Genomic DNA, 226,691 nt, shown 5'->3' with positions numbered 1-226,691 from the left:
TCCCCTCCCCCTTGATGGGGGAGGGTCGGGGTGGGGGTGCGCGGGCCGCCGGCTCGATGCCGGCGGACCGCGGCGGCCGAACCGCGGATTCATAGGCCAATCATGCAGCCGACAGGCGGAAACTGCGACGATCCCGCAGCCCCCTCACCCGAACCGCGTCACCGAATACGGCGCGGGATCGACAACCGTCGCCTCGCCGCAGATCATCTCCGCCAGGAGCCGCCCGCTGACCGGGCCGAGCGTCAGGCCGAGGTGGGCGTGGCCGAAGTCGAGCCAGAGGCCGGCATGGTTCGGCGCCGGGCCGATCGCGGGAAGCGAATCGGGGAAGGACGGGCGGCGGCCCATCCAGGGACTGTCCTCGACCGGCTCGCCGAGCGGTATCAGTTCGCGCACATGCGGCTCGATGCGCGACACCTGCACCGGCGTCGGCGGCGCGTCGCGGTCGGCAAACTCGATGCCGGTGGTGACCCGGATGCCCAGCGTCATCGGCGACATCGCATAGCCGTAGGAGACGTCGACGATCGGCCGCACCAGGCTGGCATTGCCCTTCGGCCGGTAGTGCGTGTGATAGCCGCGCTTCACCGCGAACGGCACCCGGTAGCCGAGCGGCGTCAACAGGTCCATCGACCACGGCCCCAACGCCACGACCACCTCGCGGGCAGCGATCGAGCCGCCGTCGGTCTCGATCGTCCAGCCGGCGCCCGACGGCGTCAGCCGCCGCGTCGCGGTCCGCTCGAAGCTGCCGCCGTCGGCTGCGAACTGCGCGGCGTAGGCCTTGGTGACCGCGCCCGGATCGCTCAGCGAGGCGACGTCGTGCCAGTGCTCGGCCCTGGCAAAGACCGAGTTGAGATGCGGTTCGAGCTCGCGGACCTCCTCGGGGTCCAGCACGTCGTAGCCGAAGCCGCCCTCGTCGGCGATCCTCCGTTCAAGGGCGTTGGCCTGGAAGGCGGCCTCGCTGCGGTAGATCCGGATCCAGCCGGTCTCGCGCAGGTAGCGTTCGGCGCCGGCCGCGCTGAGCAGCGCCTTGTGCTCGTCGATAGCATGGGCCAGCAGCGCCATGACGTGACCCCCGTTGGCGCGCAGCTTCGCCTCGCTCGAATTGGCGGCAAGCTGCATCAGCCACGGCGCGACCTTCGGCATCGCGCCCCAGTGGAAATGCATCTCCGGCTGCATGTTGCGGGCGTATCGGAGCAGCGAGCGGACGTCGCGCGGCATGGCGATCGGCACATAGGTGCCGCCCTCGATCACGCCGGTGTTGCCGTAGGAGGTCTCCTCGCCCGGATCGCGCCGGTCGACGAGTGTCACCGACCGGCCTCGCTTCTGCAGATGGATCGCCGCGGAAACGCCGACGATGCCGGCGCCGATCACCACAATGTCTCGCTCGGCCGTCACGATGCTTTCCCGTTCGGTTGACTTCGCATAAGCAGGCGGGGAACCACCTGTAGCGCACTCCCCGCGCTCCCGACAACGGGGCAACGACCCGACCTATGATCGCCCAGATCCTGAAAGTCCTGGATTGGCTCGGCCGGCAGGGCACCCGGGCGATCGCGATCAGCCTCGTCCTCGGCATGGTGCTGCCGCCGCTGTCGGCGGTGCTGAAGCCGCTGATCCCGCAGGCCGTGTTCGTGCTGCTGCTGATCGCCTTCCTGCGGGTCGACGCCCATGCGGTATCGCACCGCCTGAAGCGGCCGTGGCTGGTGATTGCGGTGGTCGGCTGGATGATGGTGGTGCTGCCGCTGGCGCTCGGCCTGCCGCTTCTGGCGATCGGCGCCGAGACCTGGCGGCCGGGCGTCATGGTCGCATTCATCGTCATGGCGATCGCCCCGCCGATTATGTCGACGCCGGGTTTTGCCTATCTGCTCAACCTTGACGGCGCGCTGAGCCTGACCGTTCTTGTCGCCGCGATGATCGCCACGCCGGTGCTATGCCCGCTGATCGCCGGCCTGCTGGTCGGCGATGCCCTGCCCATTTCCGCTCTCGACATGGGCCTGCGACTGGCCGTCCTGCTGTGCGGTTCGCTGGTCGCTGCGCTCGTCCTGAGGCGGTTGATCGGGTTGGAACGCATCGAGCGCTCGCGGCGCATCTTCGACGGCGCCAATGTCGTGCTGCTGTTCGTGTTCGCCGTGGCGATCATGGACGGCGTCGCGGTGCGCCTCGTCGCCGAGCCGCTGTTCGTGCTCGGCCTGCTGGCGGCAGCGGTCGGATTTGCGTTGACGTTCATCGTGGTGTCCGCGCTGGTCTTCCGGTTCGCCGGCCTGGAGCAGTCGCTGACCATCGCGATCTCCGCCGGCAACCGCAACATGGCGCTGATGGCCGCGGCCCTGGCAGGTGTCATCCCCGATGCGAGCTGGACGTTCTTCGCCGTCGCCCAGGTGCCGATCTATCTGCTGCCCTGGCTGACCAAGCCGGTGATCGACCGGCTGATCGGTTCGCCGCAGGAGCCGACCCGACATTGAGCACGGAGCGGCCTTCTGCTAAAGACGCCGCTTCCGTCACGCAACACCCGACAAGCTGATGATTCCGCGCTATTCACGCCCCGAGATGGCATCGATCTGGGCGCCGGAGACGAGATTCCGGATCTGGTTCGAGATCGAGGCCGCCGCCGCCGAAGCGATGGCGGACATCGGCCTGATTCCAGCCGACGCCGCCCGCACGATCCGCAAAAAGGGCGATGCCGCAGAATTCGATGTCGCCCGCATCGACGAGATCGAACGGGAGGTGAAGCACGACGTCATCGCCTTCCTGACGCACCTGGCCGAGTTCATCGGACCGGAGTCGCGCTTCGTCCATCTTGGCATGACGTCGTCGGACGTCCTCGACACCTGCCTGTCGATCCAGTTGAGCCGGGCCGCCGACCTCCTGCTCGCCGACGTCGACGCCCTGCTCGCGGCGCTGAAGCGGCGGGCGTTCGAGCACAGGCTCACTCCCACCATCGGCCGCAGTCACGGCATCCACGCCGAGCCGACCACCTTCGGCGTGAAGCTCGCCGGATTCCACGCCGAGTTCGAGCGCAACCGCCGCCGCCTCGCCTCCGCCCGCGAGGAGATCGCCACCTGCGCGATGTCCGGCTCGGTCGGCTCGTTCGCCAATATCGATCCGCGCATAGAGGAAATGGTCGCAGCGAAGCTCGGCCTGACGCCGGAGCCGGTCTCCACCCAGGTGATCCCCCGCGACCGGCATGCCGCCTTCTTCGCAACCCTCGGCGTCGTCGCTTCGTCGATCGAGCGGCTGGCGACCGAGATCCGGCATCTGCAGCGCACCGAGGTGCTGGAAGCCGAGGAATACTTCTCGCCGGGCCAGAAGGGCTCGTCGTCGATGCCGCACAAGCGCAACCCGGTGCTGACGGAGAATCTGACGGGCCTCGCCAGAATGGTGCGCGCCTATGTCACCCCGGCCCTCGAAAACGTCGCCCTATGGCACGAGCGGGACATTTCGCATTCGTCGGTGGAGAGGATGATCGGTCCCGACGCCACCGTGACGCTGGATTTCGCGCTGTCGCGGCTGACGGGCGTCGTCGACAATCTGGTGATCTATCCCGACCGCATGCGGGCAAATCTCGACCGACTGGGCGGTCTCATCCATTCGCAGCGGGTGCTGCTAGCACTGGCCCAGGCCGGCATGAGCCGCGAGGACGCCTATGCGGCCGTGCAGCGCCATGCCATGCGGGTCTGGAACGGCGAAGGCCAGTTCCTGGATTTCCTGAAGGAAGACCCGGAAGTGACTCAGGCGATTCAGGTTTCGGACCTCGAGGCCCTGTTCGACCTCGACTATCACTTCAAGAACGTCGATGCGATCTTCGACCGGGTGTTCGGCCCGGGCGGGTAGAGGTCGCAGTCAGCCTTCGCGCTGAAGCTGCTCCATCGCCGCGATCATCATCTCGTCCATGGTCCGGCGGATCTGGTGGTCGGACTGGTCGACGCCGGCGGCATCGAAATCGGCGCGGATCTTGCGGAACACGTCCTCGTCGCCGGCTTCCTCGAAATCGGCTCGGACCACGTCCTTCGCATACTGGTCGGCCGCCTCGCCGGTCATGCCGAGCTTCTCCGCCGCCCAGTGGCCGAGCAGCTTGTTTCGCCGCGCGCCTGCCCGGAAGCGCATTTCCTCGTCATGCGCGAACTTCTCCTCGAAGCCCTTCTTGCGCCGCTCGAATTCCGACATCTCCGCCTCCTCGTGGCAGGCGCGTGCTCGCGCCTGAAGGTCGATTTTCGCGACTTGCATACAAGCCGGGACACCCCAAATCAACAGCCCGATAGATGGCGCCGATCACCCGCTTGAGGCTAGAAAATGCGGCATCCTCGCGGGATCTCCGGCCGCGTTGTATCGCGTTGACGGATCGGATAGTGTGCGCCGGAATTCTCGGGAGAATCCTGACTCGATGTGAGTCTCGCGCCGGGGCCAAGCACGGCACGCCGCGGGATGCATGCAAGCCTAAGGGCCGGTGTCGCCCGCTATCCCGGCGCCAGGATTCCTAATGACAGGTCTGATCAGAATGAACCGCCGCCGCAGAGTTTACGAAGGCAAGGCCAAGATCCTCTATGAAGGTCCGGAACCGGGAACGCTGGTCCAGCATTTCAAGGACGACGCCACGGCGTTCAACAACAAGAAGCATGCCCAGATCGAGGGCAAAGGGGTGCTTAACAACCGGATTTCCGAGCACATCTTTCAGAACCTGAACGATATCGGCGTGCCGACCCATTTCGTCCGGCGGCTCAACATGCGCGAGCAGCTGATCCGCGAAGTGGAGATCATTCCGCTTGAGGTGGTCGTCCGCAACGTCGCCGCCGGATCGCTGTCGAAGCGCCTCGGCATCGACGAGGGCACGCAGCTTCCCCGTTCGATCATCGAGTTCTACTACAAGAACGACGAACTCGACGACCCGATGGTCTCCGAGGAGCACATCACCGCGTTCGGCTGGGCGAGTCCCCAGGAAATCGACGACGTCATGGCCCTGTCGCTGCGTGTCAACGACTTCCTCACCGGCCTGTTCCTCGGCGTCGGCATCCGGCTCGTCGACTTCAAGCTGGAGTTCGGCCGCCTCTACGAGGGCGAAATGGTCCGCATCGTCGTCGCCGACGAGATCAGCCCGGACTCCTGCCGGTTGTGGGACATCCAGTCGGGAGACAAGCTCGACAAGGACCGGTTCCGCCGCGACATGGGCGGCCTCGTCGAAGCCTATCAGGAAGTCGCCCGCCGCCTCGGCATCATGGTCGGAAACGAGCAGAACATCCCTCGCGGGCCGGTGCTGGTGAAATAAGGGAGCCGGCACGGCATGAAGGCACGCGTGACAGTGACGCTGAAGAACGGCGTCCTCGACCCGCAGGGCAAGGCGATCCAGCATGCCCTGTCCTCGCTGGGATTCGACGGCGTCGACGACGTGCGTCAGGGAAAGCTTATCGAGCTGGAGCTGCAGGGCCGCGACCGCGAGCAGGCGAAGGCCGACCTGGTGGCGATGTGCGAGAAGCTGCTCGCCAACACGGTGATCGAGAACTACTCGATCGAGCTTGTGTAGGACCTTCGATCCATTTCCTCGCGGCCGGAACCTGCCAGTCTCCGGCGCGCGGGGGAACCGAGGGCCATTCGTCTCGCGACAGCGGATATTCGGAACCGACTGCTAAAGCCGGTAGATCCGCACCGCATTGTCGTGGAACAGCTTGCGCCGGTCCGCCACCGGGAGATCAGCCACCGCCTCCCGAAACCCGTCGTAAATCGTGGTAAACGGTCCCGCCAGCCGGTCGACCGGATAGTTGCTGGCGAACATGCACCGATCCACCCCGAAGATGGCGACGGCGTCGCGGATCACCGGCGCGTTGGCCTCCACAGTCCACGGCAATCCCGGCCGCCCCAGACCGGAAATCTTGAGCGCGACGTTGAGCTGTGCGGCGACCGTCTCGAGCGCATGTCTCCAACCGGCAAGCCCCTCCTCAGACCGGTCCGACGGCAACCCGGTGTGGTTGACGATGATTGTCGTTGCGGGAAAGGCTGCGGCGAGTTCGGCTGCCGCGTCCAGGTGCCACCACGGCGTCTGCAGGTCGTAGGAAAGACTGAAACGCTCGAGCAGCGCATATCCGTCCCGCCATTTCGGATCATCCATCGAGCCCGAAGTCCCGCGCCGGGCATCCTGCGGACGCCCGGACGCCGCAGGCTTGTGTCGGATGCCGCGGACCAACGGGCTGGCGGCATGGCCGCGAAGCACGTCCTCGATGTCTTCGCGATCCGGCTCGGCGTGTCCGATGCAGGCACTTGGAAAGTCGTATTTCGCCGCAATCCCCTCGATCCAGCGGGTCTCGGCAACCGGATCGCCCCGGTCCCACTCGGCCTCCATGTGAACCGTCTTGACGATACGGTTCGCGCCGACGTGTTGAAGGTAGTCCGGCGGCAGATATGTGCGCTTCAATACCGAATAGTCGCCATACCGGAAGGGAATCAACTTGGGGTCGCAGAGCCAGGGATAGTAGTTCCGGTCGAGGTCCCAGAAATGCTGGTGGGCGTCGACGATCGGCATGCCGTCGCCTTTGGTGGCGCCATCTTCTCCGGTGTCGGTTGCCCTGCTCATGACATGCCCTCTGACATTCGGTCTCTCCCCGTTGCCATCCCGGACCGGATAACCGGTAATGCATACATAAAACGACGGGAGGAGTCGCGGCGATGGGCGAGACGATCGGATTCATAGGACTGGGCCTGATGGGCGAAGGGTTTACCCGGCGGCTCATGGATGCCGGATACACGGTGGCAGGGTACGATATAAACGAGGCGAGGAATTCGGCGGCTTCCGATTGGGGGGTGCAGGTCGCCGCCTCACCCGCCGAGGTTGCGAAATGCGCGGAGATCGTTCTGCTCTGCGTCGTCAATACACGGGCGGTCGAGGACGTCGTCGCCGACATCGTCTCGTCCGGGCGGCTCGACGGAAAGGTCCTGATTGACCATTCCACCACGGAGATCGCCGCTACGACCCGGCTCGCGTCTCTCCTCGAAGACCGGACCGGCATGGCCTTCGTCGACGCGCCGGTCTCGGGCGGGCCGCAAGCGGCACGGGAGGGCACGCTCGCAATCATGGCAGGCGGACCGGACGCCGCGATCGCTCGAATCAGCCCGCTCATGAAGCACCTGGGCAAGCTCACGCACATGGGCGCCGTGGGCACCGGGCAGGCGACCAAACTGGTCAACCAGACGATCGTCCTCACCAACTTCTGCGTCCTGGCGGAGGCGCTCCGGCTGGCCGAGGCGCACGGTGTCGACGCATCACGGATCCCCGATGCGCTTTCGTCCGGCTATGCCGGCTCGAACCTGCTGCCGGTCGCCTTCGAACGCATGATCGCCCGCGACTTCGCCCCGCGCGGCTACGCCCGACAGGTGCTCAAGGACCTCGAAATGGTCCAGGAGGACGCCCGGCCCTACCATCTCGCCATGCCGATGACATCCCAGGCGCTGACCCTGTTCCGCATGCTGGTAGCCGCAGGCAATAGCGAATTGGACGGATTTGCGGTTCTCAACCTCCTTCCGGAGGTCGACGGGAATGGCCACTAGTCATTGCTTCAACGACAAAGACCCGCACCTTTGGCGCGCCCGTATTCAAGGCGTCGACGACGTGCGCCAGGGAAAGGTCATCGAACTGGAACTGCAGGGCCGCGACCGCGAGCAGGCCAAGGCCGACCTGGTGGCGATGTGCGAGAAGCCGCTCGCCAACACGGTGATCGAGAACTACTCGATCGAGATCGCGGACTGATTCGGGGGCCGTTTCGCACTACTTCCCGTCCCGCGCGTGCAAATCGCCGGCATAGACGAATTTCGGCATGTTCCAGCCATACCGCAGCGCCAGGAGACGCAGCGTCAGGCCGACTGCCATAGCTCCCAGCATGACGGGATCGTGCGGCAGCCCGGCCTGGAGCCCGCCGAGATACAGCCCGCCGGTGACGATCGAGACGCTGGCGTAGAGTTCGCTCCGAAACAGCAGCGGAATCTCGTTGCACAGGATGTCGCGGAGGACGCCGCCCAAGCATCCCGTGATCATCCCTGCCACTATGACGACGATGACCGGCTGCCCCATTTCCAGCGCCACGTTGCAGCCGATCACGGTGAACACGGCCAGTCCGATTGCGTCGAGCAGCAGAAACAGGCGGCGCAGGTGGGGCATGAAGCGGGCCAGCGGGATCGTCGCGAGCGCCGCGCCGCAGGTGATGAACAGGTAGTGCGGGTGAGCCACCCATGTCAGCGGGTAGTGGCCGAGCAGCACGTCGCGAATGGACCCGCCGCCAAGGGCGGTTATGCTTCCAAGCATCGCGACGCCGAACCAGTCCATGCTCCTGCGGCCCGCCGACAGCGCCGCCGTCATCGCCTCGACCGTGATCGCGACGAAGAAGAAATAGTGGATGACGAGAATGCTCATTGCCGGTGCCCGCTACGTTCTCCGAGGTCGAAGCACGATAGCGGGGTCCAGGCGTTCTACGCCATTCGTCCGACGGCGGACTTGCCCCCCGACGCAGTGAAGCCTGTCGGCTACTTCGTAAGCCTGCGCCTGTTCGCCCGCACGCGGCTTCGGTAGCCGCGGATGGCATTTGCCGCGATACGCTCGCTGCTGTTGCCGCCGACGGCGGCGAGCGTCGCCGCCGTACCGAGCTGAATGGCGGCCTGCATCTTTTCGGTCGCCATCCGGGAAAGCTCCCGATCGGCACTCGCGCCGCCTGCGGCGACGCGCATCATCCTCAGCCAGACGACCTGTTGCGCCTCCATGGCCAGAAACGCGGAATTCATGAACAGCGACATGATTGACGGCGTCATTGTGATTGCCTCGATCCCAGGGTTTTTACATCCGGCTCCCCCGCCAGGAGCGGGGCCAGCGGTGTCGGCATGCGATTGTGCGACGCAAGGGAGGGCCGGCCGATGCGGGCGGGCCGGTTCGTCGCGGGCACCTCGTCGGTCCAGACCTCGAAGGCCTTCAGGCTGTACTGGCCGAAGGCAGCTATCATCGGAACGTCGGCCGCGTCGCGGCCGCGCACCATCACGATCCGGCCGATGCGCGGAATGTTGTAGCGGGCGTCGAACGTATGCCACCGCCCGCCGAGAAACACTTCGGTCCAGGCGCAGAAGTCCCCCGGCCCGGCCGGCGGCACGCCGATGTCGCCCAGGTATCCGCTCACGTAGCGGGCCGGAAAGTTCATCGCCCGGCACAGGGTGATCATCAGGTGGGCGAAGTCGCGGCACACCCCTCGCCCCTCCCGCAGGGTATCCGACGCCGTCTTCGTGGAGCGTGCGTAGCCGTAGCCGAAGGTGACGTGGTGATGGACGAAATCGCAGATTGCCTGCACGCGCGCCCAGCCGGGCTCGGTATGACCGAACAGTTCCCAGGCCTTGGCCGACATCTCGTCGACTTCGCAGTAGCGGCTCGAGGACAGAAAACCGAGAGTGGAAAGGGGCAGGTCTTCGACGGCGTGCTGATCCGCGCAGGCAACGACGGCGTCGGGCTCGCCGGCGTCTTGCGCGACGCAATCGGCACGCAGCCTCAGCACGCCGGGCCGAGCGACGACACGCGCCCGGCGGTTTCCGAACTCGTCAAGAAACACTTCGGTCGCGAGCTTGGGATCGGTTACGATCTCGCATGTTCCCATCAACCGATGGTCTTCATCGGGATGGGGATGCAGGGCCAGCAGCAGCGGCGTCGGGCCGGCGCACTGGATCGAGATATCGAAACCGATGCGGATGCGCATTGGCCGCGCCTTTCAAATTTTGGTGGAACCAAATCACCGTCTAAACTATTGGCAGAACTGTTTGGTTCCGGCGCACAGGACCTGTATCGGCGATGGCCCCGAAGAACGCATGTGACGATCAGTCGGCTTCGCCTCGCCCTCGCCGTCTGATATAGAAACGCAACTTTCCCGAACGCTATTTGCTCAGCACTGAGGCCCCGCAGTGAAATCGGCACTTATTCTCTTTCCCGGCATCAATCGCGAACACGACATGGCCCGGGCGCTGCAACGCGCCGGCGGCATGGCGCCGACGATCGTGTGGCACAAGGACACGGAGCTGCCGCCGGTGGACCTGGTCGTGATCCCCGGGGGTTTCTCCTACGGGGACTATCTGCGCTGCGGCGCGATCGCGGCCCGCTCGCCGATCATGCGCGACGTCATCGCCAAGGCGGAGGCCGGCGTCACCGTCCTCGGCGTCTGCAACGGCTTTCAGGTGCTCACCGAAATGGGGCTCTTGCCCGGTGCGCTGATGCGCAACGCCGACCTCAGGTTCGTCTGCAAGGACGTGCTGCTGCGTGTGGAAACGACCGATACGCGCTTCACCAACCGCTACCGCAAGGGCCAGACCATCCGGACTCCGGTCGCGCACGGCGACGGCAACTATTTCGCCGACCCGGAGACGCTGGCACGGCTGGAAGGCGAAGGGCGCGTGGTCTTTCGGTATGCAAGCGCAGACGGCGACATCGACGAGACCTCCAACCCCAACGGCTCGATCGACAATATTGCCGGCATCCTCAATGCGCGCGGCAATGTGCTGGGCATGATGCCGCATCCCGAAGATCACATCGAATTGGCGCAAGGCTCCACCGACGGCCTTGGCATCTTCGAAAGCATGGTCGCAGCGTTGGAAACGGCCTGATGGCGGATTCAGATCTCACCGTCTACGGCGCACCCTACTCGGTCTACGTACGGATCGTGCGGATGACGCTGGAGGAGAAGGGCGTCGCCTACGTCCTCGACCCCGTCGACATTTTCACCCAGAACGACGAGACCAGGGCCTACCGGAAGCTCAATCCCTTCGCCAAGATTCCGACGCTGGCCCACGGCGACTTCGTGCTCTACGAAACCAGAGCCATTGCGCGGTATGTGGACGAATCGTTCGACGGGCCCTCGCTTCAGCCCTCCAGTCCCGGATCCCGGGCGCGCATGGAACAGGTGGTCGGGATCGTCGATTCCTTCGCCTACGCCGCTCTCGTCTGGGACATCTATGTAGCCCACACTGCGCGCCAGAAGAGCAACAGCGAAGAACACGCCGAACGGATCGCGAGCGCCCTGCCCATGGCCAGGATCTGCCTGGGCGAGTTCGACCGGCTGCTTGCCGGCAAGCAATTCTTCGGCGGCGCCACCGTGTCGCTGGCCGACCTGCACGTCGCTCCGGTGTTCGGCTACTTCACCACCGTTCCGGAGTCGGAGGGGCTGATGTCCGCGCACCCCGGCCTGTCGCAGTGGTGGTCGACGATGAGCGAACGCGACAGCTGGCGAACCGTCTCGGCGGGAACGCGCGACCCGCAATAACTGCGGACGGATGCGCTCATCGATTGACCTGCACTGCGCCTCGTCGTATCCGCGAGTGCCTCTTCCCGGAGCCCGGACACCGGAGTGACATGTCGATCCCTAACGACATACCGATAACGCCCGATCTCGTCGCCGACCACGGACTGAAACCGGACGAATACCAGCGCATCCTCGACCTGATCGGCCGCGAACCGACCTTTACCGAGCTCGGCATATTCTCGGCGATGTGGAACGAGCACTGCTCGTACAAGTCGTCGAAGCGCTGGCTCAAGACGCTGCCGACCGAAGGACCCCAGGTCATCCAGGGCCCCGGCGAGAACGCAGGCGTCGTCGATATCGGCGACGGCCTGGCCGTCGTCTTCAAGATGGAGAGCCACAACCACCCATCCTTCATCGAGCCCTACCAGGGGGCGGCGACCGGCGTCGGCGGCATCCTGCGCGACGTCTTCACGATGGGCGCCCGCCCGATCGCGGCGATGAACGCCCTGCGCTTCGGCGATCCGGCCCATCAGAAGACCCGCCATCTGGTCTCCGGCGTCGTCGCCGGCATCGGCGGCTACGGAAACTCGTTCGGGGTGCCGACGGTCGGCGGAGAGGTGAACTTCCACCGGCGCTACAACGGCAACATCCTGGTCAATGCGTTCGCCGCCGGCATCGCCAGAACCGACCAGATCTTCTATGCGGCGGCCACCGGCGTCGGCAACTCGATCGTCTATCTCGGCTCCAAGACCGGCCGCGACGGAATCCACGGCGCAACGATGGCCTCGGCGGAATTCGGCGAGGATGCCGAGGAGAAGCGTCCCACCGTGCAGGTCGGCGACCCGTTCTCCGAAAAGCTGCTGCTGGAGGCCTGCCTCGAACTGATGCAGACGGACGCCGTCATCGCGATCCAGGACATGGGCGCGGCCGGCCTGACCTGTTCGGCCGTTGAGATGGGTGCCAAGGGCGACCTCGGCGTGGAACTGGATCTCGATCACGTTCCGTGCCGCGAGGACGGCATGACGGCCTACGAGATGATGCTGTCGGAAAGCCAGGAGCGCATGCTGATGGTGCTGCGCCCCGGAAAGGAGGATGTCGCGCGGGCGGTCTTCGAGAAATGGGATCTCGATTTCGCCGTCATCGGCAGGACCACCGACGACCTTCGGTTCGTGGTGAAACGACACGGCGAGGTGATGGCCGACCTGCCGATCAAGGAACTCGGCGACGAGGCTCCCGAGTACGACCGCCCCTGGATTCCGGCGGAGCCGGCCGCGCCCGTCGATCCGTCCGAGGTTCCGGCACCGAATGCCATCGGCGATGCGCTGCTGCGCCTGGTCGGTTCACCGGACATGTGCTCGCGGCGCTGGATTTGGGAGCAGTACGACCACCTGATCCTCGGCAACACGATCCAGCGGCCTGGTGGCGACGCGGCGGTCGTGCGGGTCGAGGACGGGCCCAAGGGCCTCGCCTTCACCCTCGACGTGACACCGCGCTACTGCGAGGCCGATCCGGTCGAGGGCGGCAAGCAGGCGGTCGCGGAAACATGGCGGAACCTCACCGCCGTCGGCGCCACCCCCCTCGCCCTCACCGACTGCCTCAATTTCGGCAATCCGGAGCGCCCGGAGATCATGGGCCAGCTCGTCGGCGCCATCCAGGGCATCGGTGAAGCCTGTCGCGCCCTCGAATACCCGATCGTCTCGGGCAACGTGTCGCTCTACAACGAGACCTCCGGCGAGGCGATCCTGCCGACCCCGGCGCTCGGCGGCGTCGGGCTCCTCGAGGATTTCGCCCTGTCCGCCTCGATCGGCTTCAAGGCGGAGGGCGAAACGATCCTCGTCATCGGCGAGACGACCGGCCACCTCGGCCGCTCCGTCTACCTTCGCGACATCGCCGGGCGCGAGGACGGGCCGCCGCCGCCCGTCGATCTGGAGACGGAGAAGCGCAACGGCGATTTCGTGCGCGCACTGATCTCGGAGGGCCGGGTTAGCGCCGTCCACGACTGTTCGGACGGGGGGCTGCTGGTGGCGCTCGCGGAGATGATGATGGCCGGCGGCATCGGCGCGTCGATCCACACGGCGCCGGACGACCTGCCGGCCCATGCCTACTGGTTCGGCGAGGACCAGGCCCGCTACGTCGTCACGCTCGCGGCCGGCGGCGTCGAGCGGCTGTTGGCCGAGGCACGCGACTCCGGCGTGGCCGCCGCCGCCCTGGGCAGCACCGGCGGCGACGCATTGAAGCTTCCCGGCGAAGACCCAATCTATCTGGACACGCTTCGCTCTTGCCATGAAGGCTGGTTGCCCGACTATATGGCAGGACGGATCGCGACCGGATCCACAACCACCGACTGAACGACGAGGCGGCAACATGCCGATGGATGCGCGCGAGATCGAGAACCTGATCAAGACCCATATCCCCGACGCCACGGTGACGATCCGTGATCTGGCCGGCGACGGGGATCACTATGCGGCCGCGGTGGTCTCGGAGAAGTTTCGCGGCAAGAGCCGGGTGCAGCAGCACCAGATGGTCTACGAGGCGTTGCGCGGCTCCATGGGCGGCGCCCTGCACGCACTGGCGCTGCAGACCAGTGCCCCGGAAAACTGAGCCATACGGAATTCCATGTACCCGGCCCGACCCGGTCAGACTGCCGCTTTTGTTGGACATTGGCGCTCAGGACGCCATCTAGTCCGGTGGTCTCGCCGGGAGCGCCGCGAAACCAGATGACAACCGAAAGGACCGATTGACATGACCACTGCCTACGACCGGATCGACGCGGAAGTGAAGGGCAACGAGGTATTGCTCTTCATGAAGGGGACACCGACCTTCCCGCAGTGCGGCTTCTCCGGACAGGTGGTTCAGATCCTCGACTATCTGGGCGTGCCCTACAAGGGCGTAAACGTCCTCGAGGACGCCGATCTGCGCCAGGGTGTGAAGGAATACACCAACTGGCCGACCATCCCGCAGCTCTACGTCAAGGGCGAGTTCGTCGGCGGCTGCGACATCATCCGCGAGATGTTCCAGGCCGGGGAACTGCAGCAGCTCTTTGCAGAGCGCGGCGTAAAGGTCGAAGACCGGGCGGCGGGCTGACGCGCGCTCGCCCCGACATCGGAACCCTGAAAAGGAAACGCCCCTGGAGAGATCTCCCGGGGCGTTTCGGCAGGTCTGCTGATCGCTGCGGCAATCAATCGTCGCGGTACACCCGCTCCCGCCGCTCGTGACGCTCTTGAGCCTCGATCGACAACGTCGCGATTGGCCTCGCGTCCAGACGCTTGAGGCTGATCGGCTCACCGGTCTCTTCGCAATAGCCGTACGTCCCTTCGTCAATGCGCTTGAGGGCGGCATTGATCTTCGAGATCAGCTTGCGCTGACGGTCGCGGGCGCGAAGCTCGATTGCCCGGTCCGTCTCCGAAGAGGCGCGATCGGCGAGATCCGGTAAGTTCTGATTGTCGACCTGCAGCTGATTGAGCGTCTCGCGGCTCTCCCGCAGGATCTCTTCCTTCCAGACAAGCAGCTTCGCACGAAAATACTCGCGCTGACGCTTGTTCATGAAGGGCTCGTCGTCAGTAGGTCGATACTTGTCTTTAACGCCAACCATCGGCGATTCCCTGCTGGGGCCGTCGATTACGGGCGCCCTTATAACCGGAGGTCGAGAGGCTTACAACAACCAGTGAATGACAAGATTGTAATGTTAACCTTTTGGACGAACCGGGACGGCGGCGCGCTTGAATCCGCAACGACATCAAAACGTTGCGGTCGGGCCGGGACCGGCCTCCGGCCGCCTCGCGTCCCTGTCGCCGGCCTCCGCCCTCCTATTCGGGCAACCGTCCGGCCCCCGCGGCCTGCGGAGAAGCGCAGGGGCGGCGAGTCGGTTTCGAGCCCGCGTCTCGCATCGGGAGTCATCCGGCAAATTGCCGTGCTGCTGGTTGGCAGGCCAGCCGCAACTGCGCTAGAGCATTGCCAGCCAACGGGAGCCGACACGCATGCGTTTTGAAGGGTCTGAAAGTTACGTCGCCACCAAGGATCTGCGCGTTGCAGTGAACGCAGCGATCACGCTCGAACGCCCGTTGCTGGTCAAGGGCGAGCCGGGCACGGGCAAGACCGTGCTCGCCCGGGAAATGGCGGACGGCCTCGGGGTACCCCTCCTCGAATGGCACGTGAAGTCGACGACCAAGGCACAGCAGGGGCTGTACGAGTACGACGCCGTCAGCCGGTTGCGCGACAGCCAGCTTGGCGACGAACGGGTACATGACATCACCAACTACATCCGCCGCGGCAAGCTCTGGGAGGCCTTCACGGCCGAGCAGCGTCCGGTCCTGCTGATCGACGAGATCGACAAGGCCGACATCGAGTTTCCCAACGACCTCCTGCAGGAACTCGATCGGATGGAGTTCTACGTCTACGAGACAGGGGAAACGATCACGGCGCGCAACCGCCCGATCGTCGTCATCACCTCAAACAACGAAAAGGAGCTACCGGACGCCTTCCTGCGCCGCTGCTTCTTCCATTACATCCGGTTTCCCGACGCAGAGACGATGCGCGCCATCGTGGACGTCCACTTCCCCGGCCTGAAGAAGCAGCTCCTCGGCGAGGCGCTGTCGATCTTCTACGATATCCGCGAGGTCCCCGGTCTGAAGAAGAAGCCCTCGACGTCGGAGCTTCTCGACTGGATCAAGCTGCTGCTTGCCGAGGATATCGACGAATCGGTTCTGCGCGAGCGCGATCCCACCAAGCTCATTCCGCCCCTGCACGGAGCGCTGCTCAAGAACGAGCAGGACGTCCACCTCTTCGAGCGGCTCGCCTTCATGACGAGGCGCGGCGGCAACTGATTCCGCCCCGGCACAAGCACCCGTCCAAGTAGGAATTCCCCTGAAACTTTCTCCGGCGCCGCGTCGTTTTCTTTGCAGACAGTCAAGGCAAGGAGACAACGATGGCCAACGCAGGAAAGCAGATGGGCGCAGGCCAGGGCGGCCCCCGGGGTCAGCAGCACGTCGGACTGACAGATCCAAACGAGGCGCTGGATCAGGACGACTTCCAGAACGAGATCAAGGGCGAGAACCGCCTCCAGGGCAATGACCAGGCCAACGTTCGCAACGAGCGCCACGCAGTGCCGCATGCCAGGCGCAAGACCTGGGGTATCCTCGAAACGTTCCGTCGCATGGACCCGCGCCGTCGCGCAGGCGAGTGACGGCTGCTGCAGCCGGCCCGATCAGGTAGACGGGGTGACGGGGACACCCGCGTCTCCAATGGCATTCGCCTGCCCAATTGAAGCAGATTCGGAGTTCCTGAGGCGCGATCGATCGGCCGCCACATGGTCGCTGCTCCATATGCGACCGGGCTTTTCCCGGCAGGACCCGGGAGTCGTGGCCGCCGGCCTCAGTCGCTATTTCACCGGCATCGGATCCGATTGGATTTGAACGATGCGGATGTTGGTCTAGACTGCCCGCGCATTGCAGAACGTGGTGCCGGAGGCACCGTTATTTCCAACCACTCGCGGCCCATAGATCGGGCGCGCGGGAGATGTGTCGGGAGCCGCACCATGGGAATGAAACTAGCGACGGTCGCATTCACCGCAATCGTTATGATCGCCTCCGCCGCCGCGGCAGCCCCGCAGGACAGCGCAGCGTGCGACCAGTATGCCAAGAACTATGCAAAGCAGGTGTCGAGCGGCGCCGAGGTTGTGGGCGGAGCAGCGATCGGCGCCATCGGCGGTGCCGTGATCGGCGGCCTCATCGGCGGCAGCAAGGGAGCCGGCACGGGGGCGCTGATCGGCGGCGGCACCGGCGCGGTGGGCGGTGCCGCGACGCACGCCCGCAACTACCAGGACGCCTACAACTACGCCTACACCTATTGCATGAACCAGCAGGCCGCCCAGCCTCAGCCCGTCGGCGGCCTTCAGCCCTGGACCCAGCCCTGGTTCGAGTACTGTTCGTCGAAATACCGGTCGTTCAACCCGCAGACGGGCTACTACACGACCTACGGCGGCGAGCAGCGCTTCTGCCAGTAAACCCTCGTAATGGGCGCCGCGATCAGGCTCCTGCCCGGTCGTTACGCCGCGCTCGGCGCTCCTCGATACGGTCCCGCACCTGCAGCTTCCAGTAGACGAGCTGGGTTGCGGCCCGGCCGACCGGGCCGCCGGCCCATCGCGGCCCCCAGGCCGAGAACAGCCGCCAGCGATCGTCGCCATTGGCGATCGCCGCCGCGATCAGCGACCCGCCCATAGCCGTGGTATTGAGCCCGTGCCCGCCGAACCCGGTGCACGCCCAGATGCCGTCGCCGACCCGGCCGATGATCGGCATCTTGTTGATCGCGTATCCCATCAGACCCGCCCAGGCGTGCTCGATCCGGAAGTCGCCGAGCTGCGGATAGATGGCGCGGATATCCCGCTTCAGGCTGTCGGCCAGGTGCGACGGCTCCGAGCGGCGCGTGGTGATGCGCCCGCCCCACAGCAGCCGGCCGCCCCCGACGATGCGGTAATAGTCCGAGGCGCGCCGGGTGTCGCCGATGCAGCCCGGAAAACGGATCGCCTCGGCGAGCCGGTCTTCCATCGGCTCCGACGCCACGACATAGGTCGCAACCGGCAGGATCGCGCGTTCGAGCGGACGCCAGAGGCCGGCGCCGTAGGCGCTGACGGCGAGCACGACCTGGCGCGCGGCAACCGATCCGTTCGCCGTTTGAACCACCCAGCCGCCGCCGCTGCGATCGATTCGCGTGGCCGGGCTCATCTCGTGTATCACAGCGCCCTTCCTGACACCGTCCTCGGCGAGCGCCAGCGCATAGTTCAGCGGATGAATATGGAACGCGGAAGCGTCGTGCAGCCCCTGGAAGTAGGTGGTCGTGCGCAACGTCTCCCGCACCCTTTCGACGGGCCAGAAATCGCGCGGATGATCGTACTCCTCCGCCATGATGCGGGCGCGCCGCCTCAGCCCCTCGGCATCGTCGTAGCGCAGCACCTTGAGCCATCCCGGAACCGGGGCGACGCCTGCCGGATCCAGTTCGGCGATCGTATCGCGGACATACTCCACGCCGGCCACCGAGAGGCCCCAGAGCGCCCGTGCATCGTCGGGGCCCACCCTGCGCTCGATCGCCTCGATGCCTTCGGCATAGCCCGGCGACACGAAGCCGCCATTGCGCCCCGACGCAGCCCAGGCGATACGCTGCGCCTCGAGCAGCACCACCGCCTGCCCGGCCCCGGCAAGGTCGCGCGCCACCGTCAGGCCCGCAAGTCCGCCGCCGATCACGCATGTGTCCGCCTGTACATGGCCCTGGAGCGGCGGCCGCACTGCCACCGGCGGCATCGTCGCGGCATAGAAACTGTCTATGTGGCCGGGAGGAGTTTCGGGCTTCATGAGCGGACTTCGGTGAATGAACGTCGGGCAGCGCCGGCTGGCGTCGCACGGCCGGGTGGTTATGCTATGGACGGAGCGCCCGCAAGCGGCATGTCGCCGCCCCTGCCGGCAATTCACGAGCCCAGGGACGTGCACATGAGCGAACACATCGAAGTCAGCAGGAAGGGCTACGTGCTTGTCCTTCGCATCGCGCGGCCGGACAAGAAGAACGCGCTGACCGTCGACATGTATTCGGCGCTCGCCGATGCGCTGGAGAAGGCCGAGAGCGACCGCAACGTCCGCGCCGTCGCCATCCTCGGCAGCCAGGGAACGTTCTGCGCCGGCAATGACATAGGCGATTTCCTCGCACGCCCGCCGCAGGCCGAAGACGCGCCGGTCGTCCGGTTCCTGAGAGCGCTCGCCCGCTCGACGGTGCCGCTGGTCGCCGGCGTCGACGGCGACGCGGTGGGGATCGGCACCACCATGCTGCTGCACTGCGACATCGTGCTGATCACGGCGCGCGCCCGTCTACGCCTGCCTTTCGTCAACCTCGGCATCGTCCCCGAAGCCGGATCCACGCTGCTGCTTCCGAAGATCATGGGCTACACGCGGGCGGCCGAACTGATCATGCTCGCCGAACCCTTCGACGGGGCCCGGGCGGTGGAACTCGACATTGCGACCCGCGTTGTCGCACCGGATGCCCTCGAGGCCGATGTCGGGGACGTTGCTGCACGGCTGGCAAGCATGCCGCCCAATGCGATGCGCGAGACCAAGCGCCTGCTCAAGGGCGATCCCGATGCCCTTGAGGCCCGGATCATGGAGGAGGTGCGCATCTTTACCGGCCAGCTCGTATCCGCAGAAGCCCGCGAGGCGTTTACCGCGTTCATGGAGAAGCGCGCGCCGGATTTCTCGAAGACAGGATGACCCGATGCTCCGGCTGATGCTGCTGCGCCACGCGAAATCGTCCTGGGACGTGCCGGGCAAGGCCGACTTCGATCGCCCGCTCAACGAGCGCGGCCGCGCTGCTGCACCGCGGATGGCAAGCTACATGGCGGAAAATGGCCTGCTGCCAGAGCGGATCGTCTGTTCTGCGGCCCTTCGCGCCGTCGAAACGCTGGCACTGGTGCTGCCGCCGATCTCCGCCGACATGGAAATCATCCTGTCGCGCCGACTCTACGAAGCCGACGGAGAAGGCTATCTGACGGCCGTGAGAGAAGCCGGCGGGACTGCAGCATCGCTGCTGCTGGTCGGCCACAATCCCGCGATGGAGGACGTCGCCGGCCTGCTCGCCCCCGTCGGCGATGCCGTCGCGCTCGCCGAAATGCATGAAAAGTTTCCGACGGCCGGTCTCGCGGTGATCGATTTCGACGGCCCGCGCTGGAGCGATGTCGGCCCCGGCGCCGGGCGCCTGATCGCGTTCCATACACCGAAGTCGATCGGTGGCGACGAGTAGCGAAGCGTTTCGGCCGGGCCGGGAGTGCCCGCGGCGCGAATGGCACCTGTGCAATCGCCCGCAAAGACACAGCATGGGCGGATGCACCCTTGCGAGGGCCGGGAAACGGGCCCGAACGGCACAAGCCGGCTCCTATTCCGAAACGCATCCCCGTTTCCTACATTGCCCCCGTAACCAACGGGCGGTGAGCAGCAATTGACGATGACATCCATCGCCGACGAGGCGCGGCTCGCCGTCGGCAATATTGCCGATTTCGCAAGCGGGCTTGTGACTCCATCGGTGCGGCTCGGCGTGACGGGCCTGTCGCGCGCCGGCAAGACGGTGTTCATCACCGCACTGGTGCACAATCTCGTCCAGGGCGGCCGGCTCCCGGTATTCGACGTGATGGCGCAAGGCCGACTGGCACGCGCCCGTCTCGACCCGCAGCCCGACGACGATGTGCCTCGGTTTGACTACGAGGCCCACGTCGATGCGCTGATCGGGCCCGACCGGCACTGGCCCGACTCGACCAGGCAGGTGAGCGAACTGCGGGTCACGATCGAGTACGAATCGGCCACCTTCTGGGGCCGAAACGTCGGCTCCGGCCGGTTGCATCTCGACATTGTCGACTATCCGGGTGAATGGCTTCTCGACCTGCCGCTGCTCGGCCGGAGCTACGCCGAGTGGTCTGCCCGGGCCGTCGCGCTGTCGCGCGCCCAGCCCCGCGCGAGGCTGGCACGGGATTGGCACGCCTACCTGGCGACGCTCGACCCCGAGGCGCCCGGCGACGAGGGCGCGGCGCGTGAATCGGCGCGCCTGTTCACCGCCTACCTGCGTGCCTGCCGGGACGAGCGCTTTTCGTTGTCTGCCCTGCCGCCCGGCCGCTTCCTGATGCCGGGCGATCTGGAGAACTCCCCCGCCCTGACCTTCGCGCCGCTCGACCTTTCGCCGGCCTCCCCGTCCCGGCGCGGCTCGCTGGCGGCAATGATGGAGCGGCGCTACGAGGCCTACAAGTCCGTGGTGGTCAAACCGTTCTTCCGCGACCATTTTGCCAGGCTCGACCGCCAGGTCGTGCTCGTCGACGCTTTGCAGGCTCTGAACGCCGGCCCCTCGGCAATCGGCGATCTGGAATCCGCGCTGACGGAGATCCTCGCGTGCTTCCGGCCGGGCCGGTCGAGCTGGCTGTCGCGGATCCTGACGCGGCGCGTCGACCGGATCGTTTTTGCCGCCACCAAGGCGGACCACCTGCATCACCGCAGCCACGACAGGCTGGAGGCGATTCTGGCGCGCATCGTCCGCAACGCCGTCGAGCGGGCCTCGTTTGCCGGCACCGAGGTGGATGTGGTGGCGCTGGCCTCGGTGCGTGCCACGCGCGAGGCAAGCGTAAAGCGCGGTGGCGAGACGCTCGACTGCATTGTCGGCACCCCGCAGGCGGGGCAGCGCGTCGCCGGGGAAATCTTCGACGGCAACGAGGAAATTGCCATATTTCCCGGTGACTTGCCCGCCGATCCGGAATCCGCTTTTCAACACCCTGAATCAGTTTTTGAAGTACCTGATTCAGTTTCTGAAGCAGAGGCCGAGGCCTATCGCTTCGTCCGATTCCGGCCGCCGCCCCTACAGCGGACGGCAGAAGGCGTGTCGCTGTCGCTGCCGCATATCCGGCTCGACCGGACCCTGCAGTTCCTGCTTGGAGACCGCCTCGCATGACCAGGAAACCCGACCGATCGCCGGCGGCTTTTCGCCTGTCCGACCCCGCTGTGCTGGTCGAGGAGGCCGCCGCACAGCACGACGGGGCCGTCGGGCCCGTCCCCGGCCGAACGGCCCCGAAGGCACGCATTGCACGCGACGATGAAGACCCTTTTGCGGCCGAGACGGTCGCCGAACTGATCGCGGGCCCGCCACGGCGCAGGAGGGGGATCGGCTGGGGCAAACTGTTCTTCGGCGCCGCCGGCGCCCTCGCCTCCTTCGCGATCGGCATCTGGATCACCGATTTCGTTACGTCCCTCTTTCAGCGCAACGATCTACTCGGCTGGATCGCGCTCGCCCTTGCGGGCCTGACGGGCATCGCCCTGCTCGCGCTGGTCGCACGCGAGGCGGCGGGACTGATGCGCCTTGCCCGCGTCACCCAGCTGCGGACCGACGCCGACGCGGCAGCGGCCTCCGACGACCGCGAAGCGGCGAGGCGGATCGCCCGGGAAGCCGTCGCGCTTTATGCCTCCCGGCCGGAAACCGCGCGCGGCCGTGCGGAGGTCGCCGGCCATGCCGGCGAGATCATCGACGGGCGGGACCTGCTGCGGCTTGCCGAGCGCAACCTGATGACGCGCTACGACATGGAGGCGAAAGCGCTGATCACGGCTGCGGCGGGGCGCGTCTCCGTCGTGACTGCGATCAGTCCGCGGGCCTTCGTGGACATCGCCTACGTGCTGATCGAGACGACCCGGCTCGTGCGCCGCATCGGCATGGTCTATGGCGGCCGCCCCTCCGGCCTGGCACTGCTTCGGCTGCTGCGGCTCGCCATCGCCCATCTGGCGGTCACCGGCGGCGTGGCGATGACCGACGGCCTCGTCCAGCAACTCGTCGGTCATGGACTGGCGGCACGCCTGTCGGCCCGCCTCGGCGAAGGTGTCGTAAACGGCATGATGACGGCGCGTATCGGTCTTGCCGCGCAGGACGTCTGCAGGCCCCTTCCCTGGCTCGAGAACAAGCCGCCCGGCCTCTCCGACGTCATGTCGGTAATCGCCAGGGCTGCCGGAGAGAAGGCCAAGAAAGGCGATTGACGATTCGCTCGGGATCGGGCCATGAACGGTTGCGGAAGGGTCGGACGCTGACACATTCAGAAATGTTCGCCACAAAAACGCCGCGAGCCTGAACGAGGTGTCCCGTATGTTGCGATGCGCTGCCAGATTCGCGTTTGTCGCCGCCCTCGGGTGCGGCGTCACGCTTGCCGTCGTACCGACCGCTTCGGCGGACGAAAACGGCGTGCTCGAAGGCTTCACCGGCGAATGGCGCGGCACGGGCGCCGTGCGTACCACGGAGGACGGCGAACCCGAGAAGCTGGTCTGCCGGGTCGAGGGCGAACTCGATGACAGCGGCGACGCCCTCGAGCTGAGCGGCCGCTGCGGCGGCGAGCGGTTTACCGGTACCTTTCGCGTCTCGCTCACCTACAACAAGTATGCCAAGGCATATTCGGCAGTCTGGCGCGATTCGCTGGGTTCGGTCAGCCCGCCGCTGACGGGACTGCGTTCGGGGAGCCGCCTCGTGTTCCGGGTCCGGCACAACGATTTCGAGACCGAGGGCCGGGCGATTTCGACGCTGATCGTCGATCCGGAAGCGTCCCGCTTCCGCATTGTCGGTCGGACGCTGCCGGCCGCCGGGACTGAGGACTTCGTCTCTGCCGACCTCATATTCGTGAAGGGCTGACGCTTCCAGTTCCGCTCCGGCTTGGCTCCGCAGGGCCTCCGCCTCCCCGACACATCACGTGACAGAACCGCGCCGCACAACGGCGCGGGCGGTCGCCTCGCGCCCGCTACTCCCCGGCATTGGCGACAGTTGGCGCCCCCGCTTCCGTCGAGGTATCTGCGTCATTTTCAAATAAATTTCTGATGCCGGTTAAATAACAGCGGCAGGTCAATCGGGTTAACCAACTCGAACATCGAGCGGAATCGAGCTCGAGAATTATAAACTTGACTCTACGGAAGCTCGTAACTCAAGTCCCCCGGCCAAAATAACAACAGTCTGGGAGGCTGAATTGAGAGGCCGACATATATTTTCTTGTATCGTCGCTGTGACATCTTGTGTTGCACTGCACCCTTCAACTGCGCTGGCGAGAGCGGAACTGCTCGAGGAACGGACAGTCCTTCTGGCCGCTCCGTTCTGGAAAGGGGAGGATCCGGCGGCGCCGGGCACGCTGTGGGTCGGCACCGGTATCCCGGCGACCAACTTCATCCTGCAGCGGTATGCGGGCCGGGGCGTCGAACTCGCCATCAAGGTTCATCTGCGCCAGGGCGCCGATCTTCTTCCCTCCTACGTCGATACCGACGGTATCCTGCACGTGGAAGTGCCGGCGGGACACCAGATGGCCCCGATTGAACACATCAACCGTGCCAAGTGGAACTTCACGTTCTCGGTCGACACCGGGTTCCGCACCAAGAAATACACGCTGGAGGATTTCACCGCACGACTGTTCGTCGACGTCGATCCGTCCAGAAAGACCGACTTCCTGAAGCTGGACCTCGCGGTGAAGGACGAATTCCCTGTCGGGCAATACAACGGCTACGGCTGGGAATACGACGGCGATTTCATCATCACCGACGATGAGGGGACCAACGTCGTCACACAGAATTCGCAGAACCTGGCCTTCTATGACGAATTCATCGACGCCGATCCGGACGCTCCAGGACAGCAATCGTACATGGAGGCGGATTTCCCGCCCGGCGAATTCGATGTCGTTCTGCACCTCATCGCCGCGGACAAGACGTGGCGAGCGAAACTGCATGTGGTATTCGACGTCGTCGAGGTCCGCGACTAGCAGATTTCCTGCCCGCAGCCGGGATCGGATTTTCCCGATCCCGGTTCGCCGGCGCCTTGGATGACGGCGCACTGCCCTATATGTTCGCCCGGATCACCCGACCCGGGAGCGTCATGTTCATTACCTTTTTCCATGAGCTGAAGCAGGCCGGCGTCCCGGTCACATTGCGCGAGTACCTGACGCTGATGGACGCGCTGAAGCTCGACCTCGCCGACAAGCGGGTGGAGGACTTCTACTACCTGTCGCGCGCGTGCCTGGTGAAGGACGAGCGCAACCTCGACAAGTTCGACAAGGTCTTCGGCCACGTGTTCAAGGGGCTCGAGCTGATGTCGGAGACGCTCGAAGCCGACATTCCCGAGGAATGGCTCCGCAAGCTGGCCGAGAAATATCTCACCGACGAGGAAAAGGCCGAGATCGAGGCGCTCGGCGGCTGGGACAAGCTGATGGAGACGCTCAAGAAGCGTCTCGAAGAGCAGAAGGGTCGCCACCAGGGCGGCAACAAGTGGATCGGCACCGCCGGCACCTCACCGTTCGGAGCTTACGGCTACAACCCCGAAGGCATCCGCATCGGCCAGGACGAAGGTCGCCACTCGCGTGCGGTGAAGGTGTGGGACAAGCGGGAATTCAGGGATCTCGACGACTCCGTCGAACTCGGCACGCGAAACATCAAGGTGGCGCTGCGCCGCCTGCGCAAGTTCGCCCGCACCGGGGCCGCCGACGAGCTCGACCTCGACGGAACGATCAGACAGACGGCCAACAAGGGCTGGCTCGACCTGCAGTTCCGCCCCGAGCGGCGCAACGCCATCAAGGTCCTCGCGTTCTTCGACGTGGGCGGCTCGATGGACTGGCACATCAAGATATCGGAGGAACTGTTCTCGGCCGCCCGGACCGAGTTCAAGATCATGGAGTATTTCTACTTCCACAACTGCCTGTACGAATCGGTGTGGAAGAACAACCGCCGGCGCTGGCAGGAGCGCACCCCGACCTGGGATGTGCTGCACAAGTTCCCGTCCGACTACAAGATCATCTTCGTCGGCGATGCCTCGATGAGCCCCTACGAGGTGACGATGCCCGGCGGTTCGGTGGAGCATTTCAACGAGGAGGCGGGCGCAGCCTGGCTTACCAGGCTGCTCGGCGTCTACGAGCACGCCGTCTGGCTCAATCCGGTGCCGGAGAAGCACTGGGACTACACGCCGTCGATATCGATGATCCGGCAACTGTTCTCCGATCGCATGTATCCGCTGACGATCGAGGGCATCGACGATGCGATGCGGGAACTCGCGCGCTGAATTGACGATGAGTTCCGTTAGTGTACCCTACCTAGGCGCACAACTTGGGGTGCATTGTAATGATCAGATATAGCTTAGCGGGGTATTTTTTTATCTTACTCCAAGCGTCTGCTTGTGACGGCTCGGCTGACGTATTGCCATCCGGGACACTTCAAATAGCTGTTTTTTCTGAGGACGATGCGTGCGGGCGAGCTAACGGATACCAAGATGAAAGCTGTACCGAGTTAACTTTAGACCAATTCCGGCTCTTAACAAGAACTCGTTACCCCATATTGCAAAGTGGCAATATCTCTCCGGATTATTTATCGTTGAGCAGGAATTTGAAGATTGCCATACGCGATTACAATTTGCGATTGGAAAACAACGATCACGATCTAATTTTGGCAAAGAATAGACTATCTGCAGTTCTTTATTTCGAATGGGACGATAACACACCCTCTTTTGCTGAAATATACAGATATAATATTTCAAGTGAAAATGCATTAATGGAATATAAATACCAAAAGGAATTGTTTGGAAATAATTTTATATTTCATTTCCCGCTTAACAAGCTGCACTCACCTGGGGAAATAAGTTGGACATTTAGATTCAACAGGAATAGCAATTTAATATACAGTTGGGGCGGGCGACCTCCGTCTTCACTATTAGATTTTCTAGGCGGCTCCGCTAAATCTAATACCGTGGGCACTGCTGTATCAGAACATTTGAGAGTGGGGAACGCTATAGAAAATGCGCTTTTAAGCATCTTGTCTGGATCGGCAAGATAATGTCGAAAGATAGAAGCGAATTTATTCACTCTATTGGCGAGAAATTAGTAATAGGCATCCTATTTGCAACATTCTCTTTTTTGATATTTGAGCAGGTGAAAAATTCGATTTCTGAACGAGCGTCTATTCGCGACAAAGCCCTAGAGACAGCAAACATAATATCAAATTACTATTTGGATATTGCTAGAGATACAATATTATCTCTTCAAGATGTCCGAATTCGCGCGGATGAATTTAACATTATTGGCGACACCGATGCTGATGATAGAAGAATTAAGGGTGGCGAAATAGCTGATTTATCACGTATGATTTTGTTGAAAATTGAACAACTCCAAACATTGGAAATGGATTTATTGGAGAATTCGGAGCCTAATAATTCATCTTCGGGCGATAAATTGAAACAATATGAATCAAAATATAGAGAAATAAAGAACAATCTTGCTTCTATATCGAACTCTGCCACCACGTCCATTCAGATAGAGCAGGATGAATTGGACAGCCTTTACGAATCCATAGCATTCCTTGTTTCAAATGTGAATAATAATGTTAAATCTATAATTTATAGTGAGGCAGACTATAAAATGACGGATGGACGATTTTGGGAAGTAAGTGGATTTCGATATATAATTTTTGCGATATCCTTGTGCCTGTTTGGAGTTCTGATCGTTTTTATACTTTTGCCAAAATCCCCATCTTAGGAGATTTAATCACTCCGATAGCCGACTTGCTGATCTATCAGATCTCGTCCAATCGAGGGCATCGATGATGCGATGCGGGAACTCGCGCGCTGACGACGCGTTGGCGAGTCGAACCCGTCATCCGCATCACCCGAGCTCGCAGACCGACTGAACCTTGTTTTCCTCACCTTATCCCAGCCGTGTCGCCGTACAGCTCCAGGTCCCCTTCACGCGCTCGTGGAGCCGGGCATGACGGAGCCACGCCCCAAGAACTCGGACGCCGTCGCAGACGAGACGCTCCCGCAGGCCGGCGCCGACGCAGCGCCCGCCCCTGAGAAGTCCTCTGAAACGTCGACCGACACGCGGGCGAAGCCCCGCAAGTCGCCGGCACGCAAGTCGGCCAGGTCCACCGATGCCGCCGCCAGGAAGCCGGCCTCGCGCAAGTCCGGATCCCCTGCAGCCCCATCGGGTAAGGCGACGGACGCCGACCAAACGTCAACCCGGAAAACCCGGGCCTCCAAACGTTCCGCCGGAAAAGCTCGAACCAAAACCGCCCCCAAGTCCGGGAGCGTGGACAAACCGGCAAGCCGCGCCAAGACGTCTCCGGCTGCGTCGAAGGCGAAATCCGGATCCGCGTCGAAGCCTACGGCCCGGTCCAAGACGTCGGCCCCGAAGGCGCCGGCCGGTACGCCTGTCGCCGACGCCACTGCCAGAGCAGCAGCGACCGCACCGGAGCCGCCTGCCACACCGCCCGCGACCCGGGGGAGGTCAGAGGCGCCGCCGCTGTCGCTTTACCGGACCGGGCTTCTGCTGATCCATCGCCTGACGTGGGATCGTTCGGCAAGCCGACTCGAACGGGCGCCGACGGCGACGCAGGCGCCGGCGGACGCGCTCGGATCGGCCGACGCCGGCCGGTCGCAGGCCCATGGCTACCGCGCATCGCCGCGCAAGCTCATCCGATGGGTACTGGATGGCCTGTCCGAGCGGCTCGAACAGGCCACATTCCTGGACATCGGGTCGGGACGTGGCCGGGTCGTCTTCGAGGCTGCCCGCTACCCGTTCCAGCGGATCGTCGGCATCGAATGCGTTGAGCCGCTGCACGAGACCGCCACACTCAACCTTCGCCACTGGCCACGGGCGCAGATGCGCTGCCGCGAGATCGACCTCGTCCTGGGAGATGCCCTGGAGCAACCGCTGCCCGAAGCCGACCTGGTGGTCTGGATGTTCGATCCGTTTCCCGAACGGCTCTTCACGCGAATGGCTGCCCGTCTCGCCGAGCACGCGAATCGCTGGAAAGTGACGATCGTGCTGGTGGCCCCGCGCTCGCTGATGGCCTTCCGGCAGAGCGCCACCTATCGGCCGATCGATCTGCCCGCGCCGATCCGGCGCCGAATCGCGCTTCTCAGTCCGTACAAGATCGCGGTATTTGCGGCCGGACAGACAAGGAAGTAACGTCCGCCTTGCCCGCCTCCGACAGACGACCTCTGTCGGATCTGGCCGACTGCCACATGGGGTAGGCACCCGGCCCGGATCGGCGGCATGGTCCACCGAAGCCAAAGGAGAATTGAAATGCAGGCCCTGATTGCTGACGCGTTACCGGTGCTGAGCGGCGTCCTCGGCGTTGCACCTCGGACGCACGGCAGGTCGCGGTCCGCAATCTCCATCGGCGACGTGTCGGTAGCGACTACGGACTCGATCGCGGGCCTGGAGGCGCTGGAAACCGAATGGCTGGCGCTGGAAAGGGCGGAAGGCTCGACGACGACTCCGTTCCAGACCTACCGTTTTCATCGCGAATGGGTGCGTCATTTCGTTGATGCCGATGTGTCCTTCCGAGTCGTCACCGTGCGGTCGAACGGTAATCTCGTGCTTGTGCTGCCGCTGGCGGTTCGCCGCACGGCGCTCGGCAACGTCGCAACCTGGATGGGCGATCCGCTGATCCAGTACGGCGATGCCATCTGCTCCCCTAACGGAGACACGATGCGGTGGATGGACGCAGCCTACGCGTCCCTGAAAAGAGACGGCAGCATTTCCGTCCTTTCCCTGACGCGGGTCCGCGCGGATTCTGCCGTCGCGGCCTGGTGCGACGCGCGGATGTTCGCGATCGGCGCGCCGGAGCAGGCCATCAGCATCGATCTGTCGGGCTTTTCCGAGGAGGGAGATTTCGCCAGGGCGCGGGCCAGCCGGGCGGCGCGCAACCGCAAGCGTCGCCGCAAGCTGGAGAAGATCGGCGAGGTCGCCCTGCGGGTCGTGAAGAGTGGAGACGAGGCGGTCCGGCTCGTCGAGCAGGCCGTCGAGATGAAGAAGGTCTGGCTTCAGGAGCGTGGTCTGATGGGCCGCGCCTTTTCCGACGACCGGATGCAGGCGTGCCTGGAAGCGCTGGTGCGCAGTCCCGGCGACAGCGAGACGTCCGACGGCGCGGTGATCTGCAGCCTGGAAATCGATGGGCGGCCGGCTTCGATCGAATACGCATTCCGCCACAACGGCCGGCACTGCGCCTTCATGGGCGCGTTCGAATCCGAGTGGTCCCGCCACAGCCCGGGACAGGTGCAGATGCAGGACACGATCGAACGCTGCATTGCCGACGGCGCCACGGCCTACGACCTGATGGCCCCGGCGGATCCCTACAAGTGCGAACTCGGGACGACGGCGGTCGATGTCCAGGACTATTCGACGGTGCTGTCCTACGCCGGTCTGCCGGCGGCTCTCTGGACGAGCTACGGGGCCCGCAGCGCCAAGGCGGTGTTCAGCCTGATGCCGCAGGCCCTTCGCATGTCGATCCGCGCCCGGTTGGCCTGACGTCACCGCCGGCCGGCAAGTCCGGCCGATCCGCCTGCTCAGGTCTCGATGACGATCCGGGGGGCCGGACGCACCGCTGCCTGACTGTTGCGTCCGATCGCCGCCCACGCCTTCTGGGCGATCTGACGAAAGATCGCCGCGTAAGGTCCATCGGGATCGGAGGCGACGACGGGCCGGCCGGTGTCCGACCGCTCGCGGATGTCCATGTGCAGCGGCACCGCGCCGAGAAATTCCACGCCCAGGCGTTCCGCCTCCCGCTCCGCGCCGCCGTTGCCGAAGATGTCGGAGCGCGTGCCGCAGCTCGGGCAAAGGAAGTAGCTCATGTTCTCGATGATGCCGAGGATCGGCACGTCGACACGTCGGAACATGTTGATACCCTTGCGCGCGTCGATCAGGGCGAGGTCCTGGGGGGTGGAGACGATCACCGCACCCGCCAGTGGCACCTGCTGGGCCATCGTCAGCTGCGCGTCGCCGGTGCCCGGCGGCATGTCGACGACCAGGACATCGAGTTCGCCCCACTCCACCTCGCGCAGCATCTGCGTCAGGGCCGAAATCACCATCGGACCGCGCCAGATCATCGGCGTGTCCTCCTCGACGAGGAAGCCCATCGACATGACCTTGATCCCGTAGCCCTCCAGCGGCCTGAGGATCCGCCCGTTGACCGGTTCAGGCTTGCCGGAGACGCCGAGCAGCCGTGGCTGCGAGGGGCCGTAGATGTCGGCATCGAGGATCCCGACCTTCAATCCCAGCGTCTGCAGCCCGAGCGCCAGGTTCACCGCGGTCGTCGACTTGCCGACGCCGCCCTTCCCGGAGGCTACGGCGATGATGTTGCTGATGCCCGGTACGCTCTGCGCCGGCCGCGGTGCGTGGCTGCCGGGACCTCCGGGGCCTCCCGGTCCGCGACCGGGCGCAGCGGCAGGCCGGCCCGCGGCGGGTCCGCCTCCGCCAGCCGGCGGTGCCGCCGGTGCCGGTGCGGCCGCCGGTGCCGCCCCTCCCCCGCTCTTCTCCGAGGTCAGGGTCACCATCGCCTTTTCCACACCGTCCAGTTCGGCGACGACCTTTTCGGCCGCCTCGCGCATCGGCTCCAGTTCGCGCGCCCGCGCCGGATCGACCGATATCGCAAAGAACACCCGCCCCCCGTGAATGACGACTTCCGAGATCAGCCCGAGCGAGACGATGTCGTTGCTCAGATCGGGTCCCTTCACCCGCTTGAGCGCATCGAGCACCGCCTCCTTGGTGACTGGCATGGGGTCGTCCTTCCGCGTTTGTCTTCGTTGCCTTCGCCTTGCGGCGTTGACCGCGTTATGTAAGCGGAGGGGCAACCACGTCAAATGGCTTGGCGGCGATGCTTTGAAACCGACGCTTGAACGCGTATGTGAGTCTGGTGAGGTTCCTGCGGAGATCCGCGTGAGCGACGAATTTCTGGTCCGGCCCGATCCGGACGACCCGAAACTGACGACCCCGGTCACCGGCATCGACCAGGCCGGCGCCGTCGTCGAGACCCGCGTCGTCAACGAGCGGCCGCTGACGCTGTTCCTGAACGGCCAGGAGATCGTCACGATGATGACGATAGGCGACCGGCCGGACCTGCTCGCCGTCGGCTATCTCCGAAACCAGAACATGCTGCGCGCGGACGACGAGATAACCTCGATCGACCACGACGAGGATCTCGATCTGGTGGTGGTGCGCACCGCGCGCAGGACAAACTACGAGGAGAAGCTCAAGAAGAAGGTCCGCACGTCCGGCTGCGCCCAGGGCACGGTGTTCGGCGACGTCATGGAGAGTTTCGACACGGTCCGCCTGCCCGGAAAGGCCGTTCTGCGAACGTCGTGGCTCTACGCGCTGACGAAGAAGATCAACACCGCCCCGTCGCTTTATCTCGCCGCCGGCGCGATCCACGGATGCGTGCTTTGCGAGGAGGACCGCCCGCTCGTCTACATGGAAGACGTCGGCCGCCACAACGCCGTCGACAAGATCGCCGGATGGATGTTCCTGAACGGCATCCCTGCCGCTGACAAGATCTTCTACACGACCGGCCGCCTCACCTCGGAAATGGTCATCAAGACGGTGATGATGGGCATCCCGATCCTGGTCTCCCGCTCCGGTTTCACGGCCTGGGGCGTCGAGCTTGCCCGACAGGCCAACCTTACCCTGATCGGCCGCGCCCGCGGCAAGCGGTTTCTGGCACTGAGTGGGACCGAGCGGATCGTGTTCGATCTCGATCCGGAAACCGTCGAGGAGGAAGCCCCGAAGCACCGTCGCAAGGCCAGCCTTGCGGAGGTACGGGAGTGAACAACGTCACCGGTCACGACGAGACGCTTCTCAACGACAACGCGCGATGGGCGTCGCTGACGGTCGGCTGCGTGCTGGCGGGCGGGCTGTCGCGGCGCATGGGCGGCGGCGACAAGAGCCTCCGGGATCTCGGCGGCCAGCCCATGCTGGCCCGCGTCCTGGACCGGCTGAAGCCGCAGGTCGGGGAGTTCGTCATCAACGCCAACGGCGATCCCGACCGCTTCGCTGCGTTCGGTGCCCCCGTGACACCGGATCCCGTGCCCGGCTTCGCCGGTCCGCTCGCCGGCGTTCTGGCCGGAATGCGCTGGGCCGAGCGGCACGCGCCGAAGGCCCGCTGGGTCGTCACGGTCGCGACCGATACGCCGTTCTTTCCGGCCAATCTGGTGACGCGGCTCGTTGGCGCGGCGGGGCATCACGAGACCATGATCGCTCTTGCCAAGTCCGGGGATCGCGTTCATCCGGTCTTCGGCCTATGGCCCGTCGCGCTCGCCGACGATCTGGAGGCGGCGATCCGGGACGAGGAACTGCGAAAGGTGCTGGTCTGGGTGCACCGGCACCCGCATGTCGAGGTGATCTTCTCGGGCCCCGTCATCGACGGCACGGAGATCGATCCCTTCTTCAACGTCAATACGCCGGAGGACATGGAAGTCGCCGAGGCGCTGGCGGAGGAACTGCCGGCATGAGCACTCCCCCGCCGCTCTTTGGCGTCACGGGGTGGAAGAACTCCGGCAAGACGACCCTCGTGACGCGGCTGATCACGGAGTTCACCCGTCGCGGCTACCGCGTGAACTCTGTCAAGCATGCCCATCATGCCTTCGACATCGACGTGCCGGGAACCGATTCGTTCCGGCATCGCGAGGCCGGAGCGAGCGAGGTCGCGGTGGTCTCGGGTGCACGCTGGGCTCTGATGCACGAATTGCGCGACGACGACGAGCCGGCGATGGCCGACATCGTCGGACGGCTGTCCCCCGCCGACCTCGTTCTCGTCGAAGGCTACAAGCGCGAGAACCACCCCAAGATCGAGTGCCGGCGCGAAGCGACCATGAGAGACCGTCCGCTCAGCGCCTCCGATCTGATGATCGTCGCTGTCGCAGCCGACTTCGAGGCGGAGACCGGCGGATTGCCCAGGTTCGCTCTCGACGACATCGCCGCGATCGCCGATTTCATCGCCGCACAGCTTGCATTGCCGGCGCCAGCCCGCCAGACCGCCGATGCCGCACCGCAGACTGCTTGACGACTGCTTCCTGCACGACAAGGACCGGCTTCGCCACGACGAGGCGCTCGCGATCCTGCGCGAGCGGCTTTCGCCCGTCGCCGGCATCGCACCGGTCGCGCTGGCGGATGCCCTCGGCCGCGTCTGCGCCGAGGCCGTCACGGCGCCGCGGCCGGTCCCCGCAGCCGACAATGCGGCGGTCGACGGATATGCCTTCGCGCACGGCGACTACGAGGCGACCGGCGGGTTCTTTCCCGTCACCGGCCGCATCGCCGCCGGCCATCCGAGCAGCGACGTCCTGCCGATCGGTGGCGCCGTGCGCATCTTCACCGGAGCGACGGTTCCCGGCCGCGCCGATACGGTGGCGATGCAGGAGGACTGCGAACCCCACGAGCAGGACGGCCGGCAGTTCGTCGTCATTCCACCCGGCCTGAAGCCCGGCGCCAATCGCCGCAAGGCCGGCGAGGACCTGATGGCCGGCGAGACCATCGTCGAAGCCGGGACCGTTCTGCGGCCCCAGGAGATCGGCGCGATCGCCTCGACCGGCGCCGCCAGCGTTGGCTGCTTCGCACCGCTGAAGGTCGCGGTCCTGTCGACCGGTGACGAGATCCTTGGCAGCGGCGCTCCGTTTCGGCCCGGCGCGGTGTACGATTCCAACCGGCCGCTGCTCTCCGCGCTGCTGGCAACCTTGCCCGTCGAGGTCACCGATCTCGGCATCGTCGCCGATCGCCCCGAAGCGGTCCGTTCGATGCTGACGGAGGCCGCGGCCACGCACGACGCGATCCTGTCCACCGGCGGTGCGAGCCGCGGCGAGGAGGACCACGTGATCGCGGCGCTGTCCGACCTGGGCCGCCGCCACATGTGGCAACTGGCGATCAAGCCGGGCCGGCCGATGACGTTCGGCCAGATCGGCGACAGCGTCGTGCTCGGCCTGCCTGGCAACCCGGTGGCGGCCTTCGTCTGCTTCGTCCTGTACGTTCGACAGGCGATCCTGGCGCTTGGCGGAGCCGCCTGGCGCGAGCCTCGCCGCTACGTGCTGCAGGCGGACTTCGAGATCGCCCGGAAGAAGGCGGACCGCCGTGAGTTCCTGCGCGGCGTGCTGGTCGAAGACGATCGCGGAACACGGCGGGTGACCAAGTTCGCCCGCGACGGATCGGGTCTGATAACGTCGCTGCGCGAGGCGGACGGGCTGATCGAGATACCCGAGGACGTCACGGCGGTCGCATCAGGCGATCCGGTGCGCTTCCTGCCATTCAGCGAGGTCGGCCTGCCCTCGCCTTGAGGGGCAGGCGGTGTTCAGGCCTTCTTGGCGCGGAAGGAACTCGCCAGCAGCGCCGGATCCATCCTCGGCGGCGGCGCCAGTCCCTCCGCGTAGCGGTAGACGGCCGCCGAATAGACGCTGCCGAGCGCGGCCGCGAAGACGATCAGGCCGGCGATGACGACGACCGTCGCGGCGATCGGAACGGCGGTGACGAGCAGGCTGTCCGTCGCGTCGAATACCGCGAGGCTCACGCCCCCGCCAATCAGGAATGCAGCCATGAACAGAAGCGCGAACACGAGACCGATTCCGGCGTTGCCGATGATGTTCTCGCCGAAGCTCCGTCGCAGCAGCGAGGCGCTCTGCTTGACGGCGTCGACGGGCCCGACGCCCCTGGCGACGATTATCGGCACGACGAGAAACGTCGAAATCGACCAGCCGAAACCCAGCATCGACTCGACGATGCGTCCGATCGTGCCGAACCGCTCGCCGATATAGCGCAGGATCACCCCGACCGTGGCCGAGATCAGGGCGTACCCGAAGATCGTGCCGACACGGCTCGACGCAATGCCGATGGCGCTCCCGAGCGTCGGATTGCCGCCGTCCATGCGCTGCATCGCCGCGCCGACGAGAGCGGTATTGAAGAAGATGACGACGAAGTACTGCACCAGGTAGAAGGCGAACATCCAGACGTAGCCCAGCACCGTCATCGCGTCGTCGGCGTCCTGCCCGGAATCGGCCGCCTCGATCGCCGCTTCCAGCATTCCGGTGACGTAGGCCGGATAGAGGAACGCCGCCGTGACGAGGATCGTGCAGACGCCCGACACGACCGGCAGCACAAGCAGTTCGCGATCCTGGTTCAGCACCGCCGCGCTCGCCTTGACCAGGGCCCAGCTCCGGGAAAAGCGTTCGAACATGGAAACGGTCCTCCAGAGGAGTTGGCGACTACAGTTCGTAGTTCCACGACACCGGCACGAACCGGAAGCCGCCGTCGCGAACGACGTGCCCGATTCCCGGAAACGGCACGTGCATGCCCGCGATCATCAGCCGCTCGGTCGCCGCCATCTCGAAGGTCCGCCGCCGCGTCGCGATCGCCACCTCGGGCGAGATGTCGAACGCGATCGCCCAGTCGGGATGAGGGAACTGCAGGATCGCGGCATTGACGATATCGGCCCAGATCAGCAGCGATTGATCGCCGGAGGAGATCATGTATCCCGTGTGGCCGGGAGTATGTCCAGGCAGCGCGACCGAACGGATGCCCGGCACCACCTCCGCGTCGTCGCCGATCTGGCGCAGCCGCTTGGCATAGGGTGTCCCGGCTGCCTGGGCGGCCTGGAAGAACATCTTCCCCTGCTCGTTGGCCTTTTCCATGATTTCCGGGCTCATCCAGAAATTCCAGTCGTCGGTGTGGACCACAAGCTCGGCATTGGGAAACACGGCCGCGCCGTTGGCCGTGACGATGCCGCCGATATGGTCGGGATGCATGTGGGTCAGCGCGACCACGTCGACGGCTTCGGGATCGATCCCGGCGGCTTCGAGGTTGGCCGGCAGTTGGCCCAGCGTGGGCCCCATGAGATCGCGCGCGCCTGCATCAACGATCACGAGCTTCTCGCCCGTATTGACCACGAAGGCGTTGACCGCACCGCGCACCGAGGGGCCGACGGGGACGAAGTTCGCCCGCTGCAGTCGCGTTACCTCCTCCGCATCGGCCGAGGGAAAGAGCTCGATTCCCAGGTCGATATATCCGTCGAGGATGGCGGTGACCTCGATATCGCCCACGCCGAGGCGGTAAATGCCGGGCACCTGACGTCCGGCCAGCGCCTGCGCTGCCGCGACCGGACGCGCGCCCAGGAGGGAACCGGCAAGCACCATGCCTCCAGCGACACCCCCGGTCAGCACCTGGCGGCGGCAGAACTTCATTCGACACTCCTCAGCGGAAATCGGCAACCCGGCCCCTGCAAACCCTAGCACGAGGCAAACGCAATTCGGAAACGCTTCGTTCGGCGGTTGTCGGGGCGCGGACCGCGGGGAAAACCTGCGGCCCCTGCCCGCTCATAGCTGCTGCTCGCCTAAACGAACAGATCGGTCATTTCGAACCTCGTGACGTCGACGAGCCCCTTGTCGGATATTCTCAGCTCCGGGATCACCACGAGCGCCAGCAGCGAATGCTGCATGTAGGCATTGTTCAGCGTGCATCCGCAGGCCCGCATCGCCTCGACCATCCGGTCCGCCTTCTCCGCGACCACCTCCGCGCGTTCGTTCGACATCAGCCCGGCGATCGGCAGTTCCACGAGCGCCAGTTCCCTGCCCCGCGAGATCACCACGATGCCGCCGCCGACCTCGGCGACGCGGTTGGCGGCCTGCGCCATGTCGGCCTTGTCGGTGCCGACCACGATCATGTGATGACTGTCGTGTGCAACGGTGCTGGCTACGGCGCAGGGCACGTTGTAGCCGAATCCCGAGACGAGGCCGTTGGCCACCTCCCCGGTCGCCCGGTGCCGCTCGACCAGCGCGATCTGGCAGACGTCCTGGGCGACGTCGGAGACGACCAGGCCGTCACTGACCGCGAGCGTCCGCTCCAGCGCCTTGGTCGGAGCCTGGTTCTCGACGACGCCGATCACCCGCGCGGTCACCTCGTTGGCGCCGGCCGGGGCGGGTATGTCGAAATCCATCGCCCGCAATTCGCGGCCAAGCCTCACCGAATTTAAGGCGAAGTCCGGATAGCGATAGGCGGGAATGTCGATGGTCAGCGTGCCCTCCTCCGCCACCACCTCGCCGCGGGCGATGACGGTATCCACTGGCAGGCTCGGCAGATCGGTGGTCAGGATCATGTCGGCGCGGCGGCCGGGCGCGATCGAACCGAGTTCGCGCTCCATGCCGAAATGCGATGCCGTGTTGATCGTCGCCATCTGGATGGCGACGAGCGGGTTGCAGCCCTGGGCGATCGCGTGGCGGACCACTCGGTTCATGTGCCCTTCATTGACGATCGTGCCGGAATGGCTGTCGTCGGTGCACAGAATGAAACCGCGCGGGTCGAGGCCGAGTTCGGTCACGGCCCTGATCTGGCTCGCAACGTCATACCACGCCGAGCCGAGACGCAGCATCGCCCGCATGCCCTGGCGGACGCGCGCGATGGCGTCCTCAAGCCGCGTACCCTCGTGGTCATCGGCCGGGCCGCCGGCGACATAGCCATGGAACATCCGGCCGAGATCCGCTGACGCATAGTGCCCGCCGACGGTCTTGTGGACGGCCATCGTCTCGGCAATCTCGCCCAGCATCTTTTCGTCGCCGGACGCGACGCCTGGAAAATTCATCACCTCGCCCAGGCCGACGATGTTCGGCCAGGCCATCGCCTCGGCGACGTCGGCCGGCCCGATCTCGGCACCTGCCGTTTCGAGCCCGGGCGCGCTCGGCACGCAGCTCGGCATCTGCACGAAAACGTTGGCGGGCATCGCCATGGCCTCGTCATGCATCAGCCTGACGCCCTTCAGGCCGAGCACGTTGGCGATTTCGTGCGGGTCGACGAACATCGTGGTGGTGCCGTGCGGCAGCACGGCCCGCACGAACTCTGTAACCGTCACCATGCCGCTTTCGACATGCATGTGACCGTCGCACAGGCCGGGCACCATGTAGGCGCCGTCCGCCTCGATCACCCGTGTCGCTTCGCCGATCGTATGGCTGGCGTCCGGCCCCACATAGGCGAACCTGCCCGAGGCGATCGCCACGTCCTGGTCCGGCAGTACTTCCCGCGAGTGCACGTTCACCCAGCGCCCGCCGCGCACCACCAGGTCCGCGGGGCTCCTGCCGGTCGCAACGTCAATCAGCCGCGCCGCGACCACATTCCAGGGTTGAACCGCCGCCATGGTCACCTCCAAAACTGTTTTGACTGGCCGATCCTAGCGAAAGCCTCGGTAATGCGATAACGAGCCTACCCATCACTGACAAGATGGCGGCGATCGGCTAGAACGCCGCCGACTCGCATCCGCGAACAAGTCGAGGGAAAAGGGAGATCCGACATGGCGAAGGTGGCATTCATCGGCTTGGGGGTGATGGGATACCCGATGGCCGGGCACCTGAAGACCCGCGGCGGCCATGACGTGACCGTCTACAATCGCACCGCCGCGAAGGCCGAGAAATGGGTCGGAGAGTACGGCGGCGCGTCCGCGGCCACCCCGAAGGAAGCCGCCGAAGGCTGCGATTTCGTGTTCTGCTGCGTCGGCAACGACGACGACCTGCGCTCGGTCACCGTCGGCGAGGACGGCGCCTTCCGGGGCATGAAGGACGGGGCGATCTTCATCGACAACACGACAGCCTCCGCGAATGTGGCACGCGAGCTGTACGAGGCCGGCAGGAAGGGCGGTTTCGGCGTGCTCGACGCCCCGGTCTCCGGCGGTCAGGCCGGTGCGGAAAACGGCGCGCTGACAGTGATGGTCGGCGGCGACCAGGACGTCTACGAGCGTGCCGAGCCGGTCATCCAGTGCTACGCCAAGATGGTCGGCCTGATGGGCGAAGCGGGCGCCGGTCAGCTCACCAAGATGGTCAACCAGATCTGCATCGCGGGCGTGGTCCAGGGCCTTTCGGAAGGGATTCACATGGCCAAGACGTCCGGACTCGATGTGGCCAAGGTGATCGGCGTCATCTCGAAGGGCGCCGCCCAGTCCTGGCAGATGGAAAACCGCTGGGAGACGATGGACGCCGGCAAGTTCGACTTCGGATTCGCCGTCGACTGGATGCGCAAGGACCTGTCGATCTGCCTCGACGAGGCCCGCCGCAACGGCGCGCACCTGCCAGTCACCGCGCTGGTCGACCAGTTCTATTCCGACGTCCAGGAGATGGGCGGCAAGCGCTGGGATACCTCGAGCCTTATCGCGCGCCTGGAGAAATGATCGGCTGATTTCCCGGGGCCGCCGTCGACGCGTGACGACGTGAGGCGGCCCCGGCAACCATTGGTAGACCCGTTTCACCACCAGCGCCTTTTCGATCCGACGGACGGGCGCTTCGGACGCTTCGCCCGCCAATCGCTCGAACGGCCTGAGGACTCCGCGCAGAACGCAGCCGATACGGCATTCACGGCCCCCTACGGGTTCGAAAGCTAATCCTGGCCGTCGGCAAGTCGAAAGAGGTATCGACCCGCCCGCTGCGAGGAACTGGAAAGTCCCCAGACAGCCCTCCAGTCTTCCTGACGCCATTCCGAAATTCGGTTCCCGGAAAATACTTTGCCGGACGGTCCCGATGACTTGGACTTGCCTGCGGTCTCCCTTCGCCGCGATACTGTGACGCACACGACACATCGCGTCGCGGAGCGGGGGTCTGGGGATTGGGAAAGTCATCTGAAACGGCCGCAAACGGCGCGCCGGGAGGTCTGGTGGCGACGGCTAAGGCGGAAGGCGCCATTGTCGTCGCGATCGCCGCCGCGGCCTTCGTCTATTCCATGGACAAGGACTGGCTGCAGGGCCAGCCCATACTCGTCTTCGCCATCCAGTTCATTGTCCTTTTCGCGGTGATGATATGGGCGGCGTTCGCCGCCGTACGCCACGCAGACAGCCTCGCCGAGATGCTCGGCGAACCCTACGGCACGCTGATCCTCACACTCTCCGTGATCTGTATCGAGGTCTCGGTCATTTCCGCCGTCATGCTGGCGGGAGACAGTTCGCCGACCCTTGCCCGCGACACCATGCTGGCCGTGCTCATGATCGTCCTGAACGCGATGGTCGGAATTTCGCTGCTGATCGGCGGCCGGAAGTATCGGCAGCAGAACTACAACCTGGAGGGTGCCAGAACCTTCCTGTCCGTGCTGATCACGCTGGTGACCATCTCGCTGGTCCTGCCGACCTTCACCGTTTCCACGGACGATCCGAGCCTCACGCCGCAGCAGGCGATGCTGTTCAGCGCCGCGACGATCGTTCTTTACGGCGCCTTCCTAACCATCCAGACCGTCCGGCACCGCACGTTCTTCATGGAGCCCGGCTCGCTCGGCACGGACATGGTCCCCGAGCACGGCAAGCATCCCGAGGGGATCACAACGCGCTCGCTCGCCTACCATGCCTGCCTCCTCCTGGTGACCCTCGTCACCATCGTGCTGCTGGCGAAGAAGTTCGGTATCCTGGTGGAGGGCGCGATCGAGCTCTTCCACGCACCGCCGGCACTGGGCGGCGTGGTCATCGCGCTGCTCGTTCTCGCGCCGGAGGGACTGGCGGCCTTCAAGGCCGCCTCTTCGAACCACCTGCAGAGAGCCGTCAACATCTGCCTCGGCTCGGCCCTCGCGACGATCAGTCTCACGGTTCCCGCCGTGGTGATCATCGCACTCTACACGGGCACGCACCTGGTGCTGGGCCTTGAGCGGGCAGAACTCGTCATGCTGACGCTGACGGCGGTCATCAGCATCATGACTTTCAGCGGCCCGCGCACGAACGTCCTCCAGGGAGTCGTGCTGCTGACCATCTTTGCGGTCTACATCATCCTGATCTTCGATCCGTAGGACGGCACCCGCGCCACGCCGGCTATCGGGCGTCGTCCGCGGCAAACTCCAGCGGCAGGGCCGTAGTGAACTTGATCTGCTCCATGGCAAAGCTCGACGACACGTCGGTCAGCGCGACGCGGGAGATAAGCTTCTTGTAGAACTGGTCGTAGCGTTCGATGTCCGGCACGACGACGCGCAGCAGGTAGTCCACCTCGCCGCTCATCCGGTAGAACTCGACGACCTCCGGCAGGTCGTTGACCGCCTCGGCAAACCTGGCCAGCCAGTCCTCGGCATGCTGGTTGGTGCGTATGGCGACGAAGACGGTCACGCCGGCCCGCACCTTCCTCGGGTCGAGCAGCGCCACCCGGCGCTGGATCACGCCCTCCTCCTCCAGCTTCTGGATCCGGCGCCAGCATGGCGTCGTCGACAGGCCCACCCTCTTGCCGATCTCGGCGACGGGGACGGTCGAGTCCTCCTGGAGGATAGCGAGGATCTTTCGGTCGATGCGGTCGAGCACACGGGACATCCTTGGAATGAAATTCTACCAAGCGAAGATATCACTTACCAAAATGGCAATCCATACCCGCATGTCGAGCTGAATAGCAAATTCTTCCAATCACCTGACCCCGCCTGGAGGCCGCGGCGCCCGTGGAGCCTGCCGCTTCTGGCCCGCCGAACTCGTCCCCTGGCGGCGATCGGCGCTCGTGTCTCGACATTCCGTCCCATCCCCGCGCAGAGTATCGCGATCAGACGGAATCACGGCCGCCCAGGCGGCGGAGCAACACATGGACACCGAAAGCGAAGATCCACCGGCAAGTCGGGACGACCTGATCTCCTGGCTGCGCACGCGCCACATCGACGAGGTCGAGTGCCTCGTTCCGGATATGACCGGGATGATGCGCGGCAAGATCATTCCGCGCGAGGATTTCATCAGGAACATCGAATCCGGTCTCCGCCTGCCGGAGACCATCCTGCTGCAGGCGGTGACCGGGGACCCCGCCGAGGAAGGCGGAATCCAGTCGGAGACCGATCAGGACATCCGCACCATCCCCGACGTCGGTACGGTGCGGATCGTTCCCTGGTACGAGGAGCCCACCGCCCAGATCATCTGCGACACCACGTTCAACGACGGGACGCCCGTCGATTTCGCCCCCCGTTCCGTTCTCAAGCGGATCATCGGCCTGTACGCGGAGAAGGGGCTGAGACCGATCGTGGCGCCGGAACTGGAGTTCTATCTCGTCGAGACCTCGACCGACCCGGACATGCCCCTGACGACCCCCGTCGGCATCTCGGGCCGCAAGGAATCAGGACGGCAGGCCTATGGCATCGAAGCGGCCAACGAATTCGATCCGGTCGTGGAGGAAATCTACGCCTACTGCGAGGACTCGCGCATCGAGATCGGCACCATGGCGCACGAGGCAGGGCCGGCGCAGATCGAGATGAACTTCAATCACGGCGACCCGCTCGAGCTCGCCGACCAGGTCTTTCTGTTCAAGCGGACGGTCCGCAAGGCGGCCCTGAAGCATCGCATGTACGCGACCTTCATGGCGATGCCGCACGAGAACGAGCCGGGGTCGGCGATGCACGTTCACCAGTCGGTCGTCCGCGCCGCCGACGGCAGCAACATCTTCGTGGATGCCGACGGTGCCGATGCAGCAACGCTCTTCCACTACATTTCAGGCTTGCAACGGCACGTGCCGGACGCGATGCCGCTGTTCTGCCCCAACGTCAACTCGTTCCGCCGTATCAGGCTGGAATCCGACGCGCCGATCAATGTCCACTGGGGGCGGGACAACCGCACCTGTGGCCTGCGGGTGCCGGATTCGCCGCCGGCGGCACGCCGCGTCGAGAACCGGGTGCCGGGCGTCGACGCCAACCCCTACCTCGCATTCGCGGCGACGCTCGCCTGCGGCCTGCTGGGTCTGGACGAGAACATCGCCCCCGAACCGGCGGTGACGATCGATGCCCATACGCTCCCCTTCGGCCTGCCGCTGCATCATCATGAGGCGCTGGAGATGCTGGGCAGCAGCAGCAAGCTGCGCGATGTCCTCGGCAGCCGTTTCGTCGACGCCTTCATCGAGGTGAAGAACCTCGAGTGGCAGCTCTACAACCGCGTCATTTCACGATGGGAACGCGAATATCTGCTGCTCAACGTCTAAGGTGTCTAGGCCGACGCCCGTTTCTCCGGGGGCACGACCTCGTCCAGCACCTGCATGATGGCATTCGGGACGTATGGTTTGGCGATGAAGGGGCTGCCCTGCAGCATGTCCGGAAGGCGTGCGCGATTGGACCCGGATACGAACGTGAAGGGGATGCCGCGGTCCTGGAGCCGCTCGGCCAGGCCGAAGGTCTTGCCGTCGCGGACGTCGATGTCGAGAAAGGCGAAGTCTATTTCCTCGTCCAGATGCGGAAGAGCGGTCTCCACGCTCGATACGACCGTGGTCTTCGCGTCGAGCGCTTCGAGTACGATGCACTCGATGTCGAGCGCGATTATCAGGTCGTCCTCGACGATCAATATGTGCGGTACGGCCACGATAGGGCTCCCAAACCTGGACAATTCCGGTCAGACAATGGGCGAATCGGGGCGTTGGTTCCAAAGCCGCTGCGAACACGCTGAACAACCGGTTAAACTTTCTGTGACGCAGCAGGCTCCATTCGCCGCTGCGCCTTGAAGAGGAGCGCGCGATGAAAAACTGCGCAACGGCCATCGTTTTCGCCCTGCTTCTGCCGGCGATCGCGTCGGCCGAGGAGGTGCCGGAGGGGTTCGCGGACGTCTCGACCGTGGTTCCGGGACTGGTGGTCGACATGCGGTACTTCGGCTCCGACAATTTCACCGGCGCGCCGGTCGAAGGATACGAATCTCCCGTCTGCCTTCTCTCGCGTCCCGCCACCGAGGCACTCGCCCGCATCCAGGCCGAACTTGCCGGTTTCGCTCTCGGCCTGAAGGTGTTCGACTGCTACCGGCCCGCCCGGGCGGTGGCCGAATTCGTCCGCTGGTCGAAAGACGAGGACGATCTGAAGATGAAGGCCCAGTACTATCCGACTCTGGAGAAAGGCGAGCTCTTCCCCCAGGGCTATATCGCCGAGCGTTCGGGTCACTCGCGCGGTTCGACGGTCGATCTGACCCTGGTTTACCTGCCGTTCCAGTCCGAACTTCCGATGGGAACCGGGTACGACTTCTTTTCGGAGCGCTCCTGGCCGGACAATCCCGACCAGCCGTCACAGGCCCGCGCCAACCGGCTCCTTCTTCAAAGCGTGATGGTACGCCACGGATTCAAGCCGTACGAATACGAGTGGTGGCATTTCACGCTTGCCGACGAACCCTATCCGGAGACCTATTTCGACTTTCCGGTGAGGTGAGTTCGGACGTCACGCCGCTTCGGCGGTGCGCTCGCGCGCGTCGCGCAGGCTCCTGAGCACGGCGATGATCTCATGGCGTGTGCAGGCGACCGCTCCGCGCGACAGCGCCAGCCGCCGCTCCCACGCCGTCAGGTCGTAGTGCGGTTTCGCGGTCCTCGGTGGCCCCTGGTAGGACGAGCGGTGGATGCCGAGTTGCGCGGCGAATCGATGCAGCTCGTCCTCGCTGTCGGCCAGCAGATGGCACCAGTTGCGGCCGTGCCAATGCCAGATCGCTTCGTCCACGTAGACGGCCAATGTCGCTCCCTGCTGCGGGCCCGTGTGGCTCAGGCCACGCCCAGCTTCTTCTGCAGGCTGGTCGAGGAAGTGGTGTACTGGAACACCAGCCGCTTGTCCGGATAGACGATCCTGTAGGCGGCCTGCGCCATCAGGGCGCCCTCGTGGAAGCCCGACAGGATCAGCTTCAGCTTGCCGGGGTACCAGTTGATGTCGCCGATCGCGAAGATGCCGGGCTCCGATGTCTCGAACTTCTCGGTGTCGACCGGGATCAGGTTTTCTTCCAGATTGAGGCCCCAGTTGGCGACCGGTCCGAGCTTCATGGTCAGGCCGAAGAACGGCAGCAGCCGATCGCAGGCGATGACCCGTTCGTTCTTCTCCAGGTCGGTGACGGATATGTCGGTCAACCGTGCACCCTCCCCGCGCAATGCGGAGACCTGACCGAGTACGAGGTCCATCTCGCCGGCATCGACGAGGGCACGCATCTTGTTGACCGAATCCGGCGCCGCCCGAAAGGCGTCGCGACGATGGATCAGCGTGACACGCCTGGCCAGCGGCTGCAGGTTCAACGTCCAGTCGAGCGCGGAGTCGCCGCCGCCGACGATGACGAGATCCTTGTCGCGGAAATCCTCCATCCGGCGCACCGAATAGAACACGGACGTGCTCTCGTAGCCTTCGATGCCGGGGATCGGCGGACGTTTCGGCTGGAAGCTGCCGCCGCCGGCGGCGATCACCACGACCGGCGCCTCGAGGATCAGCCCCTGGTCGGTGCCCAGCACGAACATCCCGTCCGCCCGGCGCTCGAGCGTCTCGACCATGTGGCCGTAGTGGAAGGTCGGACCGAACGGCTCGATCTGCTCGAGCAGCCTGTCGGTCAGGTCCTGGCCCGAGATGACCGGCCAGGCGGGAATGTCGTAGATCGGCTTCTCGGGATAGAGCTCGGCGCACTGCCCGCCGGGCTTGTCCAGGATGTCGATGACATGCGCCTTCATGTCGAGCAGGCCGAGTTCGAACACGGCGAACAGGCCGACCGGCCCGGCACCGATGATGGCGACGTCGGTACGAATGGGTTCCGTCATGAAGGTATTCGTCTGTCCCTGGTCGAGCGCCTCGGATCAGGCGCGGGTACGCATCCACGGCCGGTTGCCCAGCGGCGTCTCCCCCTGCCCGCCGACGGGCTGCAGGTAGATCGGCACCTCGGGCAGATGTCCTTCCGCGAGAGCGCGGCGTGTCGGACCGTGACTTATGGCAAAGGATGAAAATCCGCAACGCAGCATGAAAGGAATCTGGTCGAGCAAGACATCGCCCCGCGCCCGCAGATCGCCCGCATAGCCGTAGCGTTCGCGCAGCAGGCGCGCGGCGGAATACGAGCGCCCGTCGGTGAACGACGGGAAATCGAGCGCGATCAGATCGAACAGGTCCAGATCGGGCGACAGGTCCTCGACCCGGTCGTCCGCGGCGAGCGAAACACCGATCCGCCGGTCATTCGGCAGGTTGCCCTCACGCATCTCCCGCCAGCGCGCGGCCGAAACGAGCACCTTGCCGTCCTCCGGCAGGCTCTCGTCGTCGGCGACCTCACGCCACGCGTCGTCGACGAAGCCGTCACGGCACCAGATCGAGACCGGATCGCTCATTGCTCACCTGCCGGGATGATCCGGACGGTCTCGCCGCTGCGGGTGATGTGGATGCCGCATTCTGCCTTGTCCGATCCGCGCCAGCGTCCGGCGCGTACGTCCTCGTTTTCCGCGACCGGGCTGGTGCAGGGCGCGCAGCCGATCGACAGGTAGCCGAACTCGACGAGCGGATGGCGCGGCAGTTCGTGAATCGTCCGGTAGGCGCTGACGTCGCCGGTGTCCCAGTCAGCCAGCGGATTGACCTTCAGGCGCCTGCCGTCGCGCTCGACGAGCGGCATCGCCTCCCGCTCTGCGGTCTGGTGGCGGCGGCGGCCGGTCAGCCAGACGCCGAAGCCCGACAGTGCCTTCTCCAGCGGCTCCTCCTTCCGGATAGCGCAGCACAGGTCGGAATTCCGGTCGAACAGGTTGCCGCCAGGATCCAGAGCCCTCAGACGTGCCGGTTCCGGCCGCGCGATGCGAACGTCGGTCAGTCCGAGCCGTTCGACCAGTTCCTCGCGGTAGGCCAGGGTTTCCGGAAAGTGCTTGCCGGTTTCCAGGAAGATCACGGGCGTGTCGGGCGCGATCCGGGAAACCAGGTGCAGGAGTACGGCTGAATCCGCACCGAAGGACGACACCACCGAGGTGCGCCCAGGTGCCAGTTCCTTCAGGGTGTAGGTGATCAGGTCCTGGGCAGACGCACCTGTGAACAGACGATCCAGCACGGCCGGATCGGGCCAGGATTCCTTCGTGCACACGACCTCGTTCCCCATTCCCGGTTTTCCCGTGAGCGAAGTGTTTTTCCCCGAAGCGTTCCTGCCCGGCCCCGTGGTGCCCGAAGACAGCCGATTTATCAATACCCGTTCACCGTCCATAGAGCGCCTCCTGGAAGGGATCCCGCCCGAGACGTCTGTAGGTCGTCAGAAACGCTTCCTCGGGGCTTCCGCGCAGCTTGATGTACGTATCCACGATGGTCTCGACCGCGTCGACGACCTCGTCGGTCGAAAATCCCTTGCCGACGATTTCGCCGATGGACGCATCCTCGCCGCCGGGATTGGCTCCGCCCGGCGCGCCGCCCAGCGTGATCTGATAGAATTCCTCGCCCTTCCGATCGACGCCCAGGATGCCGATGTGGCCGACATGATGGTGCCCGCAGGCATTGATGCAGCCGGATATCTTCAGGTTGAGGTCGCCGATCTCCGCCTGCCGCTGCGGATCGGCGAAGCGCTCCGACAGGCGCTGGGCCACCGGGATGGACCGCGCATTGGCAAGCGCGCAGTAGTCGAGGCCCGGGCAGGAAATGATGTCGGTGATCAGACCGGCATTCGCCGTCTCCAGTCCTGCGGCTACCAGTTCGGCATGGAGCGCGCTCAGGTCGTCCTTGCGGACGTGCGGCAGGATCAGGTTCTGCTCGTGGCTGACGCGGATCTCGGCAAAGCTGTATCTTTCGGCAAGATCGGCCACCAGATCCATCTGCGCGGACTTGGCGTCGCCCGGCACGCCGCCGACGGGCTTCAGCGATATCGTCACCGACGTATAGCCAGGCTGCTTGTGCGGATGGGTGTTCCGGGTCACCCAGCGGCCGAGAGCCGGATCCGCCTTCCATGCGGCCTCCAGCGCTTCGCTGCGTGCCGGTAGCGCCTCGAACTCCGGCGGGGCGAAATAGGCCGAAATCCGCTCGCGTGCTTCCGCCGGCACGTCCAGGGCACCGCCTCGCAGATTCTCGAATTCCGCCTCCACCTCGTCGCGGATGGTCTCGACGCCACGTTCGTGGACGAGGATCTTGATCCGGGCCTTGAACTTGTTGTCGCGCCGGCCGTAGCGGTTGTAGACGCGCATGATCGCCTCGAGATAGGCGAGCAGTTCGTGCTCCGGGACGAAGTCCCGGATCTGCTTGGCGATCATCGGGGTACGGCCCTGGCCGCCACCGATGAAGACCCTGAAGCCGAGTTCTCCATCCGGGCCCCGCTTCAGTTCAAGGCCGATGTCATGGACGCGGATCGCAGCACGGTCTCGCGCCGCGCCGGTCACCGCGACCTTGAACTTGCGCGGCAGGAAGGAAAATTCCGGATGCAGCGACGACCACTGGCGGACGATCTCCGCCCACGGCCTCGGATCGGCGACCTCGTCTGCGGCCGCACCGGCGAAGTGGTCCGTGGTGACGTTGCGGATGCAGTTGCCGGAGGTCTGGATCGCGTGCATCTCGACTTCGGCGAGTTCCTCCAGGATGTCCGGCAGGTCCTCGAGCCGCGGCCAGTTGTACTGGATGTTCTGGCGCGTGGTGAAGTGCCCGTAGTCCTTGTCGTACTTGCGGGCGATATGGGCGAGCTTGCGCATCTGCCGCGACGACAGGGTGCCGTAGGGAATGGCGACGCGCAGCATGTATGCGTGAAGCTGCAGGTAGACGCCATTCATCAGCCTCAGCGGCTTGAACTGCTCCTCGGTCAGGTCGCCGGCGATCCGCCGTTCCACCTGGTCCCGGAACTGGGCGACGCGGTCGCGGACAAAGGCGTGGTCGAATTCGTCGTAGCGGTACATCGGTCTGTTTCCTTACGCGGCTGCGACGTGGGAGTTGCCGGTGGTGGGGCCGGTGGCGCGAATCCGCTCGCGAAGCCGCATCGGCTGCACGCCCGACTGCTCCGCCTCCACATCGATCAGGTAGGGCTCGACGATGAGCCGTGCGGCGACATCCTGCTGCCCCTGCAATTCGGCGGCGGCCGCCGCCTCGTCGTCTGCGACCAGGCGGGCGAGATCGAGATCCTGGGTCCAGCCGTCGCCACCCAGATAGACCACCCGTCCGTCGGCAAGCCGGTTCGCGGTCAGTACCCGCAATGCGCTGGAATTCCGTGCCATCTTTTGCGCTCCTCAGGCCGCCAGGATGCCCGCATCGGCGAAGGCTTCCGCCCCGCCCCAGTCGCCCTCGGCGACAGCGCGGCCGATGAAGATCACCACCGGACCACCGACGTCGCCGCGACCGGCCAGGTGCGGCAGGTCCGCAAGCCGTCCATAGAACCGGCGCTGCACAGGCCGGCAGGCATTTTCCACCGCGCCGACCGGTGTGTCGGGCGACAATCCGTTCTCGATCAGCGACCTGGCGGTCTCGTCCGCCACCGACTTCGCCATGTACAGCGTCACGGTCGCGTCGGCGCGGGCGATATCCGCCCAGTCGATGTCGTTTTCGCCGGGGGCGGCATGGCCCGTCGCGAACACCAGTGCGGATGCATGTTCGCGATGGGTCAGCGGAGTGGCCGTCTCGGCGGCGGCGCCGAGAGCGGCGGTGATGCCGGGAACCACAGCATGCTCGATGCCGGCGCGGCGCAACGCTGCGATCTCCTCGCCGGCGCGGCCGTAGATCATCGGATCGCCCGACTTGAGCCGCACCACCGTATGGCCCGCTGCCGCCTCCTCGATCAGGATGTCGTTGATCCGGTCCTGGCCGACCGGCGCCCGGCCCTTGCGCTTGCCGACATCGATCCGCCGGGCGTCGCGGCGCACCACGTCGAGAACGTCGTTGTCGACCAGCGCGTCATAGACCACCACGTCGGCCTCGGCGAGGACACGGCGGGCGCGAAGGGTCAGTAGGTCGGCCGCGCCGGGGCCGGCGCCCACCAGCCAGACGAAGCCGGTGCGGGCGTCGCCGCTGCGGGCGGCTTCCATGAGCCTGACCGCCCTGCGGCGAACGTCCGCGGACCCTCGCGTTGCGGCCGCGGCGATGCCCTCGTCAGTGAAATAGCTGCGCCAGAAGGCGAGCCGCCGGGCGCCGGGCGGCAACAGGTCGGCGACACGGCCGCGCAACTCGCCGGCCAGGCCGGCCAGCAGGCCGGTGCCGGGGGTCAGGATCTCCTCGATCCGGGCGCGCAGGATACCTGCCAGCACCGGGGCTGCGCCTTCGGTCGAAATGGCGATCGTCACCGGCGCCCGGTCGACGAACGCCGGTGTCAGCACGTCGCAGAGTTCGGGCCGGTCGACAACATTGACCGTCACACCGGCCGCACGCGCCATGGCGCCCAGTTCCCGGTCGACGCTCTCGATTTCCGTTGCGATGAAGGCGAGCGCAGCGCCGCGGAAGTCGTCTGCGCCGGGCAGCCGCGTGTGCACGGGATAGCCGGCGCTTTCGGCGGTGCGCGCCAGTGTCGGCTCGGGGCTATCGGCGAAGACGTGCACCTCGGCACTCGTCTTCGCCAGGAGCCGCAGCTTGGCGCTTGCCGCCTCGCCGTTGCCGGCGACGACGACGCGCCGGCCGTCGACGATGGTTGAAACCGGGAATGTCTTCAGCGCGCCCATGTCGGACCTCGGGGTATGACCAGACCTGAATATGGCGCGGCGGGCGTCCTCCGGACAACTGGGAAAGAGAAGAAAAACAAGTGAATTCAATGTATTAGGAATTATTAGAACCTGATGCTGCGATGCGGCGGATCCGGGGGAAACGGATTTCGCGATCCGCCGTCCCACCAGCATGCGGCTGGCGCGCAGTCACCTCTACGCCGCTTCGGATTCGGCGAATTCCGGGGAATCGCACCCCGCTTCGGCGGTCAGCCGGACACGCAAGCCGTCCAGGTCCTCACGCATCAGGATCTGGCAGCTCAGCCGCGAGTTCGGCTGCAGCGTATCGAGCTTGTCGAGCTGGTCGAGTTCGTCGTCGGTCGGTTCCGGCAGCCTGTCCAGCCATGCCGGATCGACCTGCACGTGACAGGTGCCGCAGATGCCGGCACCGCCGCATTCCGCCTTCATCGGAACGCCCCAGTCGCGGATCACTTCCATGACCCGCCAGCCATCCAGCGCCTCGAGCTCGTGGTCGCGACCCTGGCAGTCGGTGACGATGACTTTCATGTTCGTCTCCCTCTCGGTGGATGGTCATCCCGAGGCCGACAGGGAGCGTTGGCGGAAGACAGCTAGTGAAGTTGCCGCGATATGTCAAAGGGTGGCGGGCAACATGATCCGGTTGGCTAGTGCCCACTGCCGAACATGCCCGTCCGGACAGAGTAGTCCGCGGCCAGCCCGTAATCGGGATCGTCGTCGGAGTCGACCATGAGCTGTCCCGCCCGGTTGAGCAGGCGGTGGCAGTCGCGCGACAGGTGCCGGAGCTGCAGTGTCTTGCCCATCGCCTCGTATTTGGAGGCGAGCGCCTCGATCGCCTGCAGCGCCGACTGGTCGACCACCCGGCTGTTCATGAAGTCGACGATGACCAGGCGCGGATCGTCCTTGGGACTGAAAATCTCGGCAAAGCCTTCCGCCGACCCGAAGAACAGCGGGCCTTCGATCTGGTAGACCTTGGCGCCTTCCGGCGTGACATGCGCGCGGGCGCGAATCCGCGTCGCGTTGTTCCAGGCGTAGGCGAGCGCGGAAATGATGACCCCGACGATCACCGCGACCGCCAGGTCGCTCGCCACGGTGACGGCCGTCACCAGCACGATCACCACGGCGTCGGTCAGCGGTATCCTCCGCAGGATCCTGAAGCTCTGCCACGCGAAGGTGCCGACGACGACCATGAACATGACGCCGACAAGCGCGGCAAGCGGGATCTGCTCGATCGGGCCGGAGGCGACGAGGATGAAGGCGAGCAGGAACAGGGCGGCGGAAATCCCCGACAGCCGGGTCCGCCCGCCGGATTTCACGTTGATCATCGACTGGCCGATCATGGCGCAGCCGCCCATGCCGCCGAAGAAGCCGGTGACGGTGTTGGCGACGCCCTGGGCGATGCACTCCTGCGAGGCGCCGCCGCGCTTCTGGGCGATCTCGCTGACCAGGTTGAGGGTCAGCAGGCTCTCGATCAGTCCGATGGCCGCGAGGATGAGCGCATACGGAAAGATGATCTCCAGCGTCTCGAAGGTCAGCGGCACGCCCGGCACGTGAAAGTCCGGCAGTCCGCTCTCGATCGACGCCAGGTCGCCGACCCGCGGCACGTCGATGCCGAAGGCGATGACGATCGCTGCCACGATCGCTATGCCTGCCAGGGGCGCGGGCACGAACGAGGTGATCTTCGGCATCAGCCAGATGATCGCCATGGTCAGCGCGACCAGGGCGAGCATGTTGAACAGCGGCCAGCCGGTCATCCACACCCGCGTATCGTCGGGCCCGGCCACCTGAAACTGCGACAGCTGGGCCAGGAAAATGACGATCGCCAAGCCGTTCACGAAGCCCAGCATGACGGGATGCGGCACCAGCCGGATGAACTTGCCCAGGCGGAAGACCCCGGCGAGGATCTGCAGGATCCCCATCAGGACGACGGTCGCAAACAGATACTCGACGCCGTGCACCGCCACCAGCGACACCATGACCACCGCCAGGGCGCCGGTCGCACCGGAGATCATGCCGGGCCGGCCGCCGATCAGAGCCGTGATCAGCCCGACGATGAAGGCCGCGTAGAGACCGACCAGCGGATGCACGCCGGCGACGAAGGCAAACGCGACCGCCTCGGGAACCAGCGCCAGCGCAACCGTCAGCCCGGAAAGCAGCTCCGTCTTGATCTGCCCGGCGCTGAACGCGGTGCCGTCCGGCTCCTTCCAGTCGGCAAACGAAGTGAATGAAAAACGGTCGGCGAAGGCCGCCAGCGTCTGTCTTGGCACTTTACGGATATCCGGGTCGGGGGTCGGGGAATCGCGATTGCGGGATGGCGTCTGACTAGGCAATTTTGCTGCAATGCAAAAGACCCTCTATTGCATTGCCGCATATCGCCAGCCGCATGGCTGGCGCGGAGGCCGACCGACGGCGGCCCTCAGAGCCCGGTTCAATCGCGGAAATCGCGCGGATACGTGAGTCTTGCGCAGCAACCTGTCGCGGCCGAGGGCTGCGCGCTTCCCCTGCTACCCCTGCCGCTCCGGCACGTCGACGGTGAGGCCGTCGAGTTCCTCGCTCACCTTGATCTGGCAGGACAGGCGGCTCGTCGGCCGCACCTCGAAGGCGAAGTCCAGCATGTCCTCTTCCATTTCGGAAGGGCCGCCGGTCTTCTCGAACCAGTCCTCACGCACATAGACATGGCAGGTCGCACAGGCGAGCGCGCCGCCGCACTCGGCCTCGATCCCCGGCACGGAATTGCGGATCGCCGTTTCCATGACGGTCGAGCCGACCTCGCCGTCGACTTCGTGGACGGTGCCGTTGTGTTCGATATAGGTGATCTTTGGCATGTGCGGAAAACGATCTGGAGGAGTGGGTCTGGAACGAAGCCTCGAGGCCGCGAAACTGCCCGAAGCGCCGAGTGTCCGGCCCCTATATGCGAACAATCCGGCAGGCGCCAGCCCCGTGAGCGAGACCGAAGACCCCGGCCGCCCCGCCCAAGACGCTTAGGCGACGGATCGATCGTCTGGTTCTCGGCGCATTAGTGAATCAGAAAAAGTGACCTTATATAGGCGTTTACAAGAGTTATCTGATTCTCCACATCAATGATGGCATTGCGGCTGCGATCGTCCTCGACGTTGTGGCCGAACAGCGCTGCGGTGTCGGCACTGGCGGCCAGGTTCCAGGCGCCGATGCCGCGCGCCGCGCCGCTGATCGTACGCGTCGCACGCCGCCACTGCTCGCCGTTGCTGGCCTCCTTCAGACGGTTCAGGTAGACCGATGACTGCGCCACGAAGAGCTGCAGCACCTCGCGCTCCAGCTCCGTGTCTCCGAGCGAATGCCTCGTCAGGTGAACCAGGTCGACAGGCGGCGCCGTCGGCGTGACGCTGATCGCCTCGGGGGTTCTGTGTGTATTGGCTGACCGGCCCATGCGCTTCTCCATCCCGCTTCCCCCGGCCCGCGAACCGGCAGGGCAGCATCCATGGAGAAAGGTGTCAGCAACCCGATAAGACGAGGTTAACCACCCGGCGGCGTTTCGCCGAGCGCCCGATAGCCGCTTTCGGTCAGCCGGCAGACCAGCCAGTCGGGCTTGATGGGATTGTTGAACCACGGCTCGGCCCACCCGTTGGCGATGCACGAGCCGATGGTGCGGTGATTGATCTGGCGCCCGTCGTCGCCGAACAGCGGCAGCTTGCCGCCGGGCTGGCCGAGGCCGCGCTGGAGATAGGCGCGCTGCGCAGCCGTCGGTTCGCCTCCTCCCGGCTCCGGTGCGCCCTTCTTGGCCGACGTCGTCGACGCCTTTTCCTCACGCGCCTGCGCCACCCCGCCCTCCCGCGTTAACGATAAATTAACTTGCCCCTGCCCGCCCGCCGGCGGGTGTTTTCCCGGAAAGGATTTGGCACTACACTAGAGCCTGCGGCAAGTGTCAGCGGACACGGACCGAGCGTTCGGCACCAGCGACGCCCGGAAATGGGGCTACGCGGGCGTCGGGGATTGGCGTTTTCAGGCACATCCTCGATCGACGGGCGACCGGTATCCCCGCTGGCTCGTAAGCGGCGGGCGGGCGCCCGATGCGTATTGAGTACGAGGCGAACTTATCATGGCGAAACAATCTTCCAAGAAGCATGACGCGGCGGAAGCGGCATTGTCGGCCGTTGAAGAGGCGCTGACGGCAAACGGCACCGACCCGCTGGCAAGCGAAGCGGCCGCGGCCGAGGAAGCGACGGAGTCGGTGAACCGGGCCGTGGAGCGCGTCGTCGAGGCCGCGCGCGAGCAGCCGACCAGGAGCAATGGCAACGGCGCCGCGGAAAGCCGCCGCCGCAGTGTGCCCCGTCCTTCCGAAGCGGCCGCCAACGATGCCCGCCGTCCGGCCAACGATGACCGGCCGACGCTGAGCCACGTCGTCTATTCCATGCAGCGCCGCGCGCCTCGTACGCCGTTCTTCGTGGCCCTGCTGGTCTCGCTGCTGTGGATCGGCCTTGGCGGCGCGATCGGCTATGGCCTCTACGGATCGTCGCTCTACGCCGTGACAAACGCGGATCTCATTCGCTCCGAGCCGGGCATCGCCGTCATCTGGGCGGCCATCGTCGTCCCCGTCATCTTCTTCTTCGCGACCGCCACCATGGTCTGGCGCGCCAACGACCTTCGGCTTGCCGGCCGCTCGCTGACGGAAGCCGCCATCCGCCTTGCCGAGCCGGAAGGTGTCGCCAAGGAAGCGGTGATGACGGTTGGCCAGGCGATCCGCCGCGAGGTCGCCGCCATGGGCGATGGCGTCGAGCGGGCGCTCGCCCGCGCCGGCGAGCTGGAAGCGCTGATCCATTCCGAGGTCTCCTCGCTGGAACGCGCCTATCACGAAAACGAGATCCGCATCCGCGCCATCCTCGACCAGATGTCGAACGAGCGGGAATCCCTCCTTTCCAACGCCGATCGCCTGCGCGCGTCCATTGCCGGCGCCCACGAGAACCTGACGCTCGACCTGGCGACCGCGGGAGATCGCATCACGGAGTCCGTCACGAGCGCCGGTGCGCGCGTCACCGAGGCCCTCACCTTGCGCGGCGACGAGATGACCGACGCGCTGACCAGCTCCGGCGACAACCTGATCGCGACCCTGACCACCCATGGCGACGAATTCGTCCGCCGCCTGTCGCACACCGGCCACGAGGTCGCCACGACGCTGACCGACGCCAGCGAGATGGTCACCTCGACCCTCGACCAGCGCGGCCGCGAGGTGAACGAGGCATTCGCGCGCACGGGCGCCGACATCGTCGAGGATCTCTCGAATCGCGGCGTCGCCATCAACGAGACCCTCGCCTCCACGGGCCATACGCTCATCCAGTCGCTGACCGACCGCAGTGCTGAAGTCACCCAGCGCCTCAGCGACACCGGCAATCAGCTCTCCGAGACGCTGGTGCAGCGCGGCTCGGAGGTGACCGACCGCCTCTCGGAGGTCGGTTCGCAGATCTCCGACACGCTCGGCCGGCGCGGCACCGAGGTCACCGAGAACCTGTCGCAGGTCGGCACCGACATAACCGAGACGCTCGGCCAGCGGGGCTCCGAGCTTACCGACCGCCTGTCGTCCATCGGCACGGAAATCACGGAAACGCTGGGCCGGCGCGGCGCCGAGGTGACCGGCCGCCTCACCGAAGTCGGTTCTCAGATCTCCGAAACGATTTCCTCCAGCGGCAACGATCTGACGGCCCGCCTCGACGAGACCAGCCGGCGTATCGAGGACACCGTCACCAATCGTGGCAACGAGCTCACCGAACGGCTCGAGACCGTCGGCGCGACCTTCGTCGACGACATCGCCACGCGCACGTCCCGCTACACCGAGCAGCTGGGCGCAGCCGGTGCGGAGGTCTCGCGTGCCGTCGCCGCCCATGGCGACCAGCTCAACGAGAGCCTCAATGCCACGTCCGAACGGCTCATGGAGACGATGACGGGCCGCTCGCAGGAGGTGCAGGAAAACCTGCGCCGCACCGTCGGCGAAATCGACCACACCTTGTCGGTGAAGGGCGGCGAACTCGTCGACAAGCTCGCGTTCCGCTCCAGTGAAGTCGCCGAATTGCTCGACCACCGCTCTGCCGAACTCAACGAGATCCTTGCCAATCGGTCTGCGGAAATTACCGAGACCCTCTCGACCCGCGGCGAACTGCTGACCAGCGCCATGGACGAGCGTCTCGACCGCTTCGGCGCGACGCTGGAGGAACGCAGCGCGGCCATCGAGGCAACGCTGTCGGACCGCGGCGAACGGTTCACCACCGCACTGGACGAACGGCTGCAGCGCTTCGACACGACCCTGGAGGAGCGCGGCGCTGCTATCGAGGCAACGCTGTCGAACCGGGCGGACTCCTTCGTCCGCACGGTCGCCGAGCGCGCCAGCGAGGTCGATCGCACGCTTGGCGGGCGCCTTGCCGAGATTGCCTCGACCCTCAGCGAAAAGGGCGACGCCCTCGAGAAATCCCTCGGGGACCGGGCGACGTCGCTCGGCGAGACCCTCGGCAGCCGCGCCGCCGAGATCGACGAGACGCTCGGTCGCCGCGTCGGCGAAATCGACGAGCGGCTCGGCGCCCGCGCCAGCGAGATCGGCGAAACGCTCGGCAACCGGGTCGGCGAGATCGAGGCTTCGCTCGGCCGCAACGCGCAGGCGCTCGAGGCGGCCCTCGGCGACGGCTCGAGGTCCCTCGAATCCACGCTTGGACGCAACGTGTCGGCTCTCGAAAGCATGCTGGGCCGCAATGCCGAGACGATCGAAAGGACGATCGGCGAACGCACCGAACAGCTCAACGAGGCTCTTGGCAGCCGCGCCCGGGAGATCGGCGAGACGCTGGGCGCACGCAGCGCCGAACTCGAGGAGACCCTGAGTTCGCGGGCCGCAAGCATCGACCGGACCCTCGGCGCGCGTGGCGCCGAGATCGAGGAGACCCTCGCCTCCCGGGCCACCAGCATCGAACAGACGCTGGGCGCGAAGACGGCCGACATCGACCGCACGCTCGGCGATCGCGTCGCGCAACTCGAGCAGACCCTCGGCGATCGCGCCGCGGGGATCGAGCAGACCCTGGGCGGCCGTGCCGCCGACATCGAACGCACGCTGTCTGAGCAGACCGGCAACCTCGACAGGTCGCTTGGCGAACGTGCCGCCGAGATCAGTCACACGCTCGGCCAGCGCGCCGCGCAGATCAACCAGTCGCTCGGCGACCGCGCCGTCCAGATCAACCAGAATCTCGGCGACCGGGCGTCGGAGATCGACCAGACCCTCGGGACCAAGGCAAACGAGATCGACCAGACCCTCTCGGGTCGTGCCGCCGCGATCGAGGAATCGCTGGGCCGCCATGCCGCGTCCATGGACCAGACACTTGGCGACCGCGCCGCGCAGATCCGGGACACGCTCGGCAGCCGCGTTGCCGAGATCGAGGAACTGCTCGACACCCGGACGAGCGACATCAACATCACGCTCGGCGCCAGGGCAAACGAGATCGAGCAGACGCTTTCCAACCGGACGGCGAGCATAAACCAGGCGCTCGCCGCCCGCGTCGACGAGATCAACGAGCAACTGTCCGGACGCGCATCGGACCTGGAGCAGACGCTGGTCGTTCGCGGCGGCCGTCTCATCAACGAGATCGCCAGCAGTTCAGGCGAGATCGAGAAGGTCGTCAGCAGCGCTTCGGAGACCGTCTCGCGCGCCATTGCCGCCAAGGGGGGCGATGTCACCAAGGCGATCGCGCAGCAGGGCCTGGAAGTCACCAAGGCCATCGCCGAAAGCGGCCAGCACGCCTACGACGCGCTGGAATCGCGTGGCCGCAGGATCGTCGAGGAGATTTCCGAGACGAATAACACGCTCACGACCAACATCGAGGCCATCCTCGCGCGGCTGGGCGACTCCAACGCCCTGCTCCGCTCCGTTCTCACCGGCGCCAGCGACAACCTGGCGGCCATCGAGTCGACCCTCAATCAGCGCGTCGACGAGTTCCGCGGCGCGGTCGAGGCCGTATCCCTCGACGCCGGCAAGACCAGCGATCGCATGGGCGATCAGGTCAAGCTGCTGGAGCAGATGTCCGCGAAGGTCCTTGCCGATATCGGCGCCCTGGCCGAGCGCTTCGACGCGCAGGGCAAGTCGCTTGCCGATACCGCCGGACAGCTCGATCGGACCAACGCCGAAATGGATGCCGCGATCGAGGCTCGCCGCGCCCGGCTCGAGGATCTCGCCTCCAGCCTCACGGTGCGCGCGCAGGAGATCGACGGCCTCATCAACGGCTACACGTCGGCGATCGAGCGCACCCTCTCCGGGGCGGAAGCTCGGGCGAGTTCGCTTGGCGAGATGCTGCAGGCGGCGACACGCGACGCCTCGGAGCGGCTGCTCGGCGAATTCGAGCGTCTGAACGGGTCGGTCGAAGACCTTGCAGGACAGATCGGCAAGCGCGCCGTGACGTCCTCGCGGGCGATCTACGACCAGCTCGAGGCGGTTCGCCGGGCTGCCGACGACGTCTCCGCGACGGTCACCGACCGCACGTCGAGCGCCACGCAGACCCTCCTCGCCGAAGTCGAACGGATCCAGAGTGCGACCGACGCCATCGCCGCTTCGATCTCGGAGCGGGCGGTCAGTTCCACCCGCTCGCTCGCCGAGGAGATCCAGGGCATCCAGGAGATGGCGGATCGGGCTGCCGAGCGCATCGCCGGCAGCGCGGTCAGTTCTGCCCGCTCGGTCGCGGACGAACTGCGCGGCATCCAGGAAATGGCCGATCGGGCAGCCGCGACGGTCGCCGAAAGCGCGGCCACCTCGAAGCACTCGCTCGCCGAGGAGCTTCAGGGCATACAGGAGCTGGCGGACCGCGCCGCGGCCACCGTCTCCGACAGTGCTGTCAGTTCCAAGCGCTCCATCGCCGCCGAACTGCAGAGCATCCAGGAGCTGGCCGATCGCGCCGCCTCGAGCGTCGCCGAGCGTGCGATGAGTTCGGCGCGTTCGGTCGCCGACGAACTGGAGGGTATCCAGGAGATCGCCGACCGTGCCAGTGCCGGCATTGCCGACCGGGCGCAGCTGTCGGCCCGCTCCGTCAACGAGCAGTTCGATTCGCTGCGCACCGCGGCCGAGGAAATCCGGCAGCTTCTCTCCGAGACGGCGCAGGTGTCCTCGCGTACCGTCTCCGAGCAGCTCGAGTACATGCGCCTCACCGCGGGAGAGGAAGGCGAGCGCGCCGCCGGGGCCGTTCGTGCCGGCTTCGAGCACGTCACGCAGGACATCTCCGGCCTGCTGCAGGGTGCCACGCAGCGCTTCACCGACGCGGCCGCGGAAATGCGTTCGGCCGCCAAGGCGATCTCCGAGGAACTGGAAACGACCCGCACGGAGCTGAAGCGCGGCGTCTTCGAGCTTCCCCGCGAGACTCAGGAGAACGCCGCGGCCATGCGCCGGGCGGTCGCCGATCAGATCAAGGCGCTAAACGAGCTGTCCGAGATCGTCTCGCGCCACGGCAACGCGATCGACGTCGCGGTGCCCGACCAGCGCCGCCTCGCCTCGCGCGGCGGCGGTTCGGTCGTGCAGTCGGTCGCTGCGGCTCAGCCGGTGCAGCAGTCCGCCCGGACAAGCCAGCCCGTCGAGGCCGAGGCGCCGGCGCGCGCTCCGGCGCCGGCACCCGAGCCGCCGGCCCGTCGGGAGACGCCGCCGCGGCCGGCCGCCGAAAGTGCGCCGGCCGGCAGGGCCCAGGAGCCCCGGTCCGGCGATCGCTGGTCGCTGTCCGACGTGCTGCAGCGCGCCGGCAGCCCCGAGGAGGAAAAGCCGGCGCCGCGTCGCAGCGAGGAGAGCGAGCGTTCGCCCGCCCACATGATGGAGTCGCTCAACGCGATCGCCGTCGATATCGTGCGGGCGATCGACGACAACGCCTTCATGGATCTCTACGACCGGTACCGTCGCGGCGAGCGGGACATCTTCATCCGCCGGCTGTTTGCCCAGCGCGACCGCGGCGTCATCGACGAGGTCCGCCGCAAGTATCGCCGCGATCCGGAACTCCGCGACGCCGTCGACCGCTATCTGGGTGGTTTCGAGCAGCTCATCGAGGACATTTCCCGGACCGACCGGGACGGGGTCATGCGCCAGATGTACCTGACGTCCGAGCCCAGCAAGGTCTACGCCATCCTGGCCGACGCCACCGGCCGGATGAGCTGATCCGCGGCCCGCTTCCGGTCCGCACGAATCGAGAAGGCCGGTCCTGCGGGGCCGGCCTTTGCTTTTGCAGTCACCGTCGGGTCACGACGGCGGTTCCCCGCCCGATCAGTCCCACTTGCCGCGCGCGTCGCGCGAATGGCGGTCGCCCCACGCGACGATGGCCATGAAAAACAGGAATGTCCCTGCGATCGCGATGATGGCGGCCTGTTCGGCTCCGGTCATGATGTCTTCCCTCGCTCGGTCTCTGTCCCGCGGGTACCGCAGCGGCGCACGGCCGCCGACGACCCGTCCGAGAGGCAGGATGAGGGAATTCGGCCGCTTCTCATTGACCGGGATCAAATCGCCGGCCGACGGCGCCTCCGACACAGAAAAACCGGCCGGGGAGCCCCGGCCGGTGCAACGTTTGTTCCGCTACATGCTCTGGCGGATCTGCGATCCGCGAACCGCTAGACGTCGAACTTGACGCCCTGCGCCAGCGGCAGCTCGCGGGAATAGTTGATGGTGTTGGTCTGGCGGCGCATGTAGCCTTTCCAGGCGTCGGAACCGGATTCCCGCCCGCCGCCGGTTTCCTTCTCGCCGCCGAACGCGCCGCCGATCTCGGCGCCGGAGGGGCCGATGTTGACGTTGGCGATGCCGCAGTCCGAGCCCACCGCCGACAGGAACGTCTCCGCCTCGCGCAGGTCGTTGGTGAAGATGCACGACGACAGGCCCTGCGGCACGTCGTTGTGCATTTCGATCGCCTCGTCGAGTTCCGAATAGCCCATCACGTAGAGGATGGGCGCGAAAGTCTCCTCGCGGACGATGTCGGTCTGACCGGGCATCTCGACGATCGCCGGCTCGACATAGGCCCCGCCGGGAACCTTGTCGGTCACCGGCTTGCCGCCGTGCACCGTGCCGCCGTCGCCCTTCGCCGTTTCAAGCGCCGCCTGCATCCGCTCCAGTGCTGCCTTGTCGATCAGCGGACCGACCAGCGTGCCGCTGTCCAGCGGGTTGCCGATCGGCGCCGACGAATAGGCCTTGGTCAGCCGCGCCACCAGGTCGGCGCGAATGCTCTCGTGCACGATGACGCGCCTGAGCGACGTGCAGCGCTGGCCGCAGGTGCCGACCGCCGAGAAGGTGATCGCCCGCACCGCCAGGTCGAGGTCGGCGGACGGCGCGACGATCATCGCGTTGTTGCCGCCCAGTTCCAGGATCAGCTTGCCGAACCGGCCGGTGACATTCGGTCCGACCGACCTGCCCATGCGCGTCGAGCCTGTCGCCGAGATCAGCGCCACGTCCGGCGAATTGACCAGCGCCTCGCCGACATCTGCGCCGCCGATAACCACCTGGTGCAGGCCCTCCGGCGCGGCGCCCGAGCGGGCGATCGCCTTGTCGAGGATCCTGGCGCAGGCGAGCGCCGTCAGCGGCGTCTTCTCCGACGGCTTCCAGATCACCGCGTTGCCGCAGACCAGCGCCAGCGCCGTGTTCCACGACCACACCGCGACGGGAAAATTGAAGGCGGTGATGACGCCTGCGACGCCGAGCGGATGCCAGGTCTCCATCATCCGGTGGCCCGGCCGCTCCGACGCAATCGTATATCCGTAGAGCTGGCGCGACAGGCCGACGGCGAAATCGCAGATGTCGATCATCTCCTGCACCTCGCCCAGCCCCTCGGACAGGATCTTGCCGGCCTCCAGCGACACCAGCCGGCCGAGATCCTCCTTGGCTGCGCGCAGTTCCTCGCCAAGCAGCCGGACCAGTTCGCCGCGCACCGGGGCGGGGACGCTGCGCCACGTCCGGAAGGCCGCATTCGCCGATGCGATGACGGCCGCCATGTCTCCGGCCGATGTCTGGTGCACCTTCGCGATCTCGGAGCCGTCGATCGGGGTGTGGACCGCCAGCGTACCGCCGGAGGTTACCGTCTCCGGAAGGCCGTTGCCGGCAAGGATGTCTTTGTATTGGCTCACGTCACTCTCCGTACTTGTCGATGCGAGGGGCAGGATCCGATCGGATCGGGGCGAAACCGGCCGGCGCGCTGCCGCCGGCCTTGGATCTCAGGCCGCGCCGGCGGTCGCCTTGAGCGAGACCACCGGCTCGAAGCCTTCGAATTCGGGGTGGCCGAGATAGAGCGGCTTGTTGGAGCCGGCATTCCTGTGCGCCTTGCGAAAGGCTTCGGACCGGGTCCAGTTCTCGAAATCGCCGCGGCTGCGCCAGATCGTGTGCGAGGAGTAGAGCGTGTGATCGTCGTGCTCCGGCCCCTTCAGCAGGTGGAACTCGACGAAGCCCGGCACCGTGTCGAGGTGGCTGTCGCGATCGCGCCAGACCGTCTCGAAATCGGCCTCCGCACCCTTGACGACCTTGAAGCGGTTCATGGCGATGAACATCGTGCGTCTCCTTGGTTTGCCTTCACATCGGCGAGCGGAACGATTTCGTCAACCGGCAGAATTGCCGAGTTCGCCTATGCGGGACGCGCCCGACAGTATTCCACGCCGTCTGTCCCAACCGGACCGTATATGGGACAAGATGCCGCCCCGAATCGAAGAACTGAGGCTGCGACATGGATGCCAGTGCGACGCAACGACTGAACCTCGACGGCCGCCGGGCCCTGGTCACCGGTGGTGCCGGCGGCATCGGCCTGGCGACCGCCCGCCTCTGTGCGGCCCGCGGCGCCGACGTGGTCGTCATCGATGCCAACCGGGACGCGCTCGCCGCCGTCTCGGACGAATTCTCGGAGCGGGCCACCAGGTTCCTGACGTGTGTCTGCGACGTGACCGTGGAAGCCGACGTCCGGGCGGCCTTCGCCGAAGCGAGATCGGAGTTCGGCCCTATAGATATCCTGGTCAACAATGTCGGCATCGGCGCCCGCGTGCCCACCACGGAGCTCGACACCGACACCTGGTCCCGGGTGATGGAGGTGAACCTCACCGGCGCCTTCGTCTGCTCGCGCGAATTCGCCCTCCAGGCCGATCCAGCTCGCGGCGGCGCCATCGTCAACGTCGCCTCGATCATGGGGGCGGTCGGCAATTCGCTCTATCCCAACCTCTCCTATCACGCCAGCAAGGGCGGCCTCGTCAACGTGACGCGGGCGCTTGCCGCCGAATGGGCGCCCAGGAACATCCGGGTCAACGTGGTCTTGCCGACCTTCGTCGAAACCGCCCTGACCCGGAACCTGCTCTCCGAAGGCTCGATGCGGCAGGACATCCTCGACCGCACACCGCTGCGCCGCCTGGCCTCGCCCGAGGACGTCGCCGAAGCGATCGCCTTCCTGTCGTCCGACGCCGCCGGCATGATCACCGGCGCGGCGATCCCGGTCGACGGCGGCTGGCTGGCCGTCTGACACCCCTCCGCTCCGCCACGGCCCCCGCGGAGGAGACGCGGATGGTCGGGACAGGCTTGCCCCACGCCCCACCCAGCCCTCATGGTAAGGAGCGGGCAAAGCCCGCGTCCCGAACCACGAGGGCGTGCCTCACCAGAACATCCGCAGCCAGAAGAATAGCGCCTTCGGCCGCTCGTAACGCTGGGCCCCGGCTCAGGGCCGGGGCGTACCCCTGTCGTATGGCGAAGCACCTGCCCACAGCACTGATTACATCCCGGACTTGATCCGGGATCCAGCGTAAAGCCAGGCGAAGCCGCCGCTGTTGCGCGCCGCGCGCGCGTTCAACCGCGCCGGGCAGCCGGGGCGGCCAGTCTCACGCCTCCCGGCAGAGCCGGGCGCACAGCTTCTCCAGGAAGACCTGGCAGGCCTCGATCTGGCTCAGCTCGATGAACTCGTCGGGCTTGTGCGCCTGCTCGATGGAGCCGGGGCCGAACACGACGGTCGACATGCCCGCCCGGTCGAAATAGCCCGCGTCCGTGCCGAAGGGCACCGTTCCGACGCTGTTGATGCCGGTGAGGTCGCGCACCAGCGCGACGGCGGGGGCATCCTCGGACGTGCCGAGGCCGGGATAGGCGTCCTCCAGCACGGTGACGATGTCGGCATCCGGCGAGATCGCCTGCATCTGCGGCCTCAACTCTTCGCGCACGTAGTCCTCTATGCCGGCAAGGATCGCGTCCGCCTCGTCGCCGGGTACGGGCCGCAATTCCCAGTCGAACACGCAGGTCCCGGCGATGACGTTGCGCGCGATGCCGCCGGCAATCGTGCCGACGCTGATCGTCGAGAACGGCGGATCGAATTCCGAGCGTGGCTCCGGCCGCGCGGCGAGGTTTCGGGCGACCTCTTCCAGATGAGCGATCATCCGCGTGGCGAAGAAGATCGCGTTGACCCCCCTGGAGGGGTCGGAGGCGTGGCCTTCCAGCCCGGTGACCGTGGTCTTCAGCTCGTAGCCGCCCTTGTGGCCGACAATGATCTTCATCTCCGTCGGCTCTCCGACGATCGCGATCGCCGGCTTCACCGGATAGCCGCCCATCTCCTGGCTGAGCACGCGGGCACCGCGGCTGCCGGTTTCCTCGTCGAAGGTGAAGGCCAGATGTATCGGCCGTTTCAGGTCGGCCTCCTGGAACATCGGCACCGCGGCGAGCGCGCAGGCGATGAACCCCTTCATGTCGACCGAGCCACGTGCGAACAGCCGGCCCTCCCGGTTGACCAGCGTGAACGGCGGCGTCTGCCAGTCCTGTCCGTCGACGGGAACGACGTCGGTATGCCCCGACAGAACGACGCCGCCGTCGATCCGCGGGCCGATCGTGGCGAACAGGTTCGCCCGCTCGCCGTCCTCCCCGTAGCTGAGCACGGCCTCCACTCCCAGCCCCTCGAGATAGGCCTGGATGTGCGCGACGATATCGAGATTGGTTCTGAGCGACAGCGACTCGAACGAAACGAGTTCTCCGAGCAGTCCGATCGTCGCGGCGACCCTGTCCTTCATGAGGTTTCGCGTCCCTGTTGTTGCCTGCGGGGTTCGATGCCGGCTGCGCCTCCCGCCGGGTCTTTGCGGAAGGGTCGCATGTATCCGCCATCGCCTGCCCCCGGCAAGCGCCCGATTCTTTGCGGCGCGCGACGTCGGCCCCTCAGGTGACGGACCTATCCCGGGGGAGGCAGCGAGTTCGTCGACACCGCTGCGCAAGCCGGATAGTTTCATCACAGGAAAAAAGGACGTTGGAGCCACTGTATCATGGCGAAGGCGAGGCAATCCGCCGGTCGCACCGGCCGGCCGAAACAGGCGACGGACGAATATCCGTTCCAGGATCCGCATGCCCGCGACGATGCCGGCGCGCGGCTGCTGGAAAAGGCGATCGGACGCGAGGTGCGGGCATTCCGTGAAAAGCTCGGCATGACGATCACCGAACTGGCCAAGGCATCGGGTCTGTCCGCGGGAATGCTCTCGAAGATCGAGAACGGCGGCACCTCGCCATCCCTCGCCTCGCTGCAGGCGCTGTCCCGCGCGCTGCACGTGCCCGTCACCGCCCTGATGCGGACCTTCGAGGAAACGCACTCGGCGACCTTCGTCAAGTCCGGTCAGGGTCTGGAGATCGAACGCCGGGGCACCCGGGCCGGACACCAGTACAACCTGCTAGGCCATCTGCCGACCGGTCCCCTCGTCGTCGAGCCCTATCTGATCACGCTCAGCGCCGAGTCGGACGTCTTTCCCGTTTTCCAGCATGCCGGCACCGAGTTCATCTACATGCTGGAAGGCGAGGTCACCTATCGGCACGGCAACAGGACCTACCGCCTGCTGCCCGGCGATTCCCTGTACTTCGACGCAGACGCGCCGCACGGCCCTGAGGAACTGAACAGTCTGCCGATCGTGTTCCTCTCGGTGATCAGCTACGTGCGGTCCTGACCCGCTCGCCGCCACCCGGGAGCCGCCTGCTTAGCACCACCAATCATTCATGCGCGGAAACATTTTTTCCGGGTAGTTGAGGGGGCCTCCATTAGTTGCTACCGTGGCCGGCGGTCGTATTCTGAGGGGAACTTCCGGACGTACAGGCGCACGCGCACGACCCGCTGACGGGGTCGGCAGTTGACGCATGCCGCACTGCATGGCCGGACGAGACAACGGAGCAGCAAAAATGGCGGTCGATCTCGCCGACTTCGGCAAGAAGAACAAGATTCGCTACTTCCTCATCAATTTCACCGACCTGTTCGGCATCCAGCGCGCCAAGCTGGTGCCCCTGCAGGCGATCGCCGACATGCAGAAGAACGGGGCCGGCTTCGCCGGCTTTGCCACCTGGCTCGACATGACGCCGGCGCATCCGGACATGTTCGCCGTCCCCGACGGCGACAGCGTCATCCAGCTCCCGTGGAAGCCGGAGGTCGCCTGGGTCGCCGGCGATCTGGCAATGGACGGCAGCGGCGTCGGCCAGGCACCGCGTCTCGTCCTGAAGGGCCTCATCGAGCGAGCCAACGCCCTGGGTCTGCGGCCGAAATCCGGGATCGAGGCGGAGTACCACATCATCAATGCCGACGGCACCGACATCTCGGATGGCCGTGACCGGCAGGAAAAGCCCTGCTACGACCAGTCGGCCCTGATGCGCCGCTTCGACGTGATCTCGGAGATCTGCGATGCGATGCTCGAGCTGGGATGGGGCCCCTACCAGAACGATCACGAGGACGCCAACGGGCAGTTCGAGATGAACTGGGACTACGACGACGTCCTCGTCACCGCCGACCGGCACGCCTTCTTCAAGTTCATGGTCAAGTCGATCGCCGAGAACCACGGTCTCCGTGCGACCTTCATGCCCAAGCCTTTCGCCCACCTGACGGGCAACGGCTGCCACGTCCACCTGTCGATGTGGGACAAGGCCGGCAAAAAGAACCTGTTCCACGACGCCAAGGGCGAGCTCGGGCTGTCGAGGCAGGCCTATCACTTCCTCGGCGGCGTCATGCACCACGCCGAGGCGCTCGCGGCGATCACCAATCCGACGGTGAACTCCTACAAGCGGATCAACGCGCCGCGCACTCTGTCGGGCGCCACCTGGTCGCCGAACACCGTGACCTACGCCGGCAACAACCGCACGCACATGGTCAGGATCCCGGACGCCGGCCGCTTCGAGTTCCGGCTCGCCGACGGGGCGGCCAACCCCTACCTGATGCAGGCCGCCTTCCTGGCCGCCGGCCTCGACGGCATCGAGAACGAGCGCGATCCCGGCAAGCGGCTCGACATCGACATGTACGCCGACGGCCACAAGGTGCGCGGCGCCAAGAAGCTGCCGCTCAACCTGCTCGACGCGATCCGCGCCTTCGAGAAGGACAAGGTGCTGCGCGAGGCTCTCGGCAGCGAGTTCTGCGACGCCTACGTCAAGCTGAAGCACAACGAGTGGACCGCCTACTGCAAGCATCTGACGCAGTGGGAGCGCGACAACACGCTGGACTGCTGAGGCCGTACGTTCGGCGGCGGATCCGGGCGGACCGGCCGGTCCGCCGCCGCCTCACTGCGTGTGAACCCACAGGACGACGGCGTCCTGCTCGCCCTCCGACGTCCAGACGTGCCCGGCGTTGGCGTCGTAGTACATCGAATCGCCCTCGTTGAGCACGACCGGGGCGTAGATGTCGCTGTGCACCACCAGCGTGCCGCTGAGCACCGTCACGAAGACCTCGGCATTGTAGCGGGCCCATTCGGAATATTCGCTGATGTCGCGCGCCCGCACCCGGGTGCGGATCGGCGCCATCTTCTTCTGCGCCAGGTCGCTGCACAGCCAGACGTTGTCGCAGGTGCCGGTCGGACTGAGCTTGCCGTCGTCGCTGCGGGTGATGCTGCGCCGCCCCGTCGCGCCGCCGCTGTCGTCGGTCAGCAGCGTCGCCGCCTCTATGCCGAAGCCGGTGGCGATGCGCGACAGCGTCGTCACAGTCGGCGACAGCGCCTCGCGTTCGATCTTCGACAGCGTCGATACCGAAATCCCGGTCGCCCGGCTCGCCTCGTGAAGGGTCCAGCTGCGCTCGCGGCGCAACTGCTGCAGCTTGGCACCGACCTCCAGCACCTTCGGGTTCCCCGACAGGGCACCCCCCGGTTCCTTGATATCGATGTTCATCGGCTTCCCTTCCGGCCCGGCCTTCAATCCTGAGCGAACGCCCGCTGGCGAACGCCGCGACAGGACTCACGGTCGTTGACCTACTCAATTTTCATCAGCGCCACCATAGCGCCGGCGTGTTGAGGAAACGAATATTTTTATCGCTTCCGCAAAATGACGGCATGTGCAACCGTGTCTCCGGAGGACCCGGGCATCCGATCGGGGCAGCAAGCGGACACGGCGGGCGGGATCGCGAAGATGGTTTGTCTGAACGTCGCGGACTACCGGCACGGGGCCCGGCGGCGACTGCCCCGCGGCCTGTTCGAATATGTGGACCGCGGCACCGAGGACGAAACGGGCCTCGCGGCGATCCGCCGGTCCCTGGACGCGGTCCGCATCGTGCCGCGCGTGCTGCGCGACGTCTCCGGCATCGATCTGTCGACGCGGATCTTCGGCAGGACCCTTCCCTGCCCGCTGATCGTCGCGCCGACCGCGGCTGCCGGACTGCTGTGGCACGACGGCGAAGTGGCGCTCGCGAGTGCCGCCGGGGCGGCGGGGCTCCCGTTCTGCGCGGCGACACAGTCGATGACGTCGATCGAGGCGATCCGGGCCGGCGCTCCGGACGCCGACCTGTGGTTCCAGCTCTACGTCTGGCAGGACCGCGACCTGGTCGGGGCGCTGCTCGAACGAGCGGCCGCGGCGGGCGCGACGACGCTTGTCCTGACGGTCGACACGCCGATATCGCCGAAGCGCGAATACAACACCAGAAACGGCTTCGCGATCCCGATCGTCCCCTCGGCCACAGCCGCCTTCGACGTCGCACGCCACCCGCGCTGGACCTGGCAGGTGCTGCTGCGCTACCTGCGCCAGGGCGGCATGCCGACCTATGCGAACTATCCGCCCGAGTTCCGCACGGCGCTCACGCGCCGGGCCGTATCCGACAGGGTCCGGCTGTCCGAGCGCGTCACCTGGGAGGATGTCGAGGACCTGCGGCGCGACTGGCGGGGACGGCTCGTCCTCAAGGGTGTGCTGCATGTCGACGACGCCCGCCGGGCCGCCGACCTCGGCGCCGACGGGATCGTGGTGTCCGCGCATGGCGGCCGCAACCTGGATTGCGCGGTTGCGCCCGCCGACGTGTTGCCGGGGATCGCCGAAGCGGTCGGCGAGAAGATGACGGTGTTCGCCGACAGCGGCATCCGGCGCGGCAGCGACGTGGTGAAGCTCCTCGCCATGGGAGCCAGTGCTGTGCTTCTGGGCCGCTCCGTCCTCTTCGGCACGGCGGTTGCCGGCCGTGCCGGCGCGGCGCACGTGCTCGCCATCCTGCGCGAGGAAATCAGCCAGTGCCTGGCCTTTGCCGGACAGACCTCAATCGAGGATCTGGACCCCGGCATCCTGTTCCGGCCCCTTCCCGCCGCGCTGGCGGCCGAACGGCAGGCTTAGTTCCGGTGCCACGCCGGCACTTGCCAATTTTCTATTAAAAGAAAACATTGCGCCTATAAGACAATCGTGCAACGGTTCGAGGAGGCGTTTCTCGAGCTGTTCAGCAGGCGGGGCGAATGTTGGGAACCGACACACGGCCGGACGGGCGTCGGCGGGAGGCGAGCCGCGACAACGTGGTCCGCACGCTGATATCCGTCAGTCCGTCCCGGGTCGCAACGGGCATCGCAGGCATCGAGGAACGTCCGCGGAACGGCACCCGCAGTCTCCCGGCCCCGGTCGCTACCGGACGCCGGACCGGTCCGCACCGGCTACCGGGCCGCAATGGTCACGCCGCTCCGGCATCCCTCTCGCCCGTTTCGGTCGCGGTCCTGACCGGGACACCGGCCCGGGGGCGATGCCGACCCTTCGAATGATCAAGCAAACAATAGGTGGGAACATGACATCAATTTCGAAGCTGCTTCTCGGGCTGGCACCTGCGGCATTCGCCGTCGGAGCGGTGCTCTCCCCGGTCTCGTCGCATGACGCCCGCGCCCAGGAGATCGTCAAGTTCGCGACCGTGGACTGCGAGGGCGACATCGTCGACTGCCCCTATTACGCCTACACGGAGATCTTCAACCAGGTCCTCGAGGCCGGCACCTCGGGCCGCTACACGCTCCAGGTGTTTCCGAACTCGCAGCTCGGCGACCTTGAATCGCTGACCGAGCAGACCGCCCGCGGCATCATCCAGATGACCGCCGGACAGAACGCCGGCCAGCTCGCGGGCTACTATCCCAGCATCCAGATCGTCGAGATGCCCTACACGTTCCCCTCGCTCGAGGTGGGCCGGGCCGTGATGCAGGGCGAGTTCGGCCAGGACCTGTCCGACGCCGTGGCCGAGGCCAGCGGCATCCGCATCATCTCGTGGCTGCCCTCGGCGTTCCGCAGCTTCGCCAACAACGTGCGGCCGATCAAGACGCCCAAGGACATGGAAGGCCTGAAGATCCGCGTCCAGCCGGTGCCGATCCATCTCGCCATGGTCGAGGCTCTCGGCGCGTCGGCCACGCCGATCGCCTGGGGCGAGCTCTACAACGCGCTTCAGACCGGCGTCGTCGACGGCCAGGAGAACGCCCCCTACGTCATCCTTCTCGGTCATCTCGAGGAAGTGCAGAAGTTCTACACCCTCGACAACCACCTCCTGAACATGCCGCTGGTCTTCATCAACGAGGAGTTCTACCAGGGCCTCAGCGAGGAGGACCGCGAGGTGTTCGACCGTGCCGCGCGGCTTGCCACCTACTCCATGCTCGGCATCATCGCTGCCAAGGAAACGCAGGATCTCAAGAAGATCGCCGATGCCGGCGTCGAGATCTACTCGCCGACTCCCGAGGAATTCCAGCAGTTCGTCGAGGCGACCCGCGAGCCGGTCCGCAAGGTGCTCGAGGAGAAGGTCGACGCGGAATGGTTCGACAAGCTCGACGCGGCGATCAAGAACGCCCAGGCCGAGATCGGCGGCACGAACTGATCACCGTCTGATCGGACCCCGGACGGGCGGCGAGACCGTCGCCCGTCCTCATCCGCGGCGTCACCAGCCAGGTCGTACCCATGCTCAACGTTCTCGAGAAGACGGCCGACATCCTCGGCTGGATCGCCAGCACGATGGCGCGGCTGATGCTGATCTTCATTGCCGCGATCCTGTTCCTCCAGGTGGTGCTGCGCTACGTGTTCCTCTTTTCCCTCCCCTGGCCGGAGGAGGCCGCGCGCTACCTGATGATCTGGGTGGTGATGCTGGCCGGATCGCTGCTGATCAAGGACGATCAGCTCGTCACCGTCGATTTCTTCGACAAGCTGTGGCCGCGCCGGCTGCTGGTCGCACGCAACGTGCTGTTTCGCGTCTTGCTCGCCGGACTGCTGGGCGTCCTGTTCTGGCAGGGCATCGACCTGGCGACCTTCTCCGCCAACCGCACCACGGTGGCGCTGCAGATCTCGTGGTTCTGGCCCTATCTGGCCATTCCGGTCGGCGCCGGCCTGATGCTGTTCCACATGCTCGTGCTGGCGCTGCGCGACCTGCTGCGCGGCCCGCCTGAGCATCACGAGCCCACCGTCCTGCGGGCCGAGATCTGAGGCCGAGATGGACGGCTCGCTCCTCGTCATCATCGGACTGCTGTTCGGTCTGCTGCTGCTCGGCAGCCCGGTCATCTTCGCGATCGGCTTCGCCGGCCTCGCCTACTTCCTGGTCGAGCCGGGCATGCTGTCCATGCTGCCGATCTTCGCCCACAAGATGTTCACCGGCATGGACGTCTTCATCTGGCTGTCGATCCCGCTGTTCATCATGGCCGGCGAGATCATGACGTCGATCGGCATGACCGACAGGCTTCTCGGCTTCTCGCGGCTGCTGGTCGGCAGCTTCCGCGGCGGCCTCGCCTACGTCAACGTGGTCGGCTCGATGCTGTTCGGCGGCGTCTCCGGATCGGCGCTCGCCGACATCTCCGCGCTCGGCCCCGTCGAGATCGAGATGATGAAGAAGGACGGCTATCGCGCCGACTTCGCCGCCGCCCTCACCGTCAGTTCCGCCGTGCAGGGACCGATCATCCCGCCGAGCATTCCCTTCATCATCTTCTCCAGCCTGACCCAGACGTCTGTCGCGGCCCTGTTCCTGGCGGGCGCCATACCCGGCATTCTGATCGGCGCCGCGCTGATGGCCGTCGTCTTCGTGATGACCCGCCTGGGCAACTTCCCGGCAAACCCGATCGGCAATCTGACCTTCGTCAAGATCGTCCGCATCGTGCTGGAGGCGATGTGGGCGCTGCTGATGCCCGTCATCATCATCGGCGGTATCGTCTCGGGCATCTTCACGGCGACGGAAGCGGCAGCCGTTGCGGTCGCCTACGCGGTCCTGATCGGCGTCGTTGCCTACCGGAATCTGACGCTCCGGAAGTTCTGGGCGATCGTCGACCGGACGGCGCGTACGTCGGCGTCGATCTATCTGATCGTCGGCTTCGCCACGATCATCTCCTGGATCCTCGCCAACGAACGGGTGCCGAGCGAACTCGGCGCACTGATCGAGGGTGCCAACCTGCCGGTCTGGGCGCTGCTGCTGATGATCAACCTGTTCTTCCTGATCAACGGGCTGTGGATTGGCGACTCCGTGCAGCTTCTGCTTTTTGCGCCCCTGTTCACTCCGATTCTGGCGGCAATGGGCGTCGATCCGGTCCATTTCGGCGTCATCATGGTCATGAACGTGATGATCGGCCTGCTGACCCCGCCCTACGGGCTCGCGCTCTACCTCGGATCCGCGGTGAGCGGCGAGAGCCTGGGTGCGATCGTTCGCCAGTCGCTGCCGTTCCTGCTTGCCTGCCTCTTTGTGCTGCTGCTCGTCACCTACATCCCCGCGATTTCGCTGACGCTGCCGCGGTTCTTCGGCTTCATCTGAGTCCATACTTATCTGGAGGTCACCATGTCACTCGTAGCCGCCGACCTTAAGGGCGTGTTACCCGCCCTCGTCACCCCGTTCGACAAGGCCGGAAAGTTCGATCCGGCAGCCATGTCGGCGCTCATCGACAGGGTCTTCGCCGCGGGAGCCGCCGGCATCGTGCCGCTCGGCGGTACGGGTGAGTACACGGCGCTCTCGCACGACGAACGCCTCGCCGTGATCGAGACGTCGGTGGCGGCCGCGAAGGGGCGCGGTCCGGTCATTGCAGGCGTCCTGTCGCCGGGCTTCGAGGAAGCAGCCGCTGCCGGCAAGGCATTCGGGGCAGCCGGCGTCGATGCGCTGATGGTGGTCACGCCGTTCTACGTGATCGCCGGCCAGCAGGGCCTCCTCGACTACTACCGCCGGATGCGCGATGAAGTCGGCCTTCCGATCGTCCTCTACGAGATTCCCACCCGCACCAACGTCAGCTATGCGCCCGAGACGGTCGCAGCCCTTGCCGAAGAGGGCGTCGCGATCGGCATCAAGTATTCGAACTACGACATGGTGAAGTTCACCCGCGTGATGCGCGCGGCCGGCGACAGGATGGCGGTGATGAGCGGCGAGGACAGCCTGCTCGTCGCGCACATGGTGCTCGGCGCGCCGGGTGCCATCCTCGCCACCGCGAACGTCTATCCCGAACACTGGGTCGAATGCTTCAACCGGGCATCGTCCGGCGATTTCGCCGGCGCCGCGGTCCTCCAGAAGGATCTCTACCCGATGATCGAGGCCTTCTTCTGCGAGCCCAACCCCGGGCCGCTGAAGAAGGCGATGGCCATTGCCGGCCACGACGTCGGCCCGGTCCGCCTGCCGCTGGTCGACGTCACGCCGGAGACCGACGCCCGGCTGAGGAGCGTCATGCGGGACGTGCCGGACGTTTCCACGTCGGGCCGGATGGCACGCAGCGCCTGAGCGGAGGACCACCGATGGCGGACGATTTGCTCGGCGGCCTCGCGGCGATCGTGGGGCCCGGCGGAGTGGTCACCGACGGTGACCGGTCCCGCTTCCTGAACGACTGGCGCGACAAGGTGCATGGCGATGCTGTCGCCGTCGTGCTGCCCCGCTCGACCGAGGAGGTCGCCGCCGTCGTGAGGCTCGCCGCATCGCAATCCGTCCCGGTCGTGCCGCAGGGCGGCAACACCAGCATGTGCTTCGGCAGCGTGCCCCACGCCGGCGATCGCAGCATCGTCCTCAGCCTCTCCCGGATGAACGCGATCCGCGAGCTGGATCGGGAAGGCTCGGCAGTGGTCGCCGAGGCGGGCACGGTGCTGGCGACCCTGCACGAGGCGGCCGAAAGCGTCGGCCGGCAGTTCCCCCTGCACCTGGGGGCGGAGGGCACGGCCCAGGTCGGCGGCCTGATCTCCTCCAACGCCGGCGGCACCGGCGCGCTGCGCTATGGCCCGATGCGCGATCTCGTGTTCGGGCTTGAGGTCGTGCTGCCGAACGGCACGGTGCTGAGCGACCTCAGCGCGCTGCGCAAGGACAACCGCGGCTACAACCTCAACCATCTCTTCATCGGCGCGGAAGGAACGCTCGGCGTCGTCACGGCGGCGGCGCTGAAGCTGCACCCTGCCCTGCACGCCGACGCGGATGCCTTCGTCAGCGTCGCGAGCCCGGCGATGGCGCTCGAACTGCTGGCCAGGATGCAGGACCGCTTCGACACGGCGGTGCAGGCCTTCGAGCTTCTCTCCGGCTCGCAGATCCGGATCGTCGAGGACATGCTGCCGGCGGTGCGGTCGCCGCTCGCAACCCTGCCGGACTGGGCGGTCGTCATTCACCTGGGCGACCCTGACCACCAGGCCGGATTGCGGGAAAGGCTCGAAGACTTCCTCTCCGGGGAACTGTCCTCCGGACGGGTGCTGGACGGCGTGGTGGCCCGCAGCACGGCGCAGGCGCGCGAGTTCTGGAAGCTGCGCCATTCCGTGACCGAGGCGAACCTGAAGGCAGGTTTCGGCACCACACTCGACGCATCCGTGCGTGTGTCCGCCGTTCCCGCCTTCCTGGAAGCCGCCTCGGCGGCGCTGGTCGAGGCGTTTCCGGACGCCATTCCCGTGGTCGTTAGCCATCTCGGCGACGGCAACGTGCACTTCATCGCGATGTTCCTGTACGACCGCGACGGCCCCGAGCGGGACCCGGCGAAGACGGCCGACGACGTGCAGGTCCTCATCAACGACATCGCCCTTGCGCATGGCGGCTCCTTCAGCGCCGAGCACGGCATCGGGCGCAAGCTCGTGGGCGAGTTGAAGCGGCTCAGCGACCCGAACCGCTACGACCTGATGCTCCAGATCAAGCACCTCCTCGATCCCGCCGGGATCATGAACCCCGGCGTGCTGTTTCCGCCAGGGAGCTGACCCGGGAAGCCGGGGGGCGGGCACCACACCTCTCCCATGGGGAGAGATCGGAGCGCGCAAGCGATCCGGGTGAAGGGTTACGGCGTGAGCCGGTCCCGTCGTCGCCCCCCACCCGCGCCTTCGGCGCGACCTCTCCCCGCCGGGGAGAGGTGGGCGTCCGGGCGAACCGGCACGGGCATGTCCGGGATGATGCGACCCGGGAACCTGGCGCGCGGGCTGTCCAGCGTGCCGCGATACTGCGTGTCGCCCATATCACGGTTGCAAAAGTCGCCGGCGGCGATGATCGCGGGAATTATCGTACGGCACCCCACCTCTCCCATGGGGAGAGGTCGGAGCGCGCAAGCGATCCGGGTGAGGGGTTAGGGCGTGAGCCGGTCCCCTGGGCGCCCCCTCACCCGCTGCTTCGGCGCGACCTCTCCCCGCCGGGGAGAGGTGGGCATTCGGGCGAAACGGCACGGGCATGTCGGCATGTTGCGCCCCGGGAAGCCGAGGAGCGATGCTCCGGCCGTTGGTTGCTGACGACCGGACGGGCGGCTACTGTCTCGACGCTCCGGTTCCCGCTGCGGAACGCCGACGTTCGAGGCCTTGCAATGAAATCGCTCAGAATCGCCGTCGCGGCGGCGCTTTTCCTTATCCTTCCCGCCGCTATCGCGCAGGCGAGCAACTACGGCGACTCCAAGTCGGTCAAATCGCTGAAGTCGCTGCTGCTGGCGAAGCCGGAGCTCGAGGCGGCGCTGAAGAAGGCGATTGCCGACGCGGGCATGGACGGCATCACCGACATTCCGCAGTTCGAGACCTACATCAACGGCATCGTGCGCCTTGTTCCCACCAACCGGAACATCGACGACAAGCTCGGCCCGCTCTACATCATCACCGACATTTCCGACACGCTGCGCACCAGCCCGGAATTCGAGAACTGGTCTAAGGAAGTGGTCTCCGAATGGGGCCATTTCCTCGATTCGCCGCTGTCGATCGGGGGCCTGTCGACCTTCTACGACGATCCGAGCATGAACATGGAGGACTACTATGTCGGCCCCAGCGGCTGGCTGACCTTCAATCAGTTCTTCGCCCGGGAGATCAAGCCCGGCAAGCGTCCGATCGCCGGCCTCGGCGACGGCCGGACGATCGTCTCGCCGGGGGACTCCGTCTACAAGGGGTCGACGCCGATCACCGACGACGCGACGACCGAGGTGAAGGGCGTCACCCACCGGATCTCCGACCTGCTGAAGGACACCGAATACGCCGAAAGGTTCGCCGGCGGCCAGTTCATCCACTTCTACCTGTCGATCACCGACTACCACCGCTTCCACGTGCCGTTCGCCGGCAAGGTGGTGGAGAAGAAGATCCTGCCGGGCTTCGCCTATATCGGCGTCTTCGAGAAGCCGGACGGCTCCACCTACCTCACCGACGGCGCGGGCTACCAGTTCCGCCAGGAGCGCGGCCTCATCGTGCTCGAGACCGAGGAGATCGGCTACGTCGCCATCCTGCCGATCGGCATGGGGCCGGTCAGCAGTGTCGAGCTGACCCCCGACGTCGGCGCCGAACTGCATAAGGGCGAGGAATTCGGCTTCTTCCAGTTCGGCGGCTCCGACGTCGTGGTGCTGTTCGAGAAAGATGCGGTGGACATTACTGCAGAGCCGGGCAAGCACTATCTGCAGGGCGCGGCGATCGGGACGGCGAAGCCGAAGTCGAAGTAGTCCGCGGCGGCCTCCGGTTCAGACCGGTGGGTCCCCGTCCGCCGCCATGTCGCTCGCAAGGATGTCCCGCAACGTCCGGACCAGATCGCCGGGGCGTGCCATCCTGAGGCGCGCGTTGACCGAGGTCAGCGCGTCTATTTCGCGGCTGAGGCCGGACGGACGCAGCCGGTGGGCTGGCTCCGCCGGATCGCCGAGATGGAAGGCGCGCTGGGACTCCGCTGCGCCAAGTCCCTTCCGGACGAACAGACGCGCCGGCAGCAGGCTCTCGTCTGCCCAGTCGTCGTTGTCGGCGATGCGGCGCGAGATGGAATCGGCCATGCCGCCCGGGGCCCGCCCGTCGAGTCTGCAGGACACGACCACCCGCACGTCGTCGGCGTGCCGGACGCGGTAGCCCCGGTCCTTGAAGCGGCGGATGATCTCGCGGTCCTCGCCGCAGATCATGTCCCTGAAGCCCCCCAGCGCCTCGAAGGCGTCCACCCGGAAGCCGAGGCTGGCGCCGCCTGCCTGGCCATGGTGTGGCCGTGACGTGGAAGAGTGGGTGCGCAGAAGGCTCTCGAACTCCAGGCTCGCCTGGAAGTAGATGTATTCCAGAGCCGCCGCCGGGCGGATGTGGTCCGGCAGAAGCGCTTCCTCGGCAGGGTCGGCGTGGAACCGCCCGCAGACCGCATCGACCGTCTCAAGGTGCCGAACGCTGTTGGCCACCCAGTCGGGGGCGACGCGTCCGTCGGCATCCGAAGTCAGGATGTAGCCGAGGCCGGGTTGCAGCGTCAGGGCGGTGCGGCAGCCGACCTGCCTGGCCAGCCCGACGCTGCCGCCGTCTGGGAAGACCAGATCCAGCGCGTGCAGCGCAAGTCCGAGCCGTCTTGCCGCATCGACGGCCCGTCCGACCGTCATGTCCGTGCAGTTGTTCGCCACCAGGACGATGAACGTCCGTGCCAGCGCGGCCGGTCCCTGCAGCGCGAGCGCCTCGAGACACCGGTCTATGCGTGCTTCCTCGTTGCGGGCCGGGATGACCACCGCCACATCCCGACTTGCGGCGATTGCATTGCCCTGGCCGCGGACCGGACGGCTGAGCCAGCGCCGCCGCACGGCTGCCCGGCCGCCTGCGCCCTCATCGTCGTTTCCGAAGACCATCAGACGCCGCCCTCGCCCGGCCCGCGGGGCGTCAGCCGATCGATCCGGTAGGTCCCCGACGTGGGCACCGTTTCCGCGCGATAGCCCCGGCCAAGCGCCTCCATGAACATCCACGCGGCCGGTTCGCCCTGCAGATGGTTGCCCGTCGGCCCGGTGTAGTTGACGCTGAGCACCTCCGCCAGCGGCCAGGCGGTCCTGATCCGTTCCGCCAGGTCGGCGATCCCCGCCTCGTCGAGGAAATACAGGAACTCGGAGACGACGATCAGGTCGAAGCTCCCGCCGGGCAGCGGACAGGGAAAGAAATCACAGTGGAACTCCCCCGACGGAACCGCCAGCCGCGCCTCCGCAATTGCGGCCGGCACCGCATCGAGACCTGCGTAGCGGTCGGCAAGCCTTCTCAGCCGCTTCCCCAGTTCGCCGTTGCCGCAGCCGATCTCGAGGATCGCCTCGTAGTGGTGGCGCGACAGCGCGGCGATCGACGCCCGGTACTTCTCGTCCTCATAGGCGCTGGTGCGAAAGTTCCACGGATCCGGCGTTTTCGCGTAGAGCCCGGTCAGATGCTCGATGGCCATGCCCATCAGGCGATCCCCTCGAAATAGTATTCGTCGCTGCGAGCGAAGAATTCGGCGAAGCCCGGCGGCATGGTGAAGCCCTCGGGATCGTCGGTGACGACGCGTCCGCTCTGGCTGCGATGGGCGGCAATCGCCGCCTGCTTCTGGGCGAGCCGGCAGGCGGCGGCGTGAATGCGCAGGCTGGACCGCGGTCCGAGCGCCTCGGCGCGGGCGTCGTGCCAGCGCGACCAGACCGGATAGACGAACATGCGAAGCGACGGCGCGATCTCGTGCAGCCGCCGGGCGATGCCGAACGTCGCCAGATGGTCCTTGTGCGGATCGCGGCCGGAGGGAGAGAACACCGCACCGACATCGAGCCTCTCGCAAAGCGCCTGAAGGCGCATGGCCGTCTGCAGCTGGTCGGCCTCGTCTTCGGGGGCATCGCAGTCGTGAAAGCCCAGGAACGTCACATCCTCCGCCTCTCCCCCCAGAATCGACACGGCGCTGAGCAGTTCGCACTGCCGCAGTGCCGCCAGCCTGGGGCCCGGCCACTGCCGCGACTTGCGATGCGAGTGGCGGCCGTCGGTGATGCAGGCGACATGCGCCCCGACGCTTTCGAAGCACTCGGCGAGCAGGGCGCCGCACCCCAGGGACTCGTCGTCGGGATGCGGGCTCAGCACGAGGATCGGCTTGCCGCGATGGAAATCGGAGGCCGTCCAGTGCACGCGATCGCGGTCGCAGGGGGCTGGCTGCAGGCTAGCCATGCCAGAGCCCCAGGATATCGCGATCGACGTCGAGCCCGGTCGCACCGGCCCGCGCCTGCAGGGCGTCGCGAGCGACCTGCCGCATGTAGACGGCGAGATCGCGGGCTTTCCGGCCCGTCTCGCTGGAGTCGTCGAAATGCTCGAGGCCGATGGAGCGCTCGATGGCGGACAGAGCCCTCTGGCCGACCTCCTCGGTGTGCAGGCGCGCGAAGATGGACAGCGCGACCGCCCTGTCCGGATCGGACATTCCCTCGATACCGCCGGCAATTTTGCCGGCACGCTCGACCAAGCCGATTGCCCCCAGGCACTCCTGGAGGATGCCGGCCAGCCGGCCGATCTGCGGCGGCGCGTCCAGGCGATCGAGCTCCGCCAGTCGGTCGCGGGCGGCCTCCAGCAGCCCCAGCGTTCCGCCCAGCTGAATGGCGGCGATCCGCCAGACCCCGCCGACGAAATAGGGTTCCCGGTGGTAGGCGCCGGGCGCACCGAACATGGTGAAGCCGCCGCTGTCGAGACCGTCGAAGTCGTAGCTCCCGGATGCGCTGGCGCGCATGCCGTTCATCGTCCAGGTCGAACCGTCCTGCCGCACCGGATCCGACACGTTCGCCAGGCACAGGCGCACGCCGTCGTCCGTGGACACCGAGATCACCGCTTCGGCAACGGTTCCGAGACCCGAGGCGTAGCGCTTCTGTCCGCGCAATACCCCGGACGCCGGATCGAGGCTCACCGGCGGCGTCGCATCGGCGCCCCACACGCCCAGGAGACCGCCCTGGCGGACGACATCGAAGGCGCGCGCACGCAGGTCCTCACCGGCATACAGGTCGAGCAGGTGGACCGCGTTGACATGGCCTTCGAACAGGCGCGCGGCTGACAGGTTCGTCCGGGCGAGTTCGATCAGCGCGCGCACCGACCTCTCCGCTCCGGCGCCGCCGCTGCCCAGGTCCGAGCCGCCGGCTTTCGCCGGCAGCACGGCTTCGAGCCAGCCCCATTGCCTCAACAGGTCGACCGTGGCGCAGATGCCGACCCGGCCGGCGTCCTCCTGCCGCGCATGCTGATGCAGGATGCGACGCGATGAACTGTTCAGGATGGGATCGAAAGCGGCCTTCGGCCGCCCGAACGGCATCACCCCGCTGCCACGGGAATCCAGATCCGTGAGCGTTCCCGTACGCATGCGGTTCCTTCGGTCTCAAGGCCTGCCGGCCCGCAAGACCCGCCAATCGGGACTCGGCGTGCAAGGCTTTCCGGTTGAAGGAACGGCGTGACCCGCCGAAGGTTCCGCCGGCACAGTGCCTGGCGCGCGCACGCCTCAGGCGGCGCGAAGGGGTCTCCGCGCCAGGGAACGGCCTAGAACGTCGCGCCGTCCGCGCCCCTGGAGGACAAGTTCCTGCCGGCCCCCTCCTCGGCGGCCGGATCGCGCAGGCCGTCGAAGAAACCCGCCTCGGCCATCATCCTCCCGAAGTACCTCGCCCCCTCGAGCGACCAGTGATGGCCGTCGAGATAGGCAAGCTGGTGGTCGGGGGTCTCCAGGGGACAGTGTTCCCCCGGACAGGACACCGGGTACAGATCGAGGATCGGTATCCCCTGTTCCCCTGCCTGCCTGGTCAGCAGCTTGTTGGACAGCCGCCACTTGTCGACCACCGTGGACCGCAGGATCGATTCCGCCCGGTCGATTCCGCCCATCCGGGACACGAGTTCGGGAACGTCGGCGAACTCGATCTTGCGCGTCGTCAGCGCCAGGCGGGCGCCGTGCCGTCCGGCGAACTCCTTGAAGGCGTCGAGATTGCGGAGGGCGATCGGATACCAGCGCATCACGCCGATGATCGCGTCTGCCTTCTTGTACTGACTGGACTCCCTGACGGCGGCGATCCTTTCGACGCAGTCCTTCTCGTCCTTCGTCCGCGGCTCGAATGCGTCGCCTTTCTTCATCAGGCCCAGGCAGTTCGGCGGAAGCGAAAGACGGCGGAACTGCATGTCTCCCCACATGCCGGGATTGAGGTACACCGCGTTGAACAGGTCCTTCGAATGGCTGTCCCCGAGGATCAGCACCTTCACGCCGCCGCGATCGAAGGGCTGCTGGCCGGGAGAATCCGGCTCCGACACGTAGTCCCAGGTCTCCGCCCGCGACCGCTTGATATTGGCGACCATCTGCGCGACCTCCGGCGCCATCCGGCTCGGCCAGCCCTCCTCGGTGACCGCCGCGGCCGCCGTCGCGGAAATCGCCACGGCCGCACCGCAGCAGGCCGCCAGCACGGTCCGCGACGACAGCCCCGCCTTGGCCGGCACCCGGAACGGGGTCTCCACATAGCGATACATGAGCACGGCGAGCAGGATCATCGACGCGATCAGGATGATGTCGATGGCCGTGCCGCCCTCCGTCACCGCCGCGTAACGGTAGAAGACGATCACCGGCCAGTGCACCAGGTACAGGGAATAGGAGATCAGGCCGACGCCCACCATTGCCCGATTGCAGAGCAGAAGCGAGGCGACCCGGCTGCGGCCGGCGAAGATGACCAGCCCTGCGCCGAGGCAGGGCACCAGTGCCGCGACGCCGGGAAACGGCGTCGCTTCGGAGTAGACGACAACCGCATAGGCGATCAGCCCCACGCCCGCCGCCGTCATGCCGTCGCGCATCGCCGCAGGCAGCGAGAGGCCGGCATTGGTTCGCACCAGCACCGCGCCGACCAGGAACTCGTGAACCCTGAACGGGGTGAGGTAGTACGCTGCCGACGGCGACCACTCCACGGCCCACTGCGAGGCGGCGACGCTGGCGATGGCAAGGATTCCGATCGCGGCCAGCCGCAGGCTGCGCGACGGAACGGCCGCCCAGGCCAGCAGGAGCGCCGGCCACACCAGGTAGAACTGCTCTTCCACCCCGAGCGACCACATGTGCAGCAGCGGCTTGAACAGGGCTTCGGTGTCGAAGTAGCTGACCTGCAGGAACAGCAGGATGTTGTAGGCCGACAGGACGGTGGCAATGGACGCCTGCCCCGTCTCGGCCAGAAGCGTCGGAGAAAACAGTATCGTCGCCGCCACGAATACCAGCGCGACCGTCGCCAGCATGGCCGGCAGGATGCGCCGCACCCGCGCCATGTAGAACCGGCGGAACGTGAAGCGCCCCGCGTCGAGGTCGCCGACGATGCGCTTGGTGATCAGGTAGCCGGAGATGACGAAGAAGACGTCGACACCCACGAAGCCGCCGGGAAAGGCGTTCCACCCCAGATGGAAGAACACCACCGACAGGACCGCCACGGCCCGCAGGCCGTCAATTTCGGCGCGATATTCCACTGAACACCATCCAGAATTCCGTCCGCGCCGCAGATACCACAGCTGGACCTTGCGGTGCACGCTCCAAAACACGGCCGGCCGCACCCGCGCGCGGCGCATCGCCTCCAGGTGGACGGCTCCCGGCCACCGCCGCACGACTGGACAATAACTCTCTCGGACAACGACCCTGGCGGTGACAATTCACATATCAAACACTATTGACAATTAGCCGGCATATCTCGCTATGATCTATATCTTGCTGGGGATCTTCTTCGCAGGATCTCGGCAGAATGGGAGCAAAACCCGGTGAAACCTGTGCACGTTTCGGCGAACGTGTAATCCAGCCGCTTCTTCGAATTCTATGAAAGCGTCGCATATGGAGGCGATTGCCGCATGTCCGGTGCAGACGAAATAAACCACGCTCCGGCACCAGATCACATCGATGTCACTGCTTGGCTGTGCCCGAATTGAACAACCGCCCAGACCGATAGGAAGTGAGCAGATCGGGGAATGATCGATTCACCTGCTTCCAGTGAATCCGGTCCGGGCGGACGTCCGGCCTTCATGTGCATCGGCAGCCAGCGCGCCGGGACCACGTTCCTCTACCGAATGCTGCGGCAGCATCCGCAGATATGGCTTCCGCCGATCAAGGAACTGCACTTCTTCGACAAGCCGCTCGATCGACCCTACCGCCGCAACGAGATCTTGAACGCAAAGACGCGACAGGGCCAGCGCGACAGGCGATTCGTCGAGCGTCTGCAAAGGGCCATCAAGGACGGCGACCAGAGCATCCGGCGATACAAGGAACTGTTTCGGCCCGCCGGCAGCAAGTTCGCCGGCGACATCACGCCGGGATACTCCACGCTGCCCGCGGAGACGGTGGAGGACCTGGCCTGGGGATTGCCGCACATCAAGGTGATCTTGATCCTGCGCGACCCGGTTTCGCGTCTTTGGTCCCACGCCCGGATGATAAACCGAAAGCGGTCCGTGACGATGCCGCTGGAGAGCTTCGAATCGTTCAAGTCATTCTGCGAGGATCCCGGCGTCCAGGCCCGCTCCCTGCAGTCCCGGGTCTACGAACGCTGGACTGCTCACTTCGGCGAGCGCCTGAAGGTTCTCTTCTTCGACGACCTGGTCGCGGATTCGCAGGCATTCGTCCAGGAGGTGCAGCGCCTTGTCGGCGTGGAGCCGCAGCGCATCGATCAGAACCGCGACCGCGATGTCCCGGCCACGCCCAGAATGCCGGACGACATGCGCGCCTACGCCGCAGCGATGCTGTCCGACGAGTACCGACGCCTCGCGGCCCTCCTTGGAGGCCATGCCAACGCCTGGGCCGAACGCGCAGCGCAGGCGGAGCGCGAGGCAGCGCAATCGAAGCCAACGACCAACCGGTCGCGGAATCGGGAGATCGCGGGTGGATCGGACTGCAGCCAGTCCCGGACGTCCGGACCCTAGGCCGGCCTTAACCGCGCCCTGCCCCCTCTGGGGCTAAGTCATTGAAAGGATTGGTGGGCGCACAAGGACTCGAACCTTGGACCCGCTGATTAAGAGTCAGCTGCTCTACCAACTGAGCTATGCGCCCGCCGAAAGCGGAATGTGCGGCTGGGCCGCGACGAGGTCCGTTGATCGGGGATATAACAACGCAATCGCCCGGCGTCCAGACGCGATCACGCGAATTCGCCCGCGCCGGCGGCGGCCCCGCCGGACGGCCCGACGCAACGGCCGTCGCGGGCGACCTCACTCCGCCTGTCGCCGTCCGATCACGGCGAACCCGGCGGCGATGCAGTCCGCCGTTGCGGGATTGCACGCGACCGGCACGTCGTACAGGACGGCGAGCCGCAGCAGCGCCTTGACGTCGACGTCGTGCGGCATCGGCGTCAGCGGGTCCATGAAGAAGATCAGGACGTCGAGCCTGCCTTCCGCGATCAGCGCGCCCATCTGCTGGTCGCCGCCCAGCGGTCCGCTCTTCAGCCGGTGCACGGCAAGATCGGGATAGGCGTCCCGGACCACCTGCCCGGTCGTGCCCGTCGCGGTCATCTCCTGCGGCGCCAGCGCGTCGTGCCAGCGTCCGACCCAGCCGACCAGTGCCTCCTTGCGGCTGTCATGGGCGACGAGCCCAATGCGCAGGCCGGCGCTGCTGGTTGCGCCCGTTCCCGCTTCCCCCGGTGCCGCTTCCCCTGTCTCCGGGTCCTGCTCCTGATCGATGTCCGTCATCCTGACTGCGCCCTCCCCTGCCGGCCGCGGACAAGCCCGAGCCGGCGTTCGTCGCCATGCTCCCGATCCACCGGTTCGGTTCCCGCATCCGGGTACCGGACGCCGAAGGGCTTCCGGTGGAACGTCCGAGTTTGATATTCGACACTGCTCGTGCTGCAAGCGGGGCTCGAATATCGGGTTCCCTGCACTAGGATGCGCCCGCAGCATGGATGCGTGAAGACGGAGATCGGCATGACCAGCCTCGGACGACTGCGAAACCACATCGGCGGCGCCCATCGCGACGGCACCGGCGCCGCCTTCGTCACCATCAACCCGACCACGGGCGAGCCGCTTGCCGAGGTGTCGGCCGCCTCCCCCGCCGAGGTCGACGACGCGGTCAAGGCGGCAGCGGTCGCACAGGCCGCGTGGATCGCGCGGCCGCCGGCCGAGCGCGCCCGGGTGCTGCACCGCGTGTCGGAGCGGCTGCGCGACAAGCGCATGGAGCTTGCCCGCATCGAGGTCCTCGACGCCGGCAAGCCGATCCAGGAGGTGCCGGAGGCCGACATCGATTCGGCCGCCGACTGCTTCGAGTTCTTCGCAGGCGTCCTGCAGGGCGCCTACGGCGAGCATATCGACCTCGGGCCGGACGCCTTCGCCTACACGCGCCGCCAGCCGCTCGGCGTCGTCGGCGGCATCGGCGCCTGGAACTACCCCATCCAGATCGCCAGCTGGAAGACGGCGCCGGCGCTCGCCGCCGGCAACGCCATGGTGTTCAAGCCGAGCGAACTGACGCCGGTCTCCGCGCTGGCGCTGTCGGAGATCATCGAGGAGGCCGGCGCGCCGCCGGGCCTGATGAACGTCGTGCTCGGCGGCCGCGAGGTCGGCTCGGCGCTGGCCACCCATCCCGGCATCGCCAAGATCTCGCTGACCGGCTCGGTTCCGACGGGTGCGAAGGTGATGGAGGCGGCCGCCGGAACGCTCAAGCACGTCACCATGGAACTGGGCGGCAAGTCGCCGCTGATCGTCTTCGACGATGCCGACATCGACGACGCGGTGTCGGCCGCCATGCTCGGCAACTTCTACACGCAGGGCGAGATATGTTCCAACGCCACACGCGTCTTCGTGCAGCGCGGCGTCCACAACGCGTTCCTCGACCGGGCGGTCAGGCGGACCGAGGCGATCCGCGTCGGCGACCCCCTCGATGCGCAGACGCAGATGGGCCCGATGATCTCAGGCGACCATCTGGCCAAGGTGCTGTCCTATGTCGAGGCCGGCAAGGCGGAGGGCGCCCGCCTGATGACCGGGGGCGAACGCATCGTCGAAGGGCCGCTGGCCCGCGGCTATTTCATGCGCCCGGCGATCTTCGCCGATTGCACCGACGACATGCGGATCGTCGGCGAGGAGATCTTCGGGCCGGTGATGAGCGTGCTCACCTTCGACAGCGAGGACGAAGCGGTCGCCCGCGCCAACGCGACGCCCTATGGCCTTGCGGCGGGCGTGATGACCCGCGACCTGCCGCGGGCGCACCGCATGGCCGCCGCCCTGCAGGCCGGCGTCGTCTGGCTCAACGCCTACAACCTGACGCCGGTCGCGATGCCGTTCGGCGGCACCAAGATGTCGGGGATCGGGCGCGAGAACGGACTGGCGGCGCTCGACTTCTATTCGGAGCGCAAGAGCGTCTACGTCAACCTGGGCGGCGTCGAGGCGCCCTACTGACCGGCGTCGTGGCTCGACGTTCGGTCGCACGACCGGGTCCGCTACCCTGCGCGGCCGGCGGCTCGCCGGAGCGGGCGCGCCACGGGATGCTGCACCCGGTTGCGGAACATGGTGCAATCTTGTGATGATGCGCTATGTCAAATGATGTCGCGGGAACATTGATCTTGTGCAATACCGCCACTGCGCTCGACCCGTGTTTATTCGTTGTCCGCACCTGAGAGTGGAACGCATTGGCGAAAATTGGATTGCATGCCAGGCTCTGGGCCGAGACCAGGGCGCATCATCTGGACCTTGAGTCCCGCTTCAGCGCCCTGGACATGGAATCGCCGTCCGGGTACCGGACGTTCCTGGCAGCCCACGCGCTCGCCCTGGCATGCGCCGACGGCTGGCTGCGCGCCCTGCAAAGTCCGTTCGGAGAGGTGATCGGCGGCCTTTGTCGCGATGTCGAGGCCGATCTTGCGTCGCTGGACGCCGCCCGGCGCGCGCGTAGCCGGAGCGTCCGGCACCTGGATCTGGCCACCCCCGCAAGGGACAGCGGAATCCTCTATGTGATCGGCGGATCGTCGCTCGGCGCCGGCGTGCTGCTGAAGCGCTTGCGCGGCAGCGACCGGACGGGTGCCGGATCGGCGACGCGTTACCTGGCGAGCGAGCGGCTGCGCCTTCTGTGGGCGTCCGTCCGGCCGAATCTGGCGGCGCTCCCCGAATTCGGTCCCCCGGCCGATCAGACCATTCGATCCGCGCAGCAGACATTCGAGTGTTTCGGCGCGGCCCTGCAGACAGTGGAACAGGACTGAACCAATGGCGACGACGTCGCAAGTGCCCGGCCAGGACCCCGTCGACCTGACGAATTGCGACCGGGAGCCAATTCACATTCTCGGCCGGATCCAGGATTTCGGCTGGCTGCTGGCGGTGTCCTCCGACTGGATGATCGTGCACGCCTCGGAGAATGTCGCCGGCTGCTTCGATCGCGAGGCCGCCGACATCATCGGCCTGCCGGCCGCCGAGATTCTCGGTTACCAGACCCTGGACCGGATCAGGAAGGGGCTGAGCGGGCTCTACGGCACCGATTCGGTCGAGCGCATCTTCGGCGTCGAGGTGGCATCCAAGCCCGATACCAGACTGGACGTGGCCGTGCACTTCTCCGGCTCCAACATCGTCCTTGAGTTCGAGCCGGCCAATTTCGACGTCGACAGCCAGTACACCTCGCAGGTCCGCCTGATGATCGAGCGTCTGCGGCAGAGCACCGACGTCGACTCCCTGTGCAACACGGCGGCGAAGTTCGTGAAGTCGCTGACCGGGTTCGACCGCGTCATGGTCTACCGTTTCGCCCCCGACGATTCAGGGGAAGTCATCGCCGAGGCGGCGGAGCCGGGCATCGGGACCTTTCTCGGCCTCCACTACCCGGCATCCGACATCCCCAGGCAGGCCCGCGAACTCTATCGCCGCAATCTTCTGCGCATCATCAGCGACGTCAACGGACGCACCGTACCCGTCATCCCCGGGATCAGCCCGGAGGGCCGGCCGCTCGACATGTCGATGTGCGGGCTCCGGGCGGTGTCGCCGATCCACATCGAGTATCTCCAGAACATGGGCGTCGAGGCGTCGATGTCGATCTCGATCCTGCGCCGGGGAGAGCTGTGGGGACTGTTTTCCTGCCACCACTATTCGCCCCTCGTTCTGTCCTATGACGTTAGGACGGCCGCGGAACTGTTTGCCGAGATGTTCGCCTTCCTGCTGGACCAGCAGCTCGGCGACCGGGCCCGCGCCCAGTCCGCCGCGACCCAGGCTTTGCACAACAAGCTGATGGCGGATCTCGCGGAAGGCTCGACGGTGCGCGACAGCTTCGAGCCGCTCGCCACTGCGCTGGCCTCGCTGATACCGTGCAGCGGCATCGCCGGCTGGGTCGAGGGCAGCTTCGTGAAGCGCGGGCAGGTCCCCGAGAAGGACGAGTTCATGCAGCTGGTCCGGTTCCTGAACACGACCGCGCCGGGACAGATCTATTCGACGAACGCGCTGCCCTCGGTATTTGCCGCCGCCGCGAATTTCTCCTCGCGCCCCGCCGGACTGATGGCGCTGCCGGTGTCGCGGGCGCCGCGCGACTATATCGTCCTGTTCCGCAACGAGATCGCCAAGACTATCAAATGGGCGGGCGATCCGTCCAAGCCGGTCGAATACGGCCCGAACGGCGCCAGGCTGACGCCCCGCAAGAGTTTCGAGGCGTGGCAGGAAACGGTTCGCGGCCAATCGGCGCCGTGGGAGGAAGGCGACCTGGACGCCGCCGAATCCCTGCGCATCACGATGCTCGAGGTCGTGCTGCGCATTTCCGATGCAGCCAACCGCGATCGCGACCGTGCCCAGCAGCAACAGGAACTGCTGATCGCCGAGCTCAATCATCGCGTCCGCAACATCCTCAACCTGATCCGCGGACTGGTCTCCCAGAGCACCACCGGCAACGGATCGATCGAGGAGTTCGTCGACGTCATCGGCGGGCGCATCCAGGCGCTGGCAAGGGCGCACGACCAGATCACGGACAAGAAATGGTCTTCCGCTTCGATCATCGAGATGATCCAGGCCGAGACCGAAGCCTATCTGGGCGGGACGGCCGAGCGTGTCGAGATCACCGGTCCGAACCCGTTTATCGAGCCGAGCGCCTATACGACGCTGTCTCTCGTCATTCACGAGCTGGTGACCAACTCCGCCAAGTATGGCGCCCTCAGCGACAGGCGCGGCCGGGTCGCCATTGCCCTGACCAGCGAGCCGGACGGCTCGCTGACGATTGCCTGGCGCGAAGTCGACGGCCCGGTCGTCAGGCCGCCGACGCGTCGCGGCTTCGGCAGCATCATCATCGAGCAATCGATCCCGTTCGAGCTTCAGGGCAAGGCCGACATCCGTTTCGTCCCGACGGGCTTCGAAGCCGACTTCGTCATACCCGCTCTCCACATCGAAAGGGTGGAGGGCGGCAATGCCGCCCAATCCGAACGGGACGACGAGACGGCCGTCGAGCCGACGAAGATCTCGGGGAACGTGCTGCTGGTCGAGGACAACATGCTGATCGCGCTCGACAGCGAGGACTTCCTGGAGGAGATGGGGGCCAGCAAGGTCTTCCTCGCCGCCACGGTGGCGAAGGCCATGCAGGTCATCGACAGCGAGGACATCGTCATGGCGATCCTCGACGTGAACCTCGGATCCGAAACCAGCGAACCCGTCGCCGACCGCTTGTCGCAGGCGGACATCCCTTTCGCGTTCGCTACCGGTTACGGCGAGATCTCGAGTTACACGGAGAAGCACCCGCAGGCGCCCTTGCTGCAGAAGCCGTTCTCGGCCGAGAACCTTCGGGAAGCCGTCGCCGGCATGTTCGCGCGCAACCGCTGAAACACGAAGGGGGCCGCGAGGCCCCCTTCGGTCATCTGATGGCGCTTTCCGTCAGCTCGCCTGGGCGTGCAGGCGGTCGCTCTTGGCGAGGAACTTGCCGAGCGCGTGGACATAGGCGCGCGCCGATGCGGTCAGGGTGTCGGGATCGGCGCCGCGGCCGGAATACTCCTTGCCCTCGTGCTCGAGCCGCACCGTCACCTCAGCCTGCGCATCGGTGCCGCCGGTCACCGCGTGCACCTGGTAGAGCGCCAGCTTGGCGGGATGCGGCACCATCGCCTGAACGGCCAGGAAGATCGCGTCGACGGGTCCGTTGCCGGTCGCCTCGCGGGTCTGCCGGTCGCCGTCGATGTCCAGGGTCAGAGTCGCCTTCTGCGGCCCACCGGTGCCGGCCACGACCGTCAGCGCCACGACCTTGATGCGTTCGTGGGCGTTGCCGATCTCCTCGTCGATCAGCGCCTCGATGTCCTCGTCGTAGACATGCTTCTTGCGGTCGGCGAGGTCCTTGAAGCGCTTGAACGCGTCCTGGAAGGCGTTGTCGCCGAGGTCGTAGCCCAGTTCCTTCAGCTTCTCGCCGAAGGCGTGCCGGCCCGAATGCTTGCCCATCACCAGCGAGGTCGATTTCACGCCGACCGAGTCAGGCGTCATGATCTCGTAGGTCTGGGTGTGCTTCAGCATGCCGTCCTGGTGGATGCCGGACTCGTGCGCGAAGGCGTTCCGGCCGACGATCGCCTTGTTGTACTGCACCGGGAACGAGGCCACCGCGGCGACCAGCTTGGAGGCCCGCATGAGCATCGTGGTGTCGACGCCGATCGTGTACGGCAGCACGTCGTTGCGGGTCTTGATCGCCATGACGATCTCTTCCAGCGCCGCGTTGCCCGCCCGCTCGCCGATGCCGTTGACGGCGCACTCGATCTGCCGGGCGCCGCCGGCAACGCCGGCCAGGCTGTTGGCCTCGGCCATGCCGAGGTCGTCGTGGCAGTGCACCGAGAACACCGCCTTGTCTGAATTCGGAACCGCCTCGCGGACCCGGATGAACAGGTTCTTGTACTCGTCGGGCGTCGAATAGCCGACCGTGTCGGGAATGTTGATCGTCGTCGCACCGGCGCCGATGGCCGCCTCCACGCAGCGGCACAGGAACTCGAACTCCGTCCGGGTGCCGTCCTCGGCGCTCCATTCGACGTCGTCGACATGGTTGCGCGCCCGCTTCACCGAGGCGACCACAGCCTGGAGCACCGCTTCGGGCTCCATCTGCAGCTTGTGCTTCATGTGGATCGGCGAGGTCGAGATGAAGGTGTGGATGCGCGGCCGCCGCGCCGCCCGCACCGCCTCGGCGCAGCGGTCGATGTCGTTGAACTGGGCCCGCGACAGACCGGCGATCACCGCCCTCTCGGCCCGCCTGGCGATCTCGCGGACGCTCTCGAAATCGCCCTGGCTGGCGATCGGAAAACCCGCCTCGATGATGTCGACGCCCATGTCGTCCAGCACTTCGGCGACCTGGAGCTTCTCCTCGAAGGTCATCGACGCGCCGGGGCACTGCTCGCCGTCGCGCAGGGTGGTGTCGAAGATCAGGAGGCGGTCGCGATCGCTGGTGCCCAAGCTCGAACTGGGGCTCGTACTGGTGCCGCCCGATACGTCGGTGTGATTTTCCGTAGTCATCGTCTGTAGTCCTTCTCGCAAGCTGGCCACATGGGACCGTGTGCCGTCAGCCGGTGTCTGAGCTCCCCTGAGTGCCTGCCCGCGCGTGCGGGCCGCCGGCTCTCAGGGGCCGGTAAGGAGAAGGAGGGCGATAAGGTCGCGGGCGGCGAGGTCGCAAGCCGGCGGGCACGCGTCGGCGCCGGGCGCAAGCGCCCCGGCAGATCCGATATCGTCCCGGTACTTCGTCATGTCGACCTTCGGATGCCTCGTAACCGGCGCGCAGCCTGCAGTTTCGCTGCGGCACGTGGGAGGGCCACTATTTAGACGAGGATACGCGATCGCACAAGCCGGACGATCGCTTGCGCCCCGGAAAGGGGCTCAGACGTCCAGCGTCCCTTCGGCCACGACCACCGCGTCGCCGCCGATCCGTACCGCGTGCAGGTCGCCCTGAACATCGATCTCGAGCCCGATCTGGCTCGCCCGGCCCATGATGTGGCCCTGCTCGATCCGGTAGCGATGGATGCCCCCGAGCGGCTGGTCGAACTGCCGGATGACGCCCGCGAAGGCGGCCGCCGCCGAACCGGTCGCGGGATCTTCCTCGACGCCGAAGCCCGGCGCGAACATGCGGGCATGGAAGTCGTTCCCGGTCGAATAGGTCTCGCGCGTGTAGACATAGGCGGCCTTCGCGGCGAAGGCCTTGTCGAAGGTCCGCCGCTCCAGCTTGCAGCGCTTCAGCACGCCGAGATCGCGGACCGGCACGAAATCGAAGTCCAGGCCGGCCGTGAAACTGCTCGGCCGGTGGTTTTCGAAGCCGATTTCTGCTGGCACCAGACCCAGCGCCGCGGCAGCCAGTTCGGTGTCGATCGCCCGTTCGAGGACGCTCGGTTTCTGCGGGATGTCGAATTCGGCGAAGGCACTGCCGTTCTTGAGGGTCACGCCGATCCGCACGATGCCGATCTTCTCCTCCAGCACGACGATGCCGTCCCGTTCGCCGCCATCGGCGTCCTCTCCCGTGCCCCACCGCTTTCGGGCCAGGATGATCGCCGTTCCGACGGTCGGATGGCCGGCGAAGGGAACCTCCTTGCCCGGCGTGAAGATGCGTACTTTGGCGGTGTGCGCCGGATTTTCCGCCGGCAGCACGAACACGGTCTCCGACAGGTTGAATTCCTTGGCGATGGACTGCATCGCCGTGCCGTCGAGCCCGTCGCAGTCGTGCACGACGGCGAGCGGATTGCCGCTCAGCGGCTTGTCGGTGAAGACGTCGAGAACGTGATAGGCGCGTTTCACTGGGCGGCTCATGGATTGATGGCGGACTGGCAGGCGCCGCCGTTTAGCATGAACCGGGCCATTGCGGTAGCTATGCTGCGGACGGCGCGAGCCGCTTGCGCAGCCGCGGCAGGGTCCGGCCCGGGATCGAGCCGGACGGCGACCGCGCCACCGTCACCGCCCCCATCGCCTGATAGAAGCCCTCGGCATTCGGGTCGGAGTCGACGCCGATCGCCGCGACGCCGGCCGCGCGGGCGATGTCCTCCGCCTTCGCCCACAGCCGCCGGCCGATGCCGCTCGCCATCGCCGAGGGGTCGACGAAGCAATGCTGCACTTCGGCCTCCCCGTCCTCTTCGAACCTGACCTCGAGCAGCCCGATCGCGGCGCCGTCCCGCTCCGCGACCCAGACCTCGCCGGTCTCGATGCGCTCGGGGTGGATCGTCAGTTCGTCGCGGCACATCTCCATGAAGGCGTCGTCGTAGCCCCAGTGCGCCTTGGCGCGCATGGCCAGATCGGACAGGGCGGCGGCTTCGTCGCGGCGCGCGCGGCGGATCAGCAACGGGTCTGACATTCCCTCATCCTTGCATGGTGCGGCGGGTTCCGGCCAACGCCTGCGCCCGCCGCCGGAACACCTGCCGGGCGACAGAACCGGGGCGAGCGGCCAGGTTGACGCGGCGGAAGCGGCATGGAATAGAAAGCGGACCTTTGTAGTGCCGCAACCGGTTGCTCCCCGTCGGCCCTCTGCTGTGCGGACTCTTCCGGGCAACATCCCAGACAAGCGTAGCGCGACCGATCGATCCGATCGGCGCGTGAGTGGTGCACCTGTCCAGTTTCCATCAGCTCGATCCGTCGGAGGGGTCCAATGTGGAAGAATGCCGGGCTTTTTTCGTTAGCACTCTTGTTTGCTCTGATTGCCGAAGCCGCCTCGGCGCAGTCGAGCGGGTTCAAGCTCTGCGAGAGTACATATGCGTTGTGTACGACGGCCGCGTGTACGCCGGTACCCGGCGAGAAGGACACCGTGTCCTGCGCCTGTGACGTCAAGACGGGATACTCCGCCGGCCAGGAGGACTGCCAGCAGGTGACCGACACGGATCAGGGCAAGCAGATCAGGTCGCGCTATTTCCCCGTCACCAGCTACGCGGTGTGCAACAACGACCGCGACTGGGCCTGGTGCCTCGACAAGCCGTGCATCATCGATCCCGACGATCCGACGAAGGCGTCGTGCACCTGCTCCACCGTGAAGGACCAGGGGCCCTACGTCATCGTCACCGACACGATGACCGACACCACCTGCACGACGGGCGTGATTTCCTCGGCGACCGTCAAGGGAATCGATCAGATCACCGATTTCCTCAAGACGACCACCGAGCTCAAGCCGTTCCCGATAAAGGTGCTGAACAGCCAGAACTGACCGGCGAAGGCGCGCCGGCTTCGGACGGCGCCGACGCCGCAGGTGCAGAATCAACGAGGCCGGCGTCCCCGCCGGCCCCGCAACCGTTCGGCAATTCGTAGGCGCGTCAGTTCTTCGCCTTGTCGACGAGCTGGTTCGCCTTGATCCACGGCATCATGCCGCGCAGCTTCTCGCCGACCTCCTCGATCGGGTGGGCGTCGTTCATCCGCCGGGTCGCCTTTAACCTTCGCACCTACATGGCGGTCTCGGTGCGTTCGCCGGCGGTCACCGTCGCCGGCGCCTCTTCCTTGGTCCCGTCGTCGCGTGCGCACACGACGGCATAGTCGCCCGCCGGCGCGACCGTCTGGAACTGCTGATCGTACCAGTAGCCGAAATTGGCCCGATTGCCCGCGATGTCCTTCTTGGCGCCGAGGATCTCGCAACTGGAGAACTCCTCACCGCGCGTCACCGCGATCACGCCGGCGCTGAGCACGGCGGTCACCGAAGCCTCGCCGCCCGCGGCGACGGTGACGGGCGTCGACACCTTGGCGAGCCCCGCGGTGGCGCGCAGCAGGTAGTCGCCGGCCGGCACGACGAGCACTGCCCTGGGATCATAAGAGTAGACGACCGGCTCGCCGTCCGGCTTCGAGGCCGGCACGAGTTCGAAGAATAGGCCGTCGGCCACCGCGTCGCCGGCGCCCGAATACGTTGCGCTGGCGTGGATGGTCCCGGTACCGATGACGATGTCGAGTTCGGTGGTCTCGCCGGCCGTCACCTCGACTGGAACGCTCGTGGTGGCGGCGCCGTGGTTCACCGTGAGCTGCCACGGTCCTGCAGCCGCAATGAACGACACCTCGGTGCCGTACTCGGTCGCGTCGATGCTGCCGTCTCCGTTCCTGAGCGTGAAGGCAGCGTCCAGCGGATCGCTTGCGCCTTCCGCGGCGAATGCCCGGACCTTGGCGATGCCGGCGTTGAGCACGAGCGTCTCCTCGGCCGTCTTGCCTGCCTCGATTTCGACCGGCGTCTCGGCCGTCACGAGGCCGTGCGAGACGCGCAGGACGTAGGCTCCGGGCGCGAGTTCGGCCCTGTAGGGGCTGTCGTAGGAGTACTCGATCGGATCGCCCGCCGCCGCGCCGTCGGCTCCGGCCGCGAAGACGTCCCAGGCCAGGCCTTCGGTGATGGCCGCCCCGCCCTCGACCATGACCGCCATTGCCTCCAGCGTCACCGGCGAGACCGGCTGCGGCGCTTCCTGCTTCGGCTGCGCCGGCTCGGCCGTCGCCTGCTGGGCCGCCGCAACGGTCGTCTGCAGGGCCGTTTCGAGTTCCTCGGCGTTGTCGGCGCTGACAAACATGCCGCCCGTGTTCTCGGCGATGCACTGGAGTTGCGCCCTGGTCTTCGGGTCGGCGATATCGAGGCCGACCGCGTGCACCGTCAGGCCCACGCCGGCCGCCTCGAGCTCGCTGGCCACGGCGCACGGATCGGCGTTGCAGGTTTCCTCGCCGTCGGAAACGAGGATCACCGTCGCCGCCTGTTCCGTTGATCTCAGCGCCGTGGCCGCCTGCCGGACGGCCTCGGTCATCGGCGTCTTGCCCTTCGGATTCAGCTTGTTGACGGTCGCCTGGAAACCGTCCCTGTCCAGCGACCCCGGTGCCATCAGGACCTCGATGTCGTTGCAGTCGCCCTTGCTGCGGTGTCCGTAGGCGATGAGACCGAGTTCGTCGGAGGCCCGCCAGGTCGACAGGATCGTGGCGACGGCCTCCCGGGCCATCTCGATCTTGGTGCGGCCGTCGATCTGCCCCCACATCGAGCCGGATGCATCGAGGACGAGGATGACCTTGGCGCCGTCGGCAGCCCTGACGTGCTGCGGCGCGGTGGTGGCGAGAAGGAAAAAACAGACGGCGGCAAGGCCGCGCATGAGGAGAGCGGTGATCCGCGACATGGAACGAACCTCTTGAAAAGACTGGAACTGAAAGACGTGGAAAACGCAGGCAGACCGGCCGGCGGCAATGTTACGCCGGGATATTAATCAGGCTTTCGCGGTTCCGGCCAGCGGCATTGGCGGAAATTTGCGAGGCGGAACCGCACCGCTGCAGGTCCCGGGCCTTGGGGCGCGCAAAACAAAGGGCCGGCGTCCCCGCCGGCCCCGCAACCGTTCGGCAATTCGTAGGCGCGTCAGTTCTTCGCCTTGTCGACGAGCTGGTTCGCCTTGATCCACGGCATCATGCCGCGCAGCTTCTCGCCGACCTCCTCTATCGGGTGGGCGTCGTTCATGCGGCGCGTCGCCTTGAACTTCGGCTGGCCGGCCTTGCACTCGCGGATCCATTCGGAGGTGAAGGCGCCCGTCTGGATGTCCTTCAGCACGCGCCTCATCTCGGCCCTGGTCTCGTCGGTGATGATGCGCGGCCCCGATGCGTACTCGCCGAACTCCGCGGTGTTGGAGATCGAGTAGTTCATGTTGGCGATGCCGCCCTCGTAGATCAGGTCGACGATCAGCTTCACCTCGTGCAGGCACTCGAAATAGGCCATCTCGGGCGCGTAGCCGGCCTCCGTCAGCGTCTCGTAGCCGGCCCGGATCAGCTCGACCAGTCCGCCGCACAGCACCACCTGCTCGCCGAACAGGTCGGTCTCGCATTCCTCCTGGAACGTCGTCTCGATGATGCCCGAGCGGCCGCCGCCGATCGCCGAGGCATAGGACAGGCAGAGGTCGTGGGCGTTGCCCGAGGCGTCCTGGGCGATCGCCATCAGGCAGGGCACGCCGCCGCCGCGCGCATACTCGGAGCGCACGGTGTGGCCCGGGCCCTTCGGCGCGATCATGATCACGTCGATCGACGGCCCGGCCTCGATCAGGTTGAAATGGACGTTGAGGCCGTGCGCAAACGCGATCGCCGCGCCGTCGCGGATGTTCGGCTCGATGTGGTCCCGCCAGATGTCGGCCTGCAGCTCGTCGGGCGTGCACATCATCAGCATGTCGGCCCACTTGGCGGCATCGGCGACGCTCTTCACCTCGAGCCCCTCGGCCTCGGCCTTCTTGGCCGAGGCGGAGCCCGGCCGCAGCGCCACGCAGAGTTCGCTGACGCCGGAATCCCGCAGGTTCAGCGTATGGGCGTGGCCCTGGCTGCCATAGCCGACGACGGCGACCTTCTTGCCCTTGATCAGGTTGAGGTCGGCATCACGATCGTAGTAGACGCGCATTGAATTGCTTCTCCTTGGGAAACCGTGTGAATGGCAGCAGAGGAACCCTCGGTCGTCCCCCGCCGAAAGGGTCGCGCGGGTTTTAGCGTCGGGAAACGCGAGTTGGAAGCAAAAAGCGGAGATTGCCGGCACCGGGCGGGCAGGCCATGACGAAAGCGCATGGCGCCGGCGCCGCGCGCCGCACCCTCATCATGGGCATCCTCAACGTCACGCCGGACTCGTTTTCCGACGGCGGGCGCTTCGCGGCCGTCGATGCGGCGATCGCACAGGCGCGCCGGATGGCGGCCGAGGGCGCCGACATCCTCGACATCGGCGGCGAGTCGACGCGGCCCGGTTACGAGCCCGTCGACACGGCGACCGAACTGGCCCGCGTGCTGCCGGTGATCGAGGCGGTCGCGCCGGATCTCGGCGTTCCGCTCTCCATCGATACCCGCAAGGCCGACGTGGCGGCGGCGGCGGTGGCGGCCGGTGCGCGCATGGTCAACGACGTCTGGGGCCTGCAGCGCGACGAGCGGCTGGCCCGCGTCGCCGCCGAGGCCGGGGTCGACGTGGTCGCCATGCACAACCGCGACGAGATCGACGCTGCTATCGACATCGTCGACGACATGCGCCGGTTCTTCGACCGGACCATCGCCATCGCGCGGGCCGCGGGGATCGGCGACGACAGGCTGGTCCTCGACCCCGGCATCGGCTTCGGCAAGACGCTGGCCCAGAATCTCGTGGCCGTGCGCCGGCTGCCGGAGATCCGGGCGCTCGGCTTCCGCGTCCTGCTCGGCGTCTCGCGCAAGTCGTCGATCGGCAGGATCCTCGACAGGCCCGTCGGCGAGCGGCTGATCGGCACGGTCGCCATGAACGTCTGGGCGATGCGCGACAATGTCGACATCATCCGCGTGCACGATGTCGCCGAACACGTCGACGCCATGAAGATCGTCGACGCCCTCCGCGAGGCCTGAGATGAGCGACCGAATATTCCTGCGGGGCATCGTCCTGTTCGGCCACCACGGGGTCTTCGAGGAGGAGAAGCGGCTCGGCCAGCGTTTCGAGCTGGATCTCGACTGCCGGCTCGACCTGTCCAGGGCCGGCCGCACCGACAGCGTCCGCGACACCGCCGACTATGGCGCGATCTACGAGACCGTCCGCACGGTCGTCGAGGACATGCGCTTCAAGCTGATCGAGGCGCTGGCCGAGGAGATCGCGCGCAGGCTGCTGGCCGGCTTCGAGGCCATCCAGGGCGTGCGCGTCGAGATCCGCAAGCCGTCGGCGCCGATCCGCGGCGTCTTCGACACCGTGGGCATCGAGATCGATCGCGACAGGAGCCGGTGATGGCCGAAGTCGGATTCAGCCTCGGCAGCAATATCGGCGACAAGCAGGGAAACCTCGCCCGCGCGCTGGAGCTTCTGTTCGCCGATCCGGCCATGACGTTCCGCGCCTGCTCGTCGTTCTACAAGACCGCCCCGTGGGGCTACGAGGACCAGGACTGGTTCGTCAACCTCTGCGCCGCCGGCGACACCGGCCTCGAGGCGGAGTCGATCCTCGACCTGTGCAAGCGCGTCGAGCACGAGGTCGGACGGCGCGACACGTTCCGCTGGGGGCCGCGCGTCATCGACGTGGACATCCTCTACTACGGCACGGCGGAGGTCGACGAGCCGGACCTTGCGATCCCGCACCGCGAGCTGTTCAATCGCAGCTTCGTGCTGGTCCCGCTTGCCGAGATCCGGCCGGACCTCGTCCTGTCCGGCCGCCGCATCGGCGAGGAGGCCCGCCGGCTCGTCGATGACGGCATGGAAATCGTCGCCCCGCCCTGGGCGCCCGGAAAGTGAACGGTCTGCCGCCGCAGGTCACGCCTTCCCCAGGATAAGCCCGAGCATCTCGTGGACGGCGTCCACAGTGTCTCCTGCGGCTCGGCCATGCGGACGCAGCGCCCGTGTCGTCCGGTCGACCGCACGGATCTGATCCACCAGCACGTAGCCGCGCAGGCTTCCGACCGGGACCAGCAGCACCTTGAACGGCCACGAACGTTCGCTGCGCGTGATCGGACAGACGATGACCATACTGGAATTCGCGTTGTAGTCGCGGGTCGACAGGACCAGCGCGGGGCGCCTGCCCGCCTGCTCGTGCCCCACGGGAGGGCCGAAGTCGATCCAGACGACGTCGCCTGCGTCAGGAGCGTTTTCGGCGACTGTCAGCATTGTATAGCGTCGGTGTGGTATCCGGCGGCGCGATGTCGCTCCAGTCCTCGTCCGGCCATTCCGACGGCAGGATCCCCCAGTCCTCGAACGGCGGCTCGTTCTGGGGACCCAGCCGCTTCATCTCGGCGACGAGATCCTGCAGGGTCGGCCCCCGCCGCGCGACCGGCTTCAGGAGCGCCGTCCCGTCCTCCACCGACAGGTCAACCTCCCCGCCCTCCTCGAGGCCGAGTTCTTCGGCCGCCGCCTTGGGCAGACGGACGGCGAGGCTGTTGCCCCATCTGGCGACGCGGATCTTCATGGGCGCATCTTCATGGCCGATACCTTCCTCGGATATACAATGTATATCCCGGACACCCCCGGGGCAATGACCCGGAACCGCCTCACTGGACGATCGTGATGCGCTCCGCGGCCCGGGTGATCGCCGTGTAGAGCCAGCGCTCGCGGGTATCCTTGAAGGCGAAGCTCTCGTCGAACAGCAGCACGTCGTCCCACTGCGATCCCTGCGCCTTGTGCACCGTCAGTGCGTAGCCGTAGTCGAACTCGTCGGAGTTGCGCCGCTGCGTCCAGGGCACCTCTTCGGCGGATTCGAACAGCGCCTTCAGCACCCGGATCTTGACGATGTCGCCATAGGGACCGTCGTCGTCGGCCTTGACCATCATCGACAGCGCCTGCGCCTTGCCGCGCCCCACCGACATGACCTGCCAGAGGCTGCCGTTCAAAAGGCCCTTTTCCGAATTGTTCCTGAGGCAGACCAGCTTGTCGCCCGACGCCGGCAGCAGGCCCTCGAATCCCTTCAGTTCGCGTATTCGCTGGTTGTAGCGCTTGCGCGTCCGGTTGATGCCGAGCAGCACCTGGTCGGCGGCCAGCACCTGTTCGCTGTCGACGTCGCCGCGGCCGATCACCCGGCTGTCGCCGTACGATCCCTGCTCGAGACGGCCGCCTTCCCTGACGGTCTGCGCGAGCTGGATGATCGGATTGTCGCGCGCCTGCCGGTGCACCTGCGTCAGCAGGGCGTCGGGCTCGTGATCGGTGAAGAATCCGCCACCCGTAATCGGCGGCAGCTGGCCCGGATCGCCGAGCACCAGCACCGGCGCACCGAAGCTCAGCAGGTCGCGCCCGAGCTTTTCCTCCACCATCGAACATTCGTCGACGATCACCAGCTTGGCCTTGGAGACCGGACTGGTGCGGTTCAGCGAGAAGGTCGGGTTGACCGTCGTCTTGCCGGTCTCCTCGTCCTCGATCGCCTCCTCGCCGCGCGGCCGGTAGATCAGCGAGTGGATCGTGCGCGCCCCTTCGCAGCCGCGGTTGCGCATCACCTGCGCCGCCTTGCCGGTGAACGCCGCAAACAGCACGTCGCCGTCGATCGCCTCGGCGATGTGCCGGGCCAGCATCGTCTTGCCCGTGCCGGCGAAGCCGAACAGCCGGAACACCTGCTGGCCCGGCGTTTTCAGCCAGGCCGAAACGGCCTTGGCGGCGGCATCCTGTTCGCTCGAGAGTTTCATCGCGGCGCTTGATCGGGAATCAGTCGTTGCGGAGCGACAGTGTACATTGGCGGGGCGTGAGCAGAACCCGCCGGGCGCAGGCCCCGCGAAGGCAGGCGCAGGCCGATCACGACTCCGCGTGCAGTTCCTCGAGGTCCTTGCCGCGCGTGTCGATCCGGAACCGCCAGGTCACCACCGCCCCCAGCAGGGCCGCGCCGACGAGCAGCAGCAGGGTCGCCGTGCGGCCGATGTCGTCGAGCAGTATCGGGAACAGGAAGGCCGTGGCCACGGCGCCGATCTTGCCCACGGACGCCGCGAAGCCCGCCCCCTTGCCGCGCAGCCGCGTCGGAAAGACCTCGCCGGCGATCAGGTAGGTCTGCGCGTTTGGACCGAGATTGGTCATGAAGTTGAAGATCAGGAAGCCCGCGAAGATCAGGAATATCTGGCTGCTTCCGGGAAACGCCGAGGACAGGGCGGCCAGAGACAGCCCCGCGGCGCAGCCGACGAATCCGATCACCTGGAGGCGGATCCGCCCGATCCGGTCGGCCAGCAGCACCGCGAAGACGATGCCGACGATCAGCAGCGCGTCGATCATCGCCGCGCCCTTGGCGGCGATGATGTCGTTGTGCACCAGTTCGGCGACCGAATTCGCTTCACCCGTCGAATGGCCGAGCGTGCTGGCGATGATCGTCGGGGTGAAGATGCCGATGCCGTAGGTCGACAGGTCCTGCAGCAGCCACGGCACGGAGGCAAGGATCGTGGCGCGCCGGATCCTGGGTGCGAACAGGGCCGCGTAGTGGCGTGGTTTGTGTACCGACGCCGTTCCGTCTCCGGCGCGTCGAAGCGCGATGGCCTTCGGATAGGACGGCTCGCGGCGCAGCAGCCGCCGCATCTCCTCCTGCGCGGCATCGACCCGGTCTCTCGACATCAGCCAGTGCGCGCTTTCGGGAACGAACAGCCGGCCGAACACGACGAGAAGCGCCGGCAGCGCCACGAGTGCGTACATCCAGCGCCAGGCCGTCAGGTTGGGCTCGGCGACCAGGATCAGGTAGCCGGCCCCCACCCCGAACAACGCGCCGAGCGCCTGGAACCCGAACGCCGCCAGCACGAGGCGGCCGCGGTCCCGCGAGGGAATGCTTTCGGAAATGATCATGTGCGCCGTCGGATAGTCGGCTCCGAGCGCCAGGCCGACGCCGAACAGGCAGGCCACGACGACGGGTATGTTCGGAGCAAGCGAGATGCCGACCAGGAACGCGACGAACAGCAGCATTTCACCGATGAAGACCGGCTTGCGGCCGTACGCATCCGCAGCCCCGCCCAGCGCGGACGCGCCGACCAGGATGCCGGCCAGCGGCGCGGCGCCGACCAGTCCGCCAACCACCGGATCGAAACCGAATTCCTTCTGGATCAGCGGCAGCGCCACGCCGGTGGTGAAGACGACATAGCCCTCGAAGAACTTGCCGATCGCCGCCAGCCACCAGACGAGCCACTGCATCGCGGTCATCGGCGTGGTCGGGACCGGCGTGCCGTCCGTCCAGGTCGGGGTCTCGTCGATATACTGCTGGACCGTCCGCGACGATGTTTCGGTTGCGGAGACGGTGTCCAGCATCGACGTTCGCCCGGTTTCCCTGACCCGTCGAGGACCCTAAGGTGCTTCAACGACAGTCTTGCGAAGCTTCCATCTCGTTTCTCCGGCGGCGGCCGGTTTCCCGGGCGGTGGCCGGCGAACGGACTCCTGCGGGACCACCCGTCGGCTGTCCGCCCTGGTGCGGCACCGGCACATCCCGCCGGAGCGCCTTTCGGCCGGATGAAGTGATCAGCGTTGCTTTCGGAAACAAGATTTGCGTTCCTAAACTCATTGTCACGAAAAGAATCACAAAACCACAATTCCGAATATCTTGTAAAAATACCTACCCAACAATGAAATTTATAACTGATTGAATATAAATACCGTAACGGAAAAATCCGTATCTACAAAAAAACATATTTGGATGTTATGGATTTTGCACTTTTATTTATATTACTACACTAAATTCCAGCAAAAAAATTTCAGAATACCTTTAAAAATATGCGCCCCAATCGTGCAAGCACATACTTGTCTATTCAAAAACCATTTCAGGTCAACCCACCGAATAAATGTTGATAAATGAAAACCAATTAAAATCACTCTACGTAATGAGCTTAATCATCATGAATACTTCGCCGACGAATAAATTGGATGAACTTTCGGCCCGCCCGGTGTACAAGACGGAACCTGCCGTTTCGGCAGGTATCCAGGAAGCTGTCTCCGTCGGAGAGGCTTTGTCTGTTCATCATGACCAGGGAGTCACAGATGATTTCCATTGCAAATCGTTCATTGCTTATCGCCGCAGCGACAGCGGCAACATTGGGCCTCGCCACGTCGGTCGCGACTGCCGGACCGGCGGACAAGGCTGCCGATTCCGGAGCCGAGAAGGCGCGGCCGGAGGCCACCATCGGGGGCAAGGGATCGATCCGGAAGGTCTCCTACAAGACCTCCGACGACGACACGACCACGGATTCCAGGTCCTACGTAAACGTGCCGGGCATGAAGAACACGTTCCGCGCCAACGGCCCGGTCGTCATCGTCTTCTGTGCGGAGGCTTATACCTCACGGACCGATCCCGACGATCTCCCGGCGATGTTCGTCCAGGCGACGCTGAACGGAACGCCCGTGGCACCCTCCTCGGCCGCCCAGAACGTCACGTTCGAGGGCAATCAGCCAGCACACCCGACAGTTTGGCGCACGGCGCGCTGCTTCCAGTGGGCCACCCACGCCTCCGGCAAGCAGGATCTCAGGATCCAGTATCGGTTGAACGGTGGCGTCGACGGCGATTTCGTCGGTCTCGACGACAAGTCCGTCACGGTGATGTGGGGCCGCTGAGGCTCTTCAGATTGCCGCAGGCCGGCGCGGGATCTCAATCCGCGCCGGCCTGCGGATATTCCGTACATTGGACGCTTCGCGGTCTAACCGCCTCGGGGCGAAGAGCCGTGCTTGGAGCCGCCTACATCGCCTCCGGGCCGCGCTGGATCGCGGCGACGCCGGTGCGCGACACCTCGACTAGGCCGAGCGGCTTCATGATCGACACGAACTGGTCGATCTTCGAGGACCGGCCGGTGATCTCGAAGACGAAGTGATCGGTCGTCGCGTCGATCACCTGGGCGCGGAACGCGTCCGCCAGCCGCAGCGCCTCGACCCTCAGTTCGCCCTTCCCGGCGACCTTGATCAGCGCCAGCTCGCGTTCCAGCGGCCTGCCCCCGGCGGTCAGGTCCACCACCCGGTGCACCGGCACCAGCCGCTCCAGCTGGTTGCGGATCTGCTCGATCACCATCGGCGTGCCGGTCGTCGCGATGGTGATGCGCGACAGGTGCTGCTCGTGCTCGGTCTCCGAGACGGTCAGCGAGTCGATGTTGTAGCCGCGGCCGGAGAACAGCCCGATCACCCTGGCCAGTACGCCCGGCTCGTTGTCCACCAGCACCGACAGTGTGTGCTGCTCGACCGCTTGAACGCTTTGAAGCATTTCTCTTTCCCTATTCCGCCGGAAGCGCCGGCTCGTCTACTTCGTCGTGGGCAAGCACCCAGCTCTCGGCATCGCCGGCCGCCTTCCACTCCCGGAAGGCGGGCGTTCCCATCACCGCGTCCATGTAGGCGCGCACCGTATCGTCGACGGGGATCGAGTAGGTCTCGAAGCGCGCCACCACCGGCGCGAACATCGCATCCGCCGCCGAGAAGCGCCCGAACAGGAACGGCCCCTCACTCCCGAAGCGGCGCCGGCACTCGCCCCACATCTGCTGGATGCGGGCGACGTCCCGGGTGACCTCGGAGCCGCGGTCGCGGTAGGCGAAGCGCTTGCGCAGGTTCATCGGGCAGGCCGACCGCAGCGCCGAGAAGCCGGCATGCATCTCGCACGACACGGTGCGGGCGTGGGCGCGGGCCGCGACATCGTCGGGCCACAGTCCGCGGTCGGGGAATGTCTCGGCGAGGTACTCCAGGATCGACAGCGATTCCCAGACGGTCACGTCGCCGTCCTTCAGCACCGGCACCTTGCCGCCCGGCGAGTGCGCCAGGATCCGCGTCTTGGTGTCGTCCTGGTCGAGCGGGATCAGGATTTCCTCGAATGGGATCTCCAGGTGCCGCATCGCGAGCCAGGGCCTGAGCGACCAGGACGAATAGTTCTTGTTACCGATGACGAGTTGCAGCATGCGTTTACCTGTCCGGTGAAGCCACGGATATCACACTCCGACGTCATCCCGGCCGGAGCGCAGCGCAGAGCCGGGATCGCCCGGTCCGCGAGCGCTGCGGCTCCTGGCGATCCCGGATAGCCGCCCGCCGGCGGCTTCCGGGATGACGTAGGATGGGGAAAAACAAACTCTAAACCAGCATCTTGCCTTCCTCGTCGATCGCCTCGGCGACGTCCTCGTCGTCGATCTCGGCGCCGAGCAGCATCTCGTTGTGCGCCTTGCCGGACGGGATCATCGGGAAGCAGTTGGCGAGCGCGGCGACGCGGCAGTCGAACAGCACCGGCCGCTTCACCTCGATCATCTCCTCGATCGCAGCATCCAGGTCGCCCGGCTTGTCGACCCGGAAGCCGACCGCGCCGTAGGCTTCGGCGAGCCGCACGAAGTCGGGCATCGACTCGTGGTAGGAGTGCGAGATCCGGTTGCCGTGCAGCAATTGCTGCCACTGCCGCACCATGCCCATGTGCTGGTTGTTGAGGATGAAGATCTTCACCGGCAGCTCGTACTGGACCGCCGTCGACATCTCCTGCATGGTCATCAGCACCGAGGCGTCGCCGGCGATGTCGATGACCAGAGCGTCGGGATGGGCGATCTGCACGCCGAGCGTCGCCGGCAGGCCGTAGCCCATCGTGCCGAGCCCGCCAGAGGTCATCCAGCGGTTGGGCTCCTCGAAGCCGTAGAACTGGGCCGCCCACATCTGGTGCTGGCCGACTTCGGTGGTGATGTAGGTGTCGCGGTCCTTGGTCAGCTCGTAGAGCCGCTGGATCGCGTATTGCGGCATGATCACGTCGTCGCTCGGCCGGTAGCGCAGGCAGTCGCGCGCCCGCCACGCCTCGATGCGGTCCCACCACTCCTTCTTCGCCGCCCTGTCGGGCTGCGCGGCGCTGGCCCGCCACAGCCGGATCATGTCCTCCAGCACGTAGCCGACGTCGCCGATGATCGGCACGTCCACCTTGACGTTCTTGTTGATCGAGGAGGGATCGATGTCGATGTGGATCTTCTTGGAATAGGGCGAGAAGGCGTCGAGCCGGCCGGTGATCCGGTCGTCGAAGCGCGCGCCGACGCAGACCATCACGTCGCAGTCGTGCATGGCGAGGTTCGCCTCGTAGGTGCCGTGCATGCCCAGCATCCCCAGCCACTGCTTGTCGGAGGCGGGAAACGCGCCGAGCCCCATCAGCGTCGAGGTGACCGGAAACCCGGTCATGTGCGCCAGCTCGCGCAGGAGCTGGCTCGCCTCGCGGCCCGAATTGACCACCCCGCCGCCGGTATAGAGGATCGGACGCCTGGCGCCGGCCATCAGGTCGACGGCCTCGCGGATCGCGTCGAGATCGCCCTTCATCCGCGGCTTGTAGGTCTTGTGCTCGATGTTCTTCGGCCCGACATAGGGCCCCGGCGTCAGCTGGATGTCCTTGGGGATGTCGACCAGCACCGGCCCCGGCCGGCCGCTCTTGGCGACATAGAACGCCTCGTGCATGATCCGGGCGAGGTCGTTGATGTCCTTGACCAGCCAGTTGTGCTTGGTGCACGGCCGCGTGATCCCCACCGTGTCGCATTCCTGGAAGGCGTCGTTGCCGATCAGGTGGGTCGCCACCTGGCCCGAGATGCAGACCATCGGGATCGAATCCATCAGCGCGTCGGTCAGTCCGGTCACCGCGTTGGTCGCGCCCGGCCCGGAGGTGACCAGCACGACGCCGACCTTGTCGGTCGACCGCGCGTAACCCTCCGCCGCATGGGTCGCGCCCTGCTCGTGGCGCACGAGTACGTGCTGGATGTCGTCCTGCTGGAAGATCGCGTCGTAGATCGGCAGCACCGCGCCGCCGGGATATCCGAAGACAAACTCGACCCCCTGGTCCTTCAGCGCCTTCAGGACGATTTCAGCGCCGTTCATCTCTTCGCTCATGGCGATCTTCCCTCTTTCTCGTGCGCGCCGTTCTTCCGTGGATACGCGCGATCAGGCAACAAAAAAGGCCCTCGAGGGGCCTTGGCTGCGCACCATTGCTCGCGGCGGTGTCTATCCCGCCACGGCCCCGGTGCGCCATCGTACGATAAGGATATTGCCGGACACGCCCGGTCTCCCTTCCAGAAGTTGCGCGCGCAAGGTAGTCGCGACGGCCGGAGGCGTCAAGGGCGATTGAGGCGGACCGATGGATCGCCCGCCCCGTCCCCCATCCTCCGCTCATTCCCGCGAAAGCGGGGACGAGCGGTAGAAGGCTGCCGGCCCGCGCGGTATGCACCGCTGAACTGGTCCCGGCTCGCAGGCCGGGACATCGTCCGTGCGAGGGGCATCGCCCCTGCCCCACTCCGCAGACTACGCCCCGGACCTGATCCGGGGCCCAGCACGGCGGCTGCGCCGGGTCCGTGCGCTGGATCCCCGCTTCCGCGGGGACGAGCGGGAGGAGGCAGGCGCCCCGCGCGGGTGCACCTCTGAACTGGGCCCCGGCGCGGAGGCCGGGACATAGACCGAATATGTCGCACGGTCCCTGCCCCACGACAGGACTACGCCCCGGACCCGATCCGGCGCCCAGCACGGCGGCTGCGGCGGGCACTTGCCCCGGAGCCCGTTCGCCCGCGATGAGCGGACCCCCACGGTTGCGCGACGCCCGCCTTCCACCTGCCCGCGCCCGGTGCTACCGTTGGGTCATGAACCCGACCCAACCGCTTCCCAGACGCCCGCTCGGCCGCAACGGTCCGGACGTCACGGTCCTCGGCTTCGGCTCGGCGCCGCTCGGCGACCTCTACACCCGCCTCGACGACCTGACCGCAATCCAGGCCGTCGCCGCGGCGCTGGATGCCGGGATGACCCTGTTCGACACCTCGCCGCACTATGGCAACGGCCTTGCCGAGCATCGCTGCGGCACGGCGCTGAGACGCGTCCCGCGCGAGAGCGTCGTGATCTCCACCAAGGTCGGCCGCGTCATGGACCCGCACACCGCGCCGGTCCGCGTCACCAGGGAAGGCGTGATCTCGCCGGGCTTTGCCGGCGGCCTGCCGCACGCAGCCTCCTTCGACTATTCCTATGACGGCACCATGCGAAGCCTCGAGCAGTCGCTGCTCAGGCTCGGCACCGACCGCGTCGACGTGCTGCTGATCCACGACGCCGACGTCTGGACCCACGGCGACGAGGCCGACGCCCGCTTCAGGGAGGCGATGGACGGCGCCTACCGCGCCCTCGACCGGCTGCGCGCCGACGGCACCGTCAAGGCGATCGGCGTCGGCATCAACGAGGCCGACACGTCGGCCCGCTTCGCCCGCGCCGGGGATTTCGACGTGGTCCTGCTGGCCGGCCGCTATTCGCTGCTCGAGCAGCCGGCGCTCGACGAGTTCATGCCGCTGGCCGAGGAAAAGGGCATCTCCGTCATGCTCGGCGGCGTCTTCAACTCCGGCATCCTGGCGACCGGCCCGGTCGAGGATGCCCGCTACGACTACGCCCCGGCACCGCCCGAGATCATCGACCGGGTCGGGCGCATCGCCGCGATCTGCCGGGCGCACGGCATCGCCCTGCCGCACGCCGCCGTCCAGTTCGCCCTCGCCCACCCCGCCGTCTGCTCGCTGGTCCTCGGCGCCGTCACCCCCGGCGAGGTCCACCGCAACCGCGCCGCCCTCGCCACCCCGGCCCCGGCCGGCCTGTGGGCCGACCTCAAGTCGCAAGGCCTGCTGCGAGAGGACGCGCCGGTCCCGGGGTAGGAGTCGGCGGCTGCGCCGGGTCGTTGCGCCGGGTCCCGGCTCGCAGGCCGGGACGTAGGCTGTACGTGTGGCGCGACCTTCCCCCTTACCGCAGCCTGCGCCCCGGACCCAGATCCGGGGCCTAGCTCAGCGGCTGCGGCAACGCCCCGCCGTCCGCCAGGCATCCCAATCCTCCACTCATTCCCGCAAAACCGGGAATCCAGGGCGGCTGTGCCGGGTCGTTGCACTGGGTCCCGGCTCGCAGGCCGGGACGTAAGCTGTACGTGCGGCACGACCTTCCCCCTTACCGCAGCCTGCGCCCCGGACCCCGATCCGGGGCCTAGCTCAGCAGTTGCGGCAACACCCCGCCGTCCGCCAGGCATCCCGATCCTCCGCTCATTCCCGCGAAAGCGGGACTCCAGGGCGGCTGTGCCGGGTCGTTACGCTGACTCCCGGCTCGCAGGCCGGGACGTAGGCTGTACTTCTGGCACGACCTTCCCCCCTCACCGCAGCCTGCGCCCCGGACCCCGATCCGGGGCCTAGCTCAGTGGCTGCGGCAACGCACGCCGTCCGCCAGGCATCCCAACCCTCCGCTCATTCCCGCGAAAGCGGGAATCCAGGGCGGCGGTGCGCCGGATTGTTCTGCTCGATCCCTACTCGCCCAATTGCTCATCGTCACCTGACGCCAGGAAATCGACATAGCGCGTCAGCCAAGGCCAGTCCTCCTTAGCTGCCAGTTTTCGCAGCAGATCGGCGTTATCTCGGACAAAGCGTCTGTAGGGCGCAAACCGCACCGTCGACGTCTTTACCCAGGCTCGAAGGTCAACGTCGGCCCATCCATCAATCCGGCCCCCGATTGCGGAGGTAATCGACTGAAAAATCTTAGACTTCTTCAGTGCTTCCACACCGACTAGAGTGAGCGCCGCTCCACCAATCGCACCGCCCGCACCCCCCAGAATCGTTCCGATCGTCACGGGTGAGAGGACCGCCCCGGCAACGAGAACGATCATCGTATTTTTGACGGTCACCGCCACGAACGCGGAACCGCGCTCCGATTCAGCTCCCTCGCCGGCTGCCTCAAGTGCGTGCTCAAAGTCTTCAACCGTCGCTGGCGCGAACACATCGTCCGCCCGCTTCATTTTCGCGACCAACTCGTAATTTGTATCATGTGCGGCGCGTCGATCTTCGCTGGAAGCAGAATAGTTCCGCACGAGTTGCAGAAGTTCCTGTCCTTCTTGGGTCGACAGGATCAGCGGCCGGTGGATCATAAGGAGACTATCTAATGCAGCCTTGGCCTTGTCCTCCAGTGGCGGCACTAGCTGGTTTTCGATTTGTCGGCCAGTTGCCGCCGACGTCTGCTCCATTTGCACGCCGAGGCCCCAGATTTCGGCCCAATTGACGTCAATTTCTGGCGCTCCCGCAATTGCAGTTACGTATCGTGAAACGACGCGAACGAGCTCTGGGTTAAGATTGGGGGACAGTAGCGGCAACAATTCATTGCCCAACGTGACAGCCTGAGGTGCAAGTTGCCGGATCCTGTCGATATCATCGTTCACCGCATCAAGCGGCCGGACCGGACCTCGATCAATCAGACCATCTTCGTTGACCACTCGTCGCAATCCGGCCGACTGCGGTGGAAGAGGCGGAGGAGGAGTCCGAGGCGTATCGAGAATCGGGGCAGAATCTTCCGTTGCGTACCGCCCCTCTATCTCCTCGATCCGCCTCTTGATCAGCGCATTCACATGGGCTGGACCGTGCTCCCACTCCTCATTTTCAATCAGCACATAAGCCAGATCGATTTCCTTCGCGGCCTCGGCATTGGCGTGCGCGGCGCGGCCCCAAAGCAAACGTTCGTACCAGTTAATCCAGACCCCCCAGTCCTCGTCAGCTGTTTCCAGATCACCCTTCACAGCGTTCCAGCCTTTGCCGACCCAACTGGCCGGATCGCCCGGCCAGAGTGGTCTAGCCGCGATACGATCAACCGCCGCACCGCCGTCATACAGCTCCGCATCAAAAGAAATCGCACCCCACATCGCCCGCATGGCGGCGGTGACTTCATCGATAGAAGTATAATCGGCGACAAAGGCAGCGGCCGAACCGGCCGTGCGCGATGTGGCCAGCGCGGTTTCGGCGGCGGAAGCGCGCGCCCCTACGGCGTCGGTACCGGCTATCCGCGCTGCAGCGTACGCGGCTGTGGTCGCACCGTTGCTGGCAGCGTCATAGGTGAAATAGGCGAAATTGGTTGCGGCGATTGCGGCGGAATTAGAATCTCGGGAAGGGTATTTGCTCGCTGCCAGCGCAGCACTTAGTGCCCGGAAAATCGGCAAGACAGTAACGCGCGTAAGTTCCGGACTCGTGTCCGATTCCAGCCTGGCAAGTACTGGAATCGTCCGGGCTGCCGCACGCGAGGCAAGCGCGGCAGCCGACGCCTTGGGCTTGCCGTCTAACCAAGCCGACAGTTCTGTAATACCTTCAATTTCGGACATCGAACTACCTGCCCAAATAGAACTACGTCCGGAGTGCCCTCAGGGAATGACTCGCGCAAGGATAGCGCGCGTGCCCAACGCTCGCCAGGAAACCTCCCCTAACCCCCGCCAACGCACTTGCTTCGAGTTGGCGACGGAAATAGCTGCCGGTGTTTTGGGGAAGGAGCAGCTGCGACTATTCATAGTTTCTATTCCGGTGGAGCACTCTAGCTCCACGATATCCTCCGTGTCGCGTTCCTTCGGCCGGCTTCACGGGGTGTCCGGCATACAAGCAGTTCTGGATCGTCCGCCCATCAAGCTTGAAGACGTCGCCGCTAACCCCGATCATTGGGCCGATTCGGCAACCGGTTGGCACGAGGCATGAGCCGGACCCAACTCGACATGTTCGCGGAACAGGACGACCTGTTCCCGACCGAGCCGATCGTCTATCGCGCCGATCCCGACAGGATCAGGCGGCGGCTCGGGCGCATCCTTGCCGAGGCGCGCGCCGCCGACACGATGCCTTGGGATCGCTCGCGGCTCGAACTCTACAGGACGATATTTCAGCAGATGGCGCTGTCGCTGCCGGAAGACGAGGCCGCGCAGCTCCGGCTGGAATTCGACCGGGAGATCGAAAGGCTCGCCTGACCGGGCGCATGCCTCTCCCCTGGAACCAATCCCCTCCCCCGCCGTTTCCTTACTTGTTTCGAGTCGGAGGCGGAGATGGCTGCGCGTGCTTTGTGGAAGGGGCAGTTGCGACTGTCTCTCGTGTCGATTCCCGTGGAACTCTACAGCGCGACGCGGTCGGGCGCGTCGATTTCCTTCAGACAGATCCACGAACCCTCCGGCAAGCCGGTGCACTATCAGAAGGTCGTGGACGGCATCGGGCCGATCGACAGCGCCGACATCATGAAGGGCTTCGAGTTCGAGAAGGACAACTACGTCCTGCTCGATCCCGACGAGGTCGACGCCATCAAGCTGGAAACGAAGAAGACGCTGGAACTGGTGCAGTTCGTCGGCGCCTGCGAGATCCCGCCGCTCTATTTCGACAAGCCCTACTACCTCGTTCCCACCGACGAGCTGGCGATGGACGCCTATTCCGTGGTGCGCGACGCGCTGCGCGAGACCGAGAAGATCGGGCTCGGCCAGCTCGCCCTGCGCGGCAAGGAATATCTCGCCGCCATCAAGCCGTGCGGCAACGGGCTCCTGCTGGAGACCCTGCACTACGAGGACGAGATCAGGAAGGCCGACCCGCTGTTCTCCGAAATCTCCGACGACAAGGCCGACAAGGACCTGCTCGAGGTCGCCACCACGCTGATCGAGCGCAAGTCCGCGCCCTTCGACGCCAGCGCCTTCAAGGACCACTATACCGACGCGCTGCGGGCGCTCGTCGATCGCAAGCGCGGCAACAAGAAGGCGAAACGCGTCGCAGCCGAGGACACCGGCCGGGCTGGCGACGACAACGTGGTGGACCTGATGTCGGCGCTGAAGAAGAGCCTGGAGGGCACCAAGGCGTCGGGCAAGGGGTCGTCGAAAACGAAGTCCTCGTCGAAGTCGACGTCCGGCTCCTCCTCGTCGAAGTCCAGGTCGCGCGGGTCGAAGAAGGCGGCATGAGCGACCGGGCCGGCACGCTGGAGGAATACAATGCCCGGCGCGACTTCGGCCGCACGCGCGAGCCGAAGGGCAAGCGCGCCCGGCGCCGCAAGTCCGGCCTGCGCTTCCTGGTGCAGCGCCACGACGCGCGCCGCGAGCACTACGACTTCCGGCTGGAATGGGACGGCGTCCTGAAGAGCTGGGCGGTGACCAAGGGGCCGAGCCTCGATCCGGCCGACAAGCGGCTGGCGGTCCGCACCGAGGACCATCCGATGGCCTACGGCGACTTCGAGGGCACGATCCCCAAGGGCGAGTACGGGGCCGGCACCGTGATGCTCTGGGACACCGGCACCTGGGAGCCGATCGACGATCCGGCAACGGGGCTCGACGCGGGAAAGATGCACTTCCGCCTCGACGGCGAGCGGATGAAGGGCGAGTGGATCCTGATCCGCATGAAGCCGCGCGGCAACGAGAAGCGCGAGAACTGGCTGCTGATGAAGGCCGACGACGAGGATGCCTCGACCGGCCGAGCCCTGATCGAGCGCTTCACCAAGAGCGTCACGACCGGACGCACGCTCCGGCAGATCGCCGGGTCCGGGAACGAGTGGACCGGCGCGGACGACGGCGCCGTGAAACCGGCCGGGAAGGCCGCGGCCTCCCCCCGCAACGGAAAATCCGCACGCAGCCGCAAGCCCGCCAGGCTGCCGGGCTTCGAGAAGCCGCAGCTCGCCAGGCTCGTCTCCGATGTCCCCGCTGGCGAGGACTGGCTGCACGAGATGAAGTTCGACGGCTACCGCTGCCTCGTCGCGGTGGCCGGCGGCAAGGCGCGCTGCTACACCCGCTCGGGCCTCGACTGGACGGACAGGTTCCAGCCCGTCGCCGACGCCTGCGCCCGCCTCGACTGCGACGCCGCCCTGATCGACGGCGAGGTGGTCGCCGCCGACACCAGCGGCGCCTCGCAGTTCTCCTCGCTGCAGCAGGCGCTAAAGGATGGCGGGTCCTTGCGCTACTACGCCTTCGACCTGTTGTCGCTCGATGGCGCCGACCTGCGCGGGAAGCCCTTGCTCGACCGCAAGGAGGCGCTGAAGACGCTGCTGGAGTCGGTCGCCGCCGACAAGACCGTGCAGTATTCCGAGCACGTGCGCGGCAACGGCGACAAGGTGTTCCAGTCGGTCTGCAAGGCCGGCCGCGAGGGGATCATCGCCAAGAAGGCCGATGCGCCCTACGCCGGCCGCCGCGCCGGCACCTGGCTGAAGATCAAGTGCACGCGCCGCCAGGAATTCGTCATCGGCGGCTATTCGCCCTCCGACAAGAAGGGCCGGCAGTTCGCCTCGCTGCTGCTCGGCACCTATGAGGGCAGCGAGCTTCGCTATCGCGGCCGCGTCGGCACCGGATTTTCCGAGGCGACGATGGACGACATTTCGGCGAGACTGGCGGCGCTGGAACGCAAGACGTCGCCCTTCGCCGAGGTGCCGCGCGAGTTCGCCCGCGACGCCGTCTGGGTCACGCCGAAGCTCGTGGCGGAGGTCGATTTCACCGAGTTCACCAGCGACGGGCACGTCCGGCACGGATCGTTCCTGGGACTGCGCGACGACAAGAAGGCCAAGGCCGTGACGCTCGAAAAGCCGAAATCGGACAAGTCAGCTAAATCGGGATCCGCGGGATCGGAGGCCGATCCCGACAAGGTGCTGGGCGTCCATATCTCCAGCGCCGACCGGGTGGTCTACCCGCAGCAGGGGGTGACCAAGATCGACCTCGCCCGCTACTACGAGGCCGTCAGCGAACGGATGCTGCCGCTGGTCGAGAACCGCCTCTTGTCGCTGGTGCGCTGCCCGCAGGGGCGCAACCGCTCCTGCTTCTACCAGAAGCATGCCAGCGAGGGCTTTCCCGATGCGATCCGGCAGATGGACGTCAGGGAGAGTTCGGGCGGCACCGACAGCTACATGTACGTGACCGACGGCGCCGGCATCGTTTCGGCCGTCCAGATGGGGACGCTGGAATTCCACATCTGGTGGTCGCGGGTCGACGCGCTGGAGAAGCCGGACCGGCTGGTCTTCGACCTCGATCCCGACGAGGGCCTGTCGTTTTCCGACGTCCGCACCGCCGCCTTCGACCTGCGCGACCGGCTCTCCGACCTCGGCCTGAAGTCCGTGCCGCTGGTCACCGGCGGCAAGGGCGTCCACGTCGTGGTGCCGCTGACCCGGCGCGCGTCCGGGGAAGAGGCGAAGGGCTTCGCGGAGGCCTTCGCCCGGTCCTTCGCCGCCGACGAGCCCGAGCGCTTCACCGCGACGATGTCGAAGGCTAAGCGCAAGGGCCGCATCTTCATCGACTGGCTGCGCAACGAGCGCGGCTCGACCGCGATCGCCCCCTACTCGACCCGGTCGCGCGAAGGCGCCCCGGTCGCCACCCCCATCGACTGGGACGAGCTGACGTCACTGAAGGCGGCGAACGTGTTCCGGGTGGCCGACGTCATCGAGCGCGTCCAGGGCCCCGATCCGTGGGCCGAGGCGGCGGGCTGGCGCCAGTCGATCTCGAAGAAGGTCCTGGAGGCGGTGGCACGCTGAGGCTGGCACGCTCACGACGCAGCGACGGCATGGCGACGGCACCTGCATGACACGGCGACGGCACTCTCCTGGCATCGCTTGGCGACACCGCGAGGAGCAGCGTTACGAAGCGGTGCGGTTCAGCCTTTTCCCTCCGGCATCACCAGCCGGTGCGTCGGAAAATCCTCGAACGTCGCCTCCGGCACCTCGAAATTCGTCGCCAGCAGCAGGTCCGTCTGCGCCGACATCCACTCGGTGATGGAAATCGACTCGTAGGTGGCGTTGTTGAGCGCCAGCAGGACCTCGAGATCCTCATCGCCGACGTTTTCGATGTAGTGGCCGAACCCCTGCGGGACGTAGCCGACGTCGCCGGCAGAGAAATCCTCGGTTTTCGCGCGGCCGGCCGATCCGAAAACGGTCATCCGGGCCCTGCCGGACATGTAGAACTGCCATTCCGCCGCGTTCGGATGCCAGTGCATCTCCCGCATTCCGCCGGGCCTAATCGTCAGTATTGCGCCCGTGATCGTCGAGGAGATCGGGAACTCGTTCTGCGACACGATGGAAATCGTACCGCCCGGAAATTCCTCGGGTTTCTGGGCCAGCAGCTGGTAGCGGTGGCTGAGCGGGCCTGCGGTCACCGAACCGGGCGGCGGATCGAGCGGCAGCGCGGCGGGGACCGGTCCCTGCGAAATATAGACCTCCTTCTTCGGAAAGTTGGCGAAGGTCGATTCCGGCACCCCGAAATTCTTCGCCAGCACCTCTTTCGGGGTATGCGCGAGCCAGTCGGTGATCGAGAAGGTGCCGTACTCGGAGAAATAGCCGTTGTCGAATACCAGAATGAACTCGCAGCCTTCGGGGCCGAGTCCCTGGATCGAATGGCCGTAGCCGCGCGGAAAGTACCAGACATCTCCCTTGCCGAAGTCGACCGTCTGCGACTGGCCCTCCGGGTCGACGATGGTGATCCGGGCGCGGCCTTTCAGCATGTACGCCCATTCCGCGGCATTGGCATGCCAGTGGAGTTCCCGCAGGCCGCCGGGGTCCAGCGTCATGTAGACGCCGGCGATCTTCTCCGACACGGGAAATTGGGACACGTTCGCCTGTTTCGAGGTTCCGCCGTCGTACCGAGCAACCGTCTCCTGCCCCATCGCGAAGCGGAACGAAGGCAGTTCCTTGCCCGCGAGGGGTTCCGGCGCCGGTCCGAAGGGAGGCTGCATCGTCGCTTCATGCGCGTCCGCGACGCCGCCGGAGGCCATCAGGCCGCCCAGTGCAGCACCGCCCAGAACCAACCGCCTCGAGATCTCGGTCATTGTCGCCCCTCCCTCGGCCCGCAGGCCTGTCGACCTTGTTGATTGCGCGGGGATATTCCTACGGATCCAGGGCGTCCGGCAATCATACCTGGAGATAAGGCCCCGCAATTCCCGGCATGTCGTCGGGGCCGGGACCTCAGGGATCGCTCTGCCAGGGCGGCGCCATCCGTTCCCAACCGTCCATCTGATGCCGGAACCAGGTGAACTGGCGCTTGGCGTACTGCCGCGTTTCCGCCCTGGTCTTCTCCGCCGCCTGCTCGAGGGTCAGTTCGCCACGCAGATGCGCAATCAGGGGCCTCAGGCCGTGGGCCCGATAGCCGGGCAGATCGTGATCGAGTTCCATCTCCATCACCGCCCGGGCCTCCTCCAGCGCCCCGGCGGCCAGCATCACGTCGACGCGCTCGTCGATCCGCGCCCGCAACCGGTCGCGGTCGGGCCACAACACCAGCTTCGCGGCCGTGGCCGGATCGATCAGAGCCGGGCCCGGCGACTGGCGCTGCCATTCGGAGATGGGACGGCCCGTCGCCTCGTGGACTTCCAGCGCCCGGAGGATCCGGTGCGGATCACTCGGCGGCAGCCGCTCGGCCGCGTCCGGATCCCGTGCGGACAGTTCCGCGTACAGGGCCTCGGCGCCCTCTTCGGCAAGCCTTCGACGGATCGGCTCGCGAATCTCGGCAGGGATCTCCGGAATCGGCGACAGGCCCTGGGTGAGCGCCTTGAAGTACATCCCGGTGCCGCCCACGACGATCGGCACGCGGCGCGACGCCATCGCCTCCTCGATCGCCAGTTCGACATCGGACAACCACCGCCCCACCGAATAGCCGTCGCGAATCGGGACATGCCCGTAGAGACGGTGCAGCACCCGGGCTTCCTCGACCTCGGTCGGCCGCGCCGTCAGGATGCGCAACTCGGCATAGACCTGCATGGAATCGGCGTTTATGACGGTGCCGGCGACCCGCTCGGCAAGTTCGAGCGCCAGCGCCGACTTGCCGCTCGCCGTGGGTCCTGCGATCAGTACGGGCCTCCGTTCCTTCAGGAGGCTCAGTTTCTCCTCGAAATCCCTCAACACAGGTGCCCGTTCCGCTTCCATGAACCACGTCGTCGTCCTGATCGCCGATTCAAAGTCCGGTCTGGCTCCAGAAGTCGTCGAGACCGTCCGCACCGCCACCGGCGGCGGCGAGGAGCGCTGGCTCCGCAACGGCGTGGCCTGCGACATACCATTGCAGTCGCCCGTCGCCGAACCGAAATCGCTCGCAGCCGACATCCGCGCCGGCCTGTCCGGCATGGCCGTCGACGTTGCGATCCTGCCGGCAGACAACCGGCGCAAGTCGCTGCTCATCGCAGACATGGATTCGACCATTATCGGTCAGGAATGCATCGATGAGCTGGCCGACATGGTCGGCCTCAAGGCGCACGTCGCTGCCATTACCGAACGGGCGATGCGCGGCGAGATCGCCTTCGAGCCGGCGCTGCGGGAGCGCGTCGCGCTTCTGAAAGGCATCGATCTGGAGACCATCCGGCGACTGATCGACGAGCGGATCACGCTCAATCCAGGTGCAGAAACCCTTATACGGACCATGCGCGCGCACGGAGCGCACACCGCGCTGGTCTCCGGCGGTTTCAGCCTGTTCACCTCCAGGATCGCGGCCCTCGTCGGCTTCGACGAAAACCGTGCTAACGAACTGCTGCTGGAGGGCGACCGGCTTGTCGGGCTGGTCCGGGAGCCGATTCTGGGTCGCGACGCAAAGCGCGAGGCCCTGCTCGAACTGACTGCGGCAGCGGGCATCTCGAAGGATGCCGCCATCGCGGTCGGGGACGGGGCCAACGATCTTGCGATGCTGCAGGAAGCCGGACTGGGCGTCGCCTATCACGCCAAGCCGGCCGTCGCGGATGCCGCCGACATCAGGATCGATCACGGTGATCTGACGGCGCTGCTTTACGTTCAAGGCTACCGGAACGCCGATTTCGTCAGCTGAAGCCGACGTCAAACGCAAAACGGCGGGCCACAGGCCCGCCGTTTGCAATCTGGCAACGGCTGCCGGCTACTCGTCGAACGGCACCACCACAAACCGCAGCTCGCCGGCCGGATTGGCGATCAGCAGCAAGGCCGACTTCCGGCCCTTGTCCTTCAGCGAATCGAGCTGTTCGCGGACGTCGGCGGCCGAAGACACCTTCTCCTGTGCGACCTCGACGACCACGTCGCCCGCACGGATCTGCCGTTCGGCGGCCGGCCCGTCCGGGTCGACTTCTGTGATGATGGCACCCGCGACCGTTCCATCGATGCTGTAGCGCTCGCGCAGCTCGTCGTTCAGGTCGCTCAGGTCGAGGCCGAGCGCGCTGACGGTGGTGCTGTCGGGCTGCTCTTCGGCCGGCTCGTCCTCCGTATCGAGCGAGGCGAGCTCCTCGCCTTCCTCGAGACGACCGACATTGACCCTGAGCGTCAGCTCTTCGCCCTTGCGAAGAACCTTCACGTCGACGTCCTTGCCGATGCTCGTGTTGGCGACGATCCGCGGCAGCTGGCGCATCTCGGTTACCGGCTTGCCGTCGAACTCGAGGATGACGTCGCCCGTCTCGATCCCGCCTTCTTCGGCCGGGCCGTCCTCGCTGACGCCGGCGACGAGCGCGCCCGACGCAGAGGCCATGCCGAGGCTCTCGGCGATGTCATCGGTCACGGACTGGATGCGGACCCCGAGCCAGCCGCGCCGCGTCTCGCCGAACTCGATGAGCTGGTCGATGACGTTCTGGGCGATGTTTGCAGGCACCGCGAAGCCGATGCCGATGGAGCCGCCCGACGGCGAGATGATCGCCGTGTTCACGCCCACGACCTCGCCATCCATGTTGAACAGCGGGCCGCCCGAATTGCCCCGGTTGATGGAGGCATCCGTCTGGATGAAGGAGTCGTAGGGGCCGGCGTTGATGTCGCGGTTGCGCGCCGAGACGATGCCCGCCGTCACCGTGCCGCCGAGGCCGAACGGATTGCCGATCGCAAGCACCCAGTCGCCGACCCGAAGCGAGTCGGAATCGCCGAACTTCAGCGCCTTCAACGGCTCCGCAGGCTGGACCCGGAGGACGGCAAGATCGGTCTTCTCGTCCCGGCCGATCAGTTCCGCCGGCAGCTTCGTTCCGTCGTTGAAGTTGGCGACGATCTCGTCGGCGTCCGCGATGACGTGATTGTTGGTGATGATGATGCCGGATTCGTCGATGATGAAGCCCGAGCCCAGCGAGTTGACGCGGCGCGGGCGCTGATCCTGCTCACCGTTGCCTTCCTGGTTGAAGAACTCCTCGAAGAACTCCTCGAACGGCGAACCTTCGGGTACCTGGGGCATGGGGATGCCGCGCGATCCGGTGACCCGCTGGGACGTCGAGATATTGACCACCGAATCGATCAGCGCATCCGACAGGTCGGCGAAGGAATCCGGGGCGCCCCGTGCGTAGGCGGGCGTCTGCGTGTCGAAGGACGCGGTGCCCACCACCGCAACTGCCAGCGCCACCGCGCCCATACGCACACACCGTGCCCGAAGTGACCGGGCCGAACGATGCTCAAACGCCATTTGGAAGCCTCCAATCAAGAACCACGTCGGCGTCGGCGACTCTGGCGACGCGCGCACTGCCAGTCCGAAGATTACACCAACTGCACCAATCCCCGGAAACCGATAACACAATCGTATGCGATCAGCCGCGGATCAGCCACACGACGAACAGGCCGGTGGCGGCCGCTGCCAGGCCGCCTGCCCTGAGCGTGGCGTCCGGCATGCCGAGCGCCGATTCCATCATCCGCTTCAGACGGGACGGAAATGCGGCGTAGACGACGCCCTCTATCACCAGGACCAGTCCGAGAGCGACGACGAAATCGCTCATTCAGCCTGTGCCGCCGGGGAGCCGCCGATGCCGGGCTGCTGCTCGGAGCCGAACGGCGTTCCGAAATATCGGAAGAAGTCCGAATTCGGCGACAGAAGCAGCCGGGTGTCCCCATTCGCCAGAGCGTCGTCATAAGCCTGCATGGACCGGTAGAACGCGAAGAAGTCCGGATCCTGGGTATAGGCTTCGGCGAATATCGAACTGCGTTCGGCATCGCCCTCGCCTCGGATCTGTTCCGATTCGCGATTTGCGTCGGCCACGATGACGATCGCATCGCGATCGGCCCGCGCCCTGATCCGGCGCGCCTCCTCGGCACCTTCCGCCCGGATCTGCGAGGCTTCCTGCTCGCGTTCGGTCTGCATGCGCCGGAAGATCGCCTCCGAGTTCGCCTGCGGCAGGTCGGCCCTGCGAATGCGCACGTCGATGACCGTAATGCCGAAACTCTGGGCCTCGCGGTTTACCTGCTGCGTGATCTGCGTCATCAATTCGGGACGGTCATCGCGCACCACGGCGAAGAACGTGGCATCGCCGAGCACGCGGCGGACGGCCGAGTTGAGGACCGTGGCCAGCCGCGAGCTCGCCTGGCTGATCGAGCCGGCCGACTGATAGAACCTAAGCGGATCGGTGATCCGGTAGCGGGCGAACGCGTCGACGACCAGGCGCTTCTGGTCGGAGGCGATGACCTCCTGGACCGGCGAATCGAGATCGAGGATGCGGTTGTCGACGAAGATGACCGAATCCGCGATCGGCAGTTTCCAGTGCAGGCCGGGATCGTTGATGATCACGCGCTGCGGTTCGCCGAAGCGGAGAACGAGGGCGTTTTCGGTCTGATAGACGGTAAACACCGAGCCCCACAGCGCGATGAGCGCGATGACGATCAGGACCAGCACGCCACCAAAAAGGGATCGTCTCATTGGGCTGCTCCCGAACTCACGTTTCCACTGCCCGTTCGGGATGCCGGCCGGCCAAGCTGTTCGAGCGGCAGGTAGGGAACGACCCCGCTGCCGCCGGCCTGCTCGTCGATGATGATGTTCTCGGTCGAGCCCAGGACCCTTTGCATGGTCTCGATGAACAGGCGCTCGCGGGTCACGGCGGGCGCCTTGCGGTATTCCTCGAAGACGCTGAGGAAGCGGTCGGCCTGACCACGCGCCTCCGCGACCGTCTGGTCGCGATAGGCCTCGGCCTGCTGCGTCACCTGGGCGGCTTCACCACGCGCTTCCGGCACGACCCGGTTCGCGTAGGCCTGGGCCTCGTTGCGAAGGCGCTCCTGGTCGGCGCGGGCGGCCTGCACGTCGCGGAAGGCATCGATGACCTGCGCCGGCGGATCGACCTTCTGGAGCTGCACCTGAGTGATGAGAATGCCGGACTCATACGTGTTGAGGGTCTGCTGCATGAGTTCGAGCACATCCTGTTCCGTGATCGCACGCGCCTGCGTCAGGACCGGCTGCAACTGGCTGCGGCCGATCACCTCGCGCATGGCGCTTTCGGCAACGGCCTTCACGGTGCCTTCCGGATTCTGGATGTTGAAGAGATAGTCGGCCGCGTTGTTGATGAGCCAGAACACCGACACGTCCACGTCGACGATATTCTCGTCGCCGGTCAGGATCAGGCTTTCCTCGGGGACGTCACGGACGGTGGATGACCTGCCGTCCTCGAGCAGGCGCATGCCGATGTCGATCCGGTTGATGCGGGTAACCTGCGGCGTCAGCACCGTCTCGATCGGATACGGCAGATGATAGTGGAGGCCCGGCCCGGTCTGCGTGACGAACTGGCCGAAGCGCAGCACGACCCCCTGCTGGTCTGCATCGACGCGGTAGAATCCGCTGAAGCCCCACAGCGCGACAAGCACCAGCGCGATAAGGAACAGGCCCTTGGCTCCCATCGAGCCGCCGGGCATGACCGACTTGAGCCGGTCCTGGCTGCGTCGCAGGATCTCCTCGAGGTCGGGAGGCTGTCCCCCCTGTCCGCCGCCGCCACCGCCGGGCGGGCTGCCCCAAGGGCCACCATTTCCTCCGCGCCAGCCGCCGCTGCCGCCTTGATTGCTCCAGGGCATTGATGCTCCTCGTTCGTGTGAAATCCCGCGTCCGGTAGCGGCCGGAAATCCAAGCCCGCCGCGTTATAGGACAGCGTCCCCCCGCTTTCAACGAAAGCCGGTCCAGCGGCAGACGTGGGCACTCGCCCCGCTGTTGTCAACTGGAGGACACCGTTTCGCCAGACGCCGACGGTCCGGCGCCCCCGGCCGCAGGTTTCAGTAGAGCACGACCGAACGGATCGATTCGCCGGCGTGCATCAGATCGAAGCCCTTGTTGATCTCGTCCAGCGGCATCGTGTGGGTGATCATCGGATCGATCTCGATCTTGCCGTCCATGTACCACTCGACGATCTTCGGGACGTCCGTCCGCCCCCGTGCGCCGCCGAAGGCGGTACCCTTCCAGACGCGGCCAGTGACGAGCTGGAAGGGGCGGGTGGAAATCTCCGCGCCGGCCGGCGCGACGCCGATGACGATCGACTGGCCCCAGCCGCGATGCGCGCATTCGAGCGCCTGGCGCATGACGGTGACGTTGCCGGTGCAGTCGAACGTGTAGTCCGCGCCGCCGATCTGGTCGGCGCCGTGCTTCGTCATGTTGACGAGGTGCGCGACGAGGTCCCCGTCGATTTCGGTCGGATTGACGAAATGGGTCATGCCGAAACGCTCGCCCCACTCCTTCTTCGAATTGTTCAGGTCGACGCCGATGATCATGTCGGCGCCGGCGAGCCTGAGACCCTGGATGACGTTCAGCCCGATGCCGCCGAGCCCGAACACGACGGCCTTGGCGCCGGCCTCGACCTTGGCCGTGTTGATCACCGCGCCGATGCCGGTGGTGACGCCGCAGCCGATATAGCAGACCTTGTCGAACGGCGCGTCCTCGCGGATCTTCGCGACCGCGATCTCCGGCAGCACCGTGTGGTTGGCGAAGGTCGACGTGCCCATGTAGTGGAACAGCGGCTTGCCATCGAGCGAGAACCGGGACGAGCCGTCGGGCATCAGCCCCTGCCCCTGGGTCGCGCGGATCGCCGTGCACAGGTTGGTCTTCTGCGACAGGCAACTCGGGCACTGGCGGCACTCGGGCGTGTAGAGCGGAATGACATGGTCGCCCTTCTTCACGCTCTTGACGCCGGGCCCGACGTCGACGACCACACCGGCGCCTTCGTGTCCGAGAATCGCCGGGAACAGGCCTTCCGGATCGGCGCCGGACAGCGTGAACTCGTCTGTGTGGCAGATACCGGTCGCCCTGACCTCGACCAGGACCTCGCCTTCCTTCGGACCCTCAAGGTCGACCTCGGCAATCTCGAGCGGCTTGCCGGCCTCGAAGGCCACGGCGGCGCAGGTTTTCATGGGCAGCGATCCTCCGGTTGGTGAATTCGGGCGCACCTTGCCCGGTAACCGGGGGCGGGAGCAAGGCCGGACCGACCGTCAATGCGAGGATCGTTCGTACACCACGAATGCAAAGCCGGCCGAATCCTTTTCCGACCGCTCACCCGGTTCCCGCGAGACCTCATGCCAGGCGCCCATATCGATCTCCGGGAACGTGGCGTTGCCCTCCGCTGCCGTCGCGACTTCGGTGACATAGAGGCGGTCGGCCCGATCGAGCGCCTCGGCGTAGATCTGCGCACCGCCTATGATGAAGACCTCGTCGAGACCGCGCGCACGGGCAAAGCCCTCGGCGAGCGTGACGGCCTCATCCAGCGAATAGGCGACAGTGACGTCGGGCGCGGTGAATCCGGTGCGGCGGGTCACGACGATATTGTCGCGCCCCGGCAGGGGTCGGCCGATCGATTCGAACGTCTTGCGGCCCATGATCACGGGTTTGCCCATCGTGACCGACTTGAAGTACCTCAGGTCCGACGGCAACCGCCACGGCAGGCCGTTGTCACGGCCGATGACCCCATTCTCCGCGATGGCGACGATGATCGATAGGCGGGCGGTCATTCGTCGGACGCCGCAAGCCGGTCGAGCGCCTCTCCGGACGCCCTGAACCCGGTCCATCCGTCCAGCGCCGTGGCGCCCAGTGACTTGTAGAAGCCGATCGAAGGCTCGTTCCAGTCGAGAACCGACCATTCCAGCCGCCCGAGCCCTTCCTCCAAGCAGCGCCCGGCCAGCCGCTTGAGCATCGCCTTGCCGATTCCCCTGCCCCGGAAGGACGGCCTGACGTACAGGTCCTCCACATAGATCCCGTGCTGGCCGCGAAACGTCGAGAAACTGTAGAACCACATCGCGAAGCCGGCCGGCTTGCCGTCCCATTCGGCGATCTCGCAGAAGGTCCGCGGCATGTTTCCGAACAGGGCGAGATCGATATGCTCCTCCCGTGCCGTAACCTCGTCGGCAAGCTTCTCGTATTCGGCAAGCTCGCGGATGAATTCGAGCACGAGGCCGGCTTCCCCCGGCCAGGCCGGTCGGAGAGAGATCCCGCCCTTCGGCGGAGTGGCTTTAGCGGTCAATGCGTCACCGTTTCCGACAGCAGGTTGATGATGAGAACGCCGGCCAGGATCAGCGCCATCCCGATGATCGCCGGCAGATCCGGCACCTGCCGGTATACCAGCGCGCCGACCACGGCCACGAGCACGACGCCGAGACCGGCCCAGATGGCATAAGCGATTCCGACGGGAATCGTTCGCAGCGACACGCTGAGAAAATAGAAGGCGCATGCGTAGCCGATCACCACGATCACCGATGGGACGAGCACGGTGAAACCGTTTGCCGCCTTGAGCGCCGACGTGGCGACGACCTCGAAGACGATCGCGGTGAACAGATAGACCAGATGCATGGGCATCGAACGACCCTCGGCGGATGCCCTGTCGGGCGTGCGGCGAAACGCTATACGGATACTTCGGCCTTGATATGTGGGTGCGCCTCGTAGCCCTCCAGCGCGAAATCGTCGTAGACGAACCCGAAGATGTCCGTGACCGCCGAGTTGATGTGCATCCTCGGCAGCGGCTTCGGGTCCCGGCTCAACTGCAGGCGGGCCTGGTCGAGATGGTTGCGGTAGAGGTGCGCATCGCCGAGCGTATGCACGAATTCGCCGGGTCTCAGGCCGGTCACCTGGGCGATCATCATGGTCAGCAGCGCATAGGAGGCGATGTTGAAGGGAACGCCTAGGAAGACGTCCGCCGAGCGCTGATAGAGCTGGCAGGACAGTCGCCCGCCGCCGACCCAGAACTGGAACAGGCAATGACAGGGCGGCAGCGCCATCTTGCCGATATCCGCAGGATTCCAAGCAGTTACGATCAGCCTGCGAGAGTCGGGATTTTCCCGGATCTGCGCGACCACGTCCGATATCTGGTCGATCGCGCCGCCGTCCGGTGTCGGCCACGACCGCCACTGATGGCCGTAGACCGGTCCGAGATCGCCATTGTCGTCGGCCCATTCGTCCCAGATTCTCACGCCGTGATCCTTGAGATAGGCGATGTTCGTATCGCCGCTCAGGAACCACAGGAGTTCGTGGATGATGGACTTGAGATGCAGCTTCTTGGTGGTCACCATCGGAAAGCCGTCCGCCAGATCGAAACGCATCTGGTGCCCGAACACGCTGAGCGTGCCGGTGCCGGTGCGGTCGCCCTTGGCGAGCCCCTCTTCGAGGATTCGGCTCAGCAGATCGTGATACTGGCGCATGATCGGCTCCTTGTCGGACGCCATTCTAGGTGATTCCGCGGCAAGGCGAACCAGCCGGAACTCGGCCACTGCTGCCCCGTGGACATCTGGACCCCGGGTGCACAATCGGTTCATTTAGGCAGCATGGCCAAAACGACAAAATCCGGCACGTCTAGCAAGCCCGCAGCCGAGACAACGGACTCCGAGGCTCGGTCCGATCGCGGGGAACGCACTCCGTGGGCTAACCTGAAGTCCGAGATCACCGAACTCTACGAGGGCAGGAGTCGGGCCGCGACACGGTTCCGCTACGGCCTGCTCGCATTCGACGTCCTGCTGATCGTCTTCTTCCTGTTGACGGTCCCGCTGCAGGATCCGCCCTGGCTGATCGCCCTCGACGTCGTGATCGCGATTCCGCTGATCCTGGACTTCCTGGCGCGGTTCTGGATCGCCCGCAAGAAGAGCAGCTATCTGCTGCAGGTCACGACGATCGCCGACGTCCTGATCATCGTATCGCTGCTGCTGCCGCTGTTCTTCGACAACCTCGCCTTCCTGCGCGTGATCAGGACTTTGCGCCTGCTGCGCTCCTATCACGTCATGCGCGACCTGCGCAGCGACCTGCCGTTCGTGAAGCGCAACGAGGAACTGCTGCACAGCCTGGTCAACCTGGTCGTCTTCGTGTTCTCGGTTACCGCTCTGGTTTTCGTGCTCGAGGCGGGAGCGAACCCCCAGATCGCCAGCTATCTCGACGCCCTCTACTTCACCGTCGCCACGCTGACGACGACGGGATTCGGCGACATCACGTTGCAGGATCGCAACGGCCGGCTGTTGTCGGTCGTCATCATGGTCGTGGGCGTCGCGCTCTTCCTGCGCCTCGTCCAGACCGTCTTTCGCCCCAACAAGGTGCGCCATACCTGTCCGGACTGCGGACTAAAGGTGCACGATCCAGACGCAGTCCACTGCAAGCACTGCGGGCGGGTCCTGAACATCGAGACCGAAGGCCACCGCTGACGAGCGAGGCAACGCGACGCTCCGGCGGCGCAGGATCAGGTTCCCGCGGGCGATCCGCCGCGCCCCTGGCCGCCGGCGAACCCCCCGGCGCCGGCTAGGCCCTCGGCCTCGAACACCCCGACGCTGCCCTCGAACTCCTGCCGCAGCGCATCGCGCATGGCGAGATCCCACTGCGCATAGGCGGAGCGACGGTCCGCCCGCACGCAGGCCTGCGGGAAGCGGGCGATCTCGTGCGCCAGGACTTCGGCGGCGCTGCGCGCGGCCCCCTTCGGTACGACGCGGTCGCACAGGCCGATGCGCAGCGATTCCTCGGCCTCCACCTTCCGACCGGTGAGGATCAGGTCCATCGCCCGCCCCATGCCGACCAGACGCGGCAGGCGCACGGTGCCGCCATCGATCAGCGGAACGCCCCAGCGCCGGCAATAGACGCCGAAATAGGCGTCCTCCTCCATCACCCGCATGTCGCACCACAGCGCCAGTTCCATGCCGCCGGCCACCGCCGGCCCTGCGATCGCGGCTATGACCGGCTTCGACAGCGCCATGCGAGTCGGCCCCATCGGCCCCCGCGCGTCATTGCTTGCCGCTTCGCCGAACGACAGTCCGCCGATCTCATCGGCGCCGCCGGCGGCATGCTTGAGATCGTATCCCGCGCAGAACGCGCCGCCCTCGCCGTGAAACACCGCGACGCTGGCGGCTTCGTCGGCGTCGAATGCTGCGAATGCGGAGAGCAGCGCCGCGGCGGTCTCCGGATCCACGGCGTTCCGCGCTTCCGGCCGGTTCAGGATGACGGTCCAGACCGCCCCGTTTCGCTCCGTCCTAACCCTCACTGGATCCTCCCGAAAATGCAGACGCCTATCGCTATTTGCCGATGGCGTGGCGGTCGGCTGCCTTTTCATGCGCCGATTCCGCCCCTATATTGTTCCCTGTCGGCGCAAGTCGACTATGGCGATAAACGGTCGTCGGAATAAGCCCATCGGACCCGGGGGCAGTACCCGGCGCCTCCACCAGAGCCGATCGTACCGGACGCGGTCGGTTGTGGCGGGGGCGAAACAGGATCGACGAGGGTGTAAAGGACGCGCTTTCGCTCGGCATGGTACCGCCGATATCGGGCCATCTTAATAGTTGCAAACGACAACTATGCTCCGGTTGCTCAGGCCGCGTAAGGCGGTTTGAAACACCGATCCAAGCCCTGACGGGTTAGCACCGTCAGGCGGGGTCCGGAGGCACCTGGCAACAGAAGCCTCCACCCAATTCCGCGGCCGTCTGCACGGCCGCGTTCGTTTCGAAACCGATTTGAGATCTCGGTCGGCTGCACCCTACGATGACGCAAGACCTCATTCGCTACGACCTGCTGGCCCAGGAAGCCCTTCGCGGCGTGGTGCGCACAGTGCTGGCGGACGTGGCGAAGAACGGCCTTCCCGGCGATCATCACTTCTTCATCGGCTTCTCGACGACGGCGCCCGGCGTGCGGGTATCCAACCGACTGCGCGAAAGCTATCCGGAAGAGATGACGGTGGTGCTGCAGCACCAGTTCTGGGACCTCGAGGTCACCGACACCGGGTTTTCGATCAGCCTGTCGTTCAACGGCGTGCCGGAACGCCTCGTCGTGCCCTTCTCCGCCATCAAGGGGTTCCTGGATCCGAGCGTCCAGTTTGGCCTGCAGTTCGACGCAGGCACCCCAACAGAAGCAAACGATTCGGGACGTCCGGAGGCGCAGGACGTCCCCTCCGACGACGGCGCGCCGGACGAGGCGACGGCAAAGCCCGCTTCCGGCCGAAAGCGGCCGGCGCGGGCGAAGGTGCCCGCCGACGACCACGCAGAGGTCGCGGACGGCGACACCGCCTCCCCGGAACAGACCGATCCCGCCTCCGGCGCCGAAGTGGTCAGCCTCGACAAGTTCCGCAAGAAGAACTGAATCCGCTCTCCTTCCTGCTCGCTGACTGGCTTTCCGGCCTACCCCGCTGCGGAGATCCGGTTCGCCGACAACGCCCCGGGCCCCGGCCCGATCGGCCCGACTCCGTAGTGCCGGAAAGCTTTCCACCGAGCGAATTTCGCATTTCGGAAAGCCGTGCTAGAAGGCCCGCAAACGCGAGCCTGAGAAGCGGCCAGTCAACCAGGAGCCCGGCATGTCCTCCACCCGCACCGAGACAGATTCCTTCGGCCCCCTCGAGGTGCCCTCCGACAAGTACTGGGGAGCGCAGACCCAGCGCTCGCTGGGCAACTTCAAGATCGGCGGCGAGCGCATGTCGCCCCCGGTGGTGCGGGCGCTGGGCATCATCAAGAAGGCGGCAGCCGAGACCAACAAGGATCAGGGCAGCATCGAGCCCGAGCTCGCCGACGCGATCTCCGCCGCCGCCCAGGAGGTCATCGACGGCAAGCTCGACGACAACTTCCCGCTGGTGGTCTGGCAGACGGGGTCCGGCACCCAGTCGAACATGAACGCCAACGAGGTGATCTCGAACCGCGCGATCGAGATGCTGGGCGGGACGATGGGTTCGAAGGACCCGATCCACCCGAACGATCACGTCAACCGCGGCCAATCCTCCAACGACACGTTTCCCACCGCGATGCACATCGCCGCGGCGGAGGAGATCTCGAAGACGCTGATCCCTGCACTCGAGCACCTGCACGGGGCGCTCGTTGCCAAGGCCGAGAAGTTCAAGGATATCATCAAGATCGGCCGGACCCATACGCAGGATGCAACGCCGCTGACGCTGGGCCAGGAGTTCTCAGGCTACGCCACGCAGGTCGAGTACGGCATCCACAGGGTGAAGACCGTCCAGGAGGGTCTGTTGCTTCTCGCCCAGGGCGGCACGGCCGTCGGCACGGGGCTGAATACCAGGAAGGGCTTCGCCGAGAAATTCGCCGAGAAGGTCGCCGAGATCACCGGCCTGCCGTTTCGGACGGCGCCGAACAAGTTCGAGGCCCTGGCAGCGCACGACGCCTACGTCTTCGCGCACGGCGCCCTGAATACGGTTGCCGCGTCGCTGTTCAAGATCGCCAACGATATCCGCTTTCTCGGTTCGGGGCCGCGCTCGGGTCTGGGGGAACTGATCCTGCCGGAGAACGAGCCGGGGTCGTCGATCATGCCCGGCAAGGTCAACCCGACGCAGTGCGAGGCGATGACCATGGTGTGCTGCCAGGTCTTCGGCAACCAGACCACGATCACGGTCGCCGGCAGCCAGGGCCACTTCGAGCTGAACGTCTACAAGCCCGTCATGGCGCACGTCATGATGCAGTCCATCAAGCTGCTCGCCGATGCCAGCGTATCGTTCACCGACCATTGCGTGGCCGGAATCGAGGCCGACGAGAAAAGGATCCACGAGCTGATGGAGCGCTCTCTCATGCTGGTCACCGCGCTCGCACCGAAGATCGGCTACGACAAGGCGACGGAGGTCGCGAAGACCGCGCACAAGAACGGCACGACCCTTCGCGAGGAGGCGGTACGGCTCGGCTATGTCACGGCGGAAGAGTTCGACAAGACCGTGCGGCCGGAGAAGATGGTCCATCCGAACTGACCGTGCGAGCCGATCGGGATCGGAGAAGCGATGGCCGAGATCGTCAACCTGAACAAGGCGCGCAAGGAAAAGACGCGCGCCGACGAAAAGTCGAAGGCGGCGGAAAACCGGGTGCGTTTCGGCCGTCGCAAGTCCGACAAGCGCGTTGACGAGGCCAGGCAGGAAAAGGCCGTCCGCGACCTGGCCGGCCACCGGTTGTTGCCCGACGATCAGGAATGACCGCGGATGAACCGGGAAGCGAACGGAAGCGGTCTGTCACGGTCGCCGGCCACCGCACGAGCGTTTCGCTGGAAGAGGAGTTCTGGGACGCGCTCGGCGAGATCGCCTCAAGCCGGGGCGTGTCCACAGCGCGGCTGATCGCCGAAATAGATGAGACCCGCGGCGGCCGCGGGCTGTCGTCCGCGATCCGGCTGTACGTGCTGCGGCATTACCGTTCGCAAATGCCTCAGTGAAACGTCCGCTCGCCGGTATCGGGCTGCGCCTCGGCCTCGTTGAGCGGGCGGCCGGCGCCCGGTTGGCCGACATTGGCCTGAGGCACCGGTTGACGATCGGGCGGCGTTATGTCCAGCGGCTCGCTGAAATTCTGCGGTTCGGTCACCGGCCGGAGGTTGAAGGGTTCGGGAAAGGCTTCCCGCGCCATCACCCCGCCGGTCGGCATCGGGCCTTCGGAAGCCGATGGTATCTGACGCAGGAGGTCCTCTATCCTCCGGCGGAACTCGGAATTATCGATGGTCGTGGCGCTGTCCGGGGCCTGCTGCTCCGCGGGAGGCAGTGGCTGCGACTGCAATTGCGGCTCGAGCGGGGAAGGCGGTGGCAGGGGTTCGACCGATATGGCCGAGCCCGGTGAAGCCGGCGCCGGCTCAATCCGCCTCCGTTCCTCTTCCGCCTGACGCTGCGCACGCTCTTCGGCCGCCCGCAGCGCCTCTTGCTCCGCACGCCGTCGCGCTTCCTCCTCCGCCGCCTGGCGCTCCTGGTCGGCCTCGCGGGCACGGCGTTCTTCCTCGGCCCGGCGCGCTTCCTCCTCGGCTCTTCGGGCGCTCTCCTCGGCAGCCGCCGCCTCGTTCTGGCGCCGTTCGGCTTCCCGTTCGCGGCGCACCCGCTCCTGGCCCTGCCGTATCAGCTCCCGGCCCAGCCTCTGGCGCTCGAGGATTGTCGCCTGCAGTTCCTCAAGGCGTTCGACTTCCTGTTCGAAGGCGCGAACGGTCAGGAAGCCGAGCAGCGGATTGACGTCGATCTGCCGTGACGGCGCCTCGATCGGTCCTGCGAACACCACGCCGACCTCGCGGGTGCGGCCGTCATCGTCGCCGCCCGTGACCTGGAGGGTCCACTCGGAATCGAGAGCGAGCAGCGAAAGGTCGACCGTCGCCGACGCAAACGACCGCAGGTCGTCGGCGTCGATGCGGATGTTGCTGGCCCGCAGGACGCCGGAGGAAATCGCGAACGCCCCCTCCATCGACTGGAACCGGAGGCTGCCCGCGTCGAGATGTCCGGCGAACGCCTCCCGGACCTTCTCCTCGGTCAGTTCCAGACCTGCGTCGGCAGCACTGACGATCTGGTCGAAGGCGTTCGGATTGAACCGTCTCAGCACGCCGTTCTCGACGCGGAAGGATCCGGTTCCCGACAGCGACGAGGCGATGGCGGCGAGGCTTCGGCCGCGGCCGGTGAACTCCATTCCCGCCGACACGGCCCCGGTCGCCACTGCCCGCGAGTTGTCGTGCCAGACGAAATCCTCGAGCCGCGCGTCGGCAAGATCGACGCGGCCCGACAGGTCGACGACGCCACCTGCGTCGACGAGATCGATGCCGCCTGCCATCCGTCCGCCGAACAGGTTGCCCCTCAGGTCTTCCAGCGACATGCGCGTCCCGTCGAAGGTGAAGGCGGTCTGGGCCTCCGTCAGCACAAGACCGCCGAACAGACCGAACGCGGGCGTCGTCAAGCCGATCCGCCCCCGCCAGTCGGTCTTCTCGATCGGCGCGAGCGCATCCGACGGCCACGCGGTCTCGCCCGAGCCGGCTTCGGGAAACGACGTCGCCTGCGGCCCCAGCAGCGTCTCCATGAGCCAGGCGAGCTCCATGCGGTCGGCTTCCAGCGAACCGCCGACGATCTTCTCGGCGCCGCCGACATCGAAGGTCAGTTCCCCCCGCGCGACGCTCTCGCCGTCGCCGATCACGAGGTTCGACAGCCGCCAGATGTCGTCCGTGCCGGAAACCGATCCCGCCACGCTCAGTTCGGTCGCATCGACCGTCGGTACGGCGATCCCCGCCAGTGCCAACAGCGCTTCGGTATCCGACAGCCGGGCGTCCAGGTCGGCGGTCACTTCGCGACCGCCGCCTTGCGGCCACCGTGCACTGCCCGAAAGCGTGCCGTCCGCGCCGACCCCGGCCGCTTCCACGGTGAACCGCACCGCGTCGCGGGGCCGCCCCTGCGCGGAGACCGCGAGACGGCCTTGACCGCCCGCCCCCGGCGGGGGCGCCAGTCCCAGCTGAGCGGCGAGTTGCCCGCCATCGGCGTTATCGGCCCGGACGGCGACGTCGATTGTGGACGTGTCGAGATCCCCGAGGCGGCCATCGAAGCCGAACCGGCCGTCGACGGCGGTCCCTCCCAGCGTGCCGGTGAGTTCCAGTGTGCCCTGGCTGCCGTCGGCCTGCGTCGTCGCCTGCACATCGGTGGAAAGGTCTGCGGGAACCAGATCGCCGGCCCGGTCGGCGAGATGTCGGGCCAGTAGCGGCGCACCGAACGCGTCCAGGGCCTCGACGACCCCATCGACAGAGTCGGCGCTCACGTCGAGCCGCAGATTGCCCTCGGGCGCCCTGGCATAGCTGCGGACGTTGCCGCTGCCGGAGATGCGGGCGCCGCCGATATCTCCGACCCTCAGTTCGTCGATCCGGACGTCGCCGTCCGCGATCGTCGTGGACACCGCAAAATCGCGAGCCTCGACGGCTCCGAGCGACAGTGCCCCCGTCTGGACCTGCAGGTCGAGGTCGAGGCCGGCCAGCAGCCTCTCCAGGCCGCCGAGCAGCGAGGCCCTGCCCGTCAGCCCGCCGTCGTCATCGGAGAATGCCAGCCGGTCGGCCGTCAGCGCCAGCGCCACTGCGCCCCGCTCACCCTCCCGGGACGGCCGGTAGGCGAGCGAGCCGTCGATGGCCGTGTCGCCCGTCCGGACCTCGACGCGCTCCAGGCCCAGGCCGGTCTCGTCGATCCGGATCTGGCCGGACGCGCGCATCTGCCCCGCCGGTATGGCGAATCGAGGAAGGCGGGCCTGTGCCCCGAACATCCAGTTGGTGAACACCGTCGCCTGATCCGTATGGAGCCTGGCGGCGCCGTCGAAGTGCGGTGAGGCCCCGGCAAGTCCGATCGTCCCCGCCACGCCGAGCGTGGTGCCGCCCGGCGCGGTGACGGTCGCCCGATCCAACGACCAGATCCCGTCGTCCACGTTCAGATCGACGGACAGGTCGTTCAGCAATCCCCCCGAAAGGACGATCGACTCGACGTCGAGCGCCAGATGGCCGGGCAGCGGAAAGATCTCGGCATCGAGCATCGCGCCGATCTGCGCCAGCGCCGCCTGCGGGCTGACCGGTGAATCCGGGCCACTGCCGAAGGTCCGGTCGAAATCGATCTGGCGGGCCGAGACCACCGCATCGAAACGCGGATCGGCGCCGAGCCGGACATTCGCCGCGCCGCTGAGCGAGACATTGCGGACCTCGGTGCCGAAGCGGATCGACATCTTGTCGAGGACGAGGGACTCTGGGCTCGCCGTCAGTTGCCCGTCCAGGCGCCAGGTGGGGGCGCTTTCCTCCTCTTCCGCATCCGCGACGACCTTCTCGACGATCAGCCTGCCGTCGAAGACCGGCATGCCGTCGATGCGCAGCAGCGCGCCGTCGAGCGCGATCGCCAGCGGTCGTGCGGCCGGCAGCACCGACAGCTTGACGCGCATGCCGCTGCCATCCTCCGCGGCGCGGCCCGTGGCCAGCCGCACCGTGTACCTCTCGCCATCGAGCACGCCCCCGCCTTCGATCTTGAACGGCCCGAGCAGCGAAGAGGCGGACCCTTCCAGGTTGACGCCTTCCAGGTAGCGGATGTCGCCGGAGCGTTCGTCCTCGACGGTGAAGCTGCCGTCGACGATCTCCACTCGGTCCACCACGATCCGGTCGGGATTGAGCGGCGTCCCGAGCGCACTGCTGTCGGCCCAGTCGATCCGCCCTTCGCGGTCGAGCCGCAGGATCACGTCCGGCCGTGTCAGCGTGAACTCGGTGACCTGCAACTCCCCGCTGAGCAGCGGCGACAGCGCGGCGCGCATCTCGATCCGATCGATGCCCTCGCCGGAATTCGGTCCGCCGATCCGCACCTCGTCGGCAACGAGGCTCGGATACGGCACCAGCCTGACCGTGAGACTGCCGTCGAACACCACCGGCCGGCTGATGATCTCGCCCGCGCGCGCCTCGAAATAGTCGCGGTAGCTCGACCAGTCGATGAAGAACGGTGCGGTGAACGCCGCGATCAGGAGCAGCGCGATCGCGATTCCGAGGGACAGCAGGAAGGAATTCACCGATCCGAACTCCGCTCCGCGCGTGCATCCGTTCCGGTCCGCGCCCCATGCGGCGAACCGTTCACCCCCGCCCTCATGCGGACACTATACGCGTACAATTTTCCCCGGATTGAGAATGTTGAGCGGGTCGAGCGCACGCTTGATGCTCCGCATGACCTCGACCGATCCCCCAAGTTCCGCATCGAGATACTTCATCTTTCCATGGCCGACGCCATGTTCGCCCGTGCAGGTTCCTTCCATGGAGATCGCGCGCCGCACGATGCGCTCCATGAACTCGTTAACCCGGTCCAGTTCCCCGGCATCCTCCGTGTCGACCATGAGGGACACATGGAAATTGCCGTCGCCGACGTGCCCGACGATCGGCGCGACCAGTCCGAGGCGGTCGATGTCGGCTTTCGTCTCCATTATGCAGTCGGCCAGTCGCGATATCGGCACACAGACGTCCGTTGCAACCCCCTGTGTGCCCGGACGCAGCTGTACCGCCGAGTAGTAGGCGTCGTGGCGGGCCTGCCAAAGCCTGTTGCGCTCCTCGGCATTGTGGGTCCACTCGAACGGTCCGCCGCCGTACTCCGCGGCAATCTCGCCGAACAACCCCGCCTGCTCCGCGACACCGCTTGCCGTGCCGTGAAACTCCAGGAACAGGGTCGGCGTGACCGCGAGCGACAGCTTCGAATAGGCGTTGGAGGCCGCGACCTGCTTTTCGTCGAGCAGTTCGATGCGTGCGACCGGTATCCCCGACTGGATCGTCGCGATCACCGCGTTGCAGGCCCCTTCCAGCGTCTCGAACGGACAGACGCCGCCCGATATCGCCTCCGGGATGCCGTACAGCTTCAAGGTCACGTCGGTGACGATGCCGAGCGTGCCTTCCGAGCCGATCAGCAGCCGTGTCAGGTCGTAGCCGGCCGACGACTTCTTGGCCCGCTTGCCGGTATGAATGACCGAGCCGTCGGCCATCACCGCCGTCAGCGACAGCACGTTGTCCTTCATGGTGCCGTAACGCACCGCGTTCGTGCCCGACGCCCTCGTCGCCACCATGCCTCCGATGCTCGCGTCGGCGCCCGGGTCGATAGGGAAGAACAGGCCGGTGGCACGCAGTTCGGTGTTGAGCTGCTTGCGCGTGACCCCCGGCTCGACGACGCAGTCCAGGTCCTCGGGATGCACCGCCAGGACGCGATTCATCTGGCTGAGGTCGACAGAAATACCGCCGAACGGCGCGTTGACCTGGCCTTCAAGCGACGTTCCGGTCCCGAAGGCGACGAGCGGCACGCGGTGGGCCGCGCAGATCTTCACAACGTCCGCCACTTCATCCGCCGACTGGACGAAGACGACGGCATCGGGCGGCTGGTTCCTGTGCCAGGTCATCGTGTGGCCGTGCTGCTCGCGAACGGCGGCTGCCGTCGAGAGACGGTTGTGGAAACGTCCCGACAGGCTCTCCAACGCCGCGTTGAGGTCACCGACCGGCCGCACGTTTGGCTGCGCCATGGTGCTCATCCAGTTCCTTCCAAAGACAGCGAAAATCGGTAATGTTCACGGCACACTAACAGAAAGCCTTCATTCGCCAAACCGCGATTGGCGGACCGTTCGCCGCAACCCGGACCACCTGATGACCGACACTTTGCCTCCTGCCGGAATGCCCGCCCCGTTCGTGTCGTCGGTCATGAAGATCCAGCCCGACTGGATCGACTACAACGGCCATCTCAACATGGCCTACTATCACGTGCTGCTGGACCGGGGCATCGACGAGGCCTTTCTGCTGCTGGGGCTTGGCGAGCAGTACGTCAAGGAACGCAAGGCCTCGTTCTTCACGGTCGAAGCGCATATCTGCTACCTCAAAGAACTCGGCCAGAACGATCCGGTGGTCGTCCGCACCCGCCTGCTCGACTACGATGCCAAGCGCGCCCATGTCGTGCAGGAACTCGTTCATGCCGAGGACGGCTGGATCAGCGCAACCCTCGAACTGATGTCGCTGCACGTCGACATGGTCGCCAAGCGGGCCGCCGCCTGGCCTGACGACGTGCTGGAGCGCCTCGCCGAAATGCACGCCGCGCATGCCCACCTGCCGGTCCCGCCGCAGGTCGGCCGCGTGATGAAGATCAGGCGGCCCTGACGGCGCCGTCTCCTGACGCGGGTTGCAGATGCGGGACGAAAGCAGGGCACGTGTCACACCCGAAGCCCCCGAAAAGTCTGCGATCCGGCCCGCACCACCGGCCGCATACCAGCCGCTTCGTGATACTCTCGGGGTGCTCCGGCGGCGGCAAGACCACGTTGTTGGCCGAACTCGCGCGGCGCGGATATGCCGTTGTAGAGGAGCCCGGCCGGCGTATCGTCCGCGAGGAGAGCAGGACCGGCGGCACCGCCCTGCCGTGGCGCGACATGGAAGCCTTCGCGCGGCGTGCGATCGAGACGGCGCACCGGGACATGGCGGCGCTCGAGCCGGACGGGTCGTGGGTCTTCTTCGATCGCGGCCTGATCGACGCTGCGGCCGCACTCGAACATGTCACGCAGTCATCGGTCCTCGATGGGCTGGCGGCTGCCCGCAGCTTTCATCGGCGGGTGTTCCTGGTGCCGCCCTGGCCGGAGATCTTTGTCGAGGATGCCGAACGGCGCCATGGGCTCGACAGCGCCATCGCCGAATACGAGCGACTGGTTCGGATCTATGCAGCGCTCGGCTATCAGGTCGATATCCTGCCGCGAATCGGTGTCGAACGGCGCGCCGACCACGTGCTGAAAACTCTGGCGGAGGACTGAGGCCTGCCGGCTGACCGCAGGTGTCAGGCCAGTCCGGTGGTCTCGCGTTCGGGCTCCTCGCGCCTGATGCCGGCCCGCGCCAGCGTGCGGTCGAGAAGCTGCTCGTAGATCGGTCGGCCGCCGCACCATTCGGCGGTAACGTTCGACACGAGGCAGGTCAGCAGCACGGGAAGCAGGATCTCGTAGGCGCCGGTCAGTTCCAGGGTCAGCACCACGCCGACCATCGGCGCCCGCACCGACGAGGTGAACAGGGCGCCCATAGCGGCGATCGCAAACGCAACCGTGACCGGCCCGGCAGCGGGCGCGAATGCCTGGAAGAAGCCGCCCAGCGCGAGCCCCGTACAGGCAGCGAGCGTCAGGATCGGAGCGAAGATCCCGCCCGGCACACCCGAAACGTAACTCGCCACCGACGTCAGCAGGCGGACCGCGACGATCGAGAACAGGAAGATCGCGGCATTCTTCTGGTTGACCAGGGTGAGGATCAGATCCTCGTGCCCCATCGTCACCTCGGGCAGCACGATGACCAGCGCACCGATGATCGCGCCGACCACCAGCGGCACGATGTTGGGATTCCATCTGCCGATCTTCTCGACGATGTTGAGGCCGTTGATCAGCATCCAGTTGAACAGGACGCCCAGTGCCCCGATGCACACGCCGAGCACGACGAAGCCGGCGAGCGCCCACAGCGGCACCGCGCCGACCGAGATCTTCAGGTCGGGGCCGACGCCGGCGATGTCCTCCGTCACGAACGCGGAGAGGATGCACGCGATGATCACCCCCATGTAGGTCTTGAACGTGTACGGAAACTGCCTGCGCGTCTCCTCGATGACGAACAGGACCGACGCCAGCGGCGCGTTGAAGGCTGCAGCCAGGCCGGCGGCCGCACCGGCCGCGATCAGGCCGCGCCGCTCCAGCAGGCCCACCCGCCACCAGTCCGATATGGCCCCGGCAATCGAGGCGCCGATGTGGATCGTCGGCCCCTCCCGGCCGAGGACGAGCCCGGAAGACAGCGACAGGACGCCCGCGACGAACTTGACCGGCAGGACTCGCTGCCAGCGCAGCGGCCGCAGGCCCTCGAGCGTTCCCTCGACCTCCTGAACGCCGCTGCCCGCCGCCTCCGGCGCGAACCGCCGCACGATCATCGCCGACACCACCGCCATGATCGCGGCGATCGCGGCCGCGCAGAGGATTGCGATCACGCCCGAGCCGACCCGCGCGGTGAGCTGGTGTGGCCAGGCCAGCAACCGGTCGACGGTGAGATGCAGCGCCGTCCCGCCTGCTCCGGTGCCTATTCCGACCAGGGCGGCGAGCAGAAAGAACCGGAACTCCTCGCTCCGCGAAGACTGACCCTGCTTCGGCACCGACAAAGCCCTTTACCGCGCGCCCAGGCGCCGCCCCAAGAAGGCTGCAAGATTAACCGACTCGATGCATCCGCCAACCCGTTCCCGACTTGGCATCCCCTGCCCGGGTCGAATTGATCAAACTTCGCCCGCACACTCGCATGACTCCGCGGTTCGGCGTATGTGATGGAAACCATGAATGAAATCGGCTCGAGGTAGTCAGCCGGAATGTTGAGCCCGTTGCGCCGCGGCGCTGCCTTGATCGGCAACTGGATCGCGCCGAACCTGCGCGACTGTACCGGGTCGCGCCAGCCGACCATCTGGTTGACCGCGATCGGCGTCGGCGTCACCGCGGCAATAGGCGCCATCATCTTTCGGCTGGCGATCTCGGCTTTCCAGATCCCCTGGCTTGGCACCGCCTCCGAGCACATCGCCACCGCCGCGCGGGCCGCCCCATGGTGGATGGTGCTGCTGGCGCCGGCGGTCGGCGGTCTGATCGTCGGGCTGACTCTGGAGTATCTCATACCCGGAAAGCGGGTCGAGGTCGTGGCCGACGTGATCGAGGCGCGGGCCCTGCCGAGCCACCAGCTCACCATGCGGATCGGACTCGGCAGCGCCTTCGTCTCGGCGCTGTCGCTGGGCACCGGCGCCAGCGCAGGACGCGAGGGCCCGGTCGTCCATCTCGGCGCGACGCTGGCCGCCGCATTGACCAGAGCGCTGCACCTGCCGGCGGCCGCCCGGCGAACCCTGCTCGGGTGCGGCGTCGCAGCAGCGATTTCGGCGTCGTTCAACGCGCCCATCGCCGGGGTGCTGTTCGCCCACGAGGTCATCCTCGGCCATTTCGCGCCGACGGCCTTCGTGCCGATCGTCATCTCCTCCACGGTTGCCGCCGTCATATCGCGCTGGTGGTTCGGCGATTTCCCGGCGTTCGTGGTCCCCCACTACCAGGTGACCACCTACTGGGAAGTCCCCGCCTTCGCGCTGCTCGGGCTGACCTGCGGGCTCGTGGCGATCATCTTCCAGTTCTCGCTGGTCGGCACGGACTGGGTGGCGCGGCGCATGCCGATACCCCTGGTGCTGAGGCCGGTGCTCGGCGGCTTCGCGATCGGCGCGATCGCGCTCGTCTTTCCGGAGATTCTCGGCGTCGGCTACGAAGCAACCGACCAGGCCCTCAATCATGCGCTGCCGCTGACCATGCTGCTGGCGCTGATCGTCGTGAAGACTGCCGCAACCTCGATCACGCTGGCGAGTCGGTTCGGCGGCGGCATCTTTTCGCCCTCCCTCTACCTCGGCGCCATGACCGGCGGCGCGTTCGGACTGATCGCCGCCAGCGTGTTCCCCGACATGGCCTCGAGCCACGGCCTGTACGCGATCCTGGGGATGGGAGCGGTCGCCGGCGCCGTCCTCGGCGCTCCGATCTCAACCACCCTGATCGTCTTCGAACTGACCGGCGGCTATGCCCTGTCGATCGCGCTGTTGCTCACCGTGTCGATCGCCAACGGCTTCAACCGGGCCATTCACGGCCGCAGCTTCTTCCACTGGCAGCTGGAAAGCCGCGGCCTGTTCCTTGCCGAAGGGGCGCATCGGCGGATCGTCCGCAACGTCCGCGTGTCGGACTTCATGCGGCCGCTGGGAGACGGGGAAACGCCGTTTCCCGTGGATTCCGAAGAAACGCCGACGCTCAAGACCGAGGATATCCTCGAGATCGCACTGCGGCGGTTCGACGAGACCGGACAGCCGCGCATCGCGGTTGCATCGCGCACCGATCCGCCGATGGTGGTAGGCTGGGCCCACCAGATCGACGCGCTCGATCGCTTCGCCAAGGAACTGGTGGAAGCCAATGTCGAGGAACATCGGTGAGGGCAGGATTGGCCGGCGCGAAACGCTCTTCCTGCGATGATATCCGTCGACGGTCGACGGCCATCCGTCACCGCTCCGAGTTCGGCGAATGGGAGCTGGTGCGCTGCCGGCCGGCCGCCGCGTTGCAGCCTTTCGTCGTGGAATATCAGGGCTATCGCGAGACCCCAGGCCCGCCGGTGCGCCGCCGCGAGATGCCGAACGGCAACGTGACCGTGATCATCAATTTCGGCGCCGACTGGCTCATCGGCGACGCCGACGCACCGGGAAGGTTGGAGCCTTTCTCGAGCTTCGCCGGCGGCGTCTACGACCGCTACGCGGTCTCCGAGTCGACTGGCGGAGCGTACTGCATGCAGGTCGATTTCACGCCGATCGGGGCGGGCCTGTTCTTCCGCGCGCCGATGCGCGACCTGACCGGACGGGTCTACGGGCTGGGCGACGTGATGGGCGCATCCGGCGACCGGCTGACCGGCCGTCTGCACGACGCGCCCGACTGGGCGGCGCGGTTCTCGATCCTCGAAGCCGAGATCGCCGACCGGATTCTTCCGGTTGCATCAGGCACATACCTGCCGGCCTTCGTCTGGCGGCGCATCGTATCGGCGGCCGGAGACGTGCGTATCGGCGAGCTTGCCGCCGAGTGCGGGATCAGCCGCAAGCATCTCAACGTGCGGTTCCGCGACGCGGTCGGGGTGGCGCCCAAGACCTATGCCCGCGTCTGCCGGTTCCAGCGCGCGGCGTGGCTTCTGGCGCAGCCCGGCGAGCCGGTCTGGACCCACGTCGCACTCGACTGCGGCTACTACGACCAGGCCCATTTCATCCGCGATTTCCGCAGGTTGTCCGGCTACACGCCGGGCGAGTTCCGGCGCATGTCGCTGGCCGACGGGACCGGCATCCGCGACGCCTGATCCGGTAACATCCGTGCAATACGCGGGTCGGCAGCGGCGGTAGCGTGGGGTGTCAGACCACCGTTCAGGGAAGGACCAGCACCATGCCATCACAGCGTCAGGACCGTGCCGTCGATGCGCCTAGACGGTTCCAGGACCGTGCCGTCATCATGCCATGCCTGTGCTATCGCGACGCGCGTGCCGCGATCGACTGGCTGGAGACGGCATTCGGCTTCGAGACGAAGGTCGCATATGAGGGACCGGGCGGTTCGATCGCCCATGCCGAGCTTCGGATCGGCTCGAGCTACGTCATGCTCGGCACCCAGAAGCAGGACCCGTTCAACTGGACGACGCCGGAGCAGGCGGGGGTCTCGACCCAGATGATCTACGTCGTGGTCGACGACGCCGACGCCATGTTCGACCGGGTCTCGAAACTGGACGCCGACATCGTCCGGCCGCTTGCCGACACCGACTACGGCTCGCGCGACTTCTCGGTGCGCGATCCGGAGGGCCACATCTGGAACTTCGGCACCTACCACCCCGACGACTGAGGACGCGATGACCGATTCGATCATATTGCGGCCCGGCGCCGGCCGCCGCTACGACCTCGGCGCCATGCACGCGGTGTTCAAGGCCGACGGCCCGGAGACCGGCGACCGCTACTGCGTCTCCGAGTGGTGGCTGGAGCCGCGCTCGGCGGGACCCGGTCCGCATTCGCACGAGGAAAACGACGAACTGTTCCACGTCATCGCCGGACGGCCCTCGGTCCTCGTCGGCGACGAGTGGGTCGACGCCCCGGCGGGCACCTTCGTGCGCATCCCGGCGGGCGTCACCCACGATTTCGAGAACCGCACCGATCGGGACGCCGGCCTCCTGAACATCTTCGTTCCGGGCGGCTTCGAGGAAAGGATGCCGATGATCGTGGCGTGGTTCGAGCAAAACCGGTCCGACGCGCGAAAGGACGTCGATAGCTGATCGCGCTCGCAGGACTCCCCTGCCGCGCCGGCTTCGCCTATGGTCCGCCGGCCGTTCCACTCACAGGCTAGCACGCACAGGACAGGGAGCTCCGCATGGGCCAGATGACGACTTTGACCGCCGCCGACGGATTCGAGCTTGGCGCCTACCGGGCCGAGCCCGAGGGCTCGCCGCGCGGCGGGCTGGTGGTCGTGCAGGAGATCTTCGGCGTCAATTCGCACATCCGCTCGATCTGCGACCGCTACGCGGCGCTCGGCTACGCGACGATCGCCCCGGCGGTCTTCGACCGGATCCAGCCGGGCTTCGAATGCGGCTATTCGCCCGAAGAGGTCGCCGAGGCGCGCAAGTTCATCGGCATGGCCGACTTCGACGACATGCTGCGCGACACTCAGGCGGCGATCGACGCGCTTGCCGGCGCCGGCAAGATCGGCCTCGTCGGCTACTGCCTCGGCGGCTCGATCGCGTTTCTCGCGGCGGCCCGGCTGACCGGCCTGTCGGCGGCCGTCGGATACTACGGCAGCAAGGTGGCGACGAATGCGGACGAGACGCCGAAGGTGCCGACGCAGATGCATTTCGGCGAACAGGACCAGGGCATCCCGATGAGCGACGTCGAGACGGTGATCGCCAGGCGGCCGGACGTCGACGTACACGTCTATCCGGCCGGCCATGGCTTCGCCTGCGACGAACGGGCGAGCTTCGATGCCGCAAGCACCATGATCGCCACCGGCCGGACGCTGCGCTGGTTCGACGAGCACCTGGCCGGGTGAGGCTGACAGGAACAAGCGGCTATCCTTCGAGACGGTCGAGCTGGACGACGGCTGGGCGGCCTCCTCCGGATGAGGCCGGAGGATCTGGCGAGCCGCCAGACAGGAAAAGCTCATGGTGAGGACGTTGCGCAGCACCGGTCTCGAACCATGGGCGATCGGCCCGGCCGGGCGAGTGGACGATCGCGATGCGGCACCCCACATGAGGGGCCGAGCCAATCCGGACAACACCGGCTACACTTCGGCGCCCGGTTCCCCTATGGTCCGCGCGCATTTCACCCGAACCGACACGACCATCATGACCGAGACCCTGGAAGCCCCGGCTTCGAAAGCCGTTCCGCAGGCCGAATACAAGACGCGCCGCACCTTCGCGATCATCTCGCATCCGGACGCCGGCAAGACGACGCTGACGGAGAAGCTGCTGCTTGCCTCCGGCGCGATCCGCATGGCCGGCAACGTGCGCGCCCGCGGCGAGCAGCGCCGCACCCGCTCCGACTGGATGGAGATCGAGCAGAAGCGCGGCATCTCGGTGTCGTCGTCGGTGATGACCTTCGAGCGCGACGGCCTGACCTTCAACCTGCTCGACACGCCGGGTCACTCGGACTTCTCGGAGGACACCTATAGGACGCTGACGGCGGTCGATTCGGCGATCATGGTGATCGACGTCGCCAAGGGCATCGAGAGCCAGACGCTGAAACTGTTCGAGGTGTGCCGGCTGCGCGACATCCCGATCATCACCTTCGTCAACAAGGTCGACCGCGAGGGCCGCGATCCGCTGGAACTGCTCGACGAGATCTCCGACACGCTGGCCCTCGACGTGACGCCGGCGGTCTGGCCGCTCGGCATGGGCGTCGACTTCAAGGGCCTGATCGACCTGAACGCCGGCCGCCTGATCAACACCGACGGCTCGCAGGGCCGCGCCGTGCCGAGCGACGTCGAGGCGCTGTCGGGCGACAACCAGCTGATGGCCGATCCGCACTGCGCCCATTCGATCGAGAACCTGCAGCTCGCCCTCTCCGCCCTGCCCGACTTCGACGTCGAGGCCTATCGGGGCGGCCACATGACGCCGGTGTTCTTCGGCTCGGCGCTGAAGACGGTCGGCGTGCCGGAGCTGCTGCAGGCGATCGGCGACTGGGCGCCGGCGCCGCGTCCGCAGCCCGCCGAGCCCGAGCCGGTCTCGCCCGACGACGAAAACGTGTCCGGCTTCGTGTTCAAGGTCCAGGCCAACATGGACAAGAACCATCGCGACCGCGTCGCCTTCCTGCGCCTGTGCTCGGGGACGTTCAGGCGCGGCATGAAGCTGAAGAACGTGCGGGCCGGCCGCGAGATTTCCGTCACCAGCCCGATGTTCTTCTTCGCCCAGGACCGCGAGACCGCCGACGAGGCGGTGGCGGGCGACGTCATCGGCATCCCCAACCACGGCACGCTGAGCGTCGGCGACACGCTGAGCGAGGCGAAACCCGTCAAGGTGACCGGCATCCCCAACTTCGCCCCGGAGATCATCCGCCGCGTCCGCCTGTCCGATGCGATGAAGGCCAAGCAGCTGGCCAAGGCGCTGAACGACCTCGCCGAGGAGGGCGTCACCCAGGTCTACCGGCCGGTGATCGGCGCCGACTACATCGTCGGGGTCGTCGGCCCGCTGCAGCTCGACGTGCTGGCGACGCGGGTCGAGAACGAATACGGCGTGCCGATCGGCTTCGAGCCGATCGGCTACGACACCGCCCGCTGGGTCGCCTCCGACGACGCAAAGGCGCTGAAGGACTTCCTCGACAGGAACAGGTCGACCATGGGCACCGACCGCCAGGGCGCGCCGGTGTTCTTCGCCAACTCGAAATGGGCGCTGGAGCGGGCGGCGAAGAACTTCCCGGAGATCCGGTTCCTCGCGACGCGGGAGATGGGGTGAGCAACGCTCGGCGCTCATAGCGCCGACGAAATGCACCGCATTTCGAGTTGCGAACGCCCGAGGCCACGCGGCCGAGGGCCGGGAAGGCGCGGTCCGCGCAGCGGACGAAACGCTTGGCGTTTCGAGCGCCGAACGCCCGAGGCGAAGCCGCCGAGCGCCGGGGAACAGCAACGCTCGGCGCTCATAGCGCCGACGAAATGCACCGCATTTCGAGTTGCGAACGCCGGCGGCCACGCGGCCGACGGCCGGGCCGGCGCGCTCCGCAGCGCACGAAACGCACCGCGTTTCGAGCGCCGAACGCGCGAGGCGAAGCCGCCGAGCGCCGGGACCACCTTCTCCCCACATCATCCCGGCCGAAACGCAGTGGAGAGTCGGGATCGCCACGAACGCCGGTCCTGCGGCCCCTGGCGATCCCGGCTCGGCCCGAAGGCCGTCCGGGATGACGTGGAGGGGGCAAGGCCCGTTCCAGGCCTTGAGCGGACGAGAGCCCGTAGCCCGGATGGAACCGCGCAATCCGGGAACAGCCTTTGCGGAAGCCGCCGCCCCTTCCGGCAGTCCGCTGCCGCTCCCGGGCTACTTGCCTGGCGGGAGCCGCGCGGGAGCCGCGCGCGAGACCGCACGCCGGGACCACCTTCTACCCACGTCATCCCGGCCGTAACGCAGTGGATCGCCACCAACGCCGGTGCTGCGGCCCCTGGCGATCCCGGATCGGCCCGAAGGCCGTCCCGGATGACGTGAGAGTAGCGACGGGCGCGCGAGGCCCGAGACCGAGCGCCGGGACCACCTTCTACCCACGTCATCCCGGCCGTAACGCAGTGGAGAGCCGGATCGCCACGAACGCCGGTCCTGCGGCCCTGGCGATCCCGGATCGGCCAAAGGCCGTCCGGGATGACGTGGAGGGGTTGCATGGCATTTGCCATATCGCGGCCTCCGGCGCGGACTCAGCTCCGTCGCCCGGCGCGGCGATGGCGGCATCTGCGGCCGATGCTCAGAAGCGGGCGCTGACGCGCCCGATCGATGCAGCGGCTGCGCCGGAGCTTTGCGCTGGGTCCCGGCGCGGAGGCCGGGACGTATGCTGCGGGGTGACTGACGACCTCGGCATACGGCAGGCCCCGGGTCCCGCTCGTAACAGCCGGCTGGCTTTGAGCGGACGAGAGCCCGTAGCCCGGTTGGAGCACCGCGCAATCCGGGAACAGGCCTTGCGGATGCCACCGCCCTTCCCGCAGTCCGCTACCGCTCCATGCGGGCTACAGCGTGGGCGGCACGGGCCCACTTACCTTTTCGAAGACGCCGGTGGTGCGAGCACCGCGGGTTACGCGTTCAGCATCGAGCATTCCGTCAGCCCGCAGCTTGAACGTGAACTTCGCCTGGCTGCCCCATTTCAGAGTGTCGCCCTGGATGATCGCGGGGCCGCGAGCCTCACCTGCGGTCACCTGGTATGCGGGTGCATTGCCCCATTTGTAGTTCACGACGGCATTGCCCGTCGCATCTACCTCCTCCACCACCATGAAAGATTCAATCGCCCCGTTCCAATCGCCGTACCAAGTCCCGAGAAACGCGGCATATTGTTCAGGTATATCCGGCCCCGCGGGGCGGATGACCACCGGCGCAGGCGGCTCCAGCTTTGCAACCGTCTGCTGTTGACAACCCGCCGTCGCCAGGGCCGCGAGTCCAAAGATAAGCCCCACAGTTCTCATTGTTGCCCCCAGATACTGCTGCCGGCAAAGACTAACCGACGTCCAGAATACGCGCAATAATTGCAGAAACTCGTGATCAGCAACATCCGGTGGATCCAGGCGGTGCCACAGCTGGACCCTCCCTACCGACCCCCTGGCCCGGTAGGAGCACCGCGTAATCCGGGAGCGGCCTTTGCGGAAGCCACAGCCCCACCGGCAGTGCGTTGCCGTCCGGCCCCAGGACGGCCCGGGGACAGGCTCCCCGCAGCGAGTAGCCGGAATCGCCACGAACGCCGGTGCTGCGGCCCCTGGCGATCCCGGCTCGGCCCAAAGGCCGTCCCGGATGACGTGGAGGGGGCAAGGCCCGGCCTACCGCAAGCGTCAGCGCAGGGCTTGACTGGCGGCCCGTAGCCCGGAGCTCCCGCCGAAACGCGGATGCGGCGGTTGCGCCGGGGCTTTGCGCTGGGTCCCGGCGCGGAGGCCGGGACGTATGCTGCGGGGTGACTGACGACCTCGGCACACGGCGGGCCCGCGTCCGGCTCGTCATGGCTGACAGACTTTCAGCGGACGAGAGCCCGTAGCCCGGATGGAGCACAGCGCAAACCGGGAACAGCCTTTGCGGATGCCACCGCCCTTCCCGCAGTCCGCTGCCGCTCTATGCGGGCTACTTGCTTGACGGAAGCCGCGCGCGAGACCGAGCGCCGGGACCCCCTCCTACCCACGTCATCCCGGCCGCAACGCAGTGGAGAGCCGGGATCGCAACGAACGCCGGTGCTGCGGCCCCTGGCGATCCCGGATCGGCCAATGGCCGTCCGGGATGACGTGAGAGTAGCGCCGGGCGCGCGAGGCCCGAGACCGAACGCCGGGACCACCTTCTCCCCACGTCATCCCGGCCGCAACGCAGTGGAGAGCCGGGATCGCCACGAACGCAGGCGCTGCGGCCCCTGGCGATCCCGGATCGGGCCAAGGCCGTCACGGAGGCCGTGGAGGGGCGCCTTGCCGGATCGGGGGCGGACGGCCCGTGACTTCATGACACGTTAATCGTTCTGTCGCTTGCTGCCGGCGCCCGTGCCGGGCGTCCGGAGGCATCCGTACCGCTTCGCACCCTGCGGACCGCACCGACCTTCGGCCGGGCATGCAGCAATCAACCAGCCACGCCCCGCGGCCCTGCGGGCGGGCATTCAGCGGAGTCTTTCATGATTTCACGGATTTTCGCAGTGTGTGCGGTTGTCCTCGGGCTCGCCGCCGCCAGCCTTCCCGCCGAAGCGGCCGACCAGCCGAAGGGCCAATCGGCCGCAGCAAGGGGGTCCGATCTCGCGGCCTCCGAGATCTCGCCCGTGGCCGACGTCGAGTACGCCAGGGCGGCGCTCGTCTACAGCCCGTTCTACCACATCATTCGCAGCAAGAACGTCCGCAAGGTGGTCAAGCCCAAGAAGGGGATCTATTGCGTGAAGCTTCCCAGGACCATCGACGGCAAGGAGATCAACACCCAGCGGCTGATCCCCAACGTCACGCCGGAATGGCGGACGTCCGACCGCGACGACCTGATCGCCTACTACGACTATGCGGGCTACGACTGCCCGAAGCCGCAGCGCTACGTGGAGGTACGGACCTACCAGCTCAACAGGGCCGGGCGACCCGTTCCGTCGAACACCGTCGGATTCACCCTGACGATCCCGTGAGGGCACCGCAGCGGCAGGGCCGCCGGGAGCGGCGGGACGAACCGCCGGCGGCCCGACGGTCGGCGAACAACGCTGGCTAAAGAATAATTGCGATGTTAGGTTTTCGCCGCGGCACGGACCGCCGCCGGAATCGACCGTGTTGCGGCGGGCCTGTCCGACAGCTTTTTCGACCTGGATCCCCTTTACCTCTCATCCCTGTCCAACATCCCATGGAGAATTGCATGTCTGCACGATTTCTCGGTCTCGCCCTTGCGGCGATCATTGCATTTTGCGGCGTACCGGCGGCGATGGCCGATCAGACCAACGGCGGTTCGGGCGCGGAGATTGCCGGGCCGGCCTCATCGTTCTCGAACGTCGTCGATGCCAGGTTTGCGGTCTTCTACGATCGTTCGTCGATCGTTCGTGCGAAGAACATCAACACGGTCACACATCCCAGCACCGGCATCTATTGCGTCAAGATTCCAAAGACGCTCGATGGCAAGAATATCAACGCCCAAAGGCTGATTCCCAACGTGACGGTCGAATGGGGAACATCGTTCGGTCTTGATCTTCTCGCATATTACTACGCGAATGCCGACAGCTGCCCGAAGTCCAAGCGCTTTGTCGAGGTGCGGACCTACCAGTTCCCCGACGGGGTGCCCGAGCTGTCGGACAATGTCTCCTTCATCGTGACGATCCCGTAAGCCGGAACACGCGTACAGGTCGATCCTTGCAAGCCGCCCGGCCATGCCGGGCGGCTTTTGCATGGCAGAGCCCGGCCTGCCGCACCCGGCGGGGCTCAGTACATCTTCGTCTCGAAATCGTCGTCGATGATCGCCTGCATCTCGCGGGTCGACTCCGACAGCCTGCCGTGCGCCACCATCGCCTCCGACAGCGACGGAACGTCGGCGAGATCGGGCCAGCCCGCCGGCTCCCAGATGCGCGAGCGGGCCATCGACTTGGCGCAGTGCATGAAGGCCTCCTCCACCGTCACCGCCAGCAGGAGCTGCGGCACCCTGCCCTTCACCGCCAGCCGTTCCTGCAGGGCCGCGTCGAGGACGATGCGGCCGCGGCCGCTGACGCGCAGGGTGTAGCTGTAGCCGGGGATCATGAAGATCAGCCCGACGGCGGGATCGACGAGCAGGTTCTCGAAGGAGTCGATGCGCCGGTTGCCGAGCCGGTCGGGAACGACCAGCGTCCTGTCGTCGCGCACGTGCACGAAACCGGCCGGGTCGCCCTTCGGCGAGAGGTCCATCAGCCCGTCGGGACCCCTGGTGGCGATGACGACGAAGGGGGAGGCCGCGATGAACCGGCGGCAGACGTCGTCGACGTGGTCGATGACCTTGTCGGTGACGCGGTGGCTCGGCGCGGCGATGATCTGCCTGAGCCGCTCGCGGCTGGTGATGATCTCGTCGAATCCGTCCGTCATGTCGGTGTCTCCGGCGCTGGCCGACGCGGCGCGTTGGCCACCGGAGCGTACAGATCCCGCGCGCAAGTGCAAAATCCCCGCTGGATCCGGCGACAGGAGGGACAGGCCGCGCCGCCCGCCCGCCGATGCGCTGCCGGACATGCGCGGACCTGACGCTGCCCGGTTCCGCCCCGCCGGGGCGCGATTCGCGCTACAGTCCCTTGAGCCCGAATCGCACAAGAGCCATATCAAGCCGATGGCCGACCGACGCATCGACCCAAGCCACGACGAAATCACCGCGCCGGCGGCATTGCCCCGTCCCGGCGGCATCGCGGCGCGCGCCCGGGCGGCGTCGGCGCCGGCCTACCTGGAGGGGCTCAACGCCGAGCAGCGCCGCGCCGTGGAGACGATCGACGGCCCGGTCCTGGTGCTGGCCGGCGCCGGCACCGGCAAGACGCGGGTGCTGACCACGCGGCTCGCCCACATCCTGACGCTGGGCCTCGCCCGCCCCGGCCAGATCCTCGCGGTGACCTTCACCAACAAGGCGGCGCGCGAGATGAGGGAGCGCATCGGCGGACTGATCGGCGAATCGGTGGAAGGGATGCCCTGGCTCGGCACGTTCCATTCGATCTGCGTGAAGATCCTGCGCCGCCACGCCGAGGCGGTCGGCCTGAAGCGCGACTTCACGATCCTCGACACCGACGACCAGATCCGGCTGATGAAGCAGGTGATCCAGGCCGCCGACCTGGACGACAAGCGCTGGCCGGCGCGTCAGCTCGCCGCCTATATCGACGGCTGGAAGAACCGCGGCCTGACCCCCGACAAGGTGCCGTCGGGCGACGCCTACGCCTTCGCCGGCCAGGGCGACGAGCTCTACAAGGCCTACCAGGCCCGCCTGAAGACGCTGAACGCGGTGGATTTCGGCGACCTGCTGCTGGAGGTGATCCGGCTGTTCCGCGAGAACCAGGACGTGCTGGCCGACTTCCAGTCGCGGTTCCGCTACATGCTGGTCGACGAGTACCAGGACACCAACGTCGCCCAGTACCTGTGGCTGCGGCTGCTGGCGCAGCGGCCGGAAGGGGCCGGCCCGCCCAACATCTGCTGCGTCGGCGACGACGACCAGTCGATCTACGGCTGGCGCGGCGCCGAGGTCGACAACATCCTGCGCTTCGAGAAGGACTTCCCCGGCGCCGTGGTGATCCGGCTGGAGCAGAACTACCGGTCCACCTCGAACATCCTCGACGCCGCCTCCCACCTGATCGCCCACAACGAGGGCCGGCTCGGCAAGACCCTGCACACGCAAGGAGACGCCGGCGACAAGGTCACGGTGACCTGCGCGTGGGACTCCGAGGAGGAGGCGCGGCTGATCGGCGAGGAGATCGAGCAGCTGCAGCGGCGCGGCGAGAGCCTCGACGACATGGCGATCCTGGTGCGGGCGTCGTTCCAGATGCGCGAGTTCGAGGACCGCTTCGTGACGCTCGGCCTGCCCTACCGCGTCATCGGCGGCCCGCGCTTCTACGAGCGCGCCGAGATCCGCGACGCGATCGCCTACCTGCGCGCCACCCTGCAGCCGGCCGACGACCTCGCCTTCGAGCGGATCGTCAACACGCCGCGGCGGGGCATCGGCGACGCCACCGTGCGCACCATCCACGACGTCGCCCGGGCGCGCGGCATCCCGATGATGCAGGCGGCGCTGGAACTGACCGAATCCGAGGAACTGAAGCCGCGCGCCCGCAGCTCGCTGCGCGCGCTGCTCGACTCGTTTGCCCGCTGGCGCGGCCAGCTCGACGCCCTGCCCCAGGCCGAGCTCGCCGCAATCATCCTGGAGGAATCCGGCTACACCGAGATGTGGCAGCGCGACCGCTCGGCCGACGCGCCTGGCCGGCTCGAGAACCTCAAGGAACTGCTGCGCTCGATGGAGGAGTTCGAGTCGATGCTCGGCTTCCTGGAGCACATATCGCTGGTGATGGACAGCGACGCCGGCGGCGACGAGGAGAAGGTGTCGCTGATGACGCTGCACGCCGCCAAGGGACTGGAGTTCGGCACCGTGTTCCTGCCCGGCTGGGAGGAAGGGCTGTTCCCGCACCAGCGCTCGCTCGACGAGAACGGCCGCGCCGGGCTGGAGGAGGAGCGCCGGCTCGCCTATGTCGGCCTGACCCGCGCCAAGCGCCGCGCCGCGCTGTTCTTCGCGACCAACCGCCGGATCCACGGCCTGTGGCAGTCGACGGCGTCCTCCCGCTTCCTCGACGAACTGCCGGAGTCGAACGTCGAGGTCGTCGACACGGGGTCGCTGCGGACAAGCCCGTCGGGCTACGGCCACTCGCGTTTCGATTCGCGCGAGCCGTTCGGCTCGACCTACTCGACGCCCGGCTGGCAGCGCGCGCAGAGGAACAAGGATCGCGCCGCGGTGCGCAATCCCTGGAACGAGCCGCCGCTGATCGAGGGCGAGGTGCTGGCCCGCTCGACCGGTGCGGAGTCCGGCTATGCGGTCGGCGAGCGGGTGTTCCACCAGAAGTTCGGCTACGGGCGGGTGTCGGCGGTCGACGGCAACAAGCTGACCATAGCCTTCGAGCATTCCGGCTCGAAGCGGGTGCTGGATTCGTTCGTCGAGCGGCACTGAGCGACGGCGCCCCAGCGGATCTGCGCGTGCCAGGCTGCCGCGCACGACAGGGAGGGAGACATCACCATGTTCGTCGCGGTCCTGGTGCGCCGGCTGAAACCCGGCATGACCTACGAGGATTTTCTCAGGGCGTGGTACCCCGACAAGGGCTCGGGGCTGGCCGGCCCGGAGACGATCCTTGGCCGCAACCTGACCGACGAGAGCGAGATCCTGGCCCTCACCCAGCTCGACCTGCCGGATGTCTCCGCGCTGCAGGACGCCCTGCAACGCATTGGCGAGCAGGAAGCGGTCCGGCAGATCCGGATGTCCGAGGTGGTAGAGTCGACAACGGTCCGCAGCGTCTACGAGGTCACCGACGAATTCGACCTGTCCACCGACGAAGCGGTGGCGGCGGGACGCGCGCGGCTGCTGCTCTAGCGGGTCGGGTCCAGCGGGGCGGCGCGACGGCGCTCAGCCGTCGCGCTTGACGATCTCGTCGTAGATATTGACGCTTTCCGACTTCCGCTTGTCGTCCGGATTGTCTTCCGACGGCTTCTCCGGCGACTTTTCCGGTGTCTTCTCCGGTCCCAGATTGAGCTCGGCGGACAGGGCGGCGGCCAGATCGAAGTCGCCGGGCGCCGACGGCTTGCCGGCGGGCGGCGCCGACGATGTCGGCCTTTGGGACGGTGCAGCCGGCGACGATCCCTGGGATCCTTGGATGGTCGGCGAGGAATACGGGCGCAGCGGCGGTGCGGACTGGCCGGCCGAGGGTGCTGGCCCGGAGGATGGAGCGCCGGAGGACGGGGCGCCCGACGACGCCGGCTGCGATGGCCGTGCCGGGGCGGTGGACGACGATGAGCCGGACGATCCCGGCCCGGACGATGCTGGCCCGGACGATGCGGGGCCGGACGATGCTGGGCCAGACGATGCCGGGCCGGACGGTCCGGGGGCCGACTGGCCGGGGCCCGAGCGCGACGGTGCGGACTGCGACTGGGCCGACGAAGGCGACGCGGTCGGCGTCGTCAGGGGCCGCTTCAGCGCGGCCTCCAGGCGCTGCGCCATCTGCTCGAGTTGTTCATCCGGACCGGGCTCGCCGCCATCCGACGGTTCCGGCCTGGCGCCCTGCGGCGCTGACCCCGTCGCGGCGTAGCGGGTCGAAGACGCTCCGGAGGTCGGGCCGCCCGACGCCGCGCTGCCCGACGATGTGCCGGCGGAAGACGGGCTTCCCGCGGGGGGCGGCGGCGACGGCCGCGTCGGGGTCGCCGGCGCACCGGGCGAGGTCCGCGGCGTATAGCTGGATTGCGTCGCCGAAGGGGGCGGCGCAGAAGGTGGCGGGGCAGAAGGAGGCGGGGCCGGGCGGGATGCAGCCGGCGAAGACGACGGCTGGGCCGGCGACGGCGCTCTTGGCGCCGACTGCGGAGGCGCCGCCGGCCGAGGCGGAATCGGAGGCTCGGAAGGCTTTGACTCCGGACGCACCGCGTCGGGCGCGCCGGTGGCGCGCGACTGCGACGAGCTGGCCGCCGGGGACGCCGGTCCCTGGCTCGATGATGACGGGGAACCCGATGAAGACGGGGCCGAGGATGACGGCGTCGAGGGCCGCGACACCTGTCCGCCGGCCGGACGCTCCGACGCGGCGGGGCGCGGCGGTTCTGCCGCGGCAGGTGCAGCAGGGCCGGGTGCAGCAGGGCCGGGTGCAGCAGACCGGGGCGGTTCGGCAGGCCTTGACGGGGGCGCCGAGGGACGCGGCGGCGGCGCCGCAGGCCGTGCGGTTGCAGGCTGCTGGGCGGGTGCCTGGACGGGCGCCTGAACGGGCGGCGGTGCGGGGGCCGGCTCCGGGGTCCTGACCGGGCGCGACGGCGCAGCGTCGGAGTAGCGCGGGGGCATCGCGGGCTCGACCGCCCGCGGACGCACCGGTTCGGGTGCGCGGACGGACGAGCGGCCGACATCCTGCATGTCGGCGCGGCTACGCTCCAGCACCGCCGGCGGGACTGCCCCGATGCCGGATTCGACCACCACATCGGCCGGCCCGCCGACCAGGATCAGGTGCTCGACATTGTCGCGCCGCACCAGAATCAGCCGGCGCTTGGCGTCGACATGGGTTCCGTCGACCACGGCGAGGCGATCCTGCTTGGCCCTGAGACTGCCGCCGAAACCACCCCTGCCCGCGGCGACGCGCCGGATGATCCATGCCGTCAGCGCGATGAGCAGCAAAACGAAGACGAAGGCGATGATGAATCGGGCCGGCAAGCCCAGTTGGACCCCTAGCATGCTCTCCAGGAACTCCATGAATCGTGCCTCCTTCGTCCGCCGCAAACGCGGAACTCGTTAACATTTGCCGGCAGCATTTGCCGAAATCAAGGCTAACAGACCGTTAAGACCCTTGGCCAGCCCCTTAGGAACTCTCGGCTTTTGGCCTTTCTGGCCCCATCGGACGGGCACGATGTATAACCCGTCATAACGATGAGAGGGGCAATGTGTTCCCATCTTAAGAAATAAGGCAAGCCCCGGGCAGGCGCCGGCGGCCCACGCGCCGGCGCGGGACCGGCCGCCAACCCGACCTTGCAAGGCGTTTTCCCGCGGACCTCCAGGGTGCCGGCCTACCCGTTGCGTACATCCCGGTTGCGCAATCCGGCGGCTGCGCTATTCAGATTAAGGATTAGCGGATTTGCGCTCGAATCACGTTGAATTGGAGTAGACAGGCGATTGTGCCGGCTCCAGCCTACGAAGGGCGACCGCGCGAGCGATGACCGAAACGCCGATTGACCAGCACATGACCGATCCCGCCGGGGAGAAGCCCAGCAAGGAAGGCTCCATCGGGCTGGTGATGCTGCTGGCCGCCGCGCTGATCGCCATCGCGGTGGCGTTCGCGCTGATGGGCCGCGAGGACGCCCGTCCGCTGGTGCTCGGCCTGCTCGCCTTCCTGGCGGTGGTCGGCGTGTTCTCGCTGTTTGCCGCCGCCGTGGGCGTGCTGCGCTTCTCCGACCGCCGCCCGGCCGACGGCTTCTCCCGGATCATCGCCGAGGACATCCCGGAGGGCATGCTGGTCACGGGCCGCGGCGGCCGCATCCTCTATGCCAATGCCGCCTACATGCGCCTGACCGACGCCGAGCGGGACGCCGACGTGCGCGGGGTGGAGCGCGCCTTCGCCGGCGACGCGGAGGCGGCCGAGGCGATGTTCCGCCTGTCCCAGGCCGCCGCCGCCGGCCGCCGCGGCGAGGAAGAGATCCGTATCGAGCGCCGGGACCGGGGCTACGGGGAGCGGGGCTACGGGGAGCGCGCCGACGGCGACGCCGGGGAGCGCCGGGCGACGTGGTACCGGATCCGGGTACAGCCGCTGACCGGCAAGGGCCGCAAGGACGAACTGCTCTGGCAGGTCGCCGACGTCACCCACGACCGCGTCCGCCAGGAAAACGTCTTCCGCGAACTGCAGCGGGCGATCGACAACCTCGACCACGCGCCGGCCGGCTTCTTCTCGGCCGATTCCGCCGGCTCGCTGCCCTACATGAACGCGACGCTGGCCGGCTGGCTCGGCTACGATATCGCCGAGACCGAGACGTCGCGGCTCACCCTGGAGGCGATCGTATCGGGAGACGGCGCGGCGCTGATCCAGGACATCGAACCGGCGCCCGGCGAGGTGCGCACGGCGACGATCGACCTCGATCTCGTCCGCCGCAACGGGCAGACCCTGCCCGTCCGGCTCCTGCACCGGGTTGCCTTCGACGCCGGCGGCACGCCGGGGATATCGCGGACGCTGGTGCTGAACCGCAGCCCCGGCGCGGTCCCGGGTAGCGTGCCCGGCAGCGTTCCGGGCGGGGCGGACGTGGCCGAGACCCTGCGGGCCGCCGAAGTGCGATTTGCACGGTTCTTCAACAATACGCCGCTGGCCATTGCGACCGTCGACCGGGACGGCCGCATCGAGCGGACCAACGCCGCCTTCGCACGGCTGTTCGCCTCCGAAGGCCGCCCGGCGCGCGCCGGCGCCCGCACCATCGGCGATTGCGTCGCCGACCGCGACCGGCCGGCGCTTACGGAGGCGCTGCAGGCCGCCTTCGCCGGCAAGGCCGAGGTCAAGCCAGTCGATGCCACGGTGACCGGCGACGGCAACCGGATGGGCCGCTTCTTCGTCTCGCCCGTCGAGGACGGCGACGGCGAGGCGGCGATCGTCTATGCGCTCGACATCACCGAGCAGAAGGCGCTGGAGGCGCAGTTCGCCCAGGGCCAGAAGATGCAGGCGGTCGGGCAGCTCGCCGGCGGCATCGCGCACGACTTCAACAACGTGCTGACCGCGATCATCGGCTTCTCCGACCTGCTGCTGGCCAACCACCGGCCGACCGACCCGTCGTTCAACGACATCATGAACATCAAGCACAACGCCAACCGGGCCGCCGGCCTGGTGCGCCAGCTGCTCGCCTTCTCGCGCCGGCAGACGCTGCGGCCGCAGGTGCTCAGGCTCGCAGACGTGATGTCGGCCGACCTGCAGGTGCTGCTGGCGCGGCTGCTCGGCGCCAAGGTGGACCTCAACCTCGAGCAGGACCGCGACCTCTGGCTGGTGCGCGCCGACGTCAACCAGCTCGAGCAGGTGATCATCAACCTCGCCGTCAACGCCCGCGACGCCATGCCGGAGGGCGGCAAGCTGACGATCCGCACCCGCAACGAGACGCTGGAGGCGGACCGGCCGATCGGCGAAGGCGCGATGCCGGCGGGCGAATACGTCGTCGCCGAAGTCTCCGACACCGGCACCGGGATGCCGCCGGAGGTGCTGGCGAAGATCTTCGATCCGTTCTTCACCACCAAGGAAGTCGGCAAGGGCACCGGCCTCGGCCTGTCGACGGTCTACGGCATCATCAAGCAGACCGGCGGCTACATCATCGCCGAGTCGACGCCCGGCAAGGGCACGACGTTCCGCATCTACCTGCCGCGCCACATCCCCTCCGCCGAGGAGGCCGCGCCCAAGCGCGACGTCGCTGCCGAGGCGCCGAAGGATCTCACCGGCCGCGGCACGATCCTGCTGGTGGAGGACGAGGAATCGGTGCGCGCCTTCGCCGCCCGCGCGCTCGCCTCGCGCGGCTACACGGTGCTGGAGGCCGATTCCGGCGTCACCGCGCTTGAGGTGATGGACGAGCATGAGGGCACCGTGGACCTGGTGGTGTCGGACGTGGTGATGCCGGAGATGGACGGCCCGACGCTGCTCAAGGAGGTGCGCAAGCGCAACCCGAAGCTGAAGGTGATCTTCGTGTCGGGCTATGCCGAGGACGCGTTCTCGAAGAATCTCGAGGGCGGCGAGCAGTTCCACTTCCTGCCCAAGCCCTTCAACCTGAAGGAACTCGCCGCCACCGTGAAGGAAGTGATGTCGTCGCAGACCTGATGCCCGGCGGCGGTTTGCTCGCGGGGTTGGCCCCGAGGGTCGCACGCCCCGCGGCGCAGGAACGGCACGGCCAGGCCGACGTTGTTTCGCAAGAGACAGCGAAAGGAGCGACATCATGGCCAGATGCGACCACTGCGGCAACGACTACGACAAGACCTTCGAGATCAACATGGCCGGCCAGACCGGGACCTTCGACAGCTTCGAGTGCGCGATCCAGGCGATGGCCCCGCAATGCCCGCAATGCGGCGTGCGCATCGTCGGACACGGCGTCGAGGCGCACGGCGAGGTGTTCTGCTGCGCCCACTGCGCGCGCCACCAGGGCGAGACCGGCCTGGCGGACCGGGCCTGACCCCGCGCATTCCCGGACCGGACGATGAGCACACCGCCCCTGGACGGCATCCTTGAGACCGCGCTCTACGTGGACGACCTGGACGAGGCCCGCGCGTTCTACCTGACGGTGATGGGTCTGGACGAGATCTTCTCCGACGAGCGGATGGCGTCTCTGAACGTCGGCGAGGACCGCGTGCTGCTGCTGTTCAGGCGCGGCGCATCGGCCCATACCACCGAGGTGCCCGGCGGCACGATCCCGCCGCACGACGGGGCCGGGCCGGTGCACATCGCCTTCGCCGTCGACGACGGGGACCTCGCGGCCTGGGAGGAGCACCTGGAGCGCCACGACACGCCGGTGGAGGCGCGCACCGACTGGCCGGAGCGCGGCACCAGCATCTATTTCCGGGACCCGGACGGCCACCTGCTGGAACTCGCCTCGCGGCGGCTGTGGAGACGCGGCTGAGCCGTCATCGCAGCCAGTGCGGGATGCGCTTCGGCGCCCGCCCGGTGACGGCCGCGGCGGCACAGTCGGCAAGGCTGCCGAAACGGACCTCGCGGCGCGACAGTCCGGGCCCGTAATGGGCATACTTGCCGGAATTCGTCATCAGCACGCGGGTGGCGGGCGGGAATACCGGCTCGGAGATCGAGCACCAGCACAGATCCGTGACCACCTGGACGCCCGAGGCCGCGAGGCCGTCGAGCAGCCCCTCCGCCCTTGCCTTTCCGGCGGTTGCCCGGCCAAGCGTGACGATGGCCGACACGCCGTCCTTGACCCGGCGGCCTGCCAGGGCCGCGGCGACCGCCCGGCACTCGTCGAGCGACAGGTGCGGGCTGCCGAGCGCGACGAGATCCACCCGCTCCCCGCCCCTGTTGAACGCCTGCCAGACCGCGCGAAGGTCCGCCCTCGAAATCCGGACGCGATCGGCGCCGTCGGCCAAAGGCAGCGTGTCCGCCTCCGGCGTGACGCCGGCGATGTGGAGCATCGGCGCGGCCGAGGTCGTGCCGAACGCCGCGCAGAGCGCCTTCAAGTCGTCGGCGGCGAGGCTCGAGGTCTCCAGGCCGGTGACCAGCGGAATACGGTCGGGCGAGCGCGACCCGATCAGCCAGCCGAGCATCGGCCAGACCGACTCGTCGTGCCCCTCGGGCAGATCGACCGCGAGGACCCGGCGCGGCGCCCGGTTTTCGTCGAGATAGACACCGGCAAGCGGCGCCCGTCCCGTCAGCGCGATGAACAGGTCGAGGAAATCGGGATGCTTCACCGTGCGCGCGCCGAGCACGGTATTGGCGTAGACGACGGCGTTCGATTCCGCCCAGGCGACCGCCTCGCCTGGCCGCGGCGGATCGTCGAGCAGGTAGGGCGCGCAGGTGAAGCTCGGCCGGGCGCCCATCGCCACATAGGCGTCGGCCAGCCGGCTGGCCGGGCCGCCGAACGCCTCCGGGACGCGCTGCGCCCGCCAGTTGGCGCGGTCGACCGAGATCGCGTTGGTCGTCGTCGGCACCCGCACCTTCGCCGCCATCGCAGCGACGGCCTCGGCGAAGGTGAGGCAGGCCGGGCTTGCGTAGATGCAGCCGTCGATGTGGACCCGGCTGACGTCGGTCAGGCGCCGCGCGCCCTGCACCGCAGCCATTGCGCAGACCATTTCCATCGCCAGGCGCGCGGCCGGACCGTCGCGGCCCGCCAGCATGGCGCGATCCTCGCCGCTCAGGTCGAGCTCCTCGCCGGAAAGCGGCGCCAGTTCGATGGACAGGCCGCCTGCCAGCAGCAGATTGCCGGCTATCCGGGCACGCGGCTCGGCAGCAAGCAGGGCGTAGTCGGGCGCGCCGAGCCGGACGACCGCGACGGGCCTGTCGAACATCCGCGCGGCGACCAGTGCGCCGAGCGTCAGGATGTCCTCGTCCTCCCGGAACACCAGTGCGGCGGGGGCGGTGCCTGCCAGCGCAAGGCCCAGCAGCACGGCGCTTCCCGTGCACGAGCCCCGCGAGGTCGGCATCATCACGACCCGGCCGGCGAGGCCCTCGCCGTGCTGCGGATGATGGGCGTCGACAACCTTGCCCGTCCGCGGATCGACACCACCCCAGAAGCTGATGCCGGCGGAACATGCGAGGACAGGCGCGTCAACGTCCGCAGGAACGATGAGGTGTGCCATGGCGGCCGTGCCCCCTGCCCCGGGCCCCGACTGAACCGGGGCCGGACTAACGCATGCCGAACTCGGTGTCCCTGAACACGTCGCGCACGCCGCGCGGCTCGCAACGCCAGTATTGCGGGGCGGCCCGGACCTGTCCGCCGAGAACAGCTGCGGCGTGCCACGGCCAGCGCGGATCCCACAGCACCGTGCGGGCCAGGCCGATCAGGTCGGCATCGCCGGCTGCGACGATCTCCTCGGCCTGCCGCGGCTCGGTGATCAGCCCGACGGCCAGCGTGGTGATGCCCGTTTCCTTGCGGATCGTCCGTGCGAACGGCACCTGGTAGCCGGGGCCGATGGTGATCTTCTGGTCCGGCGAGATGCCGCCCGAGGACGCATCGAGCCAGTCGCAGCCGCGCTGCTTCAGCATGTGAACGAGTTCGACGGACTGCTCGACGTTCCAGCCGCCCTCGATCCAGTCGGAGGACGAGATCCGCACCCCGAGCGGCCGGTCGTGGGGCCATGCGGCGCGCACCGCATCGAAGACCTCGAGCGCCAGCCTGGTGCGGTTTTCGAACGAGCCGCCGTAGCGGTCGTCGCGGCGGTTGGAGATCGGCGACAGGAACGAGTGCACCAGGTAGCCGTGGGCGAAGTGCAGCTCCGCCGCGTCGAACCCCAGCCGGATCGCCCGCCTCGCCGTGGCGACGAAGGCATCGCGGATGCGCTCGATCGCGGCGTGGTCGAGCACGTCGGGAGCCGGCTCGCCGGGATGGATCGGCACCGCGGACGGACCGAGCGGGCGCCAGCCGCCCTCGCCCGCCGGGACGAGCTGGCCGCCGTTCCAGGGCGCGGCGCTGGAGGCCTTGCGGCCGGCGTGGGCGATCTGGATGCCGATCGGTATCTCGGAGTTCCGGCGGATCCCCTCCAGCGTGCGCCGGAGCGCGGCTTCGTTGTCGTCGGAATAGAGGCCGAGGTCGCCGGGCGTGATGCGGCCGACCGCCTCGACGGCGGTCGCCTCGGTCATCAGCAGGGCGGCGCCCGACAGCGACAGATTGCCGAGATGGATCAGGTGCCAGTCGGTGGCGCTGCCGTCGACGGCCGAGTACTGGCACATCGGACTGATCACGACGCGGTTCTCGAGCGCCAGGGAACCAAGCTGAACGGGTGAGAAAAGCTGACTGGGCATGAAGCATTTCCGGAAATTGCGTGGGGGAGGCCGATCGGCGCCGGGGTATCAGAGGATCGGGATACTAGAGGATTGCACCCGCCCGGTGATAGTGCGCAGCGTCCCGCCCGCCGCCTGCCCGGTCGCGGCGGTGGCGAAAGCCGGCGCCGATGGCCCGGCCGCCTACGCGGCGGACGGCAGCCGTTCACGCAGTTCCGAGGTCACCCGCCGGTCGTATTCCTCCGCCAGCGCCCGCAGGGCGGCGCTGCCGTCCCCGGTAAAGGCTGGACCGTGCATGAGAGCGAGCGTCCGGGGGGCCAGGTCCGCCAGTCCGCGCAGGGTCGCGCCCATGCCCGGATTCAGTGCCGAGTACCTGAAGATATCCTCCGCCGCGGCGGCGGGGCCGACGATGTCGCCATCGGTCGTGGCGCGGTCGTTGCCGAGCTGGGTGAAGAGATCGCCGCACAGCAGCGTGCCTGTGGACTCCTCGTACAGGACCCCCGCGTCCCAGCCGTGCGGCGTATGCGGCGTGTCGATGAAGCGGACCCGCTTGCCGGCGCCGAGGTCGATCACCTCGCCGTCCTGCAGGATGCGGGGCGCGCGGTCGGAAAAGTCGTTCAGCGACACGTCGACGCCGGTCTGGCCGTGGGCGGGCGTGGCGTGCGGCGCGGCGGCGAGCCATTCGTTCATGGCGCCGCATTCGTCGGCCTCGAAATGGCCGTAGGCGATCCAACGCAGCCGCTCCGGCGACAGCAGCCGGACGAGCGCCGCATGGTTGAGGGAGAACATCTTGCGCAGCCCGGTGTGGAACATCAGCGGCTCCTCGCCCAGCACGACGAACTGGTTGAAGGTGAACCCCGCGGGCGGCGCGATGTCGGGGACATAGGTCGACAGGCGGAAGATGCCGTCGGCGATTTCACTGACCTGCGTTTCCATGACGATTGACTCCCGAAGGCCCGACCAGGCGGGCTTGCCGCGGGTCTGGACAGCCGTCAAATTCACTATACATATATGTGTATTCAAATTCAGGCGCGCCGTCAACATTCACGACACAGGCATGTGCAACCAAATACCATGACCCGAACCTACACGCTCAAGCGCCGCGCCGAGCGCAAGGCCGAGACCCGGCAGAAGATCGTCGAGACCGCGGTGGACCTGCACTCCACGGTCGGACCGGCGCGGACGTCGCTCAGCATGATCGCCGAGCGCGCCGGCGTGCAGCGGCACACGGTCTATGCCCACTTTCCCGACGAGCGGAGCCTGTTCCTGGCGTGCTCAGGGCTGGCGATGGAGCGAGATCCCCCGCCCGACGCCGAGCCCTGGCGGAAGATCGGCGACCGCCGCGAGCGGCTGGGCACCGGCCTTCGCGCCCTCTACGACTGGTACGCGCGCAACGAGGGGCAGGCGGCGTGCGTGCTGCGCGACGCCGAGCACCACGCCCTGACGCGCGAGGTGACCGAGTTGCGGCTGGGGCCCTACTTCGCCGGATACGCCGAGGTGCTCGGGCAGGGCCTGAGCGCCAGGAGCCGGGCGATGCTGAAACTGGCGCTGAGCTTTCACACCTGGCGGACGCTGGCCCGCGACGCGGGCATGACGACCGGCGATGCGGCGGAGGCGATGGGCGAGGCGGTCACCTCCGCCGCGTGACGCCCAAGCGCCGGCGGACGTTCACGCCGGCGCGCGTGCCCTCGCCCCCCGCAGCGACGCCTCGAGCACCTCGAACACCCGGTCGTCGCACTGGGATACGTTGAACCTGAGACAGGCGCCGGCCGACCGCGACACGCTGAAGGCGTTTCCGGGAGCGAGAACGACGTTCTGCGCGAGCGCCTCGCGGGCCACGTCGGCGGAATCGAGCCCGTCCGGCAGTCTGCACCACAGGAACATGCCCGCCCGCGGCATCAGCCACGGCACGATCCCCAGCCTGCCCAGGCGGGCCGCGACGTCCGCCCTGGCACCGGCGAGACGGTGCCGAAGCCCGTCCAGGTGCCTGCGGTAGCCGCCGTCCCTGAGCACGCTCAGCACCAGCGCGGCGCTGAGGCGGCCGCCGCCGAAGGACGTCGCGATCTTCAGGTCGACCAGCCCGGCCATCCAGTCCCGGCGCGCGGCGATGAAGCCGCATCGCGCCGACGCCGACAGGGTCTTGGAGAAACTGCCGACCTGGACGACCCGCTCGAGGCCGTCGAACGCGGCGAGCCTAGGCGCGGGACTGTCCTCGAAATCGGCGAAGATCTCGTCCTCGACGATCGTCAGCGAATACGCTTCGGCGAGCTTGAGCATCCGGTGCGCGGTCACCGGCGACAACGTGGCGCCGGTCGGATTGTGGACGGCGGAGTTGGTTATGTAGAGACGCGGCCGGTGCTCGGCGAGGATCGTCTCGAACTGCGCCAGATCCGGCCCGGACGGCGTGTAGGCAACGCTGACCACCGTCACGCGGTGGGCCCGCAGCAGGGCCTGGAAATTGAAGTAGCAGGGATCGTCGAGCAGCACGACGTCTCCCGGCTCGAGCAGCAAGCGGCACAGCAGGTCGATGCTTTGCGTTCCCGACTCCGTCAGCATGATCTGGTCGGGAGCGGCCTCGACGCCGGTCTCGGCGAGCCGCCGGCCGACGAGCAGGCGCAGCGGCGCAAGCCCGAGCGGCGTCGAGTATTCGCCGAGGTCGACGTCGCTGGCCCGCGACAGGCCGCGCAGCGCCTTCCGCAGCGCGGCTTCGGGAAGCCACGACGGCGGCAGCCAGCCGCAGCCGGGCTTCACGTCGCCCTCGCCCGCCTCGAGCGACTGCCGCGACACCCAAAGCGGATCGATGGCGCGGTCCAGCCTCGGACCGATCTCCGACAGGTCCAGCGGCGCCGCCAGGCTGGCGACGAAGAAGCCGGAGCCCGGCCGCGACCGAATCAGGCCTTCGGCCGCAAGGCGCTCGTAGGCCTCCACCACCGTCGCAGGCGATACCTGCATCGTGCGGGCCATCTGCCGGATCGACGGGAGCTTCGCGCCGACCGGCAGGCTGCGGCTGGCGACGCGCCGCCGGATCGCCGCCATCACCTTCGAGATAAGCGTTCCCTCGTCCCCCATCCCGGCCATCCGTATCGCCCTTGCTTCCATAACAGTATGTCCGAACCGTACTGGACTGTCACTGGCGGCGGCCGGCCTTCGGGCGCAATACCGCCGGCACAACCGAGGGAGTGGCGGATGGACAGATCGACGGCCGGCTGGATCAACGGCTTCGTGGGCGTGGCGATCTTCAGCGGCTCGCTGCCGGCGACCCGGCTGGCGGTGCTCCAGCTCGACCCCGTCTTCCTGACGGTGGCGCGCGCCGCCATCGCCGGCGGCCTGGCAGCGATCCTCCTGCTCGCTTTCCGGCAGCGCCTGCCGGCCCGGGCCGACGCGGGGTCGCTGATCGCCGTGGCGCTTGGCGTGGTGGTCGGCTTCCCGCTGCTGACGGCGCTGGCGCTGCAATACGTGACCTCCGCCCACTCGATCGTCTTCATCGGCCTGCTGCCGCTGGCGACCGCGATCTTCGCGGTGGTTCGCGGCGGCGAACGGCCGCGGCCGGCGTTCTGGATCTTCTCGCTGTGCGGCAGCGCCGTCGTCGCCGGCTTCGCGCTGACCCGGGGGCTCGCCGCCTCCCCGGCGGGAGACCTGCTGATGCTCGCGGCGATCGTCGTGTGCGGGCTCGGCTATGCCGAGGGAGCGAGGCTCTCGCGCAGGCTCGGCGGCTGGCAGGTGATCTGCTGGGCGCTGGTGTTCTCGCTGCCGGCGATGGGCCTGCTGACGGTCGCCACCCTGCCCCGAACCCTGTCGGACGTCGGCGCCACCGCCTGGATCGCACTCGCCTACGTCTCGCTGTTCAGCATGCTGATCGGCTTCTTCTTCTGGTATCGCGGGCTGGCGCAGGGCGGCATCGCGGCCGTCGGGCAGCTGCAGCTGCTGCAGCCGTTCCTCGGTCTGGCGCTGGCCGCGCTGCTGTTGAACGAGGCGGTGTCGACGGCAATGATCGTCTCAACGGTCGCCGTCATTGCCTGCGTGGCGGGGGCGCGGCGGTTCGCGGCGTAGGGCCGGTTCGCAACCTGGGGCCGGTTTCCGAACAGGGTCCGTGCCCGAACAGGGGCTGCGATAAATGTTCCTGTTGTGTTCACGGAACAAATAGCGTACATTTCCCTTCGGCGCATTCCACATATCCCCTTCACGGGCTGTGAATCACCGGTCCTCTGTGAAATAAGGAGCCGAACAATGGCGAATTCCTCTCTCCGCCTCGTCGAAGGAGACGGCATGGACAAGAACAAGGCGCTGGAAGCGGCGCTCGGTCAGATCGAACGTCACTTCGGCAAGGGCTCGATCATGCGGCTCGGCCAGGACGGCAAGGTGGTCGAGGTGTCCACCATTCCGACCGGCTCGCTCGGTCTCGATATCGCGCTCGGCATCGGCGGCCTGCCGCGCGGCCGCGTCATCGAGATCTACGGACCGGAATCCTCGGGCAAGACCACGCTTGCCCTGCACACGGTGGCCGAAGCCCAGAAGCGCGGCGGCATCTGCGCCTTCGTCGACGCCGAGCATGCGCTCGACCCGACCTATGCCAAGAAGCTCGGCGTCAACGTCAACGACCTCCTGATCTCGCAGCCCGACACGGGCGAGCAGGCGCTGGAGATCGCCGATACGCTGGTGCGCTCCGGCGCGATCGACGTGCTGGTGATCGATTCGGTCGCCGCCCTCACCCCGCGCGCCGAACTCGAGGGCGAGATGGGCGACTCGCTGCCCGGCATGCAGGCCCGGCTGATGAGCCAGGCGCTGAGGAAGCTGACCAGCTCGATCTCCCGCTCCAACACCATGGTGATCTTCATCAACCAGATCCGCATGAAGATCGGCGTGATGTTCGGCAGCCCGGAGACCACCACCGGCGGCAACGCGCTGAAGTTCTATTCCTCGGTGCGCCTCGACATCCGCCGCATCGGCGCCATCAAGGACCGCGACGAGGTGGTCGGCAACCAGACCCGCGTCAAGGTGGTCAAGAACAAGCTTGCCCCGCCGTTCCGCGAGATCGAGTTCGACATCATGTACGGCGAGGGCGTCTCCAAGACCGGCGAACTGCTCGACCTCGGCGTCAAGGCCGGCGTCGTCGAGAAGTCCGGCGCCTGGTTCTCCTACGATAGCCAGCGCCTCGGCCAGGGCCGCGAGAACGCCAAGCAGTTCCTGCGCGACAATGCCGAGATCGCCGGTGCGATCGAGACGGCGATCCGCCAGAACGCCGGCCTGGCCGTCACCATCGTGCCGCCCGCCGAGCGCGACGGCGACGAGGACGGCGACGACGCGCTGGAGGCTTGAGGCGGCCAGCGCCCCGCAGCGCCGCGTCCGCGCGCCTGCTTCGGCCGGTGCCGCTTCGGCGGAGATCTGCATGCAGGCCCCGGCCCCACGAGGCGGGTGAAGCGGCGAGCCGAGCCCCCGGGCTTTGCGTCCCCGGGCTTTGCGTCCCGGGGCTTTGCGTCCCGGGGCTTTGCGTGCTCGGGCTTTGCGTAGAGGGCGTTGCGTCCTGGGGGCTTCCCGTCGAGGGCGGCGGGTCAGCCGGCAGCCACGGCTCTCTCGATCGCGGCTTCGCAGTGCAGATCCGTCGTCGAGAAGGACGGAACGCCCAGGTCCTCCGGCCGCACCAGCAGCGGAATCTCGGTGCAGCCGAGGATCACGCCCTCGGCGCCGCGCGAGGCCAGCGCCTCGACGAGCCGCACGTAGCCCTGCCGCGTCGCGTCGGTGAACACGTCCTTGACCAGTTCCGCATAGATGGTGTCGTGGACGAAGGCCCGTTCGGCCTCGGTCGGCACCATCGTCTCGATGCCGTGGCGGGCGAGGATGCGGGGATAGAAGTCGCCCTCCATCGTCTTGCGCACCCCCAGCAGCGCCACCCGTTCGAGCCCGCTGGCGCGGATGGCCCGGGCCGTCGCCTCGGCGATGTGCAGGAAGGGAATGGAGAGGACCGGCTCGATCTCGTCGACGAAGCGGTGCACGTCGTTGCAGCAGATGACGATGAAGGCGGCGCCGGCCGCCTCGACGCCGCGGGCGGCGGCCAGGATCTGGGCGCAGGCGGCCGCCTCGTCGCCGCGCTCGATCACCGCCTCGACATAGTCCTGCCGGTTGACGCTCTCCAGCACCAGGCGGGCCGACGTGACCCCGCCGAGACGCTGCTGGGCGATCCGGTTGAGACGGCGGTAGTACTCGGCCGTCGATACCCAGCTCAGTCCGCCGATCAGTCCGATCTTCTGCATTGTCGCCTCGCCTGCCGGAAGTCGACCTTCGCCTAACCGACGTTGCGGCGTTCGGCAACCCGCGGCCGAGGCATGCCTGCGCTGCCGGGCAGCGTAGGTGACCCGGGAGGGGGCGAGACGGCCCGCGCGATCCGGCCCGCGAGACGGCCCGCGCGATCCGGCCCGCGAGATCCGGGTGGCGCGATCGGGGTGGCGCGATCCGGTGGACAGTCTTCGGACCCGCCGCTAGAACAGCCGCCGGCAAGACGGCGCCGTCGCGCGGGTTCCCGAACGGCGTATCGCGTCCCCAATCGTTCACGGCCCCCGACGGGCGAAGACAGGTGTTCGGCCAGATGACCGGCGTCAACGACATTCGTACAGCGTTCCTCGAGTATTTCGCCAGGAACGGCCACCAGATCGTTCCCTCCAGCCCGCTGGTGCCGCGCAACGATCCGACCCTGATGTTCACCAACGCGGGGATGGTGCAGTTCAAGAACGTCTTCACCGGCGCCGAGCACCGCCCCTATTCGCGCGCCGTCACCGCGCAGAAATGCGTGCGCGCCGGCGGCAAGCACAACGACCTCGACAATGTCGGCTACACCGCGCGCCACCACACCTTCTTCGAGATGCTCGGCAACTTCTCGTTCGGCGACTACTTCAAGGACCTCGCCATCGAGCTCGCCTGGAACCTGGTGACGCGCGAGTTCGGCCTCGACCGCGACCGGCTGCTGGTCACCGTCTACGCCGAGGACGACGAGGCGCACGCCCTGTGGAAGAAGATCGCCGGCCTGTCCGACGACCGGATCATCCGCATCCCGACCAGCGACAACTTCTGGCAGATGGGCGAGACCGGCCCGTGCGGCCCCTGCTCGGAGATCTTCTTCGACCACGGCCCGCACATCCCCGGCGGCCCCCCCGGCTCCCCCGACGAGGATGGGGACCGGTTCATCGAGATCTGGAATCTGGTGTTCATGCAGTTCGAGCAGGTGACCCCCGACGAGCGCGTCTCGCTGCCGCGGCCCTCGATCGACACCGGCATGGGCCTGGAGCGCATCGCCGCCGTGCTGCAGGGCACCCACGACAACTACGAGATCGACCTGTTCCGCCACCTGATCGGCGCCGCCGTCGACCTGACCGGCGTGCCCGACGCGGGCGGCAACCGGCCGAGCTTCCGCGTCATCGCCGACCACCTGCGCGCCGCCTCCTTCCTGATCGCCGACGGCGTGCTGCCGTCGAACGAGGGCCGCGGCTACGTGCTGCGCCGGATCATGCGCCGCGCCATGCGCCACGCCGAACTGCTCGGCGTGCGCGAGCCGCTCCTGTGGCGCCTCGTCCCGGTGCTGACCGCCGAGATGGGCCGCGCCTATCCCGAGCTGACCCGCGCCGAGGCGCTGATCACCGACACGCTGAAGCTCGAGGAGGGCCGCTTCCGCAGGACGCTGGCGCGCGGCCTCGACCTGCTCAACGAGGCGACCGCCGACATGTCCTCCGGGGCGACGCTGCCCGGCGACGTCGCCTTCAGGCTCTACGACACCTACGGCTTCCCGCTCGACCTCACCCAGGACGCGCTGAAGGGCCGCGGCATCGGCGTCGACACCGCCGGCTTCGACGAGGCGATGGCGCGCCAGAAGGCCGACGCCCGCGCCGCCTGGGCGGGCTCCGGCGAGGCTGCGACCGAGACCGTCTGGTTCGCGCTGCGCGACCGGGTCGGCGCCACCGAGTTCCTCGGCTACGACACGGAAGTCTCCGAGGGCGTCGTCACCGCGCTCATCAAGGACGGCCGCGAGGTGTCGCGGCTGGCGGCGGGCGACGAGGGCATCGTCGTCCTCAACCAGACCCCGTTCTACGCCGAATCCGGCGGCCAGGTCGGCGACGCCGGCACCATGCGGAGCCCGGCGACGTCGGCCGCGCAGGCGCGCTTCGCCGTCGCCGACACCCGCAAGATGCTGGGCGCGGTGTGGGCGCATCAGGGCACGGTGGAGGCCGGCGAGATCGTCGTCGGCCAGCCGCTCGAGCTCGAGGTCGACCACGCCCGCCGCGCCGAGATCCGCGCCAACCATTCCGCCACCCACCTGATCCACGCGGCGCTCCGCCAGGTGCTCGGCGACCACGTCGCCCAGAAGGGCTCGCTGGTCGCGCCGGACCGGTTGCGCTTCGACTTCTCCCATCCCAAGCCCGTCGAGGCGGCCGAGATGGAGGCGATCGAGGACCTCGCCAACGACGTCATCCTGCAGAACGGCGCGGTCGTCACCCGCGTCATGGACGTCGACGAGGCGATCGCCTCGGGCGCCATGGCGCTGTTCGGCGAGAAATACGGCGACGAGGTCCGCGTGGTGTCGATGGGCCTGCCGCCGGCGCCCCGCCCCGCGCCCGGTCCGGACGCCTCCCTCGCGTCGGGCCCCGCGTCCGGCGCCCCGTCGGACACCGTCTCCGGCGGCCCTGCGCGAACAGGGACGAACGTCCCTCCGTGGTCGGTGGAGCTGTGCGGCGGCACGCATGTGACGCGCACCGGCGACATCGGCCTGGTGGCGATCGTCAACGAGGGCGCGGTGGCGGCCGGCGTGCGCCGGCTCGAGGCGCTGACCGGCGAGGCCGCCCGGCATTACCTGCACAAGCAGGACCAGCGCCTGCGCGCGGTGGCGGCCGAGCTGCGCGTCACGCCCGAGGAGGTGGAAAGCCGCCTGAAGGCCCTGCTCGACGAGCGCCGGAAGCTCGAGCGCGAGCTCGCCGAGGCGCGCCGCAAACTCGCCATGGGCGACGTCTCGGGGAGCGCCGGCGCGGCAGGCGCCGGGCCGGAGATCGAGACGGTCGGCGACGTGAAGTTCCTCGGCCGCGTCGTCCACGGCATCCCGTCGAAGGACCTCAAGGGCATCGCCGACGAGGCCAAGCGGAAGGTCGGCTCCGGCGTGGTCGCGGTGGTGGGCATCAGCGAGGACGGCAAGGCCGGCCTCGTCGTCGGCGTCACCGACGACCTCACCGACCGGATCAGCGCGGTCGACCTGGTGCGCCTCGGCGCGGCCGCGCTCGGCGGCAAGGGCGGCGGCGGCCGCCCCGACATGGCCCAGGCGGGCGGCCCGGACGGGGACAAGGCGGAGCAGGCGCTGGCGGCGGTGAAGGGGGCGTTGGGGGAGATGGTGGGGGTGTGACATTCGGATGTGGCCCAAACAAAGCCCCGTCGATCATTGCTCCCACTGAGAATGCTTATAGAGCTTATGTCGATTCTCTACCCCTAGCCGGCTCCTGTTGGGGATCCATCTCCAATCTCAGCGCGAAATATCCCCACTAGAAACCGCATTAACGATATTATCGAATAGCTCTTGTTCGGTCTGCCCCGAAATCTCTCGCGAAACCACGCGGACTGGCAAACTAAAATAGACACCTCGCCGCGGATTAAACACCCCTATTCTTTTAATGTCGTATTGATTAGAAAGATGATTCAACGCACAGTATGTAATCAACTGCCTGATATCGCTGCTTCTAAACGGTCTATCTACTGCTTTAATCTCGAATAGACGACCATCATTAATAATATCGCCTTCAGAAGAATCGATGTAACCACATCCGCTAAATATCGGCCTCACAATGTTTTCGACTATTTCTGGCCTGAAGAACGAAACAAGTCTTTTTTCCAGTCCATTAATTTGATTCAACTCGACATCTGAAATCTCCCCCTCTAGTACAGTCGGATTCTCAAGGATTGGAAGCAGCTTCGCCTTGGCCTCCTCTATTGAGTCTAAAGGAGAAGTATTCGGTGGAGCACGTCTCTGACGGCCACATAGCCGCGCAAAAGCTATTTCTGATACAAAAGCGGCACGTATTTGTTGTTCCGGCTTAGCCAATGGAACATCCCACCGCTTAGAATACGCGAGGTTCACTCTCCGAACGAAATGCTCAGAAGTGGGGGCATAGTCAGCCCAGAAGGCATTGTGATTTGTCGCAAAACTGGATGCGTCAATCAAAGCGGGAAACTCCGCTTGCCTTCGTTTACACGTTCAATAGCCCAATCAATAATAAATAACTCTAGCGGATTAAGCTCGCGCTTTATGCTATTCCGCCAGTGCTTACCCTCGTCTTTCAATGAATACGAAGCCACCAATAGCGCCCTCTTCTCTGCGGAGCTAAGCTGCCGATAGCGGTTCCGAAGATCCGACAACCAATACCAATCGCCCCATAGCGCCATAATCAGGATTATGTCACGTCGTACTATCTCAGAGGTTCTTTTTGAATATATTTCCTTCAGCAATTGCTGAACGTCTTCAGTATGAGAATGCTGAAGAACTCTAAGTGCGTAGCACAGGTGCACGTCAATACGAAATATATGAGAGTCCGCTCTTATCATGGATATCAGCTTATCGATAAGCTCTATTTTTGCAGGGTCACCCAATTCTTCATATACACGATCCATCATTATGAGAGCGGACGATATTATCGGGTATAATATGTCACTATTGCCAACTATAGAAAGAACAGCATCATCTCTCACTTTCCCCTCCAGGAAGCGAATCGTAGCAATTATCTTCCTGGAAAGCGCAATATGTATTCGCGATTTTGATAGCTCTTCTCTCAATAAACTCATAATATCAAATTGATCAATATTAGCCTTAAGGGCCTCGTAATCCTCTTCCGCCGTAGGAGAATACGGATCAAATCTCAGAGATATGCTTAGAATTCCCTGCGCTTCGTGATGTTTATCAAAAGTTTTCCCCTCACGTTCTTCAGCGTTTTCTGCATCTTCTGACCAAACAACCGGACTAGTTGCGCTAAATTCAGCTGCAGTCATGATACGGGTCTTTGACTTCTGAAGTGAAAGCCCCTGATTTTCAAACAACTTTTCTGACAAGAAGATTGTATATCTGTAAGCCTCTTCACGCGTGTTCGCGAATATGTGAAAATCGTCTGCATATCGGGTAAAGTCTATATTGGCGCCTCTCAAAAGACGATCTATCTGATTTATAGTCAATTCCGACAGCATCCTCGCAGCTGGCCCACCTATTGGTAGTCCAAAGGATCGCGTATTCGAGAAATTTGATAAGAATGACATTATTTTCTTGGGATAGCCGGTGTCAGCAGCAATCTGCAGAAGAGCGTTCTCCAAGCGGTGATGTCCGAGTCTGGGGTAGAATTCACTCACGTCGCACTTCACAACATAGTCATATTCGGCCGATTTCTCCAACGATCGCAGCATAAAGCTTTGCCATGCATAATTACGATCAAATAAATCTCCCGTCTGATCATCAGGATTTATTCGATAAGAGTAGACACAATTTTCGCTTGTGTGTATTCGAGAAGCTTCAATGAGTTCAGAGATTGCCACAACGCAACTTAGCCAGTGAGCATTCCATATAGGATCGAGCTGGGTAGCCCAACGAAATCCGTAGTATGAAACAGGCGTTAGCGCGTTTACATTCGACGGTGGAAATCTAGCTAAATACTCTTCGAAATGCTTATCATACTCAACAACGAGATCTACAAATTTATCTTTCCTGTCGTAAAACGCGTGACTCTCGAACGGGAGGGGAAATATGTCGGTATCGCCATGCCTTACAATATTCTGAACTGCAATCCGTGCAGCTTCCTCAAAATTTAGCGTATTGGGCATCGTATTAGAGCTCGATGTTGTTCACTTTGGGATTTCGAACTGCCGTTTTTAATGTAGTAGATATCTTAATCGACCAACTAATTCGCGGGCGAGCGTAATATCCTACGCGATTCTCATGCCACGCTAGCTCGCCAAATCGTTGTTTTTTGTCTTGATTCAGTTCGTCTCTGTGTCACCGTGCGGAACTAGGAATAAAGTCCTTGTGCAGCGTGCCGCTCCTGTGCTAGTTTGCTCAGACACTCGACACATGCGCCCGTGACCGGCCGCCGCCTATTCGGCAGCGGTTGGTGTTTGCGCCCTCCCCCTTCCCAGTCATCCCGGCCAAGCGCATCAGCGCGCTGAGCCGGGATCGCCCGGGGCCGCAGCGCTTTGGGGTGGGGCGATCCCGGACAATCGCTGGTGCGATTTCCGGGATGACGATGGAGGGGTGTCCATGCGGCTAACGGCATGTCCGAAAGCCCGGGCCTGTATGGTTCGAGACGCTAGCGTCCGAGACGCGAGCCGTTGGCTCGCTCCTCACCATGAGGATTTTTCTCTGAGCCTGATCCTCATCCTGAGGAGCCGCCGAAGGCGGCGTCTCCCCCGGGTCCGCGCTGAAGCGCGGCCCGAGGGCGGGCTCCGGATCGAGGCCGCTGCCCTTGCATCCATCACCGTCCAGGCTTCAGCGCTCAGAGCCGGGATCGCAGAGCCACTGCGCCCTTCGTGGCTCCCCGATCCCGGATAGCCGCCGAGACATCGGATGTTTCCGATGTCTCGATTCGACGAGGACATCGGGAGCACCCGTTTCCGGGGTGCGGGTTCCGGGATGACGCGAGCGACTTAAGACCCAGGTTCCAGCCGCACGACGGGCGCCCACCTCTCCCGTGGGGAGAGGTCGGCACCGGAGGTGCCGGGTGAGGGGTTCGGGCGACAGCCGCATTCCTCGACGCCCCCTCACCCGCTCGCTTCGCGTCGACCCCGGATCAGGTCCGGGGCAGGCTCTCTCCCCGCCGGGGAGAGGTGGGTGCTTGCGGCGACTGCCAGAGCACACGAAGACCACCTTCCCGCCTGGAACACCGGAGCTCACCCCATGCCCCGCCTGGCCGAGGACCGGCTGGCGCTGGTGCGCCAGCTTTACGAAGCCTCCGAACTCACCATCGCCGAGATCGCCATCGTGGCCGCGGGAACGAGGGGGCGGGCCGCGCGTTGGTGTCCGGCGTTTCGGGACGGGCTCTGCTGGCCTGTCGCGACGCGCGTTCGGGCGAGTTGTACGGTCCGCCGGGGAGGATCCCGGTGAAGGGCCGGGACGGCGACGCCGGATGCGGGCGCGCCCGGGTGGAGATCCGGGGACGTTTACCGATTGGGGTCAATTTTGCGGCATGGTCGGGCCGGGCGCGGCCGATACGGCCGCAGGAAGAGGAGAATTGCAGATGAGGCGCGCGCGTACGATTGCCGTCGGCGGGACACTCGCCGCACTGGCCGCCGGGATCGCCGGCTGTGCGGACAGGGGCACCTATGTCGGCCCGCCCGGCCAGCCCCAGCCGATGAGCATCGAGGGCGAATGGATCGGCGCCGACGGCGCCTCGGTGTCGCGGTTTGCCGGCGGTACCTTCACCACATCGATGATCTCCACCGGCGAGATCCTCGCCAACGGCAGCTACCGGATGACGGCGCCGCAGACGGTGTCGATCTCGATGCACTCGGTGGTGCGGCAGACGACCAGCACGGTGACCTGCGCCGTCGCCTCGGCCGTGCAGATGATGTGCACCGCCCAGGACGGCCGCCAGTTCTCGCTGACCCGCCGCGCGGCGGGATAGCGGGGCCCGGCACTGCCGGCGGTCAGACGACGGTGAAGGTCGAGACGCCGGCCAGGCGGGCGGCGAGCTCGGGGCTGGCGGCGGAGACGGCGTCGATGTCGTCGCCGGCCAGCACCAAAAGCTGCGTCGCCTCGATGGCGCGCACGCGCGCGTCGATCTGGTCGAGGTTGCGGGCATGCACCTCGCCGAAATGCTCGCCGTGAGCCAGCTCGGTGATCTCGCCGCGGTGGTCGATCGACACCTTGCCCGAGACGACGAAGAAGATCGCCCGCGGCACCTGGCCGCGCGGCACGACGATCTCGCCCGCCTCGACGGCCTTGGCCCTGAGCTTCGGCACGATGTCGGCGAGCGTCGCGGCATCCAGCGTCGAGAAGGCCGGCAGCCGCGCGACCATGCCCCAGGTGACGACGAAGGCGCGCCGCCGGATCACCTCGATGAAGGCGGTGGCGAAGATGCCGACCGGCAGCGCCAGCATGAGGATGCCGGCGATCATGGTGAAGCCGCCGATGATCTGGCCGATCGAGGTGACCGGCACGACGTCGCCGTAGCCGACCGTGGTGATGGTGGCGACCGCCCACCACATCGCCTCGGGGATCGAGCCGAACTTGTCGGGCTGCACCGCGCCCTCGGCCGCGTACATCGCCGAGGCGGCGATGACGATGCCGCCGCACAGCACCACGAAGCAGGCGACGAGGCCGTGGCGCTCGGCGCGGATCGCCTCGACCAGCGACGACAGGCCGGGCGAATAGCGGGCGAGCTTGAGGAAGCGCAGCAGCCGCAGCATCGCCAGCGCCCGCATGTCGGTGCCGGCGACGTGGACGACGAAGAACGGCACCAGCGCGATCAGGTCGATCAGTGCGGCGGGGGTGACGACGTAGCGCATCCGCGCCCGCCACGGCGACATGCCGCGGTAGTGCGGGCTTTCCACGCAGGCCCACAGCCGCGCCACGTACTCGACGCCGAACACGATCAGCGACACCGCCTCGATGACCCGGAAGTCGGCGGGAAACAGCCAGGACAGCTTGCGGTCGGTATAGAGGATCGCCGTCACCACGTTGATGACGATCACGGCGACGATGATCCGGTAGACGGCGCGCGCCACCCGGTCGTCGGGATCCTCGCGCTCGAGGATCGCGTAGACCCGGCGCCGAAGCGGATCGGCGGTGCCGCTCATGATCCTGCCATTGGTCGCTGCCCCCGCGAATCAGGCGACGATGATAGGCCCGCGCGGCCCGGCGACGAACGGGTTCTTTCAGCCGGTCCGATGCCGCCGGCCACGAGGCAGCCCGGCCTTGCATCCGCCGCCGGCAGGCCGCTAAGGTCGGCGCTCGCGGGCAGCCGGCGCGCGTGTACCGGCGGATGCCGGACAGCCCTGCGCCGGCCCCCGTCGCACCGGCTGCCGGGCGGGCCATAGAGGCCAGTCATCCGGGCCAGTCATCCGGGGCCAGTCGTCCGGCGCCAGTCGTCCGGGGCCCCACCCTGCCCCGCCATCCTGACCATGGGGGACCCAATGCACCTGCCGACCACCTTCGCCGCGTTCGCAGCCGCCGCCGTTTCCGCCGTGCTGGCATGCGGGGGCGCCGCCAACGCACAGACCGCCCTCACCCGCGACGGCCTCGAGGTCGCCGCACCGGCGCAGGCGCCGTCGCCGGCCGCGGCGCTGCGCACGCGCGACAGCGTCCGCGTCATCGTCGGCCTCGCCCCGCCGCGCCCCGAAGCGGGCCGTCCGAATGCACCCGCCACCCGGGCGGCGATCGCCAGCCTGCAGACGGACGTCATCGCCCGCGCCTTCGGGACCGTCCGGGCGACGACCGCCGGCGGGACACCTTACGCCATCCGGAGAATGACGAGCATCGCCGCCTTCGCCGCAACCGTCGGCGAGGCCGAACTGGAGCGGCTCGAGGCCGAGCCGCGGGTCGACAGCATCAGCCTCGACCGGAAGGTCTATCCCCGGCTCGACCAGTCGACGGCGCTGATCCAAATGCCCCGGGCGTGGAAGGCTCCGACGAAGGCGCGCGGCGGCGGCCACGCGGTGGCGATCGTCGATACCGGCGTCAACCTGCACCACCCGTTCCTGAAGCCGAAGCGGATCATCGCGCAGGCCTGCTTCTCGGGCTATGCCAACCCCGAGCTCAGCTTCTGCCCGAACGGCGGACCGGTGCAGATCGGCGGCAAGTCGGGCGGCAACTGCCCGATGGACTACGACGACGGCTGCGACCACGGCACCCACGTCGCCGGCATCGCCGCCGGCTTCAACACGGACCGGGCCGCCGGCGGACCCAAGAAGGGCGTCGCCTACCAGTCCCGCATCATCGCCGTGCAGGTGTTCCAGAAGGACGAGGACGAGGACGAGGAGGATCCGGACATCAGCGCCTCGGGCGACGACATCCTCGCCGCGCTCGACTGGCTGTACACGAACCGCGCCGAGTTCGAGGTGCCGCTGGAGGCGATCAACATGAGCATCGGCGGCCTCGCTCCCGAATTCGGCGATTGCAGCGACGCCATTCCGCCGATCTCGCAGGTCATCAAGCGGCTGCGCAAGGCCGGCATCGCGACGGTGATCTCGTCGGGCAACGAAGGCTACATCAACGCCGTCGTCTGGCCGGCGTGCATCCGCGCGGCGGTGACTGTCGGCGCCACAACCAAGGCGACGGCCGCCGAGCCGGAGCGCATCGCCAGCTATTCCAACACCGGCAAGCTGCTCGACCTGCTGGCGCCCGGCGGCGACTACCGGTACCCGGTGGACGCGGACTTCCCGCGCGAGATCCTGTCGTCGGTTCCCGGCAAGCGCTACGAGGGATTCCAGGGCACCTCGATGGCCGCCCCCCACATTGCCGGCGTGTTCACCGCGATCCGCTCGGTCGAGGGCTGCGAAGCAACCGGCGTCGGCAAGATCCTGAAGGCGCTGAAGAGGACCGGCAAGCGGGTGCCGGACGTCGTCTACAAGACGAAGAAGCGCGCCAACGTGGCGCGGGCGCTGCGCCGGCTCGACTGCGCCGCCCCGGCAAGCCGGACCGCCGCCGCCCGGTAGCAATGGCGCTTGCGCCGGCGCCCCTGCAGATCAGCCGCCGGGCTCCTCCGGCCCGGCGCCGAGCTCCTCGGCGATGATGTCGCCGCCGCGCACGACGCGCTCCCGGCCGAGCCGCGCATCGGCGATCTTGCGGATGCGTTGGCCGATGTCGGGGTTGCGCTCCAGCAGGACGTGGAAGTCGTCGGCCGACAGCACCAGCAGGTTGACGCGGGTGACGGCGACGACGGTGGCGGAGCGGCGCGACTTCTTCAGGACCGCAATCTCGCCGAAGAAATCGCCGGCGCCGAGCCTGACGGTGGAGTCCTTCAGGTCGAGCTGGACCTCGCCGCTGGCGATGAAATACATCGCCTCGGCGACCTCGCCGCGCCGCACCACGGTGCTGCCCGGAGGCAGCGTGCGCGCCTTCAGCAGGTTCATGATCTCGGCGATCTCGGAGGCGTTGAGCGTCGCAAACAGCGGCACCCGGGCGACCATGCCCCAGTTCACCACGAACTCGCGGCGGTGCACCTCCTGGACGAAGGCAGTCGCCACGATGCCGAGCGGCAGCGCGAACATCGCCAGGCCGAACAGCATGATGACGCCACCGAGGACGCGGCCACCGGGGGTCAGCGGCACGACGTCGCCGTAGCCGACCGTGGTCAGCGTCACCACCGCCCACCACAGCGCCTGCGGGATCGAGCCGAACGCATCGGGCTGGGCGTTGCGCTCCACCGCGTACATGACGGCGGCGGCCACCAGCACCATCCCGGCCATGATGATCAGGCTGGCGGCCAGCGCCCGCCATTCCGTCCTGACGGCGCGCACCAGGCTGCGCAGGCCGGTCGAATAACGGGCCAGCTTGAAGAACCGCACCAGCCGGAAGACGCGCAGGAGGCGCAGGTCCACCGGCACGATGAAGGACAGGTAGAAAGGCAGGATCGCCAGGAGATCGATGAGCGCGTAGGGCGTCAGCGCGTATTTCAGCCGCGCCCTGCCGGGCGGCATCGCCGAATACGGCATGTGCTCCGGTGCCACCCAGAGCCGCACGACGTACTCGATGGTGAAGATCGCCACCGAGACCAGCTCGATGACGGCGAACAGGCGGTGGTACTCGGCATCGAGCGCGGGCACGGTCTCGAAGCAGACGGCGGCGACGTTGACGCAGATCAGCACGATCAGCGCCGCGTCGACGAGCTTCGGCAGAAGCCGGTCGGTCGGTCCCTCCTCGATGATGTCGTAGGCCGCCTTGCGGGGCGTCCTGGCGACCGCAGCGGCGTGCCGCCCCCTGCCGCGCGTCCGTCCGGAGGCGAAGATCGCGGCAAACCAGCCGATCACTGTCCGCCTCCCGGCATTCAGCCCTCCTCGGCCTCGAGCTTGAGGAGTTCCTGCTCGCGCTCCTGCTCGACGCGCCGCGAGACCGCGTCGTCCGGGTAGCCGAGGCCGGCCAGGACGCGGCCGGCAAGCTGCAGGCTGCCCTCGACCGCCTCCGGCACGACCGCCTCGGCACCGAGCCGGCGGAGGGCCCTGGCATGGTCGGCATCGCGGGCGCGGGCGTAGACCGGGGCGTTGGGGCGCCGCCTGCAGGCGGCCCGCACCATCAGTTCGGCATTGTGCGGCGAATCAACGGTCACGATGAAGGCGCGCGCCCTGTCGGCGCCGGCCCTGTCGAGGATCTCCTCGCGGCCGGCATCGCCGAAGTATATCAGCCGGCCGGCCTTGCGCTCCTGGCCGACGAGCCGGGCATCCTGGTCGAGCGCGACGTAGGGAACGTTCTCCGCCTCCAGCACCCGGGCGATGGTCCGCCCGACGCGCCCGAAGCCGCCGATGACGACATGACCGTCAAGCGCCAGCGGCTCGCGGCCGGGCGTGATCGCGTCGTTCTCGACGGTCTCGAGACGCCGCCCCACGGTCCGGCTCATGCGGGCGAGCAGCGGCGTCATCGCCATGGTCAGGCTGACCACGACGATCAGGAACTGGCTGGTGCCTGCGGGCAGCAGGCCGTCGGAGCGGGCGAGGGCAAACACCACGAAACCGAATTCGCCGGCCTGCGACAATAGTATGGCCGCCTCCGCGGCGGTCGCCAGCGGCACGCCGAACATGCGGGCGGAGACGAAGGTGACGGCAGCCTTCAGCGCCACAAGGCCGAGCACCGCCGGCACGATCCACAGGATCAGGTCGGCGACCACCGCAAGATCTATGCTCATGCCGACCGTGGTGAAGAACAGGCCCAGCAGCAGCCCCTTGAAGGGGTCCAGATCGACCTCGATCTGGTGGCGGTACTCGCTCTCCGCCAGCAGCAGGCCGGCGAGAAAGGCGCCGAGCTCCGCCGACAGGCCGGCCGCGTCGGTGCCGATCGCCGCGGCGACGACCGCCAGCAGCACGATCGCCATGATCAGTTCCCGGCTACCAGTCAGCGCCGCCTGGCGCAGCAGCGGCCGAAGCACGAAGCGGCCGAGCAGCAGGATCGCCGTCACCGCCACGGCGGCCTCGACGAGCGCGATGCCGACCTCACGGAGGATATCGCCGTCGGGGTCCGACATCAGCGACACGATGATCAGGGCGGGAACGACCATCAGGTCCTGCATCAGCAGGACCGACAGCGACACCCGTCCGGTGGGGGACGCGAGCCGGCGCTCCTCGACCAGCAGCTGCATGACGATCGCCGTCGACGACAGCGCCAGCGCCAGCCCGACGACGATGGCGACCGGCCCCGGCTGCCCCAGAAGGGCGGCCGCCACGGCCACCAGCATCATGGTCAGCACCACCTGGAAGGTGCCGACACCCAGCACGTAGCGCTTCATTTCCCAGAGCCGGGCAAAGGACAGCTCGAGGCCGAGCACGAACAGCAGGAAGACGACGCCGAACTCGGCGAAGGGCTCCACCTGCTCGGGTTCGCCGATGACCAGGTGGCTGATCAGCGGCACGTCGAACTGCAGGCGGCCGAATCCGAACGGCCCGACGACGACGCCGGCGACGATGAAGCCGAGCACGGTGCCGAGCCGGAAGCGGTGGAAGATCGGGACGACGACGCCCGCGACGATCAGGAAGACGAGCGCGTCATGGAGCCAGAGCTGATCTTCCAAGGCGCAATATCCCTGCTGCCGCGATTCAGATGCCGCCCATATTGCCCGCAATCCGGGCCTGCGCGAAGCGCAAGGCGCAAACGCCGCCGGACGGGCAAGAAAAAGGGGCGCGGAAAACCGCGCCCCCGGGGGTGTCGCCGCGAGACGGCGGCGTCAGTCCATCGCCGCCTGCAGGTTCTCGTCGACCTTGTCGAGGAAGCCGGTGGTGGTCAGCCACTTCTGATCCGGGCCGACCAGCAGCGCCAGATCCTTCGTCATGAACCCGGACTCGACGGTGTCGATGCAGACGGTCTCCAGCGTCCGGGCGAACTTCGCCAGCTCGTCGTTGCCGTCCAGCTTGGCGCGATGGGCGAGGCCGCGGGTCCAGGCGAAGATCGACGCGATCGAGTTGGTCGAGGTCTCGTTGCCGGCCTGATGCTGCCGGTAGTGACGGGTGACGGTGCCGTGGGCGGCTTCCGCCTCGACCGTCCTGCCGTCCGGCGTCATCAGCACCGACGTCATCAGACCCAGAGAGCCGAAGCCCTGCGCGACGGTGTCGGACTGCACGTCGCCGTCGTAGTTCTTGCAGGCCCAGACATAGCCGCCCGACCACTTCATCGCCGCGGCGACCATGTCGTCGATCAGCCGGTGCTCGTAGGTGATGCCCTTGGCCTTGTACTTGTCGGCGAACTCGGCGTCGAAGATCTCCTGGAACAGGTCCTTGAAGCGCCCGTCATAGGCCTTCAGGATCGTGTTCTTGGTGGACAGGTAGAGCGGGTAGCCGCGGTTCAGCGCGTAGTTCATCGAGGCGCGGGCGAAGTCGCGGATCGAATCGTCGAGGTTGTACATCGCCATGGCGACGCCGGAGCCCGGCGCGTCGAACACCTCGCGCTCGATCGTTTCGCCGTCATCGCCGACGAACCGGATCGTCAGCTTGCCCTTGCCCGGGAACAGGAAGTCGGTGGCGCGGTACTGGTCGCCGAAGGCATGGCGTCCGATGATGATCGGCTGAGTCCAGCCGGGCACCAGCCGGGGCACGTTGTTGCAGATGATCGGCTCGCGGAAGATGACGCCGCCGAGGATGTTGCGGATCGTGCCGTTCGGCGAGCGGTACATGCGCTTCAGGCCGAATTCCTCGACGCGCGCCTCGTCCGGCGTGATGGTGGCGCACTTGACGCCGACGCCGTACTGCTTGATCGCCTCGGCGGCGTCGACCGTCACCTGGTCGTCGGTCTCGTCGCGGTACTCGATCCCGAGGTCGTAGTACTTCAGGTCGATGTCGAGATAGGGGTGGATCAGCTTGTCCTTGATAAGCTGCCAGATGATGCGGGTCATCTCGTCGCCGTCGAGCTCGACGACCGGATTATCGACCTTGATCTTCGCCATGAACTGCGCCTCTTGAATGGGTGTCTGCGAAAGGAATGGAGAGCCGGCGCGAGCGCAAGCCGCGACGCCGGCATCGATGTCGCGGCCCCTATAGCACTCCGCTTGGAGAGTTTGAAGCCGACGTTGGTCGGATCGCGAGCGCCTGCCGCCCGCCGTGCGGGCGCATGCGGCCCGACGGTCCCGGATTACGCTGCCGCTCCATCCGGGCTACAGGCTGAACCAAGGCACGGGAGGCCTCAGGGAACCGGCCGCCGGGTCGCCGCGGATTGCGCTGCCGCTCCATCCGGGCTACGGGCTGTGCAATCCAGCCGAAGACCGCCAATGACGTCCACAGCAACTCGCTCCCCCGCCCCGAAAGTCATCCTCGTCGCGCCGCAACTCGGCGAGAACATCGGCATGGTCGCCCGCGCCATGGCCAATTTCGGGCTGCGCGAGCTGCGCCTCGTCAAGCCACGCGACGGCTGGCCCAGCGACAAGGCGCGCGCCGCCGCGTCCGGCGCCGACTGGGTGGTCGACGAGGCGACGGTATACGGGTCGACCGCTGAGGCCGTCGCCGACCTCGGCCTGGTGCTGGCGACGACGGCGCGGCCGCGCGAGATGTCGAAGCCGATCCTGACCGCCGAGTCGGCAGCCGTGCGCCTGGCCGAGCGCGTCGATGCCGGCGAGTCGGCCGGCATCCTGTTCGGCGCCGAGCGGTCGGGGCTCGACAACGACGACGTGGCGCTGGCGGACGCCATCATCACCTTCCCGACCGCGCCCGAATTCGCCTCGCTCAACCTCGCCCAGTCGGTGCTGCTGAGCGGCTACGAGTGGTTCCGGACCCGCGGCGGGACCGGCGGGCGGCCGCGCGCCGAGCTGCCGCCGCTGGCGGCGAAGGCCGACGTCGAGCGGCTGTTCGAGCACCTGGAAGGGGAACTGGATGCGGCCGGCTTCCTGTATCCGCCGGAAAAGCGGCCGGTCATGGTGCGCAACCTGCGGACGATCTTCCTGAAGGCGGCGCTGACCGACCAGGAGGTGCGCTCGCTGCGCGGCGTGATCCGGGCGCTGTCGGAGCTGAAGCAGCGGCGGGCAAAACCCGCCGATGAGTGAGCGATCGGTTGATCGGGGGCCCGATTTCGCCAGAATTCCCTGCGATCGGGTCGGGGCAGCGGCACGGACTCGCCTGCCGGCGAGCCGGCGCCGTCCGGAGATGTGACGGTCACCCAGGACATGCCCCGCATCGTCGTCTTCGATTCCGGCCTCGGCGGCCTGTCGGTGCTCACGGAGGTGCGCAAGGCGCGTCCGGACGCCGACATCGCCTATGTCGCCGACACGGCCGGCTTTCCCTATGGCGGCCGGCAGGACGGCGAGGTGGTGCGCCGGGTGCTGGCGGTGTTCGAGAGGATCGTCGCCGTGCGGCCGCCCGACGTGGCGGTGATCGCCTGCAACACGGCCTCGACGCTGGTGCTGCCCTACCTCAGGGCGAGCCACGATTTTCCCTTCGTCGGCACGGTGCCGGCGATCAAGCCGGCCGCCGAGCAGACGCGGTCGGGGCTGATCAGCGTGCTGGCGACGCCCGGCACCGTGAAGCGCGACTACACGCGCGCGCTGATCGAAAGCTACGCCTCGAACGCGCGGGTCACGCTGATCGGCGCGACCGGGCTTGCCGCCCTGGCCGAAGCCGCGATGCGCGGCGAAGCGGTGGACGACGCGGCGATCGGCGCCGAGATCGCGCCGGTGTTCGTGGAGGAGCCGGGCCGGCGCACCGACGTCGTGGTGCTCGGCTGCACGCACTATCCGCTCGTTCTCGACCGTCTCCGGCGCCTGGCGCCGTGGCCGGTGACCTGGATCGACCCCGCCCCGGCGATCGCCCGGCGGGTGACGAGCCTGCTTGCCGGAATGCCGGTCGGGGCGACGGCCGGGCCCGGCGAAGCGGTGTTCACGGGCAGGCCGGCCGATCCGGGCGCGATGGAAGCGCTGATGGGCCGGTTCGGCCTGACGGGTCCGGCCCATTGGGAGCCGGCCGCCGGCGCGACCGGGCGCGGCGCCGTCTGACCGGGGCGCCGTTTGACATTGCAACCTGCCGGTTATATCTAGCTGCCTGCGCGGGCCGTTGGGTCCGCGTATTGCATTCCGCTTCCGTGGCATTCGGGGTTTCCGCCGGTTTTGGCGGCGTGGCCTTGGTGCCTGTCAGCCGTGCGAGCGGCAGAGGAGGAGCGGGTCATACTCGAACTGAACCCGCATAGGCGAAACAAAGGTTACGTACGATGACGAAGCGCATCCAGGCCAAGCACAAGCTTGACCGCCGCATGGGGCAGAACATCTGGGGCCGCCCGAAGAGCCCGGTCAACCGGCGCGAATACGGCCCCGGCGAACACGGCCAGCGGCGCCGCACCAAGACCTCCGACTTCGGCCTGCAGCTCAAGGCCAAGCAGAAGCTCAAGGGCTACTACGGCAACATCACCGAAAAGCAGTTCCGCCGCATCTACGACGAAGCGACCCGGATGCGCGGCGACGCCAACGCCAACCTGATCGGCCTGCTGGAGCGCCGCCTCGACGCGGTCGTCTACCGCGCCAAGTTCGTGCCGACCGTCTTCGCCGCCCGCCAGCTCGTCGGCCACGGCCACGTCAAGGTGAACGGCCGCCGCGTCAACATCCCGAGCTTCCGCTGCTCGGTCGGCGACGTCATCGAGATCCGCGACAAGTCGAAGGACATGGCGCTGATACTCGAGGCCATCGACAGCTCCGAGCGCGACGTGCCGGAGTATATCGACGTCGACCACAAGAAGATGACCGCCACCTACGTCCGCGTCCCGGAACTGGCGGAAGTGCCCTATCCGGTGATGATGGAGCCGAACCTGGTCATCGAATTCTACTCGCGCTGAGCCGCGCCGGTTCGCAACGAGATTTCGAGGCCGCCCCCTTCGGGCGGCCTTTTTCGTTTGCAGGAGGCGTTCAGATCGCCGCCCTGCCCCGCGTCTCCAGCAGGCGGGCGGCGACGATCGAGAGGATCGCGGCCAGCGCGAAGAACCAGATGCCCGGCAGGGCGGTGGCGTCGGCGAGGCCGGAGCGCTTGACGGCGAACACCACCAGCGCGATCACCAGCACGTCCAGCATCGACCAGCGCCCGAACAGGGCGGCGAGGCGGACCGCCGTCGCCGGCATTCCCCTGCCGGCGATCCTGCCGGCGGCGAGCCGCGCCAGCACGACGAGCTTCAGGGCCGGAAAGACGATCGAGAAGGCGCCGAGCACCAGGCCGAGGAAGTATTCCCGCTCCTCGAGCAGCGCAACGACGACCCCGAGCAGCGAATGGCGCTCCGGCAGCAGGAAGAAGCGATGGAACTCGAGGCTCGGCAGCAGCAGGCCGAGGACCAGCGACACCGCAGCGGCCGCAACGATGGCGGCGGGACCGTAGCGCCGCCAGCAGGCGCGGACCGGGCCCGTGGCGGCAGCCGTGGAGCGCCCCTGTTCCATTCCCTCACCGCCCTGCCCGGTCCAGTCTGCCACCTGATGCACCGGCGCACGAAAACGGCCGTGGCAACGCATCGTGAATAGCGATATTCGGGTGCATACGGGCAATCGGGCCCGCACGAAACCCCGCACCTCGAAACCAGCACCAGGGAGACCGGCCATCTACCGCGTACGCATACAAGCCGACGACGAGGCCGAGGCCGACGCGATCTCGGACGCGCTCGGCTACGCCCTGTTCCCCGAGACCAGCGCCGTCGGCATGATCGAGACCGACAAGGGCTGGTTCGCCGAGGCATTCTACACCGACGAACCCGAGGAAGCCGCCATTCGCGCGATCCTCGAGCGGGCGACGGGCAGGCCGGCGGCGAACCGCCGGATCGTCTGCGAGGCGCTGGCCGACCGCAACTGGGTCAAGGACAGCCTGGAGGCGCTGCCGCCCGTCTTCGCCGGCCGCTTCGCCGTGTTCGGCCACCACGACAAGGCGCGCATCCCGGCCAACGCCATACCGATCGAGATCGAGGCCGGCCAGGCCTTCGGCACCGGCCACCACGGCACGACGCTCGGCTGCCTGACGGCGCTCGACCGGCTTTCCAGGCGCGGCCGGTTCACCCGCCCGCTTGATGTCGGCTGCGGCACCGGCGTCCTGGCGATCGCGGCTGCAAAGCTCCTGCGGGTGCCGGTCGCGGCCACCGACATCGACCCGATCGCCGTTGCGCTGACCCGGGAGAATGCCGCCAAGAACGGCGTCGCCGCGCTGGTGCGGGCGGTGACGGCGGACGGCGTCGGGGCGCAGGCCGTCAAGTCGGGAGCGCCCTACGACCTCGTGCTGGCCAACATCCTCGCAAAGCCGCTGGTGGCGCTCGCCCCGGCGATCCGTCCGCTGATGGCGCGGGGCACGGTGGTCATCCTGTCCGGCCTGCTCACCACCCAGCGCCGCGAGGTCGAGGCCGCCTGGCGCGCGCGCGGCTGCGTGCCGATGTTCCGCATCGTGCTCGACGGCTGGGCAACGCTGGTGCTGGAGGTGCACTAGGAGGCAGGCACGACGGGACTGCCCCGCGCTCACCCGACACGCTGTTCCACGTCAAAACGCCTCATCTTGCGAGGCTGACCGCACCTGCGCTCAATTCGCATCATCCGCCGCTCCCCGAATTCCCGACGGCACCGCCGGCCGTCCAGAGCGCCCAGTGCTGAACCAGCAGCATGGCAAAGTAGAGAAAGGCGCACGCGGAAATCCAAGAACCGGCCACCCGCGCGGCGACGCGATGCCAGTGCAAGTGCGCACCGAGGGTCAGTCCGGCAATCACCGTTGCCAAGGCAACGCAACCGATCACCGTCGCGACGGCGCTCCACAGACGGCCGGCAGCGGCGCCCGCCTCCGGAACCGCGTCTGTCCCCACTGCCAGCCCGCAAACGGCCGCGACACCGACGGCCAGCCAGAGTGGGGCGCGCAAACCCGCGGTGACCGCGCCGGCAGCCGCCAGGGCGGTCGCGAGCAACAGAGGCGTCGCATCCGGCGGCTGAGGCAGCGCCGCCGACAGGACCAGCCCGGTGGCGACGCCGACGGCGAGGACCACAGTTCCCGCTCTGCATGCGGCGCGGCCGCCCCGGCCGAGCAGCAGAGCAGTCGCGACGACGGCGAGCAGTTCAGAGGGGACGACAAACGGATGCAGCAGCCCCGCATAGAAATCCCCCAGCCCCTCCAGAGCGCCGTGCGCCAATGCGGTCCCGGGAACCAGCCACAAGAGAGTTCCGGTGAGGGCGAATACGATGCGCCTGTTCACGCCATTCCCGTCAGGAACGCTCCGCCGGCGAACGCGATCAGTACCCCGGCGGTCCGCACGGCGATTCGGCCGACCGGCCATTTGGCGAGGCCGCCGAACGCGATCCCGCAAAGATGGAGAAGACCGGTGGCCACCACGAAGCCGAGCGCATAGGACACCGCGTCGGAGGCAACCGGCATTTCGGTTCCGTGCGCATAGCCATGAAAGACCGCGAAAATGCCGACGATCAAGGCTGCCGCCCACAGCGGCGGCTTCAGCGCGAGCGCGACGCAGATGCCGAGGACGACAGCCGAGAGCGCGATCCCCGTTTCGACTGCCGGCAGAGGCACCTCGATCATGCCGAAGGCCCCGCCGAGCGCCATGATGAGCGGAAAAACGATCGGCAGAACCCATATTGCCGGCGCTCCCAGGAAAACGCCCCACAGGCCGACGGCGATCATGGCGATGACGTGATCGGGTCCGAGCACGGGATGCAGGAAGCCGCTCGAGAAACCACCGGCGCCCCCCGTTTCCGTGTGTCCCAGCACGGGAGCCGCCACGATTATCGCTGCCAAGCAAACAGCGAAGCCGATGATGCCGCAACGCGCACGTGTCATTGGAATCCCCTCATGAGAATATCGCATCCAGCCGCTCCACAACCCAGAACGCGGCGACGCACCCGATACCGTAGGCGGCAGCCGTCCGAACGGATTTTCCCAGCGCGAAGATCAGCCGCGCCGAGTATCCGACCAGCAGGAGCGCGGCTATGAACACCAGCTGGCCGATTTCGACTCCGACGTTGAACGCAAACAATGCGAGCGGGACATCGCCCTGGGGCAGGCCGAGACCGACCATTGCTCCGGCGAACCCGAATCCATGCAGCAGGCCGAATCCAAATGCGACGATCCACGGCCAGGTGATCGTCAGGCTTTTCTCGCCGCGCTCCATCCGGACCGCCTCGGCGGCAACGAGCAGGATGCTCAAGGCGATCATCGCCTCGACAGGGGCCGGGGGCAAAGTCACCAGACCGAAGGTGGCCAGCGCCAGCGTGACGGAGTGGGCGATGGTGAAGGCGGTGATCGTCTGGACCAGGACCCGCCAGTCACGCACAATCAACATCAGCGAAGCGACGAACAGCAGATGGTCGAGGCCGTAGAGGATGTGCTCGATCCCCTGCACGAGATAGGTCAGCGCGACGCCCAACGTGCCCTGATCGGCATGAACCTCCAACCACGGGCGGGACGGCCGCACCAGCGACGTCGCGGAGGCGCCGCGACCGTCGTCGATGCGCACGAGAACGTCGGTAATCGTGGCTTCAAGCCCCGGAAAACGAATCCGCTTTCCAGCGAGGCCGCCCGGAATCTCGAAGGCGCTGCGTTCGATGCGGGAGCCGGGCAATGTCTGAACGCTCGGCTGCGTGAGCATCGTCGCATTGTCCGGCAGCGCCAGTGCGACCGGGAGCTGGGCGCCCGACAACAGTGGCGTGCGCCAGAACACAGCGTAGCGTTCCGGACCTATGCTATCGATCTGCAAATAGGCGGGACGCACATCATGTGCCGAAGCCGAACCTGTCAGCGCCGCCGCCAGGAACACGACCGGCGCAAGCAGCGCGAGGACACGGGCTGCGATCCGCGCGGCCATTATCGGACCGGTTCCCCTGTTGCACTCCCAGACGGTGGACGAACGGTGGTAAAGTCCACTGTCTGCGGATCGGGGATGACGATGGTGTAGCGCGACAGCATCTCCTCGTAAGCGCGCTCGCGGATCTCTCGATAGCGCTCGTCGAGCCAGGCGGAGCGGACGGTGTCCGCGATCGTGTCGAAGTCCGCGGGACGAGCCGGTTCGAGTGTGTCTATCCAGACGAGATGCCAGCCGTAGCCGGAGCGAATCGGCCCCTGCCATCGGTCCGGCGTCAGCTTGAACAGTTCCTCGGCGAAGGCAGGACCGAACTCCTTGGCTATCTCCACCGGACTGCGGCCGCCGTAGTAGTCGCGGAACATGAAACGATCCGCCCGAGCGGAGAGCTGCGGATCGTCCGCGGACGTTCCAGCCAACGAGGGGAGCAACGCCTCGGCATCCATCCGGGCGCCATCGAGGCCACGCTTGTCCTGCGAAAAATAGAGATGGCGGAAGCTGACCCGCGGCGGCATGGCGAACCGCCCGGTATTGTCGGCGTACCAGGCGCGCAACTCCGACTCCGACGGCTCCTCGAGTTCGGCCAGATCGGCAAGCAGGAAGTCCATTTTCTGGGCGAGTCTCCGCTCGATGATCTCGTCGTCCTGGTCGAGACCGAGGGCCATCGCTTCGCGTACCAGGATGCGCTGGGTTGCCTCCTGCTTCGCCAGTTCGCGCATTTGATCGGGTTGGGGGACCGCACGTCCCTGTGCGAGCAAAACCAGGGCAATCTGGCGCAAATCATCTTCCGTCAGCTCGATCCTCAGCGGGTCGGCAGATGGCGGCGATGGGTCCTGCGGGACGACGACGGAGTAAACTGCGAAAAGGAGCGCGCCCGCTGCCAGGAACTGGAACAGCGGCTCCCGCAGGACGCGTACGATCCGACGGGCCCGAGTGGGAGTATCGCGATCCGCAGGCTGCCCAGCCGGGACCCCCCGCGCGGGTCTTCGCTCTGCGAGGCTGCTCAATTTTTGATTCCTCAATCCAGAGCGGTTCGGAGCCAGATGGGATCTTTCGGACGCGGCAATACCGGGTCAAGACCTATCCGTCGGCCGAAGGCGATAGCGGGCACATGGAGGAGGTCGTCCGATGTCAAGCGCGCGTCTCGCATTCTCCTTGCATGGGACCTGGCGAGCGACGGACGGCTGCCGATCGCAAACGGAACCGTTTGCATCACGTTGCCCTTCCTAGTTCAGCTGCCGCGCCGATGTCGCTGCTGCGTGAGCCTGGGCGACCGGGCTGTCCTTCAGGTAGGCGATGATCGCAAATCGCCCCGCCGGATCTCTGACGGCGTCCGACTCCAGGGCATCGATCAGTTCCGGCACGGCATCCCAATTGCGCCACTCGCCAAGATCCCCAACCACGAACCCGGCCATGGGCGGCCGGTTGCGGATGAACCCGCGATAGGCGTCGACGACACGCTGACGCGGGATTCTCCGGTTTGCGTTGCCGTGAACGCTGAGCGCCAGCAGCGCTGCTTCTATTTCCGGCAGGCTCCGGCCCGGGTCGGCAAGATAGGTCTCCTCGATCCAGGCGACCCGATCGGGCCCTCTCAATTCCAGGTCCGCAGCGAGCAGAGCAGCCAGATTGGTAGCATCGTGTGCGGCCGAGGCGTCGATCAGCTGCCGATCGATCGCCGCGGCATCCTGCGCATTGCCGGCGATCCCGAGAAGCAGGAGATAGGCGTCCCGGCGCTGCGCCAATGACGGGTCACTTGTCCAGTTGCGCAGCTTCTCCACGTCCAGCACCGGCTTGAGCGTCCGCATGACGTCGTACGGCGCGCGCGCCAGCTCGCCGAAGGCGATCTCGGCGACGAGCGGATCGGCACTTTCGAGCTGCCGCTCGACGACGGCGATGCGCGCCGGCCAGTTGGTCGTGTCGGGCGCAGCCTGGGCCGTACTGGACAGCGGCCAGGACAGCCGGGTGGCGTTCGATGGTCCGTCGACGGTCGTCAGGAAACGGCGCAGCCAATCGGCATGTTCCGTGCCGACCGGGCCCAGATCCGTCCATCGACCCGACTGCGAGTTTCGGGCCAGCAGGAACGTGCCACCCTGCGTCACAGTCCAACGCGCCGGGTCGGACGCGCCTTCGACATAGGTCCCCACGGGTCCGTCGCCCTTCAACTCCGCAACTATGCGAAACCCCTGACTGCCGCGAGCCGGCTCGGCCAGCACGACGACGTCCGCGGCATCGAGCTTCTGACCGATGGTCACGGAGACGGCCGAAAGACAGATTATGCACGCAACGGCCGAGCCGGAGCTGCCGGCCAGCAGCGTCGCCGGCAGGACAAGTTGCACCAGTTTGCGGATCCGGCCCGACATCATCGTGGTCCGACTATTCCGGCACTGTTGCTCCGGTCACCTCCGTGCCCAGGAATACCGGCGGCTCGACGACCTCGTAATTGGCGTACCCGAACTCGTTGCTGCGCGCGAAGATGAGTCCGACGCCGCCCTTGTCGTCGCCGTGTCCGGACGGCTTGTAGACCTTGTAGGTGTAATCCCTGTTGCCGAAATTCGTGACGAGCTTCCCGTCGGCGATGGAATAGGCGCTGTTCGGGTTGCCGAGATAGGAGTGTGACGGAAGGTCACCGAACTCCGAGGGCTGGGGAATGCGGGGATCGACATTCATGATCAGCAGCAAGCCGTCGCTGGTCCAGCGCGTCTTCATCAGTCCGCCGGTCACGGCGTTCTTCAGCCAGAGGTACTTGCCCGTGACAAGCGACTTGAGTTCGTCGTCGTTGAGGGCGACCGCGCCCTGCTTCTCGAGATCGTCGACGGTGCGCCCGGCCACCGCCTTGGCACGTTCATCGGCGGTCGGGGTGTACCAGATCGGCGAGGACCAGGCGCGCTCCTGAACGGTCGCCGGAACCATCTCCGGCGGTGGGACGCCCAGTTCCCTGGCCTGGATCGTGGTCCAGCGCGGCGTCGGGATCGCCAGGGCGCGGGCGTAGTAGAAGGCGTCGAGCGAGGGGTCGAAGTCCGGATCGGACCAGTAGCCGATCAACTCCGTCTTGCCTGTCGTGTCATCGTAGGTGGCGCTGACGAGATCGACGGTCGACTGGATTGCCGGCACCTTGCCGAACACGTCGGGCTCGCGATCGCCCGACCAGACGACGTCGTAGACCTTTTCGAAGCTCTGACCATCCTTCGACCAGCCCTTGACGATCTGGATCCGGTCGAGATTGGCCGCCGAAGGATCCTTGAGCGCCCACACGACGAACCGCGGCACCGATTCGCCCGAACGCGTCACGGCGGGCGGTGCCGGCAGGTCTGCGCCCATGGGCACGGCGCTGCTGTAGGCAAGCTTAACCCAGTCGTCGTTCCGGAGCATGCCGCCGTCGAAGTTCCAGCCGCCGAAAAAGCGCAACTGCATGCGGGGTCCGCTGGTGGCGAACGTCTCCTTGCGCTGCATCGCTTCGAACAGGGAGGCGCGCGTATTCTCGTCGGCCCAGAGCCCGGTCAGGCCCGCCGGGTTCTCCAATCGCACGTCCAGCCCGGTGAAGTTGTGACCCGCCATGCGCTCCTTCATGGTGCCGTCGAGACGGGCATGACCGCCGTAGAAATTCTCCTGGCGGTAGGGAACACCCGTATTGTGCGAGTCGGAACCGCCGACGATCCCGGTCTTGAAGGGATTGTAGCCCTTCGCCTGCTGCATCGCGATGCCGTCCTTCAGCGCCTGGCGGACGAAGCTGCCGCCGATGGTGATGAAGGCGTCCTCGGGATTGCCGAGCAGGAAATTCAGGATCTCGTAGTTGGCGAACTCGTCGTTGGGCGACAGCAGCGGGTGGGTTTCGGAAGCCCCCTTGATCTGCTTGATCTCGGTCAGCCGCTCGTTGCGGTCGCGCGCCTCGGCCCAGGCCTTGTCGATCGGGCGCCCCTGGAAGTCGACTTCGGTGGGAAACATCAGCCCGCCGGACACGTTGGCGTTGTGGGAAATCGCCAGCAGGTCGATGCCCGCCTTCCGCTGCTCGTCCATCCAGGCCCACAGGTCGGACGGCGTCTGGCTCTCGAGCGAACTGAACGGCCGCGCCGGCACCTTTGCGCAATCCTTGAAGAAGACGTTGCGGTGCATGTTCCGGTAGTCGGGCGTCGACGTCCACTCGTAGGAGCAGAAAGCCGTGAACTTGCCGGGCTCATTGGCCTCGTCGGCCGCCTTGTTGTTGGCCTGCCATACCGTGTCGGAGACTTCCGGCTGCACGAGCGCGGCGATCGGCTTCTCCTCGATCATGCTGGTGCCGAGCCACAGGTAGATGCGCTGGATATCGGCGGCGTCGTGGACCTGGAGTTCCTTGGCGATCGCCAGCTTGCTGATCGGCGATTCGGGATCGTTCGATAGCCGCACCACGCCGGCATATTCGGAGTGATCGGTGACGCCCATCCAGTCGAGCGGCGTGGTGATCTGGATATCGTAGCCGAGGGGGTGCTTGATCGGTTCGCCCTTCGCGTACTTGTAGGCATCGGCAGGGCCGGTGACGTGGTTGCCGAATATGTAGGCGTCAAACGACCAGCTGGTGTGAACGTGGGTTTCGCCGAAGTATGCCTTCCTGTCGGCCGGTTCCTGAGCCGTCGCCGTCGTCGCCACCATTCCGGCAATCATTATCGAAACGCAGATCGCTCCAGACAGGGTCCTGGCTCGAAGAATGTTCATCGGGGGCTTCCTTTTGACGGCTCACGCGGCATTCCGTGAACGCCCGCTTTGGGGAGTCACTTTGCGTCAAGATGATCATAGTATGCCAGCGCGAACAAACCATTTCACGCCATGTCGGGAGGGGGTTTCGTGCAGCATCGCAAGGTTCCGGTGATCTCGGTAACGGCCCTCGCCGGGGTTCCGGATTTCGTCAGGTCCCTTTATGGAGAGCCGACCCTGCGACGGGCCAACACGGCGGTGAAGCTCGACCTTGAAGCCATCGGCGATCCTGATGCGTTCATGCCGCTCGCCGTCCTGTCACGCTTCGTCCATGCGATCGAACGCCATGCCCGGCAGCCGGATTTCGGCTTGCTCGTCGCCCCGCACCTGTCGATCCGGAATTACGGGTGCTGGGGAAGTTATCTGCTGGGCGCAGATACGCTCGCCGGCGTCATCGAGCGCGCGATCCGGGCCAGCCGGTTTCACAGCAGCGACGAGAGCGTGAGGCTCGACGTCGCCAACGGTGTGGCACGTATCAGCTATCCCAGCGCGGCCAAGGGACAGAAGGGGTATCCGCATATCGCCTGCGGTGTCGTCGGGATCTTGCTGAGCATTTGTCGGGAATATCTTCCTGCCCACTGGCGTCCTCTGAGGGTCGAGCTCGACTTCCCAATGCCGAACCGGCCATCGGAGTACGAGGAGCAGTTCAAATGCCCGGTATGGTTCGATGCTGCCGCGCCGGCAGTTTGCATCGATGCCCACCAGCTGTCGCTGTCCAAGAACCGCTCAGATACCAGGCGCCTCTTGACCTTGAGCGACGTCGCGGGATCCCGAGAGCGTCTTCGCGATCCCGATTTTTCCGCAATTGTTGCAGAGCAGGTGCGCCATCAACTCGTTGCCGGCGGGGGGACCGTCGATAGTGTCGCTAGGACACTGGATTTAAGCGTCAGGAGCCTGCAGCGCGAACTGCACCGCTGCGGGGCAAGCTTTCGGGACATCACATCGACCGTGCGGACCAGACGGGCCGCCGAGCTGTTGAGGGAGACAGACGTTTCGATCACCCAGATCTCGGCCGATCTCGGCTATTCAGCCCCGGCTCACTTCGCACGCGCGTTCCGGAAAGTGACGGGCCGATCTCCCCGGGACTACCGGATGAGCTTCCGGCAGCAATCGGAAGATCGGCAGCAGACGCCGCCCGGCACCAATCCCTGAAGTCAACGTCGGCCGACGATCAGATCCGCGGCCTTCTCGGCGATCATCATGACGGGAGCATTTATGTTGCCGCCGGTCAGGTCCGGCATGACGGATGCGTCCACGACCCGCAGTCCCTCGACCCCGACCACCCGCAGCGTCCCATCCACGACACGCTCGTTGTCGCTGTCGCCGCCCATTCTGCACGTACCTGCGGGATGATGTACCGAAACGGCAGTCGCCGCTATGTGGGCATCGAGCTGCGCATCGTCGGCACCTTTCGGCCCGAGGATGGAACCGACATGCCTCGACAGTGGCGCAATGCTCGTCAGGCCGAGGAGCTCCCGAAGGCCGTCACGGAGCAACTGCCGATCAGCGGCAACCGACAGAAAATTCTGCGTTATCATCGGCGGGTCCAGCGGGTTGCTCGACCGCAGCCGGACATGTCCTCGACTTGCCGGATGCAAAACGATCGCGCGAAGCGCAAACGCATCGGAAAAGGGCTTGCTGAACGGCGGCAGCCACGGAGCAGCGCTCAGGGCCCCGGCTATCATCATCACCTGCAGGTCGGGCTGCTGCGCCTGGGAGCGCACCTTCAGGAAGCCCATGTCCGCGACAGGCAGCCGGCCTACGAAGCCGCGCCCCGAAATGGTCCAGTGCGCCAATGAAGCCATCAGGCGATCAAGGCGCATGTTTCGCAACAGGGACCCCCGATCCGAACGAGCACAGATCACGGGAGAGGAGATGTGATCCTGGAGATTCGAACCGACGCCCGGAAGGTCGACGCGGCAGGCTATGCCGTGCCGACGCAACTGGTCCGCAGGACCGATACCCGATAGCATCAGCGTTTGCGGGGAATTGATCGCGCCGCCGCAGAGCACGACTTCCCGGCTCGCGAGCAGTTCCATCTCCCGGCCATTCCGCCGACACCTGACGCCGACCGCCCGATTGCCTTTCCACAGCAGGGTCACCACGTGGGTCCTGACCATGACGGTCAGGTTTGGACGGGCCCTGGCCGGATGCAGGTAGGCGCGCGCCGCGCTAGCCCGCCGACCATTCTTTCGCGTCGTCTGCCAGGGCGAGAACCCCTCCGTATCGGTATCGTTGTAGTCGTTGCCGGTCCGATAGCCGGCGGACGCCACCGTCTCCCGGAAGCTTTCGCAGATCGGGTCTTCAAAGCCGTTCGGCTCCACACGGATCGGGCCGGCGCGGCCCCGTCGATCGGACGGACTTCCGGTCCACGTTTCGATCCGTTTGAAGTAGGGCAGCAAAGATGCATGATCCCACCCGGGCAGCCCCTGCGCGCTCCAGCGGTCGAAATCGAGGGGATGGCCTTTCACCCACGCCATGGCGTTCGTGGAGGACGATCCTCCAACGACCTTTCCCCGCGCGCATTCCATCGCCTTGCCGATCGCCGCATCCGGCTCAGTGTCATATCCCCAGTCGGTGATCCGTCCCGCAAGAAGCCGCGGCCAGCCGAGGGGCATATGGATGAGAGGATGCCGATCCCAGCCGCCGGCCTCCACCACGAGAACCCGGACGTCCGGATCTTCACTCAATCGCGCCGCAAGGACGCAACCGGCCGATCCCGCACCGACGATGATGTAGTCCCACTCCCGGCTCATGTCAGGACTGCGCGAATGCATCCGCCAGCAGACCGGCGGTTTCCTGCGCCCTGGTGAGCGGGAAGAGGTGAGATGCTCCCTGCAACATGCGAAGCCCGGCGCCGGGTATCGACGCCTGCAACGCTTCGATCACTGCGGGCGGGCAGGACGTGTCTTCGCTCACGCCAATGCAAGTCACGGAACAACGCAACGAGCGAAGGCCTTCGGTGGCGTCGTGGCGTGCCAACGCTCGCCAGGCAGATGCCCAACGCGCAACGGGCGTGCATCGCAGTTGCGTCCGGGCGTAGCGCACGCCCGGCAGATCCGCAGCGATTTCCGCTGCCGTGAACCAACGAGCGAGCGTTCCGGCGACCTGGGCCGCTATTCCGTCGGTCTCCGCCGCCACTGCCCTATCCTCGAACACCGGACCTCCCCTGGGCATCGTCGCCATCAGGGCAAGTCCGGCAACGCGATCCTCAGCACGGATCGCAAGATGTTGCGCGACGGCGCCCCCCATGGAGATTCCGGCCAGGTGGAACCGGTCCACGTTCCTCGCATCAAGCAGCATCCCGACATCATCGGCGAGTTCGCCGATGTCCTTCGGCACCGTCACTTCATCCTGGCCGTGTCCCATCAGGTCCGGGGCGATGACCCGAAAGCGCGGCGCGAGAATGCGGGCCGTCTCCGCCCACATCCGGTGATCGAGCGCCAGTGCATGGCACAGGACCAGCACCGGGCCGTCGCCGCCGGTATCGAGGTGAACGACGGGCCGTCCCGCGATTTCCACCACGCAGGCCGGCGGGCCCTGACCGACCGATCGACTTCGGCCTCTCACCCTCTGCGGTCCTTCAGGTTTTCCGCAAGCGAGGCCGATATCAGTTCCGCGGCGATATCGGACATCTGCTCCTGAGCGCCGAATGCGGTTGTGGCCAGATACGCCTTGACGGTTGCCAGGCTGCGCAGCGAGTTGCCCGCCATCCGCTGCTGAAGCAGATTCAGCTCGGCATCCAAGTCATCTCTTTCCAGCACGCGTGCGCAGATGCCGATCATGCGCGCTTCCTCAGCGCCGATCTCGCGCCGGCTGAAGACCAGTTCGGCGGCTGCTTTCGCGCCGACACGCGGCACCAGCGCGGTGAGCGCAAGCGTCGGCGGCAAGTCCTTGTCCAGTTCCGGAAGGCTGAACGTCGAACCGGCCTGAGCCCAGGTCAGGTCGCACGACACGGCCAGGGCACAGCCCAAGCCGAGCGCCCGTCCACGTACCGCCGCTACGACCGGAAGCCGGCACGACCGCACCGCCGCGTAGAGTGCGAGAATCGGTTTGGCGACCTTCGCGGCCAGTGTCAGGCTGTCGATATCGGCACCGAAGCCCCCTCCCGGCGCACGACCGCACGAGAAATGCGCGCCATAGCCCTCCAGGATGATCAGCCGTTCCGCATCTGTTGCCGGATCCGACACTGCATCGGTCAGTGCCTGAATGGCCGGCAGGTCGAGGAAGTTCCCGTCCCCCGATCCCAGACGTATCCAGCGGGCCGGGCCTCCGCGCTCGACCCGGATCAGGTCACTCATTTGAAACGCCCTCCGTCATCGCCCGGCGTCTTCCGGGAACTGCCGCCTGGAATTCGGCAATCTCATCTTCCGGCATGTTCAGCACGCGCCTCAGCACGGTCGCCGTATCCTCGCCGAGCGGACGCGGAAACGAAGGCAACGGACCGGGACAAGACTTCAGCTTTATGGGATCGCCCATCACGCGCACCGAGCTGCCGCTGTCGTTCTCCATGGTCAGGACCATGTTCCGATAGGTGATCTGCGGGTCGCTGGCGACGCGGTCCAGCGTATTGACGACGCCAACGGGGACCTCCTGCGCCTCGAGCCGGCCAACCGCTTCGTCGACATCGAGATTGGCGAAGGCCGCCTCGAGGATGGGCCACAGCGCCTCCTTGTTCTTCAGCCTCGCCCCGTTGTCGATAAAGCGAGGATCGTTCGGTAGCTCGTTCAATTGCAGCGCGACGCACAGGCCCTTCCACATCCTCTCGGTGTTCGCCGTGACGACGATGTCCTCGCCGGAACCGGTGGTAAAGGACCGGTAGGTAGGAATGGAATCGTGCGCTCTTCCCTGCCGGCCCGGAATCATGCCGGAGTTCAGATAGTAGGCCCCCTGGTAGCACAGCATCGCCGCCTGGCAGTCGAGCATCGAGATGTCGATCACCTCGCCGTCGCCGTTCAGATGCCGGCGGTTTATCGCCGCCAGGCAGGCAATAACCGCATACATGCCGGCCGAGAGGTCCCCAATCGGAATCCCTGCGCGGACCGGAGGGCGGCCGGCTTCGCCGGTCATCGACATGCCCCCCGACAGGGCCTGGACGATCATGTCGTATGCCGGCTTGTTCCGGTATGGACCGTCCTGGCCAAACCCGGATATCGAACACCAGATCAGGGACGGCACTTCGGCGCGCAGATCCTCTACAGAAAGTCCCAGACGGCGGATTACGCCCGGCCGAAAGTTCTCGATGACGATGTCCGACGCACATGCCATGCGCCGCAGTGCCTCCCTCCCCTTGTCGGTCTTCAGATCGAGCACCACGCATTGCTTCGATCGGTTGATCGAGTGGTAGTAGAGACTGTCGCCCTCGACGAAGTGCGGCGCGACCGAGCGCGAAAGGTCGCCCTGCGGACTTTCGACCTTGATGACCTCGGCACCGAGATCGGCGAGGATCTGGGTTGCATAGGGGCCCGACAGAAACTGGGTGAGATCCAGCACCCGTATGCCCTGCAGCGGACCAGTACGCGCATTCTCAGTCATCACTTTCCTTTCCTGGCCGAACGCTCAGCGCTTCGGCAGCGTCTGCTACCAGCCGTCCGTATTTCGGCAGTATCGATGCATCGAACCTGAAGGAGGGGATCGTCAGCGCCAGACAACCGGTGACGCGCCCAGCCGACATGACCGGGGCGGCGATCCCCACGGACTCAGGAATCTTCTCGCTTTGCGACCAGGCCCAGCCGTCCTTGCGAATGCCGCGCAGACGCTTACGCAACGCTGCCGGATCGATCAGGGCCCCCGTCACCGGAGACGGTTCCGCAGCAGCGATCACAGCCGCCTGCTCGTCCTCGGGCAGAAAGGCAAGGATGGCCAATCCCGAGGCGCCCCAAACTATCGGGAAGCGCTGCCGGGCATCGAGCCGGTACCGCAACGAGTGGGGGCTGTCGGAGACCGCCGTGAACACCATGCGGCCGGTCCCGTGCAGATAGAGAGCGAACGCTGCGGTCTCGCCTGTCTTCTCCGTCAGCCATTCCAGCGATGGCCCGGCAAAGTCCCCGAAGGAATGGCTGTTGGCCACCAGCGTCGCCACGCGATAGTACTCCGCGCCAATGCCGTAGCGGCGCGTGTGCGGGTCCTGACGAAGGAAGTCCTCGGACACCAGGAGATCAAACATCCGGTGCACCGTGCTTTGGGCAAGCCCCAACTCCTGGGCCACACTCTTGATGGAGATTGGCCCCTCCGCCTCGGCGGCGGCGCGCAGAACCGCCAGGACACGCACCGTCGTTCCACTGGGCGTGCTCATGCCACCTTCTTCGACTGGCAGATCACCTCGACAATTCGTTGTGGTGACAGGGGGCACTCCGAGAACCGGGCGCCAAAGGGCCGCAGCGCGTCCTCGACGGCCGCGACGATGCAAGCCGCCGCCGGTATGGTACCGCCTTCCCCCGCCCCCTTCACGCCGAGCGGGTTGAGCGGAGTCGGCGTCTCCATATGCACTATCTCGACGTCGGGAACATCGGGAGCCATCGGCAGCAGGTAGTCCGCAAGGGTCGTCGTTACCGGCTGCGCCTCGTCGTCGTAGTGCATGTGCTCGAACAAGGCGTTGCCGATCCCGTGCGCCACGCCGCCCTGTATCTGACCGTCGACGGCCATCGGATTGACCAGACGCCCGCTGTCGTGGGCGACGACGTAGCGCCGGATCTCCACCGCGCCGGTGTCCGCGTCGACTTCGACCTCGGCGACGTGCGTGCCATTGCAGTAGGTTGCCTGGCGCGGCGAAAACCAGTCGGCCGTCTCAAGGCCGGGTTCGAGCCCTTCCGGCAAAGTGAATCCCGGCATGCCATTGGCGAACTGCCGCAATTCGCCCAGTGTGACCGAGCGGTTGGTGCCGCGCGCCCGCACGACACGAGAGTCGATTTCGATGTCGGCTTCCGGCACCTCCAGCCTGAGAGCCGCAAACTTGATGACCTTGGCGCGGAGGCTCTTCGATGCATTGTGTGTGGACGAGCCGGCATTGACGGTGACGCGGCTCGCAAACGTCCCGATCCCGATCGGCACGATGCCGGTATCGGCCACCCTGACATCGACATCTTCCATGGGGACGCCGAAGGCGTCTGCCGCGATCTGGGCGAGGATCGTCTTCTGGCCCTGGCCCTGGGGGGCGGCACCCGACGCAATCTCTATTCGCCCGTCGGCGGCCACGCGGGCCTTGCTGCCTTCGTAGGGCCCGAGGCCGGTTCCCTCGACATAGTTGGCAACGCCGATGCCGATGTACCGCCCTTCGGCCAACGCTGCGGATTGGCGCTGCTTGAATCCCTCCCAATCCGCCTTCGCAAGGGCAAGGCGCTGGCACTCCGGATAATCGCCACTGTCATAGGTGAGCGGCGAGCCGTCGCGATAGATCAGCCCCATCCGGTAGGGCATCTGATCTGGCCGGATCATGTTGCGCCGTCGGACTTCGGCAGGATCGAGGCCGAGCCTGTCCGCCAGCCGGTCCATCATCCGCTCCATGGCGAACACGGCCTGCGGCCGCCCCGCTCCGCGCAGCGGTGTGGTCGGAGGCTTGTTGGTAAAGACCGAACGCATCCGCATACGGTAGTTCGGGATCACGTAAGGCCCCGGCACCGTCGTTGCCGCGATGTAGGGGAGTATGATTCCCCACGGAGCCGCACAGCCGCTGTCGTGTACGAGGTCTCCCTCGACCGCGATCAGGCGCCCGTCGCGATCCGCCGCGACGCGCATCGTCCAAATCTGATCTCGCTCCTGCGTCGTCGACAGGAAATGTTCGCGTCGGTCCTCGGTCCACTTCACCGGCCGGCCCGTTTCGCGAGCCAGCGCCGCACACAGGACTTCTTCGGGATAGACCATTCCCTTGGGCCCGAAACCGCCTCCGACATCGGGAGCAATCACGCGGACCTTGCCATCATCGTGTCCCAGCATCTCCACGATGATGTTCTTGACCATGTGCGGCGCCTGGGCGGCCGACCAGACGGTCAGTTGATCGGTCAGTGCATCGTACTGCGCCTGGACCGCACGGCACTCCATCGCCTGGCAGCAGCCGCGATGCTGACGGAACGTCTCTTCGATCACCACTTCGGCTGCCTCGAAGGGATTTTCGTCCTCCCCGAACTGCAGGACGAGATCCGCCGCGATGTTGTCCTTCAGGCTGGAGTGCATCAACGGCGCACCGGGCTCCGCCGCAGTTCCGACATCCGCCGCAACAGGCAGCGGGACACCGTCGACAAACACCATCTGCGCGGCGTCCTCGCCCAACTCGCGACTGTCGGCGAGCACGACCGCCACGGGCTCTCCGACAAACGTCGCCTCGCCATCTGCAAGAACGGGAAAGTTGTGCGGTTGCCGGATTGCCGCATTCGGCACCTGGATGGGAGTCTGCCGCCCACGAAGGCAGTCCGGCAGGTCCGCCATCGTCCAGATCGAATGCACCCCCGGCATGCCGGCGGCTTCGGAAACATCGACCGAGTCGATGCGGGCATGGGCCCAGGGCGACCTGACGATCACCGCCACCAGCGCATCGGACAGCACGATATCGTCCGTGAACTGTCCCTTGCCGCGCAGAAGGGGCTCGTCTTCCCGGCGCTCGACCCGAGCTCCGAAATACTTCGCACCCATTACGACGCCCTCCGAATTTCGGCTGCGGCTTCCATCGCAGCGTCGACAATTCCCTTGTAGCCGGTGCACCGGCACGCATTCGCCGTGAGCGCTATGCGGACCTCGTCCCGGGTCGGCTCCGGATTGCGCGTCAGGAAGTCGGTCAAGGTCATGAGCATTCCGGGCGTGCAGAAGCCGCACTGCAGACCGTGGCATCGCCGAAACGCCGCCTGTAGCGGACCGAGCGGACCCTGCTCCTCGGACAGGCCCTCAACCGTCACCACCTCGGCGCCGTCCGCCTGCACCGCCAACATCAGGCAACTGCGGACCGACCGACCGTCGACCATGACAGTACAGGCCCCGCACACGCCGTGCTCGCAACCGACGTGGGTACCGGTGAGCGACAGCTTCTTGCGCAGAAGTTCGACAAGCGACAGACGCGGCTCGACCGACGCCTGATAGTCCGTGCCATTGACGTTGATGCTTACGTCCCGCAGGCTCATTTCTTCTCATCCTTTGCTCGAACGGAGGCCTCTTCGAGAGCACGCACGGTCAGGACGCGCGCCAGATGCCGGCGGTAGGAGCCGCTGACGACCGCGTCCTGCATCGCCTCGAGCGAAGCAGCCTCCTCTCCGGCCAACTCGAACAGTTGCCGGGTGGGGATCTCACCGACCATCGACGTCTCGGCCGTCTTGAGCCTGACCGGGGCGGGTCCGACCCCGAACACCGTCACTGCAGCCCGTGCGATGCTTCCGGCTTCGTCCAGCGCCATCAGGACGGCCGCGCCGGCCAGGGCGAAGTCGCCGTGGCGGCGCGCAAATTCCCTGAACGACCAGCCGTGGTCGCCCTGCCACGGATTCCAGTCGACGGAAGTCAGCAGTTCGCCCTCCTCGGCGGCGGGCGTCATGTACCCGACGACGTAGTCCTCGATCGGAACCGAGCGCTTTCCCTCCTTGCCCTGGAGATGCACCACGCCATCGAGCAGTGCGGAGACCGCGAGCAACTCGGCGGCCGGGTCCAGGTGAGACAGGCTGCCTCCGATCGTGCCGCGGTTGCGAGTGGCGATGTGCCCGACATGGGACAACGCCTCCAGGGCCACCGGCACCGATTCGGCCAGGCGGGTGTCCTCCTGCATCTCGACCTGCCGCGTCATCGCCCCGATCCTGATGGAGGATCCGTCGACATCGATAAAGGACAGATCGTCGATCCTGTTCAGGTCGACGAGGTGGTCGAATTGCCCATAGCGGAAGTTCATCATCGGCATCAGCGACTGCCCGCCGGCGAGCGGTCGTGCGTTCTCCAGGCTCGACAACAGATCGACCGCCTCCGATACGTGGCGCGGATCGTGATACTCGAACGGTGCGGGCCTCATGCGCTGTGCTCCTTTCTGACACCGCCGGCGCGCAGATTGTCCGCTGCCTTCTTCACTGCCGCAGTGACCTTCTTCTGGGACTCTTCCGTGTGCCGGAAGGCCGGGACCGTAACGAGAATGGAGCCGGCCACCCGGCCGTCCTCGCCGTAGACGGGAGCCGCAGACCCAACGGCACCTTCGACACGCTCGCCGCGCGATATCGCAATCCCGTTCTGTCGGATTTCGAGAAGCTGTTCGAACAGAACGTCCCTGTCCGTGACCGTATCCGGTGTGACGGCGACGAGGCCGTGACGCTCGATCACGTCGTGGATCTCCTGCTCCGGGAGGAAGGCAAGGATCGACTTTCCGGACGCACCGGTGTGCAGGAAGTCCCGCCGGCCCAGGGGTATGTCGTAGCCCAGCGGCTGCGGCGATCGTTCCGACATCACGATGATCATCAGACCCGCCTCGCGATCGTACAGGTTGAACACGACCGTCTCTCCCGTCTCTCGGGCAAGCGCCGCGAGAGCGGGCCGCAGGCGCAGGAAGAACGGGTTGTCGTTCAGAGATATCGCGGCGAGGCGGAGGAATTCCGCCCCGGCCGTATAGAGCTTGCCAGCCGGAGCGAAGGCGACGAAGCCGTCTTCCGCAAGCATCCGCATCAGCCGCAGGGTCGTGGAGGTATTGTAGCCGCTCTTGGCCACGAGCTCGCTCAGCGACAGCGGGGCGCTCGCCTCGACAAGAATCCGAAGCAGGTTCGTCGCCTTGTGAATGGGGCTCTCCGCCATCACGCCGCTACCTGGAGAAGATGTGGATGGAGCACGCCCCGTGGTCGAAGCCGGAGATTCCGCCGCCCGTCGCGTGAGCGAGTCCGACACGCGCGCCTTCGACCTGCCGGTCGCCGCATTCACCGCGCAGCTGGCGCACGACTTCGACCGCCTGCGCCGCACCGGTCGCGCCAACCGGATGGCCCTTGGCCAGCAGACCTCCCGAGGGGTTCACGGCGACCTTGCCGTCAATCGCGCTGTCGCCGCGTTCGACGAACGCCCCGGCCTCACCTCTCCCGCAGAAGCCGAAAGCTTCGTAGTAGAGCAGTTCGGCGATCGAGAAAGCGTCGTGCACCTCTGCGAGATCAACATCGTCCGGTCCGATACCCGCCTCCTCGTAGGCATGACCCGCCCCGCGCACGGTGATCTCGGGCATCGTCATGTCGCGGAATCCGTCGGTGTGCTTTCCCGAGGACAGATCGGATGCACGAACGAACACCGGATCGCGCCTGTAGCGGCGCGCCGTGGCCGCGTCGGCCAGGACGATCGCCGCCGATCCGTCTCCCGTCGGACAGCACTGAAGCAGCGTGAAAGGATCGGCTATCAGTCGCGACGACAGCACTTCCTCGACCGTGACCGGCGCACGCATCTGGGCGTCGGGGTTCATGGCGCCGTTCGCCCGGTTCTTCACGGAGACCTGGGCCAGCTGGCGCTCGGTCAGGCCGAAGTCGTGCATGTAGCGCTTGGCTCGCATCGCATATAGCGCCGGCATCACCATGCCCTGCTGGACTTCCCAGTCCTCCCGCTCCAGAGGCAGCGTGCCGCCTCCAAACCTGGTCAACTTCTCGACGCCGATGACGAGCGCCGTATCGCAGGCACCGGACCGGATCGCCAGAACAGCGGCGCGCAGTGCCGAAGATGAAGAGGAGCAGGCATTCTCAACATTGAAGACCGGAATGCCCGAAAGCCCCATCCGGCCCAATATCCGTTGCCCTGGCATCATCCCCGACAGCGCCGAGCCGCAATACGCGGCCCCCAACTCCCGGCCGTCGATCCCGGCATCCTCCAGGGCCTGCTTGACCGCAGGCCAGCCCAGGTCGGCGATCGTCTTCTCGGGATACTTGCCGAACGGGATCATCCCGACGCCGATTACCGCCGTTTCACGCATCGGAGGCCTCCGCAGGTTCGAAAACATAGGTCGTGAAGTGCGTTCCCGCGGCGTCCTTGCCGACTTCGCCCATACGTGCGCGGACTCGCGTTCCAATGCCGACCGACCCACGCCAATGCCCGAAAACGCGCAGCCCGTCTGGCAGGTCGACGTAGGCAAGCCTCACCGGGCGGTGCCACTCGGCTGGTCCGACATGAACTTCGGTCAACGAGTAGACCGTGCCGGCCGCCTCGACGGGCTTCCGGACGATGTCTGTGGATTGGCAGTTGCTGCAAATCGGCGGCATCGGAAAAGCCCGATTGCCGCAGGCTTGGCATTGGCCGGTAACGAAGCGGATGCTGCCCTCGCCGGCGTCCTCGACGGCATCTCCGGCCAAACTATGGATCGTCATTTCGAGACTCCCTCGCCGCGACGGAAGCGCCCCATCACCGCGCGTCCGGCCAGCCTGGCGACCGACAGCGACTTGCCGCCACCCGCCTCCACCTCGCCGGTCTCGATCAGGCGGGCGAGGTTGCTTGCAAACTGAAGCGTGAGCTCGTCGGCCAGGGCCTGTATCATCCCGGCACCGCGACCGTACTGTGCGACTGCTCCGACGAGCGTCACCTCCGTCGTGCTGGCGACCAGCGTCCCGCCGCCGGCATCCTCGCTCAGTTCAAACGTGAAGTCGGCCTGCGCACGACCGCGTCCGCGACGTTCCGCGCCCTCGCCGCGCACTCGCATCCGGTAGGTGTCGGCATCGCGCTCGAGGATCCTGCCCTTGCCTCGGAACACCATCGACATCGGACCGAGCCTGGTGGCGACCTCGCCGACGAAGCTGTCGCCACCATCCCACTCGGAAAGGGTGCCGCCCGGGAAGCAGGTGGCCATCAGGTCGAGTTGCTGCAGCAAGGCCCAGGTATCGGGCGGCGGCAGCGTGAGTCTGAACGAGTTGTTGCAAACGATCGCCATCTTTGTCTCCTTGCAGATCGGCCGGCGCCGCGACGCGACGCCGGCGATCCTGTCTCAGTAGGAGTATTCCGCAGCTTCCGGGCTGGCGAAGTTCTCCTTCAGCGACTTCAGGCCGAAGGGCTTCTCGCGATCGACGCCGAAAACCGTGCTCTTGCGAGGCGGATTCCGCTTCTCAATCGCGCCGTAGTGGTAGTCGCCGATCAGGCCGCCGAAATCGACGTTGTCCATCGTGGCGAGCGCGTTCATGACGCCTTCCCGCGAAAGGTCGCCGTGGGCCACCGCCTTCTCGATCATGGCAGTCACGGCACGCGCCTGGTTGTAGCCCAGCACGAACCAGACGTTGGGGGCCTGATCCGGCTTGTGCGCCGCGATATCGGCTTCCAGTTCGGCCATGCCGGGCGAATTCGCCTGGTTGCCCCATTCCGTCCCCTCGCCGGCCAACCACACGTTCTTCTCGAGGTAGTCGACTACCGGGCTGTCGAGCAGGGCCCCATGCCACGAAGGCCACTGCGCAATCCATCGCGGCTCGAAACCTGCGCGGGCGGAGTTGCCCACGATCCTGGCAAGTTGCGGCGGCACCGTCGTTACGAACACCATCTCGCAACCGGCCGACTTGAGCTGTTCAATCTGCCCGGTGAAGTCCTGGTCGGACTGGCTCAAGGTCACTTCCGCAGCGATTTCCAGACCGCGCTTTTCGGCAACGAACTTGATGCCGTCCATGCCGGCCTCGCCGTAGGGATCGTCGCGAACCAGACCGCAGATGACGGGATCGTCGTCGGCTTCGGTATCCAGCCAGTGCGCGAAGGCGTTGACCGCCATGATCTGATAGGTAGCACCGACCGGCAGAAGGTTCGGATCGTGCACCCAATAGCTGTCGAACGATGCCGGCGCGACGACCATCTTGTCGGTTCGGAGCTGTGGCAGGATCGCCTTCGTGGTGTGGGTCCCGAAGACCTGGCTGAAGCTGACCACCTGGTTCTTCAGCTTGTTGTACTGCTGGACGGTCAGCGCCTCCTGATTGGCGTTGTCCTCGGTCAGGAGCTTGACCTTGTACTTGCCGGCGATGCCGCCCTGCTCGTTGATCCTCTCAAACCACACCTCGTGACCGGCCGTAACCGGCAGCCCGAGCACGGCTACCGGGCCGCTGAGCGGTGAGATGATGCCGAGCGTGATCGTTTCCCCGTCAAAACCGGGAACTTCTTCCAGCTCGGCGGCTGCCGCGATTGCCGGAGCCATCGCGACCAGTGACATCAATAGGTATTTCTTCAAGTCAGTCCTCCCTGGGGTTGATTTCATTTGTGGCGTCTCGGCGCCGACAGCCGACCCGCCGCAGCCGAAACGGCACGTGCGAGCCCTCCCGGGGCCACGACGAGGAAAAAGACGATGAGGACGCCGAACAGGATCTGGTTGAGCGCGAAGACCGTGATCAGCCCGCCATCGCTCTGGTTGACGGCCACGAACGGCAGACTGCCCGCGACCTCGCGCATCAGGTGCGGCAGAAAGGTGATGACGACGGCTCCAATCACGCCGCCCGCCACGGAGCCGATCCCGCCGACGATGATCATGGCGATGTACTGGATGCCCAGCAGCAGGTTCCATTCGACCGGCGAAACGTACTGGACGTAGGCTCCGTACAGCGCGCCGGCGACTGCGGCGACCGCCGAAGAGATCGCAAACGCGGCTATCTTCATGTGGGAAACGTCGATGCCGACGAATTCCGCCGTCAGTTCCCGGTCGCGTATTGCCATCAGGGCACGGCCGGGCCGGGAATTTATGATGTTGAAGACCAGCCAGGCCGAGATCCCGACAATCCCCCATACCAGCCAGAAGTAACACTGGTCGCGCGTGGCCCCGAACAGGTCGGCAAAATCGATCGGCCCGATGGCCACCGGAACCGAGATTCCGCGGCCTGCCGCGCCGCCTGTAACGGCACTCCAGTTGGAGAAGATGTGAAGGCCGATGAATACAAGGGCGAAGGTGACCATCACGAGATAGTTGCCGCGCAAGCGCAAGGCGAATGGCCCCACAAGTGCGCCGAGCCCGAAGCCGACCAGGCCGGCGCCCGGCAGCCAGATCCAGAATGGAAGTCCCCAATCCTGTCCGAACACGCCCGCGGCATAGGCGCCGGCGCCGAGGAAGAAGGGATGGCCCAGCGACACCTGGCCGGTGTTGCCGGTCAGCAGGTTCAGGCCGATGGCGCCGATTGCCGCGATGCCTGCGTAGACCGACACCTGAAGCCAGAAGGAATTGCCGAGCACGAACGGCAGCGCAACGTAGCAGACAGCCAGCAAGACCGGCATCGAGAGGGACGGCATCCGACGTGCCGTCACGGCGGCGGTTTCCGCGGAACTCATCATACTCTCCCGCTCTGGCGCTGTCCGAAGAGGCCCTGCGGCCGGAACATGAGGAAGCCCACCAGCAGGAAGTACGGCATCACCAGATGGAGGTTCTTGCCCAGCCACGGAGCCAGCGTGGGCGCCCAGGCGGCGGTGAGCACCTCGGCAATGCCGATCAGGATGCCGCCGACCACGGCGCCGAGCGGGCTGGACAGTCCGCCGAGAATCACCGCGGGAATGGCTCTCAGCGCAACATGCGACAGTTCCGGGGAAACGAGGCGCGACCCGCCCCCAAGCATGACGCCGGCCAGACAGGCAAGCATGCCGGCCACGAACCAGGCCGTGGCGTGCACGAGACGCGGCTCGATGCCCTGCGCGATAGCGGCCTCGGGATCCGAGGCTGTGGCCCGCATCGCCAGGCCCATTCGGGTCCTGAAGAAGAACACCGCAAGGACCGCGACCGAACCTGCAGCGAACGCCAGGGTCCAAAGGTCGATCGTGAACACCTGCACGCTGGCGATGCTGACCATGGCCAGGCCGAACGGGTCGTTCATGTTCAGAAAATCGTAGCCGAACAACGTGATCGGCACCTGCTCCAGGACGATCAGCACCGCCCAGGTTGCCATGATCACCGTGAACGCAGGATGCGTGAGCAGCTTGTCGAAGATGGTGCGCTGCAGTCCGGCGGCGACGAGGCCGGTCGCCAGCATCGCCATCGGCAGGGCAATCCAGAACGTCGTCCCCAACCCGTTTATGAAGTACTGGGCCAGATATGCACCCAGCATGAGAAGGCCGCCCTGGGCAAAGTTCAGGATGCCGGTCGCCTTGTAGACCATCACGAATCCCAAGGCGATGAGCGCGTAGACCGAACCGAGCGACAGACCTGCGAAGATCAGCTTGGTGAAATCGATCATGCCGGCACCTCCGTTCCCAGATAGGCGGCTATGACCTTCGGGTCCTTCTGGACATCCTCGGGCCGACCAAGCGCGATGGGACATCCGTACTCGAGCACAAGCACCCGATCGGCGAGGCTCATCAAAAATCCCATGTCGTGTTCGACCAGCAGGATGGTCGTCTTGAACCGGCGCCGGATGATCCGGATGATCTCGGCCATCCGGGCGGTTTCCTCACGGTTCAGTCCGGCGACCGGTTCATCGAGCAGCAACAGGTCCGGCTCCATGGCCAGGGCCCGGCCCAACTCGATCAGCTTGCGTATCCCGTAGAGCAACATCGCCGACGGCGTGCCGAGGTAGGGATCCAGGCCGAGCAGGTCGACGATCTCCGCCACCTTACCCCGATTGTTCGCCTCCTCCCTGCGAACGGCCGGAAACTGAAGAGCCGCGCCGAGAAAACCGCATTGCATTGCGCTGTGCCGGCCAAGAAGCACATTCTCGGCCGCGTCGAGCTTGTCGAACAGTCCGAGGTTCTGGAAGGTCCGCGCTATTCCCATGCCGGCGAGGTCACGGCGTCTTACGCCGAGCAGCGAACCGCCCTTGAAATCGATCGTCCCCCTGTCCGGCCGGTAGGCCGCCGTCAGGCAGTTGAACAGCGTCGTCTTGCCGGCTCCGTTCGGTCCGATGACCGCGAACAGGGACGCCTCCTCGACGTCGAAACTCACCTGATCGAGCGCTCTCACGCCGCCGAAGCTGATTCCGACGTCGCGAACCTGCAGCAGGGCGCTCATGCGGCCGCTCCCACGCCCTGGCCCAGATAGGCTTCACGGACCTTGGGGTCGTCCTTGAGATCCCGGCTGGCGCCGGTAATGGCCACCCGGCCGGTCTCGAGGATGCACGCCGACGATGACAGCGCCAGCGCGAGAGTTGCGTTCTGCTCTACGAGAAGCACGGACGCTCCCCGCTCGTTTATCTGGTTCAATGCCCCTGCGATCTGCTGAATCACCATCGGGGCGAGACCGAGCGACGGTTCGTCAAGCAGTAAGAGGCGGGGGTCGCTCATCAGCGCACGGCCGACGGCGACCATCTGCTGCTGGCCGCCGGAGAGCAGGCCTGCCATGTCCTGACGCCGGCCGACGAGGTCGGGAAACAGCGCATAGACCTCGTCGAGACCGGATCCCAGGCCGGTGCGCGGGCGGGTAAACCCGCCGCACAGGAGATTCTCCTCCACACTCAGGTCCGGGAACACCCGCCGACCTTCCATGACCTGGGCGATACCGGCCCGGACCCGCGTTGCAGTCCGCCCGGTCAGGGGCCGTCCGTCATATTCGATCGACCCGCCGACCTCGCCCCCGCCATGGTGGGACAGCAGCCCCGAGATGGCGCGGAGCGCGGTCGTCTTGCCGGCACCATTCGGACCGAGAAGGGCGACGATGGCGTTTTCGGGAACTTCGAAGGAGACGCCATCGAGAGCCAGGGAGGCTCCTCGATACCGCACCGACAGATTGTTGAGCGACAGCAGAGCCACGGCCCTATCCGATCGTGAACGGGTCGCGCGTGGCGCCGGAGAGTTCGATCCAGACGGTTTTGGTTTCGAGAGGCTCCTCGATCGCCTCGCGGCCGTTCTCGCAGCCGAGTCCCGACGGGCCGAATCCGCCCAACGCCGGTGCCGCCGCGTGGCGCCAGGCACCGCCACCGAACATTTGCCCCCGCTCAGGGACCGCACCGAAATCGGCCTGCATCGTTCCTCCCGATGAATTCTACTGAGTAGAATCTACTTTTGTTAAATGAAAATATTTATGCTGCCGAATGTCAACCCCACAAATCGGAAATCGACATGAACCTGGCGGCGCCCGGGCCATCTGGCGGGTCGGCGGTTCGCACGGCCCGTCAAGGCCAGGAGGTCATCGATGTCAGCAGAAGAGAGGGACGGCAGCCGCCGGGGCCCTGCAGCAGCAATGCCGCGATTGGTGCTCCGGCACCCGGAAGAGTGCCTCGCATCGGCCAATCAGCGGCCGCAGCATAGCGGCAGGAGAAGGGTCGCCACGCGTTCCCGCGCGGCACTCATGGCGCGCCGCGTCGCCCGATGGTTCAGATCCCTTCGAGGATCAGTCCGGACTGCCGGAGACCTCGACGGTCCTTGCCCGGTGCGCCCGGTGGGATCGGTACGACATCCAGGCGCTCCACGCCAGGAGCGCAACGGTTATCAGCACGAACGCCATGCTGATCGGCCGCTCGACGAAGGTCGTGAGGTCACCCCGGGAGATCAAGAGAGCCCGCCGGAAATTTTCCTCCATCATCGGCCCGAGCACGAACCCGAGCAGCAATGGCGCAGGCGGAAAATCCAGGATCCGCATGCCGTAGCCGAGTATGCCGAACACAACCACCGTCATCACGTCGAACGTGCTGTTGTTGACGGTGAAGACGCCGACGCAGATAAACATCAGGATCGACGGATAGAGGATGGGGAACGGGATCTGAAGCACGCGGACCCAGACGCCGATCAGCGGAATGTTCAGCAGGAGCAGCATGAGATTGCCGATCCAGAAACTCATGATCACGCCCCAGAACAGATCCGGATGCTCCAGCATCAGCGTCGGACCGGGCGCCATTCCGTGAATGATCAGGACGCCCAGCATCAGCGCCATCGTCGCGCTGCCGGGGATGCCGAGCGTGAGGGTCGGAATGAATGCGGTCTGGTCGGCCGCGTTGTTCGCCGATTCCGGACCCATGATGCCTTCGATCGCGCCATTGCCGAAGCGGGACGGATCCCTGGCAATCTTCTTTTCCGCTGCGTAGGACATGAAGGAGGCGATGGAACCGCCGGTCCCGGGAAGGGCGCCGAAGAACGAACCGATCATCGTCCCGCGCAACAGCGGAAACACACTGCGGCGAACGTCGTCGCGTGTTGGAAGCATCGACCTCAGGTTGATGCTCTTGTCGACCTCGGTGATGCCGGCCCGCCTGATGCTCGCGATGACCTCGGCGACGCCGAAGAGGCCCATGGCCAGAGCAACGAGATTGATCCCCTCGATCAGCTCGAAAGCCCCGTATGTGAACCGCGACGTGCCCGAATAGATGTCGATCCCGACCAGCCCGAACAGGATGCCCAGCACCACCATCGCCACGCTCTTGACTGGCGACCCCGATGAAATGACGGAGGCGGCGATCAATCCCACCAGCATGAGCGAGAAATACTCCGCCGGGCCGAACTTCAGTGCGACTTCGCTGATCACCGGCGCAAACAGCATCGTGATGACGACGCCGAGCGAGCCGCCGACGAAGGATGCCACCGTCGTCATGAGAAGGGCGACGGCCGCGCGTCCCTGCTGGGCCATCGGGTAGCCGTCCAGACATGTCACGGCGGTGGCCGGCGTGCCGGGGAGATTGAGCAGGATCGAGGCGGTGGAGCCGCCATATGTCGATCCGTAGTAGATGCCTCCGAGCATGATCAAAGCGGAGGTCGGATCGAGCATGAAGGTAATCGGAAACAGCATCGAAATCGCGGCAAGGGCCCCGATGCCGGGGATCACGCCAACGAACGTTCCGAGCAGCACCCCGGCGAAACACCAGAATATGTTGACCGCCGAAACGGCAGTCGAGAAACCGAGCGAGATGTTGTCGAGAAGCGAGTCGTACACGGGGTCACCAGGGCCAGTTCAGGATTGGGATTTGTACACCCAGCGCCACAACGAAGATGAGCGTGGCACCAAGGCACAGCCCCGCGGCGACGCACAACCTACCGAGCAGCGTCATTGAATCGTCGGATAGATAGGCAACGAATGTCAGCCCGAAGATCGCCGGGATCAGTCCAAACGGGCGCAACAGGATCGCGAAGGTCGCCACAGAGGCGCTGACCGCGAGAAACGCGCGCAGATCGCCCGACGGCCAGGCGCCGGCCCGCAGGAACGCCGGGACCATGATCCCGAGTCCCAGGAAAACTAGGATTATCCCCATCGAGGCTGGAGCGAATCCGGGACCCATGTTGGACAGCGAGCCGATCCGAAGCAGCACAAACGAATAGATTGCCGCGTACAGGCCTATCAGTATTAATGACAGGCCACCCAGTATATCCCGATAGTCACGCATGAATGTCTCCCCCCATTACATTGCGTCCGCCCAGCGGGCCACGATGGCAAGGCCTTATCGTTCGGTGACCGGCATCTAGCGGATAACGAAGGGATTCGCAGGCGCATCCCTGGCCGTCGAGATCCAGACACTCTTCTTTTCAAGGTACTCGGAGACTGCGTCGATGCCACTCTCGCGACCAATGCCGGAATGCTTCATTCCGCCGAACGGCATCATGTAGCTGACGGCTCGGTAGGTGTTCACCCAGACGGTACCGGCCCGGAGCAGCTTCGGCAGACGCAGGATCCTGCGGAAATCCTGGGTCCACACGCCTGCCGCCAAGCCGTAGATCGTATCGTTGGCGATCTGTACGGCCTCGTCCTCGGTGTCGAAGCCGATTACCGACAGGACCGGGCCGAAGACCTCCTCGCGCGCTATCCTCATGTCGTTGGTCACGTCGACGAAGATCGTCGGCTCGACAAACTGACCACCAACGGCGTGCTCTCCCGACGCCGCCTTTCCGCCGAACACGCAACGCGCGCCCTCGGATCTGGCGATGTCGATATAGTCGAGAACCTTTCTGTACTGTGCCGGCGTCGTCACCGGGCCGATGTTCGTCTCCAGATTCATCGGATCGCCCAAGGTCGCCGAGCCTGCGATCTCGACCAGCCGCGACACCACCTCGTCCCTGATCGAGTTCTGGAGGAGCAGACGCGAGCCCGCGATGCACGTCTGTCCGGTCGCCGCGAAAATTCCCGAGATGGCGCCCGCCACAGCCGCGTCGATATCCGCGTCCTCGAAGATAATGTTGGGCGACTTTCCCCCGAGCTCGAGCGACACCCGTTTCAGATGCCTGGCCGCCAGTTCATTTATCCTGGCCCCTGTCGCATCGGATCCCGTGAACGTGATCTTGTCGATGCCCGGATGGGAAACGATCGCGCTTCCGGCTTCCTGACCGAACCCGGTCACGACGTTGAACATGCCGTCAGGGAGCCCGGCTTCCCTGGTGAGCCGTGCAAATTCCAGCGTGCTCGCCGAGGCGAATTCGGACGGCTTCACGATGACCGCACACCCAGCCGCGATCGCCGCCGCACATTTCCAGGCAACGAAAAGAAGCGGAGAGTTCCACGCGGTCAAGGCACCCACCACCCCCACCGGCTCTTGGGTGGTGAAGGCGAACATGTCGGGCTTGTCGATCGGGACGAGCTTTCCCTCGAGCTTGTCCACGAGGCCGGCGTAATACCACCACCATTCGGAGTGATACCGGACCTGGGCAAGCATTTCGGCCTTCAGCTTGCCGTTGTCCCGAACCTCGATTTCAGCGAGCCGTTCGGCGTTCTCGGCCACCAGGTCACCGAGCTTCCGCATCACCTTTCCGCGCGCCGTCGCGGACATGGTGGTCCAGGGGCCCCTCCACATGGCATCGCCCGCGGCCATCACGGCCCGGTCGACGTCACCCGCGGTCCCCCTGGGAATGCGCGCCCAGGCCTCGCCGCGATAGGGGTCGACGGTTTCGAACCATTCCCCGTTCACCGGGTCGACGCATTCTCCGCCAATGAAAAGCTGATAGTCTTTCATATGTATATCTCGTCGGATCCGGCCTTGGTGGTCATGACACGCCGGATCTCAGAACAATTCGCTCAATGTACACGTCGCAGAACGACGTGTTGTCAGCAGATTGGTTTGCGACATTTCGGTCACGGCGCGATTGTCACATGGTCCGGCGTCAGGATCCGTTCTCGTCGCGATACGCCTTGACCGACCGTTCCGCCACCCTCATGGCCTCGGCGGCGATCGGCACCCCCGCGTACACCCCGGCCTGAAGAACGACCTCGATGATCTCCTCTTCGGTTGCGCCGTTGTTCAATGCGCCCTTCGTGTGGACGGCAAATTCCTCCCATCGCGCCATCGCCGCGAGCATCGCCAGGTTCAGAAGGCTCCGCGTCTTGCGATCGAGGCCGGGACGGGTCCACACATTGGCCCAGCAATGCTCAACGGTAAATTCGCGAAAGGCCTGCTGGAATGCGGACGGGGTCGCCCCGGGTTCGTTGACATGCTTCGTGCCGAGCACCTCGGCCCTGATCTTCGCGCCGAGTTCCAGTTTTTCGTTATGGTCCATGATTCCATTCCCACCGTTGCAAGAGTTTGTGCCGATCGTGCGCTTCTAGGATCTGATCACCATCCGCGCGATTTCAGTATGGTCGGCGTCCGGCCCGAAGGAAGCCGCGGCCTTTTCCCAGGTTCCCACCAGGCTATCGGCCAGCGGCAGATGCAGATTCAGTTCCCTCGACAGCCTGGAGGCCGTGGCCAGATCCTTGCTCATCAGCCCCATGCTGAAGCCGGACTTGAATGCTTCCGAAAGCACGTGCTGGCTGATCTTGTTCTCCGTGCTGTTGTTGCGGCCCGTCGAGGCATTGAGCACCTGCACGGCGAGTTCGCCGTCGATGCCGAATTCCCGGGCCGTCCTGACAGCCTCGCAGGCCGCAAGCAGCCCCGCCGCAGAGACATAGTTGTTGAGTGCCTTGATCGCGTGGCCCGCCCCTGACGGTCCTACGTGCAGGACGGTCGATGCCATGGCCTGCAGGATCGGCTCGACACCTTTCGCGACCTCGACATCGCCGCCGACCATCGCGGTAAGCTGGCCGTTCACAGCCTTCGCCACGCCGCCGGACACGGGCGCGTCGATCAGATGCGCACCCCGCTCCCGCAGCATCGCGGACAGGTTTCTCGTACCGAGCGGGTCCGAGGAACTCATGTCGATGACGACGCATCCCCGGTTGGCCGACTCGATTGCAGCGCCGGCATCGCCGGAGGCAAGCAGAACGTCCTGAACTATATTGCCGTTGGGCAGCATCAGCACGATCACGTCGCTGCCCCGGAACGCTTCCGAAGGCGAAGCCGCAGCGCCAGCGCCGTGGGCGTCGCGGAAGCGCTCGCTGACCTCGCGGCGTTCGTCGAAAACCGTCAGGTCGAAACCACGCCGAACGAGATTGCGGGCCATCGGAAAGCCCATGTTGCCCAACCCGACGAAGGCAATCTTGCGGCCATCTGATTCAGACATGTTTCCTACCCGGGAGATGCAAGGGACTGGCAAAACGAACGAACCGGATCGTCAGGCCGGCAGCGTGGCGATGAGATATCAACGGGGTTCGAAGCGGCACAGGCGGTGTTTTCCCCGGAGACGGCATCCACGCCGCCATGTGCCGGACTATTGTTCGAGACGCCGGAAGCGGGCATCGGAAGGTCTCCAAGCGGACTCGGAGACCTTCCTTCCTGTCTGGACCGTCGCGCCGGTCAGTTCTGCTTCAGCCCGGTCTTTTCCGCCGTGCTGCGGGAGACGTCCAATTTATTGGAAAGGACCTTCTTGAAGTGCTCGGGTGAGCTTTCCGTCGGAAGGAAGCCCCGCGCTTCGAACTTGGCCGCGATTTCCGGGTCCTTCAGCACCTCCTGAACCGCAGTGCTGATCTTGTTCTTCAATTCTTCGGACATGCCCTTCGGTCCGGCCAGCCCGTAGAAGAACGTCGTTTCCAGCCCGGGAATGGTATCGGACATGGTGGGGACGTCCGGCAGGCCCGGCCACGGCTCCGGCGATCCCACTGCGATCGGTTGCAGCGTGCCGGCCTCGATGTAGGGAAGCGCAGCGCCGAGCGGCAGGAGCAGGATATCGACGTGTCCTGCGACCACGTCGTTGAGGGCCGGACCCGTTCCCGGGTATCCGATGATCGCCGTTTCCACACCGGCTGCATCGTTAATCCTCAAAGTATCGAGGTGCATGCCCCCGCCCGATACGACTGCAAAATTCAGCTTGCCGGGATTTTCCTTGGAATAGGCAATGAATTCGTCGAAGTTCTTAACGGGTGCCTTCGGGTTGGCGACGAGCATCGTTGCGCCTGCCGCCAGCTGTGTGATCTGCTCGAAATCGTCGACCAGATCGTAGTCCAGGTCGTCACGGACCGCAGAGTTACCGACGTCGGAATCGGTCCACACGCCTAGCGTGTAGCCGTCGGGCTTCGCCTGCTGCAGCGTCCTTATGCCGATCGTGCCGGTACCTCCCGGACGGTTCTCGACAATGACGGTCTCGTCCCACTTGCGGGCGAGCCCATCCGCGAGGGTGCGGGCCACCAGGTCGGTTCCGCCACCGGGGGCATAACCGACCAGCAGCGTCACGGTGCCGTCAGGGTATTCATCGGCCAGCGCCGTGGCAGGCACCAGGAGCGCCGCCCCCAAGCCGATTGCGAGATTCAGAATTCTCCTCATGGGATTTTCACCTGTTCTTGAACGTCTCCTCCAGACCGTGTCCACGATCCGTGGCGTCATACTAGAAGCCGCGACTTTTTTTTCAAGGAAAACTTTTGTTTTCTATACAGAACATATCGCAGCTACTAAAGATTTTTTCCGCACATGATGGCGCCGGAAGAGCGAAAGGATCGGGGTGGCTGCACTTGCTCGCCGAGGCGAGATGAATTCGCGGGCACCTCAGCGGCAGTCGCGGGGTCGGCGGCGGTCGCGGGCCGGCGGCTGTCGCGGGTCGGCGGCCTTGCGGGCAGCGCAGCGTGGCGGTGGTCGCCCCGGGGTCTGCTCAAGCCCGGTCGGCGACGCGGCCGGCACCGATCGCGCTTGTCCGGATGACGCCGGCCGGACGCCGCGCGGAGGTCCGCCCCCGACGCGGCACCCTATTGCGGCGAGCCCGCAAGCTTGCCGCCATCAATCGGCAGCGCGACACCCGTGATGAATGTCGCCTGGCCGAGCGCGAGCCAGACGACGGACTCGGCGATTTCCTCCGCCGGCGCCACCCTCTTCATGGGCGTGCGCTGTTCGACCGTGCTGAAATCGCCATCGTTGAGCCTGTCGCTCATTGGCGTTCGAAAGGACCCGGGACACACCGCATTGATGCGGATGTTCCTGTCTGCGTATTCGAGCGCGGCGGACTTCGTGAGCCCAACGATCCCGTGCTTCGCCGCCGTATAGGCCGACATGGATGCCGTGCCGCGCAGCGAAGCCGTGGACCCCACGTTCACGATCGATCCCGATCGATTGGGCAGCATGGCGTTGAGTTCGTGCTTCATGCACAGGAAGACGCCGGTCAGATTGACGTCGACAACCCGCCTCCAGTCGTCTTCCGGATAGTCTGCGACGAACTTCTTCTGCCCTTCGATGCCTGCATTATTGACGGCGCAGTCGATGCGCCCGAAACGCTCCAGGACATGGTCGAAGAATCCAGCGACACTTGCACCGTCGGCCACGTCGAGGGGCCAGTACGCGCCGGTCCCGCCCGCATCCTCCATGCTGGCGACGACCTCGGACCCGGCGTCCTCCTGCAGGTCGCCGATGGCAACCGCCATGCCCTGTCCTGCCAGCGTCAATGCAATCGCACGGCCGAGTCCGGATGCGCCCCCCGTGACCACGCAGATCTTCTGCTGGCGGCCCAGACTTCCGGAACGCAAGTCGCTGTGCCTTCCCCCGGTCGATGATGCCACGATCCGTTTCCTACGTGACGCCGATCAGGACGTCGGCAGAGGCACGCCAGCCATCAGGCCGCCATCCACCGCGATCGTCGTACCAGTTATGAACGATGCGTCTTCCGAACAAAGAAACGCGACCGCCCGCACGATGTCCTTGACGTCGCAATAGCGGCCCAGCGGCGGGACGGAGGACGGGCGATATCCGCCTTCTGCCGGAGTGGCCGCAAACCTTTCGGTCAGCGGCGTCTGCAGCGTACTTGGGGATACGCAGTTCACGCGGACGCCTCGGGAGGCCAGCTCCAGGGCGAAGGTCTGGACGAGAAACTGAAGCGCGACCTTGGATGCCGCGTAGGCTCCGTTGCCCGCCTTCGGACGCTGACCTGCGGCTGACGATACGGCGACAATCGAGCCCCCGCGCTCGGGGAAATACGGCATAGCCGCTCGCACGCCGTTCCAGAATCCCTTGGTGTTGACGTCGAACGTGAGATCGAAATCAGTTTCCGAAACATCGAGAAGGAGCCCCGGCAACAAGACGCCAGCGGTAAAGAGGAACACGTCCATGCCGCCATTGCCGGAAACGCCCCGGGCCATCGCATCATCGATGCTCTGCCGATCCCGGACGTCGGCAGCAAATCCCGCTACCGTGCCAAGCGCGGCAAGCTCTGCCTGCGCCTTTTCCAGCGAGCCGGCATTGGCATCAACGATCGTCACCGCGGCGCCGCCCGACACGAAGAACCGGGCCGCCTCCAGGCCGATTCCCGACGCACCTCCGATTATGCAGACGCTTTTCGCGCTCACCGTGGACCCCGCCGTGTCAGGAACCGATGCCATTGCGACCGACTTCCGAAGCTTTCGCCACCTGGCGATGATGGGCGTGCGGCTCCTGGTCCGAAAAGCGCTCCCCCAGCCACTGCGAGATCTGTCGCAGAGCCTGGGCAGCCAGACGGACCTCCGAGCCCATTCTGACGAACCCGTGGATTGCTCCATCGTATCGCGTGAGGGTGGTTGGCACGCCCGCCTCCATCAGCCGTCGTGCATATTCCTCCCCCTCGTCCCGCAGGGGGTCGAACTCCGCGGTGATCACCAGCGTATCCGGGAGGCCTGCAAGTTCTGACGAGCGAACGGGCGCGATGGCCGGATCGTTCACGTCGGGGGCCTCGCCGGCGTAGTCTCGCCAGAAGCGCAGCATGTCGTCGCTCGACAAGCCGTAGCCCGCCCCGTTCTCGACATAGGAGGTTCGCGAAAGCCGGGGCACATCGGTGATCGGATAGATCAGGACCTGGCCGCTTATGCGGCCCTCACGGCGCTGACGGGAGCGGGCCACGAGCACCGTTGCGAGATTGCCGCCGGCGCTGTCGCCGCCGACGACGATCTTCGGGTCATCGAGTCCCAGAAACCCGCCGTGGGACACGACCCAGGACAGCACGGCGGCGCAGTCGTGGAGGGCGGAGGGAAACGGGTGTTCCGGGGCCAGACGATAATCGGTTGCGATGACTACACAATTGGCGGCGAGACAGATGTCGCGACAGATGTGATCGTGCGTGTCGAGACTTCCTCCGACAAAACCTCCTCCGTGAAAGAAGAGGAAGCAGCCGTCAGGTCTGCCGAACGGCCAATAGATGCGGATCGGAACATCGGTTTGCTCCGAGGTGACATGGAGATCTTCGACCTTGCCTACCTTCGTCTGGTTGGCAGACGTCCGCGAATTCAGCCCGCTGCGGAGTTCCCCGATGGGCAGCATGTGTCGCGGAAGCGGCGATCTCTCCGCCAAGATGCGGGCGATTTGCGGATCCAGGGGCATCTGACCAGTCACTTCGTCCAGTTCGTCGCACTCTGGGAAGGGCCTGCCCGGCAGGCCGAGGGAGCCTAGTGTCGCAAGCGCATGATCGCAATAGCGACTTTTTATTTTCTATGGATGACAAACTCGAGGTCGCCTACGGTCTTCCGCCGCGCCGTCGCAAGCCGACGCGCAGGAGGCCGGAGCGATGAAAGCGACCGCCGGCACGAGCTGACTGTGCCGGCTGAGGCAATGGCATCGGCTTCAGGGCAGCCGGAGACGTCCCGATTCCGCCGACATCCGATGCGAAAAGGCGAGCATCTCCCGCGCTACGAGTGAGATGCGCTCGTCGTCCATGGCATAGCTGAAATCGGCTGCAGTCAGAACCAGGGTGAGCGCGCCGCTCTGCGAGAAGATCGGCACGGCCACCTGGGTCAATCCGCTTCGCCGGTTGCCCTGGTCCAGCGAAAAGCCCTGCTTTCTCGTCTGCTCCAGACGCTCGAGATATTCATCCAGCGGCGGGCGACGGAACCACTCGGTATACTCGTACTGTTCCTTGACCAGCTCGATCGAAGCGCCGGAAAACGCCGCCATCACCAGTCCGGATGCTCCCGAGAACCGCCTCGAACGGCGGCCGACGCTGAAATAGCTGTCGATGCGAAGGGTGCCGCCGACAAAATCGAGCAAGATCAGGTCCTTGTCTTCTGTGACCTTGCCGATCGCCACCGTCACCCCGACGCGTTCGGCCAGCGAGAACATTTCGGGCCTGACCACATCGAGCAGACCGCTCGCCAGCAGGACCCCATGGGCCAATTCCAGAATCAGTATGCCGACGCTGTAGGTTCGATCTCGTTCGTTATAGGTGACATATCCCTCGCGTTGCAGCGTCCTGAGGATATTGAACGCCGTGCCGCGGTGCAGACCCGCTTCGCGAGCGACGTCACTCGCCTTCAGAGGACGTTCAGCACGATGAAGGACCCGGATGACCGCCGCTGCGGCGATGACCGCTCCGACCGGTTTCCCGACCGTGCGTTCACCAGTCCGCCCTTTTCCAGCCTTGCTTTCCGACGGATCGGTCTGACCTGAGTTGGATTCGTCCATGTCGAGCTCATTACACGAATATGCGGTGGTCTGCATGCCTGGGTCGGCGCGCCTGAAGCGGATCGAACCAGACCCTTGCATACTGGATCACTGCAGGAGGCACCCGACGGCGCTTCTGTTTAACCAGTTGCGATTGGTCGTCAAATAGCCGGACGCGACCTTGCCTGCGGGCGATCCGCGCACATTCGCGCATCGCGGCGGCTTCGTTCCACCCATGGGCCACCCGCTTTCCATCCTCAGACAGCGAGGCGCTTTGGGCCAGGGGCAGAGCTTGCGGCCGTCAACCGAACGCCCCCCGATACACCAAGTTTTGTTCTTTATAGAAGACAATTGTTTTCTACTTGATCGCCCTGCCCCGACATGATAACAGCATCGTCCATAGGCTTTCCGCCGCATTTTCGACCTGTCAACCATTCACCAAATCGCCGTGCGCGCTTTGAAAATATAACTGCCCTCCGGTGGCGGCAAGATCGCAAATAGATACATGCGAAACGTGAAAATATACTTACTCCATATTATCTTCACTTGAAAGTTAATGTTGCGAACGTCGGAAAAATGACCGTGCTCTCTGGGACCGAAGTAAATGAACAAACCTGTCCGCTTTGAATCCGCGTGCGTATCCAAATGGCTGGACCGCTTCGAGGAAGCGCTCCAGGCCACTAACCGAGAGAAACTGGAAGCGCTCTTTCTCGAGGATTCGCACTGGCGGGACATGCTCGCGCTGACCTGGACGATGGTCTCGCATGACGGGCGGGACGCGATCGTCGAGGGCCTGTTGCGGACGCAGCCTCAAGTGCATCCGCGTCAATTCCAGATCGCAACGGGCAGGATGCAGCCCAGGGCGGCCGTCAGGCTTGGAATGAACGTCATCGAGGCGGTGTTCAGCTTCGAGACCGATTCGGGCCGATGCCACGGGGTCCTGCGCCTTCCTTCCGACGATCCCACCTGGGCCTGGGTGATTTCCACCTCGCTGACGGAACTGAAGGGGCACGAGGAGCCGATCAACGAAAGGCGGCCGCACGGCGCCGACTATTCCCGCAATTTCGGATCGGCGAACTGGGCGGACCTGCGTTCGAAGAAGCAGGCGTTTTCCGACAGGGAGCCTGCCGTTCTCGTCATCGGGGGGAGCCAGTTCGGGCTGACGTTGGCGGCTAGACTGGGCCTGCTCGATGTCGACACCCTGGTCGTGGAGCGCACCGCCCGCATCGGCGATGTCTGGCGCAACCGCTATCATTCCCTGGCGCTGCACAACCAGGTGGGAAAGAACCACCTGCCCTATATCCCGTTCCCGCCAAACTGGCCCAGGTACATCTCCAAGGACATGCTGGCGGGATTCATCGAGTTCTACGGCTGGGCGATGGACTGCAACGTGTGGACCAGCACCGAATTTCTCGAGGGCAGTTTCGACGAGCAGCGAGGTACGTGGAACGCGCGGATCCGCCAGGCCGACGGCACCGAGCGTATCCTACGTCCGCGTCACCTGGTATTCGCCAATGGCGTATCGGGAGAGAAGAAGACCCCATCGGTTCCCGGGCTGAACGACTTCAAGGGCGAGGTGGTCCATACCGCCGACTATCATTCCGGCGAACAGTATCGAGACAAGCGGGCGATCGTCATCGGCACGGGGACCAGTGGCCACGACTGCGCGCAGGATCTCTACGGCCACGGCGCCAAGGTGAAGCTGGTTCAGCGCGGCTCCACCACGATCATCGGACTGGACGCCGCGGCGACCGGTGATGCAGCTTATCTCAATGGCGAGTTGTCGATGGATGACGCCGATCTGTTCTCGGTAACGGCGACCTTCGCCCTTCAGAAGGAGGCGTTCCGGGAAAACACCGAGCGCTGCGCCAACATCGATCGGGAACTCCTCGATAGCCTGAAGGAGCGGGGCTTCAAGATCGATTTCGGGCCCTACGGCGCCGGCCACCAGATGAAGCTCCGCGCCCGCCATGGCGGCTACTACATCAATTGCGGCTGCTCCGACTTGATCGTGTCCGGTGACATCGGTCTGCTGCAGTGGGACGACGCCGAGCGGTTCGTCGAGGACGGGCTGCTGATGCGGGACGGACGAGTGGAGAAGGCCGATCTGGTCGTGACGGCCACCGGCTACCACACCCAGCAAGAGTTGGTGGCCCGACTGCTGGGTCGGGAAATTGCCGACCGCGTCGGCCCGATCTGGGGTCTCGACGACGAGGGCGAACTGCGCAACATGTTCAAACCGACACCGCAGCGCGGGCTGTGGTTTCTCGGCGGCGGGCTGTCGCAAAACCGGATCTACTCGAAATACGTGGCGCTACAGATCAAGGCACAGGAACTCGGGTTGATGGACTAGGACGTAGACTCATAAGATTTGATCCACATTCGGATTGAGGCGAGTTTGACGATGGCGAGGTAGTTCTCGTCATGTTTCTCATAGCGCGTGGCGATGGCACGGTAGTGCTTCAGTCG

At 66.3% G+C, this 226,691-nt stretch carries 201 protein-coding genes, 1 tRNA gene, 1 other RNA gene and 3 pseudogenes; 91 read left to right on the top strand and 115 right to left on the bottom strand.

The window, feature by feature from the left end; translation table 11 throughout:
• Window positions 1-144 precede the first annotated feature (144 nt).
• Window positions 145-1,392, bottom strand: a complete 1,248-nt coding sequence (locus tag V3328_RS23340; protein WP_340332130.1) for an NAD(P)/FAD-dependent oxidoreductase — start codon at window positions 1,390-1,392, stop codon at window positions 145-147.
• A gap of 95 nt (window positions 1,393-1,487) precedes the next feature.
• Here V3328_RS23340 and V3328_RS23335 point away from each other — a divergent pair, with 95 nt between their 5' ends.
• Both V3328_RS23335 and purB read left to right on the top strand, forming a co-directional pair.
• On the top strand, window positions 1,488-2,456 hold the full coding sequence (locus V3328_RS23335; RefSeq protein ID WP_340332129.1) for a sodium:proton symporter: 969 nt from the start codon (window positions 1,488-1,490) through the stop codon (window positions 2,454-2,456).
• Window positions 2,457-2,514: 58 nt separating this feature from the next.
• Window positions 2,515-3,825 (top strand): adenylosuccinate lyase, encoded by a 1,311-nt coding sequence (gene purB / locus V3328_RS23330; protein WP_340332128.1) that lies wholly within the window; start codon window positions 2,515-2,517, stop codon window positions 3,823-3,825.
• A 9-nt stretch (window positions 3,826-3,834) separates the two neighbouring features.
• Here the strand turns inward: purB and V3328_RS23325 are convergent, their stop codons facing one another.
• Complete coding sequence (locus V3328_RS23325) at window positions 3,835-4,158, bottom strand: DUF1476 domain-containing protein (protein WP_340332140.1); 324 nt, start codon at window positions 4,156-4,158, stop codon at window positions 3,835-3,837.
• 331 nt (window positions 4,159-4,489) lie between these two features.
• Between V3328_RS23325 and purC the strand changes: the two genes are divergently transcribed.
• Window positions 4,490-5,254, top strand: coding sequence for a phosphoribosylaminoimidazolesuccinocarboxamide synthase (gene purC / locus V3328_RS23320; RefSeq protein ID WP_340332139.1), 765 nt, complete (start codon window positions 4,490-4,492; stop codon window positions 5,252-5,254).
• 15 nt (window positions 5,255-5,269) lie between these two features.
• Window positions 5,270-5,509 carry a phosphoribosylformylglycinamidine synthase subunit PurS gene (purS, locus tag V3328_RS23315; RefSeq protein ID WP_340332127.1) on the top strand — a complete coding sequence of 80 codons (240 nt, stop codon included), beginning with the start codon at window positions 5,270-5,272 and terminating at the stop codon, window positions 5,507-5,509.
• A 102-nt stretch (window positions 5,510-5,611) separates the two neighbouring features.
• On the opposite strand, the gene V3328_RS23310 is transcribed toward purS (V3328_RS23315), so the two are convergent.
• Window positions 5,612-6,553, bottom strand: a complete 942-nt coding sequence (locus tag V3328_RS23310; protein WP_340332126.1) for an amidohydrolase family protein — start codon at window positions 6,551-6,553, stop codon at window positions 5,612-5,614.
• 92 nt (window positions 6,554-6,645) lie between these two features.
• On the opposite strand from V3328_RS23310, the gene V3328_RS23305 reads away from it, so the two are divergent.
• Complete coding sequence (locus V3328_RS23305; protein WP_340332125.1) at window positions 6,646-7,524, top strand: NAD(P)-dependent oxidoreductase; 879 nt, start codon at window positions 6,646-6,648, stop codon at window positions 7,522-7,524.
• 46 nt (window positions 7,525-7,570) lie between these two features.
• Window positions 7,571-7,723: pseudogene (gene purS / locus V3328_RS23300) on the top strand (phosphoribosylformylglycinamidine synthase subunit PurS); the annotation flags it as partial.
• A gap of 18 nt (window positions 7,724-7,741) precedes the next feature.
• Here purS (V3328_RS23300) and V3328_RS23295 read toward each other — a convergent pair.
• The 3 genes from V3328_RS23295 to V3328_RS23285 all read right to left on the bottom strand — a co-directional run bounded on the left by V3328_RS23295 (window position 7,742) and on the right by V3328_RS23285 (window position 9,701).
• Entirely contained in the window at window positions 7,742-8,383 is a 642-nt protein-coding gene (locus tag V3328_RS23295) for a trimeric intracellular cation channel family protein (protein WP_340332124.1), read from the bottom strand.
• 110 nt (window positions 8,384-8,493) lie between these two features.
• Window positions 8,494-8,775, bottom strand: coding sequence for a hypothetical protein (locus tag V3328_RS23290; RefSeq protein ID WP_340332123.1), 282 nt, complete (start codon window positions 8,773-8,775; stop codon window positions 8,494-8,496).
• Entirely contained in the window at window positions 8,772-9,701 is a 930-nt protein-coding gene (locus tag V3328_RS23285; protein WP_340332122.1) for a transglutaminase-like domain-containing protein, read from the bottom strand. Before V3328_RS23285 ends, V3328_RS23290 begins: the two co-directional genes overlap by 4 nt.
• Before the next feature lie 202 nt (window positions 9,702-9,903).
• On the opposite strand from V3328_RS23285, the gene purQ reads away from it, so the two are divergent.
• From purQ to grxD, 5 genes are all read left to right on the top strand, one after another.
• Window positions 9,904-10,599, top strand: coding sequence for a phosphoribosylformylglycinamidine synthase subunit PurQ (gene purQ / locus V3328_RS23280; protein WP_340332121.1), 696 nt, complete (start codon window positions 9,904-9,906; stop codon window positions 10,597-10,599).
• On the top strand, window positions 10,599-11,255 hold the full coding sequence (locus V3328_RS23275) for a glutathione S-transferase family protein (RefSeq protein WP_340332120.1): 657 nt from the start codon (window positions 10,599-10,601) through the stop codon (window positions 11,253-11,255). The genes purQ and V3328_RS23275 overlap by 1 nt, the downstream gene beginning before the upstream one ends.
• A gap of 89 nt (window positions 11,256-11,344) precedes the next feature.
• Window positions 11,345-13,582, top strand: coding sequence for a phosphoribosylformylglycinamidine synthase subunit PurL (purL, locus tag V3328_RS23270; RefSeq protein ID WP_340332119.1), 2,238 nt, complete (start codon window positions 11,345-11,347; stop codon window positions 13,580-13,582).
• A 16-nt stretch (window positions 13,583-13,598) separates the two neighbouring features.
• Entirely contained in the window at window positions 13,599-13,835 is a 237-nt protein-coding gene (locus V3328_RS23265) for a BolA family protein (RefSeq protein WP_340332118.1), read from the top strand.
• Between the two features lie 141 nt (window positions 13,836-13,976).
• The gene (grxD, locus tag V3328_RS23260; RefSeq protein ID WP_340332117.1) at window positions 13,977-14,318 is read left to right on the top strand and encodes a Grx4 family monothiol glutaredoxin; all 342 of its coding nucleotides are present in this window, start codon (window positions 13,977-13,979) and stop codon (window positions 14,316-14,318) included.
• Window positions 14,319-14,412: 94 nt separating this feature from the next.
• On the opposite strand, the gene dksA is transcribed toward grxD, so the two are convergent.
• Window positions 14,413-14,826 (bottom strand): RNA polymerase-binding protein DksA, encoded by a 414-nt coding sequence (dksA, locus tag V3328_RS23255; protein ID WP_340332116.1) that lies wholly within the window; start codon window positions 14,824-14,826, stop codon window positions 14,413-14,415.
• 385 nt (window positions 14,827-15,211) lie between these two features.
• Here dksA and V3328_RS23250 point away from each other — a divergent pair, with 385 nt between their 5' ends.
• From V3328_RS23250 to V3328_RS23240, 3 genes are all read left to right on the top strand, one after another.
• The gene (locus V3328_RS23250; protein ID WP_340332115.1) at window positions 15,212-16,057 is read left to right on the top strand and encodes an AAA family ATPase; all 846 of its coding nucleotides are present in this window, start codon (window positions 15,212-15,214) and stop codon (window positions 16,055-16,057) included.
• Window positions 16,058-16,158: 101 nt separating this feature from the next.
• A complete protein-coding gene (locus V3328_RS23245; RefSeq protein WP_340332114.1) occupies window positions 16,159-16,416 on the top strand; it encodes a hypothetical protein in 258 nt (85 codons plus the stop codon).
• Between the two features lie 351 nt (window positions 16,417-16,767).
• A complete protein-coding gene (locus tag V3328_RS23240) occupies window positions 16,768-17,235 on the top strand; it encodes a BA14K family protein (protein WP_340332113.1) in 468 nt (155 codons plus the stop codon).
• 22 nt (window positions 17,236-17,257) lie between these two features.
• Here the strand turns inward: V3328_RS23240 and V3328_RS23235 are convergent, their stop codons facing one another.
• The gene (locus V3328_RS23235; RefSeq protein WP_340332112.1) at window positions 17,258-18,577 is read right to left on the bottom strand and encodes an NAD(P)/FAD-dependent oxidoreductase; all 1,320 of its coding nucleotides are present in this window, start codon (window positions 18,575-18,577) and stop codon (window positions 17,258-17,260) included.
• 135 nt (window positions 18,578-18,712) lie between these two features.
• Here V3328_RS23235 and V3328_RS23230 point away from each other — a divergent pair, with 135 nt between their 5' ends.
• From V3328_RS23230 to V3328_RS23185, 10 genes are all read left to right on the top strand, one after another.
• Window positions 18,713-19,480 (top strand): enoyl-CoA hydratase, encoded by a 768-nt coding sequence (locus V3328_RS23230; protein ID WP_340332111.1) that lies wholly within the window; start codon window positions 18,713-18,715, stop codon window positions 19,478-19,480.
• Window positions 19,481-19,484: 4 nt separating this feature from the next.
• Window positions 19,485-20,009: a SixA phosphatase family protein gene (locus tag V3328_RS23225; protein ID WP_340332110.1), complete on the top strand. Its 525-nt coding sequence runs from the start codon at window positions 19,485-19,487 to the stop codon at window positions 20,007-20,009.
• A gap of 201 nt (window positions 20,010-20,210) precedes the next feature.
• On the top strand, window positions 20,211-21,695 hold the full coding sequence (locus tag V3328_RS23220; RefSeq protein WP_340332138.1) for a YcjX family GTP-binding protein: 1,485 nt from the start codon (window positions 20,211-20,213) through the stop codon (window positions 21,693-21,695).
• Window positions 21,692-22,765, top strand: coding sequence for a YcjF family protein (locus V3328_RS23215; protein WP_340332109.1), 1,074 nt, complete (start codon window positions 21,692-21,694; stop codon window positions 22,763-22,765). Before V3328_RS23220 ends, V3328_RS23215 begins: the two co-directional genes overlap by 4 nt.
• A gap of 202 nt (window positions 22,766-22,967) precedes the next feature.
• Window positions 22,968-23,408, top strand: a complete 441-nt coding sequence (locus tag V3328_RS23210; protein ID WP_340332108.1) for a hypothetical protein — start codon at window positions 22,968-22,970, stop codon at window positions 23,406-23,408.
• Window positions 23,409-23,772: 364 nt separating this feature from the next.
• Window positions 23,773-24,516: a hypothetical protein gene (locus tag V3328_RS23205; protein ID WP_340332107.1), complete on the top strand. Its 744-nt coding sequence runs from the start codon at window positions 23,773-23,775 to the stop codon at window positions 24,514-24,516.
• A 113-nt stretch (window positions 24,517-24,629) separates the two neighbouring features.
• Window positions 24,630-25,805 carry a vWA domain-containing protein gene (locus tag V3328_RS23200; protein ID WP_340332106.1) on the top strand — a complete coding sequence of 392 codons (1,176 nt, stop codon included), beginning with the start codon at window positions 24,630-24,632 and terminating at the stop codon, window positions 25,803-25,805.
• A 766-nt stretch (window positions 25,806-26,571) separates the two neighbouring features.
• The gene (locus V3328_RS23195; RefSeq protein WP_340332105.1) at window positions 26,572-27,270 is read left to right on the top strand and encodes a hypothetical protein; all 699 of its coding nucleotides are present in this window, start codon (window positions 26,572-26,574) and stop codon (window positions 27,268-27,270) included.
• Window positions 27,271-27,486: 216 nt separating this feature from the next.
• The gene (locus tag V3328_RS23190; protein WP_340332104.1) at window positions 27,487-28,701 is read left to right on the top strand and encodes a hypothetical protein; all 1,215 of its coding nucleotides are present in this window, start codon (window positions 27,487-27,489) and stop codon (window positions 28,699-28,701) included.
• Between the two features lie 117 nt (window positions 28,702-28,818).
• Complete coding sequence (locus V3328_RS23185; RefSeq protein WP_340332103.1) at window positions 28,819-30,045, top strand: GNAT family N-acetyltransferase; 1,227 nt, start codon at window positions 28,819-28,821, stop codon at window positions 30,043-30,045.
• A 38-nt stretch (window positions 30,046-30,083) separates the two neighbouring features.
• On the opposite strand, the gene apbC is transcribed toward V3328_RS23185, so the two are convergent.
• On the bottom strand, window positions 30,084-31,292 hold the full coding sequence (gene apbC, locus V3328_RS23180) for an iron-sulfur cluster carrier protein ApbC (RefSeq protein ID WP_340332102.1): 1,209 nt from the start codon (window positions 31,290-31,292) through the stop codon (window positions 30,084-30,086).
• Window positions 31,293-31,452: 160 nt separating this feature from the next.
• On the opposite strand from apbC, the gene fdhD reads away from it, so the two are divergent.
• From fdhD to V3328_RS23160, 4 genes are read left to right on the top strand one after another with little or no spacing between them, the layout of a single operon-like run.
• On the top strand, window positions 31,453-32,337 hold the full coding sequence (gene fdhD, locus V3328_RS23175) for a formate dehydrogenase accessory sulfurtransferase FdhD (protein ID WP_340332101.1): 885 nt from the start codon (window positions 31,453-31,455) through the stop codon (window positions 32,335-32,337).
• A complete protein-coding gene (gene mobA, locus V3328_RS23170; protein WP_340332100.1) occupies window positions 32,334-33,020 on the top strand; it encodes a molybdenum cofactor guanylyltransferase MobA in 687 nt (228 codons plus the stop codon). The genes fdhD and mobA overlap by 4 nt, the downstream gene beginning before the upstream one ends.
• On the top strand, window positions 33,017-33,571 hold the full coding sequence (mobB, locus tag V3328_RS23165; RefSeq protein ID WP_340332099.1) for a molybdopterin-guanine dinucleotide biosynthesis protein B: 555 nt from the start codon (window positions 33,017-33,019) through the stop codon (window positions 33,569-33,571). Before mobA ends, mobB begins: the two co-directional genes overlap by 4 nt.
• Window positions 33,549-34,832 carry a molybdopterin molybdotransferase MoeA gene (locus V3328_RS23160; protein WP_340332098.1) on the top strand — a complete coding sequence of 428 codons (1,284 nt, stop codon included), beginning with the start codon at window positions 33,549-33,551 and terminating at the stop codon, window positions 34,830-34,832. The genes mobB and V3328_RS23160 overlap by 23 nt, the downstream gene beginning before the upstream one ends.
• Window positions 34,833-34,846: 14 nt before the next feature.
• Here V3328_RS23160 and V3328_RS23155 read toward each other — a convergent pair whose 3' ends face one another.
• The 3 genes from V3328_RS23155 to ade all read right to left on the bottom strand — a co-directional run bounded on the left by V3328_RS23155 (window position 34,847) and on the right by ade (window position 38,671).
• Window positions 34,847-35,725, bottom strand: a complete 879-nt coding sequence (locus V3328_RS23155; RefSeq protein ID WP_340332097.1) for a DUF6159 family protein — start codon at window positions 35,723-35,725, stop codon at window positions 34,847-34,849.
• 28 nt (window positions 35,726-35,753) lie between these two features.
• Window positions 35,754-36,728 (bottom strand): MBL fold metallo-hydrolase, encoded by a 975-nt coding sequence (locus V3328_RS23150; protein WP_340332096.1) that lies wholly within the window; start codon window positions 36,726-36,728, stop codon window positions 35,754-35,756.
• Between the two features lie 149 nt (window positions 36,729-36,877).
• Window positions 36,878-38,671, bottom strand: coding sequence for an adenine deaminase (gene ade / locus V3328_RS23145; RefSeq protein WP_340332095.1), 1,794 nt, complete (start codon window positions 38,669-38,671; stop codon window positions 36,878-36,880).
• A gap of 153 nt (window positions 38,672-38,824) precedes the next feature.
• Here ade and V3328_RS23140 point away from each other — a divergent pair, with 153 nt between their 5' ends.
• Together V3328_RS23140 and V3328_RS23135 are read left to right on the top strand one after the other, a co-directional pair.
• Window positions 38,825-39,694 (top strand): NAD(P)-dependent oxidoreductase, encoded by an 870-nt coding sequence (locus V3328_RS23140; RefSeq protein WP_340332094.1) that lies wholly within the window; start codon window positions 38,825-38,827, stop codon window positions 39,692-39,694.
• A gap of 479 nt (window positions 39,695-40,173) precedes the next feature.
• Window positions 40,174-41,286, top strand: a complete 1,113-nt coding sequence (locus V3328_RS23135; protein WP_340332093.1) for a calcium:cation antiporter — start codon at window positions 40,174-40,176, stop codon at window positions 41,284-41,286.
• A gap of 22 nt (window positions 41,287-41,308) precedes the next feature.
• On the opposite strand, the gene V3328_RS23130 is transcribed toward V3328_RS23135, so the two are convergent.
• Complete coding sequence (locus tag V3328_RS23130; RefSeq protein WP_340332092.1) at window positions 41,309-41,785, bottom strand: Lrp/AsnC family transcriptional regulator; 477 nt, start codon at window positions 41,783-41,785, stop codon at window positions 41,309-41,311.
• A gap of 268 nt (window positions 41,786-42,053) precedes the next feature.
• On the opposite strand from V3328_RS23130, the gene V3328_RS23125 reads away from it, so the two are divergent.
• A complete protein-coding gene (locus V3328_RS23125) occupies window positions 42,054-43,427 on the top strand; it encodes a glutamine synthetase family protein (protein ID WP_340332091.1) in 1,374 nt (457 codons plus the stop codon).
• A gap of 5 nt (window positions 43,428-43,432) precedes the next feature.
• On the opposite strand, the gene V3328_RS23120 is transcribed toward V3328_RS23125, so the two are convergent.
• Window positions 43,433-43,801, bottom strand: coding sequence for a response regulator (locus V3328_RS23120; protein WP_340332090.1), 369 nt, complete (start codon window positions 43,799-43,801; stop codon window positions 43,433-43,435).
• Window positions 43,802-43,953: 152 nt separating this feature from the next.
• On the opposite strand from V3328_RS23120, the gene V3328_RS23115 reads away from it, so the two are divergent.
• Window positions 43,954-44,628, top strand: coding sequence for a M15 family metallopeptidase (locus tag V3328_RS23115; RefSeq protein ID WP_340332089.1), 675 nt, complete (start codon window positions 43,954-43,956; stop codon window positions 44,626-44,628).
• 9 nt (window positions 44,629-44,637) lie between these two features.
• Here the strand turns inward: V3328_RS23115 and V3328_RS23110 are convergent, their stop codons facing one another.
• The 12 genes from V3328_RS23110 to V3328_RS23055 form a co-directional block, all read right to left on the bottom strand.
• On the bottom strand, window positions 44,638-44,922 hold the full coding sequence (locus tag V3328_RS23110; RefSeq protein ID WP_340332088.1) for a DUF4031 domain-containing protein: 285 nt from the start codon (window positions 44,920-44,922) through the stop codon (window positions 44,638-44,640).
• Window positions 44,923-44,951: 29 nt separating this feature from the next.
• Window positions 44,952-45,980, bottom strand: a complete 1,029-nt coding sequence (locus V3328_RS23105; RefSeq protein ID WP_340332087.1) for an NAD(P)/FAD-dependent oxidoreductase — start codon at window positions 45,978-45,980, stop codon at window positions 44,952-44,954.
• Window positions 45,981-46,016: 36 nt separating this feature from the next.
• Window positions 46,017-46,535 (bottom strand): DUF934 domain-containing protein, encoded by a 519-nt coding sequence (locus tag V3328_RS23100; RefSeq protein ID WP_340332086.1) that lies wholly within the window; start codon window positions 46,533-46,535, stop codon window positions 46,017-46,019.
• Window positions 46,532-47,284, bottom strand: a complete 753-nt coding sequence (locus V3328_RS23095; protein WP_340332085.1) for a phosphoadenylyl-sulfate reductase — start codon at window positions 47,282-47,284, stop codon at window positions 46,532-46,534. The genes V3328_RS23100 and V3328_RS23095 overlap by 4 nt, the downstream gene beginning before the upstream one ends.
• Window positions 47,285-47,375: 91 nt before the next feature.
• The gene (locus V3328_RS23090; RefSeq protein WP_340332084.1) at window positions 47,376-49,049 is read right to left on the bottom strand and encodes a nitrite/sulfite reductase; all 1,674 of its coding nucleotides are present in this window, start codon (window positions 49,047-49,049) and stop codon (window positions 47,376-47,378) included.
• 12 nt (window positions 49,050-49,061) lie between these two features.
• Window positions 49,062-49,364 carry a DUF2849 domain-containing protein gene (locus V3328_RS23085; RefSeq protein ID WP_340332083.1) on the bottom strand — a complete coding sequence of 101 codons (303 nt, stop codon included), beginning with the start codon at window positions 49,362-49,364 and terminating at the stop codon, window positions 49,062-49,064.
• Window positions 49,365-49,376: 12 nt separating this feature from the next.
• Entirely contained in the window at window positions 49,377-50,795 is a 1,419-nt protein-coding gene (gene cysG, locus V3328_RS23080) for a siroheme synthase CysG (protein WP_340332082.1), read from the bottom strand.
• Window positions 50,796-50,990: 195 nt separating this feature from the next.
• Window positions 50,991-51,341 (bottom strand): 2Fe-2S iron-sulfur cluster-binding protein, encoded by a 351-nt coding sequence (locus V3328_RS23075; RefSeq protein ID WP_340332081.1) that lies wholly within the window; start codon window positions 51,339-51,341, stop codon window positions 50,991-50,993.
• A 116-nt stretch (window positions 51,342-51,457) separates the two neighbouring features.
• Window positions 51,458-53,077, bottom strand: a complete 1,620-nt coding sequence (locus tag V3328_RS23070) for a SulP family inorganic anion transporter (protein ID WP_378758854.1) — start codon at window positions 53,075-53,077, stop codon at window positions 51,458-51,460.
• Window positions 53,078-53,314: 237 nt separating this feature from the next.
• Entirely contained in the window at window positions 53,315-53,635 is a 321-nt protein-coding gene (locus tag V3328_RS23065; protein WP_340332080.1) for a 2Fe-2S iron-sulfur cluster-binding protein, read from the bottom strand.
• Window positions 53,636-53,826: 191 nt separating this feature from the next.
• Window positions 53,827-54,228, bottom strand: coding sequence for a hypothetical protein (locus V3328_RS23060; protein ID WP_340332079.1), 402 nt, complete (start codon window positions 54,226-54,228; stop codon window positions 53,827-53,829).
• A 74-nt stretch (window positions 54,229-54,302) separates the two neighbouring features.
• Window positions 54,303-54,608 (bottom strand): hypothetical protein, encoded by a 306-nt coding sequence (locus V3328_RS23055; RefSeq protein WP_340332078.1) that lies wholly within the window; start codon window positions 54,606-54,608, stop codon window positions 54,303-54,305.
• Window positions 54,609-54,885: 277 nt separating this feature from the next.
• Between V3328_RS23055 and V3328_RS23050 the strand changes: the two genes are divergently transcribed.
• Entirely contained in the window at window positions 54,886-60,939 is a 6,054-nt protein-coding gene (locus V3328_RS23050) for an apolipoprotein A-IV repeat region-like domain-containing protein (RefSeq protein ID WP_340332077.1), read from the top strand.
• A gap of 446 nt (window positions 60,940-61,385) precedes the next feature.
• On the opposite strand, the gene amaB is transcribed toward V3328_RS23050, so the two are convergent.
• Complete coding sequence (amaB, locus tag V3328_RS23045) at window positions 61,386-62,885, bottom strand: L-piperidine-6-carboxylate dehydrogenase (RefSeq protein WP_340332076.1); 1,500 nt, start codon at window positions 62,883-62,885, stop codon at window positions 61,386-61,388.
• An 87-nt stretch (window positions 62,886-62,972) separates the two neighbouring features.
• Entirely contained in the window at window positions 62,973-63,302 is a 330-nt protein-coding gene (gene hmuQ / locus V3328_RS23040) for a heme-degrading protein HmuQ (RefSeq protein ID WP_340332075.1), read from the bottom strand.
• A 173-nt stretch (window positions 63,303-63,475) separates the two neighbouring features.
• Here hmuQ and V3328_RS23035 point away from each other — a divergent pair, with 173 nt between their 5' ends.
• Window positions 63,476-64,255: an SDR family NAD(P)-dependent oxidoreductase gene (locus V3328_RS23035; RefSeq protein ID WP_340332074.1), complete on the top strand. Its 780-nt coding sequence runs from the start codon at window positions 63,476-63,478 to the stop codon at window positions 64,253-64,255.
• A 352-nt stretch (window positions 64,256-64,607) separates the two neighbouring features.
• On the opposite strand, the gene argE is transcribed toward V3328_RS23035, so the two are convergent.
• Window positions 64,608-65,777, bottom strand: a complete 1,170-nt coding sequence (gene argE, locus V3328_RS23030) for an acetylornithine deacetylase (RefSeq protein WP_340332073.1) — start codon at window positions 65,775-65,777, stop codon at window positions 64,608-64,610.
• A gap of 246 nt (window positions 65,778-66,023) precedes the next feature.
• On the opposite strand from argE, the gene V3328_RS23025 reads away from it, so the two are divergent.
• The gene (locus V3328_RS23025; protein WP_340332072.1) at window positions 66,024-66,692 is read left to right on the top strand and encodes a helix-turn-helix domain-containing protein; all 669 of its coding nucleotides are present in this window, start codon (window positions 66,024-66,026) and stop codon (window positions 66,690-66,692) included.
• 229 nt (window positions 66,693-66,921) lie between these two features.
• Window positions 66,922-68,229, top strand: a complete 1,308-nt coding sequence (glnT, locus tag V3328_RS23020; protein ID WP_340332071.1) for a type III glutamate--ammonia ligase — start codon at window positions 66,922-66,924, stop codon at window positions 68,227-68,229.
• A gap of 51 nt (window positions 68,230-68,280) precedes the next feature.
• Here the strand turns inward: glnT and V3328_RS23015 are convergent, their stop codons facing one another.
• On the bottom strand, window positions 68,281-68,880 hold the full coding sequence (locus tag V3328_RS23015) for a helix-turn-helix domain-containing protein (RefSeq protein ID WP_340332070.1): 600 nt from the start codon (window positions 68,878-68,880) through the stop codon (window positions 68,281-68,283).
• A 237-nt stretch (window positions 68,881-69,117) separates the two neighbouring features.
• Here V3328_RS23015 and V3328_RS23010 point away from each other — a divergent pair, with 237 nt between their 5' ends.
• The 7 genes from V3328_RS23010 to V3328_RS22980 all read left to right on the top strand — a co-directional run bounded on the left by V3328_RS23010 (window position 69,118) and on the right by V3328_RS22980 (window position 77,789).
• Entirely contained in the window at window positions 69,118-70,299 is a 1,182-nt protein-coding gene (locus V3328_RS23010; protein ID WP_340332069.1) for an alpha-hydroxy acid oxidase, read from the top strand.
• A gap of 436 nt (window positions 70,300-70,735) precedes the next feature.
• Complete coding sequence (locus V3328_RS23005; protein WP_340332068.1) at window positions 70,736-71,797, top strand: TRAP transporter substrate-binding protein; 1,062 nt, start codon at window positions 70,736-70,738, stop codon at window positions 71,795-71,797.
• A gap of 80 nt (window positions 71,798-71,877) precedes the next feature.
• Window positions 71,878-72,396, top strand: coding sequence for a TRAP transporter small permease (locus V3328_RS23000; RefSeq protein ID WP_340332067.1), 519 nt, complete (start codon window positions 71,878-71,880; stop codon window positions 72,394-72,396).
• A gap of 7 nt (window positions 72,397-72,403) precedes the next feature.
• On the top strand, window positions 72,404-73,705 hold the full coding sequence (locus tag V3328_RS22995) for a TRAP transporter large permease (protein ID WP_340332066.1): 1,302 nt from the start codon (window positions 72,404-72,406) through the stop codon (window positions 73,703-73,705).
• 24 nt (window positions 73,706-73,729) lie between these two features.
• Window positions 73,730-74,653: a 4-hydroxy-tetrahydrodipicolinate synthase gene (gene dapA / locus V3328_RS22990; protein WP_340332065.1), complete on the top strand. Its 924-nt coding sequence runs from the start codon at window positions 73,730-73,732 to the stop codon at window positions 74,651-74,653.
• A 14-nt stretch (window positions 74,654-74,667) separates the two neighbouring features.
• A complete protein-coding gene (locus V3328_RS22985) occupies window positions 74,668-76,092 on the top strand; it encodes an FAD-binding oxidoreductase (RefSeq protein WP_340332064.1) in 1,425 nt (474 codons plus the stop codon).
• Between the two features lie 590 nt (window positions 76,093-76,682).
• The gene (locus tag V3328_RS22980; RefSeq protein WP_340332063.1) at window positions 76,683-77,789 is read left to right on the top strand and encodes a phosphatidylserine decarboxylase; all 1,107 of its coding nucleotides are present in this window, start codon (window positions 76,683-76,685) and stop codon (window positions 77,787-77,789) included.
• Between the two features lie 18 nt (window positions 77,790-77,807).
• Here V3328_RS22980 and V3328_RS22975 read toward each other — a convergent pair whose 3' ends face one another.
• From V3328_RS22975 to V3328_RS22955, 5 genes are all read right to left on the bottom strand, one after another.
• Complete coding sequence (locus V3328_RS22975) at window positions 77,808-78,923, bottom strand: glycosyltransferase family 2 protein (protein WP_340332062.1); 1,116 nt, start codon at window positions 78,921-78,923, stop codon at window positions 77,808-77,810.
• Window positions 78,923-79,501, bottom strand: coding sequence for a class I SAM-dependent methyltransferase (locus V3328_RS22970; RefSeq protein ID WP_340332061.1), 579 nt, complete (start codon window positions 79,499-79,501; stop codon window positions 78,923-78,925). Before V3328_RS22970 ends, V3328_RS22975 begins: the two co-directional genes overlap by 1 nt.
• Window positions 79,501-80,238, bottom strand: a complete 738-nt coding sequence (locus V3328_RS22965) for a PIG-L deacetylase family protein (RefSeq protein WP_340332060.1) — start codon at window positions 80,236-80,238, stop codon at window positions 79,501-79,503. Before V3328_RS22965 ends, V3328_RS22970 begins: the two co-directional genes overlap by 1 nt.
• A complete protein-coding gene (locus V3328_RS22960) occupies window positions 80,231-81,406 on the bottom strand; it encodes an acyl-CoA dehydrogenase family protein (RefSeq protein ID WP_340332059.1) in 1,176 nt (391 codons plus the stop codon). Before V3328_RS22960 ends, V3328_RS22965 begins: the two co-directional genes overlap by 8 nt.
• Window positions 81,407-81,579: 173 nt before the next feature.
• A complete protein-coding gene (locus tag V3328_RS22955) occupies window positions 81,580-83,520 on the bottom strand; it encodes an acyltransferase family protein (RefSeq protein WP_340332058.1) in 1,941 nt (646 codons plus the stop codon).
• Window positions 83,521-84,009: 489 nt separating this feature from the next.
• Between V3328_RS22955 and V3328_RS22950 the strand changes: the two genes are divergently transcribed.
• A complete protein-coding gene (locus tag V3328_RS22950) occupies window positions 84,010-84,954 on the top strand; it encodes a sulfotransferase family protein (protein ID WP_340332057.1) in 945 nt (314 codons plus the stop codon).
• Between the two features lie 51 nt (window positions 84,955-85,005).
• Here the strand turns inward: V3328_RS22950 and V3328_RS22945 are convergent.
• Both V3328_RS22945 and V3328_RS22940 read right to left on the bottom strand, forming a co-directional pair.
• Window positions 85,006-85,081 (bottom strand) — tRNA-Lys (locus tag V3328_RS22945).
• Window positions 85,082-85,236: 155 nt separating this feature from the next.
• Window positions 85,237-85,713, bottom strand: a complete 477-nt coding sequence (locus V3328_RS22940) for a methylglyoxal synthase (protein WP_340332056.1) — start codon at window positions 85,711-85,713, stop codon at window positions 85,237-85,239.
• 231 nt (window positions 85,714-85,944) lie between these two features.
• Between V3328_RS22940 and betB the strand changes: the two genes are divergently transcribed.
• The 3 genes from betB (at window position 85,945) to V3328_RS22925 (ending at window position 90,780) form a co-directional block, all read left to right on the top strand.
• Window positions 85,945-87,408: a betaine-aldehyde dehydrogenase gene (gene betB / locus V3328_RS22935; protein ID WP_340332055.1), complete on the top strand. Its 1,464-nt coding sequence runs from the start codon at window positions 85,945-85,947 to the stop codon at window positions 87,406-87,408.
• 245 nt (window positions 87,409-87,653) lie between these two features.
• Entirely contained in the window at window positions 87,654-88,202 is a 549-nt protein-coding gene (locus V3328_RS22930; protein WP_340332054.1) for a hypothetical protein, read from the top strand.
• Window positions 88,203-88,206: 4 nt separating this feature from the next.
• Window positions 88,207-90,780 carry an HWE histidine kinase domain-containing protein gene (locus V3328_RS22925; RefSeq protein WP_340332053.1) on the top strand — a complete coding sequence of 858 codons (2,574 nt, stop codon included), beginning with the start codon at window positions 88,207-88,209 and terminating at the stop codon, window positions 90,778-90,780.
• A gap of 51 nt (window positions 90,781-90,831) precedes the next feature.
• Here the strand turns inward: V3328_RS22925 and V3328_RS22920 are convergent, their stop codons facing one another.
• From V3328_RS22920 to V3328_RS22910, 3 genes are all read right to left on the bottom strand, one after another.
• The gene (locus V3328_RS22920) at window positions 90,832-92,436 is read right to left on the bottom strand and encodes a 2-isopropylmalate synthase (RefSeq protein ID WP_340332052.1); all 1,605 of its coding nucleotides are present in this window, start codon (window positions 92,434-92,436) and stop codon (window positions 90,832-90,834) included.
• 357 nt (window positions 92,437-92,793) lie between these two features.
• Window positions 92,794-93,702, bottom strand: a complete 909-nt coding sequence (locus tag V3328_RS22915) for a PhzF family phenazine biosynthesis protein (protein WP_340332051.1) — start codon at window positions 93,700-93,702, stop codon at window positions 92,794-92,796.
• Between the two features lie 70 nt (window positions 93,703-93,772).
• Window positions 93,773-94,252: a GNAT family N-acetyltransferase gene (locus V3328_RS22910; protein ID WP_340332050.1), complete on the bottom strand. Its 480-nt coding sequence runs from the start codon at window positions 94,250-94,252 to the stop codon at window positions 93,773-93,775.
• Window positions 94,253-94,543: 291 nt separating this feature from the next.
• On the opposite strand from V3328_RS22910, the gene V3328_RS22905 reads away from it, so the two are divergent.
• Window positions 94,544-95,092, top strand: coding sequence for a hypothetical protein (locus V3328_RS22905; RefSeq protein WP_340332049.1), 549 nt, complete (start codon window positions 94,544-94,546; stop codon window positions 95,090-95,092).
• Window positions 95,093-95,198: 106 nt separating this feature from the next.
• Here V3328_RS22905 and V3328_RS22900 read toward each other — a convergent pair.
• From V3328_RS22900 to ilvC, 3 genes and pseudogenes are all read right to left on the bottom strand, one after another.
• Window positions 95,199-95,318, bottom strand: a pseudogene (locus V3328_RS22900) (ketol-acid reductoisomerase); the annotation flags it as partial.
• A 6-nt stretch (window positions 95,319-95,324) separates the two neighbouring features.
• A complete protein-coding gene (locus V3328_RS22895; protein ID WP_340332048.1) occupies window positions 95,325-97,010 on the bottom strand; it encodes a vWA domain-containing protein in 1,686 nt (561 codons plus the stop codon).
• 233 nt (window positions 97,011-97,243) lie between these two features.
• Complete coding sequence (gene ilvC / locus V3328_RS22890) at window positions 97,244-98,263, bottom strand: ketol-acid reductoisomerase (RefSeq protein WP_340332047.1); 1,020 nt, start codon at window positions 98,261-98,263, stop codon at window positions 97,244-97,246.
• A 146-nt stretch (window positions 98,264-98,409) separates the two neighbouring features.
• On the opposite strand from ilvC, the gene folP reads away from it, so the two are divergent.
• From folP to folK, 3 genes are read left to right on the top strand one after another with little or no spacing between them, the layout of a single operon-like run.
• Window positions 98,410-99,216, top strand: a complete 807-nt coding sequence (folP, locus tag V3328_RS22885) for a dihydropteroate synthase (RefSeq protein ID WP_340332046.1) — start codon at window positions 98,410-98,412, stop codon at window positions 99,214-99,216.
• Window position 99,217: 1 nt separating this feature from the next.
• A complete protein-coding gene (folB, locus tag V3328_RS22880) occupies window positions 99,218-99,586 on the top strand; it encodes a dihydroneopterin aldolase (RefSeq protein ID WP_340332045.1) in 369 nt (122 codons plus the stop codon).
• Window positions 99,586-100,083 (top strand): 2-amino-4-hydroxy-6-hydroxymethyldihydropteridine diphosphokinase, encoded by a 498-nt coding sequence (folK, locus tag V3328_RS22875; protein ID WP_340332044.1) that lies wholly within the window; start codon window positions 99,586-99,588, stop codon window positions 100,081-100,083. Before folB ends, folK begins: the two co-directional genes overlap by 1 nt.
• A gap of 18 nt (window positions 100,084-100,101) precedes the next feature.
• Here the strand turns inward: folK and V3328_RS22870 are convergent, their stop codons facing one another.
• The 4 genes from V3328_RS22870 to V3328_RS22855 form a co-directional block, all read right to left on the bottom strand.
• Entirely contained in the window at window positions 100,102-100,452 is a 351-nt protein-coding gene (locus V3328_RS22870; RefSeq protein ID WP_340332043.1) for a type II toxin-antitoxin system PemK/MazF family toxin, read from the bottom strand.
• Window positions 100,424-100,750 (bottom strand): AbrB/MazE/SpoVT family DNA-binding domain-containing protein, encoded by a 327-nt coding sequence (locus V3328_RS22865; protein WP_340332042.1) that lies wholly within the window; start codon window positions 100,748-100,750, stop codon window positions 100,424-100,426. The genes V3328_RS22870 and V3328_RS22865 overlap by 29 nt, the downstream gene beginning before the upstream one ends.
• 82 nt (window positions 100,751-100,832) lie before the next feature.
• Window positions 100,833-101,954 (bottom strand): ATP-dependent DNA helicase, encoded by a 1,122-nt coding sequence (locus V3328_RS22860; RefSeq protein ID WP_340332041.1) that lies wholly within the window; start codon window positions 101,952-101,954, stop codon window positions 100,833-100,835.
• A gap of 106 nt (window positions 101,955-102,060) precedes the next feature.
• Window positions 102,061-103,542 (bottom strand): MFS transporter, encoded by a 1,482-nt coding sequence (locus V3328_RS22855; protein WP_340332040.1) that lies wholly within the window; start codon window positions 103,540-103,542, stop codon window positions 102,061-102,063.
• Between the two features lie 723 nt (window positions 103,543-104,265).
• Here V3328_RS22855 and V3328_RS22850 point away from each other — a divergent pair.
• Window positions 104,266-104,835 (top strand): hypothetical protein, encoded by a 570-nt coding sequence (locus V3328_RS22850; RefSeq protein WP_340332039.1) that lies wholly within the window; start codon window positions 104,266-104,268, stop codon window positions 104,833-104,835.
• Window positions 104,836-104,956: 121 nt separating this feature from the next.
• Here V3328_RS22850 and ilvN read toward each other — a convergent pair whose 3' ends face one another.
• The 3 genes from ilvN to V3328_RS22835 all read right to left on the bottom strand — a co-directional run bounded on the left by ilvN (window position 104,957) and on the right by V3328_RS22835 (window position 108,090).
• Window positions 104,957-105,472 carry an acetolactate synthase small subunit gene (gene ilvN / locus V3328_RS22845; protein ID WP_340332038.1) on the bottom strand — a complete coding sequence of 172 codons (516 nt, stop codon included), beginning with the start codon at window positions 105,470-105,472 and terminating at the stop codon, window positions 104,957-104,959.
• Window positions 105,473-105,482: 10 nt separating this feature from the next.
• On the bottom strand, window positions 105,483-106,154 hold the full coding sequence (locus V3328_RS22840) for a glutathione S-transferase family protein (RefSeq protein ID WP_340332037.1): 672 nt from the start codon (window positions 106,152-106,154) through the stop codon (window positions 105,483-105,485).
• Window positions 106,155-106,323: 169 nt separating this feature from the next.
• A complete protein-coding gene (locus tag V3328_RS22835; protein WP_340332036.1) occupies window positions 106,324-108,090 on the bottom strand; it encodes an acetolactate synthase 3 large subunit in 1,767 nt (588 codons plus the stop codon).
• A 740-nt stretch (window positions 108,091-108,830) separates the two neighbouring features.
• Between V3328_RS22835 and V3328_RS22830 the strand changes: the two genes are divergently transcribed.
• The gene (locus tag V3328_RS22830; RefSeq protein WP_340332035.1) at window positions 108,831-109,874 is read left to right on the top strand and encodes an aldo/keto reductase; all 1,044 of its coding nucleotides are present in this window, start codon (window positions 108,831-108,833) and stop codon (window positions 109,872-109,874) included.
• 632 nt (window positions 109,875-110,506) lie between these two features.
• Here V3328_RS22830 and V3328_RS22825 read toward each other — a convergent pair.
• On the bottom strand, window positions 110,507-112,339 hold the full coding sequence (locus V3328_RS22825) for a hypothetical protein (protein ID WP_340332034.1): 1,833 nt from the start codon (window positions 112,337-112,339) through the stop codon (window positions 110,507-110,509).
• Between the two features lie 360 nt (window positions 112,340-112,699).
• Between V3328_RS22825 and V3328_RS22820 the strand changes: the two genes are divergently transcribed.
• From V3328_RS22820 to ligD, 3 genes are all read left to right on the top strand, one after another.
• Window positions 112,700-112,966 carry a hypothetical protein gene (locus V3328_RS22820; protein ID WP_340332033.1) on the top strand — a complete coding sequence of 89 codons (267 nt, stop codon included), beginning with the start codon at window positions 112,700-112,702 and terminating at the stop codon, window positions 112,964-112,966.
• A gap of 75 nt (window positions 112,967-113,041) precedes the next feature.
• Window positions 113,042-113,932 carry a non-homologous end joining protein Ku gene (ku, locus tag V3328_RS22815; protein ID WP_340332032.1) on the top strand — a complete coding sequence of 297 codons (891 nt, stop codon included), beginning with the start codon at window positions 113,042-113,044 and terminating at the stop codon, window positions 113,930-113,932.
• Window positions 113,929-116,475: a DNA ligase D gene (ligD, locus tag V3328_RS22810; protein WP_340332031.1), complete on the top strand. Its 2,547-nt coding sequence runs from the start codon at window positions 113,929-113,931 to the stop codon at window positions 116,473-116,475. Before ku ends, ligD begins: the two co-directional genes overlap by 4 nt.
• A 119-nt stretch (window positions 116,476-116,594) precedes the next feature.
• Here the strand turns inward: ligD and V3328_RS22805 are convergent, their stop codons facing one another.
• Together V3328_RS22805 and miaA are read right to left on the bottom strand one after the other, a co-directional pair.
• Window positions 116,595-117,761, bottom strand: a complete 1,167-nt coding sequence (locus tag V3328_RS22805; RefSeq protein WP_340332030.1) for a cupin domain-containing protein — start codon at window positions 117,759-117,761, stop codon at window positions 116,595-116,597.
• Between the two features lie 136 nt (window positions 117,762-117,897).
• Entirely contained in the window at window positions 117,898-118,851 is a 954-nt protein-coding gene (gene miaA / locus V3328_RS22800; protein ID WP_340332029.1) for a tRNA (adenosine(37)-N6)-dimethylallyltransferase MiaA, read from the bottom strand.
• Between miaA and serB the strand changes: the two genes are divergently transcribed.
• Entirely contained in the window at window positions 118,850-119,737 is an 888-nt protein-coding gene (gene serB / locus V3328_RS22795; RefSeq protein WP_340332028.1) for a phosphoserine phosphatase SerB, read from the top strand. The genes miaA and serB overlap by 2 nt on opposite strands.
• 66 nt (window positions 119,738-119,803) lie before the next feature.
• Here the strand turns inward: serB and V3328_RS22790 are convergent, their stop codons facing one another.
• From V3328_RS22790 to V3328_RS22750, 9 genes are all read right to left on the bottom strand, one after another.
• Window positions 119,804-121,261, bottom strand: coding sequence for a DegQ family serine endoprotease (locus V3328_RS22790; RefSeq protein WP_340332136.1), 1,458 nt, complete (start codon window positions 121,259-121,261; stop codon window positions 119,804-119,806).
• Window positions 121,262-121,433: 172 nt separating this feature from the next.
• Window positions 121,434-121,619, bottom strand: a complete 186-nt coding sequence (locus V3328_RS22785) for a DUF2065 domain-containing protein (protein WP_340332027.1) — start codon at window positions 121,617-121,619, stop codon at window positions 121,434-121,436.
• A complete protein-coding gene (hflC, locus tag V3328_RS22780; protein ID WP_340332026.1) occupies window positions 121,616-122,533 on the bottom strand; it encodes a protease modulator HflC in 918 nt (305 codons plus the stop codon). Before hflC ends, V3328_RS22785 begins: the two co-directional genes overlap by 4 nt.
• Complete coding sequence (gene hflK, locus V3328_RS22775; RefSeq protein WP_340332025.1) at window positions 122,530-123,672, bottom strand: FtsH protease activity modulator HflK; 1,143 nt, start codon at window positions 123,670-123,672, stop codon at window positions 122,530-122,532. Before hflK ends, hflC begins: the two co-directional genes overlap by 4 nt.
• Before the next feature lie 195 nt (window positions 123,673-123,867).
• Window positions 123,868-124,995, bottom strand: a complete 1,128-nt coding sequence (locus V3328_RS22770; protein ID WP_340332024.1) for an S-(hydroxymethyl)glutathione dehydrogenase/class III alcohol dehydrogenase — start codon at window positions 124,993-124,995, stop codon at window positions 123,868-123,870.
• Window positions 124,996-125,073: 78 nt separating this feature from the next.
• A complete protein-coding gene (locus V3328_RS22765) occupies window positions 125,074-125,589 on the bottom strand; it encodes a dihydrofolate reductase (RefSeq protein WP_340332023.1) in 516 nt (171 codons plus the stop codon).
• Window positions 125,586-126,026 carry a GNAT family N-acetyltransferase gene (locus V3328_RS22760; RefSeq protein ID WP_340332022.1) on the bottom strand — a complete coding sequence of 147 codons (441 nt, stop codon included), beginning with the start codon at window positions 126,024-126,026 and terminating at the stop codon, window positions 125,586-125,588. The genes V3328_RS22765 and V3328_RS22760 overlap by 4 nt, the downstream gene beginning before the upstream one ends.
• 68 nt (window positions 126,027-126,094) lie before the next feature.
• A complete protein-coding gene (locus tag V3328_RS22755; protein WP_378758859.1) occupies window positions 126,095-126,424 on the bottom strand; it encodes a DMT family transporter in 330 nt (109 codons plus the stop codon).
• A gap of 50 nt (window positions 126,425-126,474) precedes the next feature.
• Window positions 126,475-127,269, bottom strand: coding sequence for a thymidylate synthase (locus tag V3328_RS22750; RefSeq protein WP_340332135.1), 795 nt, complete (start codon window positions 127,267-127,269; stop codon window positions 126,475-126,477).
• Between the two features lie 123 nt (window positions 127,270-127,392).
• Here V3328_RS22750 and V3328_RS22745 point away from each other — a divergent pair, with 123 nt between their 5' ends.
• Complete coding sequence (locus V3328_RS22745) at window positions 127,393-128,256, top strand: potassium channel family protein (protein ID WP_340332020.1); 864 nt, start codon at window positions 127,393-127,395, stop codon at window positions 128,254-128,256.
• 35 nt (window positions 128,257-128,291) lie between these two features.
• Here V3328_RS22745 and V3328_RS22740 read toward each other — a convergent pair whose 3' ends face one another.
• A complete protein-coding gene (locus tag V3328_RS22740) occupies window positions 128,292-129,083 on the bottom strand; it encodes a crotonase/enoyl-CoA hydratase family protein (RefSeq protein ID WP_340332019.1) in 792 nt (263 codons plus the stop codon).
• 58 nt (window positions 129,084-129,141) lie between these two features.
• Between V3328_RS22740 and ssrA the strand changes: the two genes are divergently transcribed.
• From ssrA to V3328_RS22715, 5 genes are all read left to right on the top strand, one after another.
• Window positions 129,142-129,504, top strand: a transfer-messenger RNA (tmRNA) gene (ssrA, locus tag V3328_RS22735).
• A gap of 73 nt (window positions 129,505-129,577) precedes the next feature.
• On the top strand, window positions 129,578-130,171 hold the full coding sequence (locus tag V3328_RS22730; RefSeq protein ID WP_340332018.1) for an SspB family protein: 594 nt from the start codon (window positions 129,578-129,580) through the stop codon (window positions 130,169-130,171).
• 211 nt (window positions 130,172-130,382) lie between these two features.
• The gene (gene fumC / locus V3328_RS22725) at window positions 130,383-131,774 is read left to right on the top strand and encodes a class II fumarate hydratase (protein WP_340332017.1); all 1,392 of its coding nucleotides are present in this window, start codon (window positions 130,383-130,385) and stop codon (window positions 131,772-131,774) included.
• Window positions 131,775-131,804: 30 nt separating this feature from the next.
• Window positions 131,805-131,993: a DUF4169 family protein gene (locus V3328_RS22720; RefSeq protein ID WP_340332016.1), complete on the top strand. Its 189-nt coding sequence runs from the start codon at window positions 131,805-131,807 to the stop codon at window positions 131,991-131,993.
• On the top strand, window positions 131,990-132,226 hold the full coding sequence (locus V3328_RS22715; protein ID WP_340332015.1) for a ribbon-helix-helix domain-containing protein: 237 nt from the start codon (window positions 131,990-131,992) through the stop codon (window positions 132,224-132,226). Before V3328_RS22720 ends, V3328_RS22715 begins: the two co-directional genes overlap by 4 nt.
• On the opposite strand, the gene V3328_RS22710 is transcribed toward V3328_RS22715, so the two are convergent.
• Both V3328_RS22710 and V3328_RS22705 read right to left on the bottom strand, forming a co-directional pair.
• Window positions 132,220-136,320 (bottom strand): AsmA family protein, encoded by a 4,101-nt coding sequence (locus tag V3328_RS22710; protein WP_340332014.1) that lies wholly within the window; start codon window positions 136,318-136,320, stop codon window positions 132,220-132,222. The genes V3328_RS22715 and V3328_RS22710 overlap by 7 nt on opposite strands.
• Window positions 136,321-136,404: 84 nt before the next feature.
• Window positions 136,405-137,802, bottom strand: coding sequence for an FAD-binding oxidoreductase (locus V3328_RS22705; RefSeq protein ID WP_340332013.1), 1,398 nt, complete (start codon window positions 137,800-137,802; stop codon window positions 136,405-136,407).
• Between the two features lie 121 nt (window positions 137,803-137,923).
• On the opposite strand from V3328_RS22705, the gene V3328_RS22700 reads away from it, so the two are divergent.
• Both V3328_RS22700 and V3328_RS22695 read left to right on the top strand, forming a co-directional pair.
• Window positions 137,924-138,427 (top strand): thioesterase family protein, encoded by a 504-nt coding sequence (locus tag V3328_RS22700; protein ID WP_340332012.1) that lies wholly within the window; start codon window positions 137,924-137,926, stop codon window positions 138,425-138,427.
• Between the two features lie 77 nt (window positions 138,428-138,504).
• Complete coding sequence (locus V3328_RS22695) at window positions 138,505-139,068, top strand: AAA family ATPase (RefSeq protein WP_340332134.1); 564 nt, start codon at window positions 138,505-138,507, stop codon at window positions 139,066-139,068.
• Between the two features lie 23 nt (window positions 139,069-139,091).
• Here the strand turns inward: V3328_RS22695 and clcA are convergent, their stop codons facing one another.
• Complete coding sequence (gene clcA, locus V3328_RS22690; protein WP_340332011.1) at window positions 139,092-140,429, bottom strand: H(+)/Cl(-) exchange transporter ClcA; 1,338 nt, start codon at window positions 140,427-140,429, stop codon at window positions 139,092-139,094.
• 207 nt (window positions 140,430-140,636) lie between these two features.
• Between clcA and V3328_RS22685 the strand changes: the two genes are divergently transcribed.
• The 6 genes from V3328_RS22685 (at window position 140,637) to V3328_RS22660 (ending at window position 146,791) form a co-directional block, all read left to right on the top strand.
• Window positions 140,637-142,268, top strand: coding sequence for a chloride channel protein (locus tag V3328_RS22685; RefSeq protein WP_340332010.1), 1,632 nt, complete (start codon window positions 140,637-140,639; stop codon window positions 142,266-142,268).
• Window positions 142,265-143,170 carry a helix-turn-helix domain-containing protein gene (locus V3328_RS22680; RefSeq protein WP_340332009.1) on the top strand — a complete coding sequence of 302 codons (906 nt, stop codon included), beginning with the start codon at window positions 142,265-142,267 and terminating at the stop codon, window positions 143,168-143,170. Before V3328_RS22685 ends, V3328_RS22680 begins: the two co-directional genes overlap by 4 nt.
• 83 nt (window positions 143,171-143,253) lie before the next feature.
• Window positions 143,254-143,700 carry a VOC family protein gene (locus V3328_RS22675; RefSeq protein WP_340332008.1) on the top strand — a complete coding sequence of 149 codons (447 nt, stop codon included), beginning with the start codon at window positions 143,254-143,256 and terminating at the stop codon, window positions 143,698-143,700.
• A 7-nt stretch (window positions 143,701-143,707) separates the two neighbouring features.
• Window positions 143,708-144,124, top strand: coding sequence for a cupin domain-containing protein (locus tag V3328_RS22670; RefSeq protein WP_340332007.1), 417 nt, complete (start codon window positions 143,708-143,710; stop codon window positions 144,122-144,124).
• Window positions 144,125-144,219: 95 nt separating this feature from the next.
• On the top strand, window positions 144,220-144,891 hold the full coding sequence (locus tag V3328_RS22665) for a dienelactone hydrolase family protein (protein ID WP_340332006.1): 672 nt from the start codon (window positions 144,220-144,222) through the stop codon (window positions 144,889-144,891).
• A 295-nt stretch (window positions 144,892-145,186) separates the two neighbouring features.
• A complete protein-coding gene (locus tag V3328_RS22660; RefSeq protein WP_340332133.1) occupies window positions 145,187-146,791 on the top strand; it encodes a peptide chain release factor 3 in 1,605 nt (534 codons plus the stop codon).
• Between the two features lie 1,247 nt (window positions 146,792-148,038).
• On the opposite strand, the gene V3328_RS22655 is transcribed toward V3328_RS22660, so the two are convergent.
• A complete protein-coding gene (locus tag V3328_RS22655; protein WP_340332005.1) occupies window positions 148,039-148,488 on the bottom strand; it encodes a hypothetical protein in 450 nt (149 codons plus the stop codon).
• Window positions 148,489-149,663: 1,175 nt separating this feature from the next.
• Between V3328_RS22655 and V3328_RS22650 the strand changes: the two genes are divergently transcribed.
• Together V3328_RS22650 and V3328_RS22645 are read left to right on the top strand one after the other, a co-directional pair.
• Window positions 149,664-150,149, top strand: a complete 486-nt coding sequence (locus V3328_RS22650) for a hypothetical protein (protein ID WP_340332004.1) — start codon at window positions 149,664-149,666, stop codon at window positions 150,147-150,149.
• A gap of 221 nt (window positions 150,150-150,370) precedes the next feature.
• Window positions 150,371-150,832, top strand: coding sequence for a hypothetical protein (locus V3328_RS22645; protein ID WP_340332003.1), 462 nt, complete (start codon window positions 150,371-150,373; stop codon window positions 150,830-150,832).
• Between the two features lie 95 nt (window positions 150,833-150,927).
• Here the strand turns inward: V3328_RS22645 and V3328_RS22640 are convergent, their stop codons facing one another.
• The gene (locus V3328_RS22640; RefSeq protein WP_340332002.1) at window positions 150,928-151,557 is read right to left on the bottom strand and encodes an MSMEG_1061 family FMN-dependent PPOX-type flavoprotein; all 630 of its coding nucleotides are present in this window, start codon (window positions 151,555-151,557) and stop codon (window positions 150,928-150,930) included.
• A gap of 235 nt (window positions 151,558-151,792) precedes the next feature.
• On the opposite strand from V3328_RS22640, the gene V3328_RS22635 reads away from it, so the two are divergent.
• The 3 genes from V3328_RS22635 to V3328_RS22625 all read left to right on the top strand — a co-directional run bounded on the left by V3328_RS22635 (window position 151,793) and on the right by V3328_RS22625 (window position 155,285).
• Window positions 151,793-154,156 (top strand): ATP-dependent helicase, encoded by a 2,364-nt coding sequence (locus tag V3328_RS22635; RefSeq protein ID WP_340332001.1) that lies wholly within the window; start codon window positions 151,793-151,795, stop codon window positions 154,154-154,156.
• 66 nt (window positions 154,157-154,222) lie between these two features.
• Window positions 154,223-154,573 carry a hypothetical protein gene (locus tag V3328_RS22630; RefSeq protein ID WP_340332000.1) on the top strand — a complete coding sequence of 117 codons (351 nt, stop codon included), beginning with the start codon at window positions 154,223-154,225 and terminating at the stop codon, window positions 154,571-154,573.
• 67 nt (window positions 154,574-154,640) lie between these two features.
• Entirely contained in the window at window positions 154,641-155,285 is a 645-nt protein-coding gene (locus tag V3328_RS22625; protein WP_340331999.1) for a hypothetical protein, read from the top strand.
• Between the two features lie 926 nt (window positions 155,286-156,211).
• On the opposite strand, the pseudogene V3328_RS26615 reads toward V3328_RS22625, so the two are convergent.
• A pseudogene (locus tag V3328_RS26615) lies at window positions 156,212-156,403 on the bottom strand (hypothetical protein); the annotation flags it as partial.
• A 475-nt stretch (window positions 156,404-156,878) separates the two neighbouring features.
• On the opposite strand from V3328_RS26615, the gene cckA reads away from it, so the two are divergent.
• From cckA to V3328_RS22605, 3 genes are all read left to right on the top strand, one after another.
• Entirely contained in the window at window positions 156,879-159,500 is a 2,622-nt protein-coding gene (gene cckA, locus V3328_RS22615; RefSeq protein WP_340331997.1) for a cell cycle histidine kinase CckA, read from the top strand.
• Window positions 159,501-159,615: 115 nt separating this feature from the next.
• Window positions 159,616-159,849, top strand: coding sequence for a hypothetical protein (locus V3328_RS22610; protein WP_340331996.1), 234 nt, complete (start codon window positions 159,616-159,618; stop codon window positions 159,847-159,849).
• Window positions 159,850-159,873: 24 nt separating this feature from the next.
• Window positions 159,874-160,293, top strand: a complete 420-nt coding sequence (locus V3328_RS22605; protein WP_340331995.1) for a VOC family protein — start codon at window positions 159,874-159,876, stop codon at window positions 160,291-160,293.
• Between the two features lie 4 nt (window positions 160,294-160,297).
• Here the strand turns inward: V3328_RS22605 and lhpI are convergent, their stop codons facing one another.
• From lhpI to V3328_RS22590, 3 genes are all read right to left on the bottom strand, one after another.
• Entirely contained in the window at window positions 160,298-161,977 is a 1,680-nt protein-coding gene (gene lhpI / locus V3328_RS22600) for a cis-3-hydroxy-L-proline dehydratase (protein ID WP_340331994.1), read from the bottom strand.
• A 46-nt stretch (window positions 161,978-162,023) separates the two neighbouring features.
• Window positions 162,024-163,139 (bottom strand): NADH:flavin oxidoreductase/NADH oxidase, encoded by a 1,116-nt coding sequence (locus tag V3328_RS22595; RefSeq protein WP_340331993.1) that lies wholly within the window; start codon window positions 163,137-163,139, stop codon window positions 162,024-162,026.
• Between the two features lie 162 nt (window positions 163,140-163,301).
• A complete protein-coding gene (locus V3328_RS22590) occupies window positions 163,302-164,054 on the bottom strand; it encodes an oxygen-binding di-iron domain-containing protein (RefSeq protein WP_340331992.1) in 753 nt (250 codons plus the stop codon).
• A 138-nt stretch (window positions 164,055-164,192) separates the two neighbouring features.
• On the opposite strand from V3328_RS22590, the gene V3328_RS22585 reads away from it, so the two are divergent.
• A complete protein-coding gene (locus V3328_RS22585) occupies window positions 164,193-164,765 on the top strand; it encodes a TetR/AcrR family transcriptional regulator (RefSeq protein WP_340331991.1) in 573 nt (190 codons plus the stop codon).
• A 21-nt stretch (window positions 164,766-164,786) separates the two neighbouring features.
• Here V3328_RS22585 and V3328_RS22580 read toward each other — a convergent pair whose 3' ends face one another.
• Complete coding sequence (locus V3328_RS22580; protein WP_340331990.1) at window positions 164,787-166,187, bottom strand: aminotransferase-like domain-containing protein; 1,401 nt, start codon at window positions 166,185-166,187, stop codon at window positions 164,787-164,789.
• 117 nt (window positions 166,188-166,304) lie between these two features.
• On the opposite strand from V3328_RS22580, the gene V3328_RS22575 reads away from it, so the two are divergent.
• Both V3328_RS22575 and recA read left to right on the top strand, forming a co-directional pair.
• Window positions 166,305-167,168 (top strand): DMT family transporter, encoded by an 864-nt coding sequence (locus tag V3328_RS22575; protein WP_340331989.1) that lies wholly within the window; start codon window positions 166,305-166,307, stop codon window positions 167,166-167,168.
• Between the two features lie 177 nt (window positions 167,169-167,345).
• Window positions 167,346-168,434 (top strand): recombinase RecA, encoded by a 1,089-nt coding sequence (recA, locus tag V3328_RS22570; protein WP_340331988.1) that lies wholly within the window; start codon window positions 167,346-167,348, stop codon window positions 168,432-168,434.
• Window positions 168,435-168,667: 233 nt separating this feature from the next.
• On the opposite strand, the gene V3328_RS22565 is transcribed toward recA, so the two are convergent.
• Entirely contained in the window at window positions 168,668-169,366 is a 699-nt protein-coding gene (locus V3328_RS22565; RefSeq protein ID WP_340331987.1) for an aspartate/glutamate racemase family protein, read from the bottom strand.
• 332 nt (window positions 169,367-169,698) lie between these two features.
• Between V3328_RS22565 and alaS the strand changes: the two genes are divergently transcribed.
• Window positions 169,699-172,491, top strand: coding sequence for an alanine--tRNA ligase (gene alaS, locus V3328_RS22560; RefSeq protein WP_340331986.1), 2,793 nt, complete (start codon window positions 169,699-169,701; stop codon window positions 172,489-172,491).
• Window positions 172,492-172,608: 117 nt separating this feature from the next.
• Here the strand turns inward: alaS and V3328_RS22555 are convergent, their stop codons facing one another.
• Both V3328_RS22555 and V3328_RS22550 read right to left on the bottom strand, forming a co-directional pair.
• A complete protein-coding gene (locus V3328_RS22555; RefSeq protein ID WP_340331985.1) occupies window positions 172,609-173,184 on the bottom strand; it encodes a hypothetical protein in 576 nt (191 codons plus the stop codon).
• A 116-nt stretch (window positions 173,185-173,300) separates the two neighbouring features.
• Window positions 173,301-174,944, bottom strand: coding sequence for an RNA-directed DNA polymerase (locus V3328_RS22550; RefSeq protein ID WP_340331984.1), 1,644 nt, complete (start codon window positions 174,942-174,944; stop codon window positions 173,301-173,303).
• Between the two features lie 1,409 nt (window positions 174,945-176,353).
• Here V3328_RS22550 and omp10 point away from each other — a divergent pair.
• Complete coding sequence (gene omp10 / locus V3328_RS22545; RefSeq protein WP_340331983.1) at window positions 176,354-176,740, top strand: outer membrane lipoprotein Omp10; 387 nt, start codon at window positions 176,354-176,356, stop codon at window positions 176,738-176,740.
• 22 nt (window positions 176,741-176,762) lie between these two features.
• Here the strand turns inward: omp10 and V3328_RS22540 are convergent, their stop codons facing one another.
• Window positions 176,763-177,914, bottom strand: a complete 1,152-nt coding sequence (locus V3328_RS22540) for a cyclic nucleotide-gated ion channel (RefSeq protein ID WP_340331982.1) — start codon at window positions 177,912-177,914, stop codon at window positions 176,763-176,765.
• 336 nt (window positions 177,915-178,250) lie between these two features.
• Between V3328_RS22540 and V3328_RS22535 the strand changes: the two genes are divergently transcribed.
• Window positions 178,251-179,771, top strand: coding sequence for a S8 family peptidase (locus tag V3328_RS22535; protein WP_340331981.1), 1,521 nt, complete (start codon window positions 178,251-178,253; stop codon window positions 179,769-179,771).
• Between the two features lie 30 nt (window positions 179,772-179,801).
• Here V3328_RS22535 and V3328_RS22530 read toward each other — a convergent pair whose 3' ends face one another.
• The 3 genes from V3328_RS22530 to V3328_RS22520 form a co-directional block, all read right to left on the bottom strand.
• Complete coding sequence (locus V3328_RS22530) at window positions 179,802-181,085, bottom strand: cyclic nucleotide-gated ion channel (RefSeq protein ID WP_340331980.1); 1,284 nt, start codon at window positions 181,083-181,085, stop codon at window positions 179,802-179,804.
• 17 nt (window positions 181,086-181,102) lie between these two features.
• Entirely contained in the window at window positions 181,103-182,833 is a 1,731-nt protein-coding gene (locus V3328_RS22525) for a cation:proton antiporter domain-containing protein (RefSeq protein WP_340331979.1), read from the bottom strand.
• A gap of 153 nt (window positions 182,834-182,986) precedes the next feature.
• Complete coding sequence (locus V3328_RS22520; RefSeq protein WP_340331978.1) at window positions 182,987-184,198, bottom strand: NADP-dependent isocitrate dehydrogenase; 1,212 nt, start codon at window positions 184,196-184,198, stop codon at window positions 182,987-182,989.
• A gap of 321 nt (window positions 184,199-184,519) precedes the next feature.
• Here V3328_RS22520 and V3328_RS22515 point away from each other — a divergent pair, with 321 nt between their 5' ends.
• The 3 genes from V3328_RS22515 to rpsD all read left to right on the top strand — a co-directional run bounded on the left by V3328_RS22515 (window position 184,520) and on the right by rpsD (window position 187,062).
• Complete coding sequence (locus V3328_RS22515; RefSeq protein WP_340331977.1) at window positions 184,520-185,287, top strand: RNA methyltransferase; 768 nt, start codon at window positions 184,520-184,522, stop codon at window positions 185,285-185,287.
• 120 nt (window positions 185,288-185,407) lie between these two features.
• Complete coding sequence (murI, locus tag V3328_RS22510) at window positions 185,408-186,232, top strand: glutamate racemase (RefSeq protein WP_340332132.1); 825 nt, start codon at window positions 185,408-185,410, stop codon at window positions 186,230-186,232.
• 212 nt (window positions 186,233-186,444) lie between these two features.
• Entirely contained in the window at window positions 186,445-187,062 is a 618-nt protein-coding gene (gene rpsD / locus V3328_RS22505) for a 30S ribosomal protein S4 (RefSeq protein WP_340331976.1), read from the top strand.
• A gap of 70 nt (window positions 187,063-187,132) precedes the next feature.
• Here rpsD and V3328_RS22500 read toward each other — a convergent pair whose 3' ends face one another.
• The gene (locus V3328_RS22500; protein WP_340331975.1) at window positions 187,133-187,684 is read right to left on the bottom strand and encodes a paraquat-inducible protein A; all 552 of its coding nucleotides are present in this window, start codon (window positions 187,682-187,684) and stop codon (window positions 187,133-187,135) included.
• Window positions 187,685-187,742: 58 nt separating this feature from the next.
• On the opposite strand from V3328_RS22500, the gene V3328_RS22495 reads away from it, so the two are divergent.
• Window positions 187,743-188,678, top strand: coding sequence for a 50S ribosomal protein L11 methyltransferase (locus V3328_RS22495; RefSeq protein WP_340331974.1), 936 nt, complete (start codon window positions 187,743-187,745; stop codon window positions 188,676-188,678).
• A gap of 100 nt (window positions 188,679-188,778) precedes the next feature.
• Here V3328_RS22495 and V3328_RS22490 read toward each other — a convergent pair whose 3' ends face one another.
• The 6 genes from V3328_RS22490 to V3328_RS22465 form a co-directional block, all read right to left on the bottom strand.
• On the bottom strand, window positions 188,779-189,429 hold the full coding sequence (locus tag V3328_RS22490; protein ID WP_340331973.1) for a HupE/UreJ family protein: 651 nt from the start codon (window positions 189,427-189,429) through the stop codon (window positions 188,779-188,781).
• Window positions 189,426-190,025: a HupE/UreJ family protein gene (locus V3328_RS22485; RefSeq protein WP_340331972.1), complete on the bottom strand. Its 600-nt coding sequence runs from the start codon at window positions 190,023-190,025 to the stop codon at window positions 189,426-189,428. The genes V3328_RS22490 and V3328_RS22485 overlap by 4 nt, the downstream gene beginning before the upstream one ends.
• Window positions 190,026-190,035: 10 nt before the next feature.
• Window positions 190,036-191,049, bottom strand: a complete 1,014-nt coding sequence (locus V3328_RS22480) for a HupE/UreJ family protein (RefSeq protein WP_340331971.1) — start codon at window positions 191,047-191,049, stop codon at window positions 190,036-190,038.
• On the bottom strand, window positions 191,049-191,762 hold the full coding sequence (locus tag V3328_RS22475; RefSeq protein ID WP_340331970.1) for a peptidyl-prolyl cis-trans isomerase: 714 nt from the start codon (window positions 191,760-191,762) through the stop codon (window positions 191,049-191,051). The genes V3328_RS22480 and V3328_RS22475 overlap by 1 nt, the downstream gene beginning before the upstream one ends.
• A 507-nt stretch (window positions 191,763-192,269) precedes the next feature.
• On the bottom strand, window positions 192,270-193,379 hold the full coding sequence (locus tag V3328_RS22470) for a hypothetical protein (protein ID WP_340331969.1): 1,110 nt from the start codon (window positions 193,377-193,379) through the stop codon (window positions 192,270-192,272).
• Between the two features lie 37 nt (window positions 193,380-193,416).
• A complete protein-coding gene (locus V3328_RS22465; protein ID WP_378758861.1) occupies window positions 193,417-195,678 on the bottom strand; it encodes a DUF3604 domain-containing protein in 2,262 nt (753 codons plus the stop codon).
• 180 nt (window positions 195,679-195,858) lie between these two features.
• Between V3328_RS22465 and V3328_RS22460 the strand changes: the two genes are divergently transcribed.
• Window positions 195,859-196,920 carry an AraC family transcriptional regulator gene (locus V3328_RS22460; protein ID WP_340331968.1) on the top strand — a complete coding sequence of 354 codons (1,062 nt, stop codon included), beginning with the start codon at window positions 195,859-195,861 and terminating at the stop codon, window positions 196,918-196,920.
• A 2-nt stretch (window positions 196,921-196,922) separates the two neighbouring features.
• Here V3328_RS22460 and V3328_RS22455 read toward each other — a convergent pair whose 3' ends face one another.
• The 28 genes from V3328_RS22455 to V3328_RS22320 form a co-directional block, all read right to left on the bottom strand.
• Window positions 196,923-198,524, bottom strand: coding sequence for a GMC family oxidoreductase (locus V3328_RS22455; RefSeq protein ID WP_340331967.1), 1,602 nt, complete (start codon window positions 198,522-198,524; stop codon window positions 196,923-196,925).
• A 1-nt stretch (window position 198,525) separates the two neighbouring features.
• Window positions 198,526-199,290, bottom strand: a complete 765-nt coding sequence (locus V3328_RS22450; RefSeq protein WP_340331966.1) for an alpha/beta fold hydrolase — start codon at window positions 199,288-199,290, stop codon at window positions 198,526-198,528.
• Between the two features lie 44 nt (window positions 199,291-199,334).
• Entirely contained in the window at window positions 199,335-200,069 is a 735-nt protein-coding gene (locus V3328_RS22445) for an enoyl-CoA hydratase/isomerase family protein (protein WP_340331965.1), read from the bottom strand.
• Window positions 200,062-201,303 carry a CaiB/BaiF CoA transferase family protein gene (locus tag V3328_RS22440; RefSeq protein ID WP_340331964.1) on the bottom strand — a complete coding sequence of 414 codons (1,242 nt, stop codon included), beginning with the start codon at window positions 201,301-201,303 and terminating at the stop codon, window positions 200,062-200,064. Before V3328_RS22440 ends, V3328_RS22445 begins: the two co-directional genes overlap by 8 nt.
• A complete protein-coding gene (locus tag V3328_RS22435; protein WP_340331963.1) occupies window positions 201,296-202,039 on the bottom strand; it encodes an IclR family transcriptional regulator in 744 nt (247 codons plus the stop codon). Before V3328_RS22435 ends, V3328_RS22440 begins: the two co-directional genes overlap by 8 nt.
• 20 nt (window positions 202,040-202,059) lie before the next feature.
• Window positions 202,060-204,393 carry a xanthine dehydrogenase family protein molybdopterin-binding subunit gene (locus tag V3328_RS22430; RefSeq protein WP_340331962.1) on the bottom strand — a complete coding sequence of 778 codons (2,334 nt, stop codon included), beginning with the start codon at window positions 204,391-204,393 and terminating at the stop codon, window positions 202,060-202,062.
• Complete coding sequence (locus tag V3328_RS22425) at window positions 204,393-204,875, bottom strand: (2Fe-2S)-binding protein (protein WP_340331961.1); 483 nt, start codon at window positions 204,873-204,875, stop codon at window positions 204,393-204,395. The genes V3328_RS22430 and V3328_RS22425 overlap by 1 nt, the downstream gene beginning before the upstream one ends.
• Entirely contained in the window at window positions 204,872-205,744 is an 873-nt protein-coding gene (locus V3328_RS22420; protein WP_340331960.1) for an FAD binding domain-containing protein, read from the bottom strand. The genes V3328_RS22425 and V3328_RS22420 overlap by 4 nt, the downstream gene beginning before the upstream one ends.
• On the bottom strand, window positions 205,741-206,511 hold the full coding sequence (locus tag V3328_RS22415; protein WP_340331959.1) for an IclR family transcriptional regulator: 771 nt from the start codon (window positions 206,509-206,511) through the stop codon (window positions 205,741-205,743). The genes V3328_RS22420 and V3328_RS22415 overlap by 4 nt, the downstream gene beginning before the upstream one ends.
• Window positions 206,512-206,518: 7 nt before the next feature.
• Window positions 206,519-207,658, bottom strand: coding sequence for a thiolase family protein (locus V3328_RS22410; RefSeq protein WP_340331958.1), 1,140 nt, complete (start codon window positions 207,656-207,658; stop codon window positions 206,519-206,521).
• A complete protein-coding gene (locus V3328_RS22405) occupies window positions 207,651-208,049 on the bottom strand; it encodes a Zn-ribbon domain-containing OB-fold protein (RefSeq protein ID WP_340331957.1) in 399 nt (132 codons plus the stop codon). The genes V3328_RS22410 and V3328_RS22405 overlap by 8 nt, the downstream gene beginning before the upstream one ends.
• Complete coding sequence (locus tag V3328_RS22400; protein WP_340331956.1) at window positions 208,046-208,606, bottom strand: SRPBCC family protein; 561 nt, start codon at window positions 208,604-208,606, stop codon at window positions 208,046-208,048. The genes V3328_RS22405 and V3328_RS22400 overlap by 4 nt, the downstream gene beginning before the upstream one ends.
• A 54-nt stretch (window positions 208,607-208,660) precedes the next feature.
• Window positions 208,661-209,875, bottom strand: coding sequence for an ABC transporter substrate-binding protein (locus V3328_RS22395; protein ID WP_340331955.1), 1,215 nt, complete (start codon window positions 209,873-209,875; stop codon window positions 208,661-208,663).
• Window positions 209,876-209,898: 23 nt separating this feature from the next.
• A complete protein-coding gene (locus V3328_RS22390) occupies window positions 209,899-210,960 on the bottom strand; it encodes a branched-chain amino acid ABC transporter permease (RefSeq protein WP_340331954.1) in 1,062 nt (353 codons plus the stop codon).
• Complete coding sequence (locus V3328_RS22385) at window positions 210,960-211,856, bottom strand: branched-chain amino acid ABC transporter permease (protein WP_340331953.1); 897 nt, start codon at window positions 211,854-211,856, stop codon at window positions 210,960-210,962. Before V3328_RS22385 ends, V3328_RS22390 begins: the two co-directional genes overlap by 1 nt.
• Window positions 211,853-212,626 (bottom strand): ABC transporter ATP-binding protein, encoded by a 774-nt coding sequence (locus V3328_RS22380; RefSeq protein ID WP_340331952.1) that lies wholly within the window; start codon window positions 212,624-212,626, stop codon window positions 211,853-211,855. Before V3328_RS22380 ends, V3328_RS22385 begins: the two co-directional genes overlap by 4 nt.
• Window positions 212,623-213,363 (bottom strand): ABC transporter ATP-binding protein, encoded by a 741-nt coding sequence (locus V3328_RS22375; RefSeq protein ID WP_340331951.1) that lies wholly within the window; start codon window positions 213,361-213,363, stop codon window positions 212,623-212,625. Before V3328_RS22375 ends, V3328_RS22380 begins: the two co-directional genes overlap by 4 nt.
• Before the next feature lie 4 nt (window positions 213,364-213,367).
• Complete coding sequence (locus V3328_RS22370; RefSeq protein WP_340331950.1) at window positions 213,368-213,577, bottom strand: hypothetical protein; 210 nt, start codon at window positions 213,575-213,577, stop codon at window positions 213,368-213,370.
• 366 nt (window positions 213,578-213,943) lie between these two features.
• The gene (locus V3328_RS22365; RefSeq protein WP_340331949.1) at window positions 213,944-215,476 is read right to left on the bottom strand and encodes a tripartite tricarboxylate transporter permease; all 1,533 of its coding nucleotides are present in this window, start codon (window positions 215,474-215,476) and stop codon (window positions 213,944-213,946) included.
• A gap of 4 nt (window positions 215,477-215,480) precedes the next feature.
• On the bottom strand, window positions 215,481-215,924 hold the full coding sequence (locus V3328_RS22360) for a tripartite tricarboxylate transporter TctB family protein (protein WP_340331948.1): 444 nt from the start codon (window positions 215,922-215,924) through the stop codon (window positions 215,481-215,483).
• A 75-nt stretch (window positions 215,925-215,999) separates the two neighbouring features.
• Window positions 216,000-217,481, bottom strand: a complete 1,482-nt coding sequence (locus V3328_RS22355) for an aldehyde dehydrogenase (RefSeq protein WP_340331947.1) — start codon at window positions 217,479-217,481, stop codon at window positions 216,000-216,002.
• 148 nt (window positions 217,482-217,629) lie between these two features.
• On the bottom strand, window positions 217,630-218,022 hold the full coding sequence (locus tag V3328_RS22350; RefSeq protein ID WP_340331946.1) for a carboxymuconolactone decarboxylase family protein: 393 nt from the start codon (window positions 218,020-218,022) through the stop codon (window positions 217,630-217,632).
• Between the two features lie 45 nt (window positions 218,023-218,067).
• The gene (locus tag V3328_RS22345) at window positions 218,068-218,964 is read right to left on the bottom strand and encodes an NAD(P)-dependent oxidoreductase (protein ID WP_340331945.1); all 897 of its coding nucleotides are present in this window, start codon (window positions 218,962-218,964) and stop codon (window positions 218,068-218,070) included.
• A gap of 233 nt (window positions 218,965-219,197) precedes the next feature.
• Window positions 219,198-220,112: a Bug family tripartite tricarboxylate transporter substrate binding protein gene (locus V3328_RS22340; RefSeq protein WP_340331944.1), complete on the bottom strand. Its 915-nt coding sequence runs from the start codon at window positions 220,110-220,112 to the stop codon at window positions 219,198-219,200.
• A 464-nt stretch (window positions 220,113-220,576) separates the two neighbouring features.
• Entirely contained in the window at window positions 220,577-221,380 is an 804-nt protein-coding gene (locus V3328_RS22335; protein WP_340331943.1) for an SDR family NAD(P)-dependent oxidoreductase, read from the bottom strand.
• Window positions 221,381-221,404: 24 nt separating this feature from the next.
• Window positions 221,405-222,196, bottom strand: a complete 792-nt coding sequence (locus V3328_RS22330) for an SDR family NAD(P)-dependent oxidoreductase (protein WP_340331942.1) — start codon at window positions 222,194-222,196, stop codon at window positions 221,405-221,407.
• Window positions 222,180-223,178, bottom strand: a complete 999-nt coding sequence (locus V3328_RS22325; protein WP_340331941.1) for an alpha/beta hydrolase — start codon at window positions 223,176-223,178, stop codon at window positions 222,180-222,182. The genes V3328_RS22330 and V3328_RS22325 overlap by 17 nt, the downstream gene beginning before the upstream one ends.
• Window positions 223,179-223,406: 228 nt before the next feature.
• Window positions 223,407-224,243: an IclR family transcriptional regulator gene (locus tag V3328_RS22320; RefSeq protein WP_340331940.1), complete on the bottom strand. Its 837-nt coding sequence runs from the start codon at window positions 224,241-224,243 to the stop codon at window positions 223,407-223,409.
• Between the two features lie 583 nt (window positions 224,244-224,826).
• Between V3328_RS22320 and V3328_RS22315 the strand changes: the two genes are divergently transcribed.
• Entirely contained in the window at window positions 224,827-226,575 is a 1,749-nt protein-coding gene (locus tag V3328_RS22315) for an FAD-dependent oxidoreductase (RefSeq protein ID WP_340331939.1), read from the top strand.
• Window positions 226,576-226,691 lie beyond the last annotated feature (116 nt).

The organism is Microbaculum marinum (assembly GCF_037855135.1).
Taxonomy (GTDB): domain Bacteria; phylum Pseudomonadota; class Alphaproteobacteria; order Rhizobiales; family Tepidamorphaceae; genus Microbaculum; species Microbaculum marinum.
The sequence above is the reverse complement of the archived record's forward strand: the minus strand, read 5'-3'. Positions and strand labels throughout refer to the sequence as shown.

Bases quoted from the DNA above. Each gene is read 5' to 3' on its own strand.
- V3328_RS23335 (WP_340332129.1), top strand. From the start codon at position 1,488: ATGATCGCCCAGATCCTGAAAGTCCTGGATTGGCTCGGCCGGCAGGGC.
- purB (WP_340332128.1), top strand. From the start codon at position 2,515: ATGATTCCGCGCTATTCACGCCCCGAGATGGCATCGATCTGGGCGCCG.
- V3328_RS23325 (WP_340332140.1), bottom strand. From the start codon at position 4,158: ATGTCGGAATTCGAGCGGCGCAAGAAGGGCTTCGAGGAGAAGTTCGCG.
- purC (WP_340332139.1), top strand. From the start codon at position 4,490: ATGAACCGCCGCCGCAGAGTTTACGAAGGCAAGGCCAAGATCCTCTAT.
- purS (WP_340332127.1), top strand. From the start codon at position 5,270: ATGAAGGCACGCGTGACAGTGACGCTGAAGAACGGCGTCCTCGACCCG.
- V3328_RS23310 (WP_340332126.1), bottom strand. From the start codon at position 6,553: ATGAGCAGGGCAACCGACACCGGAGAAGATGGCGCCACCAAAGGCGAC.
- V3328_RS23305 (WP_340332125.1), top strand. From the start codon at position 6,646: ATGGGCGAGACGATCGGATTCATAGGACTGGGCCTGATGGGCGAAGGG.
- V3328_RS23295 (WP_340332124.1), bottom strand. From the start codon at position 8,383: ATGAGCATTCTCGTCATCCACTATTTCTTCTTCGTCGCGATCACGGTC.
- V3328_RS23290 (WP_340332123.1), bottom strand. From the start codon at position 8,775: ATGACGCCGTCAATCATGTCGCTGTTCATGAATTCCGCGTTTCTGGCC.
- V3328_RS23285 (WP_340332122.1), bottom strand. From the start codon at position 9,701: ATGCGCATCCGCATCGGTTTCGATATCTCGATCCAGTGCGCCGGCCCG.
- V3328_RS23275 (WP_340332120.1), top strand. From the start codon at position 10,599: ATGGCGGATTCAGATCTCACCGTCTACGGCGCACCCTACTCGGTCTAC.
- purL (WP_340332119.1), top strand. From the start codon at position 11,345: ATGTCGATCCCTAACGACATACCGATAACGCCCGATCTCGTCGCCGAC.
- V3328_RS23265 (WP_340332118.1), top strand. From the start codon at position 13,599: ATGCCGATGGATGCGCGCGAGATCGAGAACCTGATCAAGACCCATATC.
- grxD (WP_340332117.1), top strand. From the start codon at position 13,977: ATGACCACTGCCTACGACCGGATCGACGCGGAAGTGAAGGGCAACGAG.
- dksA (WP_340332116.1), bottom strand. From the start codon at position 14,826: ATGGTTGGCGTTAAAGACAAGTATCGACCTACTGACGACGAGCCCTTC.
- V3328_RS23250 (WP_340332115.1), top strand. From the start codon at position 15,212: ATGCGTTTTGAAGGGTCTGAAAGTTACGTCGCCACCAAGGATCTGCGC.
- V3328_RS23245 (WP_340332114.1), top strand. From the start codon at position 16,159: ATGGCCAACGCAGGAAAGCAGATGGGCGCAGGCCAGGGCGGCCCCCGG.
- V3328_RS23240 (WP_340332113.1), top strand. From the start codon at position 16,768: ATGGGAATGAAACTAGCGACGGTCGCATTCACCGCAATCGTTATGATC.
- V3328_RS23235 (WP_340332112.1), bottom strand. From the start codon at position 18,577: ATGAAGCCCGAAACTCCTCCCGGCCACATAGACAGTTTCTATGCCGCG.
- V3328_RS23230 (WP_340332111.1), top strand. From the start codon at position 18,713: ATGAGCGAACACATCGAAGTCAGCAGGAAGGGCTACGTGCTTGTCCTT.
- V3328_RS23225 (WP_340332110.1), top strand. From the start codon at position 19,485: ATGCTCCGGCTGATGCTGCTGCGCCACGCGAAATCGTCCTGGGACGTG.
- V3328_RS23220 (WP_340332138.1), top strand. From the start codon at position 20,211: ATGACATCCATCGCCGACGAGGCGCGGCTCGCCGTCGGCAATATTGCC.
- V3328_RS23215 (WP_340332109.1), top strand. From the start codon at position 21,692: ATGACCAGGAAACCCGACCGATCGCCGGCGGCTTTTCGCCTGTCCGAC.
- V3328_RS23200 (WP_340332106.1), top strand. From the start codon at position 24,630: ATGTTCATTACCTTTTTCCATGAGCTGAAGCAGGCCGGCGTCCCGGTC.
- V3328_RS23195 (WP_340332105.1), top strand. From the start codon at position 26,572: ATGTCGAAAGATAGAAGCGAATTTATTCACTCTATTGGCGAGAAATTA.
- V3328_RS23185 (WP_340332103.1), top strand. From the start codon at position 28,819: ATGCAGGCCCTGATTGCTGACGCGTTACCGGTGCTGAGCGGCGTCCTC.
- apbC (WP_340332102.1), bottom strand. From the start codon at position 31,292: ATGCCAGTCACCAAGGAGGCGGTGCTCGATGCGCTCAAGCGGGTGAAG.
- mobB (WP_340332099.1), top strand. From the start codon at position 33,017: ATGAGCACTCCCCCGCCGCTCTTTGGCGTCACGGGGTGGAAGAACTCC.
- V3328_RS23160 (WP_340332098.1), top strand. From the start codon at position 33,549: ATGCCGCACCGCAGACTGCTTGACGACTGCTTCCTGCACGACAAGGAC.
- V3328_RS23155 (WP_340332097.1), bottom strand. From the start codon at position 35,725: ATGTTCGAACGCTTTTCCCGGAGCTGGGCCCTGGTCAAGGCGAGCGCG.
- V3328_RS23150 (WP_340332096.1), bottom strand. From the start codon at position 36,728: ATGAAGTTCTGCCGCCGCCAGGTGCTGACCGGGGGTGTCGCTGGAGGC.
- ade (WP_340332095.1), bottom strand. From the start codon at position 38,671: ATGGCGGCGGTTCAACCCTGGAATGTGGTCGCGGCGCGGCTGATTGAC.
- V3328_RS23140 (WP_340332094.1), top strand. From the start codon at position 38,825: ATGGCGAAGGTGGCATTCATCGGCTTGGGGGTGATGGGATACCCGATG.
- V3328_RS23125 (WP_340332091.1), top strand. From the start codon at position 42,054: ATGGACACCGAAAGCGAAGATCCACCGGCAAGTCGGGACGACCTGATC.
- V3328_RS23115 (WP_340332089.1), top strand. From the start codon at position 43,954: ATGAAAAACTGCGCAACGGCCATCGTTTTCGCCCTGCTTCTGCCGGCG.
- V3328_RS23105 (WP_340332087.1), bottom strand. From the start codon at position 45,980: ATGACGGAACCCATTCGTACCGACGTCGCCATCATCGGTGCCGGGCCG.
- V3328_RS23100 (WP_340332086.1), bottom strand. From the start codon at position 46,535: ATGAGCGATCCGGTCTCGATCTGGTGCCGTGACGGCTTCGTCGACGAC.
- V3328_RS23095 (WP_340332085.1), bottom strand. From the start codon at position 47,284: ATGGGGAACGAGGTCGTGTGCACGAAGGAATCCTGGCCCGATCCGGCC.
- V3328_RS23090 (WP_340332084.1), bottom strand. From the start codon at position 49,049: ATGTACCGCTACGACGAATTCGACCACGCCTTTGTCCGCGACCGCGTC.
- V3328_RS23085 (WP_340332083.1), bottom strand. From the start codon at position 49,364: ATGGCACGGAATTCCAGCGCATTGCGGGTACTGACCGCGAACCGGCTT.
- cysG (WP_340332082.1), bottom strand. From the start codon at position 50,795: ATGGGCGCGCTGAAGACATTCCCGGTTTCAACCATCGTCGACGGCCGG.
- V3328_RS23075 (WP_340332081.1), bottom strand. From the start codon at position 51,341: ATGAAAGTCATCGTCACCGACTGCCAGGGTCGCGACCACGAGCTCGAG.
- V3328_RS23065 (WP_340332080.1), bottom strand. From the start codon at position 53,635: ATGCCAAAGATCACCTATATCGAACACAACGGCACCGTCCACGAAGTC.
- V3328_RS23060 (WP_340332079.1), bottom strand. From the start codon at position 54,228: ATGGAGAAGCGCATGGGCCGGTCAGCCAATACACACAGAACCCCCGAG.
- V3328_RS23050 (WP_340332077.1), top strand. From the start codon at position 54,886: ATGGCGAAACAATCTTCCAAGAAGCATGACGCGGCGGAAGCGGCATTG.
- hmuQ (WP_340332075.1), bottom strand. From the start codon at position 63,302: ATGTTCATCGCCATGAACCGCTTCAAGGTCGTCAAGGGTGCGGAGGCC.
- V3328_RS23035 (WP_340332074.1), top strand. From the start codon at position 63,476: ATGGATGCCAGTGCGACGCAACGACTGAACCTCGACGGCCGCCGGGCC.
- argE (WP_340332073.1), bottom strand. From the start codon at position 65,777: ATGAAGGACAGGGTCGCCGCGACGATCGGACTGCTCGGAGAACTCGTT.
- V3328_RS23025 (WP_340332072.1), top strand. From the start codon at position 66,024: ATGGCGAAGGCGAGGCAATCCGCCGGTCGCACCGGCCGGCCGAAACAG.
- glnT (WP_340332071.1), top strand. From the start codon at position 66,922: ATGGCGGTCGATCTCGCCGACTTCGGCAAGAAGAACAAGATTCGCTAC.
- V3328_RS23015 (WP_340332070.1), bottom strand. From the start codon at position 68,880: ATGAACATCGATATCAAGGAACCGGGGGGTGCCCTGTCGGGGAACCCG.
- V3328_RS23010 (WP_340332069.1), top strand. From the start codon at position 69,118: ATGGTTTGTCTGAACGTCGCGGACTACCGGCACGGGGCCCGGCGGCGA.
- V3328_RS23005 (WP_340332068.1), top strand. From the start codon at position 70,736: ATGACATCAATTTCGAAGCTGCTTCTCGGGCTGGCACCTGCGGCATTC.
- V3328_RS23000 (WP_340332067.1), top strand. From the start codon at position 71,878: ATGCTCAACGTTCTCGAGAAGACGGCCGACATCCTCGGCTGGATCGCC.
- V3328_RS22995 (WP_340332066.1), top strand. From the start codon at position 72,404: ATGGACGGCTCGCTCCTCGTCATCATCGGACTGCTGTTCGGTCTGCTG.
- dapA (WP_340332065.1), top strand. From the start codon at position 73,730: ATGTCACTCGTAGCCGCCGACCTTAAGGGCGTGTTACCCGCCCTCGTC.
- V3328_RS22985 (WP_340332064.1), top strand. From the start codon at position 74,668: ATGGCGGACGATTTGCTCGGCGGCCTCGCGGCGATCGTGGGGCCCGGC.
- V3328_RS22980 (WP_340332063.1), top strand. From the start codon at position 76,683: ATGAAATCGCTCAGAATCGCCGTCGCGGCGGCGCTTTTCCTTATCCTT.
- V3328_RS22975 (WP_340332062.1), bottom strand. From the start codon at position 78,923: ATGGTCTTCGGAAACGACGATGAGGGCGCAGGCGGCCGGGCAGCCGTG.
- V3328_RS22970 (WP_340332061.1), bottom strand. From the start codon at position 79,501: ATGGGCATGGCCATCGAGCATCTGACCGGGCTCTACGCGAAAACGCCG.
- V3328_RS22965 (WP_340332060.1), bottom strand. From the start codon at position 80,238: ATGGCTAGCCTGCAGCCAGCCCCCTGCGACCGCGATCGCGTGCACTGG.
- V3328_RS22960 (WP_340332059.1), bottom strand. From the start codon at position 81,406: ATGCGTACGGGAACGCTCACGGATCTGGATTCCCGTGGCAGCGGGGTG.
- V3328_RS22950 (WP_340332057.1), top strand. From the start codon at position 84,010: ATGATCGATTCACCTGCTTCCAGTGAATCCGGTCCGGGCGGACGTCCG.
- V3328_RS22940 (WP_340332056.1), bottom strand. From the start codon at position 85,713: ATGACGGACATCGATCAGGAGCAGGACCCGGAGACAGGGGAAGCGGCA.
- betB (WP_340332055.1), top strand. From the start codon at position 85,945: ATGACCAGCCTCGGACGACTGCGAAACCACATCGGCGGCGCCCATCGC.
- V3328_RS22925 (WP_340332053.1), top strand. From the start codon at position 88,207: ATGGCGACGACGTCGCAAGTGCCCGGCCAGGACCCCGTCGACCTGACG.
- V3328_RS22920 (WP_340332052.1), bottom strand. From the start codon at position 92,436: ATGACTACGGAAAATCACACCGACGTATCGGGCGGCACCAGTACGAGC.
- V3328_RS22910 (WP_340332050.1), bottom strand. From the start codon at position 94,252: ATGTCAGACCCGTTGCTGATCCGCCGCGCGCGCCGCGACGAAGCCGCC.
- V3328_RS22905 (WP_340332049.1), top strand. From the start codon at position 94,544: ATGTGGAAGAATGCCGGGCTTTTTTCGTTAGCACTCTTGTTTGCTCTG.
- V3328_RS22895 (WP_340332048.1), bottom strand. From the start codon at position 97,010: ATGTCGCGGATCACCGCTCTCCTCATGCGCGGCCTTGCCGCCGTCTGT.
- ilvC (WP_340332047.1), bottom strand. From the start codon at position 98,263: ATGCGCGTCTACTACGATCGTGATGCCGACCTCAACCTGATCAAGGGC.
- folP (WP_340332046.1), top strand. From the start codon at position 98,410: ATGACGAAAGCGCATGGCGCCGGCGCCGCGCGCCGCACCCTCATCATG.
- folB (WP_340332045.1), top strand. From the start codon at position 99,218: ATGAGCGACCGAATATTCCTGCGGGGCATCGTCCTGTTCGGCCACCAC.
- folK (WP_340332044.1), top strand. From the start codon at position 99,586: ATGGCCGAAGTCGGATTCAGCCTCGGCAGCAATATCGGCGACAAGCAG.
- V3328_RS22870 (WP_340332043.1), bottom strand. From the start codon at position 100,452: ATGCTGACAGTCGCCGAAAACGCTCCTGACGCAGGCGACGTCGTCTGG.
- V3328_RS22865 (WP_340332042.1), bottom strand. From the start codon at position 100,750: ATGAAGATCCGCGTCGCCAGATGGGGCAACAGCCTCGCCGTCCGTCTG.
- V3328_RS22860 (WP_340332041.1), bottom strand. From the start codon at position 101,954: ATGAAACTCTCGAGCGAACAGGATGCCGCCGCCAAGGCCGTTTCGGCC.
- V3328_RS22855 (WP_340332040.1), bottom strand. From the start codon at position 103,542: ATGCTGGACACCGTCTCCGCAACCGAAACATCGTCGCGGACGGTCCAG.
- V3328_RS22850 (WP_340332039.1), top strand. From the start codon at position 104,266: ATGATTTCCATTGCAAATCGTTCATTGCTTATCGCCGCAGCGACAGCG.
- ilvN (WP_340332038.1), bottom strand. From the start codon at position 105,472: ATGCTTCAAAGCGTTCAAGCGGTCGAGCAGCACACACTGTCGGTGCTG.
- V3328_RS22840 (WP_340332037.1), bottom strand. From the start codon at position 106,154: ATGCTGCAACTCGTCATCGGTAACAAGAACTATTCGTCCTGGTCGCTC.
- V3328_RS22835 (WP_340332036.1), bottom strand. From the start codon at position 108,090: ATGAGCGAAGAGATGAACGGCGCTGAAATCGTCCTGAAGGCGCTGAAG.
- V3328_RS22830 (WP_340332035.1), top strand. From the start codon at position 108,831: ATGAACCCGACCCAACCGCTTCCCAGACGCCCGCTCGGCCGCAACGGT.
- V3328_RS22825 (WP_340332034.1), bottom strand. From the start codon at position 112,339: ATGTCCGAAATTGAAGGTATTACAGAACTGTCGGCTTGGTTAGACGGC.
- V3328_RS22820 (WP_340332033.1), top strand. From the start codon at position 112,700: ATGAGCCGGACCCAACTCGACATGTTCGCGGAACAGGACGACCTGTTC.
- ku (WP_340332032.1), top strand. From the start codon at position 113,042: ATGGCTGCGCGTGCTTTGTGGAAGGGGCAGTTGCGACTGTCTCTCGTG.
- ligD (WP_340332031.1), top strand. From the start codon at position 113,929: ATGAGCGACCGGGCCGGCACGCTGGAGGAATACAATGCCCGGCGCGAC.
- V3328_RS22805 (WP_340332030.1), bottom strand. From the start codon at position 117,761: ATGACCGAGATCTCGAGGCGGTTGGTTCTGGGCGGTGCTGCACTGGGC.
- serB (WP_340332028.1), top strand. From the start codon at position 118,850: ATGAACCACGTCGTCGTCCTGATCGCCGATTCAAAGTCCGGTCTGGCT.
- miaA (WP_340332029.1), bottom strand. From the start codon at position 118,851: ATGGAAGCGGAACGGGCACCTGTGTTGAGGGATTTCGAGGAGAAACTG.
- V3328_RS22790 (WP_340332136.1), bottom strand. From the start codon at position 121,261: ATGGGCGCGGTGGCGCTGGCAGTTGCGGTGGTGGGCACCGCGTCCTTC.
- V3328_RS22785 (WP_340332027.1), bottom strand. From the start codon at position 121,619: ATGAGCGATTTCGTCGTCGCTCTCGGACTGGTCCTGGTGATAGAGGGC.
- hflC (WP_340332026.1), bottom strand. From the start codon at position 122,533: ATGAGACGATCCCTTTTTGGTGGCGTGCTGGTCCTGATCGTCATCGCG.
- hflK (WP_340332025.1), bottom strand. From the start codon at position 123,672: ATGCCCTGGAGCAATCAAGGCGGCAGCGGCGGCTGGCGCGGAGGAAAT.
- V3328_RS22770 (WP_340332024.1), bottom strand. From the start codon at position 124,995: ATGAAAACCTGCGCCGCCGTGGCCTTCGAGGCCGGCAAGCCGCTCGAG.
- V3328_RS22765 (WP_340332023.1), bottom strand. From the start codon at position 125,589: ATGACCGCCCGCCTATCGATCATCGTCGCCATCGCGGAGAATGGGGTC.
- V3328_RS22755 (WP_378758859.1), bottom strand. From the start codon at position 126,424: ATGCATCTGGTCTATCTGTTCACCGCGATCGTCTTCGAGGTCGTCGCC.
- V3328_RS22750 (WP_340332135.1), bottom strand. From the start codon at position 127,269: ATGCGCCAGTATCACGATCTGCTGAGCCGAATCCTCGAAGAGGGGCTC.
- V3328_RS22745 (WP_340332020.1), top strand. From the start codon at position 127,393: ATGGCCAAAACGACAAAATCCGGCACGTCTAGCAAGCCCGCAGCCGAG.
- V3328_RS22730 (WP_340332018.1), top strand. From the start codon at position 129,578: ATGACGCAAGACCTCATTCGCTACGACCTGCTGGCCCAGGAAGCCCTT.
- fumC (WP_340332017.1), top strand. From the start codon at position 130,383: ATGTCCTCCACCCGCACCGAGACAGATTCCTTCGGCCCCCTCGAGGTG.
- V3328_RS22720 (WP_340332016.1), top strand. From the start codon at position 131,805: ATGGCCGAGATCGTCAACCTGAACAAGGCGCGCAAGGAAAAGACGCGC.
- V3328_RS22715 (WP_340332015.1), top strand. From the start codon at position 131,990: ATGACCGCGGATGAACCGGGAAGCGAACGGAAGCGGTCTGTCACGGTC.
- V3328_RS22705 (WP_340332013.1), bottom strand. From the start codon at position 137,802: ATGGCGCAGCCAAACGTGCGGCCGGTCGGTGACCTCAACGCGGCGTTG.
- V3328_RS22700 (WP_340332012.1), top strand. From the start codon at position 137,924: ATGACCGACACTTTGCCTCCTGCCGGAATGCCCGCCCCGTTCGTGTCG.
- V3328_RS22685 (WP_340332010.1), top strand. From the start codon at position 140,637: ATGTTGAGCCCGTTGCGCCGCGGCGCTGCCTTGATCGGCAACTGGATC.
- V3328_RS22675 (WP_340332008.1), top strand. From the start codon at position 143,254: ATGCCATCACAGCGTCAGGACCGTGCCGTCGATGCGCCTAGACGGTTC.
- V3328_RS22670 (WP_340332007.1), top strand. From the start codon at position 143,708: ATGACCGATTCGATCATATTGCGGCCCGGCGCCGGCCGCCGCTACGAC.
- V3328_RS22665 (WP_340332006.1), top strand. From the start codon at position 144,220: ATGGGCCAGATGACGACTTTGACCGCCGCCGACGGATTCGAGCTTGGC.
- V3328_RS22660 (WP_340332133.1), top strand. From the start codon at position 145,187: ATGACCGAGACCCTGGAAGCCCCGGCTTCGAAAGCCGTTCCGCAGGCC.
- V3328_RS22655 (WP_340332005.1), bottom strand. From the start codon at position 148,488: ATGAGAACTGTGGGGCTTATCTTTGGACTCGCGGCCCTGGCGACGGCG.
- V3328_RS22650 (WP_340332004.1), top strand. From the start codon at position 149,664: ATGATTTCACGGATTTTCGCAGTGTGTGCGGTTGTCCTCGGGCTCGCC.
- V3328_RS22645 (WP_340332003.1), top strand. From the start codon at position 150,371: ATGTCTGCACGATTTCTCGGTCTCGCCCTTGCGGCGATCATTGCATTT.
- V3328_RS22640 (WP_340332002.1), bottom strand. From the start codon at position 151,557: ATGACGGACGGATTCGACGAGATCATCACCAGCCGCGAGCGGCTCAGG.
- V3328_RS22635 (WP_340332001.1), top strand. From the start codon at position 151,793: ATGGCCGACCGACGCATCGACCCAAGCCACGACGAAATCACCGCGCCG.
- V3328_RS22630 (WP_340332000.1), top strand. From the start codon at position 154,223: ATGTTCGTCGCGGTCCTGGTGCGCCGGCTGAAACCCGGCATGACCTAC.
- cckA (WP_340331997.1), top strand. From the start codon at position 156,879: ATGACCGAAACGCCGATTGACCAGCACATGACCGATCCCGCCGGGGAG.
- V3328_RS22610 (WP_340331996.1), top strand. From the start codon at position 159,616: ATGGCCAGATGCGACCACTGCGGCAACGACTACGACAAGACCTTCGAG.
- V3328_RS22605 (WP_340331995.1), top strand. From the start codon at position 159,874: ATGAGCACACCGCCCCTGGACGGCATCCTTGAGACCGCGCTCTACGTG.
- lhpI (WP_340331994.1), bottom strand. From the start codon at position 161,977: ATGGCACACCTCATCGTTCCTGCGGACGTTGACGCGCCTGTCCTCGCA.
- V3328_RS22595 (WP_340331993.1), bottom strand. From the start codon at position 163,139: ATGCCCAGTCAGCTTTTCTCACCCGTTCAGCTTGGTTCCCTGGCGCTC.
- V3328_RS22590 (WP_340331992.1), bottom strand. From the start codon at position 164,054: ATGGAAACGCAGGTCAGTGAAATCGCCGACGGCATCTTCCGCCTGTCG.
- V3328_RS22585 (WP_340331991.1), top strand. From the start codon at position 164,193: ATGACCCGAACCTACACGCTCAAGCGCCGCGCCGAGCGCAAGGCCGAG.
- V3328_RS22580 (WP_340331990.1), bottom strand. From the start codon at position 166,187: ATGGGGGACGAGGGAACGCTTATCTCGAAGGTGATGGCGGCGATCCGG.
- V3328_RS22575 (WP_340331989.1), top strand. From the start codon at position 166,305: ATGGACAGATCGACGGCCGGCTGGATCAACGGCTTCGTGGGCGTGGCG.
- recA (WP_340331988.1), top strand. From the start codon at position 167,346: ATGGCGAATTCCTCTCTCCGCCTCGTCGAAGGAGACGGCATGGACAAG.
- V3328_RS22565 (WP_340331987.1), bottom strand. From the start codon at position 169,366: ATGCAGAAGATCGGACTGATCGGCGGACTGAGCTGGGTATCGACGGCC.
- alaS (WP_340331986.1), top strand. From the start codon at position 169,699: ATGACCGGCGTCAACGACATTCGTACAGCGTTCCTCGAGTATTTCGCC.
- V3328_RS22550 (WP_340331984.1), bottom strand. From the start codon at position 174,944: ATGCCCAATACGCTAAATTTTGAGGAAGCTGCACGGATTGCAGTTCAG.
- omp10 (WP_340331983.1), top strand. From the start codon at position 176,354: ATGAGGCGCGCGCGTACGATTGCCGTCGGCGGGACACTCGCCGCACTG.
- V3328_RS22540 (WP_340331982.1), bottom strand. From the start codon at position 177,914: ATGAGCGGCACCGCCGATCCGCTTCGGCGCCGGGTCTACGCGATCCTC.
- V3328_RS22535 (WP_340331981.1), top strand. From the start codon at position 178,251: ATGCACCTGCCGACCACCTTCGCCGCGTTCGCAGCCGCCGCCGTTTCC.
- V3328_RS22520 (WP_340331978.1), bottom strand. From the start codon at position 184,198: ATGGCGAAGATCAAGGTCGATAATCCGGTCGTCGAGCTCGACGGCGAC.
- V3328_RS22515 (WP_340331977.1), top strand. From the start codon at position 184,520: ATGACGTCCACAGCAACTCGCTCCCCCGCCCCGAAAGTCATCCTCGTC.
- murI (WP_340332132.1), top strand. From the start codon at position 185,408: ATGCCCCGCATCGTCGTCTTCGATTCCGGCCTCGGCGGCCTGTCGGTG.
- rpsD (WP_340331976.1), top strand. From the start codon at position 186,445: ATGACGAAGCGCATCCAGGCCAAGCACAAGCTTGACCGCCGCATGGGG.
- V3328_RS22485 (WP_340331972.1), bottom strand. From the start codon at position 190,025: ATGACACGTGCGCGTTGCGGCATCATCGGCTTCGCTGTTTGCTTGGCA.
- V3328_RS22480 (WP_340331971.1), bottom strand. From the start codon at position 191,049: ATGGCCGCGCGGATCGCAGCCCGTGTCCTCGCGCTGCTTGCGCCGGTC.
- V3328_RS22475 (WP_340331970.1), bottom strand. From the start codon at position 191,762: ATGCGCGAACTGGCGAAGCAGGAGGCAACCCAGCGCATCCTGGTACGC.
- V3328_RS22465 (WP_378758861.1), bottom strand. From the start codon at position 195,678: ATGATTGCCGGAATGGTGGCGACGACGGCGACGGCTCAGGAACCGGCC.
- V3328_RS22455 (WP_340331967.1), bottom strand. From the start codon at position 198,524: ATGAGCCGGGAGTGGGACTACATCATCGTCGGTGCGGGATCGGCCGGT.
- V3328_RS22445 (WP_340331965.1), bottom strand. From the start codon at position 200,069: ATGAGTGACCTGATCCGGGTCGAGCGCGGAGGCCCGGCCCGCTGGATA.
- V3328_RS22440 (WP_340331964.1), bottom strand. From the start codon at position 201,303: ATGACTGAGAATGCGCGTACTGGTCCGCTGCAGGGCATACGGGTGCTG.
- V3328_RS22430 (WP_340331962.1), bottom strand. From the start codon at position 204,393: ATGGGTGCGAAGTATTTCGGAGCTCGGGTCGAGCGCCGGGAAGACGAG.
- V3328_RS22425 (WP_340331961.1), bottom strand. From the start codon at position 204,875: ATGAGCCTGCGGGACGTAAGCATCAACGTCAATGGCACGGACTATCAG.
- V3328_RS22420 (WP_340331960.1), bottom strand. From the start codon at position 205,744: ATGAGGCCCGCACCGTTCGAGTATCACGATCCGCGCCACGTATCGGAG.
- V3328_RS22415 (WP_340331959.1), bottom strand. From the start codon at position 206,511: ATGGCGGAGAGCCCCATTCACAAGGCGACGAACCTGCTTCGGATTCTT.
- V3328_RS22410 (WP_340331958.1), bottom strand. From the start codon at position 207,658: ATGCGTGAAACGGCGGTAATCGGCGTCGGGATGATCCCGTTCGGCAAG.
- V3328_RS22405 (WP_340331957.1), bottom strand. From the start codon at position 208,049: ATGACGATCCATAGTTTGGCCGGAGATGCCGTCGAGGACGCCGGCGAG.
- V3328_RS22400 (WP_340331956.1), bottom strand. From the start codon at position 208,606: ATGGCGATCGTTTGCAACAACTCGTTCAGACTCACGCTGCCGCCGCCC.
- V3328_RS22390 (WP_340331954.1), bottom strand. From the start codon at position 210,960: ATGAGTTCCGCGGAAACCGCCGCCGTGACGGCACGTCGGATGCCGTCC.
- V3328_RS22385 (WP_340331953.1), bottom strand. From the start codon at position 211,856: ATGATCGATTTCACCAAGCTGATCTTCGCAGGTCTGTCGCTCGGTTCG.
- V3328_RS22380 (WP_340331952.1), bottom strand. From the start codon at position 212,626: ATGAGCGCCCTGCTGCAGGTTCGCGACGTCGGAATCAGCTTCGGCGGC.
- V3328_RS22370 (WP_340331950.1), bottom strand. From the start codon at position 213,577: ATGCAGGCCGATTTCGGTGCGGTCCCTGAGCGGGGGCAAATGTTCGGT.
- V3328_RS22360 (WP_340331948.1), bottom strand. From the start codon at position 215,924: ATGCGTGACTATCGGGATATACTGGGTGGCCTGTCATTAATACTGATA.
- V3328_RS22355 (WP_340331947.1), bottom strand. From the start codon at position 217,481: ATGAAAGACTATCAGCTTTTCATTGGCGGAGAATGCGTCGACCCGGTG.
- V3328_RS22350 (WP_340331946.1), bottom strand. From the start codon at position 218,022: ATGGACCATAACGAAAAACTGGAACTCGGCGCGAAGATCAGGGCCGAG.
- V3328_RS22345 (WP_340331945.1), bottom strand. From the start codon at position 218,964: ATGTCTGAATCAGATGGCCGCAAGATTGCCTTCGTCGGGTTGGGCAAC.
- V3328_RS22330 (WP_340331942.1), bottom strand. From the start codon at position 222,196: ATGGCATCGGTTCCTGACACGGCGGGGTCCACGGTGAGCGCGAAAAGC.
- V3328_RS22320 (WP_340331940.1), bottom strand. From the start codon at position 224,243: ATGGACGAATCCAACTCAGGTCAGACCGATCCGTCGGAAAGCAAGGCT.
- V3328_RS22315 (WP_340331939.1), top strand. From the start codon at position 224,827: ATGAACAAACCTGTCCGCTTTGAATCCGCGTGCGTATCCAAATGGCTG.